This window comes from Pseudoalteromonas xiamenensis, assembly GCF_030994125.1.
Classification (GTDB): domain Bacteria; phylum Pseudomonadota; class Gammaproteobacteria; order Enterobacterales; family Alteromonadaceae; genus Pseudoalteromonas; species Pseudoalteromonas xiamenensis_B.
The window spans coordinates 288,356-519,041 of record NZ_CP099917.1 but is presented as its reverse complement, the minus strand read 5'-3'; the positions used below and the strand labels follow the sequence as shown (position 1 = coordinate 519,041).

204 protein-coding genes, 5 pseudogenes and 1 riboswitch (2 of these 210 cut by a window edge) are annotated in these 230,686 nt (G+C 42.4%); of the genes and pseudogenes, 107 read left to right on the top strand and 102 right to left on the bottom strand.

The window, feature by feature from the left end:
* The 4 genes from greA to dapB form a co-directional block, all read right to left on the bottom strand.
* Window positions 1-243, bottom strand: the 5' portion of a protein-coding gene (gene greA, locus NI389_RS02315) for a transcription elongation factor GreA (RefSeq protein WP_208843480.1). Its footprint begins 234 nt before the window's first position; the window shows 243 of its 477 coding nt (coding positions 1-243); the start codon lies at window positions 241-243; its stop codon lies beyond the left edge, outside the window.
* 43 nt (window positions 244-286) lie between these two features.
* The gene (carB, locus tag NI389_RS02310; protein WP_308361408.1) at window positions 287-3,505 is read right to left on the bottom strand and encodes a carbamoyl-phosphate synthase large subunit; all 3,219 of its coding nucleotides are present in this window, start codon (window positions 3,503-3,505) and stop codon (window positions 287-289) included.
* A gap of 17 nt (window positions 3,506-3,522) precedes the next feature.
* Complete coding sequence (carA, locus tag NI389_RS02305; RefSeq protein WP_208843478.1) at window positions 3,523-4,659, bottom strand: glutamine-hydrolyzing carbamoyl-phosphate synthase small subunit; 1,137 nt, start codon at window positions 4,657-4,659, stop codon at window positions 3,523-3,525.
* 202 nt (window positions 4,660-4,861) lie between these two features.
* Window positions 4,862-5,674, bottom strand: a complete 813-nt coding sequence (gene dapB, locus NI389_RS02300; protein WP_308361407.1) for a 4-hydroxy-tetrahydrodipicolinate reductase — start codon at window positions 5,672-5,674, stop codon at window positions 4,862-4,864.
* A 325-nt stretch (window positions 5,675-5,999) separates the two neighbouring features.
* Here dapB and NI389_RS02295 point away from each other — a divergent pair, with 325 nt between their 5' ends.
* Both NI389_RS02295 and NI389_RS02290 read left to right on the top strand, forming a co-directional pair.
* Complete coding sequence (locus tag NI389_RS02295; RefSeq protein WP_308361406.1) at window positions 6,000-7,313, top strand: Na+/H+ antiporter NhaC family protein; 1,314 nt, start codon at window positions 6,000-6,002, stop codon at window positions 7,311-7,313.
* A gap of 82 nt (window positions 7,314-7,395) precedes the next feature.
* Complete coding sequence (locus NI389_RS02290; protein ID WP_308361405.1) at window positions 7,396-8,175, top strand: nucleoside-binding protein; 780 nt, start codon at window positions 7,396-7,398, stop codon at window positions 8,173-8,175.
* 74 nt (window positions 8,176-8,249) lie between these two features.
* Here the strand turns inward: NI389_RS02290 and NI389_RS02285 are convergent, their stop codons facing one another.
* The 6 genes and pseudogenes from NI389_RS02285 to NI389_RS02260 all read right to left on the bottom strand — a co-directional run bounded on the left by NI389_RS02285 (window position 8,250) and on the right by NI389_RS02260 (window position 17,987).
* Window positions 8,250-11,408: an efflux RND transporter permease subunit gene (locus NI389_RS02285; RefSeq protein WP_308361404.1), complete on the bottom strand. Its 3,159-nt coding sequence runs from the start codon at window positions 11,406-11,408 to the stop codon at window positions 8,250-8,252.
* Between the two features lie 3 nt (window positions 11,409-11,411).
* Window positions 11,412-12,581 carry an efflux RND transporter periplasmic adaptor subunit gene (locus NI389_RS02280; RefSeq protein ID WP_308361403.1) on the bottom strand — a complete coding sequence of 390 codons (1,170 nt, stop codon included), beginning with the start codon at window positions 12,579-12,581 and terminating at the stop codon, window positions 11,412-11,414.
* Window positions 12,582-12,786: 205 nt separating this feature from the next.
* Window positions 12,787-13,335: a DUF4136 domain-containing protein gene (locus NI389_RS02275; protein ID WP_308361402.1), complete on the bottom strand. Its 549-nt coding sequence runs from the start codon at window positions 13,333-13,335 to the stop codon at window positions 12,787-12,789.
* A 68-nt stretch (window positions 13,336-13,403) separates the two neighbouring features.
* Window positions 13,404-16,183 (bottom strand): annotated as a pseudogene (locus NI389_RS02270) (ATPase).
* Complete coding sequence (locus tag NI389_RS02265) at window positions 16,180-16,737, bottom strand: condensin complex protein MksE (protein ID WP_308361401.1); 558 nt, start codon at window positions 16,735-16,737, stop codon at window positions 16,180-16,182. The pseudogene NI389_RS02270 and the gene NI389_RS02265 overlap by 4 nt, the downstream one beginning before the upstream one ends.
* Window positions 16,738-16,742: 5 nt before the next feature.
* Window positions 16,743-17,987 (bottom strand): hypothetical protein, encoded by a 1,245-nt coding sequence (locus tag NI389_RS02260; RefSeq protein WP_308361400.1) that lies wholly within the window; start codon window positions 17,985-17,987, stop codon window positions 16,743-16,745.
* A gap of 159 nt (window positions 17,988-18,146) precedes the next feature.
* Between NI389_RS02260 and nhaD the strand changes: the two are divergent.
* The 3 genes and pseudogenes from nhaD to NI389_RS02245 all read left to right on the top strand — a co-directional run bounded on the left by nhaD (window position 18,147) and on the right by NI389_RS02245 (window position 22,741).
* Window positions 18,147-19,393: pseudogene (gene nhaD, locus NI389_RS02255) on the top strand (sodium:proton antiporter NhaD).
* A gap of 81 nt (window positions 19,394-19,474) precedes the next feature.
* A riboswitch (Lysine riboswitch) is annotated at window positions 19,475-19,650 on the top strand.
* Window positions 19,651-19,749: 99 nt separating this feature from the next.
* Window positions 19,750-21,096 carry a lysine-sensitive aspartokinase 3 gene (gene lysC, locus NI389_RS02250; protein WP_308361399.1) on the top strand — a complete coding sequence of 449 codons (1,347 nt, stop codon included), beginning with the start codon at window positions 19,750-19,752 and terminating at the stop codon, window positions 21,094-21,096.
* Between the two features lie 322 nt (window positions 21,097-21,418).
* Window positions 21,419-22,741, top strand: a complete 1,323-nt coding sequence (locus NI389_RS02245; protein WP_308361398.1) for a sodium-dependent transporter — start codon at window positions 21,419-21,421, stop codon at window positions 22,739-22,741.
* Window positions 22,742-22,874: 133 nt separating this feature from the next.
* Here NI389_RS02245 and NI389_RS02240 read toward each other — a convergent pair whose 3' ends face one another.
* The gene (locus NI389_RS02240) at window positions 22,875-23,120 is read right to left on the bottom strand and encodes a hypothetical protein (protein ID WP_308361397.1); all 246 of its coding nucleotides are present in this window, start codon (window positions 23,118-23,120) and stop codon (window positions 22,875-22,877) included.
* 135 nt (window positions 23,121-23,255) lie between these two features.
* On the opposite strand from NI389_RS02240, the gene NI389_RS02235 reads away from it, so the two are divergent.
* Complete coding sequence (locus tag NI389_RS02235; RefSeq protein WP_308361396.1) at window positions 23,256-23,786, top strand: TIGR00645 family protein; 531 nt, start codon at window positions 23,256-23,258, stop codon at window positions 23,784-23,786.
* A 186-nt stretch (window positions 23,787-23,972) separates the two neighbouring features.
* On the opposite strand, the gene recN is transcribed toward NI389_RS02235, so the two are convergent.
* From recN to nadK, 3 genes are all read right to left on the bottom strand, one after another.
* Window positions 23,973-25,643: a DNA repair protein RecN gene (gene recN / locus NI389_RS02230; RefSeq protein WP_308361395.1), complete on the bottom strand. Its 1,671-nt coding sequence runs from the start codon at window positions 25,641-25,643 to the stop codon at window positions 23,973-23,975.
* Between the two features lie 115 nt (window positions 25,644-25,758).
* Entirely contained in the window at window positions 25,759-26,349 is a 591-nt protein-coding gene (locus tag NI389_RS02225; RefSeq protein ID WP_308361394.1) for a hypothetical protein, read from the bottom strand.
* A gap of 73 nt (window positions 26,350-26,422) precedes the next feature.
* Window positions 26,423-27,307 (bottom strand): NAD(+) kinase, encoded by an 885-nt coding sequence (gene nadK / locus NI389_RS02220; RefSeq protein WP_308361393.1) that lies wholly within the window; start codon window positions 27,305-27,307, stop codon window positions 26,423-26,425.
* An 88-nt stretch (window positions 27,308-27,395) separates the two neighbouring features.
* On the opposite strand from nadK, the gene NI389_RS02215 reads away from it, so the two are divergent.
* Window positions 27,396-28,403, top strand: a complete 1,008-nt coding sequence (locus tag NI389_RS02215; protein ID WP_308361392.1) for an HrcA family transcriptional regulator — start codon at window positions 27,396-27,398, stop codon at window positions 28,401-28,403.
* Entirely contained in the window at window positions 28,396-28,983 is a 588-nt protein-coding gene (grpE, locus tag NI389_RS02210; RefSeq protein ID WP_308361391.1) for a nucleotide exchange factor GrpE, read from the top strand. Before NI389_RS02215 ends, grpE begins: the two co-directional genes overlap by 8 nt.
* A 37-nt stretch (window positions 28,984-29,020) precedes the next feature.
* Here grpE and NI389_RS02205 read toward each other — a convergent pair whose 3' ends face one another.
* The gene (locus tag NI389_RS02205) at window positions 29,021-30,184 is read right to left on the bottom strand and encodes a Bcr/CflA family multidrug efflux MFS transporter (RefSeq protein ID WP_308361390.1); all 1,164 of its coding nucleotides are present in this window, start codon (window positions 30,182-30,184) and stop codon (window positions 29,021-29,023) included.
* Window positions 30,185-30,434: 250 nt separating this feature from the next.
* On the opposite strand from NI389_RS02205, the gene NI389_RS02200 reads away from it, so the two are divergent.
* Window positions 30,435-31,235, top strand: coding sequence for a M48 family metallopeptidase (locus NI389_RS02200; RefSeq protein WP_308361389.1), 801 nt, complete (start codon window positions 30,435-30,437; stop codon window positions 31,233-31,235).
* A gap of 174 nt (window positions 31,236-31,409) precedes the next feature.
* Here NI389_RS02200 and NI389_RS02195 read toward each other — a convergent pair whose 3' ends face one another.
* Both NI389_RS02195 and NI389_RS02190 read right to left on the bottom strand, forming a co-directional pair.
* Complete coding sequence (locus NI389_RS02195; protein ID WP_308361388.1) at window positions 31,410-32,411, bottom strand: hypothetical protein; 1,002 nt, start codon at window positions 32,409-32,411, stop codon at window positions 31,410-31,412.
* Window positions 32,412-32,594: 183 nt separating this feature from the next.
* Window positions 32,595-36,287: a PAS domain-containing hybrid sensor histidine kinase/response regulator gene (locus tag NI389_RS02190; protein WP_308361387.1), complete on the bottom strand. Its 3,693-nt coding sequence runs from the start codon at window positions 36,285-36,287 to the stop codon at window positions 32,595-32,597.
* Window positions 36,288-36,401: 114 nt separating this feature from the next.
* On the opposite strand from NI389_RS02190, the gene NI389_RS02185 reads away from it, so the two are divergent.
* Together NI389_RS02185 and NI389_RS02180 are read left to right on the top strand one after the other, a co-directional pair.
* On the top strand, window positions 36,402-37,523 hold the full coding sequence (locus NI389_RS02185) for a response regulator (RefSeq protein ID WP_308361386.1): 1,122 nt from the start codon (window positions 36,402-36,404) through the stop codon (window positions 37,521-37,523).
* Between the two features lie 176 nt (window positions 37,524-37,699).
* Window positions 37,700-38,542 carry an isopenicillin N synthase family dioxygenase gene (locus tag NI389_RS02180; protein WP_308361385.1) on the top strand — a complete coding sequence of 281 codons (843 nt, stop codon included), beginning with the start codon at window positions 37,700-37,702 and terminating at the stop codon, window positions 38,540-38,542.
* Between the two features lie 35 nt (window positions 38,543-38,577).
* On the opposite strand, the gene NI389_RS02175 is transcribed toward NI389_RS02180, so the two are convergent.
* The gene (locus NI389_RS02175) at window positions 38,578-39,558 is read right to left on the bottom strand and encodes a 2-hydroxyacid dehydrogenase (RefSeq protein ID WP_308361384.1); all 981 of its coding nucleotides are present in this window, start codon (window positions 39,556-39,558) and stop codon (window positions 38,578-38,580) included.
* Window positions 39,524-40,039: a glutathione peroxidase gene (locus NI389_RS02170; protein ID WP_208843455.1), complete on the bottom strand. Its 516-nt coding sequence runs from the start codon at window positions 40,037-40,039 to the stop codon at window positions 39,524-39,526. The genes NI389_RS02175 and NI389_RS02170 overlap by 35 nt, the downstream gene beginning before the upstream one ends.
* 124 nt (window positions 40,040-40,163) lie before the next feature.
* Here NI389_RS02170 and NI389_RS02165 point away from each other — a divergent pair, with 124 nt between their 5' ends.
* Window positions 40,164-41,048: an NAD(P)-dependent oxidoreductase gene (locus NI389_RS02165; protein ID WP_308361383.1), complete on the top strand. Its 885-nt coding sequence runs from the start codon at window positions 40,164-40,166 to the stop codon at window positions 41,046-41,048.
* Between the two features lie 19 nt (window positions 41,049-41,067).
* Here the strand turns inward: NI389_RS02165 and sbcB are convergent, their stop codons facing one another.
* A complete protein-coding gene (sbcB, locus tag NI389_RS02160; RefSeq protein WP_308361382.1) occupies window positions 41,068-42,507 on the bottom strand; it encodes an exodeoxyribonuclease I in 1,440 nt (479 codons plus the stop codon).
* A 136-nt stretch (window positions 42,508-42,643) separates the two neighbouring features.
* On the opposite strand from sbcB, the gene NI389_RS02155 reads away from it, so the two are divergent.
* On the top strand, window positions 42,644-43,384 hold the full coding sequence (locus NI389_RS02155; protein WP_308361381.1) for an ABC transporter substrate-binding protein: 741 nt from the start codon (window positions 42,644-42,646) through the stop codon (window positions 43,382-43,384).
* 30 nt (window positions 43,385-43,414) lie between these two features.
* Here the strand turns inward: NI389_RS02155 and gloA are convergent, their stop codons facing one another.
* Window positions 43,415-43,855 (bottom strand): lactoylglutathione lyase, encoded by a 441-nt coding sequence (gene gloA, locus NI389_RS02150; RefSeq protein ID WP_308361380.1) that lies wholly within the window; start codon window positions 43,853-43,855, stop codon window positions 43,415-43,417.
* 169 nt (window positions 43,856-44,024) lie between these two features.
* Here gloA and NI389_RS02145 point away from each other — a divergent pair, with 169 nt between their 5' ends.
* The 6 genes from NI389_RS02145 (at window position 44,025) to ihfA (ending at window position 50,899) form a co-directional block, all read left to right on the top strand.
* On the top strand, window positions 44,025-45,188 hold the full coding sequence (locus NI389_RS02145) for a sensor domain-containing diguanylate cyclase (RefSeq protein ID WP_308361379.1): 1,164 nt from the start codon (window positions 44,025-44,027) through the stop codon (window positions 45,186-45,188).
* Between the two features lie 215 nt (window positions 45,189-45,403).
* Entirely contained in the window at window positions 45,404-46,402 is a 999-nt protein-coding gene (locus NI389_RS02140) for a DUF2066 domain-containing protein (protein ID WP_308361378.1), read from the top strand.
* On the top strand, window positions 46,402-47,103 hold the full coding sequence (hda, locus tag NI389_RS02135) for a DnaA regulatory inactivator Hda (RefSeq protein WP_308361377.1): 702 nt from the start codon (window positions 46,402-46,404) through the stop codon (window positions 47,101-47,103). Before NI389_RS02140 ends, hda begins: the two co-directional genes overlap by 1 nt.
* Window positions 47,104-47,217: 114 nt before the next feature.
* Window positions 47,218-48,198, top strand: coding sequence for a phenylalanine--tRNA ligase subunit alpha (gene pheS, locus NI389_RS02130; protein ID WP_308361376.1), 981 nt, complete (start codon window positions 47,218-47,220; stop codon window positions 48,196-48,198).
* 14 nt (window positions 48,199-48,212) lie between these two features.
* Window positions 48,213-50,600: a phenylalanine--tRNA ligase subunit beta gene (gene pheT, locus NI389_RS02125; protein WP_308361375.1), complete on the top strand. Its 2,388-nt coding sequence runs from the start codon at window positions 48,213-48,215 to the stop codon at window positions 50,598-50,600.
* 2 nt (window positions 50,601-50,602) lie between these two features.
* Window positions 50,603-50,899, top strand: coding sequence for an integration host factor subunit alpha (gene ihfA, locus NI389_RS02120; protein WP_005494451.1), 297 nt, complete (start codon window positions 50,603-50,605; stop codon window positions 50,897-50,899).
* 36 nt (window positions 50,900-50,935) lie between these two features.
* Here ihfA and NI389_RS02115 read toward each other — a convergent pair whose 3' ends face one another.
* Window positions 50,936-51,736, bottom strand: coding sequence for a DUF2989 domain-containing protein (locus NI389_RS02115; protein WP_208843446.1), 801 nt, complete (start codon window positions 51,734-51,736; stop codon window positions 50,936-50,938).
* Between the two features lie 154 nt (window positions 51,737-51,890).
* Between NI389_RS02115 and NI389_RS02110 the strand changes: the two genes are divergently transcribed.
* The 6 genes from NI389_RS02110 to NI389_RS02085 all read left to right on the top strand — a co-directional run bounded on the left by NI389_RS02110 (window position 51,891) and on the right by NI389_RS02085 (window position 59,693).
* Window positions 51,891-53,336, top strand: coding sequence for a glyceraldehyde-3-phosphate dehydrogenase (locus NI389_RS02110; protein WP_308361374.1), 1,446 nt, complete (start codon window positions 51,891-51,893; stop codon window positions 53,334-53,336).
* Between the two features lie 156 nt (window positions 53,337-53,492).
* The gene (locus tag NI389_RS02105) at window positions 53,493-54,620 is read left to right on the top strand and encodes a M14 family metallopeptidase (RefSeq protein ID WP_308361373.1); all 1,128 of its coding nucleotides are present in this window, start codon (window positions 53,493-53,495) and stop codon (window positions 54,618-54,620) included.
* A gap of 64 nt (window positions 54,621-54,684) precedes the next feature.
* Complete coding sequence (locus NI389_RS02100) at window positions 54,685-56,352, top strand: alanine/glycine:cation symporter family protein (protein ID WP_208843443.1); 1,668 nt, start codon at window positions 54,685-54,687, stop codon at window positions 56,350-56,352.
* Between the two features lie 69 nt (window positions 56,353-56,421).
* Window positions 56,422-56,748, top strand: a complete 327-nt coding sequence (locus NI389_RS02095) for a hypothetical protein (RefSeq protein WP_308361372.1) — start codon at window positions 56,422-56,424, stop codon at window positions 56,746-56,748.
* 1 nt (window position 56,749) lies between these two features.
* The gene (locus tag NI389_RS02090; protein WP_308361371.1) at window positions 56,750-57,031 is read left to right on the top strand and encodes a YeaC family protein; all 282 of its coding nucleotides are present in this window, start codon (window positions 56,750-56,752) and stop codon (window positions 57,029-57,031) included.
* Entirely contained in the window at window positions 57,021-59,693 is a 2,673-nt protein-coding gene (locus tag NI389_RS02085) for a DUF349 domain-containing protein (protein WP_308361370.1), read from the top strand. Before NI389_RS02090 ends, NI389_RS02085 begins: the two co-directional genes overlap by 11 nt.
* Window positions 59,694-59,763: 70 nt before the next feature.
* Here the strand turns inward: NI389_RS02085 and NI389_RS02080 are convergent, their stop codons facing one another.
* From NI389_RS02080 to NI389_RS02035, 11 genes and pseudogenes are all read right to left on the bottom strand, one after another.
* Window positions 59,764-60,753: an NAD-dependent epimerase/dehydratase family protein gene (locus NI389_RS02080; protein ID WP_308361369.1), complete on the bottom strand. Its 990-nt coding sequence runs from the start codon at window positions 60,751-60,753 to the stop codon at window positions 59,764-59,766.
* Complete coding sequence (locus NI389_RS02075; protein WP_308361368.1) at window positions 60,753-62,459, bottom strand: ArnT family glycosyltransferase; 1,707 nt, start codon at window positions 62,457-62,459, stop codon at window positions 60,753-60,755. Before NI389_RS02075 ends, NI389_RS02080 begins: the two co-directional genes overlap by 1 nt.
* Entirely contained in the window at window positions 62,449-62,622 is a 174-nt protein-coding gene (locus NI389_RS02070) for a hypothetical protein (RefSeq protein WP_308361367.1), read from the bottom strand. The genes NI389_RS02075 and NI389_RS02070 overlap by 11 nt, the downstream gene beginning before the upstream one ends.
* Window positions 62,623-62,655: 33 nt before the next feature.
* Window positions 62,656-62,787, bottom strand: a pseudogene (locus NI389_RS21080) (hypothetical protein); the annotation flags it as partial.
* A complete protein-coding gene (locus tag NI389_RS02065; protein ID WP_308361366.1) occupies window positions 62,763-63,122 on the bottom strand; it encodes a hypothetical protein in 360 nt (119 codons plus the stop codon). The pseudogene NI389_RS21080 and the gene NI389_RS02065, both read right to left, overlap by 25 nt.
* Entirely contained in the window at window positions 63,112-63,897 is a 786-nt protein-coding gene (locus tag NI389_RS02060) for a glycosyltransferase family 2 protein (protein ID WP_308361365.1), read from the bottom strand. Before NI389_RS02060 ends, NI389_RS02065 begins: the two co-directional genes overlap by 11 nt.
* 185 nt (window positions 63,898-64,082) lie before the next feature.
* Window positions 64,083-65,021 carry a LysR family transcriptional regulator gene (locus NI389_RS02055; protein ID WP_308361364.1) on the bottom strand — a complete coding sequence of 313 codons (939 nt, stop codon included), beginning with the start codon at window positions 65,019-65,021 and terminating at the stop codon, window positions 64,083-64,085.
* 27 nt (window positions 65,022-65,048) lie between these two features.
* Entirely contained in the window at window positions 65,049-66,755 is a 1,707-nt protein-coding gene (gene aceK, locus NI389_RS02050) for a bifunctional isocitrate dehydrogenase kinase/phosphatase (protein ID WP_308361363.1), read from the bottom strand.
* 74 nt (window positions 66,756-66,829) lie between these two features.
* Window positions 66,830-67,210 (bottom strand): DUF4124 domain-containing protein, encoded by a 381-nt coding sequence (locus NI389_RS02045; RefSeq protein WP_308361362.1) that lies wholly within the window; start codon window positions 67,208-67,210, stop codon window positions 66,830-66,832.
* A 148-nt stretch (window positions 67,211-67,358) separates the two neighbouring features.
* Window positions 67,359-68,858 carry a DUF3413 domain-containing protein gene (locus tag NI389_RS02040; RefSeq protein WP_308361361.1) on the bottom strand — a complete coding sequence of 500 codons (1,500 nt, stop codon included), beginning with the start codon at window positions 68,856-68,858 and terminating at the stop codon, window positions 67,359-67,361.
* Between the two features lie 2 nt (window positions 68,859-68,860).
* Entirely contained in the window at window positions 68,861-69,073 is a 213-nt protein-coding gene (locus NI389_RS02035) for a DUF1414 domain-containing protein (protein ID WP_208843432.1), read from the bottom strand.
* Between the two features lie 64 nt (window positions 69,074-69,137).
* Here NI389_RS02035 and yejK point away from each other — a divergent pair, with 64 nt between their 5' ends.
* Entirely contained in the window at window positions 69,138-70,154 is a 1,017-nt protein-coding gene (yejK, locus tag NI389_RS02030; protein WP_308361360.1) for a nucleoid-associated protein YejK, read from the top strand.
* Window positions 70,155-70,434: 280 nt separating this feature from the next.
* On the opposite strand, the gene rne is transcribed toward yejK, so the two are convergent.
* On the bottom strand, window positions 70,435-73,677 hold the full coding sequence (gene rne, locus NI389_RS02025; protein ID WP_308361359.1) for a ribonuclease E: 3,243 nt from the start codon (window positions 73,675-73,677) through the stop codon (window positions 70,435-70,437).
* 494 nt (window positions 73,678-74,171) lie between these two features.
* Here rne and rluC point away from each other — a divergent pair, with 494 nt between their 5' ends.
* Genes rluC through NI389_RS02010 form a run of 3 tightly spaced genes read left to right on the top strand, consistent with a single transcriptional unit; the run spans window position 74,172 to window position 75,801 of the window.
* Window positions 74,172-75,134 (top strand): 23S rRNA pseudouridine(955/2504/2580) synthase RluC, encoded by a 963-nt coding sequence (gene rluC / locus NI389_RS02020; RefSeq protein ID WP_308361358.1) that lies wholly within the window; start codon window positions 74,172-74,174, stop codon window positions 75,132-75,134.
* Window positions 75,134-75,571, top strand: coding sequence for an HAD hydrolase-like protein (locus tag NI389_RS02015; RefSeq protein ID WP_308361357.1), 438 nt, complete (start codon window positions 75,134-75,136; stop codon window positions 75,569-75,571). Before rluC ends, NI389_RS02015 begins: the two co-directional genes overlap by 1 nt.
* Complete coding sequence (locus NI389_RS02010; protein WP_308361356.1) at window positions 75,565-75,801, top strand: HAD family hydrolase; 237 nt, start codon at window positions 75,565-75,567, stop codon at window positions 75,799-75,801. Before NI389_RS02015 ends, NI389_RS02010 begins: the two co-directional genes overlap by 7 nt.
* Here NI389_RS02010 and NI389_RS02005 read toward each other — a convergent pair.
* The gene (locus tag NI389_RS02005; protein ID WP_308361355.1) at window positions 75,766-76,353 is read right to left on the bottom strand and encodes a Maf family protein; all 588 of its coding nucleotides are present in this window, start codon (window positions 76,351-76,353) and stop codon (window positions 75,766-75,768) included. The genes NI389_RS02010 and NI389_RS02005 overlap by 36 nt on opposite strands.
* Window positions 76,354-76,472: 119 nt before the next feature.
* On the opposite strand from NI389_RS02005, the gene yceD reads away from it, so the two are divergent.
* From yceD to NI389_RS01925, 16 genes are all read left to right on the top strand, one after another.
* Window positions 76,473-76,997 carry a 23S rRNA accumulation protein YceD gene (gene yceD, locus NI389_RS02000; protein WP_308361354.1) on the top strand — a complete coding sequence of 175 codons (525 nt, stop codon included), beginning with the start codon at window positions 76,473-76,475 and terminating at the stop codon, window positions 76,995-76,997.
* Between the two features lie 10 nt (window positions 76,998-77,007).
* Window positions 77,008-77,178 (top strand): 50S ribosomal protein L32, encoded by a 171-nt coding sequence (rpmF, locus tag NI389_RS01995; RefSeq protein ID WP_208843426.1) that lies wholly within the window; start codon window positions 77,008-77,010, stop codon window positions 77,176-77,178.
* 11 nt (window positions 77,179-77,189) lie between these two features.
* Entirely contained in the window at window positions 77,190-78,242 is a 1,053-nt protein-coding gene (gene plsX / locus NI389_RS01990) for a phosphate acyltransferase PlsX (RefSeq protein WP_208843425.1), read from the top strand.
* Window positions 78,243-78,288: 46 nt separating this feature from the next.
* On the top strand, window positions 78,289-79,215 hold the full coding sequence (gene fabD / locus NI389_RS01985) for an ACP S-malonyltransferase (protein WP_308361353.1): 927 nt from the start codon (window positions 78,289-78,291) through the stop codon (window positions 79,213-79,215).
* Between the two features lie 13 nt (window positions 79,216-79,228).
* Window positions 79,229-79,975, top strand: coding sequence for a 3-oxoacyl-ACP reductase FabG (fabG, locus tag NI389_RS01980; RefSeq protein WP_308361352.1), 747 nt, complete (start codon window positions 79,229-79,231; stop codon window positions 79,973-79,975).
* A 219-nt stretch (window positions 79,976-80,194) separates the two neighbouring features.
* Window positions 80,195-80,431 carry an acyl carrier protein gene (gene acpP / locus NI389_RS01975; protein ID WP_208843423.1) on the top strand — a complete coding sequence of 79 codons (237 nt, stop codon included), beginning with the start codon at window positions 80,195-80,197 and terminating at the stop codon, window positions 80,429-80,431.
* 85 nt (window positions 80,432-80,516) lie between these two features.
* Entirely contained in the window at window positions 80,517-81,755 is a 1,239-nt protein-coding gene (gene fabF / locus NI389_RS01970) for a beta-ketoacyl-ACP synthase II (RefSeq protein WP_308361351.1), read from the top strand.
* 65 nt (window positions 81,756-81,820) lie between these two features.
* The gene (gene pabC / locus NI389_RS01965; protein WP_308361350.1) at window positions 81,821-82,597 is read left to right on the top strand and encodes an aminodeoxychorismate lyase; all 777 of its coding nucleotides are present in this window, start codon (window positions 81,821-81,823) and stop codon (window positions 82,595-82,597) included.
* On the top strand, window positions 82,590-83,564 hold the full coding sequence (gene mltG / locus NI389_RS01960; RefSeq protein ID WP_308361349.1) for an endolytic transglycosylase MltG: 975 nt from the start codon (window positions 82,590-82,592) through the stop codon (window positions 83,562-83,564). The genes pabC and mltG overlap by 8 nt, the downstream gene beginning before the upstream one ends.
* A complete protein-coding gene (tmk, locus tag NI389_RS01955) occupies window positions 83,554-84,180 on the top strand; it encodes a dTMP kinase (RefSeq protein WP_308361348.1) in 627 nt (208 codons plus the stop codon). Before mltG ends, tmk begins: the two co-directional genes overlap by 11 nt.
* The gene (locus NI389_RS01950; RefSeq protein WP_308361347.1) at window positions 84,174-85,064 is read left to right on the top strand and encodes a DNA polymerase III subunit; all 891 of its coding nucleotides are present in this window, start codon (window positions 84,174-84,176) and stop codon (window positions 85,062-85,064) included. The genes tmk and NI389_RS01950 overlap by 7 nt, the downstream gene beginning before the upstream one ends.
* Before the next feature lie 12 nt (window positions 85,065-85,076).
* Complete coding sequence (locus NI389_RS01945) at window positions 85,077-85,403, top strand: PilZ domain-containing protein (RefSeq protein ID WP_308361346.1); 327 nt, start codon at window positions 85,077-85,079, stop codon at window positions 85,401-85,403.
* Window positions 85,404-85,411: 8 nt separating this feature from the next.
* A complete protein-coding gene (locus NI389_RS01940) occupies window positions 85,412-86,188 on the top strand; it encodes a TatD family hydrolase (RefSeq protein WP_308361345.1) in 777 nt (258 codons plus the stop codon).
* A 49-nt stretch (window positions 86,189-86,237) separates the two neighbouring features.
* Window positions 86,238-88,043 (top strand): alkaline phosphatase D family protein, encoded by a 1,806-nt coding sequence (locus NI389_RS01935; protein WP_308361344.1) that lies wholly within the window; start codon window positions 86,238-86,240, stop codon window positions 88,041-88,043.
* 108 nt (window positions 88,044-88,151) lie between these two features.
* Window positions 88,152-88,451, top strand: a complete 300-nt coding sequence (locus tag NI389_RS01930; protein WP_308361343.1) for a two-component regulator propeller domain-containing protein — start codon at window positions 88,152-88,154, stop codon at window positions 88,449-88,451.
* Window positions 88,442-91,801, top strand: coding sequence for a sensor histidine kinase (locus NI389_RS01925; RefSeq protein ID WP_308361342.1), 3,360 nt, complete (start codon window positions 88,442-88,444; stop codon window positions 91,799-91,801). Before NI389_RS01930 ends, NI389_RS01925 begins: the two co-directional genes overlap by 10 nt.
* A 346-nt stretch (window positions 91,802-92,147) precedes the next feature.
* Here the strand turns inward: NI389_RS01925 and rsmF are convergent, their stop codons facing one another.
* Window positions 92,148-93,590: a 16S rRNA (cytosine(1407)-C(5))-methyltransferase RsmF gene (gene rsmF / locus NI389_RS01920; RefSeq protein WP_308361341.1), complete on the bottom strand. Its 1,443-nt coding sequence runs from the start codon at window positions 93,588-93,590 to the stop codon at window positions 92,148-92,150.
* Between the two features lie 71 nt (window positions 93,591-93,661).
* Entirely contained in the window at window positions 93,662-94,084 is a 423-nt protein-coding gene (locus NI389_RS21075; protein ID WP_372588610.1) for an MAPEG family protein, read from the bottom strand.
* 96 nt (window positions 94,085-94,180) lie between these two features.
* On the opposite strand from NI389_RS21075, the gene NI389_RS01915 reads away from it, so the two are divergent.
* The 4 genes from NI389_RS01915 (at window position 94,181) to ccoG (ending at window position 98,483) form a co-directional block, all read left to right on the top strand.
* Complete coding sequence (locus tag NI389_RS01915) at window positions 94,181-95,143, top strand: GlxA family transcriptional regulator (RefSeq protein ID WP_308361340.1); 963 nt, start codon at window positions 94,181-94,183, stop codon at window positions 95,141-95,143.
* Between the two features lie 102 nt (window positions 95,144-95,245).
* Complete coding sequence (locus NI389_RS01910; protein WP_308361339.1) at window positions 95,246-95,437, top strand: hypothetical protein; 192 nt, start codon at window positions 95,246-95,248, stop codon at window positions 95,435-95,437.
* Between the two features lie 98 nt (window positions 95,438-95,535).
* On the top strand, window positions 95,536-96,975 hold the full coding sequence (locus NI389_RS01905) for a sigma-54 interaction domain-containing protein (RefSeq protein ID WP_308361338.1): 1,440 nt from the start codon (window positions 95,536-95,538) through the stop codon (window positions 96,973-96,975).
* Window positions 96,976-97,100: 125 nt separating this feature from the next.
* Complete coding sequence (gene ccoG / locus NI389_RS01900; RefSeq protein ID WP_308361337.1) at window positions 97,101-98,483, top strand: cytochrome c oxidase accessory protein CcoG; 1,383 nt, start codon at window positions 97,101-97,103, stop codon at window positions 98,481-98,483.
* Between the two features lie 91 nt (window positions 98,484-98,574).
* Here ccoG and NI389_RS01895 read toward each other — a convergent pair whose 3' ends face one another.
* Window positions 98,575-99,405 carry a TIGR02285 family protein gene (locus tag NI389_RS01895; RefSeq protein ID WP_308361336.1) on the bottom strand — a complete coding sequence of 277 codons (831 nt, stop codon included), beginning with the start codon at window positions 99,403-99,405 and terminating at the stop codon, window positions 98,575-98,577.
* A gap of 54 nt (window positions 99,406-99,459) precedes the next feature.
* The gene (locus tag NI389_RS01890; RefSeq protein WP_308361335.1) at window positions 99,460-99,636 is read right to left on the bottom strand and encodes a hypothetical protein; all 177 of its coding nucleotides are present in this window, start codon (window positions 99,634-99,636) and stop codon (window positions 99,460-99,462) included.
* A gap of 200 nt (window positions 99,637-99,836) precedes the next feature.
* Here NI389_RS01890 and NI389_RS01885 point away from each other — a divergent pair, with 200 nt between their 5' ends.
* From NI389_RS01885 to NI389_RS01865, 5 genes are all read left to right on the top strand, one after another.
* Window positions 99,837-100,418: a hypothetical protein gene (locus NI389_RS01885; protein WP_308361334.1), complete on the top strand. Its 582-nt coding sequence runs from the start codon at window positions 99,837-99,839 to the stop codon at window positions 100,416-100,418.
* A gap of 26 nt (window positions 100,419-100,444) precedes the next feature.
* Window positions 100,445-101,404: an acetoacetate decarboxylase gene (locus NI389_RS01880; RefSeq protein ID WP_308361333.1), complete on the top strand. Its 960-nt coding sequence runs from the start codon at window positions 100,445-100,447 to the stop codon at window positions 101,402-101,404.
* Between the two features lie 2 nt (window positions 101,405-101,406).
* The gene (locus tag NI389_RS01875) at window positions 101,407-103,632 is read left to right on the top strand and encodes an NAD(P)-binding protein (protein WP_308361332.1); all 2,226 of its coding nucleotides are present in this window, start codon (window positions 101,407-101,409) and stop codon (window positions 103,630-103,632) included.
* Window positions 103,633-103,807: 175 nt separating this feature from the next.
* A complete protein-coding gene (locus tag NI389_RS01870) occupies window positions 103,808-106,057 on the top strand; it encodes a TonB-dependent receptor (RefSeq protein WP_308361331.1) in 2,250 nt (749 codons plus the stop codon).
* A 39-nt stretch (window positions 106,058-106,096) separates the two neighbouring features.
* Entirely contained in the window at window positions 106,097-108,778 is a 2,682-nt protein-coding gene (locus NI389_RS01865) for an ATP-binding protein (RefSeq protein WP_308361330.1), read from the top strand.
* Between the two features lie 36 nt (window positions 108,779-108,814).
* On the opposite strand, the gene NI389_RS01860 is transcribed toward NI389_RS01865, so the two are convergent.
* Window positions 108,815-109,624, bottom strand: coding sequence for a M61 family metallopeptidase (locus NI389_RS01860; RefSeq protein WP_308361329.1), 810 nt, complete (start codon window positions 109,622-109,624; stop codon window positions 108,815-108,817).
* Window positions 109,625-109,898: 274 nt separating this feature from the next.
* On the opposite strand from NI389_RS01860, the gene NI389_RS01855 reads away from it, so the two are divergent.
* Complete coding sequence (locus NI389_RS01855) at window positions 109,899-110,609, top strand: DUF4386 family protein (protein WP_308361328.1); 711 nt, start codon at window positions 109,899-109,901, stop codon at window positions 110,607-110,609.
* Between the two features lie 67 nt (window positions 110,610-110,676).
* Window positions 110,677-110,841, top strand: coding sequence for a hypothetical protein (locus tag NI389_RS01850; RefSeq protein ID WP_308361327.1), 165 nt, complete (start codon window positions 110,677-110,679; stop codon window positions 110,839-110,841).
* Between the two features lie 406 nt (window positions 110,842-111,247).
* Here NI389_RS01850 and metG read toward each other — a convergent pair whose 3' ends face one another.
* Window positions 111,248-113,269 (bottom strand): methionine--tRNA ligase, encoded by a 2,022-nt coding sequence (gene metG, locus NI389_RS01845; protein ID WP_308361326.1) that lies wholly within the window; start codon window positions 113,267-113,269, stop codon window positions 111,248-111,250.
* A 136-nt stretch (window positions 113,270-113,405) separates the two neighbouring features.
* Between metG and apbC the strand changes: the two genes are divergently transcribed.
* The 3 genes from apbC (at window position 113,406) to NI389_RS01830 (ending at window position 117,813) form a co-directional block, all read left to right on the top strand.
* Window positions 113,406-114,479 (top strand): iron-sulfur cluster carrier protein ApbC, encoded by a 1,074-nt coding sequence (apbC, locus tag NI389_RS01840; protein WP_308362604.1) that lies wholly within the window; start codon window positions 113,406-113,408, stop codon window positions 114,477-114,479.
* Between the two features lie 4 nt (window positions 114,480-114,483).
* The gene (gene dcd / locus NI389_RS01835; protein WP_208843397.1) at window positions 114,484-115,068 is read left to right on the top strand and encodes a dCTP deaminase; all 585 of its coding nucleotides are present in this window, start codon (window positions 114,484-114,486) and stop codon (window positions 115,066-115,068) included.
* Window positions 115,069-115,371: 303 nt separating this feature from the next.
* Window positions 115,372-117,813 (top strand): putative bifunctional diguanylate cyclase/phosphodiesterase, encoded by a 2,442-nt coding sequence (locus NI389_RS01830; RefSeq protein ID WP_308361325.1) that lies wholly within the window; start codon window positions 115,372-115,374, stop codon window positions 117,811-117,813.
* On the opposite strand, the gene NI389_RS01825 is transcribed toward NI389_RS01830, so the two are convergent.
* Both NI389_RS01825 and NI389_RS01820 read right to left on the bottom strand, forming a co-directional pair.
* Window positions 117,773-118,537 (bottom strand): CLCA_X family protein, encoded by a 765-nt coding sequence (locus tag NI389_RS01825; protein WP_308361324.1) that lies wholly within the window; start codon window positions 118,535-118,537, stop codon window positions 117,773-117,775. The genes NI389_RS01830 and NI389_RS01825 overlap by 41 nt on opposite strands.
* Window positions 118,538-119,137, bottom strand: a complete 600-nt coding sequence (locus NI389_RS01820; protein ID WP_308361323.1) for a tRNA-uridine aminocarboxypropyltransferase — start codon at window positions 119,135-119,137, stop codon at window positions 118,538-118,540. It lies immediately after the preceding gene.
* A 245-nt stretch (window positions 119,138-119,382) separates the two neighbouring features.
* Here NI389_RS01820 and NI389_RS01815 point away from each other — a divergent pair, with 245 nt between their 5' ends.
* Together NI389_RS01815 and NI389_RS01810 are read left to right on the top strand one after the other, a co-directional pair.
* Window positions 119,383-119,727, top strand: coding sequence for an Hpt domain-containing protein (locus tag NI389_RS01815; protein WP_208843392.1), 345 nt, complete (start codon window positions 119,383-119,385; stop codon window positions 119,725-119,727).
* Between the two features lie 94 nt (window positions 119,728-119,821).
* Window positions 119,822-121,039 carry a pyridoxal phosphate-dependent aminotransferase gene (locus NI389_RS01810; RefSeq protein WP_308361322.1) on the top strand — a complete coding sequence of 406 codons (1,218 nt, stop codon included), beginning with the start codon at window positions 119,822-119,824 and terminating at the stop codon, window positions 121,037-121,039.
* Window positions 121,040-121,081: 42 nt separating this feature from the next.
* Here NI389_RS01810 and NI389_RS01805 read toward each other — a convergent pair whose 3' ends face one another.
* The 7 genes from NI389_RS01805 to NI389_RS01775 form a co-directional block, all read right to left on the bottom strand.
* Entirely contained in the window at window positions 121,082-121,759 is a 678-nt protein-coding gene (locus tag NI389_RS01805; RefSeq protein ID WP_308361321.1) for a M15 family metallopeptidase, read from the bottom strand.
* The gene (gene dapE / locus NI389_RS01800; protein ID WP_308361320.1) at window positions 121,756-122,889 is read right to left on the bottom strand and encodes a succinyl-diaminopimelate desuccinylase; all 1,134 of its coding nucleotides are present in this window, start codon (window positions 122,887-122,889) and stop codon (window positions 121,756-121,758) included. Before dapE ends, NI389_RS01805 begins: the two co-directional genes overlap by 4 nt.
* A 1-nt stretch (window position 122,890) precedes the next feature.
* Window positions 122,891-123,235 carry an ArsC family reductase gene (locus NI389_RS01795; RefSeq protein WP_308361319.1) on the bottom strand — a complete coding sequence of 115 codons (345 nt, stop codon included), beginning with the start codon at window positions 123,233-123,235 and terminating at the stop codon, window positions 122,891-122,893.
* Window positions 123,232-123,729: a PTS glucose transporter subunit IIA gene (locus NI389_RS01790; protein ID WP_308361318.1), complete on the bottom strand. Its 498-nt coding sequence runs from the start codon at window positions 123,727-123,729 to the stop codon at window positions 123,232-123,234. Before NI389_RS01790 ends, NI389_RS01795 begins: the two co-directional genes overlap by 4 nt.
* Before the next feature lie 4 nt (window positions 123,730-123,733).
* The gene (locus NI389_RS01785) at window positions 123,734-124,117 is read right to left on the bottom strand and encodes an ACT domain-containing protein (protein ID WP_308361317.1); all 384 of its coding nucleotides are present in this window, start codon (window positions 124,115-124,117) and stop codon (window positions 123,734-123,736) included.
* 101 nt (window positions 124,118-124,218) lie between these two features.
* Window positions 124,219-126,378 (bottom strand): phosphate acetyltransferase, encoded by a 2,160-nt coding sequence (gene pta, locus NI389_RS01780; protein WP_308361316.1) that lies wholly within the window; start codon window positions 126,376-126,378, stop codon window positions 124,219-124,221.
* Complete coding sequence (locus NI389_RS01775) at window positions 126,378-127,580, bottom strand: acetate kinase (protein WP_308361315.1); 1,203 nt, start codon at window positions 127,578-127,580, stop codon at window positions 126,378-126,380. Before NI389_RS01775 ends, pta begins: the two co-directional genes overlap by 1 nt.
* 153 nt (window positions 127,581-127,733) lie before the next feature.
* Between NI389_RS01775 and yfbV the strand changes: the two genes are divergently transcribed.
* Window positions 127,734-128,180: a terminus macrodomain insulation protein YfbV gene (gene yfbV / locus NI389_RS01770; RefSeq protein WP_208844448.1), complete on the top strand. Its 447-nt coding sequence runs from the start codon at window positions 127,734-127,736 to the stop codon at window positions 128,178-128,180.
* Here yfbV and rlmA read toward each other — a convergent pair.
* Genes rlmA through xthA form a run of 3 tightly spaced genes read right to left on the bottom strand, consistent with a single transcriptional unit; the run spans window position 128,177 to window position 130,421 of the window.
* Entirely contained in the window at window positions 128,177-128,980 is an 804-nt protein-coding gene (gene rlmA / locus NI389_RS01765) for a 23S rRNA (guanine(745)-N(1))-methyltransferase (RefSeq protein WP_308361314.1), read from the bottom strand. The genes yfbV and rlmA overlap by 4 nt on opposite strands.
* Complete coding sequence (locus tag NI389_RS01760; RefSeq protein ID WP_308361313.1) at window positions 128,977-129,597, bottom strand: energy-coupling factor ABC transporter permease; 621 nt, start codon at window positions 129,595-129,597, stop codon at window positions 128,977-128,979. Before NI389_RS01760 ends, rlmA begins: the two co-directional genes overlap by 4 nt.
* Entirely contained in the window at window positions 129,597-130,421 is an 825-nt protein-coding gene (xthA, locus tag NI389_RS01755) for an exodeoxyribonuclease III (RefSeq protein WP_308361312.1), read from the bottom strand. Before xthA ends, NI389_RS01760 begins: the two co-directional genes overlap by 1 nt.
* Window positions 130,422-130,649: 228 nt before the next feature.
* Here xthA and NI389_RS01750 point away from each other — a divergent pair, with 228 nt between their 5' ends.
* Entirely contained in the window at window positions 130,650-131,072 is a 423-nt protein-coding gene (locus NI389_RS01750) for an exonuclease III (RefSeq protein WP_208843384.1), read from the top strand.
* Window positions 131,073-131,134: 62 nt separating this feature from the next.
* Here NI389_RS01750 and NI389_RS01745 read toward each other — a convergent pair whose 3' ends face one another.
* Window positions 131,135-132,424 carry an anti-phage deoxyguanosine triphosphatase gene (locus NI389_RS01745; RefSeq protein WP_308361311.1) on the bottom strand — a complete coding sequence of 430 codons (1,290 nt, stop codon included), beginning with the start codon at window positions 132,422-132,424 and terminating at the stop codon, window positions 131,135-131,137.
* Window positions 132,425-132,591: 167 nt separating this feature from the next.
* Between NI389_RS01745 and NI389_RS01740 the strand changes: the two genes are divergently transcribed.
* Window positions 132,592-133,416, top strand: a complete 825-nt coding sequence (locus NI389_RS01740; protein ID WP_308361310.1) for a glucosaminidase domain-containing protein — start codon at window positions 132,592-132,594, stop codon at window positions 133,414-133,416.
* Window positions 133,406-134,044, top strand: a complete 639-nt coding sequence (locus NI389_RS01735) for a DUF2987 domain-containing protein (protein WP_308361309.1) — start codon at window positions 133,406-133,408, stop codon at window positions 134,042-134,044. Before NI389_RS01740 ends, NI389_RS01735 begins: the two co-directional genes overlap by 11 nt.
* Window positions 134,045-134,108: 64 nt before the next feature.
* On the opposite strand, the gene ttcA is transcribed toward NI389_RS01735, so the two are convergent.
* From ttcA to ccoN, 11 genes and pseudogenes are all read right to left on the bottom strand, one after another.
* Window positions 134,109-135,023, bottom strand: coding sequence for a tRNA 2-thiocytidine(32) synthetase TtcA (gene ttcA, locus NI389_RS01730; RefSeq protein ID WP_308361308.1), 915 nt, complete (start codon window positions 135,021-135,023; stop codon window positions 134,109-134,111).
* Window positions 135,024-135,133: 110 nt separating this feature from the next.
* Complete coding sequence (gene uspE / locus NI389_RS01725; protein WP_308361307.1) at window positions 135,134-136,054, bottom strand: universal stress protein UspE; 921 nt, start codon at window positions 136,052-136,054, stop codon at window positions 135,134-135,136.
* A 90-nt stretch (window positions 136,055-136,144) separates the two neighbouring features.
* Window positions 136,145-136,879: an FNR family transcription factor gene (locus NI389_RS01720; RefSeq protein ID WP_208843378.1), complete on the bottom strand. Its 735-nt coding sequence runs from the start codon at window positions 136,877-136,879 to the stop codon at window positions 136,145-136,147.
* Window positions 136,880-136,917: 38 nt separating this feature from the next.
* A pseudogene (locus tag NI389_RS01715) lies at window positions 136,918-137,587 on the bottom strand (sulfite exporter TauE/SafE family protein).
* Window positions 137,574-137,747 (bottom strand): cbb3-type cytochrome oxidase assembly protein CcoS, encoded by a 174-nt coding sequence (gene ccoS, locus NI389_RS01710; RefSeq protein WP_308361306.1) that lies wholly within the window; start codon window positions 137,745-137,747, stop codon window positions 137,574-137,576. Before ccoS ends, NI389_RS01715 begins: the two are co-directional and overlap by 14 nt.
* Window positions 137,744-140,119, bottom strand: coding sequence for a heavy metal translocating P-type ATPase (locus tag NI389_RS01705; RefSeq protein ID WP_308361305.1), 2,376 nt, complete (start codon window positions 140,117-140,119; stop codon window positions 137,744-137,746). Before NI389_RS01705 ends, ccoS begins: the two co-directional genes overlap by 4 nt.
* Window positions 140,120-140,130: 11 nt before the next feature.
* On the bottom strand, window positions 140,131-140,622 hold the full coding sequence (locus tag NI389_RS01700) for a FixH family protein (RefSeq protein ID WP_308361304.1): 492 nt from the start codon (window positions 140,620-140,622) through the stop codon (window positions 140,131-140,133).
* A gap of 110 nt (window positions 140,623-140,732) precedes the next feature.
* Window positions 140,733-141,704, bottom strand: coding sequence for a cytochrome-c oxidase, cbb3-type subunit III (gene ccoP / locus NI389_RS01695; protein ID WP_208843374.1), 972 nt, complete (start codon window positions 141,702-141,704; stop codon window positions 140,733-140,735).
* Window positions 141,701-141,886, bottom strand: coding sequence for a cbb3-type cytochrome oxidase subunit 3 (locus tag NI389_RS01690; RefSeq protein WP_208843373.1), 186 nt, complete (start codon window positions 141,884-141,886; stop codon window positions 141,701-141,703). Before NI389_RS01690 ends, ccoP begins: the two co-directional genes overlap by 4 nt.
* A 6-nt stretch (window positions 141,887-141,892) precedes the next feature.
* Window positions 141,893-142,513, bottom strand: a complete 621-nt coding sequence (ccoO, locus tag NI389_RS01685) for a cytochrome-c oxidase, cbb3-type subunit II (RefSeq protein WP_208843372.1) — start codon at window positions 142,511-142,513, stop codon at window positions 141,893-141,895.
* A 12-nt stretch (window positions 142,514-142,525) separates the two neighbouring features.
* The gene (gene ccoN / locus NI389_RS01680; RefSeq protein WP_308361303.1) at window positions 142,526-143,959 is read right to left on the bottom strand and encodes a cytochrome-c oxidase, cbb3-type subunit I; all 1,434 of its coding nucleotides are present in this window, start codon (window positions 143,957-143,959) and stop codon (window positions 142,526-142,528) included.
* 323 nt (window positions 143,960-144,282) lie between these two features.
* On the opposite strand from ccoN, the gene NI389_RS01675 reads away from it, so the two are divergent.
* Both NI389_RS01675 and NI389_RS01670 read left to right on the top strand, forming a co-directional pair.
* Window positions 144,283-144,717 carry a hypothetical protein gene (locus tag NI389_RS01675; RefSeq protein ID WP_308361302.1) on the top strand — a complete coding sequence of 145 codons (435 nt, stop codon included), beginning with the start codon at window positions 144,283-144,285 and terminating at the stop codon, window positions 144,715-144,717.
* Window positions 144,717-145,190 (top strand): transcription elongation factor GreAB, encoded by a 474-nt coding sequence (locus NI389_RS01670; RefSeq protein WP_308361301.1) that lies wholly within the window; start codon window positions 144,717-144,719, stop codon window positions 145,188-145,190. Before NI389_RS01675 ends, NI389_RS01670 begins: the two co-directional genes overlap by 1 nt.
* 18 nt (window positions 145,191-145,208) lie before the next feature.
* Here NI389_RS01670 and NI389_RS01665 read toward each other — a convergent pair.
* Window positions 145,209-146,203 (bottom strand): annotated as a pseudogene (locus tag NI389_RS01665) (GlxA family transcriptional regulator).
* 123 nt (window positions 146,204-146,326) lie between these two features.
* On the opposite strand from NI389_RS01665, the gene NI389_RS01660 reads away from it, so the two are divergent.
* A complete protein-coding gene (locus NI389_RS01660) occupies window positions 146,327-148,228 on the top strand; it encodes a beta-ketoacyl synthase (protein ID WP_308361300.1) in 1,902 nt (633 codons plus the stop codon).
* 88 nt (window positions 148,229-148,316) lie between these two features.
* Here NI389_RS01660 and NI389_RS01655 read toward each other — a convergent pair whose 3' ends face one another.
* Window positions 148,317-150,020, bottom strand: coding sequence for an AMP-binding protein (locus NI389_RS01655; RefSeq protein WP_308361299.1), 1,704 nt, complete (start codon window positions 150,018-150,020; stop codon window positions 148,317-148,319).
* 203 nt (window positions 150,021-150,223) lie between these two features.
* On the opposite strand from NI389_RS01655, the gene NI389_RS01650 reads away from it, so the two are divergent.
* Both NI389_RS01650 and NI389_RS01645 read left to right on the top strand, forming a co-directional pair.
* Entirely contained in the window at window positions 150,224-150,712 is a 489-nt protein-coding gene (locus tag NI389_RS01650; protein ID WP_308361298.1) for a hypothetical protein, read from the top strand.
* 103 nt (window positions 150,713-150,815) lie between these two features.
* Entirely contained in the window at window positions 150,816-152,699 is a 1,884-nt protein-coding gene (locus NI389_RS01645; RefSeq protein WP_308361297.1) for an acetate--CoA ligase, read from the top strand.
* A 45-nt stretch (window positions 152,700-152,744) separates the two neighbouring features.
* Here NI389_RS01645 and NI389_RS01640 read toward each other — a convergent pair whose 3' ends face one another.
* Window positions 152,745-154,418, bottom strand: coding sequence for a SulP family inorganic anion transporter (locus tag NI389_RS01640; RefSeq protein WP_308361296.1), 1,674 nt, complete (start codon window positions 154,416-154,418; stop codon window positions 152,745-152,747).
* 156 nt (window positions 154,419-154,574) lie between these two features.
* Between NI389_RS01640 and NI389_RS01635 the strand changes: the two genes are divergently transcribed.
* From NI389_RS01635 to NI389_RS01620, 4 genes are all read left to right on the top strand, one after another.
* Window positions 154,575-155,771 (top strand): lipoprotein-releasing ABC transporter permease subunit, encoded by a 1,197-nt coding sequence (locus NI389_RS01635; protein WP_308361295.1) that lies wholly within the window; start codon window positions 154,575-154,577, stop codon window positions 155,769-155,771.
* The gene (gene lolD / locus NI389_RS01630; RefSeq protein WP_308361294.1) at window positions 155,764-156,456 is read left to right on the top strand and encodes a lipoprotein-releasing ABC transporter ATP-binding protein LolD; all 693 of its coding nucleotides are present in this window, start codon (window positions 155,764-155,766) and stop codon (window positions 156,454-156,456) included. The genes NI389_RS01635 and lolD overlap by 8 nt, the downstream gene beginning before the upstream one ends.
* A complete protein-coding gene (locus NI389_RS01625) occupies window positions 156,456-157,682 on the top strand; it encodes a lipoprotein-releasing ABC transporter permease subunit (protein WP_308361293.1) in 1,227 nt (408 codons plus the stop codon). Before lolD ends, NI389_RS01625 begins: the two co-directional genes overlap by 1 nt.
* A 132-nt stretch (window positions 157,683-157,814) precedes the next feature.
* Entirely contained in the window at window positions 157,815-158,261 is a 447-nt protein-coding gene (locus NI389_RS01620; RefSeq protein WP_308361292.1) for a DUF4826 family protein, read from the top strand.
* Here the strand turns inward: NI389_RS01620 and NI389_RS01615 are convergent.
* The 6 genes from NI389_RS01615 to NI389_RS01590 all read right to left on the bottom strand — a co-directional run bounded on the left by NI389_RS01615 (window position 158,245) and on the right by NI389_RS01590 (window position 163,879).
* Window positions 158,245-158,703 carry a GNAT family N-acetyltransferase gene (locus NI389_RS01615; RefSeq protein ID WP_308361291.1) on the bottom strand — a complete coding sequence of 153 codons (459 nt, stop codon included), beginning with the start codon at window positions 158,701-158,703 and terminating at the stop codon, window positions 158,245-158,247. The genes NI389_RS01620 and NI389_RS01615 overlap by 17 nt on opposite strands.
* Window positions 158,704-158,814: 111 nt before the next feature.
* The gene (locus tag NI389_RS01610) at window positions 158,815-159,975 is read right to left on the bottom strand and encodes a cupin domain-containing protein (RefSeq protein WP_308361290.1); all 1,161 of its coding nucleotides are present in this window, start codon (window positions 159,973-159,975) and stop codon (window positions 158,815-158,817) included.
* Between the two features lie 69 nt (window positions 159,976-160,044).
* Window positions 160,045-161,415: an adenylosuccinate lyase gene (gene purB, locus NI389_RS01605; RefSeq protein ID WP_308361289.1), complete on the bottom strand. Its 1,371-nt coding sequence runs from the start codon at window positions 161,413-161,415 to the stop codon at window positions 160,045-160,047.
* Between the two features lie 12 nt (window positions 161,416-161,427).
* Entirely contained in the window at window positions 161,428-162,051 is a 624-nt protein-coding gene (gene hflD / locus NI389_RS01600; RefSeq protein ID WP_308361288.1) for a high frequency lysogenization protein HflD, read from the bottom strand.
* Entirely contained in the window at window positions 162,051-163,151 is a 1,101-nt protein-coding gene (gene mnmA, locus NI389_RS01595) for a tRNA 2-thiouridine(34) synthase MnmA (RefSeq protein ID WP_308361287.1), read from the bottom strand. Before mnmA ends, hflD begins: the two co-directional genes overlap by 1 nt.
* 83 nt (window positions 163,152-163,234) lie before the next feature.
* Window positions 163,235-163,879 (bottom strand): pseudouridine synthase, encoded by a 645-nt coding sequence (locus tag NI389_RS01590; protein ID WP_308361286.1) that lies wholly within the window; start codon window positions 163,877-163,879, stop codon window positions 163,235-163,237.
* Between the two features lie 218 nt (window positions 163,880-164,097).
* Between NI389_RS01590 and NI389_RS01585 the strand changes: the two genes are divergently transcribed.
* Window positions 164,098-165,756: an EAL domain-containing protein gene (locus NI389_RS01585; RefSeq protein WP_308361285.1), complete on the top strand. Its 1,659-nt coding sequence runs from the start codon at window positions 164,098-164,100 to the stop codon at window positions 165,754-165,756.
* Window positions 165,701-166,126 carry a GNAT family N-acetyltransferase gene (locus tag NI389_RS01580; RefSeq protein WP_308361284.1) on the top strand — a complete coding sequence of 142 codons (426 nt, stop codon included), beginning with the start codon at window positions 165,701-165,703 and terminating at the stop codon, window positions 166,124-166,126. Before NI389_RS01585 ends, NI389_RS01580 begins: the two co-directional genes overlap by 56 nt.
* Window positions 166,127-166,141: 15 nt before the next feature.
* Here NI389_RS01580 and NI389_RS01575 read toward each other — a convergent pair whose 3' ends face one another.
* On the bottom strand, window positions 166,142-166,723 hold the full coding sequence (locus NI389_RS01575) for an FMN-dependent NADH-azoreductase (protein ID WP_308361283.1): 582 nt from the start codon (window positions 166,721-166,723) through the stop codon (window positions 166,142-166,144).
* Window positions 166,724-166,817: 94 nt separating this feature from the next.
* On the opposite strand from NI389_RS01575, the gene NI389_RS01570 reads away from it, so the two are divergent.
* The gene (locus tag NI389_RS01570) at window positions 166,818-167,714 is read left to right on the top strand and encodes a LysR family transcriptional regulator (protein WP_308361282.1); all 897 of its coding nucleotides are present in this window, start codon (window positions 166,818-166,820) and stop codon (window positions 167,712-167,714) included.
* Window positions 167,715-167,868: 154 nt separating this feature from the next.
* Here the strand turns inward: NI389_RS01570 and NI389_RS01565 are convergent, their stop codons facing one another.
* From NI389_RS01565 to NI389_RS01530, 8 genes are all read right to left on the bottom strand, one after another.
* Complete coding sequence (locus NI389_RS01565) at window positions 167,869-168,528, bottom strand: CoA transferase subunit B (RefSeq protein WP_308361281.1); 660 nt, start codon at window positions 168,526-168,528, stop codon at window positions 167,869-167,871.
* 11 nt (window positions 168,529-168,539) lie between these two features.
* Window positions 168,540-169,238, bottom strand: coding sequence for a CoA transferase subunit A (locus tag NI389_RS01560; protein ID WP_308361280.1), 699 nt, complete (start codon window positions 169,236-169,238; stop codon window positions 168,540-168,542).
* Between the two features lie 125 nt (window positions 169,239-169,363).
* Window positions 169,364-170,266, bottom strand: a complete 903-nt coding sequence (locus tag NI389_RS01555; protein ID WP_308361279.1) for a hydroxymethylglutaryl-CoA lyase — start codon at window positions 170,264-170,266, stop codon at window positions 169,364-169,366.
* Window positions 170,266-172,212 carry an acetyl/propionyl/methylcrotonyl-CoA carboxylase subunit alpha gene (locus NI389_RS01550; protein WP_308361278.1) on the bottom strand — a complete coding sequence of 649 codons (1,947 nt, stop codon included), beginning with the start codon at window positions 172,210-172,212 and terminating at the stop codon, window positions 170,266-170,268. Before NI389_RS01550 ends, NI389_RS01555 begins: the two co-directional genes overlap by 1 nt.
* Window positions 172,213-172,222: 10 nt before the next feature.
* Window positions 172,223-173,005: an enoyl-CoA hydratase-related protein gene (locus NI389_RS01545; RefSeq protein ID WP_308361277.1), complete on the bottom strand. Its 783-nt coding sequence runs from the start codon at window positions 173,003-173,005 to the stop codon at window positions 172,223-172,225.
* Between the two features lie 11 nt (window positions 173,006-173,016).
* A complete protein-coding gene (locus NI389_RS01540; RefSeq protein ID WP_308361276.1) occupies window positions 173,017-174,624 on the bottom strand; it encodes a carboxyl transferase domain-containing protein in 1,608 nt (535 codons plus the stop codon).
* Window positions 174,625-174,633: 9 nt separating this feature from the next.
* The gene (locus tag NI389_RS01535; RefSeq protein WP_308361275.1) at window positions 174,634-175,809 is read right to left on the bottom strand and encodes an isovaleryl-CoA dehydrogenase; all 1,176 of its coding nucleotides are present in this window, start codon (window positions 175,807-175,809) and stop codon (window positions 174,634-174,636) included.
* A gap of 24 nt (window positions 175,810-175,833) precedes the next feature.
* The gene (locus NI389_RS01530) at window positions 175,834-176,229 is read right to left on the bottom strand and encodes a MerR family transcriptional regulator (RefSeq protein WP_208843347.1); all 396 of its coding nucleotides are present in this window, start codon (window positions 176,227-176,229) and stop codon (window positions 175,834-175,836) included.
* A 395-nt stretch (window positions 176,230-176,624) separates the two neighbouring features.
* On the opposite strand from NI389_RS01530, the gene NI389_RS01525 reads away from it, so the two are divergent.
* The 9 genes from NI389_RS01525 to NI389_RS01485 all read left to right on the top strand — a co-directional run bounded on the left by NI389_RS01525 (window position 176,625) and on the right by NI389_RS01485 (window position 185,612).
* Window positions 176,625-177,803 carry a thiolase family protein gene (locus NI389_RS01525; protein WP_308361274.1) on the top strand — a complete coding sequence of 393 codons (1,179 nt, stop codon included), beginning with the start codon at window positions 176,625-176,627 and terminating at the stop codon, window positions 177,801-177,803.
* A gap of 78 nt (window positions 177,804-177,881) precedes the next feature.
* Entirely contained in the window at window positions 177,882-179,372 is a 1,491-nt protein-coding gene (locus NI389_RS01520) for a CoA-acylating methylmalonate-semialdehyde dehydrogenase (RefSeq protein ID WP_308361273.1), read from the top strand.
* A 105-nt stretch (window positions 179,373-179,477) separates the two neighbouring features.
* Entirely contained in the window at window positions 179,478-180,635 is a 1,158-nt protein-coding gene (locus NI389_RS01515) for an acyl-CoA dehydrogenase family protein (RefSeq protein WP_308362602.1), read from the top strand.
* Between the two features lie 12 nt (window positions 180,636-180,647).
* Window positions 180,648-181,424: an enoyl-CoA hydratase gene (locus NI389_RS01510; protein ID WP_308361272.1), complete on the top strand. Its 777-nt coding sequence runs from the start codon at window positions 180,648-180,650 to the stop codon at window positions 181,422-181,424.
* Window positions 181,424-182,563: an enoyl-CoA hydratase/isomerase family protein gene (locus NI389_RS01505; RefSeq protein WP_308361271.1), complete on the top strand. Its 1,140-nt coding sequence runs from the start codon at window positions 181,424-181,426 to the stop codon at window positions 182,561-182,563. Before NI389_RS01510 ends, NI389_RS01505 begins: the two co-directional genes overlap by 1 nt.
* A gap of 11 nt (window positions 182,564-182,574) precedes the next feature.
* A complete protein-coding gene (gene mmsB, locus NI389_RS01500) occupies window positions 182,575-183,468 on the top strand; it encodes a 3-hydroxyisobutyrate dehydrogenase (protein ID WP_308361270.1) in 894 nt (297 codons plus the stop codon).
* Between the two features lie 4 nt (window positions 183,469-183,472).
* Window positions 183,473-184,234 (top strand): SDR family oxidoreductase, encoded by a 762-nt coding sequence (locus NI389_RS01495; RefSeq protein WP_308361269.1) that lies wholly within the window; start codon window positions 183,473-183,475, stop codon window positions 184,232-184,234.
* A 212-nt stretch (window positions 184,235-184,446) separates the two neighbouring features.
* A complete protein-coding gene (locus NI389_RS01490) occupies window positions 184,447-185,346 on the top strand; it encodes a TolB family protein (RefSeq protein WP_308361268.1) in 900 nt (299 codons plus the stop codon).
* A gap of 65 nt (window positions 185,347-185,411) precedes the next feature.
* Window positions 185,412-185,612, top strand: coding sequence for a tautomerase family protein (locus NI389_RS01485; RefSeq protein ID WP_308361267.1), 201 nt, complete (start codon window positions 185,412-185,414; stop codon window positions 185,610-185,612).
* A gap of 58 nt (window positions 185,613-185,670) precedes the next feature.
* Here NI389_RS01485 and NI389_RS01480 read toward each other — a convergent pair whose 3' ends face one another.
* Complete coding sequence (locus tag NI389_RS01480; protein ID WP_308361266.1) at window positions 185,671-186,717, bottom strand: hypothetical protein; 1,047 nt, start codon at window positions 186,715-186,717, stop codon at window positions 185,671-185,673.
* A 239-nt stretch (window positions 186,718-186,956) separates the two neighbouring features.
* On the opposite strand from NI389_RS01480, the gene NI389_RS01475 reads away from it, so the two are divergent.
* Both NI389_RS01475 and NI389_RS01470 read left to right on the top strand, forming a co-directional pair.
* On the top strand, window positions 186,957-187,436 hold the full coding sequence (locus NI389_RS01475) for a GNAT family N-acetyltransferase (protein WP_308361265.1): 480 nt from the start codon (window positions 186,957-186,959) through the stop codon (window positions 187,434-187,436).
* A gap of 127 nt (window positions 187,437-187,563) precedes the next feature.
* Window positions 187,564-187,986: an SRPBCC domain-containing protein gene (locus NI389_RS01470; RefSeq protein WP_308361264.1), complete on the top strand. Its 423-nt coding sequence runs from the start codon at window positions 187,564-187,566 to the stop codon at window positions 187,984-187,986.
* Window positions 187,987-188,098: 112 nt separating this feature from the next.
* On the opposite strand, the gene NI389_RS01465 is transcribed toward NI389_RS01470, so the two are convergent.
* Window positions 188,099-188,632: a GNAT family N-acetyltransferase gene (locus NI389_RS01465; RefSeq protein WP_308361263.1), complete on the bottom strand. Its 534-nt coding sequence runs from the start codon at window positions 188,630-188,632 to the stop codon at window positions 188,099-188,101.
* Window positions 188,633-188,634: 2 nt separating this feature from the next.
* Window positions 188,635-190,023 (bottom strand): ATP-dependent RNA helicase DbpA, encoded by a 1,389-nt coding sequence (gene dbpA, locus NI389_RS01460; RefSeq protein ID WP_308361262.1) that lies wholly within the window; start codon window positions 190,021-190,023, stop codon window positions 188,635-188,637.
* Between the two features lie 160 nt (window positions 190,024-190,183).
* On the opposite strand from dbpA, the gene NI389_RS01455 reads away from it, so the two are divergent.
* From NI389_RS01455 to NI389_RS01440, 4 genes are all read left to right on the top strand, one after another.
* A complete protein-coding gene (locus NI389_RS01455) occupies window positions 190,184-190,477 on the top strand; it encodes a cupin domain-containing protein (protein WP_444850731.1) in 294 nt (97 codons plus the stop codon).
* Window positions 190,478-190,575: 98 nt separating this feature from the next.
* Window positions 190,576-191,271 (top strand): aspartate/glutamate racemase family protein, encoded by a 696-nt coding sequence (locus NI389_RS01450; RefSeq protein WP_308361261.1) that lies wholly within the window; start codon window positions 190,576-190,578, stop codon window positions 191,269-191,271.
* A 68-nt stretch (window positions 191,272-191,339) separates the two neighbouring features.
* Complete coding sequence (locus NI389_RS01445; protein ID WP_308361260.1) at window positions 191,340-191,915, top strand: nucleoside deaminase; 576 nt, start codon at window positions 191,340-191,342, stop codon at window positions 191,913-191,915.
* A gap of 355 nt (window positions 191,916-192,270) precedes the next feature.
* Window positions 192,271-193,179 carry an AEC family transporter gene (locus tag NI389_RS01440; protein WP_308361259.1) on the top strand — a complete coding sequence of 303 codons (909 nt, stop codon included), beginning with the start codon at window positions 192,271-192,273 and terminating at the stop codon, window positions 193,177-193,179.
* A 106-nt stretch (window positions 193,180-193,285) separates the two neighbouring features.
* Here the strand turns inward: NI389_RS01440 and NI389_RS01435 are convergent, their stop codons facing one another.
* The 8 genes from NI389_RS01435 to NI389_RS01400 all read right to left on the bottom strand — a co-directional run bounded on the left by NI389_RS01435 (window position 193,286) and on the right by NI389_RS01400 (window position 204,977).
* Window positions 193,286-193,537, bottom strand: a complete 252-nt coding sequence (locus tag NI389_RS01435) for a DUF3862 domain-containing protein (protein ID WP_308361258.1) — start codon at window positions 193,535-193,537, stop codon at window positions 193,286-193,288.
* Window positions 193,538-193,562: 25 nt separating this feature from the next.
* Entirely contained in the window at window positions 193,563-194,390 is an 828-nt protein-coding gene (locus tag NI389_RS01430) for a CsiV family protein (RefSeq protein WP_308361257.1), read from the bottom strand.
* Complete coding sequence (gene mfd, locus NI389_RS01425; RefSeq protein ID WP_308361256.1) at window positions 194,390-197,860, bottom strand: transcription-repair coupling factor; 3,471 nt, start codon at window positions 197,858-197,860, stop codon at window positions 194,390-194,392. Before mfd ends, NI389_RS01430 begins: the two co-directional genes overlap by 1 nt.
* Before the next feature lie 33 nt (window positions 197,861-197,893).
* Window positions 197,894-198,784: a carbon-nitrogen hydrolase gene (locus tag NI389_RS01420; protein ID WP_308361255.1), complete on the bottom strand. Its 891-nt coding sequence runs from the start codon at window positions 198,782-198,784 to the stop codon at window positions 197,894-197,896.
* Between the two features lie 8 nt (window positions 198,785-198,792).
* Window positions 198,793-199,830: an agmatine deiminase family protein gene (locus tag NI389_RS01415; RefSeq protein WP_308361254.1), complete on the bottom strand. Its 1,038-nt coding sequence runs from the start codon at window positions 199,828-199,830 to the stop codon at window positions 198,793-198,795.
* 53 nt (window positions 199,831-199,883) lie between these two features.
* Window positions 199,884-200,474 carry a PilZ domain-containing protein gene (locus NI389_RS01410; protein ID WP_308361253.1) on the bottom strand — a complete coding sequence of 197 codons (591 nt, stop codon included), beginning with the start codon at window positions 200,472-200,474 and terminating at the stop codon, window positions 199,884-199,886.
* A gap of 147 nt (window positions 200,475-200,621) precedes the next feature.
* On the bottom strand, window positions 200,622-203,795 hold the full coding sequence (locus tag NI389_RS01405) for an efflux RND transporter permease subunit (RefSeq protein ID WP_308361252.1): 3,174 nt from the start codon (window positions 203,793-203,795) through the stop codon (window positions 200,622-200,624).
* A 6-nt stretch (window positions 203,796-203,801) separates the two neighbouring features.
* The gene (locus NI389_RS01400; RefSeq protein WP_372588640.1) at window positions 203,802-204,977 is read right to left on the bottom strand and encodes an efflux RND transporter periplasmic adaptor subunit; all 1,176 of its coding nucleotides are present in this window, start codon (window positions 204,975-204,977) and stop codon (window positions 203,802-203,804) included.
* A gap of 339 nt (window positions 204,978-205,316) precedes the next feature.
* Between NI389_RS01400 and NI389_RS01395 the strand changes: the two genes are divergently transcribed.
* Complete coding sequence (locus NI389_RS01395; RefSeq protein ID WP_308361250.1) at window positions 205,317-205,916, top strand: TetR/AcrR family transcriptional regulator; 600 nt, start codon at window positions 205,317-205,319, stop codon at window positions 205,914-205,916.
* On the opposite strand, the gene NI389_RS01390 is transcribed toward NI389_RS01395, so the two are convergent.
* From NI389_RS01390 to NI389_RS01375, 4 genes are all read right to left on the bottom strand, one after another.
* A complete protein-coding gene (locus tag NI389_RS01390; RefSeq protein WP_308361249.1) occupies window positions 205,900-207,741 on the bottom strand; it encodes an ABC transporter ATP-binding protein in 1,842 nt (613 codons plus the stop codon). The genes NI389_RS01395 and NI389_RS01390 overlap by 17 nt on opposite strands.
* A 59-nt stretch (window positions 207,742-207,800) precedes the next feature.
* Window positions 207,801-208,355, bottom strand: coding sequence for a TMEM165/GDT1 family protein (locus NI389_RS01385; protein WP_308361248.1), 555 nt, complete (start codon window positions 208,353-208,355; stop codon window positions 207,801-207,803).
* A gap of 326 nt (window positions 208,356-208,681) precedes the next feature.
* The gene (locus NI389_RS01380) at window positions 208,682-209,143 is read right to left on the bottom strand and encodes a DUF3010 family protein (protein ID WP_308361247.1); all 462 of its coding nucleotides are present in this window, start codon (window positions 209,141-209,143) and stop codon (window positions 208,682-208,684) included.
* 152 nt (window positions 209,144-209,295) lie between these two features.
* On the bottom strand, window positions 209,296-210,297 hold the full coding sequence (locus NI389_RS01375) for an endonuclease/exonuclease/phosphatase family protein (protein ID WP_308361246.1): 1,002 nt from the start codon (window positions 210,295-210,297) through the stop codon (window positions 209,296-209,298).
* Between the two features lie 223 nt (window positions 210,298-210,520).
* Between NI389_RS01375 and thrS the strand changes: the two genes are divergently transcribed.
* The 4 genes from thrS to rplT all read left to right on the top strand — a co-directional run bounded on the left by thrS (window position 210,521) and on the right by rplT (window position 213,796).
* Window positions 210,521-212,431, top strand: coding sequence for a threonine--tRNA ligase (gene thrS, locus NI389_RS01370; protein WP_308361245.1), 1,911 nt, complete (start codon window positions 210,521-210,523; stop codon window positions 212,429-212,431).
* Window positions 212,432-212,487: 56 nt separating this feature from the next.
* On the top strand, window positions 212,488-213,051 hold the full coding sequence (infC, locus tag NI389_RS01365; RefSeq protein WP_308362601.1) for a translation initiation factor IF-3: 564 nt from the start codon (window positions 212,488-212,490) through the stop codon (window positions 213,049-213,051).
* 169 nt (window positions 213,052-213,220) lie between these two features.
* Window positions 213,221-213,421, top strand: a complete 201-nt coding sequence (gene rpmI, locus NI389_RS01360; protein ID WP_005494220.1) for a 50S ribosomal protein L35 — start codon at window positions 213,221-213,223, stop codon at window positions 213,419-213,421.
* A gap of 15 nt (window positions 213,422-213,436) precedes the next feature.
* The gene (gene rplT / locus NI389_RS01355) at window positions 213,437-213,796 is read left to right on the top strand and encodes a 50S ribosomal protein L20 (protein ID WP_005494218.1); all 360 of its coding nucleotides are present in this window, start codon (window positions 213,437-213,439) and stop codon (window positions 213,794-213,796) included.
* 52 nt (window positions 213,797-213,848) lie between these two features.
* On the opposite strand, the gene NI389_RS01350 is transcribed toward rplT, so the two are convergent.
* The gene (locus NI389_RS01350) at window positions 213,849-214,694 is read right to left on the bottom strand and encodes an SDR family NAD(P)-dependent oxidoreductase (protein ID WP_308361244.1); all 846 of its coding nucleotides are present in this window, start codon (window positions 214,692-214,694) and stop codon (window positions 213,849-213,851) included.
* Between the two features lie 110 nt (window positions 214,695-214,804).
* Between NI389_RS01350 and NI389_RS01345 the strand changes: the two genes are divergently transcribed.
* From NI389_RS01345 to NI389_RS01320, 6 genes are all read left to right on the top strand, one after another.
* Window positions 214,805-216,586, top strand: a complete 1,782-nt coding sequence (locus NI389_RS01345; protein WP_308361243.1) for a M14 family metallopeptidase — start codon at window positions 214,805-214,807, stop codon at window positions 216,584-216,586.
* On the top strand, window positions 216,586-217,227 hold the full coding sequence (locus NI389_RS01340) for an MBL fold metallo-hydrolase (protein ID WP_308362600.1): 642 nt from the start codon (window positions 216,586-216,588) through the stop codon (window positions 217,225-217,227). The genes NI389_RS01345 and NI389_RS01340 overlap by 1 nt, the downstream gene beginning before the upstream one ends.
* A 69-nt stretch (window positions 217,228-217,296) precedes the next feature.
* The gene (locus NI389_RS01335; protein ID WP_208843318.1) at window positions 217,297-217,755 is read left to right on the top strand and encodes an Lrp/AsnC family transcriptional regulator; all 459 of its coding nucleotides are present in this window, start codon (window positions 217,297-217,299) and stop codon (window positions 217,753-217,755) included.
* Window positions 217,756-217,842: 87 nt separating this feature from the next.
* The gene (locus tag NI389_RS01330; RefSeq protein ID WP_308361242.1) at window positions 217,843-219,399 is read left to right on the top strand and encodes a SulP family inorganic anion transporter; all 1,557 of its coding nucleotides are present in this window, start codon (window positions 217,843-217,845) and stop codon (window positions 219,397-219,399) included.
* A gap of 150 nt (window positions 219,400-219,549) precedes the next feature.
* Window positions 219,550-220,623: a sensor histidine kinase gene (locus NI389_RS01325; RefSeq protein WP_308362599.1), complete on the top strand. Its 1,074-nt coding sequence runs from the start codon at window positions 219,550-219,552 to the stop codon at window positions 220,621-220,623.
* Window positions 220,620-221,444: a LytR/AlgR family response regulator transcription factor gene (locus tag NI389_RS01320; RefSeq protein WP_208843316.1), complete on the top strand. Its 825-nt coding sequence runs from the start codon at window positions 220,620-220,622 to the stop codon at window positions 221,442-221,444. Before NI389_RS01325 ends, NI389_RS01320 begins: the two co-directional genes overlap by 4 nt.
* 34 nt (window positions 221,445-221,478) lie before the next feature.
* Here NI389_RS01320 and pyk read toward each other — a convergent pair whose 3' ends face one another.
* A complete protein-coding gene (gene pyk / locus NI389_RS01315; RefSeq protein ID WP_308361241.1) occupies window positions 221,479-222,915 on the bottom strand; it encodes a pyruvate kinase in 1,437 nt (478 codons plus the stop codon).
* Between the two features lie 327 nt (window positions 222,916-223,242).
* Between pyk and gndA the strand changes: the two genes are divergently transcribed.
* Window positions 223,243-224,616, top strand: a complete 1,374-nt coding sequence (gene gndA, locus NI389_RS01310) for an NADP-dependent phosphogluconate dehydrogenase (protein ID WP_308361240.1) — start codon at window positions 223,243-223,245, stop codon at window positions 224,614-224,616.
* Window positions 224,617-224,647: 31 nt separating this feature from the next.
* Here the strand turns inward: gndA and ansA are convergent, their stop codons facing one another.
* Entirely contained in the window at window positions 224,648-225,658 is a 1,011-nt protein-coding gene (ansA, locus tag NI389_RS01305) for an asparaginase (protein WP_308361239.1), read from the bottom strand.
* Between the two features lie 65 nt (window positions 225,659-225,723).
* Window positions 225,724-227,595: a signal peptide peptidase SppA gene (gene sppA / locus NI389_RS01300; protein WP_308361238.1), complete on the bottom strand. Its 1,872-nt coding sequence runs from the start codon at window positions 227,593-227,595 to the stop codon at window positions 225,724-225,726.
* 252 nt (window positions 227,596-227,847) lie between these two features.
* On the opposite strand from sppA, the gene NI389_RS01295 reads away from it, so the two are divergent.
* The 3 genes in view from NI389_RS01295 to NI389_RS01285 are tightly spaced (at most 60 nt apart) and all read left to right on the top strand, a layout consistent with a single transcriptional unit that may run on beyond the window.
* Complete coding sequence (locus NI389_RS01295; protein WP_308361237.1) at window positions 227,848-229,809, top strand: FAD-dependent oxidoreductase; 1,962 nt, start codon at window positions 227,848-227,850, stop codon at window positions 229,807-229,809.
* 60 nt (window positions 229,810-229,869) lie between these two features.
* On the top strand, window positions 229,870-230,583 hold the full coding sequence (locus NI389_RS01290) for an HvfX family Cu-binding RiPP maturation protein (protein WP_308361236.1): 714 nt from the start codon (window positions 229,870-229,872) through the stop codon (window positions 230,581-230,583).
* Between the two features lie 29 nt (window positions 230,584-230,612).
* Window positions 230,613-230,686, top strand: the beginning of a protein-coding gene (locus NI389_RS01285; protein ID WP_308361235.1) for a nitroreductase family protein. It continues 478 nt past the right edge of the window; the window shows 74 of its 552 coding nt (coding positions 1-74); it begins with the start codon at window positions 230,613-230,615; its stop codon lies beyond the right edge, outside the window.

Genomic DNA, 230,686 nt, shown 5'->3' with positions numbered 1-230,686 from the left:
TGTCATCTTTGTCACGTCGATAACTTGAGCTGTAGACAACTTAGCTTCAATTTCTTGAATACGTCCTTCACAAAAGCCCTGTTGCTCACGCGCAGCGTGGTATTCTGCGTTTTCTTTCAAATCACCGTGTTCACGCGCGTCGGCGATGTCTGCAATGATTTTAGGACGCACAACAGATTTTAAGTGATTCAGTTCGTCACGAAGCAGCTTCTCGCCTCGTACAGTCATCGGAATTGATTGCATAGTTATCTCGCTATAAGCTGGGGTTTTCACCCCAGCATCGTACTTAGTTTAATCGCTGGTGCAGCTCTTGAACTGAGCTTACATTTGCTCTGTCATCCGCAGAGTGTGCTTTACAGTTAGCAAATGCAGCGTTCAACGTAGTGGTGTAGTTTATTTTGTGTTGAAGTGCACCACGACGCAACACCTTAGAGTCTTCAATTGCTTGGCGACCTTCAGTCGTGTTTACGATGTAGCTGTACTCTTTATTCTTGATACGGTCAAGAATATGAGGACGTCCTTCGAACACTTTGTTCACGCGGCGAACTTCGATGCCTGCTTCTTCCAGTGCTGCTGCAGTACCAGACGTTGCATCTAATTCGAAACCTAGCGCTTTCATTGTCTTGGCAAGCTCAACTACACGTGCCTTGTCACCATTGCGCACAGATAGTAACGCGCGACCACCGCGTGGTAAAGTGTTACCCGCACCTAATTGTGCTTTTGCGAAGGCTTCGGCGAAGTTTTCACCAACACCCATAACTTCACCCGTTGAACGCATTTCTGGTCCACGCATTGGGTCAACGCCAGGGAACTTAGCAAATGGAAGTACCACTTCTTTCACGCTGTAGTACGGAGGAATTACTTCCTTCGTTACACCTTGTGATTGCAGTGATTGACCAACCATACAACGTGCAGCAACTTTCGCAAGCGCAACGCCAGTTGCTTTAGAGACGAATGGCACAGTACGCGCAGCACGCGGGTTCACTTCGATTAAGTAAACTTCGCCATCTTTCACTGCAAACTGAGTGTTCATCAGACCGACTACGCCAAGTTCAAGCGCCATTGCTTTTACTTGTTCACGCATGACGTTCTGGATTTCTTCAGACAATGAGTGGGCTGGTAGTGAACACGCAGAGTCACCAGAGTGAACACCCGCTTGTTCGATGTGTTCCATGATACCACCAATTAGTACTTCTTGACCGTCACAGATAGCGTCTACGTCAACTTCAGTCGCATCGTCAAGGAAGCGGTCAAGTAGAACCGGCGCTTCGTTAGATACTGATACGGCGTGCGTCATGTAACGACGTAGGTCATCTTCGTCATAAACGATTTCCATTGCACGACCACCTAGTACGTAGGATGGGCGAACTACGAGTGGGAAACCGATTTCTTGAGACTTCACAATCGCCTCTTCAAGAGACGTTACTGTCGCGTTTTCTGGTTGAAGTAGGTTTAAACGCTCAACTAAGTGTTGGAAACGCTCACGGTCTTCCGCACGGTCAATCGCATCTGGTGAAGTACCAATGATTGGCACGCCATTCGCTTCAAGTGCACGAGCAAGTTTAAGTGGTGTTTGACCACCGTATTGCACGATAACGCCTTTTGGCTTTTCAACACGTACGATTTCTAATACATCTTCTAATGTGATTGGTTCGAAGTATAAGCGGTCAGACGTATCGTAATCTGTTGAAACAGTCTCAGGGTTACAGTTAACCATAATCGTTTCGTAACCATCTTCACGCATTGCAAGTGCAGCGTGAACGCAGCAGTAATCGAATTCGATACCTTGACCGATACGGTTAGGACCACCGCCAATAACCATGATTTTGTCTTTGTCTGATGGCTGCGCTTCGCACTCTTCGTCGTAGGTTGAGTACATATACGCTGTGTCTGAGCTGAATTCAGCCGCACACGTGTCAACGCGCTTGTAAACCGGAACGATGTTAAGCGCATGACGCTTTTTACGGATTTCAGTTTCTGACACACCTGCGATTTCAGCGATACGCGCGTCAGCAAAGCCTTTGCGCTTGAGTTTACGTAGGAAGTCTTCAGTAAGACCTGCCATGCCCACTTCTTTGATTGTCGCTTCGTCTTTTAGGATGTCTTCGATTTGAACTAGGAACCAACGGTCAATTTTTGTAAGTTCGAATACTTCTTCGATAGACATACCGTGACGCATTGCGTCAGCCACGTACCAAATGCGCTCTGCACCTGGCTCACGAAGCTCATGGACGATTTTTTCACGTGCATTCGGGTCGTCAAGTGCAACGATAGGGTTAAAACCCGTCGCGCCAACTTCAAGACCACGAAGTGCTTTGTGTAGAGACTCTTGTTGGTTACGGCCAATTGCCATTACTTCACCAACAGACTTCATTTGCGTCGTTAGACGGTCGTTAGAACCTGCGAACTTTTCAAAGTTGAAACGTGGGATCTTAGTCACAACGTAGTCGATAGAAGGTTCGAAAGACGCGGGTGTCGCACCACCCGTGATGTCATTTTGTAGCTCGTCCAACGTGTAGCCAACAGCCAATTTTGCCGCTACTTTTGCAATAGGGAAACCAGTTGCCTTAGAGGCTAGGGCTGATGAACGCGATACACGCGGGTTCATTTCGATGATAACCATACGGCCATCGGCAGGGTTTACACCAAATTGGACGTTTGAGCCGCCTGTTTCAACACCGATTTCTCGAAGAACGGCCATCGATGCATTACGCATTAATTGGTATTCTTTGTCAGTCAGTGTTTGCGCTGGCGCTACCGTGATTGAGTCACCTGTGTGAACACCCATAGGGTCGAAGTTTTCAATAGAGCACACGATGATACAGTTGTCGTTTTTGTCACGAACCACTTCCATCTCGTACTCTTTCCAACCGATCAAGCTTTCGTCGATAAGCAGCTCTTTTGTTGGTGAAAGGTCAAGACCACGAGTACAGATCTCTTCGAATTCTTCCATGTTGTAGGCAACACCACCGCCAGTACCACCCATCGTGAATGATGGACGAATGATACATGGGAAGCCAATTCGAGTTAGGATATCGAGCGCTTCATCCATTGAGTGAGCGATTTCAGCGCGTGGACACTCTAGGCCGATTTTCTTCATCGCTTTGTCGAAGCGTTCACGGTTTTCTGCTTTATCGATGGCATCAGCAGTCGCGCCGATTAACTCAACGTCATATTTTGCAAGAACACCGTGACGGTCAAGGTCAAGCGCACAGTTAAGCGCCGTTTGACCACCCATCGTCGGTAATACCGCGCATGGGCGCTCTTTTTCGATAATTTTTTCTACTACTTCCCAGTGGATTGGCTCGATGTACGTCGCATCCGCCATTTCTGGGTCAGTCATAATTGTAGCTGGGTTCGAGTTAACAAGGATAACTCGATAGCCTTCTTCTCTTAGGGCTTTACATGCTTGCGCGCCTGAATAGTCAAACTCACACGCTTGACCGATAACGATTGGGCCTGCGCCTAAAATAAGAATGCTTTTTATGTCGGTACGTTTTGGCATTTTGACTCCGCTATTAATTAGGCTTTACGTGCTTGCATTAATTCAATGAAATGGTCGAACAACGGCGCTGCGTCGTGTGGACCTGGGCTTGCTTCTGGGTGACCTTGGAAGCTAAACGCTGGCTTGTCAGTACGGTGAATACCCTGAAGTGTGCCATCGAATAATGAAACGTGAGTTGCACGTAGATTCGCAGGTAATGTTGCTTCGTCTGCAGCAAAACCGTGGTTTTGTGCCGTGATCATAACCACGTTGCGATCTAAATCTTTAACAGGGTGGTTACCGCCATGATGGCCAAATTTCATTTTTACTGTTTTAGCACCGGAAGCGAGAGCTAGAAGCTGGTGGCCGAGGCAAATGCCGAAAATAGGAGTGTCTGTTTCTAGGAAGGATTTGATAGCATCGATTGCGTAGGTACATGGTTCAGGGTCGCCAGGGCCATTAGACAAGAAGATTCCATCAGGATTCAACGCTAAGACCTCAGAGGCGGGGGTTTCAGCGGGAACCACGGTCAATTTACACCCTCTATCGACCAACATACGCAAAATGTTGCGTTTGACACCAAAATCGTACGCAACAACGTGAAACTTTTCTTCATCAGCCTGAAGCGTTTTAAAGCCTTCACCCAATGTCCAGCTTGATTCACGCCAAGGAAAGGCTTCTTTTGCCGACACGACTTTTGCTAAATCCATACCTTTGAGGCCTGGGAAGGCCTTGGCAGCGTCCAGTGCTTTTTGTTCGCAAACTTCATCACCTGCGATGATACAGCCGTTTTGCGCACCCTTATCGCGAAGAATACGAGTTAGCTTACGTGTATCAATGTCAGCGATACCCAGTATGTTGCGTTCTTTTAAGTAGTCACTTAACGATTGCTCGTTACGGAAATTACTCGCTAGCAATGGCAAATCGCGGATCACTAGGCCTTTCGCCCAGATTTGACCTGCTTCTTCGTCTTCGCTGTTAGTACCCGTATTACCGATGTGCGGGTAAGTTAGAGTAACAATTTGTTCCGCGTAAGACGGGTCTGTCAATATCTCTTGATAACCTGTCATCGACGTATTGAATACTACCTCACCGACAGAAATACCGTCAGCACCAATGGCAGTACCGCGAAACACTGTGCCGTCTTCAAGGACTAACAGAGCGGATTTAGTCAAGTTAACCTCCTAGATGTAAAAAAACGGGAGCTGCGTATACGCATTACTTCCCGTTTATTAAGCGCTTGGTAACACGCAGTTTTATAAATTTTTGGCAAATTCCATACAGTCTACAGTAAATTGGCAGATTCGTCTAATGATCTATCAAAAAAATTCAAAAATAAGGTTCTAAACTAAAAAAGTTAACGAAACTGTTAAAAACTTAAGCTAACTCCTTTAAACCAAGGACATCTTGCATATCATAAAGTCCAGCAGGCTTGTTCCGTAACCATTGCGCAGCCCTTACAGCACCAGCTGCGAACGTTAATCTAGATGAGGCTTTATGAGTAATTTCGAGCCTTTCGCCCATAGTTGCGAAATAAGCCGTATGTTCACCAACTATATCGCCAGCTCTAAGCACGGAATAACCAATTTCTTGTTGTGATTTTGCTTCATGAATCGTGGTTCTATCAAAACGCGCAACGGCATCGTGATCCCATCCTTTTGCCTGTGCGATGGCTTCACCAATCATTAATGCGGTACCAGAAGGTGCATCAATTTTGTTGCGGTGATGTGCTTCAAAGACCTCAATGTCCATTTCTTCGGCGAGTTTCGTCGCGGCAACTTGGACTAAGTTAAGCAGCAAATTTACCCCCACGCTATAATTGCGTGAAAAAACGATAGGAATATGCTTAGCGGCTTCAGTAAGTGCTTGTTTGTCTTCGTCATCGAGACCTGTTGTGCCAATGACCATGGGCAAATTCAATTTGACTGCTTGTTGGAGATGTGTGCGCATGCCTTCAGGTAAAGTGAAGTCAATCAGGACATCGGCTGAACAGTCCTGAAGTGCAGATTCACAGGCGAAAGATAAGTCAACAGGCGCAGATTTGTTAATATGATGAATTGGCGTCGATGCGAGAGGTGATGCGATGCGCACGAAAGCAGCAGAGAGCTTACAATCTTTTGCTTGCGCACAGGCATCAATTAATGCCTGACCCATTCGGCCATTTGCGCCAAATATACCTATACGATCCATTTGATCTTCCTCGAGTTTAGCTATTTTAGGTGATAGGGTAGAGTTTATCGGATCTGTGTGTAATAGTCAGGTTGATAACTCTAATAAACTTGCTGTTCAGAATTCGCGAGTGCTTGGCGCGGCTGTCTGATTGGTTTTAATAAGAACAATAATATCAAATCACCATAGACTTTAGCCATCCATACATATAAACTTCCGCCTTCGCCGATTTTACTTTATTGCGGGCGTGAAGTTTTAGGTGTCTCTTACGTAATGTTTTTTGTCGGAGGCCAAAATGCAGCTAATAAGTTCTTGCTTGGCTGTGGTGATTTAAGTGAGGAGTGCTATGCAGCCAACCTACAATAAAAAACAGGCGATTTTATCGCTTATCCCTCTTTTAACGTTTGTGAGTCTATTTTTAGGTGTAGGTCTGTATTTACACTTACAAGGCGTTGCATACGCGTTTTACCAACTGCCTGCGCCAGTGGCGATTTTGCCTGCGATTGTATTGGCATTTTGGTTTAACAAAACCAGCATCAATGAGAGCGTAGAAACGTTTATTAAAGGCGCGGGCCATAGCAACATCATTACGATGTGCTTAATTTATTTGCTCGCTGGTGCATTCTCAGCGGTTGCAGGTGCTACAGGCGGTGTGGATGCCGTGGTTAATGCAGGCCTATCGTTAATTCCACCCTCGTTGTTGTTACCTGGTTTATTTTTAATTGCGGCTGTGGTTTCTACCGCAATGGGGACTTCTATGGGCACAATCGGTGCGATAGGCCCAATTGCGTATGCGATAACATTGAAGACAGGTATTGACCCTGCACTAATGGCAGGCACGGTGGTGTCTGGAGCGATGTTTGGCGACAATTTGTCAATTATCTCTGATACAACAATTGCAGCTACGCGTACGCAAGGTTGTGAAATGAAAGACAAATTCAGAGAAAATCTAAAAATTGCGTTACCTGCAGCTGCGTTAACGGTGTTGCTGTTGCTCTTTTTGACACCGGAACCTGAAATCGTTGAAACGAAACCGTTTGATTGGTTACTCGTTCTGCCATATGCGTTTATTTTAGTGCTTGCGGTGATGGGGTTTAACGTGTTCGTCGTACTGTTTAGTGGCATCATTTTCGCCGCCCTTGTTGGTTTTACGGGCAGTTATGAAGTCAGCGGTTTTGTGAAGGATGTTTACAAAGGCTTCAGTGACATGCAGGAGATTTTTTTACTGTCAATGTTTATTGGTGGACTGTCTGAATTCATTCGTCGTAATGGTGGACTCGATTTTTTAGCGAAGTTAGTACAAAAAATGACTGCAGTTGTAGCTAAATGGCACAGAAAGGTTGCCGATCAACTTGGCATTGCATTTTTGGTACTGACGAGCAACCTATGTATTGCAAATAACACCGTGTCTATTATTGTTGCGGGGCCTGTTGCAAAGAAATTAGCGGACGATGGTGACATCTCTGCAAAACGCTCTGCGAGTTTACTTGATATCTTCGCGTGTGTAATGCAAGGATCGTTACCGTATGGCGCACAAGCGCTGTTACTTGGTGCAACGTTTAAGATTAGCCCTTGGGAAGTCTCCGCATCCTCTTTCTACTGCTTTATCCTCGCCTTCACCGCGATAGCTGTGATTTGTTTACAGAGAAACAAAGCATAAAGAATTTAGAGCGCTGAAAAGCGCTCTAACTATTTCTATCTGTTATACTTTGCATGATTTAATCAACTAAGTATATGCGCCCATGAAAACTCATTCCGTAATCTCTTTTTCGCTTCTCGTTGCGAGCCAAGCGGGTTTTGCAGCTGATTGGAGTACCACTCAGCTCCACTTAAACCATGGTGAATTCAAAAATCCGTTTAGCCAGCAAAAAGCAAACGCAACCATTTATTCATTGCAACATGCTTCAGGCTATAAGTATGGAGATAACTTTTTCTTTATTGACTTTACTAAAGACGATAAAGACGATGGGTATCAGGATGGTGATTATTATGGCGAATGGTACAGTTCGTTTAGCTTAGGTAAAATTACAGGTCAGGATTTTAGTTTCGGTGCTATTCGCGATGTCAGTTTCGTTGCAGGTGTGAACGTTGCTGGTGACGCAAAAGTAATGAAGTACCTTCCAGGTATTAAACTCCATTGGGATGTACCAGGATTTAATTTCTTGACGACAAGTTTTACAAGCTACATCGATGATAGCTCGGGAGTAGCTAAACAAGGCGCACCGATGGAAACGGATAGTTGGATGTTTGATATGGCTTGGGGTTATCCGTTTACTATTGGGGAGCAACGTTTCCACTTTACAGGTCACATGGAGTTTATTGATGGTAGGCGCAACGAATTCGGTGGCGAAGTTAAAAGCTGGATTTTGGCACAGCCAATTTTGGTTTGGGATTTAGGCTATGCACTCGGTAATCAACCGAATAATCTAATGCTTGGTGTAGAATGGCAATATTGGCGCCATAAACTCGGCACAAACACATCGGAATCTGTTCCGCAACTTCACCTTGAATGGACGTTCTAACATTCTTGCTAAGTTTGATATTAAACTTAATCCAAAAAAAGCTCACTTAACGTGAGCTTTTTGTTGTCATCAACTTAATTGGATTGGGGGAGCGTTTCGTCTACCGGTAATGCTTCTTTATCTTTACCGCGCAGTTTTCTCATTAAGCGTTTAAAGTCTTCGAGCGCAACATATTGGCAAGGGATCAACACAAGTGTAATTACCGTCGCAAACAGCACGCCGAAGGCTAAAGACACTGCCATTGGAATAACGATTTGCGCTTGTAAGCTCGTTTCCCAAATGATTGGCATAAGGCCAATAAAGGTTGTCAGCGAGGTAAGCAGAATCGCTCTAAAGCGTTTACAACCAGCATCTACAGCAGCATCTTTGATAGCAATACCTCGCTCACGGGCTTGGTTTACAAAGTCAACCATAACGAGAGAGTCATTGACGACCACACCGGCTACGGCAATGATTCCGAAGAAAGAGAGGCTACTCATGGTCATACCCATTAGAACGTGGCCATAAACTGCACCAACAACACCAAATGGAATAACAGACATGATTAGCAGTGGTTGCGTGTATGAGCGCAGCGGAATAGCAAGTAACGCGAAAATAATAAGTAGAGACAACACTAAATCGCGAATTTGTTCTGCGACACTGTCCATTTCTTCTTGAATACGACCCGCGACAGAACTTTGTACACTTGGGTAGTTTTTAAGTAGTGAAGGAAGGTACTCGTCACGTATGTTCTTTGCAATTTCAAAAGGCTCAGCTTGGTTGGTATCCACCGAGGCCCAAACATTGATGGTACGTTTTGAGTTTTCACGACGAATACTGTTTACGCCATCGACCAAATTAACTTCCGCTACTTCAGAAAGCAGTACTTCGGCACCGGTTGGCGTAACAATACGCACATCCTTGATATCACTAATGTTGTCACGATACTCACGTGGGTAGCGGATCATTACTTTGATTTCTTCACCATCACGCAAAATGCGCTGAGCTTCGAGCCCGTAGTAACTGAAATTAACTTGAGATGCGACATCAGCCAACGTTAAGCCTAAACTGTAAGCCAAAGGTTTAAGGTTAAGCTGTACTTCGTCTGTTGAACTTTGCATTGAGTCATTTACATCGCCGACGCCTTGCACTGTGCGTAACTTGTCTTTTAATTTACCTGCCACTTCAACAAGCTCATCGCGATTTTTACCTTCTAAACGGAAGCTAATATCGCCGTCATCACGGCCACCATTCATGATGCTGTCTTGAATATTCAAGGTCTTCATGCCTGGTAGAGGTGGCATTGCTTCACGCCACATGTCGCTAAGAGCGAATGTATCTATAGGACGTTCGTCTGGTTTCACCAAAATCGCCATGAGATTTGCGCGAGTACGACCGCGTAGGCTCACAGAAATGTTTTCAACCATTTTTTTGCCGTATTGAGCTTCGATTTTCTTATCAACCTCTAGCACCATTTGCTCAATTTTTTGAATGGATTCAAGCGTGGCGTTTTCAGAAGATGATAAGTTCATCTCTAAAGTGATACGAGGAAAGTCATGGGGGATTTTCGGGTTCGCGACAAACTTAATAAAACCACCAGCAAACAAGCCTCCGCTCACAATAAGCACAGACATAAAGCCTAAGATGACGGTGTAACGATAGTGAACACATTTCACGACGAACGGACGATAAATTTCTTCAACAAAGTAACGTAGGCCGCTATCAAACTTCTCACGCATACGATGCAGTGGATTTTTCGGGTTACTTGGTTTGTTGCTCATCGCAGCTAAGTGAGCCGGTAATATGAATTTAGATTCTATCAATGAGAACAACAGACACAGAATAATGACCCCGCCAATTGCTTTTGAAAATGCAGCACCTGGGCCTGTGGCAAACGTTTGTGGTAAGAATGCAGCAACCGTCGTTAATACACCGAAGGTTGCAGGAACTGCTACGCGTTTAACTCCGCGCACTACATTGTTGAGTGAATGACCATGTTCTTCGATTTCGGAGTGCACCGATTCACCGACCACTATAGCGTCATCTACGACGATACCAAGTACTAGGATGAAAGCGAAAAGCGAAGCGAGGTTTACAGTGACATCTAGGCCATTCATGGGCATCAGTAAAAATGCGCCTAAGAATGAAACTGGCAGACCCATCATTACCCAAAACGCTAGACGAATGCGTAAAAACAACGCAAGCATCGCCATAACGAGTAGACCACCCCAAATCATGTTCTCGATCATCATATTTAATCGACCGTTTAGGTAGTAAGTAAGGTCAACGATGGGGACGAGTTTTACCGTTGCTGGCAGTTCTGATTCTTTCTTCTCAAGGTATTGTTTAAGTACCGCGGCGACCTTTGTAATATCTTGATCTTTAGATGCATTCACTTCATAAACGAGCGAATTTTTACCATTAAACTTGCTGTATTGTAGTCCTTCTTCAAAATCGTCATGAATGGTAGCGACATCGCCAAGACGAATTTGCGCACCATCAGGTAAGTTTAAAAGCGGTAAATTTCTAAATTCGTCGCCCCGATACGCCTGATTTTCAACACGCATTGAAATATAGCCATTCTCAGAACGAATTTGACCTGCAGACATGTTTGCAGAGAAACCACGTACGGCATTCGAAATATCGCGGAAGGTTAAACCATATTCGCGTAGTTTATCTGGGCTAACCTCGATACCTATTTCGTATTTAAGGCCGCTGTAAAATTGCACTAAGTTAATGTCTGGCAAGGACAGCATTTCGTCATGTAATTTGTTACCAAGGTCCTTTAGATCATGACGACTAAGGTCTCCACTTAAAGACAAAATCATGACTTCTTGTGAATATTTGTCACGACGTACAATCGGACGTTCCATGCCTGCAGGGAAGCTAGAAATTGAGTCGATTTGCATTTTTACTTCATCAAGCACTTCTTGAGGGTCGTATTTTTCCTCGACTTCAATCCAAGATTCAGAAACACCTCGATTGGAAAAGGTAATTAGTCGTTTAATCCCTTCTAACCCTTCGAGCGACTCTTCAACTTTAATCGTGATACCTTCTTCAACTTCTTGCGGAGCTGCTCCAGGGTAAACGGCTTGAATGCTGAGCCAGTTATTTTCATACTGAGGGAACATTTGCTTGCGAATGGTCATCGCGGATAACAATCCACCCACAATAATGAAGATCATCAGCAGGTTTGCGGCCACAGGATTTCTGGCAAACCACGCAATAAGGCCTTTTTCTTGAACTTCAGCCATGAATTATTCCTCTTTCAATGCTAATTGCGTGTTTGTTTCAATTAGGCTGTCGGTACGCAACTGCATACCTTCGCTTGGATACTCAAGCGCGGAAGTGATAAGCTTCGCCCCATTGTCGATTCCTGCGTCAATAATCGCCATACCGTTGTACTCTCGAATAACGTGCACGGGTTTAAAACTCAGTGTTAGGTCTTCATTTAAAATACTGACTTGACCGTTACGAACTAAGTGTTGTGGAACAGCGATGGCATTTTCTACTTCTTTGCCTTTGATTTGTGCTGTTAGATACGTTCCAAAACGAAGAGGTTGGGCGACATTCGCATAAGGTTGCTCGACCTGAGCCACGAGGTAACTCATGCGGCTACGTTCGTCAATGACACCTTCACTTCTAACAATTGTGCCAGTCCATGATTGTGTTTGATCTGCGACTTTTGCACTTAGAGTGACCTCTGCATCCACCCCTAGTTTTTCTAAATGACGGAGATCTTTATCAGCAACAGGTAAGCGGATTTCGGCAATGGACGTAGAGTTTAAGTTACCAAGAGAATTACCAATGTTGAGTACCGAACCTAAGCTGATGTCGCGTGACTCAACAATCGCATCGTATGGCGCTTTTATATACGTTCGCTCAAGGTTACGTTTCGCACGTTTAACACTCGCTTGAGAGGCTTTGTATCTAGCTAACTTTTCTGCCAACTGCGGTTTGCGTAAATATAATTCTGATGGAATTGTTTCTGTTGCATCATTCTTGATTCGAGTCCATTCCGCTTGAGCAACTTGTGCTTGTGCGCGCTCAATTTCAAGCGCCGAACTTGCTTGGGCAAGGCTTGCCTCTGCTTCAATAAGTGCCGCTTCATAATCGTTGGGATCAATACGCGCAAGGATTTGACCTTCTTTAACGAAACCACCTTTCACGAATTGGTCGGACAAATCGACAATTTGGCCAGACACTTGCGCAACTAGTTGAGTATGGTATTTCGGTTTTACAACCCCATATGAACCAACATCTAAGGTCATCGGTTCGTAGTTAAGGGTAGAGGCTTCAACAAGAGGGTGGATCACCTGTTCAACTTTTTCTGGTGGTGGAGCTTTCATTGCAGCGAAACCAGCGGCCATAGCAACACCTGCGACGGTTACTACAATGGGTAGTAGGATTTGTTTACGACTTGCCACGGTATTCTTCCTTCAAAAATTAAAATACGATTCGCAAAACGGATTTTGCAGTCTATGAATGAAGGATACGCCAAATGTTATTTCGAGGTGTTTACAGTAGCGATTAGTTTGTAACAAAGCATTGCCAGATGGGTAATTTATTTACACCATGTCTAAATATTGGGGAAAAAAGCGCGAGATAGGGCATTTACCTCGCGCGAACGAATTATAATTTCGCTTTTGGTGGGAAGTTTGCAAGAATTTCAGCTACGGTTTGATTAACCGTTTCAGTACGCGCTTCTGGAGTCTGCTTTTTCTTGAGACGACCTTCTTTTACACCTCGCCATACAAGCTGCTGCGTGCCATTGTTTACAATATCAATAACCACTGTACCGACTTCATACTCGTGAGTGGTGGTTTGTGATTGAACACCCCAACCCCAATAATTCCAATGCGCTGCGTAAGTCGTATTGATAGTGTCTTGCGTGACTTTTTTGTCTACATTGACATGATAGTTCACTAAAACATCAGCACTAGTAGGGTCGGTGAGTGAAAATCCCTGTTTCGACATTTCAATGGAAATTGCGTCACGCAAACGCTTGTCCATTAGACCGTTGACTTGATAGGCGGTGCTTGAGTCGGGCAATTTCGCCGTTGGTGCAAATGCGTAGGTTTTGAATAACGCAAATTGTGCCGTTTTATCGTAATCCCAATCTGTCGTCTGGGCACAACCCGCTAACATTGCGACTAACAAAAATGCGAAAACGTGTCTCATAGTCATACTCCTTATTTAGGGCACGTATAACCATGCCCATTTCTTATACTGGTATTACGACCCTTAATTTACAGTGAATGTTCCACTTCTATCCAGTCTTTTTCGTCAACCCAGTTTTGGCTTCCACCATTGATTGCACGAATTGGTACAATATAGTTACAGCTGATCTGAGGTTTAACTGATGCAAATATAGGTACAAAGCCAAAGCTTAGTGCCGTTTCGATGATGGCTTTTTGGTTTTGAGGATCGATATCTGCGGCTTCATCGATATAAATTGGAATACGGTATCGAGCTTGTTCTTGATCCGACAGCAAGTGTCGGATAAAGAGCATGCCACACAACAATTTAATCGTAATGCGAGTGCCGTTTGATCCCGCTGAATCGATTTTCTCAAAGAATTCAGTTTCACCCGCTCGATTTGTCACTTCAAAACGAATATCAAATAAGTCCGTCAGTGTTAAGCCTGCTTTTTCACTTGCAAACTTAATGAGAAGATCTTTTGCTTCATTAATCTCACGTTCGCTATGTGGTTGGCTTGAAAGGAGGTCAAAACTTTCACCTTGCTCATATAAATCCGAAGTACTAATAATCGTATCAATGGCATCGATTAACAATTTTCTAGGTATCACGTTAATTTTAAACGCTTTTAAGTTAGATATACGGTGTAAACTGATCCCTTTGTTGAACGCATTCATCTCGCGGCGCAGACGTTCTAGGTCGTCTCGAAGACCTTTGATGGTTGAAGCAACTTCAGTTAATGCCACGCGAGCATGTTTGCCAACGGCATCACGTTCATTGTCAATGTTGTGGTATGCTGCAATGAGTCGTTGATACTTAATTTGCGGGTCTGGCTCATTATCGAATTTTGTGATCCCTGCATTATAGATATGCAAATAGGTGTTTTTGACATTGATGTCTAAACTTCTAAATTCGTGACACCAACGATTAAATTGGTGAAGTACATCGGCTAGATTGTCGAAATCCAAATTAATTTCAATCGGGTAACTAGTAGACTTGCCACTGTATAAATCCAACGTGTGGTCTATACGTTCTGTTTTTACCTGACGTAATCGTTCTGCTTGGCGCAAAATTAAATCTATTTTGCTTTGAATTATTGCTCGTCTATCCGAAATGGAGCCTGCATTGCGTTGCACGTCTTGCAAATAGCTGTCTACTTGCTCGCGCTCAGCGTCCAGTTGCGCTTGAAGAACGCTTTGTGCTTCATGAGACTGAAGCATTGTTTCATATTGGTCGAAGCGCTTCATCGCACTTTCTAGCGCCATGAGCTCGTCGTACAGGGTGTCTCGTTCATGCTGCTTCTCGGCCACGTTAGCGGCAACTTCACGTTGTTTTTCGAGTTCAAGTAACGAATTTTGCAATGCGTCCAAACGCGCCTTAAGCTGCTCTTTGTTTTCACCACTTTGCATTTGCACTGGTGCAAGCTTTTTAATTTTAATCGTTGCGCCAGGCAGATGCAGTTCCTGTCCGATAATTGATTTGGAAAGCAATGATAGAAATTCGCCAAATGCTTCTTCGTCAAAAATCTCGACCTCACCTTGAGAGGTCGTTGCAAAGGACAACAAATCTGGGTTGAACAAGCGAGATAGTTCCTCAACTTCTTTTAGCGACAAGTCTTCACGCATGCGCGTAAATAGGTTGTACTCAAGGTTTTTCAATTGCAACTTGAGACTCTTGATCTGCTTTTGTGTTTCAGAAATTCGAAAGTCTAATGTATGAAGGCTTTGACCTTGTGCGCTGTTGATGGAAAACGATAGGCTTTCATATTCTTTTTTAGAAGAGAGAGGTTAGTTTTTAATGTTGCGTGATGCGTTAACTCGAATTCACTTTTTAATGCATTGAAGTCTAAAAACCATTGTTCAATTTGCGTTTGTTTACGAGCGATATCTCGTGACTGTTGCAAATAAAGCTGTTGTTTGGCCTCAAAATCATGACGTTCCTCTTCAATATCAGCCAACTTCGATTTTAGTTCATCACAATGTTGCTCAACATACTCATCGAATTCGACTAACGCTTTATCAAGTTTTGGTGCATATGCCGCAAGCTTGCCCTTAAGATCAGCTTCCGTGTCTATCATCGTTTCAAGCGAAGCGATGGCTTCGCTCATCGTTTCAAGCGCATTTAATTCTCGACGAGCTTGATTTACTTTATCAAATGCACGGCGCCAAACGTCATAGAAATCGACTTTAGAGTTGGACATATGACGTTCAAATACACGCAACATAAAGCGTTTAACGTCTTGAGCACCTAGTTTGTGTAGGTTTAGGATCCGTCGGAAAATCTCTTTGTAGACCCCTGCGTCTTGTACGTTATTTAGCGGGATCATCTTGAGGTTCAATTCACCATCAAATTGCGTCGCAGCGCCAGTGAGTAGAGCATTGAGCTCTTGCGCTTTTAGCTCTACTGGCTTGAATCCTTTACTTTCTAGGTGGTTAAACAGTTTAGTATATTTGACGATGGTTTTATTTTCAGTGTAGTCCGCCAAATCAAGTTTGCCGTTATAGCAGAAAAATTGGTGCGCATAGCCAGCTACTTTGCCAAGACCTGCAACACCGATAACAACATCGCCATGTGGCAATTGCGCTTCAAGAAGTATGTAGGATTGATCGGTGGAAAAATAGAACTTACGAGTTTCTTCTAAATCATGGCCATCCCATTCCGTTAATCGAAGGTCATTAATAAGCGGAAACTGCAAAGCATTAATTACCGAACTTTTTCCCGTATTATTAGGCGCGCAGATTGAGCTGCTTTTATCGAGAGGGATCACGCATTTCGCATAACCTGCAGTGTTAAGCAGAGCGAGTTTATTGAGTCCATACATCATGCTCATAATGATTCTTCGTCCTCTACGTCTTCATATTGGTTGTCATTTACTTCCATCAGCGCATCGATGTAACGATAAATCGGCGCCAAATGTTGATATCCATTTTCTACTTCGCGTGCTAAACCAAAACGCACCATTCGTCCGTAGACGTCTTTTCGCAATTCTGAGCCAGAGAATAATTCGAGCTGGTCAAACAGATGCTTATTAAGTTGCACGATGGTTTGCATCAATTCCAAATCGATGGTTTCGTCAAACAGCGCTCTGAGAGGATCTTTACCTTGGTTTGCAAAATGCTCGATTAACACAAATAAGGTGAGGGCGAAGCTGCGGGACGTTTTACCCATGTTAGGCGTGCTTTCATCCGCTGCAAAATAAAAGAAACCACGGCTATCTCGTTTAATTTCTTGGCCTAAACCAAAAAAGAGCGCTTCATAGGAATCGAATTGTTGATCCAATTGTTGCCAAAGTGTCGTGTCTTGCTCGCTAATGTGGTAGCCACCTGCCAACTTCTTGTAGATGGCTTGTAATTCAGTAAGCTCAGATAGGTTGATTGTTGTCATAACTATTAATCTTCTTTTGCGTTCGCACTGAATGGATAGAGTGCAAATTGATGTTCGCCAATCGCGATTGTCTGTTTTAGGTCCTCTTGAGATAGCGCAAACTCAGAATCACTGATAATCCTTTGATAAAGGAATAACATTTCGTCTGCTTCTAAATCAGGGTAACTGCTACTCAAAAAACCAAGAAGCTGTGTTTTCTTGCCGCTAAAACCACGTAACGCTTTTCTCACATCCAAGTAATCAGGGATATTTGGACTCACATACGCTGGTACATCCAGTTCATCCGGCAGTTGGTAAGCTTCATCTTCGAACTCGGAAAGTCCAGCCATATAAGATACAATGTGACGTTGTTGACCAAGCGAAAAACGTTGTACATCACTTACGAAATTGGGCTGTGTTGCAGTCAATACAAAGTCCACGCCGCGCTTTCGAACCAGTGAAAGCACTTTAGAAGCTTGACGAGTGATTAAGGTATTTCGGCGTAACTCTTCGCGAAGCGGAAGTAACATGTCCGCACTTTGGCGCAAACTTTCGCGTCCAATTAAATGCATGTCGAGGATACGCGTACGCAATTGCTCAAGCATTCGTTTATCTTCAGGGCCTCGACCAACGTGATCGAGCGTAATAATTTGCTCGCTGATTTGATGTTCTATAAGACTAAAACAACGTTGAAATTCACCGTGAATATCGACCATTTCGAGCATCGGTTCGATGTACTCATCAAACGCTTCAAGCACAGCTTGGTAACGCTTTTTTAAAGAGACATTGGATTGGTCAGCTTTTGCTTGTTCAACAATGTTCATGATTGCATTTTCATTGTGTTGATACAGCTTGACTATTTTCCGAACGCGTTCGTCCATAATGCGACTAAAACGACGAAGTTCGCCATGGTCGCCAACTTGACCTGCATCGGCGAGTCTGAATCCCAGACGCTCCAAATCTTTTACTAAAACGGTAATTTCTTCTGCAAGCCCTAAACTTTCTTCTTGCAACAAATAACCCATAAAATCCGCAATAGCGCGATTGAGCTCAAGTTGTGACGACTTAGCAAGGGGGATAACAATCTCTTGATTTAACAGTCGATTTGCTTCTTTAAATAATCGTTCACTTTGCCAATTTGGGTTCTTTTGTTTTAATACGTTTTGTACATCTTTTAGACTAAAGTCTGTGTACTTAAAGCGTTTAAAAAGTAGCTCTAGCGTCGACCAATGTTCGTTTATAGTATTTAATATCTTTTTAGCTGGGATCATGGTTTTCCAGTAGGCAATTTAATTCTTTTGCGAGAGTGTAAAAAAACTGACAAATAAGTCATAGGTACATGACATCGCTTGTCACTAAATGCTAGACTGCGCGGCGAATTACGTTACCCCTCAAATTTTTTACTTTATTATACAGGTTGTTTACGAACTATGGTCACGCCCATAATCTTAACCCTAGTCGCAATCGCATTTTTGCTGATCGTTATAGAGGATATCATCCACGTAAACAAGGCCAAAACAACCCTTTTTTTGGTACTTTGTGTTGGATTATCGCTTTTATTTCCCCTTTTCATGGCGAAAGCCCAGAAATTGTACAAGAACAGTTAGATCACAACATTCTAGAGATAGCCACTTTATGGTTGTTTTTAATGGCAGCGATGACTTTTGTTGCCTATCTAAACTCCAAAGGGTTTATCCAAAATATTGTTCATCGAGTGATGCCAGCACAAATTAGTGAACGTCGTTTGATGTTTGTGGTGGGAGCGGCTGCATTCTTGTTTTCATCTATTTCCGACAACATTACGGCAACGTTGATTTCGCTTGCGGTAATCATGTCACTGAAACTCGACCCGAAAAAGCTCATCAAGTATGCCACATTGATTGTATTTGCGGTGAATTCGGGGGGCGTATCGTTGATTACAGGTGACGTAACTACACTCATGATTTTCTTGGCAGATAAGGTGACGATCCCTGATCTGCTATTATTGGTACTACCGTCGTTATTTGCCGTTTTAGTCTTAGCAACCATGCTTTCTATCGGCATGAAAGAACCGGTTGTGTTTGAAAAATCAGATTTACGCCGAATTGAAAAAACGGACATTACCATCGCGGTTATTTTCTTTTCGACTATCTTGGCGACACTTGTATTGAGTGTTTTGTACCACGTACCGCCATTACTTACTTTCTTGTTTGGCTTGTCTCTTATGTTCTTAGTAGCGCAATTTTTAATGCGCAAAAAAGACGTAAACAAGAAAATCATTGATTACATTCGTGAAATTGAATACGACACGTTACTTTTTTTCGTTGGTGTATTATTACTCGTTGGAGCGCTCAAAGAAGTCGGTGTTTTACATATGTTTACGCATTTATACGAGCTTATGCCACCTGAATATGCTAATTACCTAATGGGTTTACTCTCTGCAACTATTGACAACGTTCCGTTGACTGCGGCGTTGCTTAAAGCAGACATTGCGATGACCGAGCAAAACTGGTTAGCCTTCACCTATGCAACTGGGGTGGGGGGATCAATGCTTATCATTGGTTCCGCAGCTGGTATTATAGCAATGAGTAAAGTGAAGGACTTAACCTTTATGAGCTATTTGCGTATGTCTGGTTATCTGTTGATTGCCTATACGATTGGCTATACAGGCGCGTTTTTTGCGGGTCAATTTATTTAAAAATAACTTGACACCTAGACGGCTAAACGATAATTTTCACTCGCTCCACTGCGGTGGAGCACGTTTAGCACGTAAGGTGTTAAACACAGAAGAGGTGCAATGCCTAGGTAGTTAGTGGGAGAGGACGATACTCTACGAACACTAACGAGGGAGAGCATTGCCGAGAGTAAAGGCTGATTCGTCGTGGTCTTTTCTCGGTCTTTGGGGCTGAATCCTCAGGACTGTCACCAACTCACTGGTGGAGAGCTTCTGGCAATGGTTAATTTCTTCCTTCGACGAGTCACCTTCTTGCCAAGTTCTCCTTGTATTTTATGACTAAAGCCTCAAAATATATGGCGTAGTCTAAAGGAGAGACCATGAATTCTAATATTGTAGTTGCCAAATTTGGCGGTACAAGTGTTGCCGATTTTGATGCAATGTTACGCTGCGCCCAAATTATCCAAGATGATAACAACGTACGCGTTGTTGCCGTGAGCGCAAGCGCTGGCGTTACAAATCATTTAGTGAACCTAACTCAGGCGGGTCATAGTGAATCTGATCGTCAGCAGTGGGTTGATGCGGTCATCGCAATTCAAGACAACATTCTAGCGAAACTCAGCTTAGATGCGGATTTAGCACAAGGGTTTGAGCAAACTCTCAATGAATTTAAACAACTTGCTAGTTTGCATGCGTTGAGTAAACAACAGTGCGATGAGATGCTAAGTTTTGGTGAGCGTCTATCTTCATTTTTGTTTACTCAGGTACTTCGCCAACTTGGTGTGAAAGCGGAGCGTTTTGACGTGAGAAAGGTACTTAAAACCAACTCAAGTTTCGGTAAAGCGGTACCTGACATACTAGCGACACGTGAAGCCGCAACCGAGTTGCTGTTGCCTATCTTGGAAGAGCATGTTGTTGTTACTCAGGGTTTCATCGGTTCAGATAGTTTTGGGCAAACAACCACGCTTGGACGCGGCGGTTCAGATTACAGCGCGGCGCTACTTGCTGAAGCGATTAGTGCGGTGAGCGTTCACATTTGGACTGACGTTGTGGGCATCTTCTCTACCGATCCTCGTTTGTGTGCCAAAGCAACGCCGATAGCTCGTCTAAGTTTTGACGAGGCGGCGGAAATGGCAACGTTTGGTGCGAAAGTGTTGCATCCGGCGACCATTTTGCCTGCAAGCCGAGCAGGTATTTCCGTGTTCGTTGGTTCGAGTCGTGAACCACATGCAGGTGGAACGTGGATTGAAAAAGAAAAACGAAACGAGCCAGGGATCCGTGCTGTAACACAGCGTAAAAATCAACTATTACTAACGCTCAAGAGCCCAGAAATGTTGCTAGCGAGTGGTTTTTTAGCACGCGTTTTTGGCATCTTAAGCAGTTACAACATTTCTGTTGATTTAGTTACTACATCTGAAATTAGTGTGGCGTTGACTCTCGATAATGCCCCTAATGCAAGCCGTCCGGAACTTGAGCAAGCTTGTTTAGACGAACTTTCTCAGTTTTGCCAAGTAACGGTTGAAAACAACCTAACACTTGTGGCACTGATTGGTTCTGAAATTCAACTTCGTCACGATGATAGTAACCTCATGCGTGTATTGTCTGACTTTAACATTCGTTTAATCTGCCATGGGGCGAGCAAACATAACTTATGTTTCTTAGTAGAGCAGAATCAATCTGATTCTGTAGTTCAAGCTATCCATGAACATTTGTTAGAAGTGGCTTAATAGTGCAGAGATAAGAAGCGAGTTGTGGATCAATTATTGCAGCTCGCTTCGAGTCAAATAACCTTGAACTTAAACCAGTCATCAATTAATTGATTAATTAATATATTCAACTGCTTACGGTGAGCTAAGCTATCGAGGTTTATGGGGTTCTGCGTATTCGTGTTTCAATTTCAATAAGACATCTGTTTTGTTTAACTTATCGATGCATAACTTGACCTAGTTTAGACGTCCATTTCCTTAAAATACTCGGCCTAAAAAGTCGCTTTTTAGTGCTAACTCAGTATAATCGAACGCCCAAAACAATAACAAAACTGAATGTAGTATGGCCTCTTTGCGCGATGGATTTCAAAGTCGACTCGGTTTCGTATTAGCAGCCGCTGGTGCAGCCGTAGGGCTTGGTAACATTTGGGGATTCCCCACTCAAGCTGCCAACCACGGTGGTGGTGCATTTTTACTCGTGTACTTTATCGTTGTGTTTTTGTTGGCATTGCCTGCGCTATACACCGAACTGTATATAGGACACCAAGCCCAATCTAACCCAGTTAAAGCACTAAGCCTCGCATGGAGTGAAAAACAGCCCAAAGTAGGTGCACTAGCAGGGTATATCGGCCTATTTGGCGCCATTGTCATGCTCAGCTTCTACAGTATTGTGGCAGGCTGGATGTTATCCCATGCACTTGAACCAGTTACCACGTTTCTTGGGCTGAGTGATGTAAGTCGGTTTTTAACTGAAGACAGTATGGCACGAAATTTTGTGTTTACGCCTTTGATGGTGTTGTTGACAGCAAGCATTATATTTAAAGGGGTTAAATCGGGTATTGAAAAGTGGTCACGTCGATTGATGCCGATGTTACTTATTTTACTGGTCGCGCTCATTGCATATATCGCGACATTACCTGGTGCAAAAGAAGGTTTTGAAACTTACCTTAAGCCCGATTTTAGCAAAGTAACGGACCCAGACCTTATCATCGCAGCGATGGGGCAGGCTTTCTTCTCGTTGTCGCTGGGTGTTGGGTGCATGATGATTTATGGCTCTTATTTAAAGCCAAATGAAAATTTACCTAAGCTAACGCTGAGTGTGGCTATGCTTGATACCGCGGTGGCATTTTTAGCCGGTTTGCTAATTATTCCCGCTATTTTTGTTGCTCAGCAGCACGGTGTTCAGGTATTCCAAGATGGCAAGTTAATCGGGGAAGGGCGTTTAATTTTCGCTGTGCTTCCCGAGTTGTTTAATACCATGGGAGAGATTGGTGTTTTCGTTGCACTGTGCTTCTTTGTTTTAATGTCCATTGCATCGGTTACTTCAACGATTTCCTCCACTGAAATTCCGGTTTCGTTTTTGGTTGAGAATCATGGTGTCACGCGTAGAGCCGCGACGTGGGCAGTTTCAGCAACAGTATTACTTGCTTCAATCATCATTATTTTAAATTTTGATTGGTTGTTTGGGCTTGTGATCACCGTGTTTACACAGTACCAATTACCACTTATGGGGTTATTCTACTTCATTACCGTAGGTTGGATGTGGAGACGAGGCAATCAGCTCGCGCTCGAATGCCATGGAAACATCTACTATTTTGCTTTGTATGTGAAGTACGTGTGCCCTGTGCTGATGACAGCCGTATTTGTAAACGTGGCATTGAGATAATTCGTTAGTAAATAGCTGAAGAAGTGCGTCTATTGCCGGATATGGCGGTCCACACTAAGCTCTGGTTTGAACACGTGCTTACACTTAAAACAGAAAAGGCCCATTTGGGCCTTTTAATTATTTCTGATTGTAATTACTTGATTTCTACATCTGTAACCGCTTGGTAGCCGTTACTTAGTAATTCTTCGTTTACGCAATCCAATACAAACTTTTTCAGTGCGCCAGCTTCTACGTTGTCGTCTTTCGCCCAATCTGTACACATTTGCGTAAGTTCAGCAACCATTTCAGCAGGGGCTTGCTCTTTTGCATCATCCGCTGCTAATACATTGCCTGTGAACACTAACGCGAAAACACCTGCAATGCGAAATAATTTTGTCATGTCTTTGTATCCTAGTGATTAATTAGACGCGCTATTTTTAGCTCAAAAATAATGATTAAGATAACGAATTAATTTTTTCGTCAGGAGAGAATTCTATTATCATACTCAACATAAACATTTCTGATTTGAACGGTCATGAGCTCAGAGAAAAATACAGCACAAAATCTGGAACAACTACTTGAAAGAACTTTGTTTAAGGGGCGTTGGTTACTGGCTCCATTCTTTCTAGGTTTGATGTTTGCCGTAGTCTTATTACTTATAAAATTTTTTAAACAACTGTACGTAATGACACTTTCTGCTTTCTCAGAGAGTGGTAATCATTTACTTGTAGGAATACTCACGTTAGTTGATACGGCGTTACTTGCCGGACTACTGTTAATTATCATTTTCAGTGGCTATGAGAACTTTGTTTCAAAGCTGGACATTGATGATCACGAAGATCGTCCTGCCTGGATGGGCAAAGTTGGGTTTTCTGGATTAAAAATTAAGTTAATCAGCGCGATAGTGGCTATTTCGGCCGTAGAACTACTGAAAGTATTTATTAGTTCGCAAGATTTGACTAATACTCAGTTAGGCTGGAAAGTAGGAATACATCTTACTTTCGTAATTTCCGGTGTGTTGTTTTCTATTACGGATTACATAAATAGCAAAACGAAAAGTCATTAGGTAGGTTATTCTAATTTCAAACGATTTTAAGAAATGCTTTTAACAGTAAATTTAACCTAAACAACGGCAATATATCGTGAAATAAAGAGTGGTGATTTCGACGTTGTTTCTTATTCCTACTATCGCTCGAATCGCATGCGAGGGTTTAACCTCGCACACAATTAAGCATGATTTTAGGAGCTAGAATCAGTGAAACGATAATAACTCTTTTGCACTGGCCTTGGTTGTCTCACTTATTACATCCCCACCAAGCAAGCGTGCGATTTCATTAACACGACCATGCTCATCCAAAATTTGCATCGAGGTATGCGTAGTTGCGCCATCGCTTTGTTTAGATACATAAAATTGATTGTGTCCGCAACTCGCGACTTGGGGTAGGTGGGTCACGCAGATAACTTGGGTGGACGTACCGAGCTGTCGTAGTAACTTTCCTACCGCAGCGGCAGTAGGGCCTGAAATACCAACGTCTACTTCATCAAAAATCAATGTGGGCGTGGTCACTTTCTGTGCGATAATAACCTGAATTGCTAAACTGATTCGAGAAAGTTCACCACCGGATGCGACTTTAGCTAGAGCTTGCATTGGTTGTCCCGGATTAGTACAAACCAAAAATTCGATTTCATCCATTCCATTCGCGCTAGGCTTGTTATTGACCTTTCGGCCTAGCGCAATAGCAAACTTGCCGTTGGCCATTGATAGTCCAGCCATGCTTTGGGTGATTAAGCAATTTAATGCTTCTGAGGCAGCTTTGCGGCTTGTACTTAATGCATCAGCTTCATCAAAGTAAATCTCTTTAGCTTTTTGCAATTCAATTTCGAGTAATTGAAGGCGTTCTGAGTTTGCTGTTAAACCATTTAGTTGAGTTGCTAACGCGCTATGAAGTTCATACAGCGCTTCTGGTCGAACCTGATGCTTTCGAGCTAAATCCATTGCTTTTGCTAATCGAGAGTCGAGCTCTTCTAGCCGTTCTGGGTCTTGTTCTAGGTTATTACTATAACGTCGAATTTCGCGACTCGCTTCTTCAACTTGAACGGACGCATCTTGCAACATAGAGGCGATAGCCTCTAATGAAGGATCGTAGGTTGAAAGTTCATGAAACTGACTCGTTGCATGTTGCAGAAGGCTGAGCACAGTGAGGTCGTCAGATTCATACAAGGCCTGCAATTCTCGCTGACAACTTTCTTGAATTGTTTGGCTGTGGCTTAATTTACTATGCTCATTTTCAATTTCTTCAAATTCATTTTCACCCAGTGCAAACTCATCTAGTTCCGCCACTTGGTATTCTAGCAACTGTTTTTGAGCCGAGAGTTGAGCTTGCTCCTCCTGTAAAATGGCGATTTCTTTGGTGATTGCCTGAACTTGTTGATATTGATGCTTAACCGCTTTCATCAGTTGTTCGTGACCAGCGTAGGCATCGAGCAACTCTAATTGATGATCATTCTTTAGTAATAATTGATGTGCATGTTGGCCGTGAATTGCAACCAGCAGTTGGCCAAGCTCTTTAAGTTGTGCCGCTGTAACGGATGCGCCATTGATGTAGTTTTTGCTGCGGCCATTTTTGCTTATCACGCGACGTAAAATACATTCCTCGTCGTCACTTTCCAGAAGATGTTCTTTTAAATAGTTTTGTGCACGTGGAAGTAACGACACATCAAAGCAAGCTGCTATCTCTGCTTTGTCACACCCAGGTCGTATAGAGTGGGCATCTGCTCGTTCGCCAAGACATAACGAAAGCGCATCAATGGCGATGGACTTACCTGCGCCGGTTTCCCCTGTAATTGAAGTCATGCCTTTATTCCAGTCGATCACAAGGTCACTGACGATTGCATAATTACTAATTTCAAGACTCATCAACATACTGTTTATCCATCCAGTTATATACTGATAATTTATACAGTAAAAATGAAATTAGCAAATGAATTTTGAATGAAGCTATTAAAGTCGAATAAAGAAAAAGGCCCGAATGGGCCTTTTAGTAATTTGAAAGCTCTTGTGCTTTGGTTTTTGGTGCGATGAACTCAGGTTCATCGTCTTGCTTGTCTTGTATTTGCGCTTCGTCTTCTAGGACGGATTCTTCTTCGGTAATCCCGTCTGGTTGATCTGGTGTTTGTAACAGCACAATCAGGGCGGGCAAAATTTCATGATAAAAGGCTTTGTTGTAGGCAATACCAGCACTGGGCAGCTCGGCGACAAAATATTGCATTTGTGTCTCTAACGCATCGATATTTTTGGTTACATAGCATTTTTGAAGTTCACGACCAACGGTATTAACAAAAAGGTCTGCTACGCGTTCAAGCTGATGTAAATTTTCTTCAGTGTGATGTTGAACCACGAAGAAGTTGTTGGTAATCGATTGCAACTTAGGCACATATTTAGGTCGAACGATTTTAGCTTCAACAAATTCAGCGAGCTTTAATTTAAAATGCGCGTTAATTTCTTTCACGCGTTCGTTGTATGCTCTTTTTTCGGCCTCGCGGGCTTTGCGACGATTGTTTTCTATTACAACGTAAACGGCTAATAGCACAATGAGCAAAATGAGCGTCACAAGCACAAGCATGGTCATACGGTAAAAGTACCTATAAATACTACAAAAATTACAAGCTATTTTGCGCTAAAAGCGAATGGCTCGCAACTGATTAAAAGAGTCGGCTGCCCCAATTCAACTTTTGTCGTAACACATTGTAATAAGAATATGATTTAGGGTGAATAAGTCGTAACTTTCTGTCTGCTTTTCGTACAACAACTTCGTCACCAGGAAGGAGTGCGAGGACGACATGGCTGTCGCAACTAACTTGCAAACTTGCCGAATTTTCTAAACTTAATTTCAAGCGAATGGATTTATCCGCATCAACGACCAGAGGACGACTAGATAACGTGTGTGGAAACATTGGTACCATGGCCATTGCATTCAATTCAGGGGTTAAAATTGGCCCTCCACCAGATAGCGAATAGGCGGTAGAGCCAGTAGGTGTGCATACAATGAGGCCGTCAGAGCGTTGTGAAAAGACAAAGTCATCATCAATGAATGCTTCAAATTCGATCATATGAGCGACTTTATCTGCATGCAGCACCGCTTCATTTACGGCAGCGTTTGCACTTTTAAGCTCTGCATGTCGGTAAACTTCTACTTCTAATAAAAAACGTGATTCTTCAATGAATTCGCCTCTTAATACCTGTTCGAGGCTTGCTTCAAAACCATCAGGATTCAAATCAGTTAAAAAGCCAAGGTTACCTCGGTTTACACCAATTACTGCCACATCAAAACGTGATAGCACGCGAGCCGCACCGAGCATATTACCATCGCCACCAACAACAATGGCCAGATCTGCTTGTTCACCAAGCTCAACGAGACCCCGCAGACAATTGTTGTCGATATAATCTATTTGCTGTCCGACACGTTCCTCGACTAAAACCCCAAACCCTAATGCTTGCAAAAAGGTATAAAGGCGGTGTAATGTCATCGCCGCACCATCATGGTTTGGTTTACCGATAAGTCCTATCGTTTTGAAAGGGGATGTCATGATGTTCCATTATCCTAATGTGATTGTTGTAAGCGTAACCGAAATTGGTGTCTCTTGAAAATTAAAAACGTGCCCAAATAACTAGAATATGAATATTAGTCCACGTGATCAGCTTGTCTTTTCGGCAGTCATGAGCCTCTACTGTGATGGCCATGGCATCCCCGTAGCTTCATCAAAATTGGTGAAGCAGACCGGCATGGCCGTTTGTTCAGCAACGGTTCGAAATGCAATGGCGCGTCTTGAAAAGGCGGGGCTGTTGTATTCTCCGCATACGTCCGCCGGACGAGTCCCGACAGAAGATGGTTTCAAGTTCTGGTTTGAGCAATTTTTTGAATTAGGTGAACTAGGGCAATATTGGCAACCGGAGCAGTCTCAGCTTGTCGAGTTCGCGCACACGTTGTCGCAAAAGTACAAAGTGTGCTGTTGCGTGGGATTACCCCAAGTGAGCAGTCAAACGGTTTTTCGCGTTGAGATTCTTGATTTTGATGCAGACACGTGGCTGGTCCTTCTAATAGACCGTTCGGGTCAATCAAATAATATTTGTATAAATAAACCCGATCAAAACTCCGATCTACTACGCTATCAGTTTGCAACGTGGTTAAACACCGTATTTAGCCAGCAAAGTCTCATGGAGGGGTTGCATCGAATGCGTGCTATGGCAAACACGGCACCAGCACAATGTAAGCTCTTACTGGCGCAGTGGACTCGTGTACTTGCGCAGCAATTAGGTAGCGACAACAGTATCGTAGTGGGTGAACGTCATCTCTACAATCAATTAGAGCTGACAAAGGAATTGCAAATTGGGGTGAATCTATTGCATTGGATTGAAGACAGATTAGCGTTTAAGAATGGTGTCTCTGTGCTTCTTCCGCATGATCTACCTTATAGCGAATTTAAAGATTGTATTGTACTCAGCGTGCCATATTTCGCGAATTTAGAGTATCAAAGCCGTTTTTGTATTATTGCGCCGAGAATGACGGCGATTGAATCTTTAATTACAGAATTTGGTGCAATTGGTGAAATTGGGGTTGAAACCCAAAAATCCATCCCCATAATTACGGCAATTGTTAGAATTGGAGAAGTTTCCCATGTCTGAACAGACAAATACAGAACAGCAAAAAGATGTTGTAGAAGAAGTTTTAGAATCAACTGAAGGTCAAGAGCCACAAACAGAACAGGTTGAGCTAAGCCCAGAAGAAGAAATTGCTGGTTTGTATGCTGAGTTAGAAGCAGCGAAGCAAACAATTAAAGATCAACAAGACAGCGTTCTTCGTGCTGCTGCAGACGTTGAAAATATGCGTCGTCGCGCTGCACAGGATGTTGAAAAAGCACAGAAATTTGCACTTGAGAAGTTTGCAAATGAACTGTTACCGGTGCTTGATAATCTAGAGCGCGCTATTGAATTTTCAGATAAAGAAAATGAGACATTGAAGCCTGTGCTTGAAGGTATCGAAATGACTCTGAAAAGCTTCACTGATGCGGTTGCAAAATTTGGTGTTGAGCTTGTTAACCCTCAAGGCGAAACGTTTAATCCAGAACTACATCAGGCGATGGCAATGCAGCCTAGCAACGATGTAACACCAAACACAGTCCTTGCGGTAATGCAAAAAGGTTACACACTGAACGGTCGTTTACTGCGCCCAGCAATGGTTATGGTATCGAAAGCGGCTGAGTAATTAGCGCAACGCTTGGATAAATACAGTAAAAAAGCACCTAAAGGGTGCTTTTTTGTTTCCATTGACACGCCAATGTGAGTACCAAAGCGCTCAGCATCATAAGCGAAAAAGCACGGGCATCTTGCGGTTGAATAAACGCAAGAAGTGGGCCGACAAGCGCTCCGCTACCAAATCGTAATGTGCCAATGACTGCAGTTGCAGTTCCAGATTTGTGTTCAAACGCGATTAAAATCAGTGCATCGGCGTTACTTGCAATGACACCCAATGCCATCATCACTGGTGCAATAGTAAGTGCTGTAGGATATAGACCTAAGTCAAAGAAACTGACTAAGTTCAAGCAAATGGCGCTAAACAAACCAAAAGCAAGGCTGATATAAAGCATTTTACGTGAACCAAATCTCGTCACCACGCGTGTATTGATAAAATTACCCAGTGTTAAGGCAATAACGTTAAACGCAAATAAAACACCGAACCATTTTTCAGATACCTCAAAATGTTCAAGATAAATAAATGGAACCGAGGTTAAAAAACAAAAGAAACCAAACGAAACAAGCATAGACGTAAGGATATCAAAGCGCGCATTCTTTTCACTAAGTACCTCTTTATAATTATCAATAAAGAGCGCCAAACCACGCTTAGTCGAAGGTTTTCTTGGAATATCAATCAGTTTAAATTGTACTAATACTAATGTGATGACGGCATAGAGCGATAAGCACCAAAAAATCGCGCTCCAGTGCCATTGCACCATTAATGCGGCCCCAACAGTCGGTGCTACTAATGGCGCAATCATCATAATCATTGAAACATAAGACATGCCCTTTGCCGTATGTTCTTGATACAAATGACGTACGATGCCAGGGATCACAACCGTAGCTGCAGCCCCTGTAAATGCTTGTACACCTCGCAATGCCCAAAAAACAGTAATATCATCGACAATAGCAAGGAGCGCTGAACTGATAGCAAACCCAGCCAGACCAAAACGAGCTAGTGTACGACGTGAATGTTGATCTGCGAGAGGTCCAAAGATAAGCATGCCAAGGGCGTATCCTGCCAAGTAAATACTAAGGGAAATTTGCACATTTTCCATGCTCGTATTGAGTTCGTTGGCAATCGTGAGCATGGCAGGGAGGTACATGTCGATGGCGAGTGGTGTTATTGCCACCACAGCGGCCAGCAGTGGGAGCAAACGTTTTTGAGCCATTAAAAATTCGTCTTGAAATAGGAGAGGCGACTAGTTTAACAGGAAACGATGACAAATATCGTCGATAAGCGACAACATCAGCAATAAATAGGTTGAAAGGAATTTCACGGTTTAATCACCTATTTGTAATTTGAGTCGTTCGTCATTTCAAGGCATTATAATCATAAAAGCACCCTTTCGAGGGGACAGTTGTGAAAGTTGTCTTAACTTAAGCCGACAGGTTTTTTCTTTGGAGAACAAGGGAACGTATATGAAAAATTGGGTATTGGGTTTGTGTATCGGTGTTTTGGTTTGTGGGTGTAAAACATCGCCGACAGGGCGCACACAAATTGCGTTGTATTCTTCCTCCCAAATGGCGGAACTTGGCAACGCAAGCTTTGAAGAACTGAAAAAGTCGACGCCGATAGAAAACGAACCGACGGTAAACACGTACGTCCAATGTGTAGCAAATAAAATCATAAACGAACTACCAAATGAATTGCGAAACCAGCAATGGGAAGTTGTAGTGTTTAAAGATCCAACTGCCAACGCTTTCGCACTCCCTGGTGGTAAAATTGGTGTACATACCGGTTTGCTCGAAGTCGCAAGATCACAGCACCAGCTAGCAGCTGTTATAGGTCATGAAGTAGCTCATGTTATTGCTGAACATGCAAACGAACGTATGTCTCAAGGAGCATTGGTCCAAACGGGTTTACAAATTGGTAGTGCCGCTTTGCAAATGGGGGAGGTGCAATACCGTGGTGAAATTATGCAAGCACTAGGACTTGGTGCGCAACTTGGCATTGTTTTACCGTTTAGTCGTAGCCATGAAAGTGAAGCAGATATTGTTGGTCTTGAATATATGGCAAAAGCAGGATTTGATCCCAATGGCGCTGTTTTACTTTGGGAGAACATGAATAAAAACGCGGGTGAACGCCAGCCTGAATTTTTGTCTACGCACCCGGCGCCTGAAAATCGGATGAGTAAACTCAAACAAGCTTTACCAAAGGTTTCCCCATTATTAGAGCAAGCAAAAGCGGAAGGTAAGCGCGCCAATTGCAAAGCGGTGTGATTTAGTTTGTTTGCTACCTAGTCTGCCAATTGATTTGCCTTGCTCGTCAAATTGACGGCAAGGCAAATCTCACTAACTTTCAATATTGAGATTATTTCATAAAAGCCATATGGTTAGCGCAGACACTTACAGTGGAAATCGCTACGCTCCGACCATAATCAGCTTAGCCAGTATTTACAGTCTTGAGTCATCAAGGTTGACAAATTGAATACTTGGTTGAGCTTGGCACCATTCCCACGCCATTTTGGCCACATTGTGCGTGCCTAGCGTGGTGTGTGCTTGCTGCCACTGTTTTAAACCTATTTCCATTATTTTGTTGTCAATTTGGTCTAAAAAGGTGCCATGAGATGCAGAATAAAGCGCCCGAAGCTGTTGTTGATTCTGTTCGTCGGTAACGGCAAATGCTCTAGGCTGACGTTTTACTGAACCAATAGTTTCGGCTACCAAAGTTGCATCCGTGGTCATATGTGAACAGATAACCCACTGGCTCCGCTTTGCTTCACGCACGTTTTCAGGCAAATGAGCAAACGTAGGTGGACTATCTGTCCAAGGCTGTTCCAGATCTGTTGGTAGGTTATGTACTTCGTGTTTTTCTAATGGCTCGAGTGTTTTGTTTATTTTGCGCATTTCCGCATTCATTATTTCGAGATCTCTGACGTTTTCTGATTCTTGTGCATCATAAAGAGACCCTAGTTGCCCATTTAGTTCATCTATTTGGGTTGCAATCGAATCAAGTCTTTGTTGATCTTCTTCGCTCAGCTCATCACTATTTTCAAGCTTAGCTTGTTCAAGATTAAGCTCCTCAAGCTGGCGTTCAACAAGTTCAATCTGTTCACTTGAGTCTGGCCCTAGTTCCTCTTCACAGATCTCTAGTTGCGTTTTACTTAACCCCGTAATTTTTTGTATGCCAGTGAAGTAGCACGATTGAATACTCGCAGGGTCGGCGGTAAGACATTTAGGCAGTAATGCTTTATATCCGTTCGCGATGACTTCCTCCGACTTGTTGCTGCATTTAGCAAGTTGAGCAAATGTACCATCTGCACGTAACATCGCCATTTCTGCATTTACATTGAATTCAAGTTGTTCCGGCATCATTCGCATGGGGCTTGATGCACTAGCTCCAAAGATACTAAGTAGTGTTAGGGAAAAAGTGGCGGCTTTAGAGTAGCTTTTCATGTTCATTTCATTCCTTTTGAACTTGCGCTGATATGAGTTCCTGTTCTCATTTAGTCCAATTTGACTCTCGATGTGAGACAATTGATTAAAGAACTGCCTATTTTTGCTCGAAAAAGCGATGTTGTTCAACATAAAAATAAAACCTAGCTGCATTAGCAAGATCGAATTTTCAGCCCTAAGTCCTTAATGTAAACGTTGATTTATATTTCTGACCTTCTGTAAAGCGTCGTCAAATTCGAAACGTGTAATTAAGGTCTTCACAAGTTCAATTTCATCTGGGTCAATCGTGGTGATAGTGGATAACCCTTCAGCAAGGTCAAGCGCTTCTGTATTGTAATCAGCCAATGCGGTTTCAAGGTCGTCAAGAAGGGCTTTCGTATTTAGTGTAGGTTGTATGGCAGGTTTAATAACGTCTACTCGTTTCATTTCATTAAGCACTTCAAGCTGTGAGCGCACGTATGAAATAAGTGTATCGATGTCTTCGAGGCGTATTGTTTGGTCTTTAACCTCTCTTTCGAGCTTCTTACATTGCTCTGCAAGATAATGAATCGACAGGTTTGCACTTGCCCCTTTTATTGCGTGCAGCAATTGGTTCGATAAGTCGGTATCGCCAATCGAAAGAGCCTGTTGCAAATTAATTAGTTCTTCGCTTTGCTGGCGCAGAAACTTTTCAAGGATTTGAAAATAAATGTGGGGATTGCCTGCGGCTCTGTCGATACCTTCTTTTATGTTAATTCCGACCAGTTCACCGATTTGTTTTTCTTCCTGTGCTTCTTGAGAAGGAGGAGACGTATCGGGTTTTGTTACCGTGGTTTCATTTACCGCCGATTTTCCAATGCAATTTAAAATGGATGACTCTAACTGTTGCAAGTCAATGGGCTTTGCAATATGTCCATTCATACCGGCAGCAAGGCACTTATCAACGTCCTCTTGCATGGCATTTGCGGTCATCGCTAAAATAGGTAAGCTTTCTTGTGTCCAAACTTTACGAATTTCATGGGTCGCGGTTAATCCGTCTACTTCAGGCATTTGCATGTCCATCAGAACCACATCAAACGTTTGAGTGGTTACTTTTTCAATCGCCTCGCGACCATTATTTGCTACATCAACTTTTGCACCATAGTGTTTAAGGATTTCAACAGCAATCTCTTGGTTAATAGGTTGATCTTCCGCAACGAGTATAGTTAAACCTTCAAAAAGTTTCGATTTATCAATCAAGTTTTGTGGTTCAGGTGACTTAGCAATTCCAAAACCCGTGCAGCTTACAACCGCATCATATAAATAAGATGGTGTTGCAGGCTTAAGCACTATACAGTCTATGGCCGCCTTGTCGTTATCTTCAATATTCAGATCTCTTCCATAGGCCGTAATGAGCACATATTTCGTGTCACGATTTTTTTGTCGCTGGTTTTTAATGAACTCGATACCGTCGACATCACGCATTTTCCAATCAATAAACGCGATATCGATCTTTGATTCATTAAGTATTCTAGATGCTTCTTGCACGTCTGTCGTACTCGATACATATAACCCCATGGATTCGAGTAACTCATGGGTAATAGCAAGTGCTTGCACATTATCATCAAGGACTAATGCGTTTATACGTTGCGTAAATCTTGCAGGAAGGACTGGCTCTGCCGTTTTATCCACAGCCTGAAGCTCAACGATGAAATAAAACTCAGAGCCTTTGCTAAGTTCACTTTCTACGTATATTTCGCCATTCATCAACCGCACAAGTTGTTGTGAGATAGTCAAACCAAGTCCCGTACCACCGTATTTACGAGAAATCGAGGTGTCCGCTTGAGAAAAAGATTGGAACAGCGCTTTTTGCTGATCTTGACTCATGCCTATCCCAGTGTCTTTGACACTGAAACGAACATAAGTAATTTCATTGTCTTGTTTCTCTAAATTTACGCTTAAGGTTACTGAGCCTGAGTCGGTAAACTTCACAGCATTGCCGGCTAAATTAATTAGGATCTGACCTAGTCTTAGAGGGTCTCCGATGTAATAGTCAGGTAATGCGGGATCAAGTTTTATATGGAAATCAATGTTTTTCTCATCTGCTCTAATTTCGGTAATGCTAGACACATTTTCGATCACTCTTTTGAGTTCGAACTGTGTTCGTTCTAGGGTGAGTTTACCAGCTTCAATTTTAGAGAAATCGAGAATGTCATTAATCAGCGATAACAATTGCTTTGCAGCATTATTAATTTTGCTGACATAGCCATATTGTTTATCGGACATTTGAGTTTTAAGTGCGAGGTGAGCCATTCCTAAAATAGCATTCATGGGTGTGCGGATCTCATGGCTCATATTGGCCAAAAACTCACTTTTCACTTTTGTCAGTCTGTCTGCCTCTATCTTTGCGTCGATGAGTTCTTGCTGCAGTTGATTACGTTCAGTCACATCTAAGAACATGCCGACGATGCCTTGGATATCGCCATTGCCATCAAAAAACGGACCTTCGAATACAATAATATCTCGTGCAGAACCTGAACCATCCAATAGGTTGAGTTCATAACGCATCTCACGACCGCTTTGCAAAATTTCAGTTTGTTTTTCAGCAAGCATACTGGCGACGTGTGGAGGGTAAACTTGATCGAGTGTTGATCCGACGATATCCATTTCAAATTGGTCGAAGAAGTCTAAAAACGCTTTATTTACACCAATAAATTGTCCTGATTTTTCTCGGTAAAATGTGGGATTGGGTATTGCATTAATCATCGAATGGGTTAATTCAAGTTGGTGCGCTAAGGCTTTTTCAGTGTTTTGACGAAGCGTAGAGTTTTCATCACGCTCAATGGCGACGCTTAAATCTTTCACCACTTCTTTAATCAAGTTGATTTCAGCTTGTTCAAGAATTCGCAAGCTTGGAAAATAAAGCAGACAAAGCACGTTGTCGGTGTTTTTTAACGCGAAGCCATAAAGCAGTTTAATCTTCAATGTTTCATTGCCGAATATAATGTTCAGCGATTGGTTACTTGGGCTGTACGTTTGATAGTTATCCTGCTTCACGGTTGCTTTAAATAAAGGGTTTTCAGCATCCACAAAAGGGACTTTACCTTGTCGTGCAATGACATCGAGTTGATTGTCACTGATATTCAAAATCGAAATTCCGGGCAGTCCAATATGCTTTACTAGGTAACCTAAGCACAGGTCAGTGTAAGTTTCTAAACTTTCAGTCGAACGCAGTTTTTCATTAAGTGCAGAGAGTAACTTCGAGTGCTGAATTTGTTGAGTGGAATTAAAAAACATTCGTTTGACTGCTGACGCAATGGTTTTGAGCTCTTTTGCATGAAAATCTGGAATTTCAATAAGCGTATCTTCATTAGATTGTTGACTAATATGAACGAGAAAGCGTTGCAATGGTTTTAAATAAAATAAATACAAAAGCAGCGCGAACAACGCAAATGATCCTGCAAGCGCCGTGAGCGAGTACGTTAAAGGTAGGTACTTAGATTGTTCAGCGAAGATAGCGTGTTGATTGAGCCAGGGCCAAAAAACATTGCTGAGAGAAAGATACTCTTTAACGAGCAGATCACGATTCGAACTTTGTTCTAACGCGGTTTGAGACTCGAACTTTAATACTTCGTCCAATTGAGTCTGAACTTCAGTGGGGGTCTCTAAAAAATGAAGATTGTGATTTATGTTTTGTAACGTATGAATTCGACTCATTTGCGCAGATTTCCACGCACTTTTATCTGAAAGCGGGGTGTCTATAAGTAAACCCAATTGTTTATTAAGATTTTTGAGTTCGACTTCGATATTTTGTAGTTTAAGGTCTATGCTAGGAGAGGTGTTTAAGGCAGAAAACAACCAAAGAGTAGGGATTATGATGCTGACAAGTAAGATAGCAGACAAGGATTTAAACGACATAACCACGGCTTATTGACCTGACCCTATAATAACCATAGTCGTTTGTGCCTTTTACTCAAGAATTTATCTGAGACTTCACGATAAATTAGGATTGGATAAGGAGTCGAATTCGTAATGCGAGAAATCTTAATTGTTGATGATGTGCCGGAAAATCTTCAGGTCTTGCAACTTATTTTAAAACAACCCAATCATCGAGTACGTGCTGCAACAAATGCGACATTGGCACTCAAACTCGCAAGAGAACATTCACCTCATCTTATTATTACCGATATCAATATGCCTGAAATATCAGGGATAGAGCTTTGCAAACAGCTTAAAGCAGATAAAGGTCTATGTGATATCCCCGTTATTTTTGTAAGCGCAATGACCGATACGGATAATCTGGTTGAAGCTTTCGATGTGGGTGGCGTTGACTACATAACAAAGCCATTTAAACCCGCTGAGATTATGGCCCGTGTCAAAACGCAGTTTTCACTGTTAGACATGAAAAGTTTGCAGCTTTCTCAGGCGCTGTCAGAGCGGATCCGGCAAATGGTGATGGGGATTGCGCATGAAATAAACACGCCTTTGGGGACAAGTATCACGGCAATCTCTCATTTGAATGATATGGTTGCAACAACGAAAGGGCAATATCAAGCACAGCGACTCAGTGCGAATGATATTGAAACGCTTTTTTCGGGCGCAGACGACTGTATCGAATTAACCGAAAGAAATTTAAAACGCGTTAAATATTGTGTTGAGGCGCTGAAATCAATCTCGGTGGCGGATACACAGAGTGTCAAGGAAGCAGTTAATCTTCAGGACGTCTTGGACGGAGTCCAAGTCAAAATAAAACAGAACAAAAGCAATGTACCTTATGAATTAACTATGTCGTTGCCCGATGAAATGGTTTTGATAGACAGAGAAAAATTGGAACTTGCTCTATATCATTTGTTCATCAATTCCCTCACGCACAGTGGTGTACCTGAGATTTCAATTAACATTGTTGCCTATTGTGCACAAAACCAATTACACATTGAATTTAGTGACAATGGAAAAGGCCTACAGGGATTGAGCGTCGAACAGTTACTGACGCCATTTGTTACAACAAAACGAGGTAACTCAGGTCACATGGGACTGGGTGCACCAATCACCTCCAGTATCATTACATCTGGATTAAAAGGTAGTCTTTCCGTGACTTCATCTGATCGAGGACTCCAATGGGCATTTTCAATCCCATGCTCTGCAACTTCTTGATCTAAGTCAATGAGGCATCGTCACCTTTTCGCTCATCGGACATATGTCCTTATGATTGAGGGGGCTTTTCTCTATCCTCGCCCATTATTTAAATCACTGGCGAGTTTAGCCTAACGCTTTGTCTAAGCTTTGCTAAACTAAGCTCACGCAATCATATTCATTGGGTAGATAAAGAGATGCAAGAATTACCTACAGTTGACTACCAAGCACCAAATGCTGCTGAACAGTTCGTTGAATCACTTCGTAACACAGGTTTTGGTGTTTTGAAGAACCACCCAATCCCGCAGTCACTGGTTGAATCTATCTACAAAAATTGGCAAGCCTTTTTCGATTCTGAAGAAAAGCACAATTATTTATTTAGCAAAGAAACTCAAGATGGTTACTTTCCACCCTCTGTTTCAGAGGTTGCTAAAGGTTTTACGATTAAGGATATTAAAGAATACTTCCACGTTTACCCTAAAGGTCGAGTACCTGCTCAATTAGAAGAAGAAATTCGCGAATATTATCGTTTAGCGAATGAGTTCGCATCAACATTGTTAAGTTGGGTTCAAGAAAACGCGCCGGAAGAAGTACGTGCGAAGTTCTCAATTGATCTAAAAGATATGATTGCAAACTCAGATCAAACTCTACTTCGAATTCTACATTACCCACCAATGACAGGTGATGAAGAGCCAGGCGCAATTCGTGCAGCAGCGCACGGTGATATTAACTTACTCACCGTATTACCAGCAGCGAATGAGCCGGGTTTGCAAGTACAACGTCAAGATGGTAGCTGGTTAGACGTTCCATGTGATTTTGGAAACCTGATCATCAATATCGGTGACATGCTGCAAGAAGCATCGGGTGGATACTTCCCATCAACGATTCACCGAGTGATCAACCCAACGGGTAAGGCATCTGAAAAGTCTCGTATTTCACTACCTCTTTTCTTACACCCTCGTCCGGATGTTGTGTTGTCTGAGCGTTACACTGCAGATAGCTACTTGCAGGAGCGCCTGCGTGAATTAGGCGTTAAGTAAGCAACTGAGCTGCATTACAGAATAAAAAACCAAGTCTATATGACTTGGTTTTTTATTGCCTGTTTGTTTTTCCAAGCAAGTAAGTTATCCACGGTCACTCGCGCAATTTCGCTCAGCGCTTCTTGTGTAAAGAAACCTTGGTGTCCGGTCACAAGCACATTTGGAAAACTAACAAGTCGAGAAAACACATCGTCTTGCAAAATTTCGCCAGAGTGGTTTTGGAAAAAGAGTTCCGATTCTTGTTCGTACACGTCTAATCCCAAGTAGCCGAGTTTACGGCTTTTAAGTGCTCCAATGCAGGCTTTACTGTCTACGAGAGCACCACGGCTTGTATTAATTAGCATTACGCCATCTTTCATTTTAGCAAAAGCCGCTTCGTCGATTAGATGGTGAGTTTGTTCAGTCAAAGGGCAATGTAGCGAAATAACGTCGCTTTGAGATAGCAACATATCTAGGTTGACTTGGGTGTAATTACCTTCGCCAATATTTGGGTCGCAAACTAACACATTCGCGCCAAATCCGTTTAATATATTTACTAATGATTGACCTATTTTCCCACAACCAATGACGCCAATTGTTTTTTTAAATAAGTTGAATCCCAGCAAGCCATTTAAATCAAAATTGTCTTCACGAACACGATTGTAGGCTTTATGGGTTTTCCGGCTTAATGTGAGCATTAACGCAACGCAATGTTCGGCAACGGCTTCGGGGCTGTATGCTGGAACGCGAACAACCGAAATGCCGTTTTTCTTTGCTGCGGGCAAATCTACGTTGTTGAAACCGGCACAACGCAGTGCAATGCACCGAATATTCATTTTGGCAAGCGTAGTGATAACGTCCGCGTCTAGGCAATCGTTTACGAAGGCGCAAATAGCGTCAAAACCTGACGCCATAGCTACCGTTTGGTGATTTAATTTTTCTTCAAAATAGGTGATTTCAAGCTCAGGGTATTGCAAAGCAAATTGGTTGAAAAACGGTTTTTCATAGTTTTGCGAACTGAACAGAGCGATTTTCATTTTCTAATAAACCTTCAATGGCGCAATGGAGAGATTCCGGTTTGGTCCTTGGTGCATAGCGAGAGACCAATTGACCCTCAGAGTTTACTAAAAACTTGGTAAAGTTCCACTTAATAGCACGGTTTTGTGCAATGCCACGAGTGTGAGCTTTCAAATAGTTAAAGAGCGGATGTGCATCAGGGCCATTAACCAGTACCTTTTGGCAAAGTGGAAAACTGACTTTGGCTTGAGAGCGGTAGTACTCTCTTAACATCTCACCTTCTAAAGGTTCGTTTTTTCCGAATTGATTGCATGGGAATGCAATGATCTCAAACCCTTTACTTCGATACTTTTGATAAAGTTTTTCGAGTGTGGCAAGTTGAGAAGAGAAACTACATTTACTGGCAATATTAACAAAAAGTACGGTTCTTCCGGTTAATAATTTGAGTGGAAAGGTTTCACCATCAATAAGTTGAACGCTATAGCGATAAATATTGTCCATGTTGCCTTACCTCCATGCCAATGTTAACTGACTAAATATTTTCATAATTTTCAATTGCGATACCCATAAACCTTGGGTATAAAAACTCCATCTTTCGAGTGTACCAATCAAATAGGACAGTTTTATGTCAATTAAAGTAAGTTTTATCGGTCTTGGCGTTATGGGTTTTCCGATGGCGGGGCATTTACAAAAAGCAGGCTACGAAGTGACTGTTTATAACCGCACGACACAAAAGGCTCAAGATTGGGTGACTCAATTTGGAGGACAGTTTGCAACTACCCCGAAAGCTGCGGTCACTGGCAGTGAAATGGTCTTTATGTGTGTTGGGAACGATGACGATTTACGCTCTGTAGTTTATGGCGACGACGGTGTCTTGGCGGGCATGAGTGCAGGCAGTATTTTAATCGACCATACTACAACCTCAGCTAAAGTCGCGCGCGAAGTAGGTGAACGCTGTACTGCTCTAAATATTGCGTTTTTGGACGCGCCTGTTTCAGGGGGACAAGCTGGTGCCGAGAATGGCGCACTGACGATAATGGTTGGTGGCGAGGAAAAGACATTTGCCAAAGTTCAACCAGTAATGGACGCATTCGCCCGTTTTAGCCAATTATTGGGTCCGATTGGTTCAGGCCAACTGTGTAAAATGGTCAATCAAATTTGTATCGCAGGCGTAGTACAAGGTCTTGCCGAGGGGTTGCATTTCGCGAAGAAAGCAGGGCTTGAAGGAGAGAAAGTCATTGAAACCATCTCAAAAGGAGCGGCAGGCTCTTGGCAAATGGAGAACCGTTATAAAACGATGTTAGCGGGTGAATATGAGTTTGGTTTCGCCGTAGATTGGATGCGAAAAGATCTAGGTATTGCACTTGATGAGGCGCGTTCAAATGGTGCAACGTTATCTCTCACCGCCTTGGTCGATCAATATTACTCGGATGTGCAGTCTATTGGTGGCGGACGCTTTGATACATCGAGCCTACTGGCGAGACTCGATGCAATTCATGAGAAAAAATAGGTAGTTACTTTTCCATATATTAAAGGCTTTGTGCGTAGTGATATAAAGCCTTTAAAATTTTTAAATTTCGTTCATTCCCTTCATGTTGATGCACCAAATTCTCAAGCGTGAGCATAAAATCCTCGGCGTTGATACTTGGATTGTCTGTACCGTTAAGTAGTTTGTCTTGACAATATTTTCGCCACTTTTCTAACTCGTCTGGTGAGAGTGACTCAGGCCAGTTTCTGGCTCGATAGCGGAAAAGGAGCGTTGCGTATTTAGCGTCGTCAAAATGCAATGCTAAGTTGCCTAATTGATCAGGTGCGCAGTCGCGGATCACCGCAAATTTAGATTTGTCGGCATGACTCGCAAAACCTTGATAAAGTTGGTAGTCAACATTTGACGATGCCTCAAAGCCGTCGCCATCTGCAAATACGGCTGCAACTTTTTCTCGAAGCTCCGGATGATGTTTGAGAACAGCAAGGTTTGCTAAACATTGCTCTCGATTGATATCTAGACGGGCAGCATTCTCTGGCAGCAGCGTTTTAGCTGGAGCAAGTACTGGACATTTATTCAAATGAACGAGTTTAAGACCGATAGGATGTTCGTCATCTTTAAGTTCAGAACGCTTGGTGTATAGTCGCTGCCTAATTTCATCAACACTCAACTCAATCAGTGGCGTTGGGTCAAAAGCTAGGTTAAACACAACAACTGCATTTTTATTTGCCGGGTGAAAACTCATCGGCGCAATCCAGGTTGTACACCCATGTAACGCACTTATTTTGGATGAGGTATGTACGAGAGGCGTCATGTTAAACACATCGACTAAATTCGAAAGCGCTTTTTTGTTGCGGTTCATTAAGAAAAAGTCGAACAATTTTGGTTGCTTTTGACGAAGCAGTTTTGCCAGCTCAATCGTTGCAATGACATCACTAAGCGCATCGTGAGCTTGGCCGTGCTCGATATTGTTGGCTTTGGTTAAATGTTCGAGTTTAAAACTAGCAGAGCCATCTTCTTTTTCTGGCCACTCAATGCCCTCTGGTCTTAACGCATAACATGCTCGAACCACATCGATTAAATCCCAGCGACTATTGCCGTTTTGCCACTCTCGTTCATACGGATCGTAGAAATTACGATACAGTGTATAGCGTGTTAATTCATCATCGAAACGAATGTTGTTATAGCCGACAACACAGGTGTTAGGTTTGCTAAATTCTTCATGAATACGTGCGATAAACTCAGCTTCAACAAGCCCTTTGCTATTAGCAAGTTGAGGTGTGATCCCAGTTATTAGACATGCCTCGGGGTGAGGCAGATAATCAGGTGCTTGCTTACAGTAAATAATTAATGGCTCGCCAATAATATTGAATTGGCTATCAGTGCGAACACCTGCAAACTGACTTGGTCTATCTTTTTGAGGTGTGGCGCCAAAAGACTCAAAATCATACCAATAAAAAGTAGCTTGGTTGTCGTAATTCATTCAAATAACTTAAAATTTAATAGTGCTTAACGCAGTCATGGCGAGATTATCTCACAGAGCCTACAGCAAGTAAAAAAGCGAACTTGACGAAATGATGTTGATGGCAAAAGCTTAACAGAAATGTTGAGATGATCATTTGAAAGCGATTCTAAGCGTAATATTTCTGGTGCTGTCGTTTTCGCTGTTAGCGAAACCGATAGTCACGCTCTATGTTTACCATCTAAAAGCGCCTTACATTGTTGACATTAGTGAACAAACCGGACTTTATTTTGATGTGGCAGATGTGTTTAACCGATACCAGCAACAAGTTACGTTCCAAACTCACTTTTTACCTCGTAAAAGACTTGATAAGGGCGTAGAAGATGCGTCTCTCGATGGTTTAGTCATGGGGGTAAACCCAATTTGGTTTGGTGATCTTAAGCATGAAAAATACCTTTGGACTTCCGCGGTTTTTGAGGATACCGATGACTTTGTGTCTTTCCATAAAATACCTTTCGAATACGAAGGCGAAACATCTCTTCATCAAAAAACGATAGGCGGGATACTGGGTTATAAGTATTTCGGCGTAGATGAATTGGCTGCTAAGGATTTGCTGACACGTGTCAATACGAACGAAGAAATACACCTTTTAGACATGCTGTTAAAGCAACGGCTGGATGTTGCTATCGTTAGCCGAAGTACACGGCAATATTTAGAAGCGAAGAATCATTGGCTTGGCTTGTTTCATGTTTCAGAAATACCTCATGACCGCTATACACGCCATATCATGGCGTTAAGATCTCGGAATGAAGAATTTGAAATCGTCAACAAACTTCTAGAAAATGAGCAGGTTAAGCGAGAATTAAACCTGCTGTCTTATAAATATCATTCACCGTGATAGTGACAAAGGGAAGGGCGTTGTAACAACTTACCATTCACCTGTATTTTTCATCGATACCCATGGCTCTGCAGGCTCTAATGCACCGTCTTTTTGCAGTAACTCAATCGATATATTGTCCGGCGAACGAACAAAGGCCATGTGGCCGTCGCGAGGAGGTCGATTTATGGTTACGCCATTGTCCATCAAAAATTGACAAGTTTTGTAGATGTCGTCGACTTCGAATGCGAGATGCCCAAAATTACGGCCACCAGTATAGGATTCAGTGTCCCAGTTATAAGTCAATTCAATGGTAGGCGCACCAGTTGCTTCTGCTTCGGCTTCTTGTGCAGGCGCGGCGAGATATACTAGTGTAAAACGACCTGCTTCATAATCTTTTTGTTTTACCACCTTTAAACCTAGTAAATCGCGGTAGAAGCGTAACGAAGCGTCCAAATCTTTTACCCGCACCATCGTGTGTAAATATTTCATTTGAATTTTCCTTGCACATTGATGTGTCAAAACAATGGGGGCAAAAGAAAAGAAAACAAGTTTGCTTGGGGCGAATAGAAGGGAGGTTTTACGCACAATAAGTTAAATGGTTGCGAACTTTGGATTCTGAGCTTTACTTAAGTAGACGAAAATTGGGACGTTTTTACCTATGGTCGAAAATGAGCGAGTAATTGATAGCGTTACAAATATTGTGGCTTGTTTAAACACCAGCGATTCTATTCAGCGGTTTTTGTTGGATATCCACTGTATTTTGCAAAAGATAACCTACGCTGATAATTTTTATGTCGTTTTATTTAAAGAGAATGGGCGGCTATCTTTTCCCTATTTTCATGACGTTATGGATGATATTCGAGCAGAAGAATTGGATGACGTTCCCGTTGAGGAAATCGGCAAGTCACTTACGGCCTATGCGCTAAATTGCCAGCGCGTATGTAACTACTCAGAGGACGAAATAAAATCCTTAATTGGGCGTGGCGTTCTGAAAGTACTCGGTACAATCCCCAAGCAGTGGCTTTGCTTCCCGCTCATCAATCGTCAAAGTTTTATGGGCGCATTCATCATTCAATCCTATCGTCGAGAAGACGAATACTCGGGCATGATAATCGATGTACTCTATGCAATCAGTCATGTCATCTCGTCAGCGCTCGATGCGTTTAATAATCAGCAAGCGCTTGTGCAGGCAAATGCGTCATTAAATGCCTACAAAACGGAACTTGAGTCTAGAGTTCTGGAGCGTACTCAGGAGCTTGAAAAAAGCCTAACTGAACTGCGTACTGAAATGACAAAAAGTGAATCACTCCAAGCCAAGCTTGAATTCGAAGCGCTGCACGATAGTTTAACAGGGTTAACTAATCGAAAATATCTCTTTCGTGAGCTGGAGCGATTGTCCTCCAAATCGACTCGTACTGATGTCAAAGTATTTGTTATTTATATAGATTTGGATGATTTTAAACCGATAAACGACAACTATGGGCATCATAGTGGAGATGAAGTGCTCGTCGCAGTTGCAAATCGACTCATGGCGAGTGTTCGTGAATACGATACTGTTTCTCGTCTTGGTGGTGATGAATTTGTCATATTAATTGACGATGGATTGACAGAGGTAGATCTAGAAATATTAGTGACAAGAATATTAAATGCGATAAAAAAGCCCATTCATCTCAGCAATGGCGATTCAGTCGCGTGTGGGGCCAGTATTGGCATTTCTTCTAACGCTGAAAGTGTATTCAACGCAGAAACGCTTTTGGTTAAAGCGGATGTAAATTTGTATGAGGCGAAATCAAAAGGCAAAAACCAATTTGTTATTGCCTGAATGCGCAATGCGAGGGGACAATTTATTACTTAGTTGCGGTTTTATTCGTCAAATTAACGAGATAGGTAATCCAATTTACCGTTTGTAAAATATCGACTACTTTTCATTTGCTCCGCTTTGCATTAGGATCAAGACATCAGAAGCCAATAAGTCGATTTATGTTACTAAGGCTGTTACTTACTTCAATTTGTCTACTTTGTTTTTCAGTGCAAGCTGTGGAAATTCAAAACCTTTATCAAAGTAGCGTTCAAGTCAAAGACAAATCACGCCAAGCTCGCATTGAAGCGGGGCAAGATGCATTAACACGCGTAATAAAGAAACTCACAGGGGTGGATAACACCCAAAGCCACAAGCTCGTTCGTCAAGCTCTTAGAGACTACAGTGAATATTTGACAAAGTACGAGTATGTTGAAAACAGTGAAGGCGAGTTGAAAGCCAGTTTTTTGTTCGACGAAACGAAGATGAACCAATTAGTTCGTGATGCAAATTGGCCATTTTGGGGGAATCGACGCCCTCAAATCGTGTTATGGATGGTAATTGAAGATAATCAAACGAGAGAATTTGTTACACGAGAAAGCTATCCACAATTGGAACGACTCATTTACGATAAGGCAACAGAGTGGGGTTTACCTATTTTGGTACCTTTATTAGATCTTCAAGATCGACTGCAAGTGGGTGTGCCCGAAGTCTGGGCTAATTTCTCTGAGCCAGTCGAAAATGCCTCAAAACGTTACGGTGCTGAACGCGTTATTACCGCTCGGATTTTTCAGCAACCAGCCAGCAGTAGTTGGATGCTGGAATGGCGTTACACTGATGCACTTTACTTTGAACCTCAACAGTTAGTTGGAGACAAGCAAGTAATTATCAGTCAAATGGTTGAAAATCTAGCGCACTCATTACTTGAAGAATTTTCTATTAGCAATTCCAGTATCGCAGAGCTTAAAACAGATACCATTACAATTAGAAACTTAAGAAACTTTAAGGATATCGAGCTTGCAAAACGCAGATTACAGTCAATCAGCTCTATAAAAGACGTAGACATCTTTTCTCGTTCAGAAGGGACGGTTGAATTTGTCGTTCAACATGTTAGCAATGTGATGGATCTCAAAAAAGCATTGTCACTTGAACAGGCTTTGTCAATTTACGTAGATCCTAATGCCTTTTATCATGTTGAAAATGCCAAAAATCTTACGTATGAATGGGTAGGAAAGTAATGGAACCAATGCAAATGGCACTGCCCGTTACTTTGCCTGATGATGAAACGTTTTCATCGTATTTTGGCGGTGAACAATCATTGGAAGTGACACATTTAAAATCCGCCTTTGCGAAGAGAGAAACGCAGTTTCAATTTACTTACCTTTGTGGACTCGCCGATTCAGGAAAGTCGCATCTGCTCTATGCGACGTGTGTTTATGCCCAAGAGCTTGGCTTATCTACGATGTTGCTGTCACTTCGTGAAGTACTGCATTACGGCCCTGAGATGTTGGATGGACTTGATGGGTTGGATGTCGTGTGTATTGATGATATGCAGCTGGTGGCAGGTAATGAAAGTTGGGAAAAAGCACTATTCAATTTTTATAATCGGTTCAACGAGCCAGGAAAACTCCTAGTAGTGGCCGCCGACTTGCTCCCCAATATGCTTAACTTGTTTTTACCCGATTTAGAATCACGTTTAACGTGGGGAACGACGTTCCAGATCCGCTCGATGAGTGATGACGATAAGGCAGAAGCGCTAGTCAAACGTGCAAAAATGAGAGGATTAGAACTAAGTGACGATTGCTCCCGTTTTCTGTTGACTCGTTTAAGTCGAGACATGCGCGCATTACTAGATGTTTTGGACAAACTTGACCATGCATCCATGGCAGCTCAACGAAAATTGACCATTCCTTTCATTAAATCTACTTTAGGCTTGTAATCAATTTAAATAATCTGCAAATACAAGCCTATGGCTATGGCACAACCCCTTCAAATTCAGTTATCATTAGTGTTTATTTATCGGCAAACTCTTTTTTAAAAGATCAGGTTTAGAATGAACTTAGAGAGCATTTTAGCGCAAGCTTTGGCTGCGATTGAAGCAGCGAGCGAAATTGCGCATCTAGAAGACGCTAGGGTTAAATACCTAGGTAAAAAAGGTGAAATCACAGAACAGTTAAAAACGCTTGGCAGTCTTGCGCCGGAAGAGCGCAAAGAAGCAGGTCAAGTGATTAACCAAGCGAAAGACCAAGTACAAAACGCAATCAATACAAAACGCGAAGCGTTAACCGCTGCAGCGCTTGAAGCAAAATTGGCTGCGGAAACAATCGACGTTACATTACCAGGTAGAGTAATGCCAGCGGGTGGTATTCACCCTGTTACGCGTACGATTGAGCGTATTGAATCATTTTTTACTGAGCTTGGCTTTGCCGTTAAATCTGGTCCAGAAGTAGAAGATGATTTCCATAACTTCGATGCTCTGAATATTCCTGAACATCACCCAGCTCGTGCTGATCACGATACATTCTATTTCAATCCTAAACTTGTTTTACGCACGCAAACAAGTGGCGTTCAAATTCGTACAATGGAAACGGAGCAACCACCACTGCGTATTATTTCTCCTGGTCGCGTATATCGTAACGATTACGACCAAACTCACACACCAATGTTCCACCAAGTAGAAGGCTTGATGGTAGACAAAAATGTGAGCTTCACAGAACTTAAAGGCATTCTTCACGATTTCCTGCGTAATTTCTTTGAAGAAGATATGGAAATTCGTTTCCGTCCTTCTTACTTCCCATTTACTGAGCCATCTGCCGAAGTGGACGTAATGGGCAAAAATGGTAAATGGTTAGAAGTACTGGGTTGTGGCATGGTTCATCCAAACGTACTGCGTTCAGTGGGCATCGACCCTGAAGTATACACTGGCTTTGCATTTGGTATGGGTGTAGAACGACTGACTATGCTTCGCTATGGCGTAACTGATCTTCGTGCGTTTTTCGAAAACGATTTGAAATTCCTAAACCAATTCAGATAAGAGTGACGTAAACAATGAAATTTAGTGAAAAGTGGTTACGAGAGTGGGTTAACCCAGCAATTGACACCAATGCTTTATCTGAACAACTATCAATGGCTGGTCTAGAAGTTGACGGTTTAGACCCTGTAGCAGGTGAATTCTCGGGGGTCGTGATTGGTGAAGTGGTTGAGTGTGGCCAACACCCAGACGCTGACAAGTTACGTGTAACAAAAGTAAATGTTGGTGGTGACGAACTCCTAGACATCGTATGTGGTGCTGCTAACTGTCGTCAAGGCCTTAAAGTGGTTGTAGCGACTGTTGGTGCAGTATTACCAGGTGATTTCAAAATCAAAAAAGCGAAGTTGCGCGGACAACCATCAAACGGGATGCTTTGCGCATTTGCTGAACTTGGCATGGCGGATAATTCTGACGGTATTATTGAGTTGCCTGCTGATGCGCCAATCGGTCAAGATATTCGCGAGTATTTCGGTTTAAATGACGTAACTATCGATGTAGACCTAACACCTAACCGCAGTGATTGCCTGGGTATTAAAGGTCTTGCACGCGAAGTGGGTGTATTGAACGGTATTGATGTTAAAACATTAGATATTCCAGCGGTTGCACCTACGATTGAAGATTCAATCTCAATTGAACTGGTTAATCCTGCATCTTGCCCGCGTTACTTAGGTCGTGTAATTAAAGGTATTAACCTAGACGCAGTTACCCCATTTTGGATGGTTGAAAAGCTTCGCCGTTCCGGTATTCGTAGCATCGATCCTGTCGTTGATGTGACTAATTATGTATTACTTGAACTAGGTCACCCCATGCATGCGTTTGATTTAAACGCAATTGAAGGTGGTATTAAAGTTCGAAATGCAAATGAAGGTGAAGAACTCGTTTTACTTGACGGCAATACCGCAAAACTGAAATCTTCGACACTTGTCATTGCTGATCACAATAAAGCACTTGCGATTGCCGGTATTTTTGGTGGCGAAGCGTCAGGCGTAAAAGAGGGCACAGTTGACGTGCTTCTAGAAAGCGCGTTTTTCAATCCTTTGGCGATTGCGGGTCAAGCGCGTGGTTATGGTCTTCATACTGATGCCTCGCACCGTTATGAGCGTGGTGTGGATTATCAATTACAACGTGATGCAATGGAACGTGCTACAGCACTTCTAATCGAAATTGCAGGCGGTCAACCAGGCCCTGTGGTTGAAGCTGTTTCTGAGGCAGATCTGCCAAAACCAGTCGCGGTGACATTACGTCGTGAGCGCTTAGACCGAGTGATCGGCTATCACATTGAAGATGCAAAAGTGACCGATATCCTAACTCGTTTAGGTTTAGATGTGACATTTGAACATGGCACTTGGAGCGCACTTGCTCCTAGCTACCGTTTTGATATAAGCATTGAAGAAGACTTAATCGAAGAAGTCGCCCGAGTTTTTGGATACAACAACATCCCAAATGTCGCGCCAACGGCCTCACTTAACATGACAAAACACCAAGAAGCACATTTAAGTGTGAAAACACTTCGTCATGCGCTGGTTGGTCGAGGCTATCAAGAAGCCATTACCTATAGTTTCGTTGACCCGAAAGTGCAATCATTGTTGCACCCAGAATCAGACGCTTTAGTGTTACCGCATCCAATTTCGGTAGAGATGTCTGCGATGCGCGTAAGTCTAATGCCAGGTTTAGTAAACGCTGTTGTTTACAACCAAAACCGCCAGCAAGGCCGTATCCGCCTATTCGAGCAAGGATTAAAATTCCTTAAAAACGAAAACGCGGAAAATGGTGTTGAGCAAGTTGCGGTTATCGGTGGTATTGCATTTGGTAATACACACAATGAACATTGGTCGGTTCCGTCGCGCAATGTCGACTTCTTTGATGTTAAAGGTGATGTTGAGGCGTTACTTGCGCTTACAAACAAAGCGAATCAGTTTACGTTTAAAGCAGAGGCATGTGATGGACTACACCCAGGTCAATCTGCAGCAATCTATCTAAATGACAAAAAAGTAGGCTACTTAGGTGCGGTTCATCCACAGTTGTTAAAAGGCTTGGATCTTAACCAAACAGCTTATGTTTTTGAAATTGAAGTAGATGCATTATCGCTTCGTCACATCCCAGAAGCAGAAAAACTGTCAAAATTCCCATCAAATCGTCGAGATATTGCTATTTTAGTTGCAGATGACGTAAAAATAGGCGATATTTTAAAGTGCATTGAGAAAGTTGGCGGAAATCAATTAGTTGACCTAAACTTGTTCGATGTGTACAAGGGTAAAGGTATTGAGCCTGACTTTAAGAGTTTAGCCATTGCCCTTACACTACAAGCAGTTGATAGAACACTCGAAGAGAAAGACATCAATCTGGTTGTTGACAACGTGGTGGCCGAATTGGCTAAACAATTTAACGCATCGTTGAGGGACTAGATATGGCGCTTACTAAAGCCGACATAGCTGAACACCTATTTGAAAAATTGGGGATTAATAAGAAGGATGCCAAAGACTTAGTTGAAGCGTTTTTTGAAGAAATCCGCTCAGCGCTAGAGAAGGGCGAGCAAGTCAAGCTCTCTGGCTTTGGTAATTTTGATCTCCGTGACAAAAAAGAGCGACCAGGGCGCAACCCAAAAACGGGAGAAGATATACCAATCTCTGCTCGTCGCGTAGTCACGTTCAGACCAGGACAAAAGCTGAAGACTCGAGTAGAAGTCGGTACCAGCAAACAGTAATAAAAAAGGCAGCTAAGCTGCCTTTTTTATTCGTTTTTAAATACCGCGAGGGGAGATAAATCGACCTTCGCGTACACTATCAAACGTTTTTTGAGCAAGTTCATCAAGCGGCGTTAAATCTTTGCCTTGGCTGGTCAATTCGTGTTTGATGGGTAGCATTTCGATATCTTCTACACCAGATAGCTGCGCTATTTTCGCGAAGGTATAGGCATGTTTATACTTGTGCTGTTTGAAAAACAAACTCACTAAGGTGGTGTATACTTCTGGTGAAGGAACTTCACCTGCCTTATTTAATTCAAGTACGTTGTATAGCAAATCAATGGTTTTATCTTCATCTATTTTTGCATAAAACGTTGCTAAGAAGAGCTGCATTTCCTTGTCTTTTTTAACACGCGGCGAATCTTCCATTTTGAGCAATTTAGTCAAGGCGTGTTCATCATTCTGGCGAGACCAATGGAAATACAAAATGCCAGGGTGTTCGGTCTCTTTGGTTTCTTGATATATACGGTACATTTCCTTTTGCGCGGTTAAATGCCCTTCAACTCGAGAGGTGGTTTTTTCTTTCAATTTGATGTGTTCAATTTGAGCCGCGAGTGAGACACATTTGTCGTACTTTTCTAATTTTTTAAGCAAATCGTATTTGTTGTCTTCTGTGGGGGTTTTGAACTCGTCGTATCGAGAAAAGATCAAATCTGCTCGTTCTTCCTTACAGTGACTATCAGTATTAAGATCCCGACACATTGCGGGCGTTGATTCACAAATACTGTTTAATGTAAGGGGTTCTTCACAGCCAGTTAGCAGCAAACAGCCGAAAATAGCGGCTTTTTTTATCGACATTTCAATACCTCAAGTAAAACTCACACTTTATTCTAACGTAAGCTTTTCAGATGTAACAGTGGAGAATCGTGCCAGTTTCCATTAAAATACCGCTGCCTTACCGAAAGCGAGTAAGGCTATCCGTTCAAAGTAAATTGTTTATTAGGCAAATAACATGACCTTATCTCACGAGCAACAATACCAAAATAGTTGGCAAGAACGCCAAGACTACGCTGAAAGCATGCTACCAATCATTGGTCGTCTATATCGTAACAATGGCATTGAAGTCGCCATTTATGGTCGTCCATTAGTCAGTGCAAGCGCAATTGACGTAATTAAGGCACACAAAACCGTCGCGCGTTTTGAAGAAAGCAAATTACGTTTACGTGAAAGCTTTCCGTTTTTAGAAGCAATCACCAAAATGGATCTTGCACCTGCGCGTATCGATATCGGCAAATTAGCTTATGCTTATATCTATAAAAATGCAGGCGAAGGACGTTCTGTAGAAGACTATTTGAATGCAGAACTTGCTGAGTTATTGAATAAAGACGAATCACGTAAACCACGTGATGTTGTGCTTTATGGTTTTGGTCGTATCGGTCGTCTGCTAGCGCGTTTGTTAATTGAGCGCGGCGGTGCACACGCAGATCTTCGCTTACGCGCAATCGTTGTGCGTGGTGGTCGTGATGGTGATTTAGAGAAGCGTGCTAGTCTATTACGTCGTGACTCAATCCATGGTCCATTTAATGGCTCTATTACGGTAGATAACGAACTTAATGCTATCAAAGCAAACGGTGCGTATATTCAGGTAATCTATGCAAATTCACCTGACGAAATCGACTACACACAATACGGTATTGAAAACGCTCTTATCGTAGATAACACTGGTATTTGGAAAGACGAGGCCGGTCTTGGACTTCATTTGAAATCAAAAGGCGCGTCTAAAGTACTTTTAACGGCGCCTGCCAAAGGTGACATCAAAAACATCGTATATGGCGTTAATAACGCAGCAATTTTGTCTGAAGATAAAATTGTTTCTGCGGCGAGCTGTACAACAAATGCAATTACACCAGTGTTGAAAGCGATTAACGACAAGTTTGGTATCAAAAACGGCCACGTTGAAACAGTTCACTCATACACAAATGACCAAAACTTAATTGATAACTACCACAAAGCTGACCGCCGTGGTCGTGCAGCGGCGTTAAACATGGTTATTACTGAAACCGGTGCTGCAAAAGCGGTAGCGAAAGCGCTTCCAGAGCTTGCAGGGAAATTAACGGGTAACGCAATCCGTGTTCCTACACCGAATGTTTCAATGGCAATAATCAATTTGAATTTGAATACTGCAACAACACGTGAAGAGCTAAATGAGTACCTACGTGATACAGCATTACATTCAAATCTACGAGATCAAATCGATTACACTGCATCAACAGAAATAGTGTCTAGTGACCTTGTAGGTAGCCGTTATGCGGGCGTTGTTGACTCACAAGCGACTATCGTAGATGCGGACCGTGTGGTTCTTTACGTATGGTACGATAACGAGTTTGGATACAGCTGTCAGGTTGTGCGCGTGATGCACGACATGGCTGAGGTATCATTCCCGAGCCTTCCTCGCTAAGTAATTTGTCTCAAAAAGCCAGCTACCGCTGGCTTTTTTGCTTTTAGAGGTTTTTGATTTTTACCAGCTGTGGTACGCTTTCCGCGTTTAGATACATACAGCTAACAACGTATAACAAATTACTCCAGTCGCGGAAATGGAGTGCAGGGTTTTTAAATGAAAATTACGAGTAATTTCGACAGCGGAAATATCAAAGTACTTGCTTTAAGCGAACCTAAAGATATTCAACTAGAGATTAATGCAGATAACGGCTCTGAGTTTTTTCAGTGGTTCCATTTTCGATTAGAATCGACGCCTTTTGTGGAACACAGTCTACATATCATTGGGTTAGAAAAGTCAGCTTACCCTGAAGGTTGGGACGATTATCATGCAGTAGCGTCCTATGACCGCCAAACTTGGTTCAGAGTACCAAGTACATTTAGTGAAGGGACATTGAAAATTGATGTTGAACCTGAACATAAGCAAATGTACTTCGCTTATTTTGCGCCGTATAGCTATGAAAGACATCTTGATTTATTGGCATTTGCACAAAGTCACGATGGCGTCGACATCGAAGTATTAGGTGAAACGTTAGATGGTCGCGACATGACTGTGGTGCGTGTCGGTGAACCGGATGCCGAGAAAAAGACGATTTGGATAGTTGGTCGTCAACATCCCGGTGAAACAATGGCCGAATGGTTTATCGAAGGCCTGCTACACAAGTTGTTAGATGATGAAGATCCGCACGCAGCGGCATTACTTCAAAAAGCCGTATTTTACATCGTGCCGAACATGAATCCAGATGGTAGTGTTCGTGGTCATTTACGTACAAACGCAATTGGTGTGAATTTGAACCGTGAGTGGCAAACGCCGTCGCTTGAACAAAGCCCAGAAGTTTTCCATGTATTAAACAAAATGCATGAAACGGGACTTGATATGTTCCTCGATATTCATGGCGATGAAGCGCTGCCGTACAACTTTGTTGCTGGCAGTGAAGGCATCCCAAGCTACGATGCACGTTTAGCATCTTTGGAAAATCGTTTTAAATCGGCTCTATTGACTATTACGCCTGAATTCCAGGATGAGTTCGGTTATCCAAAAGACGAACCGGGTCAAGCAAACATGACTGTCGCATCTTGTGCAGTCGGTGAGGCCTTTAATGCGCTATCCTACACGGTCGAAATGCCGTTTAAAGATAACGCAAATCTGCCAGACCAATACTATGGTTGGTCTGACCGTCGATCGTATCAATTTGGTCAGGATATGCTGGCTGCTATCGTACCGGTAGTAGACCACTTAAGATAATAATTAAAAACAATAAGCAACACGAGAGTGTTGCTTTTTTGCGTTAATAATAAGAGGAAAAATCGTGGACGCATTCGGTCGTTTTTTGGATCATTTAGATGGTCTTTTGGGGGGAGCAGCTTGGTTTCCATACGTATTATTGGGTGTAGGTTTATTTTTTACTATCTACCTTAAATTCCCACAGATCCGATACTTTAGACATGCCATCCGTGTGGTATCGGGTAAGTACGACAAAAAAGGTCACGAAGGTGACACTACGCATTTCCAAGCTCTATCAACCGCTCTATCAGGTACTGTCGGGACAGGAAACATCGGTGGTGTTGCACTCGCCATTTCAATCGGTGGTCCGGCTGCACTGTTTTGGATGTGGATGACCGCGTTTTTTGGTATGACGACGAAGTTTGTTGAGGTAACGCTTTCGCATAAATACCGTGTAAAGACAGACGATGGTTCTATGGCGGGTGGTCCTATGTATTACATGGATAGACGCTTAAACATGAAATGGTTGGCTATTTTATTTGCGATCGCGACAGTTATTTCTTCGTTTGGTACAGGCAGCTTGCCGCAAATCAATAACATTGCTCAAGGTATGGAAGCCACGTTTGGCATTGCGCCAATGGCAACCGGTGCAGTACTTTCTGTGCTTCTTGCACTTGTGATTCTCGGTGGTATTAAGCGTATAGCGGCGATTACGTCTCGTGTTGTTCCGCTGATGGCAGCAATATATATTATTGGTGCGCTTGGCGTGATTCTATATAACTTCGACAATATTGTGCCGTCATTTTTATCGGTGTTTACCGACGCGTTTACAGGCTCTGCTGCTGCTGGTGGTTTCCTGGGTGCTTCTTTCGCTTACGCATTTAACCGCGGTGTTAACCGTGGATTGTTTTCTAATGAAGCAGGCCAAGGTTCTGCACCTATTGCGCATGCGTCAGCCAAGGCCGATGAGCCAGTATCCGAAGGTATGGTGTCTATTTTAGAACCTTTCATCGATACCATTATTATCTGTACCCTAACAGGATTAGTTATTCTATCGTCTGGTGTCTGGACTGAAAAATTCGAAACGCACTTTGAGCGTTCGTCTATGGTGATCGTTAAGGGCAATTATAATGAACAAAACGAGCAAGACCGCCAGTCACTTTATAACTACCTAAATGGAAAACCGAGTGATGTTACACCTTACTCAGGTGACATCAATGTCATCCAAGGCAAAGCAGTAAATAAAGATTTTACGATCATTCATTCTCGTTCTGTGGGTGAGGACATTCGTTTCGGTATTACAGAGCGCCACGTTTATACGGGTGTGGTGTCGATTAAGGATGGTTTACCAACAGATCCGAGTATCAGCATTAAAGGGAAATCACTTGTCCATTCAGCGGAATTGACCACCAAAGCGTTTCAACGTGGTTTCTTTGGTGATAGTGGACAGTACATCGTTTCGATAGGTCTGCTTTTATTTGCATTTTCAACAGCTATCGCATGGTCGTACTATGGTGACCGCGCCATGATTTATCTTCTAGGTAGCCGTTCTGTAATGCCATACCGTGTATTTTATGTTGCAGGTTTTTTCTGGGCATCTTTTGCGGATACAACGCTAGTTTGGAAACTTGCTGCCGTTGCTATTGTGGTCATGACATTGCCTAACTTGTTCGGCATCGTACTGCTACGCAAAGAGATGAAAGAAGCCATCGATGATTACTGGGTCAAATTCAAAAAAGACAATGAGTCTTAAAACAAGTACAATGTAGGCGCCCGAGAGGCGCCTCTTCTTTTTTGGCTGCCCAATACTTTGGAGTGATGTATGGCAATAGTACAATGCCCTAGCTGTAGTAATTCAATTTCGAGCAAACACCCAGCGTGTCCACATTGTAAAACAGTGATACATAATCTAGATGAAGAACAATTACATCGTTTAGCGGTTAAGAGTCGAGTAAAAAAGCAGCAAAAGATCCTAAATCAATCGTTCATTGCGTTGATCTTATTTCTCGGTGGATTCTTATATCTGTATAATCAACACCCAGTGAAAGGCAGCATTGAATACAACACTTGCATTGGTGTTATCGCTGTAAGCTGTCTTTGGTATCTTGTTAATCGAGCGATTTTGGTTTACCTAAAAAAGAAAAATTGAAATGAATGTTGATAGTCTAGTTAAAAGTATAACCCCAGAAATATTTGAACGGTTGCAGTATGGTGCTGCGACGGGTAAGTGGCCAGATGGCACAGTTCTTTCTGAAGCGCAAAAAGAACAGACAGTCCAGTTAGTCATGCTTTATCAAGCTAAGATCGCGAAAAGTAATGAACAATTTACCATTAATGAAAATGGTGAAATGGTTCAAAAATCAAAGCGCGAATTACAAAAAGAATTCAGTCAAGACAGCGAAATCGCTAGGTTTAGTGAAAATGATCTTTAAACATTTATTTACACCAAAATGGAAACATCCGAAGCTTCAGGTACGTGTAGAAGCTTTAAGTAAGCTCAACGTTGAAAAAGACTCCGCTATTTTAACGACAATGGCAAAAGAAGATACCGCGCCTGAAATTCGTCGCCAAGCACTTGCTAAGTTAAATAGCTTAGGCCTTTGGTGGCACGCGTTCAAACAAGACCAGGCACTAAAAGACGTAGCTGAGCAACAAATTGCTACCGCGGTCATAAACGACAATTTAGATACGCTGCTTCGTGAAGAATACATCGAAAAGCACGCACCGAATAAGTTATTGGAAAAGCTCGCATTGACAGACAACGACAACACGTTACGTCTAAAGTTGCTGAAACGTCTTAGTGATAGCTCGCTTATCGAAAAAGCGTTCAAAGAAAGTGAAGAAGCGCTTCAAAATGACTTACTTCAATTAATTGAGCAACACCAACTTTTAAAAAGTGCTTTAAAGCATGCTAAAGGTACAGTTAAGACGAAAATTGAGTCACGTTTATCTGAACTCAAATTAGCAGAGGAAATGCCGGAAAGGGTTCAACAAGAGACTAAGTTGGTCTTAGCGAAACTCAACCATCTTCGTGAAAAGAACGACTGGGCGTCAGTGAATGAGGAATTCGATTCGCTTGTTGCGCAGTGGTCTGCAGTCGAGATGCAATGGTTATCGGAAGTTCAACAAGAAGAACTTGCTACAAAATATGCGTCGATTACTGAAAAAACAGTGCGTCATTTAGCGCGGCTACGCGAAGTATTTGATGTCGAACAAGCGAGAATCAAAGCTCAACAGGCTAAAGCAGAGTTTGAATTAAACGTAAATGCTCGCTTTGAAGAGTTAAAGCAACGTATGAATGCCATTTTGCAAGATCTTGATGATAACGCAGTGGATACCTTGGCTAAGGAAATGCTTTCACTTCAAGGTGATATTGATTCAAGTGATTACCGTTCAGAACCACGTATCGAAGAGAAAACGAAAGCGCTTATCGTGTTTAAAGAAAAGCTGGCTACTTTACCCACAATAGCCCAAAACGCGAAACAGGCTAAGTTGGCTTTAGACGCGTTAGCTAAAGTGGAACCTCCGCTTAACGTTGAGCAGTTAGATTCCCAACTCGCTGATTTTGATGCATTATGCCGTACGGCAAAAGACGCGATTAAAACGGTGCCAAGGGAATTTCAAACAGGCTTGCAAAAAACGTTTAAATCAATCGTGCAAGCGTTTAGTCAAGCTCATGAAGTATTATCTAATGAGCAAAGAGACAAGCAGCAAACTGCGCGTAAAAAAGCATTTGATACTAAGAGATTAATTGAAAACGGCCGCTTTAATGTTGCTTTTGGCGTATTCAAAGGTTTCCTTTCAGAGTATGAAGGTTTAACCGCTTATCACCAAACACCACTTAATACGCTAAAAGAAGAGCTCACAGAAAAATTACAAGATCTGCAAGATTGGCAAAAATATGCAACAGAGCCAAAACGTGAGTCTATCTTGAGTGAGTTAGCGCAACTAGCTGAACAAACAACGGTTGAACCGGCACAACGTGCAAAGCAAGTAAAAGCGTTACGCTTGCGATGGAATGAATGCGGTCCAATTCTAAATGACGAAACCAAGGCATTGGCAGAACGTTTTGAGCAGCAGATAGAGCGAGCATTCGAGCCATGCAGAAGTTATTTTGCAGAGCAAGAAGCACAGCGTAAGCAAAATGAAGAGAGTCGCTTAAGCATTATAAACGCACTGGAGGTTTTAGCACAAAGCGCAGCGGTTGACTCAGATTTGAAAGCATTGGAAAGTGGACTTCAGTCATTAAAACAGCAGTGGAAAGAAGCTGGTAAAGTTGACCAAGATACCTATCTCAAGCTTTCACAGCAGTTTAAGTCTGGCCAAGATGCGATTTGGTTAATGATAAAATCGCATTATGAAGCGAACACGGCGAAAAAAGAAGCGCTGTTGGCGAGTGCAAACGAAGAACTTGAAAATGAGGATGTGTCAGCGGCCTGTGAGCATTTAAAAGATCTTCAGCAACAATGGCAATTAATTGGTTTCGCAGGAGCTAAGAATGAACATCGTTTGTGGCAAGCTTTCAGAGCAGTCAATGATGCGGTTTTCGCTAAACGTCAGGAAGAAATCAAAGAAAGACGCGCAGAGCAAAGTCTATTATTGGATTCACTTCGCAGCGAATTAGAGCAATTGAATAAAGCCGCTGAAGAAGCAAAAGGCCTCAAAGAAATTAATGATATTTTGAACCAAGTAAATTCATTAAGCGTTCCTAAAGTACTTAGAAATGACCAAAATGAACTTCGTCAGGTGCTTGCTGCTAAGCTGGAGACAGTTCAAGCTGGTAAACGACAAGCCGATCTAGACGCGCTTTTTGACGGCTTAGAAAAGGGTCAATTACCAGAGCAGTGGAAGAAAAATATTGTGTCTTCACTGAGTTCAGATGAATTGCTCATTCGACTTGAAATCTTAAGTGATGTTGAATCACCTGAAATGCTGAAAGATGAGCGAGTAAAAGTACAAATCGCGATGCTTGAAGAAAAACTCTCGGGCAGTGATATCAATACCCAAGATATTTTGAAGGGCTTTATTAACAGTTGCCCGCTACCTGTTGAGCGTGAAAAGCTTACAAGGTTAAAGCGTTGTATGGGCGTGTGATTGTCAAGTCCATGTAAATAAAAGCCGAATAGTAGAGAATACTGTTCGGCTTTTTAATTAGTAAAATGGGTTATGTGGCGTAGTATGCCAAATGCCAATCAACAAACGCTTTTATACCGTCGGCAAACGGTGTGTTTGGCAATGGATGTCCATGTTTTTTAAGTTTTTGTACATCCGCCCACGTGTCGAGTACATCGCCCGCTTGCATTGGTAACAAGTTCTTGTCTGCTTTGACACCCAATGCACGTTCTATTTCCTCAATAAAATCGAGTAATTGCTTTGGATTGTTAGAGCCTATGTTGAAGATTTCATAGGGTACTTTTTGGTCCGGTACATTAGGGATCATGCTAACTATTGCATTGATAACATCATCAATGTAAGTAAAGTCACGGCGCATTTGCCCCATATTGTACACGTCTATGGACTGGTGATTACGCATCTTTTCTACGAATTTGAACAACGCCATGTCTGGGCGACCCCAAGGCCCGTATACCGTGAAAAAGCGTAGTCCGGTCATTGGTAGCCCATACAATTTTGCATAGCTGTATGCCATGGCCTCATTTGCTTTTTTTGTGGCTGCATAAAGAGATACCGGTGAATCTGTCTTTGCCGTTTCGGTTAATGGCATAGTATCCGAAAGGCCATAAACCGAGCTGGAAGAAGCAAAAAGAAGGTGCTTAATTGCATTATGGCGACAGCACTCAAGTATATGCATCATTCCAACAAGGTTACTGTCACAGTATGTCATTGGTGCATCAATAGAGTAACGTACGCCAGCTTGTGCTGCTAGATGAACGACAACGTCGAACTTATATGTGTCGAAAAGAGCTTGGAGCTCCGACAGACTATTAAGCTCTATTTTTTTGAATGTGAAGTTGGGATATTCACTTAACAGTGAGAGCCGTGCATCTTTTAACTCTGGGCTATAATAGGCGTTTAGGTTATCTAAGCCAACAACAGTGCAGCCTTTATCAAGTAATGCTTTTGCTAGATGGAAGCCGATGAATCCGGCAGCCCCAGTAACCAGTATCGGTTTATCATTTAAAATATTGGCCATCATTAAAATACCACTTCTGAATTTGGAACAAACTGATAGGTCTTCATCGTGTCCGGTGTGTCGCAAGTCGATTCAATTTGATCGTGTGATAATAAATACCATGTCCTTCGGTGTGCTTGACCCAGTTCTATCGCATTGTTTTTATTGAAACAAAACCAAGGTTCTTCATCAGATACAAGAATAAACCGATTCTGCTTTGCAAATACCCATTGCCACGCGCGTTGAAACTGTGTTTTTTCATCGGCAAGGTAACTGAAATGAGTAATCGGTTTTGTTGCGAACATTAAAAACTGTTCTTTGAATCGAACTAAACCGAGTTCGCTGTCATTTGGCATAATGGTCTGGGCTTTTTCCATAATAACGTCAGGCGTTCGGTAACTATCCGCGATAGGCCATACGACGAATCCAACCGCAAGCCAAACAACCAGTGTAATGCTGGCGAGTGCCTGAAATGCATCTGACTTTCTAAGTTTAACTAAGAGCAACACGAGAAGTGCAGCCATTATGGCGATAAAAGGAACTAAATCGTTTAATAATGGCAAGTAGTCGCCATGTTTCTTTTCAAGAAGTTGCGATTTAAAGACGATTACGAACGCGATAGCAAAGAGCAAAAAGGTAACGAGACCTGCAAAACCAAATAAAACGCGTCTAATCCAGAGACGAATATTTTCTCTTTCAATCTTGTGCCAAACAATGGCCGCGACGATAGAAAACATCGGTAGTGCAGGGAAAATATACACACCACGCTTACCAGTACTAATTGAGAAAAACATAAGTACAAGTACAACCCATGTAATAAGGACTTTGAAAATAGGTTGCGACTTGAATAAGGTAACACATTCCTTCCAAGCGAATACGATAACCGCCAGCGCGGGAAACCACATCATCGGGATGACTTTTAAGATAAAATAGTGCCAAGGCTCTTGGTGATGCCAGGCGTTCGCATAGCGTTCAGCCGTTTGTTTAAAAAGTATATTGTTTTTATACGCGATGAGTTCGGGTGTCTGTAGCACATTAACTTGGTACAACATCGGTCCCAACCAACAAGCCAATGTTACAAAAAAGAGAACAACGGCTAACCAATTCTGCCATTTCCAGCTTTTTCGAGTCGGGGTATTTTTGAACCACAACGCAAGTGGAATAAGCATCAACATTGGTAAAAATCCAACGCCTTTGGTCATGACACCAATCGCCATGGCAATAAACGCGAGATAAAGCCATTTGCTACTTGGACCTAGAATATAGTGCCTAATCAATCCATAGCAACCCATGGTTGTGAAGAAACACAAAACCATATCGATTTGAGCGGCTTTTGCTTGTAATAAGAATTGTGGGCAGATGATCAGTATCAGCAGGGCCGTGATAGCGATTTTTTTATCATAAAGACGTTTAGTAATGTCGTAAACGAGGTAGGCTACACCAAGGCCTGCAAGTGCAGACGGTAGTAAAAAAGCGATTTTGAAATGTTGTGTAATTAAGTAAGAGATTGAAATTAACCACATGAACACGGGGGGTTTATCTGGGTAAAACTCACCAGCACGCGTCGGAAATAACCATTGCCCTGACATCAGCATTTCTCTAGCAATTTGCGCAAAACGAGGCTCGTCGGCAGGCCATGGAAAACGAAGACCAAGGCCGGCAATAAGCGCAAGAACGAGTGCAGCAAAAATAAGTTTAACCCACGTGTCCTCAGATATTTTATTGAACATTTGGCATATCCTGTTGTTTTAACGCTATTATTTTGTCCTTTACACCATGTTTATAGAGGTAGCTACCCATCAGGCTAGACACGATAAACAAAACAATACTCAACCAAAGTTTGGTGGTATCTTCTTGTGCAACGCCTGCACCGATGAAACTAAACAAAAACATTTGTGGCAGATAACCGACAAAGCTGCCAATGAGAACACTCGGCAGGGGCAAAAAGCTAACAGCTGCAGCAATGTTTGTTAGTAGATTTGAACCAACAGGAAGTAGTCTAATTGCGCAAATCCACGCCCAAGTATGATTTTTTAGTAATTCAGAAAGAAACCAGATTTTTCGTTGGTATTTTTTGATAAACCATTCCCCCCGAAAAATCGGATAAACAGAATGGTCAAAAGTGCGCCAAGTGTTGTAAGTGCCGTGGAGAAGAAGGCGCCAGATACACCGCCAACCAACGCTCCACAAGCAAGCGCGACAATTTGTCTCGCTCCACCTATTGACGTAAAGACAACACAAACAACGCAAAAAATTGGCCAACCCCAAATGCCAGCTTTTGCTTGAAGGACAAGCAGTTTTTCATGCAGATCAACGTTACCAATCATACCAAGCTGAAGAAGAGCAATAATACTGATTATTGCAATTCCAAAGACAAAACTTTTAAGCAGCATTATTCTTTTGCTCTGCATTGATATGAGTATGTTGTTTTATAACGGGGTGTTTGGTTCTCGCTATGAGCCATTTAACAGCAAACATATCAACAATACCAACCCAAACGCGGTTCCAAGCAGTATATTTCGAAACACCCGCAGTGCGGTCTCGATGTGCGACAGGAACGACGCGAATATCACCGCCAATACGTTTAATTAATGCAGGCAAATAACGGTGCATGTGATTGAAGTAGGGAAGTTTCACCCATGTTGACTTAGGGATAAGTTTGAGTCCACAGCCTGTGTCTGGAACGCCGTCATTCAAAAACCAATTTCGAACTCGGTTTGCGATTCGTGATTGAAAACGTTTCCATGATGTATCTTTTCGTTTATGGCGATACCCCGCGATACAGAAATCCGTACTACCCTGAAGTGAATTTGCTTCAGACACCATATTTGGAATATCTGCGGGGTCATTTTGGCCATCACCATCGATTGTCACGAGCCATTTTGCTCTCGCATTATGGCCTGCAATATACAACGCGGTAGACTGACCTACACTATGCTCAGTTGAAATCAATTGAGCTGGTACGTTCAAAGACTCGCAAGTTTCAGTAAATACTCGTGCTGTTTCATCGGTACTACCGTCATTAACCAGAACCACTTCGAAGGTAACGTAAAGATGCAAACTTTGGTGGATTTCGGTAACGAGAGAAGGGATATTTTCGGCTTCATTCTTTGCCGGGATTAAAACAGAAACCTCAAAGTCATTAGAGGGGGTTTCTAAATTGGTCATATCTATATTTATCCTTACTGCACGCTGTAATATTGCGTATCTTGTTAGGGCATTAGTTCAGCAAACTAATGTTAAGTTTTCATGACCTTGATGGCGAAGTCAACATAAAAAACCAGACCCAAAGAGGGTACGTTGTTGAAATTGCAATGAATTTACCGATATAAGGTATTTGTGTTGCTGATGAGCTATTTTAACTCGTCAGCAACTTCCGCAATTTTTTGCCTCAACCAGATGTGGCTTGCGTCTCTATGTAATAATGGGCTCCAAATCATATCGAGCTCGAATGGAGGAATGGGAAACGGCGGTTCCACGATGGCAAGATTTGGATCATCTTTGTAAATGTTAGCGGCCTTAGACGGCAAGGTTGCAACTAAATTTTGCTCTTTTGCAAGATGAATCGCCACGTGGTAATTTCGAGTGAATGTCGCAATATTGCGATGCTTACCAAAATGCGCAAGAGCCTCATCAACCCAGCCCAATTTTTGCACATCGGCAGGGTCCATACCAACACCGACACCAAAGCCTGTTTTACTTACCCAGATGTGCCTAGCATTTAAATACGCTTCCAAACTAAATTGATGAATAATCGGGTTGTCAGCTTTTACCAGACAACAAAAGCTGTCTTTCCAAATTCGTTTGTGATGAAAAGATTGCGGCAGGTTTTCGAAGCGGTTGATGGCCATGTCCACTTTGCCATTTTCAACATCGTGAAACGTAACGTCGCTTGGCGTTAAGATATCAAGCGTTGTATCTGGAGCCTCTTCATGCAATTTAGTGAGTAATTTTGGTGCAAGTGTACTCGCCGCATAATCACTCGCCATAATCCTAAAGACACGCTTACTCTGTGATGGCGAAAACTCTCTGTTTGGCGCGAGTGTTTCTTCCAGCGTCATTAATATCCCGCGGATCACGGGCTGAAGTTCAAGCGCGCGTTCTGTCGGTACCATGCCTTCAGAAGTGCGGACTAAAATAGGGTCATTAAATAAATTACGGAGTCGTTTAAGACCATTACTCATTGCTGGTTGCGTAATACTAAGCTGATTCGCAGCTCGCGTTACGTTGCATTCTCTTAATAATGTATCTAAGTAAACAAGTAGATTGAGATCGATTTTACTGATGTTCACAACATTCCTTTTTTATGGTTATTTTGCTCATAAGCAAAAACGTTGCTCTTGAGGATAGGGATAGATGTGTTTCATCACCTTTTGGCGAATATCTGTTTGGGCTTGCTTCCAGAAAGCGACGCCAGCAAGATCTGGGTGGGCTTCTAAAAACAGCGCCCTTAGTTTAGGGTCTGGCAAAACAAAAGTACATAGCTGTTCGGGAAAGACATCTTGAGGCGCAGAAGAAACTTCGCTGTATTCTAAATAATTTTCCGCACTTTGCTTAGGCATCTCTCTAAAGTTCATTTCTGTCAAATATTGAACTTCGTCGTAGTCGTAGAAAATTACCCGCTGATGTTTGGTGACACCAAAGTTTTTAAGCAGCATATCACCTGGAAAAATATTTGCGGAAACCATTTCTTTAAGTGCTTGACCATAATCAGCCATAACGCTTTTTGCATCGTCATCGCTACAGGTTTGAAGAAACAAATTAAGCGGTGTCATGCGTCTTTCAATGTAAAGGTGTTTGATAATCAACAGGTCATTTTCTATTACCATACTCCCAGCGATACTTGATTGTAATTCGTTTAGCAATTCGTCCGAGAAACGAGTTAACGGAAAGACGACGTTCGAATACTCAATCGTATCGGCCATACGGCCAACACGGTCATGGTTTTTAACTAATTGATATCGAGCCAGCACTGTTTCTCGTCCAAATGGTTTGCTTTCAGAAAATTGGTCTCTGATGACTTTAAATACATAGGGAAACGAAGGGAGTGTAAACACCATCATTACCATACCTCTGGTTCCAGGAGCGGCAATAAACTGCTCGACGTTACTTTCGAGTTGATTTAGAAACTCGCGATAAAACTCTGTTTTGCCTTGTTTATGAAACCCGATAGCGTTGTACAATTCAGCAGCCGTTTTACTCGGCATAAGTTGATTTAAAAAGCCAACTAATGCTGACGGAGCATGTGTTTGGACAAAAAAATAAGCACGTGCAAATCCAAAAATGACGCGCATTTGACTGGATTGCGTAATCAGCGCGTCGATGTGTATACCGCGTTCTTCAGTGTTTAAAATGGCGATAATAAACGGCTGAATACCAGACAAGGAGACGACTCGACCAACAATGTAGGCTGCTTTATTGCGGTAAAAAGGGGAGTGCAAAATGTCAAAGCGCATTTGATGACGTTGATGATGGGTGTCAGGGGCTTGTTTGATAAATGCCTTGACCAATTTCCTTATATCGCCATCAAGGTCGGTGAAGGGCGCGCCAAACCCGAAATGATTGATGATGTTTCGAATTGTAGGCTTTAACCCATCTGTCACAGGAAAATAACTCCGATATTCGGCTTCAACGGGCACTGTGGAGTTTTGTTTCATGGAAGATACGACAAAAATAAATTCATTGTTGAAATAGCGGCGATGAAACAAACGACAAAAAACAGAGTTATAAAAGGTTTCGGCAAGCTCCGCTTGTGGATGAAAAACGAGGCGCTCTTGAAACGCTTCTTTAACTGTACGCCAAAGACACTCATTCAGTGGCTGGATGCGTTGTTTGGTTTTTAGGAGTTCAATCGTTTCATTTACACGTGCATCATATTGAGCGATGCGCATCGAGCTAATCGTTTGAATAGATTGCCAATCTCGGTTACCGAATGCGATTGGGGCTTTGGCTGTAATTGATTGGAAAATTCGATAATGTTTAGTAAACCCGGCTAAGATTATTTCCGCAATTTCCACTGCTCGCATAAAACAGGCCCTTTTTATGTTTGACTGTATTGCGTCAACGGCAGTTTGTCATGCGTTATCTGCATAAATATCGTTTATTTTGAGAATTTTTTTAGCTGCTTTTCGAGTTCTAATAGGCTTTTACTAACTTCCTTTAAATTTCGCATGTATTGCTTATCAATTTGTTGAAGTTCGCTTTTTACCTCCCGAGTCGTTTGGCGCTTTTCTTGGTCACTCATCATGCGTTCAAGCTTGTCGAGGGCTTTTTGCTTTGCGCGGTCCCGTTCTCGTTCAAGTATGGCAACTTTTTGCTTGTTCGCGCGGATTTTACGCTCAAGTGTATGAATGATTTGCTTACGCTCTAGGGCATTAAGTGCTTTCGTGTGTTGATCATCAGGAACTGCAACGTCAGGGTCTTGGTGTTCTAAGCGTTGAGCGATTGCATTACTACCACATGGAAACTGGCTATACATCACACCACGCTCAGTGACACATTTATAATATTCGACTTTTTTGGCAAAACAGGTTGAGGTTAACACTAAACACAGGCAGAGAAAAAAAGCTTCATTTACATTCCTTGTTTCAAGAAGGGCTAAGTTTAGTCTGCAACAAGCACTTTGGAAACTATTGTGATGCACTTGGCCCAAATTGTTTAAGTTGTTTAATGCTTTGTATTAAAAAAGGAATATCGAGTTTTTGCTCTATAACAAAGCCTTCCGCGGCAGACATTTGTTGATAGCTACCATCTGGTTTTATCAATGTAATTCTATCCTTTTTGAAAGCGATAAAAACACCTTGAGAATGATTTACACCATGTGAAGATTCAGGGGAGGTAACGGTATGTCCGAGCGTGGATTTAACTGCGCGTTCTTCACAATCAATGACCTGAGATAGCACCGTCGCTAATAGATCCATAGGCTGAATCAGACCTTCCGCTTTTTTGAATGCTTTAATATTGCTATAAAACGTAGAGGTCGCCACTACCGACTTTTCGTTATTTGCAAAACTGAGCGCGATGACTGGTGAAGTCGTCTCTATGTTTAATGTATTGCCATTTACAAATTGCATAACAATTTTTGCGTCTTGGCGCTCAGGTATGTATTTAAACTCTGGGAATTCCTTTACTGAAAGCAAGCCTCCTTTTGCCCACGCTGGCGAACGCTCTTCGTCAATCATAGAGCGTTTATATATCGCTGGGAGTCCATAGATTAAATTAAATAAGCTATCCTCAGTCGACGTTGGATGCAGCAGCGTTGAAAAGGGCTTTAACTTATCGTTGCTGCCGACATATTCAAGTAGCTGTGCGTTATTGGCGAAAACCAAAATATGGGTTGTTGGCTTATTAACGATACTACATGACTCGGTTAATTCTGGTGCTACGAATTCAATATTCTTAGAGTCGAGATCAATTTGCGTTGATTTTTTATACTGATCAATGTCAATTAAATTGTGTTTCGCCAATAGGCTCTTGGCCGTAGTAGGGTAAGACATCGGCAACACATTATCTTGCTTAGTGATGTCGAAATAAGAATTCGCATCGGCCCATATATGGATGCTGTGACTTGCAGCGAAACATGACACGATACACACAGCCGCATAACTTGGAAATTTAAGTTGCTTCAATTCAGCCAAATGTTTCCAAGCAAAATTACTAATCACCAATTCAAACGCGAAAAACGCACCTATGATTAAGGTTGCAATGGCGCTGACAAGAATGGGTCTTGCACTAAGTGTTTGTACAAAAACAGATAATATTTCACTTAATGAACTGAAATTGATGTGGTAGCCAAGTTGATAGTAAACAAACGCATCAAGACAAAGCCAGCTCAGCCCAAGAGTCGCTATAATAGCTGCCATTCCTCGAATATGGCGAGGATAAGGAAAAACCAGACTTAACGGGAAAACGGTTAACACAAAAGCGAGAAACGTAATAAAACTTGTATGGCTTAACCAAGTTACAACCATATAGAATCGGCCAAGCCACGTTGTAGGGGCACTATCTGCCCACAGATAACCAAGGCTAATTAACAACACCAATGCAATATTTGCAAAAGTGAACCAATGGCCCCAACTAAGAAGTTGGCTAGCTTTGGACGCAAAAGGACTCTGTGGGTTTAAGTTCATAATTACTTAACAGATTGAATTAGTGCTTTTGCGAAGTTTTCTGCTACCGCTTCACGTTTGTTTGCTGGTACATGTTGGTTTATGATGTGCGTAATAGAATTTCCTAAGCACATTAGGCTTAAATCAACCGTTGCCTTGTCGTCAGATAGGACCTTTAAAAGCTGGTCTGTGATTTTTTCTACTTGTTCATTACTGTATTTAGATAAAATAGGCATCGATTGTTCTGTAACTAAATGATAATAATCTCAGATTTTAACACCAGAGGCGTGAAAAACAAACATGAGCATCGAGGTTAATAAGTTAGTCGTTCATTATGTCGACAAACAAGACGAAGAAACTCAAATCCATCTTCGCAATGATGAAATGAAAGTCAATGAAAAAGTGAATGTTTTCATTGAACAATTACACCACGCGTACAATGGAAAACCAGGAAAAGGCTTTTGTGCATTTTCTTCTGAAAAAAATAGTGTCACAGCAAGCGCGTTGCAAAGCTACCGTAATAATGAATTAGGTTTTTGGCATTTTACGGAACAAGCAACTGAAGTATTGAAAGAAGAGCTTAATAAGTATGCTTTCAATGAGACGGGCTATTTAGTTTTTTGTCACTATACCTACATTGCAACTGATTATGTGCTTATCGCACTTATTAATATCAAAGAACATTACGCTATCACATCTGAATTGGATTTAGCCGCTTCTAAACATTTAGATATTACGCGTATGCAGTTGGCTGCGCGCGTTGATTTAACGGCATGGGACATCGAGCCAGAACAAAATCGCTACATTTCCTTTATCAAAGGCCGAGCAGGGCGCAAAGTGGCTGACTTCTTCCTCGATTTTCTGGGTTGTGAAGAAGGCGTTGATGCTAAGCAACAAAGTACTGTGATGTTACAGGCTGTGGAAGAGTATTTAAGTGAACAGCAGTACGATAAGCATGAAAAAGACACTTTGAGAAAAGAAGTTTTTGATTACTGTAATGATTGTATATCGACTGGCGAGGATGCACAGATCAGTTCTCTGTCAGACACGTTATCAAAGTCGGGCGAAACCGCGTTCAGTGATTTTTATAAAGACCAAGGTTATCAACTGGAAGAATCGTTTCCAATTGATAAGAAAACAGTGACGAGTATGGTGAAATTCTCTGGCGTGGGTGGTGGCGTAAGTATCAGTTTCGAGCGCAAACATTTAGGAGAGCGAGTCATATACAATAGTCATACTGACACATTAACTATTAAAGGCGTTCCGCCGAATTTAAAAGATCAGTTGATGCGTTTCTACGAAGATAATGAATCGTAGATGTAGAATTTAACTGCGTAAAAAAGCCATTTTGAGTCTTATCAAATGGCTTTTTTTGTTTTTCGGTCTATCAAAGCAACGTACTCTTTATTATTAAAATAAATATGAGTCGTTTGCGATTTGTTATCAATCTCGGTGTTAGACGTTAGACGTTAGACGTTAGACGTTAGACGTTAGACGTTAGACGTTAGACGTTAGACGTTGTCTGAAGCTCTAAGTAATGTACGGCAAGAAAAATAAAAAACCCCGCAAGAAGCGGGGTTTCAATCGTATTTACTCTTTATTGCATCGTTGATGCCATGGCTGCACTTGCGCGGCCACCTTTTGACTTAGAGCCAACGCCCATTGCGCTGTGCACTAACGGCTCTCGTTGCTCGTCAGGCATCGCTGATGGTACTGGAGAATCAAGTTCTACATCTTGACTCGCAGTTGCTTTGGTCATCGGTGCAAAGCTCGTTCTCGTAAAACGAACTCGAGTCGTTTTCGCTTTCTTGTCATTTGAATCTACTTTCGGTGCGGGCTCAATGACTGTTTCAACAGCGATTTCTGAGGTTGCCACGATTTTTTCAGCCGTAACTTGCTCTGGAGTGCTCGATGGTTCATCAGCAACATCAGCCGATTCTTTGACTGCTACCGCATCTGAAGGCGCTGCTTCTGAAGGTTCAACCTCTTGAGAAGACGAACCTTCTTCACTAGTTGGCAGCACAGCGTCCACTTCAACTTCAGGTTCAACGACCGTTACCATCACCGATTCTTCCGTTTCGGTAATCTGCGATTCTACAGTCTGCTTTGGTACTTCCTGTGTTGCTAGAGGTGCTTCAATCGATACCTCAGCAGCCGGAGCGGTGGTCGCTTCAACAGAAGATACTTGAGCAACATCTTCTTGAGATGGACTTTCAAACACATCATCATGATCAGAGGTTTGTGTACGCTTTAACTCTTCTTCGTATTCCGCAGCAGCTTGGTCGGCAACTGGAACAAAAGCCATAGGCGTGTCTTTCTTTTCACCTTCTGGACGACGACGACGTTGACCAGCTGCACGAAGATGACGAGGAGAACGACGAGAACGTGTACGAGTCTCTTTGTCCCCAGATTCATCTTCATCCGCTTGAACTACGTCATTCGACAGCACGTTCTCATCAACGGCATCTAAATTGATCGCTTCGCTTGACGAGTCAGCTGAAGCTACAAATTGTAGCTCTTCTTTTTGCTCTTCAAGTTGTTCGTCTGTTTTTTCAACGCGAGGAGTTCGAGGTTTACGAGGTCCACGGTTGTTTTCACGGCGACGAGGTTTTTCCACTGGCGCTTCGGCTTGAGCAACGTCTTTAGCTGATTCAACATCTAGAGTTTCAACGTGTTGCAACGTTTCTTCAGATTGTTGAATTGTGGCGACGGTAACAGCTGTCTCTGGTGCTACGTTTACTGACGTTGATTCACCAGCGGAAACTTCAGTATTTACTTCCACATCGTTTTCAATACGGACCTTTTTACGAAGGTTACGACGTTGACGACGCGGTTTTACTTTCACTTCAGGTGCTTCAGCCGCTTCCGTTTTAACAACTTCAGGTGCGATCGTTTCAGTCTCTTGACGCTTACGATTATTTTGACGACGACGTCTATTCGGTGCATCGCTGTTACGTTCGCTTTGCTTATCAGCAGGTTTATCTTCACGAACCGCTACATTATTTTGCTCGTCTTTTTGATCGCGCTGCTTGTTATTGCGACGTTTTTGCTGATTGCGACGACGGTTTTCGTATGGCTTACGTTGTTGCTTAGGTTTCTCTTCTTCCTTCTTTACTTCCTCAGCAGGGGCAAAGAGAGACTTTAACCAGTTACCGATGCGAGCAAATAAACTTGGCGATTCTTTCTGCGCAGTGTTTGCAACACTTGAAGGTTGCACTGCTGGTGTAGCTTGTGTTTGTGTGGGGGCCGCAGGCAGGATAACACCTTTCAATGCTGGCTCTTCACGTTGCAGGACTACAGGCTTCGCCATTTCAATAACTTCTGGCTCAGGTGTTTTAATTTGCTCGTAGCTTGCAAGTTCTGAGGTTTCATCTATACGAACACGAACTACCTCGTAGTGAGGAGTTTCTAAATGTTGGTTAGGAATGATAACAACAGAGCACTCGTGGCGTTTTTCGATACGCTGTACTGCGCGGCGTTTTTCATTTAATAGATATGAAGCAACTGCAACAGGCACTTGCGCGTTTACTTGAGCAGTGTTGTCTTTAATCGCTTCTTCTTCAATTAAACGTAAAATAGACAACGCTAACGATTCGTTCGAACGGATAGTACCTTGACCATCACAGCGAGGACATGAATGCTGACTTGCTTCACCTAACGATGGGCGTAGGCGTTGACGTGACATTTCAAGCAAACCAAAGCGTGAGATCTTGCCAATTTGTACACGTGCACGGTCAGTACGAACTGCATCTTTCAAACGATTCTCAACTTCACGCTGGTGACGTGGTGGAGTCATATCGATGAAGTCGATAACAATCAGACCACCCAAATCTCGAAGGCGTAATTGACGCGCAATTTCTTCTGCTGCTTCAAGGTTTGTGTTTAACGCGGTTTCTTCTATGTCGCCGCCTTTGGTCGCTTTAGACGAGTTAATATCGATAGACGTCAACGCTTCTGTTGGGTCGATAACAATTGAACCACCTGAAGGAAGGCGAACTTCGCGTTTAAACGCAGATTCGATCTGGCTTTCAATTTGATAATGCGTAAATAAAGGCACATCACCTTGATAAAGCTTTACACGGTTCAGGAAATCAGGGCGAAAGCGCTCAATATGTGCCTTTGCTTCTTCAAAAACTTTAGCTTTATCGATGAGGATTTCACCAATGTCACGACGTAAATAATCGCGGATCGCACGGAAAATAACGTTACTTTCTTGGTGAATTAAGAAAGGGGCTTTGCGGCTATCGGCTGCTTTTTGAATTGCATCCCAATGGATTAAAAGCGCTTTTAAATCATACTCAAGCTCTTCAAACGACTTGCCAACACCTGCAGTACGAACAATTAAGCCCATACCGCGCGGTAAATCTAGTCGGCTTAGCGTGTCTTTTAATTCAATGCGCTCATCGCCTTCGATTCGACGTGAAATACCGCCAGCACGAGGGTTGTTCGGCATGAGAACGAGATAGCTACCAGCAACGCTAATAAACGTCGTTAGCGCAGCGCCTTTTTGGCCTCGCTCTTCCTTGTCGATTTGAACAATTACTTCTTGGCCTTCTTTGATGACGTCTTTGATGTTAGGACGTCCACTAAAAGAATAACCATCAGGGAAATATTGTTTTGCGATTTCTTTAAGAGGAAGGAAGCCGTGTCGCTCAGCGCCGTAATCGACGAAAGCAGCTTCTAAAGAGGGTTCAATGCGGGTAATTTTGCCTTTATAAATATTGGCTTTCTTTTGTTCGTGACCAGGGCTCTCGATATCTAGATCGTACAGACGTTGGCCATCAACCAGTGCAACGCGCATTTCTTCTTGCTGCGTCGCATTGATTAGCATACGTTTCATATATTTACTCTACTTTTTCAATTTTTATCGCTATTTCAACAAATTAAGAGTGTTCAGAGTTCCGCTTTGTTAAATGCAGTCTCACGACTGGGGAGATGGAACGCTATTCTTTACACGATCTTCACTAAGTCCTCATACGCTCTTAAGCACGGGATGAGGCGTTACTCACGTTTGCAAAGAATAATCTATAACGAGGCTGCTTAAAATATCGAACTTCGCGTTACTGTTTTTTTGCTTTTTCTTTATATCAACCGTGTTTGACGGTGGCTGCGACATAGTACGCGCATCGCAGTTGGTCACTCGCACGTGTTAGTGTTGGATTGATGATAAAAGCTTTGGAAATCTATCCTATTGAGCTGTATGATCACCAATTCAATGTGCATCACGATTCTATCAAGGCTTAAAAGCACCTGTTGCAAAAATTTGCAGTCGGATTATCCCACTAATAGCGTCGTGTTAGCAACATAATTATTACTCAAATCAGTGATTAGGCAATGTCAGAAAACACCGGATTAAAAGTTACTTTTGTTACCATCGACGAAGACCAAGCAGGTCAACGCATTGATAACTTCTTAATCACCTTTTTAAAAGGGGTTCCGAAGAGTGCGGTATACAAGATCCTTCGTAAGGGGGAGGTTCGCGTAAATAAAAAGCGTATTAAACCGTTATATAAACTTCAACTAAACGATGAACTCCGTATTCCGCCAATTCGAGTTGCTGAGAAAGAACAACAAGTACCGGACAGTATTCATCGTTTAGACAAAGTTGTACAACTTCAGGACAACATTCTATACGAAGATAATTACTTGATGGTATTGAATAAACCTTCAGGCCTTGCGGTACACGGCGGTAGTGGACTTAGCTTTGGCTTGATTGAAGCTATTCGAGCTTTGCGACCTGAAGAGCGCAGCCTAGAACTTGTTCATCGATTAGATAGGGACACCTCCGGTTGTATCTTAATTTCTAAAAAACGTTCCATTCTAAAAGGACTTCACGAACAGCTTCGTGAGAAAACGATGGAAAAGAATTATTGGGCGTTAGTGAAAGGTGAATGGTCTGCCAAAAATAAGAATGTGACCGAGCCTTTGAAAAAAAATACGCTGCAATCGGGTGAACGTGTTGTTCGCGTTGATGCAGTAGAAGGCAAGCCTTCTCATACACGTTTCAGAGTGCTTGAACGTTTTAACGGTGCGACGCTCGTTCAGGCTTCGCCTGTTACTGGACGTACGCATCAAATTCGTGTCCACACTCAGTGTAAAGGCCATCCAATCGCCTGTGACGATAAGTATGGAGATGTTGAGTTTGACGGCAATATGAAAGCGACAGGGTTAAACCGACTGTTTTTGCACGCTAAAGAGCTTCGATTTGTCCATCCAAAGCTTGAGACAACCATTCACGTTGAAGCGCCAATCGATGCAAATTTGGAAATGTGTTTGGTTAATTTAAGGAAAGCCTGATGATTCGCAAACTGGTCATTTTTGATTGGGATGGCACTATCATGGATTCGATAGATAAAATCGTGAATAGCTTACAGTTGGCGGCAAGCTCCTGTGGTGTAGATGTACCAAGCGCTGAGCAAGCGAAAAGCATTATCGGGTTATCATTGGATATTGCAGTTCAAAGGTTGTTTCCCAATCACCAAACTAAATGGCAAACACTGAGTGACGCGTACAAATACCAATTCAAATATTTGGATTCAACCCCAACGCCACTGTTCGAAAACGTTGAGCAAGTGTTAGCTGGCCTAAAAAAGAGTGGTGTAATGTTGGCGGTTGCAACAGGGAAAAGTCGAGCTGGTCTGGATAGGATGATGGAACAAAGTGGGTTGGGCCACTTTTTTCAACATCACGTACCGCAGATGAGGCGAAGTCAAAACCTCACCCGCAAATGTTGAATGATATTCTGGCTGAATTGAACATTGAAGCTACGGATGCTGTGATGGTGGGCGATACGATTATCGATATGGAACTTGCTGCTAACGCGAATATAGCGGCAATCGGCGTTACCATGGGGGTCGATAAGCGTGAGCATCTTGCGACAAAACATCCGATAGCCGTTGTCGATAATTATTTAGAGCTTGCAGCGGTATTAGGGCTTGAGTACATCGAGACCAAACTCGCGTAATAGAGAAAATAGTCGAATTAGAGGGAGACCGACCAAAGAATTTGGGTCATCTCCTTCTAGTTTTTCGAACAAACAGATCCCCAACCCTTCACTTTTAAAACTGCCCGCACATTGATAAGGCGTTTCTTTGTCTAGATAAGCAGATATTTCCTCTAATGAAAGAGACCTAAAATGGACATGAAACGGTTCAACCAATGTTTTTGCGGTATCGGTTGAAATGTCGTAAACAGATAAACCAGTCAGAAAAGTGACTTTTTGACCACTGAAAAGCATTAGCTGCTTTACCGCGTTTTCTTTGTTATGTGGTTTGCCTAGTATTTGCCCATTAAACACAGCCACTTGATCAGACCCGATAGCTAAACCTGACTCATAGCGTTCTTTTGCTGATTTTGCTTTCAATTCACTCAATCTGAACACTAATTGTTCAGGCGTTTCATCGTTAAGTGGTGACTCGTCGATATCCGGTGAAAAAGAATGAAAATTTAATGAAAATTTTTGCAAAATAGACTGCCTAAAAGGCGAACTTGAGGCTAAAATAAGCTCGGTTTTCATACCTACAACCTAGTCGAAATGATTTTTCCGATAGGATAGAGCGGCAATCCGCTTAAAACAAAGGAAAAGTACATTTTTATTTTGACTAACATGCTAACTATCTATATGATGCAGCCCCTATGCAAAAGGTGAAAATTCCCATCACGCTTGATCCCAGCAGGGCAGCGCAGCGCCGAAGTGATTACGAAGGCGTAGTAATGCTCGAAGAACTTTCTCGTTTAGAGCAAGTTGTGTTGGATGAAGCAGGTGAAATAGCGGTAACTGTCCGTTTCGAATTTGACGAACAAGGCCTAGCGGTCATTCGCGGAAATTTTTCTGCGAAAGTCCACGTGACCTGTCAAAGATGTAATGGGGAGTTAGGGTTGGATTTGGAACAAGACTTTGCTTATACGCCAGTCGGTTTGGGTGCAGAGTCGGATGATCTTCCTGAAAGCTACGATGTTGTGGAACTGGACGAACATGGAGAAATTAATCTTCGTCAATTGATTGAAGATGAATTGATTCTCTCTATTCCAATAGTACCTATGCATGACGAAGCTTCTTGTTCGTTCTCCGATAAGCCTACGCGCTTTGGTGAAATCGACGAGGAAGATAGCAAACCAAATCCATTTGAGATATTGAAACAACTTAAGAAAGATTCTTAGGAGAAGGCTAATGGCGGTACAACAAAATAAAAAGTCTCGTGCAAGACGTGGCATGCGTCGTTCACACGATGCTCTAACTGGTCCAGCGTTAACAGTTGATCAAGTTTCTGGTGAAACGCATCGTCGTCACCACGTAACTGCTGACGGTTACTACAAAGGCGAAAAAGTAATTTCTAAATAAGAGATTATTTTATGCTTACTCATCTAACCATCGCGTTAGATATGATGGGGGGCGATTACGGCCCCCGTTCATCTATTCCTGCTGCTGTAAAAGCGGTAAATCAAAACCCACATCTCTCTTTAATTCTCTGTGGCAATCACCAAGTCATATCTGAAGGGCTCGAGAAGCTCGATTCTCTGCATCATCCCCGTTTGAAAATCAAACATTGCAATGAAGTTGTCACGAACAGCTGCGAACCTGCTCAAGCTTTACGTCGTAAAAAAGACGCGTCGATGCGGATAGCACTTGATCTTGTCAAGTCGGGAGAAGCTCAGGCGTGTGTTAGCTCCGGCAATACAGGTGCCTTGTTTCTAATTGCTACACATGTTTTGAAAGTATTACCTGGTGTAAAACGACCTGCACTTATTTCTGCTGTGCCTACGGAAACGAAAGATCCTGTTTATTTACTGGATTTAGGCGCAAACGTTTATTGCGAACCTCAGACATTGTTTCAATTTGGCGTGATGGGCTCTGTTGTAGCAAGTCAGCGCTTGGGTATAGAAAGACCGCGAGTTAGCTTGTTGAATATTGGCTCTGAAGACATAAAAGGCCATGAAGGAATTAAACAAGCGGCTGAATTAATGCGTAAGTGCAATCAACTCAATTACATTGGATACAGTGAGGGCAGTGACATCTTTACTGGCAAAGCTCATGTTATTGTGTGTGATGGCTTTGTTGGAAATGTCGCGCTCAAAACGTGCGAAGGCATTGCAAAACTTATTATGCATAAGTTCACTAAAGCGCTTAAAAAGCATGTTTTTTATAAAGCGTTGGCCTTTTTGCTCCGACCCGTTATAAAAAAGATGTATAAAAGGGTGAACCCCGACCAGTATAACGGTGCAAGTCTGGTAGGATTGCGCGGTATTGTGGTAAAAAGCCATGGAAATGCTTCGAACAAGGCGTTTTTAGCGGCGATTGAGGAAGCCGCTCGAGAAGTCGAAAGGCAAATTCCCGAAAAGATTCAAGCAGTGTTTGAACAAATTAACGCTGCTGCTGTTTTGCCGTCCAGTTCAAAAATCGAATAAGCGAAAGTGACTGGACTGCAACGAGTTAAACTAATAAGAGCAGATTATGTCACAAAAAATCGCACTCATGTTTCCAGGTCAGGGCTCACAAGCTGTGGGTATGTTAGCTGAACTTCTAGAAACGAATTCAATTGTTCAAACAACCTTTAAAGAAGCATCTGACGCGTTAGGATATGACCTAACTTCGCTAGTGCTAACAGGTCCTGAAACAGAACTTAATCAAACACATCGTACACAACCAGCACTTTTAACAGCGAGTGTTGCCATTTATCGTGCGTGGCGCGAGCACAACGCTGACGCGGATGTTGTTATGGCGGGTCATAGTTTAGGTGAATATTCGGCACTCGTGTGTGCTGGCGTGCTTTCATTGCAAGATGCTGTCCGTTTAGTTGAAAAACGTGGTGAGTTCATGCAAGAAGCGGTTCCTGCTGGTACAGGCTCGATGGCAGCAATTATCGGTCTTGAAGATGAAGCGATTGCGAAAGCATGCGCTGAGAGCGCTGCAGGTCAAGTTGTTTCACCTGTTAACTATAATTCTCCAGGCCAGGTTGTTATTGCTGGTCACAAAGATGCGGTGGAGCGTGCATCTGAAGCGTGTAAAGCAGCAGGTGCTAAGCGTGCACTCCCATTGCCAGTTAGCGTGCCCTCTCATTGTGAATTGATGAAGCCTGCAGCGGAAAAGCTCTCAGCATTATTTTCTAGTATTGAGTTCAAGACACCAGCGTTTGACGTAATTAATAACGTTGACGTTAAAGTCGAAACGGATGCTGCTGCAATAAAAGAGGCACTTATTCGTCAACTATACAGCCCAGTACGCTGGACTGAAACTGTTCAGCAAATTGCAAGTCAAGGAATCAATCAGTCATATGAATTTGGTCCGGGCAAAGTAATTTCAGGTCTTGTGAAACGCATTGATAAAGCGCTTGCGTGTGAGTCGGTGAATACCCCAGACACCATCGTAGCGGCTAAATAAATAGAGAGTGACAATGAATCAATTATTTTCTTTAGAAGGTAAAGTCGCGCTAGTAACAGGTGCGAGTCGTGGTATTGGTAAAGCAATTGCTCAAGCGTTAGTTGCGCAAGGCGCGATAGTTGCAGGCACTGCGACAAGTGAATCAGGTGCAGCGAAAATTTCTGAATATCTTGGTGATAACGGAAAAGGTTTCGTTTTAAACGTTTCTGAAGCAGCGTCTATTGAGTCATTACTTGAAGCCGTAAAAGCCGAAGTAGGCGACGTAGATATCTTGGTTAATAATGCGGGCATCACGCGCGATAATCTTTTAATGCGTATGAAAGATGAAGAATGGGATGACATTATTACTACCAATCTTTCTTCAATTTACCGTTTGTCAAAAGCTGTACTTCGCCCAATGATGAAGAAAAGAAATGGCCGTATTATTAATATCGGCTCCGTTGTTGGAACAATGGGGAATGCCGGCCAAGCAAACTACGCTGCTGCTAAAGCGGGTGTAATTGGTTTTTCTAAATCACTAGCTCGCGAAGTGGCATCACGTGGCATAACAGTTAACGTTATTGCTCCTGGTTTTATCCAAACTGACATGACAGATGAGTTAACTGAGGAACAAAAAGCGGCAACGCTCGCGAACGTGCCTGCAGGACGTTTAGGTCAGCCAAGTGAAATTGCAGCGGCAGTGGTTTACTTGGCCTCTGATGCAGCAGGCTATGTTTCAGGCGAAACTTTGCATGTAAATGGTGCGATGTACATGGTTTAAGGCCTTGTCTTCGTACAATATTTTAATTGAATTTTTTGTGATCTTGCCGTAAACATACTTGAAATCGCACCTAAAATGAGCGATAAAAGAGTGAATTTGGGCCTCAGAGGTTTGACCAGACAAAAAAGTCTGCTCAAATAGTTGAATCACAGAAATATGCGCCGTAAACTACGCCGCAATCTGAAAATAACGCATTGCGTTTAAATAAAGGAAAGAAGAATGAGCGACATCCAAGAACGCGTAAAGAAAATCATCATTGAACAACTAGGTGTTAAAGAAGAAGAAGTTAAAAACGAAGCGTCTTTCGTTGACGATTTAGGTGCAGACTCTCTTGACACAGTTGAGCTAGTAATGGCGCTAGAGGAAGAGTTTGACACTGAGATCCCTGATGAAGAAGCAGAGAAAATCACTACTGTTCAAGCAGCGATCGATTACGTAACTGCTCACGCTGAGTAAGCAACGTATCATTAAGGGCAGCGTACGCTGCCCTTAATCTATCTATTCCCCTCAAAAAATTCAGAATTCCGTTTTGGAGGATACCGTGGCTAAACGTCGAGTCGTAGTAACAGGCTTAGGTATGTTGACGCCGCTAGGTAATGATGTAGCTTCTACCTGGCAGGGTTTGTTAGAGGGCCGTAGCGGCATCTCGAATATTACACATTTCGATACTACCAATTTCAGCACTAAATTTGCGGGCTTAATCAATCACTTTGATGTAACTGATTACATTCCAGCAAAAGAAGCCAAGAAAATGGACTTGTTCATCCAGTACGGTGTTGCTGCAGGTGGTCAAGCTCTTAAAGATTCTGGACTAGAAATTAACGAATCTAACGCGCACCGTGTTGGAGTTGCGGTAGGTTCAGGCATTGGCGGTTTAACGCTTATTGAAGATAACCATGTTAAGTTACTTAACAGCGGACCTCGAAAGTTATCGCCGTTTTACGTGCCATCCACCATTATTAATATGATTTCAGGTCACCTTTCTATCATGCATGGCCTTCGTGGTCCGAATATTTCTATTGTAACGGCGTGTACAACAGGCCTGCACAATATCGGTCACGCTGCACGTATGATTGCGTACGGTGACGCAGATGCCATGCTTGCAGGTGGCGCAGAAAAAGCGTCTACACCAATCGGTATGGGTGGCTTTTGTGCGGCAAGAGCACTTTCTTCTCGCAATGATGACCCGCAAGCTGCATCTCGCCCATGGGATAAAGACCGCGATGGTTTCGTCCTTGCAGACGGCGCTGGCGTTATCATGCTTGAAGAATATGAACACGCTAGAGCGCGTGGTGCGAAGATTTACGCAGAACTGGTTGGTTTCGGTATGAGTGGGGATGCATTCCACATGACCTCTCCACCGGAAGATGGCTCGGGCGCAGCGCTTGCGATGGAAAATGCGTTAAACGATGCTCAAGTCAATGCAGAAGCAGTGGGGTATATCAATGCCCACGGTACTTCAACTCACGCGGGTGATAAAGCTGAAACACAAGCGGTGAAGTCTATTTTCAAAGACGCAGCTAAATCTGTCATGGTGAGTTCATCAAAATCAATGATGGGCCACTTACTTGGTGCAGCGGGTTCAGTTGAATCGATTATCACTATTTTGTCGTTACAAGAACAAAAAGTTACACCGACAATTAACTTGGATAATCCTGATGTGGGCTGTGACCTAGACTACGTACCACATACAGCACGTGATGCTAAACTTGAGTATGCGCTATGTAACTCGTTTGGATTTGGCGGAACAAATGGTTCGTTACTGTTTAAACGTGTATAGTTAGTCACAAGACTATGTAAATCAAAAGCCTGGCATAGCCGGGCTTTTTTATTGAGAGCGAACGAATGCAAATTGTATCGAGCGTCTCTGCGGCAGACAGAGGCCTTGCCTACGGCGATGGTTTTTTTACAACAGCAAAAATTGAATTTGACGCCGTGATTGATTGGCCTTTGCATAAAGCAAGACTCGACGAATGTGCAGCGCGCTTGTTTTTCCCTACATTAGATTTCTCGTTGATAGAACCCGAAGTTCAGAGATTAATCGCAGGTACACCGCTTGGTGTGTTGAAAATTATGGTCACACGTGGCAGTGGTGGTCGAGGCTACAGTTTGCCTGCGCATGCTAATCCTCATCTATTAATGCAGTTACTGCCTTTTCCTGAACACTATTTGTCGCTTCGTGATAGCGGTTTGAAACTTGGGATTAGTAGTGTCAAACTTGCTCCTCAACCCCTCCTTGCAGGTTTAAAAACCTTAAATCGATTAGAGCAAGTTTTTGTAAAACAGGAGCTTGATCTATTGCCTTTTGATGATGTTGTTGTCTGTGATAACAACGGTATGGTCGTTGAAACAAGCATAGGCAATTTAATTTGGATAAAGGGTAGCCGTGTCTTCACCTCCGCACTCGATTTGTGTGGTATCAAGGGCGTTTACTTGCAATCCCTAAAAAGTAAAATGGATATTTCCGAGGCTAGAATCACGCATGAGGTACTATTGAATGCGGATGCGGTATTTGTGTGCAACAGTTTAATGGGGGTTGTACCTGTGTATGTTATTCAGCACAAAGTGTGGGATAAAAACATCGTAACCCGATTTGCACTGGAACATGGGTTGTATGACTAAAAAGATTCTACTCGCTGTCGTTTGCGGTGTTGTCTCGACGGTACTCTATCTTTGCCTCATGATTAACACCGTAAAAACGGAGCAACTTAAGGTCCCTCAAGGTGCATTATTCGAAGTGCACGCAGGCCAAGGTGCATTATCAGTGTGCGAACGTTGGGAAAAGTTGGGTTGGATACAGCAATGTTGGCGATATCGTGCGTTTTTCAAGCTTTTTCCTTTGGAAGGTGGGATGCAAAAAGGCGTATACGAATTTTCATCTATGCCTGTTTTTGAGGCGTACAATCGGATTTTGAAGGGTAAGCAAAAACAATTTAGTTTCACCATCATTGAGGGAGAAACCTTTTCTCAAGTTTTACACAAGATGAAAAGTTCGCCATATTTAGAATTTGACTTTAATCCAGATGAAAGCGCATTGGAATATGAAGGGTGGTTGTTACCTGAAACTTATCACTATGTTGCTTACACTAAGGCGACTGATCTTGCTAAAAGGGCACATCAGCAGATGGATAAGTTGCTCAAAACCACTTGGGCGAATAAAATGGATGACTTGCCACTCGCAACGCCCTATGAAGCATTAATATTGGCTTCAATCATTGAGAAAGAAACAGCGGTGGCTGACGAACGAGCGACAGTGGCATCGGTTTTTGTCAATCGGCTACGTAAGGGCATGCGTTTGCAAACCGACCCAACCGTGATCTACGGATTAGGTGAGCGTTTCAACGGCGATATCACTCGTGCACATTTGAAAGAAAAGACACCCTATAACACTTATCGAATTGATGGGTTGCCACCGACACCAATCGCAATGCCATCAGCTGGGGCGGTTACTGCGGCATTAAATCCTAGGCAAACAAATTATTATTATTTTGTTGCGGATGGAGAAGGTGGACATACGTTTTCGACAACGCTTGAAGAACATAATAAAGCGGTTAAATTATTTTTAGAAAAGAGCAAACATGCAGGGTAGATTTATTGTAATAGAAGGGCTTGAAGGCGCTGGAAAGTCAACCGCTATGGGTATTTGTGAGCAAGCGCTTAATACGCGTGGTATCGACTTTGTTAAAGTTAGGGAACCTGGAGGTACACCGCTTGCGGAATCTCTTCGCAGCCTTGTTAAAAGTCATCATGAAGAAAGCGTTGCACCAGAAACAGAACTACTCATTATGTACGCTGCGCGTGCACAACTGATACACAATGTGATTAAACCCGCGCTGTCAAAAGGTCAATGGGTGCTTGCCGACAGACATGACTGGTCGTCACAAGCCTATCAAGGTGGTGGTCGTCAACTGCCGCAGGCACATTTAGACGCATTGGCAACGATTGTGCTAAATGGACTCACACCTGATTTAGTTCTTTATTTGGATATTGAGCCAAGTCTAGGGCTTTCCCGTGCAAAAGGACGAGGCGAGCTAGATAGAATTGAACAAGAGGCTATAGAGTTTTTTGAACGAACGAGAGATAAATACCTTTCATTGGTTGAAAACGCGAATTTTGCAGTCAAAATTGATGCAAGTCAGACAATGATGCAAGTGCATGACGATATCCATAACGCGCTCTCACAATTTTTGGACAAGGTATGTTAGCACCTTGGCTTGAACAACTGCAGCAGCAATTTAATCATACTTTCCAACAAGGCCGGTTACACCATGCGATAATGCTACATGGCTTAAAAGGCACTGGAAAAAGTTTACTGGCAAGTTCACTTTCAGCAGGTTTGCTTTGTGACATGCCAAGTAGCTTGGTAGCCTGTGGGACATGCAAAAGTTGTTTACTGGTAAAGGCGGGTAATCATCCAGACAGACTGGATATTGGTGAAGCAAATTCGTCTATTGGCGTTGACCAAATTCGAGAGCTAGGTGAATTTATTTATCATTCTGCGCAGCAAGGTGGTAATAAAGTTGTTGTTATCCGATTTGCAGACACAATGACGTCATCCGCTGCTAATGCGTTATTGAAAACGTTAGAAGAACCAAATGTTAATCGATATCTCATTCTATGCTGCGATGACGTATCACGTCTACCTGCAACAATAGCTAGCCGGTGCTTTAAGCAACTAGTTGTTGCAGAACAAAGTGCTAACTGGTTATGCAACCAGCTTAATACGCATGAAATTGAACCTTGGCAGGCTTTATTTTTGCAGCAACCTTTTCTTGTCCTAGATTGGCAAGAAGAGGAAATAGAATCAAATATCAAAACGTTATATGATTGTGCCAATAGTGACGTAACCGCATGGCAATTAAGTGAACTGAATTCTATGCTGGCCAAAAGAACAGAGCTTGTAGACACCTTTTGTTTGTTTTTAACTCAAAGAATCAAACAAGCAGCGTTGGCAGGCGCGCCCTATGAGCGAATTTCAGAACAACTTAATTCAGTTACCTTGTTTGTAAAAAAGACAAAAACGTTAGCTGGTACGAACATGTTGTTAAGTTTAGCCATGTTGCAACAATCACTACGCCAGTTATCGTAATAGGAGATACGAGTGCAAGAATTACTCGCGGATTTTGAAGACCTAGATGAACTTTACCGTTGTTATATGGCTTTCCTAAGAGAGGGTGGGTTATTTGTAAAAAGCAACATGCGTTTTGAATTAGGGACGACTGTTGCGCTACGCGTAACGTTGCCAGATGCGTTAGAAGAAGATGTGATTCAAGGTAAAGTCGTGTGGGTTTCGCCACAAGGCGCTCAGAATGCGAATCCGCCCGGAATTGGCGTAGCGTTTGGAGAAAACAGCCAGCCTTTTAACGACAAAATTATTAAGCTTTTAGGCACAAGCCTAAATTCTGATAAGCCAACCTACACCATGTAAGAGAAGTTATGATCGTAGATTCGCATTGCCATCTAGACCGTTTAGATTGGGAGAAACTCGGTGTTTCGCTTGATGAAGTACTGGATAATGCTCGTGCAAAACAAGTTGAACACTTTTTATGTGTAAGCGTTACACTTGATCAATTCCCAACGATGCTGGAAAGAATCCTACCGTATAAGGATGTTTCCGCTTCGTGTGGTGTTCATCCGCTAGACCAAAAATTTGAATTAGATAAAGAAAAACTAATTGCTTTGGCGTCGCATGAGAAAGTTGTTGCTATAGGTGAAACAGGACTCGATTACTATTATTCGCAAGACACGAAGCAAGTCCAACAAGACAGCTTTGTTGGTCACATTGAGGTCGCAAATCAGTTAGATAAACCACTCATAATCCATACGCGTGATGCGCGAAACGATACCATAGCATTAATGAAAGCACATAATGCGAGCCAATGTGGGGGCGTGTTACATTGCTTTACCGAAGACCTAGACATGGCAAAACGAGCGCTAGATCTGGGCTTTTATATTTCTATTTCCGGTATTGTTACGTTCAAAAACGCGAAAGAACTCCAGGAAGTTGTGAAATATCTGCCGTTAGATAGGTTATTAATTGAGACTGATTCACCGTACCTTGCACCAGTGCCACACCGAGGTAAAACCAATCAACCAGCCTATGTTCAGGATGTTGCCTATTTCATCGCAGATCTTAAAGGGTTGAGTTATCAAGCTCTCGCAGAAGCCACGACCAACAACTTTTATTCATTGTTTAAAGGCGTGATCAGGTAGAGGTCTGTATTTGCAAGGAGCTAACTTACCGAAAATCCTTTTGAAGCCAATGGTGAGGCGTATAGAAGCTCACCAATTGTGCTTCCAACTGGTGACGACAACACGTTGTAATCCAAAAATCGTCATAGCGGGATACAGCGCTCAACAGCACGACATCGAACTTCAACTCGGTGAACGTTGCGTGCTGTATATTCTGAGGCTAGTACCAACCAAACAACTATTTCCTGTTGACGTTAAATTGAGCTATGAGCTTCTAATTGACGATGAGAGAGTAGATTTAAACCTTCTCGCCTACGACAATGATAGTCCTGAACTTGTTATTCCAAATCGACTCGAAGAAGTTTTGCATGGTTCATGTCGTAACCCTCACCACGAAAGCCGTGATAGCTTAAGCACTGCAGATCAATATGTAGAAACAGCAAGACAAAGAGGAGATTTGGGGCCACAACTACTTTTGATGTCTGGAGATCAAATATACGCAGATGACGTTGCAGGTCCCATGTTACTCGCCATCACGCAATTATCGGCACTTTTAGGCCTATATCCCGACAAACATGCGATGTTAGCGCTACCAGTGTCCATTCAGGAGCAGCTTTATCATCGGCCGGACTATTTACCTAAAACGCCATGGCAAAACAGATCTAAACTATGTGTAGGGTATTGGTTTAAAAAAGATGAACCTCATTTCACAAGCATGAAAGCAGGCAATCATCTGATTTCACTTTCTGAGTTTATAGCGCTTTATTTATTAACATGGTCTTCTGAAGCGTGGCAATTGATTGATTTTTCGAAACTCAATTACATCGGCTCAAATGCAAAACATGCAATTCACTTTAACCATGAGTTAACGTGGATAAAACGGTATGTTGACGATTTACCACGTGCAGAACGAATATTTGCCAACGTATCTACATTAATGATGTTTGATGACCATGATGTAACAGACGACTGGAATCTAACCGCGAAATGGGAACAGGCTGTATATCAAACCCCGCAAAGTGCTCGGATCATCAGCAACGGCATGACTGCCTATTGGTTATTTCAGGGTTTAGGCAACGATGCCGGTGAAACAACCAACCAACTAACCTTAAATTTTGTCGAGGCATTAAAAGACCAACATTGGGATTGGAAATCTTTTTCGAAACCATTGCAACGTTTTAATAGTTGGCACTATTGTCTTAACACGACGCCTAAAGTGGTTGTACTTGATACACGCACGCATCGATGGCGCAATGATGATAATTTCAACGAACCATCTGGTCTTATGGATTGGGATCGTTTGCTCGAACTCGAACAAAATTTAGTCAGTCACGACCAAGTCATTTTAGTGTCTCCAGCCCCCGTTTTTGGTGTCAAAGCGATAGAGGCAATTCAAGCGCTATTTAATGCGTGTGGCGAGCCATTGCTCGTCGATGTTGAGAATTGGATGGCGCACGAAGGTGCGGCGAAGAAACTTCTCGATATCTTTAGGCGTCCAGATACACCAAATGAAACAATCATCTTGTCCGGAGACGTACATTACTCCTTTTGCTTTTCCGTGAAAGCGCGTTTTGGCAAGCACGATAATCGAATTTGGCAGTTAACGGCATCTGGAATTAAAAATGAATTCCCCAAAAAGCTTATTAAGGTGTTAGATAAACTAGATAGTTGGCTGTATGCCCCATATAGCCCGTTAAACTTATTTACTAAGCGATGGCAAATGAATGTTGAAAAACACCCTATAGTAGGTAGCAAAAAGACATACCTTGTCAGTGACTCTTCGATAAGTCTTGTATCTCTGCATAACGGAACACTTGAGAAATACCAACTGTTACATGGTAACGGCGGCTGGAGCCAATTCGATTTAGATGAATAAGCTAGGCTTTTAAATCTTAGGCGAAGACCTGTCATTAATGCTCATAGTTGAGCAGAATAATTTCCGTTTGCTATAGTTGTTAAAGGGTTAACTAGTCCTTTAAAACTTATGCGCCTAATCATCACCATCTTATTTACGATGCTGACGTTGCAAGCTTGGGGTACACCGAATTTTTCGGATACCTCTCAAGTGATGAAACGGTATGACTATGACTCGGGGCTTAGTCAGGTCAGCGTAACCGCACTTGCACAGGACCAGTTTGGCTACATTTGGATAGGGACGCAAGCTGGACTTAATCGCTTTGATGGACATGAATTTAAGCAGTTCGTTTCAAAACAACAAAATAAAAACAGTTTGGCGGGGGATTTATTACGTCGCTTTGCCACGAAAGTAACAAGTTGTGGATAGGAACAAGCACTGGGCTCAGCGTTTACCATACAGATTTAGGTATTTTTCAAACCTTTTTGGCGTCTGAATATGACGCTATCGCATCAGATCGCGTTGCACATATTGACTGTAAAACGAATAAAGTAATTGTCAGTACGGAAATTGGATTTCCCTATATACTCGATGTAACAACGCTTCAACCTGAAGCATTGCCATTCGAAAAATTGCAAGTCAAAAATGTCGTTCGCAAAGAATCCCAATACTTCTATTTGACAGACGATAGCTTGAGCTTTTTTGATTCTGTGTCAGACAAACATGAATTGATACTCGAGGGAAATTTTCGCCGATTTGAAATATCCGCAAGCCGAATTTATCTTTTCAATCAGCACAGTACACTTATTGTTCTTGATACAAACTCGAAGAAAGTGGTTTGGCAAAAAGAATTCGATCCAGATGAAGGTGCCGTTTTAAACGACCTAACTGTATCTGCAGATCAAATAACGCTTGCGACGGAAAATGGGGTGTACTTGCTCAATCTCAGCGGTAAAGTCATTCGCCATTGGAAGAAAACGGAACAATATCAGCAAGGGTTACAAGACAATAACATTCTATCTGTCATGCGTGACAGTGATGATGACCTTTGGATTGGAACCGAAACACGCGGATTGCAGTTTTTGTCTAAGTTAAGTGACTCCTTTGGGCATGTAGGTGAGTTTAATTACAACGAAAACCCAATAGGTTCTCCTGATGTAAGAGGATTTGCCTTAGATGGAGATGGTACGCTTTGGATAGCCACATCTGATGGACCTAAAATCTTCGATGGTTTTGGGTTTATAAAACCAGCACAAATTTATCCGCAAATGACTACATTGGAAAATGTATTTATCACGAAACTGTTCATTCACGGACAGCATTTATGGATAACGACTCGAGGTGCGGGAATATACCGTTTAGATTTAAATTCAAGTGAGTTGTCAAATTGGCGACCAGAAATTGAATCAGCAACGGAATTAAACTTCAATGATGTCAATGTGTACGATGGTGCAATCGTGACGAGTTCGCGTGGTAGTGGTTTACTCTTATTTGATGAGCGTACTCAACATTTTGAACCATTTTTTAAAAATTTATCTATCAAAGCACCAAATCACGTCACGTCTATCATGGTTCAAGGTCGTACTCTCTGGTTTGGTTCCGTTGGTGATGGCCTTTACCGTTTTCAAGATGGTCGGATTGAACACCTAACGACAGAACACGGTTTAGCGTCAGACATTGTGTTTATGATCGTCGCCGATGACAAAGGCAAAATTTGGGTTGCTAGTGAAGCAGGCCTTTCTATCGTTAGTAACAGTTTTAGCGTTGAGCGAACGTTACGCCAAACGGATGGACTTGCAAATGATGCAATTTGGTCGGTCATATTCGATGGAAAATCACATGTTTGGGTTGGAACCAGTGGAGGCTTAAGTCAAATAGACGTTAATGATTACACCATTTATAACTTTCTACCGGTTGATGGTGTCCAAGACTATGAGTTTAATTACAACGCAGCGTGGTTTTCACCGGATGGCCGTGTTTTTATGGGAGGGTCAAAAGGATTTAATCAGTTTTACCCAGAAAAAATCAACATAAAAGAATATCAAAACCCACTTATTATCAGCGAGATAGCAGTACTTGGTGAACAGCTTCAACCGAGTGAAACGGGACTAATTAGCAGAGCGCCAGAATTAACGTCCAATATTGAGTTGCAGTACGACCAAGATATTATCTCGCTCCAATTCTCAAGTTTAGAATTTACGTCAGATAGACAACTTAAATACTTCTACCGCGTTATCGGATTAAGCGACACTTGGTTGCGTTTGGCCAATGGTACACGTCAGGTGAACTTACTCAAGCTATCAGCTGGTGATTACCAAGTAGAGGTTTATACCGTTAACCGGTTTAACCAACACTCACCAATCAAACGATTTGCAATCAAAGTCTATGCGCCTATTTGGTGGAATTTTTGGTCAAAATTGATTTACTCAATCGTTTTATTAGGATTACTTGCGATATTCCTTCGGATGAGACAAAAACGCTATAAACAAGTAGTGGATGACAATAGGAAAATGACCGAGTTGCAAGAACGCTTAGAGTTGTCACTTTGGGCTTCCGGAGATGAGCTTTGGGATTGGCATTTAAAAACGAAACAGATATTTAGGCACAGGGTAACACCGCGTATTGAGTATGCGGATTCCTTCGAACGCCTAGAGGTAGAAGACATGAGTCGTTACGTGCATCCAAAAGATTGTATTTTGTTGGAAGACAAGCTCGAGTCTTGTATTAAGGGCATCGTAGATAGTTATGAAGTGCCACTAAGAGTAAAGGATATTGCGGGCAACTGGGTATGGGTGTTGGATAGAGGGAAGGTCGTTACACGAGATACAAATGGAATAGCAACGCGTATTGCAGGCGCTCTCAAAGACATTACAGAATTGAAGTCACATCAAGACGCATTGCAAAAACTCAATGAGCAATTAGAAATCAAAGTCGCAATGAGAACGGATGAATTGTATAAGAAAAACCAGAAACTTGAACAAGCTATGATGGAGTTAAAACGTACACAACAAGATCTGATTGAAAGTGAACGAATGGCTTCTTTAGGTAATCTAGTGGCGGGCGTCGCGCATGAGATAAATACGCCGCTCGGCGTGGCCATTACTGCGTTAACTTACAACATGGAATGCCTATCACAAATCGAGAAAAAGCTAGAAAATAAAACGTTAAAACAAAGTGAGTTAGAGAAGTCTATTGTAGAGCAAAACAGCGGTTACGGCCTTGTGATGCGAAACCTTGATCGTGCCCAAACACTTATTACAAACTTCAAGCAAGTGGCTGTTGACCAATCCAGTGAGACAGAGCGGGTTGTAAATATTAAGAAATACATCATGGATGTCTTTGATTCGTTGAGTCCGATGATTAAAGGTAAAGGCATCGAAGTCGAAGTGACCGGAGAAGAAGGTCAAGACCTACTTACCTATCCAGGTGCCATTTATCAAATTCTGACGAATCTGCTTAATAACTCAGTGATCCACGGTTTTGAGAAACAGGATAATGGGAAAGTAACGACCGAAATAAACCTAAACAACAAATACGTTGAAATTATCTATCGAGATAATGGTGTTGGTGTCAAACCAGAAATAATCGCCAATATTTTTGATCCTTTTGTTACCTCAAAACGCAATCAAGGTGGGTGTGGGCTGGGTATGCACATTGTGTATAACCTAGTTACGCAACTTCTAAAAGGAGATATTAAATGTCACTCAAAACAAGGGCAGGGTGTGGAGTTTGTCATTAAGCTACCGATCCAAAAAGTGGAAGGTGAAGAAGTTGCATAACCCGCTAGTGTAGACATCATGACCACGGAAGCCTGTATCTGATCTAACTCGGCTATTGCCATGTCGCAAAATGTAGGGTCACTTTTACCTTTCATTTGTACCTATCTTTATTTTTTTTCGCATAAAAAAGACCCAGAATAGAGATTCTGGGCTTAGGGGAAGGCTCAAAGAGCCATGCGCTAACTTAAACACCTTCAACTTTAAGGGAGAAGTAGAAGTTCTTTAATTGTAGTAAATAGGTCAGAAAATATACAAATAATTGAAACCTTTTAAACTTAAGTAAATTCAAGTAACTAAAATTTATTTTGAAATTTTATTCAGAATTTATCAAAAACTTGTGTCCAAGTTATCCCCAGCTTATTAAGTTCCCATTTTGTACGAGATCTCTTGGTAACGAGTTCTTAATTTTATGACCTTGCCATTTTCCTAGGCCAATTGGTGCACCACAAAGCGTTAATATCACTTCACCTTTGTTATTCGTGTTGTCTTCCAACGTCACATCTTGACCTTTAAAGTATTCGATCGCCTGCGATTGAGATAAAGCGTAGGTGTTTTTAGTGGCGAGGTGTCCGAAAGCGGTTGCTAACTCGTGTTCTAGTCGAATCCCATTTTTGTGTGTCGTACCGACGAGAATACCTATTCTTTGATATTTAATTTTTTCGAGTAATTCGGTAGCTTCATGTGGAAACAGCCACACTTCTTTATCACGCACATATAAGTTACCAGAATAGGTATTTAGACCAAATTGACTTGATATGAGGTTATCAAAAAACTGCTTTTCCTTTTTGGGCGCTGGTGAGAAGGGGAAGTTTCCCTTTTTGGTTTTTTGATTGCTATTTTCTACCCTTTCGAGTTTCTTGAACTTTGCAATAAAAAATCCTTCACTATCGAATATTTGAGGCCATACGTGCAAGTAGCCTTCGTCTGTCGTTGCTTTCCCAGCGCCTTCAAACAGTGCGTGCAACGAAACTATCTCAACGCCCTTAGGAAATGAGTCAAGAAGATGCTGGCAGACTTGCTGATTTTCTATGGGGGTAAGAGTGCAGGTTGAATAAACTAGATGCCCACCAGGTTTCAGGGCATGAAATGCACTCACAATAAGCTGCTTTTGAACTGCTGCGATGTCTATGTTGGATTCGACAGACCAATTTTTTAAAGCATGTTCGTCTTTTCGAACGGTTCCTTCACCTGAACAGGGGGCGTCTAATAATATTTCATCAAAACATTCCGACATGTAATCGCCAAATATAGCACCATCGAAATGGGATAACGCCGTATTTGCAACGCCCATTCTTTTTAAATTGGCAGCAAGTACTTTTACACGAGAAGAAGAGAACTCGTTAGCAATGAGTAAACCCTCATTGTTCATCAGTGCTGCAAGTTGCGTGGTTTTAGAACCAGGAGCTGCAGCGACATCGAGTACGACTTTTTGGCTACCTGAAAGCGCCTCTCTGAGCACCATGGGTGGGAGCATCGAGCTTGCTTCTTGAACGTAAATACAACCACTCAGGTGCAAGTCGGTATTCCCGATTGGAAGGGTTTGTTCTTCTTCCGCCGTTCTTTCAAGCCAAAACCCTTCTTCACACCAGGGGATGGCAGTTATAGACCAACCGCGTTCAGAACACGATTGTTTAAAGTCATCCACAGACATTTTTAATGTGTTAACGCGAACGGAACGCCTTAATGGGCGTTTGCAATATTCAATGAAATCATCGATAGCCAAATGAGATGGGAGATAAGATTTAACGTCTTCAATAAAATGATCGGGAATATAAAGCTTGTCGTTCACGCGTTTAGAGCTCAAAAATCGTAAAATGAAATTTTAACATCTAATGAGCTCCAAGGATAATGTTGTGAAAACTAAGACTGTGTTACCTGTACCATATAGATCATAAGCCCCATCCAGAGCGTAAAAACACTGCAAGCGTTTAGGGTAAAAGCTATGGTTCTTCTACGTAAATTCATGGCAATAACATGCTCATAGGAATGCCAAAGTCGAGTAACAACAAATATCCAAGCGGAAACTTTCCAAAATAATCCATCTAACAGCTCCAACTCTACAAAGAACAACCCGAGCAGAAAAAGAAGTGGTAATTGAAATTGGTTATCGTAGTTTTTTCCAAGCAAGATCGCTCGTTTGGACAAACTTTGCGTGTTTGCAAAGAAAAGGTCGTGCGGTGTGATCTGTCGACTTAGTACAGCCTTTAGTCGCAATTTAAATGTTGTTAACCAAAGCGTAATAGTTAAGCAGAGTAGAACGAATATTGGGTATTGAATCCACATTGTGATTCTCCTTTGTTTGATGTTGTACATAATTTACATTGCTTATTACTCGGTCTAAACTGGCGCTAATGACAATATTATGGGTAATAGTGACAAGTGAAGATCGCGCTTATCGCTTTGGATGAAGTCGTTGCGACATCAATCGCCGGAATAATTGATTACTTTAACTTCGCTAACCTCATCGCAAAGGATGAAAGTTTGGCTGTGACCGTGACGTTATACAGTCCACAAAGTTCGCGAATAAAAACGAGTATGGGTATATCAATGCCGTGCGAACCGTTAAGCAATCTTGGGATAGAGAACGATGTTATTTGGTTTTTAGGTTCTCGTTATAGAGGTTCCGAAAACTTGATATTGGAAAGTCAGTCGATAAGCCACTGTCAATCGTCGTTAAAAGACGCAATCAACAACGCTCAAATTGTGGCTGGTTCTTGTACAGGCGTCGCTTTGATGTTGGCTTGCGTTACGACGCTACCTGAAACAGTCACGACAAGTTGGTGGTTAAGACGTTTCTTTGCGCAACGCTATCCGAGTGTAGAACTGATGCTAGATAAGCCAATTGTGCGTTCGGGTAAATTTATCACTGCAGGTGCGACCCACTGTTTTCAAGCTCTCGTCTTTTTCCTCGTTGAACGCCATTTTGGCCGAGATATACTTTTACAACTTAAAAAATGGTTAGTGATACCCGACGTAATCGTGAATCAAGAACAATTCATTGATTTGAATGTTTTAGACTTACATGCTGGTAAACGTTTACATCCTGTCGTTCAGTTTATTCGCACTAATCTTGGCGGTGATTTGAGTAATGACGCTTTGGCAAAGGTTGGCTCGATGAGCGTGCGGAATTTAATACGAACATTTAAATTACTGTATGGAATGACGCCTTCTAAATATGTGTTAATCGCTCGATTAGAAGCTGCAATTCACGAAATAAAGGCATCTCCACACCGTAAACTGTACGATATCGCTTACGAAGTTGGCTACCAAGATGTCAGCGCATTTAGTCGTCAATTTCAAAAGCACTTTGGTTTTTCAGCCGCGAGTATAAAACACACGTAAAGTTTTAGTTATTGCCATCAATCGCATAATTGCCATATTCAGCCTATAATCTTGGTTACAAATGTATCCAAAATTATCGTATCGCTGGGGTGGGAGTTACTGATGATTAAGCTAAAACTCGTTATTTTAGGAACGCTACTCGTATTTATAACTGCCTGTGGTAAAGGAAAAGGTCAACCAAAACCACCAGAAGATGACGATGTCGGTGGGGCAAGTTCAAGCGTGCTCGGTGAAATGACATTGATACAGCAAGTGGGCAATGAACAAACGCAAATTTGGATTCGACAACAATAATGGGTGGGTCAACTCGCATACCTAGCATCACAACATAGTCTTTAGAACATCAGCTGTGCTATATTTTCGTGATATTTCACGAACATTACTTCGGCGCTATGAACTCACCATTAAAACAATTTTTATCCGACCCCGAAATTTTATTAAATTCTGTCGGAGAAGGCATATACGGCTTTGATTTAGAGGGCAATGCCGTATTTGTTAATCCTGCGGCGGAGAAAATGACAGGTTGGATGGCATCTGAGTTGATAGGTAAGCGAATACACGAATATCATCACCACAGTCATGCCGACGGTTCGGTATATCCGGCAGAACATTGCAAAATATATCAAACACTTAAAGATGGAAACGTCCGAAACGTTAAAAACGAAGTATTTTGGCGTAAAGATGGCTCTCGCTTCCCCGTGGAATATACAACGACCCCCATCATGAAGGACAATACGCTTATCGGAGCTGTCGCGATATTTCGCGATATTTCAATTCAAACACAAACCGAACACGCGTTACGTGATGCCTTAACAAAAGTTCAGCAGTTATCCGAGCAACTCCAAGAAGAAAACGAGTATCTGACTAACGAATTAAATGCAGACTGGCGTAGTTCCGGTATGGTTGGACAAAGTGAGCGGTTCTTAAACGTGTTACAACAGGTAGAACTCGTGAGTAAAACGGAAAGCACGGTGCTGATTCAAGGCGAAAATGGCACAGGAAAGGAACTGATTGCTAGAAGTTTACATCGTTTAGGGAATAGAAAAAACCAATCTTTCATAAAGGTGAATTGTGCAGCTTTTTCGGAGTCCTTACTGGAATCGGAATTGTTTGGCCATGAGAAAGGGGCTTTTACGGGGGCCGTGGAACGACGGAAAGGGCGCTTTGAGCTTGCCCACGGCGGCACTTTATTTCTTGATGAAATTGGCGAACTTTCTCTTGCAGCTCAAAGCAAACTTCTTCGCGTCCTTCAAGAAAGTGAATTCGAACGAGTTGGTGGGCAACAGACAATTAAAGTAGATATACGCCTAATTGCTGCAACAAACCGGGATTTACTGGATATGGTCGGTTCAGGAACGTTTCGGATGGATTTGTTCTATCGGCTTAACGTGTTTCCAATAATGTTACCGCCACTACGAGAAAGAATTGAGGACATCCCTTTACTTGCAACTGAAATTTTAGCGCTCACTAATCATAAGCTTGGTACTAAACTTCGCGGGATTTCAAAGTCTGCATTGAAGAAATTCATGCAATACAGTTGGCCAGGAAACATTCGGGAATTGCAGAATGTTATTGAGCGTGAAGCCATTTTAAATCATGGCGGCATTTTAAAACTTTCAACACCTTTGCTTGAGGAGTTTTCTCAGCATGTTGTAACCAATCAAACGCTAGACGAAGCGATTGCACAACATATTGTGAATGTTCTTAACTATTGTGATGGCAGAATCTCTGGTCCGAAGGGGGCCGCGACAATTTTAGACGTGCCAGAAAGCACACTACGTTCAAAAATGAAGAAACTAGGTGTTAATTCGCGAAATTTAGCGAAAACGTGATATTTCGCGATATTGAATTCGCTTTACAAGTTTTAACCTGTTGAAATATAACAATATAAATAACTTTTAGATTTGGCTTAAAACTTGCCATTAGAAGGTAAGTCTTTGTAGAAAAAGTAAAGCCAATGAAATTTGATATTAAAGAAGAAAACCTAATCATAAAGCCCTACAAGCAAGATTCGGCAATTTATGTACGTGAGCAAAAGGGTAAGTTCCAAAGAATACGTCGTTATTTAAGTTGGATACTTATGGCAAGTTTTATTTTAATCCCTTGGATAAACTACAATGGTAGTCAAGCATTCTTACTCGATGTGAGTTCACAACATTTCCGTGTGTTTGGCGCAACGTTTTTACCACAAGATCTGATGATACTCGCTTGGGTGTTTATGGCGTCGGCATTTGGTTTGTTTTTTATTACAAACTGGTTGGGTCGAGTTTGGTGTGGCTATGTATGCCCTCAAACTGTGTGGATGTTACTTTTTACTTGGGTCGAGCACCGAGTTGAAGGGAATCGAAATCAACGTATTAAACTCGATAAAGCGGGTTGGGATAGAAAGAAAGTAACTAGAAAAACCATAAAACACGTCGCCTGGTTGTTAATATCGTTTTTAACAGCAACCACCTTCATGTCCTATTTCATACCGGTGCGAACTTTGTATAGCGAATTGTTCCATTTTGAATGGTCAGGTATTGTCACTTTTTGGGTGGGGCTATTCATGTTTTGCACTTATGGAAATGCCGGATTTTTACGCGAAAAAATGTGCACTGTGGCATGTCCATACGCACGATTTCAGTCAGTTATGTTTGATAAAGACACGAAGCTTGTGACTTATGACGTAACGCGAGGTGAACATCGTGGCCCGCGTAAAAGAAAAGCAGATCATAAATCTCAGGGTTTGGGTGATTGTGTCGATTGTAATTTATGTGTGGAGGTTTGTCCTGCGGGAATAGACATTCGAAATGGATTGCAATATGAGTGCATTAACTGTGGCTTATGTATTGATGCGTGTAACGACACGATGGATAAATTTGGCTACGCGCGAAATCTAATTGCTTACTCAAGTGAAAACAGTGCATTAGGTATCAAGAGTCGCAGTGGTAACTTAAAACGTATCGGCTATGCCAGTCTGACGGTGCTGACTTTGGTTGTCATGTTCTTATGGTTGAGTTTACGTACGCCAATTGAAGTTTCCGTGATCCGAGATAGAAACGCACTTTATCGAATGGATTATATGGGGTATGCGGAAAATCCTTACACACTTAGCATCGTGAATAAGACACAACAACCGATGTCCTACACGGTTTCTGTACGAGGGTTGGTAGACGTTGAGGTAAGCGCGCCAAAGCAGATTAATATAGATGCAGGCGCTATGATGCTAGTACCTGTAACGTTAAAAGCAGATGCGAGTTTCCTAAAGAGTAAAGCGCACCCAATCGAATTTATCGTTGAATCTCAGCAAAATGCTGAAATACAGATGGTTAAAAAAAGCTATTTCTATTCAAAATAGAAAAGAGGAGTAAAGTGACTTGCGAAAGCCTGTTGCTTTACTCCAATCAAACCTAAAATGAATATCGGTATACGCTAAAAACGAGATTATGTTACTTTTCTAAATGGTAGTTCAGATTGGATTTCAAGCCTTCAGGAAGCCAGCGCAACATAATTTCATGAAACCGATTGTCAACGTGCAGCTTGCGCAGAACTTCATCTACTCGATTCAAATAGTCGACAGAATCTTCATGGCGCGAGCATCCAACGTAGCCGAAACTGAGTTCAGGTGTTTCTGTAAGTGAAAGTTGGGTTAGCTCATCATCAGGGTCTTGTAGCTGCTTGGCGTAAAAATGCTCACTTGCGTAACCAAGTACGAGGTCTACACGATCTTTTAACAACATCATAGTCAGACTTCTTAATGCATCACCACCAGGACGAGCTTCAAGTTGAGATTGTTCAGCGGATTTTAGTACGTTGTCGATTTCCAAGCCAAAGGCTCTGTTTTCGGTGAAGCCTAAATGTAAAGCATCATCTTTGAGGAGCATTTTTAACGAAATAGCGCTGTTTTCTTTAAGTTTTAGCTTGTTAAGTGTTGCTCGCTTAAGAGCCACTGTAATTGGTAAGCCAATCGTGCTGTACTCGGAAGAAAAGTGTAAATACTGGGCTCGGTCATTCGTTTTGTATAACGAGATTAAACAACGTAATTTATCAGTATCTCTCAACGCGTAAATGGCTCTACTTGCGGGCATCATAATAGAGCTTACGGTATATTCCTTCAGAGCTTGATTTAAAAGTTGGATCACGGCTTCATCTCGACCCAAGCCTTCACGTTTGTCATCTACGATATAGTACGGTGGAAAATCGAGCGTGATCCACTCGACACTGTGTGCAAATGAATAACGTGATAGTACTAGAAGGAAAAGTAATAAGGTTACCCGCATAATACCGAGGAGTTTGAACGCATTTCCTCAGTTTAGCAGATTTAAAACAAACGGTTAGAATTCCAACATGAGCTGTAGTGATTTGGCGTAGTTCCGAGCATCTTTTGTGCAAGAAAAGGTGATGTTTTTAATGCCGAAATGATCTCGCACAATAACTTGTGACTTGTTCACCGATATATATTGTATCGGCATGACGTAATGGTTGTGTTGTTCAACTTTTTGTAGATTCATATTTATCTCCATAATTTGAACACAGTTTTGTGTAGGAATATGATCTTTTGATGACTACAACAAGAAAGTTTTCCGAACTTAGCTTTCTCACTTCGACGTGTTTAGATTTTGATGTTTAAAAAATGTTATTAATTTGAAATAAAAACTTATTCTGCTAAGTTTTAGGTACTAATTAAAATAATAAAAAAGAGCACCCAAAGATGATGCTACTCGTTTCAGACCAATACGGTATTACACCAGCACTCAGCGCATTTTCGGCACCGTTTTTATGTAAAGTTGAAGTGTGTTCACCATTCAATGAAATTCAACATTTTAGTTCCGAGTCCGAAGCAATAGACACCTATAATCGACTCTGCGGCCACGATACCTATTGTGAAAAAGTCAAAGAAGCAATAATGCGGTTTCAACCCTCAGTCATTGTAGCGTTTGGCGCAGGTGCGCTTGCTACTTGGCGGGCGCTGTCTGAGCTCCCTCTTAAGCGAGTGCAACATTTCATGGGGTTCTATCCAAATCAAATAGAACACTTTTCGAATCTTAAACCTGCCTGTAAAACTGATTTGTATTTCGCTTATGATAAACCGGCAAATCTACAAGATATCATTTGCAAGCTTGGCAAAACGGCTGGTGTTCATTGCTATCGCACGCGTTATTCTTCAGGATTTATGAATCCGGAATCCTCTAAATTCAATGCTGCTGCATCTAAACATTTTTCCGAAATTTGCAAAAGTTCAGCAATATTGCATTGTGAATCAAAAAAACATCATCAATTTGAACTAGCTTAACCACAAAGCCATCTCAAGGAATTCAAATGAGTGAACATCCCCCATTTCAGTACCAACATTTTTTAGGTAACCCTGTAGCGAAACCACCATGTAGAATGCTTAATGCGTTGATGTACGGTTTCTTTGTGAAAGGAGACCTTAACGTGATCCAGACTTATATTGATAACACATTGAATGTTGTTCAATCGCCTGACTTCGAATTCAAAGCGATGTCTGATAATTTAATGTTGACCTTCACTGATATTGAAAACATTGCATCAAAAACACCGCCTTTTTCAAACTATGGTTGGATGCAAGAAACGGACATCATTTTCTGGCTTCCTGTTGCACAAGTTGACAAAGTTGATAACCGTATAAAGAGATTATATTGGTTCCCCGCGTTTATTACGGTTAATAACATTAATGCGCTTATTAATGGAAGAGAGACATGGGGTTACAACAAATATTTGTGCCGATATGAAATGCCAAATCTGTCACAAGTGCCAAAGCGTTTTAGCCTATCTCTGGAAACCTTTCAACCTTTCACCCCTGAAACCAAAATGGACTGGCATACATTACTGGAGATTGATCGCATCGAAGGTGACGAATCTTGGTTTTCAGAAATTGCCGATTTAGGCTCACACATTGCCGATTTTTTGCATGATGCGAACAAACAAGTCGATGTTTCTCTAGCGTTTTTGAAGCAGTTGTTGTCCGGTTTTGTTCACCCACAAATGGATCAAATTCTATTTAAACAGTTTCCAGACGGAGAGGGCACGAATGCGGTTTATCAAGCCGTTATGCATTCGCCTTCTGACGTAAAGCGAGTGCATAAGCTTGGCTTGTTAAAACATGACTTTAATCTAACTGTTAATCAAGTGGATGCTTATCCATTAAATGCTATGTTTGGTGTTCAATTGGGTACTCAGAAACTCGATTTTGGCTTTTACGTTTTAATGGACTTTGACCAACAAAGTGCAAAAGAACTCATTGAGCGAGGCATTTAGTCATGGCGAAAAAAATTGCTATTTTAGGTGGTGGTGTGTCAGCCATGACTGCCGCAGTTTATTTAACAACGAAACCCGACTGGCAAGAACACTACGAATTGACCGTTTATCAAATGGGTTGGCGATTAGGTGGGAAAGGAGCAAGTGGTAGAAACGCTCAATATGGCCAACGCATTGAAGAACACGGTCTGCACGTTTGGTTTGGTGCTTATGTTAACGCTTTTCGTACGATGGAATATGTTTATGATGAGTTGGCTCGACCTGCAACAGTGCCGCTTGCGACTTGGCAACAAGCATTTAGACCACACAGCTATGTAGTCCTAGAAGAGCCAATCAACAGTGAATGGAAAACATGGCCTATCGAATTCCCCGTAATTGATGGCAATCCTGCTGACGGCACACTGGACTTACACTTTTGGCAAATTCTTAAAATGCTTCACGCATGGCTTCACCAATTCGTCGGTGAATTGGAGTCGAAAGCCAAAACTTTGAACATGAGAACAAAAGTACAGACTAAGAAAGCACGAGATAGGTCGTTGTTGCAGCATTTAGTCACAGAGGTTAAATCAGCCTATAACCATGTTGAAGATGACGTTCATGCCTGGTTTGATGCTGTGAAAGACGAAGCTCAGGAAATTTGGAGTACCCCATCAATTTTAATGGAACAACTCAACAACGTTGTTTCATTACGTGCACAAGATAAGCAACAAAAGAAACAAGACAGTTTAAGTGTATGGTATTTGGTTAGGAAAATACGCCGCTGGTTAAAATCTGAAATCGTTGAACATCTTGATGACAATGACGACTTACGTCGACTATACATTTGCGCGGATCTAGCCATCGCCGTCACTGTGGGTTTAATCCGAGACAAGGTTTATGACCGTGGATTTGGGTATTTAAACCAGTACGATTTTAAAGAATGGCTAACGCGAAATGGTGCCGATAAACAATATGCTGTTGATTCGGCGCCAGTAAGAGGGTTTTACGACTTAGTATTCGGCTACGAAGACGGTAATTTTGATAAACCGAACGTCGAAGCGGGTGTTTCGATTCTAGCCATGTTACGTATCATGCTGTGCTATCAAGGCGGTGTGATGTGGAAAATGCAAGGTGGTATGGGCGATGTGATATTTTCCCCAATCTACGAGCTATTAGAAAAGCGTGGGGTTACATTTAAATTCTTTAACGAAGTTGAACAACTTCGTTGTGCCCAAGATGAATTTGGGCAGTGGCAAGTTAATGAAATTGAAATACTAGAACAAGCTCCATTGAAGCATGAATCCTATCGCCCACTTGTGGATGTAAAAGGCTTACCTTGCTGGCCTTCAGAGCCTGATTTCACTCAGATTAGAGAGGACGTTGCTGAGTTTTTACAAAGTGAAAATATTAATCTCGAGTCGTTTTGGTCGGGTTATCGCGAAAAGTATCAAGCTTATTTTAATAAGGAAGCTCAAAGCAAAACACTCGTTAAGGGCCTCGATTTTGATGAGGTTATCTTTGGTATTTCAGTTGCTGCTATTAAGCATTTATGCCCCACGTTATTAAAGGTTGATCCTAAGTTTGAGGCGCAGGCTACACAAGTTAAAGCTGTTGCCACACAAGCGTTCCAATTGTGGTTGAATAAAACAGACTATGAACTGGGTTTTCAGAGTTCTTCAACGGGCGAACATCCAATTCTCAGTGGATATTCTGAGCCGTTTGACACGTGGGCCGGTATGGCTAATTTGTTGGACAAAGAGCAATGGCCACAAGGAAACGAACCCAGAAACATTGCGTATTTTTGCAGCGCACTTCCTTGCAGTGAGTATCCGCCACAAAGTGACCTTAGTTTTCCGAATAAAATGAAAGAGTTAGTAAAAACAAACTGGTTAAACAAAGTACATAATGAGATGGCGCCACTGTGGCCAAACGCCTATGTTAACGGCGACTTTGATACGACCGTGTTATTTACAAACGAAAATTCAACCGCTTTGGATTCACAATATTGGCGTGCGAATGTCGACCCTACGGAACGTTACGTATTGTCTGTCAAGGGGTCTAGCCAATATCGGCTTAAAACAGATGGCACAATTTTCAATAACTTGTTTATTACTGGAGACTGGATTTCCACAGGGGTAAATGCGGGTTGTGTTGAAGCGGCTGTGATGGCGGGTATGCAAACGGCACGTTTAGTTGGCGGTTTGGAGTTAGAAATATCGGGTGAAAATGGTTTTGAACCTTTTTCGTAGCCAAGTTGTTCTAAAATGAGCCAAAAACACTTAAAAACCTAAAAAATAACGACAAAATTGCTTTCATAAAATGCAATTGGTCTATAATCGAAAGCAGACAAAGTGATTAGGATTTCCCTAATTTTAATAAAGAGGTGCATGATGCACCTCCTTTCTCGCTGCGCGAGGGGGTACAATGTTTAAACTTTCTGCAATAACACTCGGTTTACTTAGTGTTTTCGGTTCGTTTGGTGCGTCTGCAAATATGGAAGCGGACAAATCAGAAACAGCTCATGAACTTGAAGTGATTGAAGTTTATGCGCAAAAACGAAATCAACAGATTAGTGACGTGCCAGTTTCCGTAACGGTAGTTAAAGGACTAATGCTAGATGATAATGGAATAAAAGACGTTACAGAACTTGGTCGTTTTTCATCAAATCTTAAGATTAGTCAAAATGCTGCTGAGGGTACAACCCCCACAATTAATATTCGAGGTGTAGGTCTCATCGACTACAACACAGCGAATACGGCGCCGATCGGGATATATGTCGATGGTAACCCCGTAGGTTCAGGCAACAATCAATTGGTCAATTTGTTTGATGTTGAACAGATTGAAGTGTTAAAAGGCCCTCAAGGAACAATGTTCGGGCGTAATAGTACCGGTGGTGCAATTTTGGTTCGTTCAGTCAGGCCAACATTTGAAAATGAAGGGTATTTTCAAATAGGTGCTGGTACCGATGCATATAAAGAAGCAGAAGGTGCGGCAAACTACGTTTGGTCAAAAGATCTTGCCATGAGATTGTCTTTTTCTCACAAAAAGTACGAATACACGACGGATAATTTATATGTCGCTGCACCAGAAGCAGGCATGGAACAAAACAATGTTCGACTAGGTATAAAGCAAGTTTGGGACAATTCAGAGCTGTATGTGCAAGCACGTTACGGTCATTGGAATGGTATTGTTCAGCCTGTAGGAAACATAGGCGTTTATGCTGATCCGGTTAACTTAGTCTTGTGTTCACCAGAAGATGCAGGCTCTACTAAGTGTTATGATCGGTTCGGTTTCAATGATGGTAGTGATTCATTTTGGGATGTCGCGGTAAATAATCATTCTCCACACCATACTCGCTCTAAAGGTCTTAGTATTGAATATCAATGGTTTTTCAGCGATAGATCAACCGTTACGCTGCATTCGCAGATCTCAACATTAGATAGGTTACATCATTTCAATTGCGATGGCAGCCCTGCAAATCTTTGTGAAGGGTATCTTGGGCTTGATAACGATTTTTTCAGTAATGAATTACTGTTGCAGAGCCAGTTTGAATCAGGACATTTAACCGTTGGATTATTTCAGCAACACGAGGAAATTAATCAAGATAATGAAAATGACATATTAAGAGATTTACGTGGCATTGCGCCAGCGTCGCTTACCGCAACATTTAAATATGACAACGAAATTAAGAGTTCAGATTTTGGCGTTTTTACTCAGTATGATTGGTTGTTTAGTGAAAATGATGTCGTCACAATTGGCGCACGTATCAGTCATGAGACGTTAGACTATGACAGTGTCGCAGATCTCAATGTAGTGCCAGTTCCGCAGATGATAGAAGGTGTTTGGGTTCCCTTTTACCATGTAAATGGCGATGAAAGTGATACAAAATTATCGGGTAAACTTGCTTGGAATCATCATTTTAACGAATCTTTAAGTGGCTTCTATAGTTTCTCTACAGGCACAAAAAGTGGTGGGTATAATGGCGGATTTTTATCAAGTCTTGAACAAGCTGAACTTGCTTACTATGGCCCTGAGTCGTTAAACGCCCATGAACTTGGTTTTCGATTCAACAGCCAAGATAAACAGACAAGCGCGAATGGGGCTGTATTTTGGTATGACTATAAAGATCAGCAGGTCTTCATGAATCAACCATCGTCAGACCCTAATCAGTTACCACTCCAACTGCTGGAAAATGTCGGTACATCGACGATTTACGGTGCGGAGTTTGAACTTCGTAACCAGATAACACCACAACTGCAAACGGCATTAACATTTGGCTATATTCCTAAAGCCGAATTCGATGAATTTGTCGACCCAGCGGGAGTCGTACTCACAAACAATCGTCTTCCTTTTACTTCAAAGTTTAATGGTACCGCGGATTTGTACTATACATTAAGTACGTACCCAATAAAGTTTAACGTTGGTGTTGATTATCAGTCCGAGTACTTTTTTGATCAGAAAGAGAGTGACTATGCAAAACAAGACGGATTCGCACTTTGGCATGCGAATTTGTGGTACACCAAAGACAATTGGACTGTTGGTGTTTGGGGGAAAAACCTGTTAAATGAAGAATATAGTCATTTAAAGTTCGACTTGAGCAACTTTTTAGGTATGCTTGAGGACTTTAAAGGAGAAGGGCGCAGACTAGGGATCAGTGTGAAATATGCCTATTGATTATGTCATTATAATAAGAAGTTAATAACAAGGCGTCACATGCGAATTTTTTTATTGGTCTTTTGTCTCTTTTTGAGTGGAATTACATGCTTTTCAGAGGCAAAAGAGTTTGTCTACACCGAAGATAAACAAAGTGAAAACCTTCATACTGTGGCGACCCTTTATGCCTCTGCCGAACATACGCGTTTCCCAAGTCAATTTGAGGATGTTGCAACGTGGGCTTCTTCATTACCTAAACTTCAGAATACCAGTTTGTTTGGCGGCCGATATTGGTTGGTTCTAGATTTAGTCAACGCGTCACCCTACGAAGAACTGGTTTTATATCCGTACAATACCGTTGTATCAAAGATAGAAAGCCGTATTTATTCAAAGTCAGGCGTTGAGCGGTATGTGACCGGTGGAAATACACCAAATGAATTTGCATTTCACTATGGAAACACGATTCGATTAAAGCCTGGCGAACGTTATACCCTTGTCACACTTCTTGAAAGCGACTTCTTTTACACACCAACTAAGTTGGTCATTATGCCAGTGGAGCAGTTTAAACAGCAGGTCATTGTTGAAAATCTCATTATGACGCTTTGTTTTGGCGTAGGGATTGTGCTCGGACTGTATAACTTATTAATCTACCTTGGCTCAAAAGACACAACACACCTATTTTACGCGGCATTTACTGCATGTTGGGTTTTTGCGTGGAGCCACTTTTTCCATATTTCCGACCAACTCTTTAATGTTTATTCTGCCCATCTTCATTGGCTCGGTTTTGCGCTAACGCCAATCACCAATATCCTGTTTTATAATAACTTGCTTCGTTTAAAAGAATCGCATCCGAATCTAGCGCAAGCGTCAATGCTGGTGGGCATTGTCGCGACGATGGGGGTTCCTTTTTGTATCTTATTCCCTGGATTTGGCTTTTTGTGGTCAACGTTGGTCACTGGTGTTGCCCTTTGCCTAGGACTGTATATAGGCGTACGGTGTATTTTAGATGGGTTTAAGCCTGCTCGTTATTTCGTGTTGGCGTACGTGGCGATGATGATCCCAAACATGGTTGGTAATTTGACTAATTTAGGAATTTTGCCACCGCTAACTGTTAACCTGTATTTACTCGGTCTTATAGGTACCGCACTAGATGCCATGTTGCTAGCCTTTGCGGTGGCGGATAAATTCCGATTGCTACATGATGATAACTTGGAACTGAATAAAAACCTCGAAGCCAAAGTCTTAAAACGAACTTTTGAACTTGAGCAATTAGCGTCAGAGCTGCGAGATGCAAGTGAATCAAAGAGTCGCTTTTTGGCCAATATGAGCCATGAAATTCGTACCCCAATGACGTCAATTATTGGTTATGCAGATGGGATAGTACTTGGAGACATAAAACCAAATGAGCGTAACAATGCTATCGGCATCATTTTACAAAACGCTCGCCACGTACTGGGGTTAATCAATGACATTTTAGATATGTCGAAGATTGAAGCGAATAGACTGGAAGTTGAACTGATAGAGTCAAATCTTTTTGATACGATTGCTCAAGTCGAATCTTTATTGGGTAAACAGATAAGAGATAAAGGGCTTGAGTTTGAATTGAAATATCATTTTCCATTACCTGATTATATCGTGATTGATCCTACTCGTCTTCGTCAGATTCTATTGAATTTAACGTCTAACGCAATGAAGTTTACGACAGTGGGGAAAATATCCATCGAAGTGAAGCAGGCGGACAATAGATTGTTCATAAGTGTTAAAGACACTGGTATCGGCATGACCTCTCAAGAGCAGAAGCAGCTATTCACAGCCTTTTACCAAGCAGATTCTTCGACGAGCCGTAAATACGGTGGTACAGGGCTTGGGCTCAATATATCGAAGAGCTTAGCGCAGAAATTGGATGGCGATATTGAGGTTAAAAGCGAGGTGGGTTCAGGAACAGAGTTTACATTGACTTTGGGACTTTACCCAACCGATAAAACGCGTTGGATCAGCAACTTTGAAGAAATTCATCGAGATTATCAGGACCAACAATATCATCGAGCAGAAGAACAAAATACGGTTCTGGAAGGGAAAGTATTATTAGCGGAAGACCATGAAGATAATCGCAAGCTTATTTCGCGAATTTTAGAACGAATGGGGCTCGATGTAACGTGTGTTGAAAATGGTCAGTTAGCTGTTCAAGCGGTTTTAGACGATGAGTTTGACCTTATCTTGATGGATATTCAGATGCCCGTCATGGATGGAGAGCAGGCGCTAAACTTTATTCTTGCTACGGGAAGCAGCACCCCCGTAATTGCATTGACAGCAAATACGATGCGCCATGAAATTGAGCGCTATTTGAAACAGGGATTTATTGACCATCTGGCAAAACCAATCGATCGAGAGGTTTTTGCCAAGAAAGTAAGCCATTATTTGAACGCACCGACGCCAAAAGAAGTATCCTTGCCTGAAGACGAGTTTGCTCGTTTGCAAGAAAAGTACATTAGCGGATTACATGAACAAAAGGTCCAGATTCAAAATCAAGCGAAGTATCAGGATTATGAAGGTCTAGGACGTTCAATTCATGCGGTTAAAGGCACAGCAGGTATGTTTGATTGCAATACAATCCAAGAAAAAGCGACAGCATTAGATTCTGCATTAAAAGAACAAGACTTCACGCGTATCGACGAGTTGGTGTCACAATTACTCAACGCAATTGACAGCGCAATTGAACTTGGCTGTGAAAAGGCAAGCTGATCAAACTTAATTAAAAACTCGCATGATATTAAGGTCTCATTGACTCACTTGACGTATTTGCTCAGCTGACACGATAGGAAAATCTTGCCGATTTCGATATTTTGCAAAGAGTGTCGAGAAAATTGCACTTTGGCTGATTGCATCTAGTGCTTCAATGAAATGAGCCGCAGAATCAGATTTCTTTCTACAGCAATTTTGATAGTTCTGGATTACCTCAACCAAGGTTTTATTGTTTTTTTCCCTAAGTGCCAAATCAGCCTCAAGAAAGAAAGCGGCACCACTCCAGTACACGCGTTGATAGGCTTTTGTTGACCACATCTCATCTGAAATTGAACTTAACTTGCCAATATGTTTCCTTGTTGACTGTTTTCCACGTTCAAAACCCGCGGACAATCTGCTGCGAAACTCTTGTTTGGTGATGATATTAGCCTTCATCATAATGATATTTTGCAAGTAGGTAGCGAGTCCTTCACTGATCCAAAAGTGCTCAGTTGCAAAGCGAGGATGATAGAGATGAACGATTTCATGGTACAGTGTCCAATCCTTTTTTAAGCGCTCTAGCGAAGCATAACGATAGACATGAAGTTCAATAGCTTCAACATTCTCTCTTTTTACAAAGGCCCAAGGTACTGGCTCAGTGGCAAAATAAAGACCTTTAAAATCAATGTGTAAATTATGAATCTTGAGATCGCCAAGAACAGTTTGATTGGTTTTAAGTCCAAAATGCACCCAATTACGCATCGTGGATTGCTGACTTTCAGAAAAGGTGTTTAGCCCCTCCCATGTGATCTCAACAGACCAAGATGAAGCAGAAAACACAAAGAGTAAAATAAAGATAATTTTCATTTTATTTCCTTGTTTTCGTCCCAAAGGCGAGTTTCAAGAAGTTGTTCATCGTCCGTTAAAATCACGTGAAAGTCCCAATTAATTTTGAATCTTTGTATTCTAAGACCAGAGAAAACCAATTTTCATTACAAGGATAAACATCTAGATACATTTCTAAACTAGGTGCTAAATAGTGTCTATGCTAATTTTCCAAAATAGGATGGTCGTTCTCATTCTTGAATTAGGAATGGAGAATGTACATTGGTGGCACTTATCGACGTAAAAGGATAAAAAAATGCCTATAAAAAAAGGCGGTGGAGTTGCAGCCCTCATACTTGCGATGACGTATATATTTGGATTTGTTTTATTTTTTGGATTATTAGATCCGAGTTCTAATACCACACCACAAACGCGTCTCGCGTTTATCGTACAGAACAGGGACGCATTTTTTGCTGGTTACGTGGTTATCGGCGTGCTCTTCAGTTTTACGCTAATTTTGTTAGTACAATCTCTCTATACTTGGCTCAAGCCATTTTCTCCTGAATTGATGAAATATGCGGCTGTTGTTGGCATGCTTTGGTCATTTATCGTATTAGCAAGTAGTTTCGTATTTTTAACTAGTCTTGGTGTACTTGCCAAGTATGAGGTAACAGACCCGGTTCAAGCACTAACGATCAGTAATACAGTTAACATCTTCGTTGATGCTCTCGGTGGAGGGATTGAGCTTGTAGGTGCTATTTGGGTGTTGCTTATAAGTTACGTGGGTATTCGATATCGGGTTTTATATCAAGCGTTGCATTACATTGGGTTAGTGGTAGGTGTGTCAGGCGTGTTGACATTATTTTCAGGGCTTTCATTCCTTTCAACAAATTCATTTTTCGACATCACAACCGCGCTGTTTGGGTTGGGGCAAATTGTGTGGTTCTTCGTATTAGGTATATCGATGCTACGGCATGTAAACACTGAACAGAAAGCGAACTATAGTACAGTTGCATCGAATTTGTAATTGAGTCATCAATATCTAAAGAAGATTAAGGTGTTTAGCGCATAACTGTGTTATTGAGGAAATTTAAATGGCAGAAAATCTTAAAAACAACGCAAAAAACCTCGGATTAGCAATCGCCCTAGGAGCGGGAGTAGGCATTATATGTGGCCAGTTTTTCTTTGATAGTGTTGGGCTAGGAATAACGATTGGCGCAGGGCTTGGCGTCGCTTTGGGAAGCTTTAAAAAAACCTGAAATGTCTAGTGGGAGAACAGAGTGATTTTAGGGTTAAACCATATTTAGTTAACAAGTAGTGATTTTTGGCAATTTTATGATTTTTAAAGAGAATAGCTCTTTCTAAGGTAAGGCGAAGTCGCACACGTATCCGATGGCGAGCTTTGGTTTTGCCTTTCATATGATCATTAAGTGTGTCGTGCACTTAGGCGTCAAAGTTTGCAGTGAAAATAACAGTAAAGGGCTATCAAAAGAGTTTTTGGACCCGAATGCGCTTAAATAGGGAACCACTCAGGTTCAGGTGAAAGTAGACTCGAATCGCTAAAAAACGGATATATAACGGGTTTGTTTTGCTTAGCCCGTGGATAACATAGATAAGAGAAACAAAAAGGGCCAATTGGCCCTTTTTGTTTCTCTATGTCTTTACTTACATGACTCGCATGCCAGGTTGCGCACCTGAATCAGGATTAAGTAGATAAATTTCTTTATCACCTGGGCCTGCCGCAAGCACCATGCCTTCTGACATACCAAAGCGCATCTTGCGTGGCTTAAGGTTCGCCACCATAACAGTGAGCTTCCCTTCGAGTTGCTCAGGGGTATAAGCAGATTTAATCCCAGAAAATACCTGACGGGTTTCGCCACCTAAATCAAGAGTTAACTTGAGGAGTTTTTCGGCGCCTTCAACATGTTCGGCCTTTGCTATCAAAGCGACACGCAAATCAACTTTTGCAAAATCGTTAAATTCGATTTCAGCTTCAATCGGTTCTTTCGCAAGAGGGCTATTCGGGTCTATCGCAGGCGCTGAATTTAAGCTGTCTTTTGATTCTTCAAGCATCGCATTTACTTTGTCCATTTCTACTCGCTGCATTAGTGCTTTAAATGCAGAAATTGGATGAGATACCAGCGGTGTACTGACTTCGTCCCAGTTAAGCGTAGTGCCAAAGAATACTTCAACATTGTGAGCCATGTTTGGGAGTACGGGTTTCAAATAGGTCATTATCACTTTAAAGAGGTTTAAGCCCATTGAACAAACATCGTGAGCTTGTTTTTGAGTTTCGTCATTTTTTACCAAAACCCAAGGTGCAGCCGCATCGATATATTGGTTAGCTTTGTCAGCTAACGCCATGATTTCTCTAATTGCTCGGCTGTACTCTCTGTTCTCATACATATCCGCGATAGTTGATGCTGCTGCGGAGAATTCGTCAAACAACGCGGGCTCTGCAACATCAGGACTAAGTTGTCCATCAAAACGCTTGCTGATGAAACCAGCACAACGACTCGCTATGTTGACAACTTTGCCAACTAAATCGGAATTTACGCGCTGCGCAAAATCTTCGAGGTTAATATCGAGGTCGGTAATACCGCTATTTAACTTGGCTGCGTAGTAGTAACGTAAGTATTCAGGGTTTAAATGATCTAAATACGTACGTGCTTTGATAAAGGTACCTTTAGATTTTGACATTTTTGCGCCATTCACGGTAATAAATCCGTGAGCAAAAATATTCGTCGGTTTTCTAAACTCAGCACCATCTAACATGGCTGGCCAGAATAGACTGTGGAAATAAATGATGTCTTTACCGATAAAGTGATAAAGCTCAGTGTCAGAATCTTTTGCCCAAAACGCATCAAAGTCGATGCCTTTCTTATCACATAAGTTTTTGAAACTAGCCATGTAACCGATAGGTGCGTCTAGCCAAACGTAAAAATACTTACCAGGCGCATTTGGAATTTCAAAACCAAAATACGGCGCGTCACGGCTGATATCCCATTGTTGTAGACCTTCAGCAAACCATTCATCTAGCTTGTTCGCCATTTCTTGCTGAATACTGCCGCTACGTAACCAGCTTTTTAGCATGTCTTCAAATGCGGGCAGGTCAAAGAAAAAGTGTTCTGAATCTTTTAGTACAGGTTCTGCTCCCGACATAGCAGAACGTGGGTTAATAAGTTCAGTTGGTGCGTAGGTTGCGCCACAGACATCACAGCTGTCACCATTTTGATTTTCGGCTTTACAGCTTGGGCAAGTGCCTGTCACGAAACGATCTGGCAAGAAGATGCTTTTTTCTGGGTCGAAAAGTTGCGAAATTGTGCGTTTCTTAATGTAGCCCGCTGCGTTCAGGCGGTTGTAAATCAATTCTGCAAATTCGCGATTCTCGTCACTGTGCGTTGAGTGATAGTTATCGAATTCGATGTGGAAGTCAGAAAAATCACGTTGACGCTCAACACTGACTTTAGCCACCATTTCTTCTGGTGTAATGCCTTGCTTCTGCGCGTTAAGCATAATTGGCGTACCATGCGCGTCGTCCGCACAGACATAATAAGCTTCATGACCGCGCATTTTTTGGAAACGAGCCCAAATGTCAGTTTGAATATATTCTAATAGGTGACCAAGGTGCGTTGGCCCATTAGCGTAAGGTAGGGCGCTAGTAATGAGAATTTTTCTCTTTGTCATACGAATTGTCCGTCGCTCATAATTTTGTGGGTTGCGTCTAATACGTTAAGACGTACGTCACAGATGACTGGTTTTAATGTGTTGAATGTTACATAATTCCCGTGCCTTTTTCACCACGAAAACGTGTTTTATTATCATGTTCAATATTAAAAAGTGGTTTTCGAGTGATGACTCGACAACTTCCGAAATTTATGCCGCACTGAGCGAGTTTAAAAGCGCTGAATGTCCCTTAGGAATTCCAAAAGAATGGGTGACAAATGTGTCTGTCAAATCGGATAGTGTCGAGATAAAATTAACTCTGCCATTTGCCGCGCAATCGCTCTCAGAGACACTTTCTTCGTTTTTAAGTTCAACACTCGCGAAGTCCACTTCAGTAGCCACAGTGGTACATTTGCCAGATACACCCAAATTTAAACAAATTCAGCATATTGTGTTGGTTGCCTCTGGAAAAGGGGGCGTTGGAAAGTCAACAACGGCCATAAATCTAGCTTACGCGTTGAAACAGGAAGGCGCAAAAGTTGGTGTTCTTGATGGTGATATTTACGGACCGTCCATTCCCAAATTGCTGGGGTTGGAAGATGCAAAACCGTTGGCGTCAGATGACAAAACACTGCTTCCGCTTGAAAAACATGGTTTGATAGCTCAATCAATAGGGTTTCTGGTTCCTGCGAGTGAAGCAACAGTATGGCGTGGGCCTATGGCCTCACAGGCTTTAAATCAATTGCTCAATGAAACCGCGTGGGGGAAACTCGATTATCTTATCGTCGATATGCCTCCAGGGACGGGTGATATACAGCTCACCATGTCACAAAAAGTTCCCGCGAGTGGTGCTGTTATTGTAACGACCCCACAAGATTTAGCGCTCGCGGATGCACAAAAAGGCATCGCGATGTTTTCTAAAGTAAACATGCCAATACTCGGGTTAATTGAAAACATGAGTTATTTTATCTGTGGGCATTGTGGACAAGAATCAGACGTATTTGGTCGTGATGGGGGAAAACAGTTGGCTATGCGCCATGGCGTACCGTTGATTGCCGAAATTCCACTTCATACTGCAATTCGAGAGCAAGGGGAAAAAGCCCAGGAAGCGCTCGCAGAAGTACCTGAAATCGCGCTAAACTACCGGGCATGTGCGCGCATTCTGGCAAGTACACTTTATTATCAAAACTTGGCGAGTAACCAAGTAGAAATTCTTATGACGGATGATTAATTAGATGAGACTCTCAGATACTCATATCAAAGAAGCCATTGCTACAGACCGTATCATTATCACTCCAAGACCAAGTGATGATATGGTTTCGGGCATTACCGTGGATTTAAGGCTTGGTAACAAATTCAGAGTTTTCCAAGATCACGCAGCACCTTATGTTGATTTGAGTGGTAAAAAAGAAGAAATCAACGCCGCAATGGAAAACATCATGAGCGATGAAATTGAAATTGCAGAGGGACAAGCTTTTTTCCTGCATCCCGGCGAACTTGCGCTGGCAATGACGTATGAATCGGTTACGTTGCCAGATGATTTGGTGGGATGGTTAGATGGTCGCTCATCTTTAGCTCGTCTTGGGCTTATGGTACACGTGACGGCTCATCGAATTGATCCAGGCTGGTCAGGAAATATTGTTTTAGAATTCTATAATTCAGGTAAGTTACCTCTAGCGTTAAGACCCAAAATGAAGATTGGTGCCCTAAGTTTTGAAACAATGAGTAGTTCAGCTGAAAATCCATATAACAAACGTAAAGACGCAAAATATAAAGGCCAAAATAGCGCCGTAGCCAGTCGTATAAGTGATGATAACTGATACGAAAAAATGGCGGAGCAGTTGTAGTGTTTGTTTACGGGTTGTATCGCATCGGAGAAAAGTGTGACGATAGTCGCACTGTTTCCTCGGCCCAAATGAGTAATTGCTCTATATAACATCACCTTCCATGCGAATTGGGACTGCTAAAGTTAGGTTCACTTTTTGTCTTTTAACAGATAATTTTACAGCCATTTTAGATTAAACCTTTGTTTATCACGATTACCTCCTAAAATCTTTGTTGTTTTTTCCACGTAATCTCCCATACTTTTAACTGGCGGCAGTTCAATACTCAAGGAGGTGGGGATGCGATTGCGCTCAGTACTGTGTGTGCTGTTTTTCTTTGTGATTAGCCTTTCTATACTTTCTAGGGCACAGCAATCTGTTCCATACTCTGTTATGGTATGGCAAAGCGGGTTACAAGAATCTCATCTTGAAAATGCAATTGGCGCGCCGGATCTTTCTCCTTTGGATGAAGAAGCGTTTTTTATCGATTCAACATCGGTCGATTATTGGTTTATTGTGAAAACCGAAGAATCGAGTCCAGTCATCTTTACTACCTCGAAACCAATCGGTGTCTCGCTTGTTCTTTACCTGTATGAAAATGGAAAGGTGGTAGAAAGTAACGAGGTAAACGCCAGTACTAGCTCGTCTCCATTCATTGCTATTGAACGTCCCGAATCTCAGCAAGTTGCTGTGAAACTCACGAGTAGAGCAAAAACAAAAATCACGTTTTCAGTTGTACCTCAAAATGTGTTTATCGATCAAAACAACATACGAATAGCGTGGAACGGACTTCAAGCTGGTCTTGTGGCAATGATTGCGCTGATTATGGTGGGCTTCGCAACGGTCCGAAAAGGAGAACGCACTATCTATGGTGCAATATACTTTGTGGGTGTCGCCTTGCTTTCTATGTCTTTAACGGGGATTTCCGAAGTCTTAATTGGCCCGTTACCTGCGCAAGTAGTCAGTGATAACAATAGTTTTTGGCTGATCATTGCACTGTTTTCGAGTGTTTCTTATTACCGTCTGACGTACCAAGTAAGAGATTTTGAACCGACAATCGATGCCTTTATCCAAGGGCTTAGAATAGTCTTTGTTTTTCTCGCATTTTTGGAACTTTGGAAAGGTGTACCAATCACCTTGTTATTCCTTTCTTTAACCGTCACGCTCGTCTTAAACCTTGGTTTGGTTATTCGATTCAGTAAGAAAACGTCAATCAAAAAAGTAGTATTGATGGCTTGGTTAACTTTGACTGGTTTAGTCTGTTACTGGATAGCTTCACAACTGACTAATTCAATGCCTTACCGATTAGTTAACGTGACCCAAATTGCGATTACCGTTCATGTCATTTTATTGTGCGCAGCCATGCTATTACGTGAAATACAGCGTCAGAAAACGTTTGTTTACTACTCGCTCCATGATGATGAAACGGGTAGCCCAAACAAGAACTTCCTATTTCGTGTACTTAGACAAAAAATGGAAGAAAATAAAGAACACTCGTTATTGCTTTTCAAAGCTTTTGTGGTTGAGCAAACACGCATTAATTTTGGTATGGATTACGCACAGAAACATCTAAAGATACTGATTTCAAAGCTTAATGAACAATTATCGGTGTTGTCAAAATCACCCATTGAAGTAACAGACTCAGGTCCTTCCTACTTATTTCGATTGGAAGACAGTGTGTTTGCTATCCTTATTGAAGGGAAATTAGAGCTTTCAACCATTGAACAATTTGTTTGTTTACTTTCTTCAGTGTTCGAAGAGGGCGTGAAATACAAAGGAGTGCAGCTTGTTGACCAGCTTGAAGTTGGTGTGGCGAACTATCCAATGCATGCGACATCACCAGATCAACTTGTACAACGAGCTTTACAAGCGATGTCCGTTAAAACTATGAGCGCCGACAGGTGGCATATATTTGATGTTGCTAATTCGGTAATCTCAGAAAGAAAACTCAAGATTTCCGCTGCACTTCGAGACGCGGTTGAAAGCGAACAGTTTGAATTGTACTTGCAACCTCAAGTTTGTTTGAAGACAGGTCAGGTTTATGGTGCGGAAGCCTTATTGCGCTGGCATCACCCAATATTAGGGCAGATCCCACCAGACCAGTTCATTCCAATAGCAGAGTCATCCGGGATAATCCATTCGCTCACGGAGTGGGTGGTTGAGAAAGGGCTCACTTATCAAAAAGTGTTAAGTGAAGTCTATCCTGAGCATGTTTTGTCACTCAATATTTCGGGTAAAGATTTAGCTCGAAGAGAATTACCCGTCCATTTAATTACTTTATTGACTCAACTTGATTTATCGCCATCAAAAATAACCTTAGAAATTACAGAATCCGCGACGATTGGTAATATGAATACCATTCGCGGTGTTTTTGAAGATTACCGGCAAATAGGCGTAAAGATGGCAATCGATGATTTCGGTACGGGCTATTCTTCGTTAGCGTATTTGACGCAACTTGGGTTTGATGAGTTAAAAATTGATAAGCAATTCGTGATGAATATGGAAAACATACCTAGTAATCAAACGATTTGTAACGCAACGTGTGATATGTCACACAGTTTAGGTTCTTCTGTGGTCGCAGAAGGAGTTGAAAGTCAAACCGCTTATCTTTTATTGAAAAAATACGGCTGTGATTATGGACAAGGGTACTATATCGCGCGTCCTATGCCCTTCGACGAATACGTACAGTGGCTCGTTGAATCTATTGCAAGCTGCGCTGCAACAAGTAACCTAAGTGGTTAAAATATTGGGAATATAGTGCTCCTATGCTTTTTGATAGTGCGCTATCGGGAAAGCCTCCTTGTTTTTCTAGATCGCTTCCGAGCACATCATTTACTAGAAATTGATTGATAATGTCGGGGTGTGAAGCAATAAAGTGCTCAAAGGCACGAGCCGAAAGTTCTTCTGGTTTGGCGTAATAAAATTGTTTTTGTTGTCGGTCAAGTGATGTAGCTCTATTCATATATAGACTCATGTTGCGTTGATCGGATGATAGAAATAGCAGTCTAAATAAGTTGTCTAAATATTGATTTAGTGGGTGAGTGTTCGAAATAACGCTCTGTAGCCAACAGCTTGATGCAAATTGAGTTGATTTTGTGTCTTTGAAAAGAAATTTACAGATATAGTGGTCGAACGCGTGCCACCACTCATGTGCTAGTGCCCCCTTACCTGCGTTTTTTGCAAGCGCGAGCGTTCTCGTATGGGCTGCGTAATGCGCTTGAACTCCAAGCTGTCCACCGGTGCCAAACGCAAGGTTTAGGGTTTGTCGCAAGCCAAGTAATTTACTTGGTACGTTTAAAATTAGGCTCAAGTCAGCAAAAGCATCGTAAATCAAATTAGCAGCTAACAATCGTTCTTCTTTAGTTACCCACTGGCCGATTTTGATTGTATTAAAACCAAACGTGTCTTTGATATCCGAAAAATCGACTTGGTCATCGAAACGATAATCAGGCCCTGTCCTATACATTTATGGTTTACCTTGGTAGCGTTTATGTAGTGACTCAGGCATTAATTGAATTTGTTTTTTGATGAATTTTTCGAAAAAAGACACATGTTCCGCTAACTGCACTTTTTCTAAGCACTTTATAGCATATACACTTGCTTCAAATGAAGAGAGGCTATAGCTAAGATCTGTTGAACGAATACGATAACGACTTTGTGGCACGGCCTTAAAGCTAATACAAGGCAATACTCTGAGCTGCTGCAAAGACATGTAAAGTTTGAATGCCTTTTTCCAGCTACCATCAAGTATGACCAATGTTTTTACCTTTAATTCGAGTGATTGAGTTTCGTCCAATATTAATGCATTTTCAGAAGGATAGAGTATCGCAGCGTTATCTAAATCGATATTTTTTAGTTCAGCCTCGATAGTTTCCACATCGCCATCAATAATAGTGGTGTGTGAAAATACCAAAGGTAACAAACATGCTGTGTTTTTGGCATGGTTAGTTTCTGATTTGTCACGTAATATGAGTAAATGCACCGCATTTTCATATTTAGGAATTAAGTCATCGCAAATACAGCGTTTCAAGATAAATCCACAGTGTTCACATAAGGCTCTAGCCAAGTCGGTCCTCCAAATGCGTTAACCGATTAAGAATGTTTGTAGGTTGATAATAACTGTTCAGAAGCAATTCGAAAGTGAAGACAATAAAGGAAATATTACCATCGCTTGGACAAACAACGCTGAATTTATCGAAGTTTATCATAGTGACTCGTGTATAATTAAACCTTTGCTTAATTCCCAGTTTTAGCTAGCATTACAAGAGCAGTAAAAAATCACTGGAAACGGTTTGTAGATAAGGAAAAAGTATGAATGTCACCATCGACGAAAGTGCACTATTAAGCATGCAATCCCTTCTAGGAGAGCAGTTTAACGATACACTGGTTTTTTGTTGTAGTGAATTCGAGCGTCTGGAATCAGAAGTGATGTTAGCGCTGCATGGCGACATGCAAAGCGCAATTCGAAACGCGCACAGCTTAAAATCAAACGCCGCTCAATTTGGCGCGCTTAGTCTCAGCAATACTGCACGAGAGATTGAACAAGCGTTAATAAAAGATGAGCATGAACTAGCAAAAGAAATTGCTCAAGGTCTTGCTGAGCAGGTTGCAGGTTCAAAGGCAAAACTAAACGCGTGGCTTGACGCAAACGGCTAATTGAACTTGAATTAATTTCATTTTCAACGATTTCAAAAGCTACTATTTTTCCCTCTTTGTCTGAGCTATTCTAGCTCTCTACAGAGGGGGGAATATGTCTAGAATTTCAAAGAGTAACAAATTACATGGCGTTTGTTACGACATCAGGGGTCCTGTTCTTGCACAAGCAAAGAAAATGGAAGAGGAGGGCCTTAAAGTTTTAAAACTCAATATTGGTAATCCAGCCGCATTTGGGTTTGATATGCCAGAAGATATGCACCGAGATATCATCCGCAATTTATACTCAGCGCAAGGTTACTGTGATTCAAAAGGCCTATATTCAGCGCGTGTTGCCGTATACCAACATTATCAGCAGAAAAAATTACCAAACATCAGCGTCGATAACATCTACATAGGCAACGGTGTTAGCGAACTTATTCAAATGGTTACGCAAGCGTTATTGAATGATGGTGATGAAGTTTTAATTCCTGCACCAGATTATCCACTCTGGACTGCTTCTGTAAAGTTAGCCGGTGGAACGCCTGTACATTATTTGTGTGACGAGGAACAAGACTGGTTTCCTGATATCGCCGACATTCGTAAAAAGGTGACGCCTAAAACGAAAGCGTTGGTGCTGATAAACCCTAATAACCCGACAGGTGCTGTGTACAGCAAAGCGTTGCTAGAAGAACTCGTGACCGTAGCGCGAGAGAACAACTTGTTGATCCTAAGCGACGAAATCTATGAAAAAATTCTTTATGAAGGTGTCGAGCATTTTTCTATCGCGGCAATGTGCGAAGACCTACCTGTTATTACGTTCAATGGACTCGCTAAAACTTATCGTGCGGCGGGTTTACGAATGGGATGGATGGTCCTAAGTGGAAAAATCTCCAGAATGACGGACTTGATATCGGGATTAGATATGCTTGCGTCAATGCGTTTATGTGCAAACGTACCAGCACAATTTGCGATCCAGCAGGCATTGGGTGGTGTTCAATCGATAGATCAGTTAATTGAACCAGGAGGTCGTTTATATGAGCAACGGAATATCGTGTCACAATCGCTAAATAGCATCGACGGACTAAGCTGTGTGAAACCGATGGGAGCGTTGTATGCGTTTCCTAAGGTAGATATTGCGAAATTTGGCATTAAAGACGATGAGAAAATGGTGTTGGATTTACTGCGGGAAGAGAAAATTCTACTTGTGCATGGTCGAGCATTCAACTGGCCAAAGCCAGACCATTTTCGAGTAGTATTCTTGCCTCACAAAGATGAGCTAGAACCTGCAATGAAACGCGTTGAGCGGTTTTTTAGCCATTACAAACAGAGTTAAAATAGGGCGGTTAAGCCCTATTTTTTGCTGCTCACTGTGCCATTAAAGACTAAATTTGCACGTGTTGGAAATATACTTCGAATAGAGGTTAGGCAAATGGGAGATGATTTCTTCTTTTCCTCGGACATCAGAGTTAACAAGTGCTTCAATAAGATGATTAATTGTCATGGTTTGTGCGTAACGCGTGGCTACAGGATGAAAGCTAATATGCCATGGCTCTTCGGCAACTCCACCTCGAAACTCCCGATATGGAAAGTAAAAGTCTGAGCCCTTCAATTCTTCATCTAACCACATGTAGAAGGGGGCTTGGTCACCATGGAAATATTCTGCAGGTGTTAGCTGGAGCGGATACGCGTCGGAGGTGAGATTTTTTGCATATACGTCAAAATCACATCCCCAATGATGTCGGCTTGCACCGGGAAGCGCCGAAAAGAGCATAATGGCGCTTATCCGTTCAAATACGCTAAGCACGTTGACATCAAGTTCTTTGCCTTCATACGAATAAACAGATCGTAATCCATCAAACTTGTTGTTCCAAATAAGCATTTGTCGCTCAAATGACCTAAAACCCGAAGCAATACTAAGATCAAAACCTGCGCGTTGTGCTCGTTGTTTTAACGCATGTAACGAACCGATCACGAGTGGATGAACGAGTACATTTTCATACTGAACTACATGCGTTTGAGTTTTGCCAGTTAGTTCTAGTACATCGATTCTCATGCTAGTAACTCAACGAGTATTGCTTCATAGATGTCAGTGAGTTTTTCTAGAGAGTCGATAGAGACACATTCATTGACTTGGTGGATCGTTTTGTTAATTGGGCCTAATTCAATCACCTTACAGCCTGTTTGGGCAATGAATCGACCATCCGATGTGCCGCCTGACGTTTCAGGCTTCGAGTCAATACCCGTCACTGTTTTTATGGCTTTCAACGTTGCAGTAAGAAGCTCTCCCGGTTCAGTTAAAAATGGTAGGCCATTAAGAGTCCAGTCTAATCTAAATTCAATTCCCCTAGATTCTAGCACTTGAACAACTCGAGATTTGAGCTCATCCGCCGTAACTTCAGTTGAAAAGCGGAAATTGAACTGAACGTCAACCGAGCCAGGGATGACGTTACCTGCGCCCGTACCACCATGAATGTTCGAAATTTGAAAGCTCGTAGCCGGGAAGAACTCATTGCCGTTGTCCCAATTAATCGAGCTTAGCGATTGAATCACGTCACCTGCTAAATGAATAGGGTTGAGTGCGAGGTGAGGGTACGCAACATGGCCTTGCTTACCGATAATTGTTAAATGACCAGTCAGCGAGCCTCGGCGCCCGTTTTTCACGACATCACCTAGCTCAGAACGACTAGAAGGCTCTCCAACTAGGCACATGTCTATTTTTTCATTTCTCGACTCTAACAAATCGACTACTTTGGTCGTACCGTTGACAAAAGGCCCTTCTTCATCTGAGGTAATCAAAAATGATATCGAGCCTTTGTGGTTGGGGTGCTTTTTAACAAAACGCTCAGTAGCGACCACCATTGCTGCAAGCGAGCCTTTCATGTCTGCAGCGCCGCGGCCATGTAAATAGCCATCAACTACCTTACCCTCAAAAGGAGGATATAACCAATCAGACTCTTTACCCACAGGAACAACGTCAGTATGGCCCGCGAAGCAAAAATGAGGAGACGACTTGCCTTTACGCGCCCATGTGTTGAGGGTGTCTGTATAGAACAACTCTTCAACGTCAAAGCCCAAGGAAACAAGGCGTTCATTCATTAAAGATTGGCATCCCGCATCTTCAGGCGTCACCGACGGCCTTTGAATTAAAGCTTGTGCGAGTTGGAGTGTGTCGCTAAATGACATATCAGTTTAGCTCTTCATATTGTTTCTGATTGAACCCAATTAGATACTCTCCATTATGAACGAGCACTGGACGTTTTATCATTGCTGGGTATTCGACAAGTAGTTCTATTGCGGTTTGCTCGTTAAGGTTGTTTTTTTGTTCTTCACTTAACTGGCGAAAGGTCGTGCCACGTTTGTTAAGGAGTTCTTCCCATGTGAGCGAGGTCAAAAATTCTTTTATGAGAGAGTCGGACACACCATCTTTTCTATAATCGTGAAACTTAAAGTTTACGCCTTGTGCCTCAAGTTGCTTCTTTGCTTTTTTGATTGTGTCACAATTAGGAATACCATACATGATTGTGGTCATTTTTGTTCCTCTGCAATAGTGATTAATGGGTCTATACCCGCTTTTACTTGTTTAAGGGGCGTGTAATAACTTAATTTTCGATTTTCATTCAGCACCACATAGGTCGCGAGCGCCTTCGTGTCTACTGGTAGCGCCAATCTAACCAAACTGTCGCCACGGCGCATTGCTGAGCTTTGAGTATGTATAAGCTTTAAATATTCTGGCGTTTGTAGGTGCCAAGGTAAAGAGAGGTGAATAAGCACTTTGTGGCCTTCAAACGATTCCAAAATCCATTCAAGCCCGCCTTGTTTGATGGCCAGTATTGCACCATCAAATGGCGCAACGACGATTTCATTCGAAAGCTCAACGCAAATACCTTTGCCTAATATCCCAGAAGAAAAAATAGGGTCTGGATGCGTGTTTAACGAAACCACTTTACCAGAAAAAGGACTTGCTAGATTACATATTGGTTGGGTTATCTGCGTGATAGGACAATAAGAAATCGGTGATTGCATAGGGCTAATTTAAAAAATGATATCCGTCTTTTTTTAAGGCTTTAATTGCGTCATCTACTTGTAGCTGTTTGACTAATATGTAATCAGTGTCATACGTAGAAATGGCAAAAATAGATACATTTGCTTTAGCTAGCACCCCTGAGATGTTTGCCATAATACCGGTCAGGGAAAACCCAAGTGGGCCAACAACTTCCAACGCACGCCAATTGGATTCAGTGGCGAAACTGTCTATGTGGATAGTAGATGGACAGACAATAGAAAGTTCATCCGGGGTTTTGGCAATAAAGAATACGTTGGCTTTAAATACCGCGGTAGGAATGTCAGCAGTTTCATCCATACTGTGGATAGCAAAGTTTTCTGTTAGAAGCTGCAAAGTTTGTTTTGACATTCGTTACCTGCTTACTCGTGCAAAATGAATACCTATGTCTCTCTAGATAGTATAGCCAAGCCAATAAAATTAAAACCTTTTTATTGGCTTGGCAAAGTAACCTAGTTGGTTACTTTCGTTTCCAACTGTTTAGCTTGAATCGCGGTTAAAGCAATTGTGTAGACGATATCATCAACCAAAGCACCACGCGACAGGTCGTTCACCGGCTTTCGCATACCTTGTAACATCGGCCCAATACTTACTAAATCAGCACTACGTTGTACCGCTTTATATGTTGTATTCCCCGTGTTTAAATCTGGGAATACAAACACCGTGGCTTTACCCGCTACAGGGCTGTTCGGTGCCTTTTTCTTTGCAACGTTTTCCATGATAGCGGCATCATATTGCAAAGGCCCATCAATCATTAAATCAGGACGTTTTGATTTTGCAATTTCAGTCGCTTCACGTACTTTATCTACATCCGCGCCATGGCCTGAAGTGCCAGTACTATAGCTAATCATTGCAACTCGAGGTTCAATGCCGAATGCTTTAGCTGAATCGGCTGATTGAATAGCAATATCGGCAAGTTGCTGTGCAGTCGGGTCTGGGTTTATTGCGCAATCACCGTAAACTAAAACCTGATCTGGCAGAAGCATGAAGAAAACGGAGCTGACTAGCGAAGAGCCAGGAGCTGTTTTAATAAGCTGCAGTGCAGGACGAATCGTATTTGCCGTTGTATTCACAGCGCCAGAGACAAGGCCGTCGACGTCGTTTTGAGCCAACATCATGGTGCCGAGTACTACGTTATCTTGAAGTTGTTCTTCGGCTACAACTTCGGTCAACCCTTTATTTTTCCTGAGTTCAACCATTGGCCCAACGTAGTTGTTCACAATGTCTTTAGGCTCGAGAATCATCACATTTTCATTGAGTACAACACCTTGTTGCTCAGCGATACGGTAAATTTCTTCCTGCTCGCCAAGCAATATCGTTTTAGCTATACCACGTTCGCCACATATAGCCGCTGCTTTGATAGTACGAGGCTCATTACCTTCGGGTAACACAATCGTTTTTGCTGCGCGACGGGCCAAATCGGTCAATAGATAACGGAAAGCCGGAGGCGAAAGTTTGCGGGTTTTTGCAACCCCTTTCGCCAAATCATCTAGCCAATCAGAATCGATATTGGCTGCGTTGTGGAGCTTAACCTTTTCAATTCGTTGCTCGTCGTCACACGGTACTTCCATATTAAAATTATGAAGAAGCAGCGACGTTTTCCACGTGTCCGATTGTGTCGCTAAAATGGGCAGACCGGTTTGCATTGCTTGTTCACAGAGCTTCATGATCCGCTGTTCTGGTTTGAAACCACCTGTAAGCAAAATTGCACCAAGCTTGACGCCATTCATCGCGGATAAGCAGGCTGCAACTAACACGTCGGAACGGTCGCCTGGAGTGACAATGAGCGCACCCGGCGTAAAGTGATTAAGAATGTTAGACACAGTACGCGCACAGAAAGTCACGCGTCTGAGGCGTCGATGAGTCATATCACCTTCATTAATAATTTCGGCATTAAGATAAGCACTCAAATCTTTTACACGAGGGGCAACCAGGTCAAATTCCCAAGGGATCATGCCAAGGAGCATAAAAGGGTGCTTTCTAAAGATAGGCAGAGAGGCGAGGCGGTTGAGTTCATTCTCCAACATATCGGGGTTGTGTTGGTCGACTAAATCCGCTCTTGCACGGCCATCCTCATCGAGAGGCGCGTTTACTTTGTTGAAAATGCAACCAAGCACTCTAGAATGTTTTACACCACCATAGTTACCAGCCGCAATCTCTAATCGGTCTTCAAGTTCGTCGTTGCTGTCATTGCCAGGCGTCAGAACAAACACGATATCGGCACCTAAAGTTTGTGCTATCTCACGATTTACTCGGCCAGCGTACGGTTGACGACGCGTAGGCACCATACCTTCAATGATGACAACTTCGTCATTCGTTGTTCCACTTTCAAATCGTTCAACGATTTCCTCAAGCAAATCATCACCTTTACCCTCGCTTATCATATTCTCAGCATAGGTAAGTTCAAATGGCGCTGGTGGATTGATACTTGAACCTTGTTTCACTATTAACGTAGACTTCTCAGGGCCTTGCTCATCTTTACGAGGTTGAGCGATAGGTTTAAAGAAATTCACCTTAACGGCTTTTTGTTCGAGCGCGCGGACAAGACCGACTGAAACAGAGGTAAGGCCGACTCCTGTCGAAATCGGCACTAACATAATGCGTCTGCCCATTATTTTGTCTCCTTCGCAATGCGCGCCGCATCTTTTGCGATAACCCATTCTTCGTTGGTGGGAACCACAAGTGCTATAACGTTAGAGTCTTCAGTGCTGATAATACCTTGGTGACCAAAGCGAGCTGCTTGGTTTTTCTCATGATCACAAGCCATACCAAAAAAGGCTAACTGTTCGATTACTCGCTGACGGATAAGATCTGAGTTTTCACCTATTCCACCTGTAAATACAAGCGCATCTAATCCGCCAAGTGAAACGGCAAAAGACGCGATGTACTTTGCTAACCTAAAACAGAACATTTCTAGCGCAAGGTGGGCTTGCTTGTGTCCATTTGCAGCCGCTTCCTCGATAGCGCGGCAGTCATTAGACAACGCTGAGATCCCTAAAAGTCCACTGTGCTTGTTTAACAGCGTATCGATTTCTTTGCTTGAGTACCCCAGTTGGTCACTCAGGTAAGCAAACAGGCCTGGGTCAATATCGCCACTGCGTGTGCCCATCACTAAACCTTCAAGAGGCGTGAGACCCATGCTTGTATCGACTGAGCGACCATTTCTTATTGCCGTAACGGAGCAGCCATTACCTAAATGGGCGGTCACAATTTTAGAATTATTTTTATTAAGGCCTAAAATTTGGTGTGTTTGTTCCGATACATAATAATGGCTTGTACCGTGAAAACCGTAACGACGGATACCATGTTTTTGATACATTTCGTAAGGTAACGCGTATAGATAGGCGTGTTCAGGCATTGTTTGATGGAATGCAGTGTCAAAAACAGCGATTTGAGGCAAGTGCTTAAATGCGCTGGTTGCAACATCAATACCGAGCAAATTAGCTGGGTTATGAAGCGGCGCGAGAGCAGACGTTTGTTGAATTGCAGCAAGAACGTCCCCATCTACTAAGATAGATTGGGTGAAAGCCTCACCACCATGAACAACACGGTGGCCTACAGCAACGAGGTCGTCGCCAAGCTTAAGTTCTGTGATGAGGTCAACAAGTTTTAAGATAGCAGCTTTGTGCTCTGCATGTGGCGGTAGTTCAACCTCCGTTTTAGTTCCTGAAACTTTGTATTTCAGAGATGGCGCAGCGTCACCTAAGCGTTCAGCAAGGCCGCTAAAAATTTCGTGACCTGTTGATGCAGCGATAATGGCGAATTTAAAACTTGAGCTTCCGCAATTTAGAACGAGGACGTGTTGAGATGGCATAGATTGATATCCGTTTTGACAATAACCGTATACGCGTATTAAGCTCTAGGTATAGGCGCTTACAAACGCCGCACTAGACGAAGGTAGAATTGACCTTGATTTGGTTTAATTTTACCTGATTTTTGAGTAAAACGTTAGCACCAAGGGGACATGATGCAAAAAAGTATGATTTCTCAAGTTCAACTTGGACGAGACTACGCGAAAGCGTGGCCGATGCGGAAGGAATTGGCGCCGATATTTGCGGAATATCGCGTAATCAAAGCCACCGAATTAGGCATATCTATCATGCCCATTCTTGCAATCGTGACTATTTTTACCCAAACCACGGCATTGGGTATGCAGTATTTACCACAGTCCATTGCGATTGCGTTGTTTTTCTTATCGCTTCCAGTGCAAGGTCTATTGTGGCTGGGTAAACGAGCTGAAACACAATTAACGCCACAATTATCATCTTGGTATCAAGAGCTTTACCAAAAAATGGTTGCTAACGGCTACGATGCACCTTTCTCAGCTAAAAAGCCGCGCTATCAAGAGTTAGCAATGTTACTGAAAGACATGTTCGATAAAATGGACAACGCGTTCACCAAAGAGCAGTTTTAAACTGCTCTTTTACGAAGTACCGTAATACAGAATTCAAGCGTTACAGGGATGATTGCTTGATTATTAATATCGTCTAAATGTTCAGGTCTGAATTTCCAAGCAAATGGCGTCATTTGAATTAAATTTAACGCATCTTGTGCAATCAACTCAACGTCACGTCGAATAATATGTTGATCAACCAGCTCAAACTGAGATGGACATTGTGGAAGGTCGTGAAGTTTCACATCACTATATATCTTGGACTTAAGTTCATATAAATGATTAGGGCCCGGGGATACCTGAATAATCATTCCAGTATCAGATAACAGTCTGTGTGCTTCTTCAACAAACAATGGTGCAAAGACACTAATAATCCCATCAAAAAGACCATCATTAAAGGGCGTTTGCTTACAAGATGCGACCGCAAACACACAGTCTGAGTATCGTTTTGCAGCATATCTCACAGCGGCTTTAGAAATGTCGAGTCCATATACCTGAGTGCGGTCATCCACTTTGAGCGCTTGTGTATAAAACCCTTCTCCGCAGCCCATATCGAGTAGCGCCTGAGCATTGTATTGTTTTACTTTCGAAACTAATTCCGATTGCAAAAATGAGTAATGTCCAGTCGCGAGAAAAGCACGTCTAGCTTGCACCATCTCAAGATTATCGCCAGGTTCTTTAGACTTTTTAAATTGCACAGGCAGTAGGTTAAAATAACCTTCTTTTGCACGGTCAAATTGATGCCTGTTTTCACAAACCAAAGTGTGGTCTTGTGACGTAAAGTCGCTTGAACAAATAGGGCAGCGGAATAAATTACTCATTTATTCAAATATTCCTTGTCGTAAAAAGTTTTTACCCAGTGCGGGCGATAGGTAATAAGTAAAGTGATAGCCATACCATTGAGCATAGCCTCAGGGAACCACATGATAACACTAAAATAGAGATAGTTATCGCTAAGCGTTTGCCAATCGTATACGCCAGTATAGTAGAAATATAACGATGAACTGATTATTCGGAAAGCGGCGGTCATACCACCTGCGATAAAAGCGCCAACGAATATATACACGAAAAAATGGTGAAGTAAAAAACGATATATTAGTAAATACAAACCATAAGTAAAGAAAACAGGTAGAATCACAGAGAACACCCAAGCATTGACAAAACTATCTAGCGTATAGTTTTTTGTCAGCAACGTGATGAACAAAGCGATTGTCGAGGTTAGCATAGATAACCTGAATCCAAGGACTAAGGTTGCAGCCGTGATCCCCAGAATGTGAATATTTAATTCAGGTAAAATTCCGGCTTTGATTTGCCAAAGACAGGCAAGAATAACGGCTATTGCCAGAACGCCAGTTTGACGTTCTGGACGAGTTAAGAGTAACGTGTACGTCCGTTTTTCGAATGTTAGACAAAACACCAAAAACGCGGTTAAGGCCATCAAGCGTCTACTAACTCCACATCAAATTCCGCCCAGACTGGCGCATGATCTGAAGGCTTTTCTATGCCTCTAAGTTCGTAGTCTATATCACTAGTTTTACAAATAGGTACTAAAGAGGATGTAGCGAGAATTACATCAATTCGAAGACCTCGGTTGTCATCGAACCCTTTTGAACGATAGTCGAACCAAGAATACTTCTCTGTCTGATTAGGCGCTAAATGCCTAAATGTATCTGTTAAGCCCCAATTGAGTAGCGTGGCCAGCCATTCTCGTTCCTCTGGTTGGAAAGAGCATTTTCCTGTTTTTAACCAACGAACGCGGTTCGGTTCACCAATGCCGATATCTAAATCAACAGGTGAAATATTAATATCACCCATGACGATAAGATTTTGTTCCGGAGTATGTAAATTAACTAATTCATTCATTAAATCTGAATAGAACTTGCGTTTTGCGGGGTATTTAGTTTCGTGAGCTATGTTATCTCCTTGTGGGAAATAACCATTCATTACAGTAAGGGTTGAACCATCTGCTTGCTTAAATGTGCCAATAATCATTCGTCGTTGAGCGTCATCTTCATCAGTACTGAAGCCTTTCGCAACGGCAATCGGTTTTTGCTTGGATAGTAATGCGACGCCGTAATGTGCTTTTTGGCCATGAAAACTGACGTGATACCCAAGCGCTTCAACATCTGCAAGCGGAAACGCTTCGTCATGTACTTTGATTTCTTGCAATCCAATAATGTCAGGTTGGTGCTTGTCGATAAGTGCTTGCAATTGATGGATACGAGCTCGTAAGCCATTTATGTTGAAAGAAACTATCTTCATTCGAGCATCCTATTATTTTTCTCGTTTTGGTCAACCTTAATCTTATCATTTAGACCGTGGAAAAACACGGAAGAGAATGTTAACAGAAACGAATTTGTTAGTTGATAATTAGTGCGAGTTAGCGACTTTGTGAATAGATCATTAAATGTTCAAGTTGAATAATAAATACACTTTACAACAAAAAAGTTGATTATATAATGCGCGCAACTCGTTCATTGGAGGTTTATTATGTTTAAGATGCTCTCAATCGTTACAACAGTAGCTGCAGTTAGTTTTTCTGTAAATGCTCAACAATATGTTGCTGCAAACAATTCTGTTGAAACTCAAGTATGTACTGTAGCGGCAAACGAAGGATTTGAGGCAGCTAGCAAAATCGCACGTCAACACCACATTACTTTGTCAAAGTTCTCTAAGAGCTTGGTGTGTAACGGCGAAGACATTCGTAACCTTGCAAAAGTAGAATTCAACTCAGCGGCGGCTGAACAAAAAGCAGTTAAGTTGGTAGCAAAATCATCAACTCAAGATACTGCTCTTTGTTTAAAAGCGGTTGAGAAAGGCGTAAATAGCTTAGGCTTTAACTCTCGTTCATTACGTTGTAATAACATGCCAGTTAAAGAATTTGTTAAGCAATATCAGAACGCTGCAATCTAATTTAGATCTCCTGTCACATTAGTGATGCTTTTTAGACCAGCTCAATCATTGAGCTGGTTTTTTTATGCCCCATTAAATAGACGCTGGTGGGTTTTCATTGCGTATTCATCGGTCATACCAGACAAATAATCACAAAGTATTCGATATTGTTGGGATTCTTCACCTGCTTTTAACCAATCAAGTTGTGTAGACTTTGGCAATAGTCTCAGTGGGGCACTTTCAAATGCTTGAAATAAGTCGATAAGCAGGTTCTGACCACGAAATTCAATTTGCTGCATTTTGGGATCTCTGATCAGTTGTTCATAAACAAAAGTTTTGAACACTGACAGCATATTTTCATGATGTTCGTCTAATTTGGCTACGTATCTAAGCAGCTCATTCTCAAACCCTTCGTGTTGGATCTCTAAATTTGTACTAATAATAAATAAGTTAACCAGCTCACCTATTAAATCTTTTCTAATAGATTCATCTTCGCTGAAGAGTCGTTTAGATAAACTTGAAAGGTTGTTTTTAAGCCATGGATTATCTAACAGGGTGAGCTTTGGCATTGCGTGCTCTTCCCATTGAGCTTGAGTGAGCGTACCGGTAGCCACGGCATCTTCTAAGTCGTGTACGGCATAGGCGATATCATCAGCCAACTCCATAATACTACAATCCACTGATTTATAGAGCGTCTTACTTTTGTATTCGTTGTAAGGTTTATGTGACGTTAAAAGGCCTCTATCACCATTTGATAATGGCTCTAAAATCCATTCAAAAATAGTTTCATCACAGCCATAGAGTCCTTTTGCAGGCAACCAATGGTGAGCTTGGATAAAACGGTGTTCTTCATGGTGATTTGGTTTGCTGTGCCAAAGCGTATCGATTAGTTGAGGATACTTTATAAATCCGAGTAAGGTACGTCGCGTTAGATTCATTCCATAGCCACTGCTGTAGGGCTCGAGCTTTGCGACGATTCTTAATGTTTGAGCGTTACCTTCAAATCCACCATAATCAGCCATTAAGTAGTTCAGAGCGGTTTCTCCGCCATGACCGAATGGAGGATGTCCAATATCATGAGCTAAACACAATGTTTCAATCAAGCTCGTTGAAACAAGCTGGCGATACTCGGGATGCTTAATTCTTAGGTGACGTAAAATACCACTTCCAATTTGAGCTACCTCTAAAGAATGAGTAAGGCGAGTGCGATAAAAATCATTCACACCTATACTCATAATTTGTGTCTTTGATTGTAAACGTCGGAATGCAGCTGCGTGAATGATGCGTGACCGGTCAACTTGCCAAGGTGAGCGGTTGTCATTGGGTCGGTTTTTTATTTGTTGGTGACGTCTAGATTGCCAACGTTCTGTCATTATGCCATCCAAATTTTATTTATATAAATCAATGTAAACAGCGGGCGTGTTTTCTGTCAATCGATGAGTACGTAGATTCGCCTTCGTTGCTTAATTTTAGTATAATTGCGCTTCGTTTGACCTTAATCAGTACAACAAATCAGGAACTGATTTATTTTGAGAAATGAATGCGAACCGTTTTATTACGATTGGTTTTTATACTCGTTAGTGCTTGGGGACTTCTCTATCCATTCTTAACTACGCCTCCAGAGCATGAAACCGAAATCACAGAGGTTGATGAAAAACCTGTTCAGCCGCCAAAGGTTGAGGAGAAACCACTTCACAATGTGAAGCTACCTGATTTTGGTGAAATTCAGGACGTGGCACTTAAGAAAAAAGCTTTCTTTGATTTTATTAAGCCACATGTGATTGCCGAGAATAAAAAAATTTTAGAAGAACGCGCCACGCTCGAAATAGCACTAATGATGGTGCAGTTTGAAGAGCCACTCACCAAAGCGCAAAAAAAGAAAATTACCAAAATTTTCGAAAAGTACAAACTTGTAGCGGATTCAAACTTTAGCCAAGAGCGGTTAAAAGCCGCATTAAAAAGAGTAGATGTGATCCCAAGAGAGCTTGCACTCATGCAAGCCGCAAATGAAAGTGCTTGGGGGACGTCTCGTTTTGCCCGAATTGGACTGAATTTTTTCGGACAATGGTGCTATAGAAAAGGTTGTGGCATGGTGCCACAACATCGAGGTGACGAAGCTGCACATGAAGTTGCTGCCTTCAAGTCTATTCAAGAAGCGGTTGGTTCTTATTTTAGAAACATTAACACGAATCGAGCTTATCTCGAACTACGTGAACTGCGAGCTCAAATGCGAGCTGAAAAAAGACCGATAGATGCAACCGAACTGGCACGTGGGCTTCATTCCTATTCAGAACGTGGCTCGGATTATATTGACGAGCTAAGTGACATGATAAGACACAATCAGGTGTATTTTGATGAAAAGTAGTATTGTCGGGTTTTCGCTAATGGTGTTAGCACCAATAGCAAACGCTTCAGAGTTTGTTGTTTCGTATGACGGATTCTATGACCGATTGAAAGTCATGGACAAAGGGCAGTATGAATATGCGCAAATCAATTTTTATTTGGTTGATAGCGTTACGCTTGAGCCCTGTGAGATTAAAAGCGGTAAATTAATAACTGAGAACAACAGTTTACCTTTGTCGTATACCAAACATGCTCAGCTTTTGTTGCCGCTGGATAAGCAACTTGATGCTGATAAAGCTGTCATTGTAGTCGAACCGAAAAATCCTGCGCATGAATGTCAATTGAAAATGCAGATAGAGGCACCTTCGATTAAGTTGAAGCAACTAAATACTTCAGTCATAAATCAAGTGAATGATGAGTTCGACGATTTGCTAACTAATCTATCTGGCTTTTTCATTGGCAAACTGTTGTCCTTTTTATTGCCGACTCAAAAAGGAATTCAAATAGAGTTTGACGATGAGGTCGATATACCAGGTGCTTTATGCGAAGCTAAAACGTGTAAAATATCTATGGAAAATACTATTGATTCAAACGTTTTGGTCAACGCTAACGTAGAGATAAAAAATATTGTTCCATGGATTGCAAAGTAACAATAGTTTCTGCATTCGTAGCTAATAAAATGGATTAAAGAAAAAGGAGCCGAAGCTCCTTTTTTTACGCAAGTTCAATTGTTTGGATCTGAACCGCTGAATCTTCATCGTCCTCGTGAGATATCGGCAAAGATTTGAAGTCTGGTTTGTCTAAGGCGATATCACCACCATCAACAACATTCGCTTTGTCTAGTTGTTTAAAACCAAATAGTTCTGTATCGGCTAGGTGTGAAGGCACGACATTTTGCATGGCAGTAAAAATGCTTTCTACTCGACCTGGGTGTGATTTATTCCAGTCTTGAAGCATCTGCTTTACGTGTTTTCGTTGCAGGTTTTCTTGCGAGCCACATAGATTACAAGGGATAATCGGGAAACCTTGGCTAAACGCATATTTCTCTATATCTGCTTCTTTTACATAAGCGAGAGGGCGAATGACCATATGTTCGCCATCGTCACTCATTAATTTTGGTGGCATACCTTTGAGTTTGCCTCCATAAAACATATTCAAAAACATTGTTTCGATAATATCATCACGATGATGTCCAAGCGCAATCTTGGTTGCGCCCATTTCTTTCGCTGTTCGGTAAAGAATACCACGACGAAGACGTGAGCAGAGTGAACAAGTCGTTTTACCTTCTGGCACTTTTTCTTTTACGATACTGTAAGTATCTTCTTCAACGATTTTGTATTCTATTCCTAAAGTATCAAGATATTCAGGAAGAATATGCTCGGGAAATCCAGGTTGCTTTTGATCTAAGTTGACTGCAAACAATTCAAAGCGGATGGGCGCGACACGTTGCAAATGCTGGAGTGTATCAAGCAATGTATAGCTATCTTTACCGCCAGACAAACAAACCATCACGCGGTCGCCGTCTTCGATCATGTTAAAGTCGCCAACGGCAAGGCCAGCTAAACGGCGAATTCGTTTCTGTAACTTGTTTAGATTATAGGCTGCTTTAGCTTCTTTTGAGTGCGACATGCGCCCCCTTAAATCAACTGCAAAAAAGAGGGCGCAATTATACCCAAATGGGTGGGAAATGCGATAGAGAACGGGCTAGCAACGTCGAAAATATCGTTTATCGTCGCGAGTTATCCTTGTAATGGACTCTTGTAACCGTCCGGTTTTAATGCCAATACATCGCAATCTAAGTTATCGATAACATGTTCAGCCGTGTTGCCAATTAATGCCGCACTTAAACCGGTTCTGCCAACAGAGCCTATAACGACAAGCTCGGTATTATGCATTTTTGAAACTGCTGGAATAACGTCTTCAGGTAGACCTTCTTTAACAAGACAGTCTTCTTTCGATAATCCATATTTTTCAGCTAATTCATAGGTTGAATTTTCGTGATGCTTTTTGACCGCTTCAGTGTATTGAGAAGGGTTAAATTCTGGAATTTCGATAGCAATGTTCACAGGTGTTGCAGGGTATGCATTAACTAGATGAAGTTTTGCGTTTGCTAAGTTAGAGATAAATTGCGCGTCTTTGATAATGCGATCGTTTAATTCAATATGTAAATCGTCATCTGATACCGCGTTTACTGCAGCGAGAATATGACCATTCTTTGGCCATTGTTTTTCTTTAACAAGTAAAACTGGCGCAGGGCATTTTCGAATTAAATGCCAGTCGGTTGGGGTAAAAATGACAGATTTGAACGTGTCATGCTGATGCGTGCCTTTTACTACAAGGTCATAGCCTTCTTCGAGAACGGCATTAATAATTGACTCGAAAGGGCGATTATGCCATTCAACACGGCTAGAGATTGGTGCATCGTACTCAGACAGTAACTCATGAATCCAAGCATTTCTATCATTGATCACTGCATCTCTCATGGCCTCGCGTTCTTCTCGAGATAGCATTGTTGTCATCTCGTAAGAGAAATCATAAATAGACAAGAAAGCCGTGATCTCAGCCCCCGTTTTTTGAGCTAACGCGACAGCTCTATCGAGACTATGTTGGTGATCTTTTGTGGGGTCGATTACAGCGAGAATATTTTTGATGCTTTCCATTTCGATGTCCTTTAAACATTAGGCGTTTAGTATCAGTGTACATCAAATAGCCTAATGTTAAAGGAAAAGCAACCAAATGGTTGCCCTAGATCAAATTGATATTCCAGCAGTTTTTGCAAGTTCAGGAATATCAAGGATAGTAATGAATTTACCTTCCACCTTAATAAGATCTGCTTTTTGAAAACGGCTCAAGAGTCGACTGATCGTTTCAACTGTCAGGCCTAAATAATTACCGATTTCACCACGAGTCATCGTAAATCTAAATTCTTTGCGTGAGAAGCCGCGGTCGCCGAAACGGTTTGAAAGGTTATAGATGAATGTAGCGAGTCTTTCCTCTGCTGTTTTCTTGTTAAGAAGTAACAGCATTTCCTGGTCATAATTAATTTCACTGCTCATCAAACGCATGATCTGCTGACGAAGTTTAGGTAATTTACCAGCGAGTTCATCTAATGTATCGAACGGTATTTCGCAGACCATAGATGTTTCAAGTGCTTGAGCGAAACTTTGGTGCTGCATTTTGTTGATTGCGTCAAAGCCGACAAGGTCACCTGCTAAATGAAATCCTGTGATTTGTTCATCGCCTTGTTCGGAAATGGTAAAAGATTTAAAACTACCAGAGCGGACGGCATAAATTGCGTTTAGTTCGGCACCTGATTCAAACAAAAAGTCACCTTTATGAAGAGGTTTCTTTCGCTCAATGATTTCGTCTAGGCGATCCATTTCTTGGCCATTTAAACTAAATGGCAGGCATAGCTGGCTTATACTGCAGTTGTTACAACTTATGGTGCAGTTAGATCTTGCACGATTGGGGTTATTTAAATCCATAATAATTCCATTAAAACTGACGCCTTTCACCTGCTAGATTAATGTACTAACTTATTGCTTGCAATGATAAGTAGATAAATACCATACCAAATAAACAAATTTCCCAGCAAAATACGCACAATTTGATGATTAATGAAAGAACTCACTTTGGTTGAAATTTGGCTCGTCAAAAGTAGAGCCGGAAAGGTGCCCAAAGCAAACGCGAACATTATTAGCAAACCTTGCAGAGGCGATTCTGCCGAAAGAGTCCAAGTCAGCGCAGAATACACGAGCCCACATGGTAGCCATCCCCAAAGTGCACCATAGGCAAGCGCCTTTGGGTAGCTATCAATTGGTAGTAGATGTCGATTAATTTTGACAAGATGTTGCCATATTACCGTTTTACCTGCCTTTTCTATCCATTGTAGTGACGCAGCGATACGCATTATATAAAGACCTAGAAGTATCATAAACAATGCGCTGACCATTGATAGAGATAGGGCAAACATGGTGTTTTGCTTTGCAAATTGAATGCCTAGCGACGCAACCAGTAGCCCAGCTACGCCATAACTGGTCATTCTTCCTATGTTATAGCAAAGTGCAATGACAAACGGGCTTTCGTGCTTTGAAGCCAGTTGTAGGCTCGACGCCACCCCCGCACATAACAAGACAATGGCCACTACCAAACAACCCCATTAAAAAAGCTGCAAAAAGATTAATCTCGTTCATTGGCCTTTTTGTGCTGCTCTTTGTCATCGTCAAACAAGATACTGTGACCTTGTTTTTCTAAATCGGAAAACTGCTCGCTACGAACAGCCCAAAAGAATATCCCAATGGCAATCAACACAAAAAGAATTGCAATTGGTATTAAAACGTAAATTATGCTCATAGTTTAAGTAACCTTAAAGAGTTACATATAACGATAATCGAACTTGCAGACATACCGATAACGGCTTGCCATGGTTCAACCATCCCTAATGCCGCGAGAGGTAGAATGGAGCCATTATAAATCAGTGACAAAGCAAGATTTTGGCGAACAATTAGTTTCGTTTTTTTGGCAACCGTTATTAACGCAGGTATCGCGACTAAGTCACTCCGTAACAGTACTACATCGGCCGTATTTTTTGAAATATCCGCGCCTGTTTCCATTGCTATGGATAAGTGTGCTGAGTTGAAAACCGGACTGTCATTGATTCCGTCGCCGACCATTGCAACGACTTCGCCTTTGGATGCCCAATCGTCTACATAGGACTGTTTGTCTTTAGGCGTACAAGCGCTTTGGACTGAATCCATTTTAAGTTGCGTTGCAAGCAAACGACCTGAGTTGGATGAGTCACCGGTGAGCATGTGAGACGTTACACCCTGTGACTTTAATTGCGCGATGACGTTGCGTGCACTATTTCTAACTTTGTCACTTAATTTAAATTCACAGACTGGCTTAGCGTCGATAAATAAAACGGCTTGTGCGTCACTTTCATAATTATCAAACCAAGATGGTTTACCTATGGCGATATTTAGGTTTTGAATAACGCCCTGAATGCCATAACCTGAGCAAACTTCGACGTTGTCTAAAGCTCGATTGTTGGGAAAATAGTCTTCAAACGCTTTCGCGATAGGGTGCTCAGAAAAATGTTCCAATTGCCCTGCAAACTTTAAGCAAGTCTCTTTGTCGTATGAATCACTCAGTGTCACAACGTCGGTAATTGTAAATCGACCTTCCGTAAGAGTCCCTGTTTTATCAAATGCAAAACGGGTAACTTTTGGCAGCGTTTCTAACACATGTGCTTCTTTTATTAAAATGCCTTTTTTTGTCAAATTGGCGACGGCACAAGTCAAGGCTGTGGGAATTGCTAAACTCAGCGCGCAAGGACAAGTCGCAACAAGTACAGAGATAGTTATCCAAAAGGCTTTGTCTGGAGAGATAGGGTACCATCCAATCGCTGTGGCGGTTGCGAAGAGTAGCAGACAGGCAACAAACCACTGTGCAACTTTATCAGTAACTTCAACGAGTTTTGGCCTTTTGGTCAGGGCACTATGTTGCAAGCGAATGATTTGATTGATTAAAGTATTTTGACCAAGCTGATTTATCTCAATGGTAATGACACCATCATGATTATTTGTGCCGGCAAAGACTTGGTTGCCTACTATTTTAGAAACGGGGAGGTGTTCACCAGTCATCATCGACTCGTCTACGGAAGTTTTGCCTTCGATAACGAGTCCGTCAGCTGGTATTGTTTCACCTGCTTTAACAAGGATTTTGTCACCCAGTGTTAATTGCTTAGCTGCAATAATCAGCTCTTCGCCTGACTCGAGTAATTTTCTTGCCGTCAAGGGGAGTAGCTTGTGCAAATTGGCTGTGAACTCACTCGCTTTTAATCTTGCTCTAAATTCAAGATATTTACCGAGTAACAATAAGAAGGTAAACATACAGATAGATTCAAAGTAAACTTCACCCGTATGCATAATTGTCGCGTAACTGCTTGCTACATATGCACCGAAAATTGCCATTGAAACGGGCAAATCCATATTGAGCTGTTTGGCTTTGAGTCCTTTTATCGCATTAGATAAAAAAGGCAAGGCTGAATATAGGATCACAGGCGTTGCAAGGACAAAGCTAATCCAGCGGAAGTATTCTTCGAAGTTCTCATCCATACCAGAGAACATGCCAAAGTACATGGCAAAGGCAAACATCATGACTTGCATCGTCATGATGCCGGCAACGCCAAGTCGTCGGACATATGCTTTCGCTACCGCTTGTTTTTGACTTGCTTCTTCATCCGCTTGAAATGGGTAGGTTTTGTAACCAATATTATGTAGACTCGCTATCATTTCACTGAGTTTGATGAGCGAAGGGTCCCATAAGATCATCGCGCGGTGGGTCGATGTGTTAACGTCCACTCGCGCAACGCCGTTGAGTGCTAAAAGTTGTTTTTCAATGAGCCATGCACATGCGGCGCAACTAATGCCTTCTACACTCAACAATACTTCGTTTAGGCTGCCCTGATGCGAAATAAAATCTTCCTGAATAGCATCATTATCATAGCTTTCGATGATTTTAAGTTGATCAGGGACTAAGTTTTCGACTTTGCCAGCTTTGACTGTTCGAAACTTATAATAATCGCTCATTCCTTCAGCAATAATATGCTCAGCGACGGCCTGACAGCCTATACAACAGACAGGATGTTGTTCGTGTTCATAGGTAACCTGTCCATCAAATCCACTTGGTATGGGTTCCAAACAGTGGAAACAACTTTGCGACATGGCTAACCTACTTATTTATAATCAGGGCTGATAGAGACAGTTTGTTTCGTTGGTAACTCTAGATTTTCTTTTAACTTCCAGCTGCCATCCATAGGTTCAAGGAATATGGTATATGCACCAGGTTCGTAGTGTTCAACTGTCGCGGTGAAATGACCGTCAGCATTTTGCAATAAAGTGACGTTGAAGTCGTGTTTCTTAATTGTGCGATGATAAAATGAAGCTTTAAGCGCTGTAACTTGACTATGATCACCTTTTGTAAAATCGAACGCAATTCGATGTTCAGCAACGTTAAGATCCCCGTGTAGATATAACGCTTTAGCTTTGTCGAACTTAGTTAACTCTAGGTTGATCGCTTTACCTTTTTTATAGTAATCATCAACAACTAAATCTGGACCATTTCCAACGGCAACAAACACAAGCAATACACATGCGACGATGCTCACAAGTGGGAAAAACATTAAAAACCAAGGCCAGAAATTTTTATACCACGGAGTAGGGTTCATAGTGACTCAACAACTAAAAATTGGTGCAAGCATTCTATCTTAAATCCTTATAAAAACCCAAAAAAAAGCCTCCAATCGGAGGCTTTTTTGATCTTAGATAACTTACGTTATTAGTGCTTTTCGTTATGCGATAAGCTGTAAACGTATGCAGCTAATAGGTGAACTTTTTCTTCACCTAAAATGTCTTTCCATGCTGGCATCACACCTTGACGACCATGGTTAAGTGTTTCTTCAACTGCACGTTGAGAACCACCGTATAACCAAATGTTGTCTGTTAGGTTTGGTGCGCCAAATGGTAGGTTATGTGCTACAGAACCTTTACCATCCATACCGTGACACGCAGCACACATTGCAAAGCGAGCTTGACCAGCGTCAGCGTCTTTTTGGTTTACTTTACGACCAGAAAGGCTAAGAACGAAAGCGGTAACTTCTTTAACACCTTGCTCACCTAACGCGTCTTTCCAAGCTGGCATAGCTGCTTTACGGCCGTGAAGGATAGTTTCTTTTATCTTGTCAGGTGTACCACCGTATAACCAGTCGTTATCTGAAAGATTAGGGAAACCAACACCACCGCGCGCATCAGAGCCGTGACACTGGGCACAGTTTTGTGAGAACAGGCGTTGACCAATTTCGAGTGCTTTTTCATCTTTAACTAATACTTCAATATCTTGAGCAGCGTATTGTTTAAAGATTGGGCCGAAACGTTCTTCTGCCGCACGAACTTCTTGGTCAAGTTGCACACGTTCACCGTTTGCCTTTGCATCAATCACCGCTTGCTTAGATTCAGCCATTGATGTGATACCTTGGTTTGAGCTTGTCCATTTGAATAGACCTTCCCAGTTACCTAGGCCCGGGTATGCTGCAAGATAGAATACAGACCAAACAAACGTAGCGAAGAACATGATTGTCCACCACTTAGGTAGTGGGTTGTTCAGTTCTTCAATACCATCGTACTCATGTCCACAACTTGCGCCTTCTTCTACACCTGCGTAATTCTTCAGGTTCCAAATTAGCAAGCCGAAGATGATAGCAAGACACGATAAGGTCAATACGATGACCCAAATACTCCAAAAGCTAGTCATTTTTCAGACTCCTTTTCCTCTTTAGAGATCGTTTCATTGTGCGTTTTCTCGTCTTCAAATATAGCGTTTGCAGCATTATCAAAACGATTTTTAGTGCGTTTGCTATAAGCCCACACAACAATAACGATAAACAGTACCAAAATTACCAGAGTTAAAATGCCTCTGTATGTTCCGTAATCCATAATAAATTACTTCAAGTGTGTACCAAGCTGTTGCAGATACGCGATTAGAGCTTGAATTTCTGTTTTGCCCTTAACTGCCGCTTCTGCGCCTTTGATGTCTTCATCAGTGTATGGAACACCAAACCCTTTAAAGACTTCCATTTTCTTGGCGGTCAACTTGCCGTCTAGTACGTTTTTGTCTAACCAAGGATAGCCAGGCATGTTTGACTCTGGAACTACTGAACGCGGATCCATTAAGTGAGCATAATGCCAATCGTCTGAATAACGATGACCAACACGTGCCAAATCAGGACCAGTACGTTTTGAACCCCATTGGAATGGGTGATCCCATACTGATTCGCCCGCAACAGAGTAGTGGCCGTAGCGCTCAACTTCGTCACGGAAAGGACGGATCATTTGAGAGTGACAGCCGTAACAGCCTTCACGTACGAAAATGTCTCGACCTTCAAGCTCAAGCGCAGTTAACGGACGTAGTCCTTCTACTGGTTGAGTTGTGTCTTTTTGGAACATAAGTGGTGTGATTTCTACCAATGCACCGAAACTGATTGCGAACACCGTTAGGATAGCCATCAGGCCAACGTTCTTTTCTACAATTTCATGTTTATTGGTTGAGTTATTATTTGCCATGTTCTACACCTCTTAAGCCAATTGTGCTTTAGCGTCGTCAGCTAGTGAGCCGCTTTTTGCTGTAACTGTACGGAAAGTGTTGTAAGCCATTACAAGCATACCTGTAACGATGAACACACCACCAAGGAAACGCATGATGTAGAAAGGCTTAGATGCTTCAAGTGCTTGTACAAAGCTGTACATTAACGTGCCGTCAGCGTTTACTGCGCGCCACATTAGACCTTGCATAACACCAGAGATCCACATTGCAACGATGTAAAGAACTACACCAACAGTGTGTAACCAGAAGTGTGTGTTAACAAGACGCACGCTGTACATGCCTGAATGACCGAAAAGAGCAGGGATTAGGTGGTAGATAGCACCGATTGAAATCATAGCAACCCAACCTAGCGCACCTGAGTGTACGTGACCAACAGTCCAGTCTGTGTAGTGAGAAAGCGCATTTACTGACTTAATAGCCATCATTGGACCTTCAAACGTAGACATACCGTAAAATGAAAGAGAAACAACAAGGAAACGTAGTACTGGGTCAGTACGTAGTTTGTGCCATGCGCCAGAAAGCGTCATGATACCGTTGATCATACCACCCCAAGACGGAACGAATAGGATCACTGACATAACCATACCGAGTGATTGAGTCCAGTCAGGTAAAGCGGTGTAGTGAAGGTGGTGAGGACCTGCCCAGATATATAGAGAAACAAGTGCCCAGAAGTGAACAACAGATAGACGGTAAGAATAAACCGGACGGCCAGCTTGTTTCGGTACAAAGTAATACATCATACCTAAGAAACCTGCAGTTAGTAGGAAACCTACCGCGTTGTGGCCGTACCACCACTGAACCATCGCATCCACAGCACCCGCGTAGATTGAGTATGATTTAGTTAGTGAAACAGGGATTGCCATGCTGTTTACGATATGAAGAATTGCAACCGTAATGATGAAACCCGCGTAGAACCAGTTAGCAACATAGATGTGCGATACTTTACGCTTGATTAGCGTACCGAAGAACACCACTGCATAACTTACCCAAACAATCGCGATAGCGATGTCGATAGGCCACTCAAGCTCAGCGTATTCTTTTGACGACGTAATACCAAGAGGTAATGTAATTGCCGCAGATACGATAATTGCTTGCCAACCCCAAAAGGTGAATGCTGCAAGTTTGTCTGAGAAAAGACGCGTTTGACATGTACGCTGTACAACGTAGTAAGACGTTGCAAATAGTGCACTTGTACCAAATGCGAAAATAACTGCGTTCGTGTGTAACGGACGTAGTCTAGAGTAAGTTAACCATGGAGTGTCGAAGTTTAACCAAGGCCAAGCAAGCTGGGCCGCGATAAACACACCTACACCCATGCCAACGATGCCCCAAATCACTGTCATGATAGCGAATTGGCGTACAACTTTATAATTGTACTCAGTTTGTGATGCTACTGTTTGGCTCATTTTCTGGATTCCGCTGCAATTTATGCGTTTAGAAATGAATTACCTGTAAAACAGGCCCTGTTATATTTTCAACGATTCCGTTACTTGTCATTTTCAAGTACTACATTTAAGTACTTGAAAAGTACAAAAAACGAACTCGAGAAACCTTATTTTTTGCAGGGAAAATGATAATTTCTTTGCAATTAAAAAGATACCTCAATCGCATAAAATAATGACATCAATCAAATTTCGAACTGAGTTTTTGAAATTTTGGAAATGACACATTTACAAAAATATTTGTTACTATCTCGACCCAATTACTTCATTCTTAATTCGATGTAAAAATGCGCATTATTTATACGTTTTTTCCCTTTCTGATCTCGTTAGCCCTTTTTGGGTGTGGAGAGTCATCATCAAGTATACACGAAAGTTCAGAAAAAAGTGAAAGTTCAAATTCCGTTAAATTTTGCCTTTCCGATAAAGAATGTCTTGATCGTTTAAAAACTGAGCGAGTTATTTTGGGTTTCAGTACAATTAAAGGTGAAGAACCTTTTCCAATACTTGTTAGTGCAAAGGAAAATCGTAAGTTAACTGCAACTATTACTGGCGTGAATATGAACATGGGCCGTATTCCAATTACTTTTTCAGAAGTTTCAACAGGTGTTTATTTTGCACAAGGGATGGTAGGCGTGTGTTCGTCAGAGCAAATGGTATGGAAAATTGTCGTGTTCGATGGAATCCAAGAGTTGGCAATAAAAGAGTTTGAGGTAATGCGATAATGAACAAACAGGCGGTTACACACCAAATACTCTTTCTATTAGAACAGCTAATTGATGAGGCAAAAGACGCTGCGGAAAACGCAAGGGCAGGAGCTGTTCACGAGCAAAGTGTCGCTGAAACGCAATATGACTCGCTCGCGATAGAGGCGGGCTACTTAGCGCACGGACACAGTGAACGAGCGGATAGTTTAATAAAATCATATAAAGAATATGAAAGCGTACTCACACTTTCTTCGGATAAAGTACAAGTGGGTTCGCTCATAATGTTGGCGGACGATGAAGAGACCGAATATTGGTATTTCCTCGGTCCAAGCCAAGGTGGCTTAAAACTGGAATACAAAAACCGTGTAGTTTGGACAATAACGCCTGCCTCCCCAATGGGCCGTAAATTAGCGGGAATGGAAGAGGGCGACGAAGTTTTTCACACTTTTGCAAATGGTAATAAATTACTCACGATTGAAGCGGTACTCTAAGTTTTTCTGTTTTTAAGTTTACTGAGAGAAAAGTTTTTTCCTGACTACTTTTCTATATTCGCTTGGTGTTTGCCCGAGATAAGCTTTGAATAATCGAGTAAGTTGACCTTGACTCGAAAATCCCACCGCGATCGCAACTTCTTGAATTTCTAGATTCGAACCGGCCAGTAAATCAGTCGCGGCCTGAATGCGGATTTTTTGAAGATATTCCAGCGGTGATAAAGCAATCGCTTGATTAAATCGGCGTGTCATCGTGCGATAGGAAATGCCAAACTGTGCGGCAACTTCACGAAATGAGATTTCTTCATGCATATTGGATTTAAGCCAAAATTGGATATCCGCGATGAGCTCATCTGGGTGCCTATCACTACCTCCTTCAAGAAATCGCTGTTCTTCATATGGCTTTCGTACTTCATGAGAAAAATTACGTTGAACGTGTTGAGCTGCTGACGCTCCATATATTTGAGAAATCAGGTGGACGATGACATCGGCAAGCGCATTTAAACTTGCGACGGTATACATCCTTTCAGATTGAGTAATAAAGTAATCGGGCTTTAAATCAACCTTTGGGTAATCACGCTTAAACTGCGATGCATAATGCCAATGTGTTGTCGCTGGATGTGAATCGAGTAGAGTGGTTTCTGCAATAAGGCAAACCCCTGTACCAACACCGATTAACGTCGCACCACCCCCCATTGTTTGTTCAACCAATCAATTGAACCTGCAGAATTGCGAAGTACTGGACGCGGATTTCGCCAAATACTCGGGGTTATTATGAAGTCTTGCTGTTGATTTGCATTGGCAATCGGAGTGGTTGGGATTGGAGCACTGATAATACTTGGAATGGTTCGGCCCATTTCGCTTACTAATTGAATATCAAGTATACGAAAAGTTTTTCTATTACTGTGTCTCTTTGCAAACGCTTCTCCAGCCTTAAGCATTTCAATAGGCAGGGTTAAACTTGTGACCAACATTTGTTCATAGACGACGAACGCCACGTTTATTGCAGACATATCAAATCCTCTGACCAGTTAGATATGGCCTAAAATGGTTGTTGTGTGGCTGTATATGCATGATGGTGCCATCATAAAGCATTTACAATGTTAGTCATAGTAGTAATTACGTTGGGTTCAGAAATGACAGCATTACCAGTGATCGTTGGTATGGGTGGGATTAATGCGGCGGGTCGCACTTCATTCCATCAAGGATTTAGACGAATTGTATTGAATACGCTTGACGAGCAAGAGAAAAAAGAAACGTTTTTAGGTTTAGCAACATTGATGAATCTGGTGCGCATTGAAAATGGCGAATACGTACAAGCCTCAGGTGAACCAATCGGCGTTGATGAAATAGAAAAAAAACTAGGTCAACAAATCTTAGACGGTACGCTAATTCGCAAAATTGAAAAGAACCATTTTGACGTTGATGCAACTCATGGTCATCAGCGTATGACGCTTACCAGTGATGAATCTACACCTATTTGTTTTACTGTAAAACAGCGTGATCTTCCAAATCCTATTCCAAACAACTGGACAGTGGAAGAAATCGAAGGAAAAGAAGTAAAGGTGACCATTCAGGGATTGGTGGAAGTTAAACACGATACTTACCGTGACAACCCTATAAAGGCAGCAGGTCAGCTGCCTACAGGTTTTGAACCGGCAAATTTATATAACAGCCGTTATCAACCGCGAGGCTTGCAAGCGACTATTTTTGCGGCAACGGATGCAATTCGTTCTACAGGTTTAGACTGGACCACTGTGATGAATAGCGTGGAGCCAGATAAAATAGGCACGTATTCAGCGTCTGTTGCAGGTCAAGTGAATGAAGAAGGGTTTGGCGGTTTGTTAAAAAGCCGACTTCTAGGTGACCGCGTTAGCACTAAACAGCTAGCGTTGGGTTTAAACACCATGAGCACGGACTTTATTAATGCTTACGTAACAGGCAACGTTGGTACAACATTTACTACGTCAGGGGCATGCGCAACCTTTTTATATAACTTGCGCGCAGCAGTAAATGATATTCAAGCTGGTCGTACGCGAGTTGCCGTTGTTGCGAGTGTTGAATGTGCCGTTACACCAGAAATCGTGGAAGGGTTTGGCAACATGTCAGCTCTAGCGAATGAAGAAGGTTTACGCAAGCTCGACAATACAGACCAAGTTGATTATCGAAGAACGAGTCGTCCATTTGGTGAAAACTGCGGTTTCACAATAGGTGAAGGCGCGCAAGTTGCAATATTAATGGATGATGCGTTGGCGCTTGAACTCGGTGCTGATATTTTGGGTTCGGTTGCAGATGTATATGTCAATGCGGACGGAATAAAGAAGTCGATTACCGCTCCGGGGCCTGGCAACTATATCACCATGGCAAAATCGGTTGCCCTAGCGTCTCAAATTGCAGGCGTTGAACGCGTACAAAAACGCAGTTTTATTCTTGCACACGGTTCAAGTACGCCACAAAACCGTGTCACTGAATCTGCTATTTATCATAAAATTGCCGAATCATTCGCCATTGAAGGTTGGAAAGTCGCGGCACCGAAAGCGTATGTAGGACATACCATCGCACCTGCGAGCGGCGACCAATTAGCTATGGCTTTAGGCGTATTTGCGCACAACATTATGCCGGGTATTACCACCATCGATAAAGTAGCTGATGACGTCCATGCTGAGCATTTAGATATTCGTACAAACCATTATGAATGCGAACCTCAAGACATTGCTTTTATAAACTCTAAGGGCTTTGGTGGTAATAATGCGACAGCGACCGTGTTTTCGCCAGCGTTAACGAAAAACATGCTAGCAAAGCGCTACAGTGTCGAAAAGCTGCAACAATACGATGTTGCCAAAGAGCAAACATTAAAAGCACAGGAACAATATCGCGCGGATGCGAACAATGGCAAATATGAACTAATTTATCGTTTTGGCGATGGCATGATTGACGAAGCTGGACTCGTTATTACTGCAGATACGCTCACTTTACCTGGGTTTGATAAACCCGTATCGCTTCGAGTAGAAAACCCGTATTCAGATATCAGTAAGTAAAAAATTAATGTTAAGCAAAGCAAAGGCGCCGTCTTTTATGAGACTGCGCCTTTTTATTTAAGTTAATCTTCACTTAAATACAGCGTTGTTAGGTCGATTCTGAAGACAGTTCATCTTCCATTATATGGCGCATTTTAAACTTCTGGAGTTTTCCGGTGACAGTCATAGGATATTCATCAACAAAACGAATGAATTTAGGGACTTTGAAGTAGGCTAACTTGTCTTTTAAATAAGTTATTACCTCTTCTTCTGAAATGTAATGCCCAGGTTTTAGTTGCAGCCATGCACATACTGCTTCTCCATAGCGTTCATCTTTTACGGCGAACACGGCAGCATCCTGGATCTGTTCAAGGTGATAAAGTGTTTCTTCTATTTCTCGTGGGTAGATATTTTCCCCGCCACGAATGATTAAATCTTTAATACGGCCGACGATTTGAACGTATCCTTCGGTGTCCATTACAGCAAGATCACCAGAATGTAGCCAACCCTGCGCGTCAATAGTTGCAGCCGTTTTGTCAGGGTCTTCCCAATATTCAGCCATTACGCAATAACCTTTGGCGAGTAGTTCTCCAGGATTACCTCGTGATACCAAATTTCCGGATTCATCAACGATTTTTACCTGTGTGTGTGGCATCGTTTTTCCAACGGTGTTCACCCTTTTTTCAAGAGGAGAATCAATACTGGTAATATGGTTGATAGGGCTGCACTCGGTTTGCCCATAGCCAATCAGCACTTCTTTCATGTGCATTTTTTCTTGGACGAGTCGCATCACTTTTTCAGGGCATGTAGCACCGGCCATAATACCGGTCCTCAATGTGCTCAAATCAAACGAATGAAAATTTGGGAGCTCGAGTTCTGCAATGAACATAGTGGGTACGCCATGAAGTCCGGTACATTGTTCTGATTCAACGACCCGAAGTGTAATTTCTGGGTCAAATGAATCATTAGGAAAAACGGCACACGCACCAACACTCATGCAAACTAAATTTCCCAAAACCATTCCGAAGCAATGATACAGTGGAACAGGAATGCAAAGTCTATCTGACGAAGAGAGGTTCATTGCATCTGCCACTAAACGCGCATTGTTTAGAATATTGAAATGACTGAGTGTTGCTCCTTTAGGGCGTCCCGTAGTACCAGAGGTAAATTGAATATTGATGGGGTCTAAGCAGGTTAATGTGCTGGCAAATTCACGCGCCTTTAAATGGTCAAGGTCACTTGCACGCGTTAGAAACTCGTCAAAACTCATCATACAGTCCAACGGCGTCTGTTCGATGGTGATGATATGTTTAAGGGATGGAAGTTTTTCAGCGTTCAGTTGATCAATGCCAAGTTGTCGGATTTCAGGTGCCAGCGATTCTAACATTTCAACATAATTGCTGTTTTTGAATCGATTCGCCATGACTAATACGCTGCATGATACGTTGTTTATTGCAAATTCTAGTTCATCTGGGCGATAGGCGGGATTTATGCAAACCATGATTGCGCCAATTTTTGCAGTCGCGAACTGAATGAGCGACCACTCAATGTTGTTCGGTGACCAAATTCCAACACGGTCACCTGGTTTTACGCCCAATGAAACTAAACTTGCTGCCACTTGATTTATTTTCTTTAGATAGTCGCGATAGCTTAATCGGACATTTTGATGGCTTACAATAATTGCATCAGATTCAGGGGAAGTGTCGACAATAGATTCAAGGTAATCACCAATTGTTTGATAGTTAAGTGGTGTGTCTGTTCGGCCGCTACTGTAACTAAGGCTCTCACAAGGTATGTCATTTTTAACTTCCATAAATTAATCCTTTTCGAAATGTCCATTGCTAGATAATTAGAGTTACGATGTTTTTGCAAGTATTTGTCGACAAAAATAATTGAAATAAGACTAAAAGGCTAAACGATATTTGTAACAAAAATGAAATTTTAGTCTTTTTAACTTGCGTCTCCGTGCTTTTGTTCTAGTCTCTTTGGCGCATTTAACAATCAAGGAATGAAAGTATGAATGACATTGAAATTAATTTTGAAACTACCGCGACGCTTAAACGAGATGAGATTATTCTGTACGAATTTATTCGTCAGGTTTTAAGAGAGTGTAGTGGGCGGCTTGGGCAATACCGAATAAAGCGAGACCAAGTGCTTTCACAATACAGTGCTAGTTTGATGGACACCATTTTGCATAGCTCACCTCAAAAAGCGGCCAACCTTGTGAGGTTAACAAACGCAGATTTAAATGGTTTGCTTAGGGAAGTGATGACGATTAATCAAGCGTTTTATTTGATGCCAGAGCAAGTCTTAATCAATTTGACTGAACAAAGAAAGTTGGAAAAGCGTAACAAAATCTGGTTTTTACGTATGTTTTCTTCAAGTCTTGGCTGGCTGAGTCGTTCACATCTTCGGCATGCCAAACTAATTTACCCGACATTCTTCGATTGTCTTTCTAAAGTGAAAAAGCAATCCTACCAAGAAAGCGAGAGAAATTTGCGCTAAATCAACCTTAGCGGGCTCTCAGGAGCTGGTTAACCTAAAGTCTAATGGAGTGAAATCCTTTCGTTACCTAATTTGAAAGGAAATACAAATTGGAATGACGATTATGACAACACAGTATGAAGATCAATATCGAAAATCGATAGAAAAGGCGGACGCTTTTTGGCTTGAAAAAGCAGAGCGTCTTCCTTGGTTTGCAATGCCGAAAACAGGATGCACTCTAGAGAGTGATGGGTCATATCATTGGTTTAGTGATGGAGAAATGAATACGTCCTATATGGCGCTCGACCATCATATTAAATCCGGTCGAGGAGATCAGAGCGCGTTGATTTACGATTCGCCTGTGACACAAAAACAAGAATCCTACACCTATTACGAGTTAAAAATAGCCGTAGCGAAGTTTGCTTATGGTCTGCAAGCACTCGGCGTCACAAAGGGAGACCGAGTCGTAATATATATGCCGATGGTGCCAGAAGCGGTCATCGGCATGTTGGCCTGTGCACGCATTGGCGCAATACATTCAGTCGTTTTCGGTGGGTTTGCGCCTCACGAACTTAGTGTACGAATCGATGATGCCAAGCCAAAGGTCGTTCTAAGTGCCTCTTGTGGAATCGAAATTGACCGGATAATTGCTTATAAGCCTTTACTGGATGAAGCGCTTGAAAAAGCGACACATAAAGTTTCGCATTGCGTAGTATTACAGCGCTCATATTTGAAAGCGACAATGAAAACGGAACGAGATGTTGATTGGAAGCAATTAAGTGAATCTGGCATCGAAGCGGAACCAGTCAGTTTAAAAGCAAATGACCCTTTGTATGTGCTTTATACATCGGGTACGACAGGGAAACCCAAAGGTGTGTTACGTGAAAATGGCGGGCACGCAGTAGCATTGCATTACAGTATGGAAACCGTCTATGGCGTAAAGCCTGGCGATGTTTTTATGGCTGCTTCAGATATCGGTTGGGTGGTTGGGCATTCTTATATCGTTTACGGGCCACTATTGTATGGTTGTACAACTATTTTATATGAGGGGAAACCGGTTCGGACTCCAGACGCCGGTGCATTTTGGCGAGTGGTTGAAGACTATAAGGTCAACGCACTTTTTAGTGCACCGACAGCCTTTAGAGCAATTAAAAAAGAAGACCCAGAAGGGATGCTTTTTAAAAAATACGACACAAGTAGCTTAAAGCATTTGTTTTTAGCGGGCGAGCGACTTGACCCCGCGACTTATGATTGGCTGGGTGAAATATCAAAGTTGCCCATTATCGACCATTGGTGGCAAACCGAAACGGGCTGGGCTATTGCAAGTAATCCCGTTGGGCTCGATGTATTCGAAACGAAACCAGGGAGCGCCACGAAACCAACTCCGGGTTTTGACGTGCGCATTCTAGATGCCGTAGGCGACCCATGCGATGTCAATGAACAAGGTGCTGTAGTGATTAAACTACCAATGCCTCCGGGATGCCTAACGTCGCTTTGGCACGACCAGAAGCGATTCGAAAGCAGTTATCTAAGTGCCTATCCAGGTTATTATTTAACAGGCGATGGGGGATATTTCGATGAAGACGGCTATTTGTTTATCATGGGCAGAACGGATGATGTCATTAACGTAGCAGGTCATAGATTGTCCACAGGTGAAATGGAAGAAATTGTTGCTGCGCATCCGAGTGTGGCCGAGTGCGCTGTGTTTGCCTCAAAAGATGAATTAAAAGGTCAGCTTCCTGTTGCGATGGTTGTACTTAAAGACGGCACGCGCGCAGATCCATCAGAGATTGAAGCCTCCATTGTAAGTGAAATTCGATCTCGTATCGGGGCAATTGCCTGTCTTAAAACGGTCTTGACCGTGCCTCGTTTGCCAAAAACACGATCAGGAAAAATCTTACGCAAAAATTTGAGACAACTTGTGGATGGGGAACCATTACAAATACCGTCTACTATCGACGATGCAAGCGTATTTGGTGAAATTGAACAACTTTGGTTAGCTAAGTAATCACGTCCAACGTTGCAGGAGTTTGTCTCTCCTGCAATCATCAAATTAGCGCTCGTTTTTAGCTTCGTTTGGATTAGCTATCACCTCTAACGCACGCTCCATAGCGAGTTCTCGGGATGCACAGAAGGCGAGTGGCGTTAGCCTATCTCGGATATTAAACTTTTCGAGTTGCATCGTTGTATCGCGATTTGGGGAAAAAATATATACGTCCACATTTGCTTCAAGTGCATCTAAAATCGCATTTTCAATCGCTAAACTTACTGTTACGTCGAGCATCGGAACGTCTGATAAATCGATAACCATCGCTTTAAACTTTGACACATGCCGATGTTGTCGTGAAATTGCTTTAGATACGCTAAATATCATTGGTCCAGATAAGTAGAAAAACAACAATTGTCCGTTGGCGCTATCGAGTAAACGTCTTTCTTTTTTCGACAATGGAACATCGTCGTCATCGCCATCACTTATTGCTTTGACTTGCTCGCTTTGCACTCGACTGAGTTTTTCTATCACAAGAATGTTGGAGATAAACACACCGAGGCCAACTGCAACCATCAAATCCACTAAAACCGTTAACAGCATTACCCCGTACATAATCGCCATTTGGCTGGTACTTAGTTTGTGAGCGCGTTGGATGAAGCTCCAATCTAAGATATTTATACCAACATATACGGCAATCCCCGCAAGAACAGCCATAGGGATTGGTTCGGTTAATGAACCTGCGACAAATACGACAGCCATCAATATCACTGCTCTCAAAATGCCAGCAAGCGGTGAACGCGCACCGACTTGTACATTCACAACAGTGCCCATGGTCGCTCCTGCCCCTGGTAATGCGCCGAATGCACCCGCTACCATATTTGCGATACCTTGGCCTCGAAGCTCTTTATCTGAATCATGTTCAGTTCGCGTTAGACTGTCTGCAATGACAGCAGTTAAGAGCGTGTCGATACAGCCTAGTGTGCCAAGCACTAGTGCATCAATAATCATTTTTGTGAATATTTCAGGCTTGAACGTCGGCAACACGAACGTTGGCAATGCACTAGGGATCTCGCCAATTCGGCGAATACTGTCAGTATCGAATAGAATGATTGAAATTAAGGTAACAGAAACCAAGGCTACTAGCTGAGCTGGTACGTACTGGCGATATTTTTTTGGAAAGTAAAACAAAATAGCAAGTGTGATAGCGCCCAGAAACAATTCACCAAATTGGACGTTCATAATTAGCTCGGGCAATGCCGCAAGCGTGCCTGTTACTCCTCCTCCAGGGGCTTTGTGACCGAGTAGAGGTGCTAGTTGTAAAATGATAAGGATAATGCCAATACCGGACATAAATCCAGAAACCACACTATAAGGCATAAGCGTAACGTATTTGCCGAGTCGGAGCGTGCCAAGTAGGATTTGAAACGCGCCAGCCATCATGACAACAGTAAATGCGAGCGCTGGACCTTGTTCTGGATAACTTGCAACCATAGTCGTCAGAATTGCTGTCATGATCACGGTCATTGGTCCAGTTGGTTCTGAAATAAGCGAGGTGGAACCACCAAATAATGCAGCAAACAACCCAACTAAAATAGCGCCCCACATACCAGCCTCTGCGCCTGCTCCTGAGGCAACGCCGAAAGCGAGAGCAAGTGGTAATGAGATGATGGCGGTTGTGACACCCCCAAATAAATCACCCTTTACTGACAGGTGTTTATATCTATTTAACGACAACATGCTTAAGCCATTTTGAAAATTTTTTGGCATTCTAACTTAAAACAAAACGGCAAGTGGTTGGATTTTTCATGATTTTTTACATTTATATGCGTACCCAGGAGTTTATCGTCTATGTTAGACTTCGTTCACAATGATCAGAACACGACCAAATAAGCTATGATTCAGCCTGTTAGCCTTTTTGTTGGACTTAGATATTCTCGCTCTACAAAAGGTAACGCCTTTATATCCTTTATTTCATTTTTCTCTATTGCTGGAATTGCGCTCGGACTAGCAGCGCTAATAGTCGTTAATTCTGTAATGAATGGATTTGAAAAAAATCTCAAATCTTCCATGTTGGCGCTTATTCCACATGTGCAGATTTCGGGCAAACGAACTGAAATTGAAAAATTACTGCCAGAACTCAAAAAAGTCGAAAACGTAAAAGAAATTAGTGAGCATCTAGCTGTTGAAGCTGTTTTACAAACCAATAGCCAATTACAAGGGGTCCGCCTTCAAGGTGGTAGTAAAGATGACACCAGCCTCATTCCCTTTTTGAAGCAAGGAAGTTGGGAAGATCTTCAGGGTTCTCGCTACACAATCGCAGTAAGTCGTTATTTGGCCTCTGCGCTAAACGTCAATATTGGTGATGAAATACGCGTTATTATTCCAAGTGTGAGTAACTATACCCCCATGGGTCGGGTTCCCGTTCAACGCGTTTTAACCGTTTCAACGATTTTCTCAACTGAAAGTGAAGCTGACCTGCATTTAGCTTATACCAGTTTTGATACCCTTGAGCGGCTTTTAAAACGTAAGTCGGCAGATGATGCGACTTATAGTATTAAGCTCTTTGATGCGTTTGGTATCCAACCCATTCTCGAATTACTCGCGAAACATCCATCGTTGGCTGTGAGTGATTGGCGGGTAGAACAGGGGGCATTGTTCAGTGCCGTTGCGATGGAAAAACGCATTATGACGTTGTTATTGACGCTCATCGTTTTGGTCGCCGCGTTCAATATATTGTCAGCCATTTCGATGATGGTAAATGAGAAGCAGTCAGAAATCGCTATTTTGCAAACATTAGGCTTTACCCCGATGAAAATAATGCAAATTTTTATGATCCAAGGGAGTTATAACGGCGTGGTAGGCACGTTTATTGGCGGGTGTTTAGGTATCGTCCTGACATTAAACATTAACGAAGCATTGTCGTTTGTTGGTCTAAATCTACTGGGCGGGATGAAATTACCGACAGTTATTGAGCCCTTTGCTTTGACTCTTATGCTCTTGTCGAGTCTGTTACTGAGTTTTATTGCTACTGTTTTACCCGCATTTAAAGCGGCAAAAGTATTACCCGCGGAGGTCTTAAGATATGAATAATGTGGTACTTAAGTGCGAAAAAGTCTCTAAGAACTATTTGGATGCAGGAAATACTGTACAAGTATTAAATGAAATTAACTTTGAAGTGCTTGAAGGTGAGATGGTCGCAGTTCTTGGGAGTTCGGGCTCAGGTAAAAGTACTTTGTTGCATATTCTTGGGACGCTCGATACCGCTACTGCCGGACATGTTTTCATTAAGTCGCACGACGTTGGGCTACTTTCTCGTTCCAAACAGGCTGAATTTAGAAATGAAAATTTGGGATTCATTTATCAATTCCATCACTTATTAATGGAGTTTACAGCGCTTGAGAATGTGGCCATGCCACTTTTAATCAAAGGCTTAAAACCCAATGAGGCTTCAATTACCGCTAAAGCATTATTAGAGCGAGTAGGTCTCGGACATCGAGTTGATCATCGACCTTCTGCGTTATCCGGTGGTGAGCGTCAGCGCGTTGCTATTGCAAGAGCGCTCGTTGCTGAACCTGCGCTCATTTTGGCTGATGAACCGACCGGTAATTTAGACAAACAAAACGGTGAACTGATTTTCGATTTACTTCGGGAACTAAATAAAACGTTAAAGACATGCTTTGTTATTGTGACTCACGATCTCGCTTTAGCAAAAAAAATGGACCGAATTGTAAAACTAGAAGACGGAAAGCTAATTGAAGTGAAGGATTTTGGTTAATGCTAAGTTGGTTCATTTCTAAACGGTTCAGAGCAAGTAATCAACATTCTGGATTGATTGCCTTTCTTAGCAAAGCTTCCACGGTAGGTGTTCTTATTGGGGTGAGCGTATTAATTGTGTCACTATCAGTGATTAATGGCTTTGAGCAGCAACTCATCAATCGATTGCTGTCTGTCGTTGCACATGTGGAATATCACGCACCGACTAAACCAATCAATAATTGGCCAAGTAAAATAGCGTTATTAGAACAGCACCCCAATGTCGTTGGTGCTACGCCCGAAATAAAACTGAGCGCGATGATTCAGTTTCGGACTTCTCTTAAAGCGATTGAAATAGAAGCAGTTTTGCCAAGTGAATATAGCAAAGTGTCGCGACTAGGTGATTATGTTAAAGGTAAGGCTATTTCAAGTTTGTCTGATGATGAGATTGTCATTGGCAGTAAAATTGCCAAAGAGCTTGGTATTGCTGTCGGTGATAAAGTGACGTTACTCATTGCGGATCAATCAAGCTCAGCAACACTTGCACCAAGCAAACGTTTGTCACTGACTGTTTCGGGATTAGTCGAGATGGGAGGGCAAATTGATTCGATGGTTGGTGTCATTGATCTTTCTACAGCACAGCAAACGTTGGGCTTTTCACCTGACGAAGTAACCGATTTAAGATTGTCAGTCGACAACGTTTTTGCAGCGCATCAAATTGCAATGGCGGCAGGGCAGTTGTTGCCTGATCTCGTGTATGTAAATAGCTGGTACCGAAGCCAAGGAAGTCTTTATCAAGATATTCAAATGGTTCGCACCATTATTTACTTGGTTGTATTCCTTATCATTGCTGTCGCAAGTTTTAATATAGTTTCCTCCATGGTTATGGAAGTAAAAGAAAAACAGCATAACATCGCTATTTTAAAAACCATGGGTGCTAAAGACACAACAATTTTTACTACCTTTGCATTGCAGGGATTAGGCTATGCGCTTGTAGGAGCACTACTTGGTGTATTTATAGGTGTGTTATTGGCAATGAACATTTCAGATATTTTTAAAATCTGGGTTAATTTCTCAGAAGCGAATCCACTCGAAGACGTTTATTTCGTTAACTTTCTTCCGTCAGTTGTCCTGTGGCAAGATGTTGTTGTTACAGTAATCGGCACAATGCTTATTTCGACGCTTGCAACACTGTATCCGGCTTGGAAAGCAACGAAAATTGATCCTGCAGTGGTACTTGGAAACTAAACAAACCGGCGAAATGTTGAGTAATATTACAGCAAAAAGAGAAGCTGTTTGTCAAAAAGCAGTGATAGATATTTAATGAAATGCTAACCACTGCTATAGTGGATTGAAATTGTGAGATGTGAGTAGTACATAATGAATGATCAAACTAAAAAAAATGACTCTGTTCAACCTCGACAAATGACTGAACAAGAAGAGCTTCAGTGGAAGCGTGACGCATTTGAAACCGCTCAGAAGTTCTTGGTGGAAAAAGGGTTATTCCCAGAGTCTTACTCGGATGAAGAGTGCTATTTTTTGGTACCACTATTGTCTGTTTGGAAGTTCAAGTGCCAAAATGGCAAGCGCTACTGGGTCATCGCTGGTCGATTACCTACAGATGTCATTGCTACAACAACTGCACAGACACCGCGTGATGCCGTTCGTTACTTTTCTTACCAGTGGCAGTTAAAAGCGGATGAAATCATGAGTTCCGGCACACGGGATCAAACGCAGTTAAACTTTGCTAACTTACTTATAAACCGTGCACACGGACTCTATGAAATCGCTGAAAAACAAGAGCTTTGGGCTAATGTACCAGCGTAAATGGCTCCGTTGAAAATTCACTAATATGGCATTGCAAGCGCTGTCTTGGGATGCCTGCTTCCATAAATACCGAACCTTTCTTTTCAAAACCTTTTGCTGTAAATAAATCGACCTCATGGAGGATACAATTTATGCACAGATTTTTAAGTCCATTTTGTTCGGCTAGTAACACGATAAACTTGAGCAAGGCATCGTAGGTCTCGCGAGTGCGATATTGCTGAAGCACAGCAATTCGGCTTATCAAACCATCTTTGCACAATCTGCCGGTAGCAACTGGACACTCTGTCTCGTCTTTTACTAAGACGTGGTCTGCTACTAAATCAAGATCATCAAATTCAACGCTTTTTGGTATGTGGAGTTCACAAACAAATACTTTCTCTCTGATTTGCTGTAACTCATTTTTATGCGCAAGCCAACTAACCTTGTCAACACGATAGAACATAAATCCTCCATACCGAATCAAGAATTTTGGCGCTGAGATTGAGCTTTCCATACTGCAAAAGCCTAAAGATAGACGATAACTTTAGGCTTTTTTATTTGCATTTTAGAGCGATCAATCGTTCATTTCGGGGAAATAATAGATCCCTTCATTAATAAGATTAGTCAATAGCTGGATAAAATCTAGCCAATGTTGTGATTTTTCGAACTGATCGGAGTTCATTACAGTTTGGTCACAAAGTAGTTGTACATTCGCTAGATTGTCGAGTGTTAAATGATGATTTTCACCATTGATACTAAGCAATATCAGGTTATCTTCCATAATTTGATAAATTGCTCTAACTCCACCCGCACGGTAGAGCTCTGCATCGTCGTTAAGAATTTCAACGATATCTTCAACGGCATAGGGTTCTTCTAGTTCATAGAGATCCATATCATGTTTAGGCGTAGACAGGTTTTTACCCAACCAATCTTGGAATGAACCAGAATCGTTAAGTGTCGCAATAATCAAGTTTCGAATTCTTGATATTTCTGTATCGGACAATAATCCAATGGAATCACGCTCAGTGATATCAGGGTCGTTATATCGAACCTTACCCTGTTCTGTATCAATCAGATGATCTGCAAAGCTAGAAATAAGATCGCGTTGGTTCGGGGCTCTAAATCCGACGGAATAATTCAACGCATTTTCTACCGCGTATCCCTCATGAGGGTGACCAGGAGGAATGTAGAGTATATCGCCTGGCTCCAATACCGCATCGATAACCGCCTCGAATGCTTCAACTTGAAGTAGACTCTTATTTTGCGCAAATTCTTTGAGTGCAAGATTAGGTAAACCGACGCGCCAATGGCGTTTTCCAAGACCTTGGATAATGAAGACATCGTATTGGTCTAAATGCGGGCCAACGCCACCTCCAGGGGTTGAGTAACTAATCATGAGATCGTCGATTCGCCAGTTAGGAATGAATCTAAATGGTTCGATTAATTCAGCGGCGGTAGGGTGCCAATGGTCAACGGCTTGTACTAGCAATGTACTGTTTGTGTCAGAAAGTAATGAGAAATCTTCAAAAGGTCCGTGATGAGCTTCCCACGTATCGTCGTGATTTGTCACTAATCGTGATTCGATGCTTTCTTCCATTGCAAGGCCCGCCAATTCTTCTGGGTCAATCGGGTCTTCAAAGTTTGCAAAGCCATTTTTGATTAAAAGAGGCTTTTTTTGCCAATACTTGGATAAAAAGTCCGATATTGACATGCCGTTGATATTTAATTCGTACATTATTTCCATTCCATAAAAAAAGCGAAAGCACTGGGCTTTCGCTTTATTTTAACTTATTCGCAGCGAATATTATTGAAGTTCATCAATAAATGCTTCTGCACGGCCAATATAATTTGCTGGCGTCATAAGCTTCATTTCTGCTTTTACAGCATCTGGTAACGTTAGACCATCAATGAAATCAGCCATGATTTCTTGATTAACACGTTTACCTCGAGTTAATTCTTTTAACTTCTCGTATGGCTTTTCAATGCCGTATTTGCGCATAACGGTTTGAATCGGTTCTGCGAGCAATTCCCAATTCTGATCAAGTTCAGCAAGCAGGCGATCAGCGTTAACTTCTAGTTTGCTGATGCCTTTAAGGGTTGCTTGGTAAGCAATGAGTGTATAACCCATACCAACACCTAAATTACGTAATACAGTAGAGTCGGTGAGGTCACGTTGCCAGCGAGAAACGGGTAGTTTCTGAGCTAGATGAGTGAAAATGGCGTTAGCTAAACCTAAGTTGCCTTCTGAATTTTCGAAGTCAATCGGGTTTACCTTGTGTGGCATAGTTGATGAACCGATTTCACCTGCAATTGTCTTTTGTTTGAAGTGGTTTAGTGCAATATAGCCCCAAACATCACGGTCAAAATCAAGCACAATGGTGTTGAAACGAGCAACTGCGTCGAACAACTCCGCGATGTAATCGTGAGGTTCGATTTGCGTTGTAAACGCGTTCCAAGATAAACCTAAACTCGTTACAAAACTTTCTGCGTGTGAATGCCAGTCGTAGTCTGGGTAAGCACTTAAATGTGCGTTGTAGTTACCTACTGCGCCGTTAATCTTACCTAGCATTTGTACCGCAGCAATTTGGTCGCGTTGACGTTTAAGGCGAACATAAACGTTAGCAAACTCTTTACCCATCGTTGATGGGGACGCTGGTTGACCATGTGTACGAGTCATCATTGCGACTGAACGATATTCAATCGCTTTTTCTTTGATAGCGTTTAAAAGCTGGTCACAGTATGGAAGTAGCACTTTATCGCGCGCTTCAGTCAACATGAGGCCGTGCGATAGATTGTTAATATCTTCTGAAGTACAAGCGAAATGGATGAACTCGTTAACCGCATTAAGCTCTGCGTTACCTGCTACTTTTTCTTTTAGAAGGTATTCAACCGCTTTTACGTCGTGGTTAGTCGTGCGTTCAATTTCTTTCACACGCATCGCGTCTGCTTCGCTGAAGTTTTCAACTATGCTATCCAATAGAGCATTCGCTTCTTCACTGAATTCTGGAACTTCTGGGATACCAGCTGCTTTTGACAATGCTTGTAGCCAGCGTACCTCAACGATTACACGGTATTTAATCAACCCGAACTCACTGAAGATGCTTCGTAATTCAGTCGTTTTGCTACCGTAGCGACCATCGACTGGAGAGATAGCGGTTAACGCTGAAAGCTCCATATTAACTCCTAACTAATGTTGATTTTGAACGATATTCACAAATTTTTTCGCGATGGCGATGATTTTTCTTTTTGAAAAGAAAAAATGCCTGCGTTTGCCACCCATCTGACGCCAAAGTACTGCGGCACGGATACCCGCTAAGAGTAGTGCCCGTACTTTGTGTTGGATATGAGGCTGTTTTAATAACTCAGGTTGGCCAAATACTTGGATACGCTGTCCAAGGGGGCTAATTACTTGGCTATATATATCAGCTAGACTCGACAAAATTGTGTCGTCGGTAATGCTAAAATGCATTAACTGTCTATCTAATTCATTAATACGTCGGCCGAGTTCATCCAATGCGCCAGGTTTATATGCGAGAACGCGTTCTAGTTGGATGAGGCCTCCGACGTATTTTACAAGTTCAACGTCTTTCGAGCCATCAGCTGAAAGTTGGTCAACCAAGGCTTTATAGCCTTGCTTTAAACCATAATGATCTTGATAAACATCTTCAGGGCGAGCAGGGTTCGTAATGATGATACTCTGTAAAAAACTTTCAACATCATGTGCGTTAAACTGCCCATATTTCGCTACTTTTTGCACTAGTCTTGTTATTTGACAAAGCGCAGCAAGTGCCATCACTTGGTGTTGATTCATTAACGGATCACCGAATCAATAATGCCACCACCAAGACATACATCGTCAAGATAGAATACGGCAGATTGACCTGGTGTAACGGCTTTTTGAGGCGAGTCAAATAACACGCGAGCCATCCCATCGCTACCAACGAGAAGTGTACAGGGGATGTCTTCTTGACGATAACGAGTCTTTACCGCGCAACGAGTAGTGCCTTGTGGGCCTACACGGTCGACCCAATGCAACTGGTTGGCGTTCAACCCATTGCTGTAAAGGCGAGGGTGGTCTGCACCTTGGCCGACAACAAGTACGTTGCGTTCAATGTCTTTATCTACGACATACCATGGCTCACCGTTGCCTTCTTTCATACCACCAATAAGAAGGCCTTTACGTTGACCTAACGTGTGGTACATCAACCCTTCATGTTGGCCAACAATGTCACCTTCAGTGTCTTCGATGTTTCCTGGCTGAGCTGGCAAATAGCGTTGTAGGAAATCTTTAAATTTACGCTCACCAATAAAACAGATACCTGTGCTATCTTTCTTGTCGTGTGTAATTAAGCCTTGTTCTTCAGCGATACGGCGTACTTCTGGCTTTTCGATGTTGCCAACGGGAAACAGCGTTTGTGCAATATGTTCATGGCTTAATGTATACAGAAAGTAACTTTGGTCTTTGTTGGTATCAAGACCACGCTGCATCACGAATTGACCGTTACGCTCTTCGCGACGCACATAATGACCAGTCGCGATATAGTCTGCACCGAGTGCTTCTGCCGCGAACTGTAAGAAGGCTTTAAATTTAATTTCCTTGTTACACATAATGTCGGGATTCGGGGTACGACCCGCTTTGTATTCTTCAAGGAAATATTCAAACACGTTGTCCCAATATTCAGCGGCAAAGTTTACTGTGTGTAATTCAATACCCAGTTTGTCACACACTTCTTGCGCATCTTTCAGATCATCAGCAGCGGCACAGTACTCGTCATTGTCGTCTTCTTCCCAGTTTTTCATAAACAGGCCTTCAACTTGATAGCCCTGTTGCTTCAACAAATAGGCTGAAACGGAAGAATCAACACCGCCAGACATGCCGACGATGACCTTAATATGACTGTTGTCGCTCATAGTGATAGGAATCTCAATACTTTTGGGAGGGCAGCATTATAGCACGCATTCTTTCTCGAAATAAAACCAAACTGGCCTTCAATTTAGCTTAAACTTAGGATCTGATATTGACCGCTCGTCAAGTCCCCTAATTTATATTCGCCGATTTGAGCTCTAATGAGTCTAAGAGTTGGAAACCCTATGTGTGCGGTCATACGCCTTACTTGTCGATTACGCCCTTCGGTAATTTTTATTTCAAGCCATGTTGTGGGGATGTTTTTCCTTTCTCGGATGGGGGGCACTCGCGGCCATACATGCGGCTCATCCATAACCCGCACTTTTGCGGGTAGGGTTTTCCCATCATTGAGTTGAACACCCGCTCTGAGTGGGTTGATGTCTTCATCGTTAGGTACGCCTTCGACTTGAACCCAATACGTCTTTTCCGTTTTTTTCCCGGGGGCGGTTAATTTGTTTTGCAGCACGCCACAATTTGTGAGCAGCAACAGACCTTCACTGTCTCTGTCAAGTCGACCTGCAGCGTAAACCTCTTTGATGTCGATGAAATCGGCTAAGGTTTTCCGGTTTTGATCATCGGTAAACTGGCAAAGCACATCGAATGGTTTGTTAAATAGAACAATCTTTACATCCGCAGGTGCTACTCTCGGCCTATTACTCTGCACACGAGTTGAGCTTTTGTTCGTGTTTCTTTTCTTCGAACGAGGGTGATTTGGTTGTTTTTTCGGAAACATAGTTACTTGATTTAAGTTGAATGGGTAAAGTATACCAAAAATTAAATGAGAGTATAAAAAGCGAAGCGTTAAAACGAATGTCGTAACAGGGTGTAACTAAATTGCGTATAAAGCATTAATAGTTATGTGATTTACCGAATTTAGGTCACGCTGTAATATCATTGTAATATACTTTTTTTACCCTCCACGGCTAACCCAGAAATTGAAAAGGTAAGCACGTGACTAGGAAAAATGCAAATACATTTATTGCCCTAGCGATTACCTGCTTTCTGTTTCTATGCATTGGTTTGTTCAGTTTTAATCAAGTTAAGCAAAGCAACCAGCAAAATATCAAAGAGCTAAGTCTAAAAATGGTTCAGGATGTAAATCTTCAGTTGGAAGACATTCGGAACTCAATTCAACGTGACGATGTGCTTTCCCCTCAATGTGAAGAACCAACGCTCAATTTTATGCGTCGCGCGGTATTTGAACATCCAGCAATGAGTGAAATAGGGATAGTCGATGAACATGGTATGTTGATATGCAATTCATTTGGTCGTTTATCTCCGCCGGTACAAACCACAAGCCCAATCAAAGAGTATCAATTGCGTTATTATGGTCCGATAATCAGCGATTATTTGGGTGCTTCTTCTTTTGTGATTGCGAGAACACGCAAAGACCATTTTGAAGTAAACGCACTCATTCCCACGGGTTGGTTTGCAAATATGATTAAGTTGCCTGAGTCGACGCACGTAAGTTATGTTGCTATTGTCGATATGCTAACTGGCGTGCCAATCTTTAAGCATGGCACATACAGTTTGCCACTTGAACATGCGCTTTTCCCAATTGAAATTGAATCCTTGGAATACACAGGACAATTTGACGATTTACAAAGTAAGTATCTATTCATTAGTAAGTTTAGTGCGTTACCGTCACTAGGGCTGGTTATTGCTATTGATGACAAGCAACTTATTCGTTGGAACTACAATTGGTTAGTCATTGCCTTTTTACTCTTTATTGGTTTCTTTTATGCCATTGTTAAAGGTTTGAATTACTTAGACTTGCTTAATCGAAATACGAAAGCGCAAATTTTAGAAGCGCTTCAAAATGATGAGTTTTATAACGTTTATCAACCTTTTGTTGATAACAGTACCGGGAAGGTGACTGGGGCTGAAGTCCTAATGCGCTGGAAGCATCCGATTGAAGGCGAGCTCGGTCCAGCCTATTTTATTCCCGAAGCAGAACGTGATGGTTCAATTTTAGAGTTATCAATCAAACAAATTAATAACGCAATTAACGAGTTGCCGTCGAAAGAGGACTTGGGAAGTGATTTTAAACTGTCTTTGAACGCAAATGGATACTTGTTGTTTAGCCAGAAATATCGACAAGCGGTACTAAAAGCCGCCAGTCATTTCCCCAAAGTGACTTTGGAACTTACCGAGCGCGATGTATTAAACGAAGCGGAAAGTAGGCAACAGCTTTTGTTGCTGAGTGAGCAGGGGATTGAAATCGCGATTGACGACTTTGGTACGGGCTATAGTGGCTTGCAATACTTACAACAATTCCCAATCGATCTTCTAAAAATTGATCAAAGTTTTGTCGCGTCTATCGGACTTGCAAACCTGCAAGCACCAGTATTGGATGCCATTATCGATATGGCAAATAAACTGGGTAAAAAGCTCATTGCGGAGGGCGTTGAAACAACGACTCAACAACGCTATCTAACAGAAAAAGGCGTTTACATCCATCAAGGCTGGCTATATTCTAAACCGTTGAAAGGGGGCGATTTCATTCACTTTTTAAATGAAATTAATAAGCACGATTATCAGCAGGAAAACGGAATTGAACATAACAGAAAACAAAACAGTCATTCTTCAGCATCTAAGCACTATTCATAATTTCCTATCAAAAGCATACTGGTGTGAAGGCATCTCAAAAGAACTCATTCAAAAAGCCATCGAAAACAGTCTATCTTTTGCCATTATTGTGGATGAGCAACTAGTCGGATTTGCTCGCGTTATTACGGACAAAGCAACATTTGCCTATTTAGCCGATGTATTTATTGTCGACAGCCAGCGAGGGAAAGGTCTTTCAATAAAATTGATGGATTACATCCAAGCTCATCCTGACTTACAGGGGTTGAGACGTTTTATGCTGGCCACAAGAGACGCGCATGGCCTTTATGAAAAGTATGACTTTATGCCAGTTGAGGATGCCAAACCATTTATGCAAATAAATGTTCCTGGCATCTACATGAAGGCTGGTTGAAACCCAGCCTTGTGCTTAAAGTGCGTTTGATAAAGCGGATTGAGCGTTGGCAATAGCGATGTCCGCTTCGCCCATTGCGAGTCCTTCCACGTAAACAAAATTCACGTTTTTTAACCCGACAAATGCGAACACGTCTTTTATAAATTGAGTTTGAGAATCCATCGGTGTTCCATGATACTTACCTCCGCGAGTTGCAATCACATAAACAGGCTTGTCGTCCAATAAACCCACAGGACCATTTTCAGTATAGTTAAATGTAACGCCCGCTCTTGCTAAACGATCAATCCAACTTTTAAAGTTAGAAGGTACAGCGAAGTTGTACATTGGTAGACCTATCAGAATGATATCTGCTGCTTTGACTTCTTCAACAACCTCATCAGAAATTGCTTTCAATTCGCGTTGCTCAGGTGTTATTTGGTCCACAGCGGCCATCCAAGCCCCCATTTCGTGTTGAGATAGGTGAGGTAACGGCGAAGCTCCTAAATCGCGTACCGTCGTATTTGAGTTGTCATTTAATGACAATACTTCGTCGATAAGTTTGTTAGAAATACTGTTTGCGCCATTGATCGAACTTTTAATCGCTAAAATCTTTTTCATGATGAACTCCAATTAGTGTTTGAACCTATTGTATTTCGAATTTGATAGATTAATATTTGCAAAAAGCGCTAGATTTATTCGGATTTATAGAACGATGCTAAGAGTAACATTAGAACAGTGGCGTATGTTTCAAGCGGTGGTTGAATTTGGTGGCTTTAATCAAGCTGCAGCAAATGTGCATAAAAGCCAAAGCAGTATTCATACCGCAGTGCAAAAAATTGAATCAGCTTTAAATGTTAAACTTTTTAAAGTAGAAGGGCGAAAAACGTTGTTAACGGAAGCTGGAGAAATGATGCTTCGTCGTGCCAACTACTTGCTTAACGAGGCAGCCAAGGTTGAAGCTGTCGGTGAGACACTTTCAGAAGGTATTGAAACCATTCTTAGAATTGCCGTTGACGAAGTATTGCCAAACGAACTTTTGTATAAAAGCCTTGAGACAACATCTGAACAATTTCCACTGCTTCGTATCGAACTCATTGAGACTATCTTAAATGGTTCATCTGAATTATTGGAAAACGACAAAGTGGACATTGCGATTGCGGCAGAACCTTTAATGGAGGGATTCAGTGAAGAACTATGTGAGCTGGATTTTATTGCCGTTGCCAGTCCTTCACATCCTTTACATCAGTTACGCCGGGCTATTACGCTTGAAGATTTGAAACTGTTTCGTCAAATTGTGATCCGCGACTCAGCCACACAAGAAAAGCGAGATTCCGGCTGGCTTGGTGCAGAGCAACGCTGGACCGTAAGCCATCTCTCGACGTCCGTAGAAATGATTAAAAATGGATTAGGTTTTGCTTGGTTACCAAGACCTGCGATTGCAACAGCACTCTCCCAAGGCGTTTTAGTGCCGTTACCGCTAGAACACAATGGAACAAGACGAGCGCAGTTGTATTTAGTCTTTAAAGATGGCGACAGGTTAGGTCCTGCAGCACGATGTTTTATTGGTGAGTTGAGGCACCTTAGTTTGTCTTGTCCCAATGCCGGATAGGGAAAGCGTCTTTTGAGTAAGCCGCAAATTACATAGAAATAATATAAAAAAAACCCCTCTTGCGAGGGGTTTTGGGTAACTCAGCGCCTAAGGCACTGGGAATGAGGACGGTACATGGTGTTCGTGTTTTTACTACCGCACTGAAATTATCAAACTATGCGAACGTCATTTCTGGAATGTCGCCTTCAACAATTAGCTTACCCGCTGTTTTGCTGATAATTTCATCCACACTAACACCTGGTGCGCGTTCTAGCAAATAAAACGCGCCATCTTTTACTTCCAAAACCGCTAAGTCAGTCACGATTTTTTTAACGCAATTTACACCGGTTAAAGGTAACGAACATTGCTCAAGTAATTTCGACTCACCATGTTTACTTGCGTGTGTCATGGTGACGATAATATTCTGCGCGCCAGCAACTAAGTCCATCGCGCCGCCCATGCCTTTAATTAGCTTTTTGGGGATCATCCACGAGGCGATGTTACCGTGCTGGTCAACTTCAAATGCACCTAGAACCGTCAAGTCTACATGACCTCCACGGATCATTGCAAAGCTCTCAGCACTATTGAAAATAGCCGCACCTTTGACAGCTGTCACGGTTTCTTTACCCGCGTTGATCATATCAGCGTCTAATTCTGCTTCTGTCGGGTATTGACCCATACCGAGCAAGCCATTCTCAGATTGAAGCATAACTTCAATACCATCAGGCACATAGTTGGCAACTAATGTAGGAATGCCAATACCTAAATTTACGTAAAAGCCGTCTTGAAGCTCTTGAGCAACACGCATAGCTACTTGTTCACGAGATAATGCCATATTTATGCTCCTTAGCTACGAACAGTTCGACGTTCGATTCGTTTTTCAAACGTACCTTTGATAACGCGATTAACGTAAATACCTGGTGTATGAATTTGAGATGGTTCAAGTTCACCCGGCTCAACGATTTCTTCAACTTCCGCAACGGTGATTTTACCGGCGGTAGCAGCCATTGGATTAAAGTTCATAGCTGTGTGGCGAAACACGAGATTTCCATAACGGTCCGCTTTCCATGCTTTAACAATCGCAAACTCACCTGTAATTGATTCTTCTAAAATATATGGACGGCCGTTAAATTCTTTAACTTCTTTCCCTTCGGCAATCGGCGTGCCGTAACCTGTAGCTGTGTAAAACGCTGGAATTCCAGCACCGCCAGCGCGCATTTTTTCAGCAAGGGTGCCCTGAGGTGTTAATTCGACCTCTAACAAGCCATCTAACAATTGTTGTTCGAAAATGGCGTTTTCACCTACGTACGAAGCTATGATTTTCTTAATTTGACGGTCATGAAGTAATACCCCTAAACCAAAATCGTCAACACCACAGTTGTTTGACACAACGGTTAAATCTTTTGTACCAAGGCGTTTGATTTCTGCAATTAGGCCTTCTGGAATACCACACAGACCAAAACCACCAGCGATAATCGTATCGCCATCTTTCAAACCTGCCATCGCTTCTTCGTAGGTCGAAACTACTTTATCGAAACCGGCCATGAGACCACTCCTAAAACAGTTATTATTATGCACTTCCCATTGTGGGATATCGCTTTACTCTAATTACTACGGTGTTTAGTGTAATCCGAGTTGGGCTTAACGCACGGAATCTTTACCGAGCGAGACTATGCGCATTGACTTTTTAACGCTAATGAAACTTTGCTAACTGGCGCTTTATTTAATGCCTCACAAATTTGCCATCCCGCTCTGGCAAGCCTTTCTAAATCAATTCCAGTGTAAATGCCAAGTCCTTCGAGTAAGTATACAACGTCTTCTGTGGCAACATTTCCTGACGCCCCTTTTGCGTAAGGACACCCTCCGAGTCCTGCAACGGCACTGTCTACGACGCTAATACCCATTTCGAGGGCTTTGTGAATGTTGGCGAGAGCTTGTCCATAGGTGTCATGAAAATGCACAGCCAGCTTGTCACTGGGTATGTTATCGAGCAAAAGTGAAAGGAGCTTTTGTACTTTGTTTGGTGTACCTACGCCAATGGTGTCACCAAGGCTCACTTCATAACAGCCAAGTGCCAACAATTGTTTACACACATCAAGAACTTGCTCTGGTCGTACTTCGCCTTGATAAGGACAACCTACGACACAACTCACATAGCCCCGAACCCGTATATTGTTCGCTTTAGCTAATTCCATCACAGGTATAAAGCGTTCGATACTTTCGCTTATAGAGCAATTAATGTTTTTTTGCGTAAAGGCTTCACTGGCGGCAGTAAAAATAGCGAATTCTTTTACGCCAGACTGAAGAGCGAGTTCTGCACCTTTAACGTTAGGCGTTAACGCACTGAGCTCGACATCCGATGGAACAGACAGGCCGGTAATCACCTCTAAAGAATCCGCCATTTGCGGCACCCATTTAGGTGACACAAATGCGCCGGCCTCAATATTCTTGAGGCCCGCGTCGGCAAGGGCTTCAATTAGGGCCACTTTTTGGTCTGTAGATACGCTTAGTTCATTTTGCAAACCATCACGAGCTCCAACTTCAACGATTCGGACCATTTCAGGGTAAGCCATTACGCTTCCTCCGCATCGACTATTGCAAGCATCGCCCCATGGCTAACTAATTCGCCCTCTGCAAAACAATATGAAGACAAGGTGCCATCAAATGGGGCATTAAGCGTGTACTCCATTTTCATTGCTTCAATTACAACGACAGGGTCGCCTTTTTTAAGTTGAGCGCCGACAGACTGCAGATGTTTAACGACAGTACCATTAAGCGGTGCGGCAAGGGGGGCAGCTTCATGCTCATGGTCACTGACGTAGTGCTTTGAACTTAGCGCTAGAGTAAATTGATGCGGTCCAAACATTACCGTGATTGATTCTTCACTCAACACAACATGAGCCGTCATCTTTTTACCGTCAATCGACGCACTAAGTACTTGCCCTTCGAATTGCCCGTGCGCGACAACATTGTCGCCAGCAATATCTAAATGCCAAGCGTCATCTAGACGTGTTGCGAACGTATTTACATCAACAAATGGGACTTTGATCACAGCATTTTGATTAAGTCGAAATCCGATATTCTGCCAAGGTGTCTTGTTGCAGGGTTTTTGGTGTAATACATAAGCAAGTGCGGCCAATTCTGTCATCGTTCTTTCTGGCACAGCAAAATGCGTTAATACGTCGGTTTGCGTGTCGATAAAATGCGTATCTGGTGCACCCGCTTTAAACGTATCATGATTCGCCAAATGATGTAGAAAAGCGATATTGCTTTTTAAACCGCTTAAATGTACTTGTTCAAGTGCATGACTTAATTTGTTGAGTGCGACTTCACGAGTTTCACCATGAACAATCAGTTTAGCAATCATCGGATCATAAAAGGGACTTATCTCGTCGCCACTTTGCACGCCCGTATCAATGCGCACGCCATTTTCCTCTGCAGGGAAAGTCAAACAAGATAATGTGCCTGAACAAGGCATAAAGTTTTCGGTCGGATCTTCTGCATAAATACGAGCTTCAAAACTATGGCCTGATAGGGATATTTGTTCTTGTGATAAAGGCAGCTTTTCGCCATTCGCAACACGTATTTGCCATGCGACAAGGTCTTGTCCTGTTACCATTTCAGTCACAGGGTGTTCAACTTGCAGACGAGTATTCATCTCCATAAAGAAGAATTCATTTCCACACAATAGGAATTCAACCGTACCCGCACCACGGTAGTTGATTGCTTGAGCACAACGTACCGCGGCTTCGCCCATTGCTTTTCGTAACTCAGCGCTTAGTGAAGGGGCAGGTGCTTCTTCAATGACTTTCTGATGACGGCGTTGCAAAGAACAATCGCGATCTCCCAAGTACACCGCGTTTCCATGATTGTCTGCAAACACTTGGACTTCGACGTGACGTGGTTTATCGACGAAACGTTCAATGAGTACTAAGTCGTTGCCAAAACTGGCTTTTGCTTCTCGTTTAGCACCTTCCAACGCTGCGATGAAGTCAGCAGCTGCACGCACTACACGCATGCCTTTTCCGCCACCGCCAAACGCAGCTTTGATAAGAACAGGATAGCCAATTTTTTCGGCTTCATTTGCCAGGAATTGAGTATCTTGGTTTTGACCATAGTAGCCTGGAACTAACGGTACGTTAGCTTCAGCCATAATTTCTTTAGCGCGCGTTTTTGAGCCCATAGCTTCGATTGCCGAAGTAGGAGGGCCAACAAACACGATGCCCACTTCTTCACACGCATTCGCAAACGAATCGTTTTCTGATAGAAATCCATAGCCTGGATGAACACAATCAGCGCCAGCGCGTTTTGCTACTTCTAAGATTTTCGAAGCAACTAAGTAGCTATCTTTCGTCGGTGCTGGGCCGATATGGTAAGCTTCATCGGCCATTTTCACGTGTTGACTATTGGCGTCAGCATCGGAGTAAACGGCAACTGTCGTCATGCCAAGTGATTTAGCTGTTTTCATAACACGGCAGGCGATTTCACCACGGTTAGCAATTAAAATTTTCTTTAACATACCGATTTCCTTACTGCTCAGCGTCGTGTTGCCAAGTTGGTTTTCGTTTTTCAAAAAAGGCACTCAAACCTTCTTGACCTTCAGCACTGACGCGAATTTCAGCAATACGTTTTGCAGTATGACGAATTAACGAGTCATCGATAGCAATGCCAGCCACTTCGTTGATTAGCGACTTGGCGTTTTTCACCGCCATCGGTCCGTTATGCAGAATTGTGTCAATGAAGTGTGCTTGACTTAGTGACAAATCTTCGCTGATAGCGTGCAGCAATCCCATTGAAAGGGCCTGCTCCGAGTCGAAAACTTCGGCAGTTAAAAAATAGCGACGAGCCTGTCGCTCACCGATTGCGCGAATCACATAAGGGCTAATTACCGCAGGAATTAGGCCGAGCTTTACTTCGCTCAGACAGAATTTTGCATCAGGTGTCGCTACCGCAATATCACAACAGGCGATTAAACCAAGTGCGCCACCAAATGCCGCACCTTGCACTAAACACACGGTTGGATGTGGGCAGTTGGCGAGTACATTCATTAAGCGCGCGAGCTCCATAGAGTCTGCTACGTTTTCATCGTAGTTATTGTCTGCCATGGACTTCATCCAAGCGAGGTCCGCGCCTGCTGAGAAATGCTTTCCTTCGGTTTTGAAAACCAATGCGCGAACGTCTAAGGTGCTTGCGTATTCGATATTTTTAATAAGTTCGGCAATCACTTCGCTGTTAAAAGCGTTGTGTTTTTCGGGGCGACTTAGCAATAAAATCGCCACTTTGTTTTTTGTAATGGTTAATGTAACTGACATACCATGCATCCTTACATTCGGAAAACGCCAAACTTAGACTCTCGCTTAGGCGCATTCGAAGCAGCCTCAAGTGCAAGTCCAAGCACGGTACGTGTGTCTGCTGGGTCGATAATACCGTCATCCCAAAGGCGAGCGCTTGCGTAGTAAGGGTGACCTTGACGCTCATACTGTTCGATAATCGGCTTTTTAAATTCAGCGACTTCAGTTTCATTCATTGCTTGGCCCTTACGTGCCAGACCGTCCTGCCGTACTTGTGTCAAGACGCCAGCGGCTTGTTCTCCACCCATGACCGAAATACGCGCATTTGGCCACATCCACATCATGGTTGGTTCATAAGCTCGACCACACATGCCATAATTACCAGCGCCGTAAGAGCCCCCAATAAGTACAGTAAACTTAGGAACATCGGCACAAGAAACAGCAGTAACCATCTTAGCCCCGTGTTTTGCAATACCTTCAGCTTCGTACTTCTGTCCTACCATAAAGCCGGTGATGTTCTGTAAGAAAATGAGCGGAATATTACGCTGTGTACACAGTTCGATGAAATGAGCACCTTTTTGTGCAGATTCGGAGAACAGTATGCCATTGTTCGCGACAATACCGACCGGGTGTCCGTATATTTCAGCAAAACCAGTTACGAGTGTTTCTCCGAAGAAACGCTTAAATTCATCAAATTGCGAATCATCGACAATACGTGCAATGACTTCGCGTACGTCGAATGGTTTTTTAAGGTCCGTTCCAACAATGCCATAGATTTCACGAATGTCGTATCTTGGTGCTTTTACTTCTTTTAGAATTGCCGAAGTAGGGCGAACATGGTTTAACCGAGAAATACATTGACGTGCGATAGAAAGTGCATGGGCGTCATTCTCTGCGTAATGGTCAGCAACGCCAGAAACTTTGCAGTGTACGTCTGCGCCACCTAAATCCTCTGCACTCACTTCTTCACCCGTAGCGGCTTTTACAAGAGGGGGGCCTGCGAGGAAAATAGTACCTTGATTTTTTACGATAATACTTTCATCAGCCATCGCTGGTACATACGCACCACCGGCCGTACATAAACCCATAACGACCGCAATTTGTGGAATGCCTTTGGCAGACATGCGTGCTTGATTATAGAAAATACGGCCAAAATGCAGTTTGTCAGGGAAAACCTCATCTTGCTCTGGTAGGTTAGCGCCGCCTGAATCCACTAGGTAAATACAAGGTAAGTGACAGCGTTCCGCGATTTCTTGTGCTCGGAGGTGTTTTTTGACCGTGATAGGGAAATAAGTGCCGCCTTTAACCGTTGCGTCGTTGGCGACTATCATACACTCAACGCCTTTAACGCGGCCTATACCGGCAACAACTCCGGCACAAGGAATGTCTTGCTCATAAACACCAAATGCAGCGAATTGGCCAATTTCTAAAAAAGGCGAGCCTTCGTCGAGTAGTGTTTCAATTCGGTCTCGAACGAAGAGTTTTCCACGGCTTTCATGGCGAGCAATGAGTTCTTCACCACCACCTTGCGCTAACGTTGAAACCTTGTCGCGAAGGTCAGCCACAAGGGCTGCCATCGCATTTTCTTTTTCTTTAAATATCGGGTCATGAATGTTGACCGAAGAATTCAATACCGTCATGGCTAATCCTTAGCGACTTTCGTTAAATAGCTCACGACCAATTAGCATGCGGCGAATTTCTGATGTACCCGCGCCAATCTCGTAAAGTTTAGCATCACGAAGTAGGCGACCCGTGGCGTATTCGTTGATGTAGCCGTTGCCACCGAGTATTTGAATCGCATCAAGCGCCATTTTCGTTGCAAGCTCTGCGGCATAAAGGATTGCACCTGCAGCATCTTTACGCGTAGTTTCACCACGGTCGCAAGATTTCGCTACGGTATAAACGTACGAACGCGCCGCATTCATTTGGGTGTACATGTCCGCGATTTTGCCCTGAATAAGTTGGAATTCACCGATAGACTGATTGAATTGTTTACGCTCATGGATGTAAGGTACAACGACATCCATACACGCCTGCATGATCCCAAGAGGGCCACCAGCAAGTACGACTCGTTCGTAGTCAAGACCACTCATAAGCACTTTAACGCCTTCGTTTAAGTTGCCAAGAATGTTTTCTGCAGGCACCTCACAATTCTCGAAGACAAGTTCACACGTGTTTGAACCGCGCATACCGAGCTTGTCTAATTTCTGTGCTGTTGAGAAGCCAGGGAAATCTCGTTCTACGATGAAAGCGGTGATACCTTTAGGACCTGCGTTAATGTCGGTCTTTGCATAAATAACAAAAACATCGGCATCTGGACCATTAGTGATCCACATTTTATTGCCGTTAAGAATGTATTTGTCGCCTTGCTTTTCAGCTTTCAACTTCATAGAGACAACATCAGAACCTGCGTTAGGTTCACTCATTGCAAGCGCGCCAATGTGCTCGCCGCTAATCAGTTTTGGCAGGTATTTCTCTTTTTGAACTTGATTACCATTACGGTTAATTTGGTTAACACACAGGTTTGAATGCGCACCGTAACTTAAACCAATAGATGCACTCGCACGGCTTATTTCTTCCATGGCGATAACGTGTTCTAAATAGCCAAGTCCTGAACCACCGAACTCTTCAGCTACGGTGATACCAAGTAAACCCATCTCACCGAATTTTGGCCACATGTGATTTGGGAAAGCATTCTCGTGGTCGGTTTTTTCAGCAATAGGCGCAATTTCATTGCTCGCAAACTCATTTACATGGTCGCGGATCATATCTGCTGTTTCGCCTAAACCAAAATTTAACTCTTTGAATAATGATACGGTACTCATCTGTGCTCTATCCTGTGTGAGAGGTTATTTTTCTACATTCTTTAAGGTATCGCGGCAGCGGCGTTCAGCCGTCACCAATTCCATCAATACCACTTTAATATCATCCATCTGCTGTGTTAAATCGGCTTTCTTTTGCTCAATTAGGTCCAGCATCGTGCGAAGTTGTTTCGCGCTACTTTTATCTGCATCGTACAACTCAAATAAACGCCCCGTTTCGGCTAGTGAAAATCCTAAACGTTTACCACGTAAAATAAGCTTCAAACGTACTTTGTCGCGTTTTGAATAGATGCGTGTTTGTCCGTGTCTTACCGGAGACAGCAAACCTTGGTCTTCGTAAAAACGAATACTGCGGGTTGTAATGTCAAATTCTTTCGCGAGATCACTGATTGAATATGTTGGTTCGTTTAAGTCTTGCTTCATTTTCGAGTTGCACCTTTACTACTGATAGGACCAATATAAGTGAAGTTTACGTAAAGGTAAAGTAAAGGGTGTAATTAATACTTTGGTCGGCATTGAGAGAAGTTTTAAACAGCAAAGTGTGGTTCAAACCCAAGCTGTGTCTGGAAAATCTGACATAAAAGGGCAAGCAAAGTTTACACTTTAATGCACCACGATTTTGTTGATTTTAGATTTACGTTGGCGTAAACGTAAATATTAGGTATGCTCAAAATATCTAAAGCGTAAGTGATTCGCAACAATGTGTTTTTCGCCACGAACTTGCAATATCAAACTGCTAGTCTCTATTCAACTACTTAGCAGTATGTAAGTAAAGGAAAAGCGAGTGAAAAACATAAATTGTTGAACAGGAGATAACAATGAGTAACGAAACTGTAGTGATTGTAGCCGCAAAACGTACCCCTATGGGTGGTTTCATGGGGGCATTAACTGATGCGTCAGCAACTGATTTAGGTGCTACGGCGATTAAGAGTGTCCTTGCTGAAACTGGTCTTGCTAACGATGCAATCGATGAAGTCATCATGGGTTGTGTGTTGCCCGCAGGACTAGGCCAAGCGCCAGCGCGTCAAGCCATGTTGCACGCAGGTCTTGCTCGCTCAACGGGCGCAACTACTATCAATAAAGTGTGTGGTTCAGGCTTAAAAGCGGCTATGTTGGCGCATGACTTGATTAAAGCAGGTTCGATTAACAGTGCGGTAGCTGGCGGGATGGAAAGCATGTCAAATGCGCCGTACTTTCTTCCAAAGGCGCGTGGCGGTTTCCGAATGGGCCATGGTGAAATTAAAGACCATATGATGGCTGATGGTTTAGAAGACGCTTACGACAATAAAGCCATGGGTTGTTTTGCGCAAGACACTGCATTCCAATATGGTATTACTCGCGAAACTATGGACGAATTTGCGCTTAGTTCATTAACGAAAGCAAATTCAGCGATTGAAACAGGTGCATTTAAAAACGAAGTAACACCTGTTTCACTTCAGACACGCAAAGGCGAAGTGGTGGTTGATACGGACGAGCAACCTGGTAATGCGCGTCCAGACAAAATCCCTTCATTACGTCCAGCGTTCAAAAAAGACGGTACAATTACTGCGGCAAACTCTTCATCAATTTCAGACGGTGCAGCAGCACTTATCCTGATGAGCGAATCTGAAGCCAAAAAGCACGGCTTAACACCGCTTTGTAAAATCGTTTCACACGCAACGCATTCTCAAGCTCCAGCTGAGTTTACCATTGCACCGGTAGGTGCGATGGAAAAGGTACTTGAGAAAGCAGGATGGACGACAGGCGACGTCGACCTTTGGGAAATTAATGAAGCGTTTGCAATGGTGACGATGCTGGCAATTAGCGAAATGAAGCTCGATGCAAACAAAGTGAACGTTAATGGTGGAGCTTGTGCGTTGGGTCATCCAATCGGCGCAAGTGGTGCACGAATTCTTGTCACTCTCATTCACGCGCTTCGCCATCGCGGACTTTCAAAAGGCGTTGCGTCGCTTTGCATTGGCGGTGGTGAAGCCGTTGCACTGGCTGTAGAAATCTAAAAAAACCAATCTTCAAGCGCCGCACTATAACAACACTACGCGGCGCTTTGTCATCAAGTTATCCGGGGAGGAGTGCACATGCACCACGTACCATTATACATCGGCGGTGAGTTTACACAGTCACAATCTGAGCAATGGATTGATGTTGTAAACCCTGCAAATCAGGAAGTTCTTGCAAAAGTACCTTGTGCGACAGAAGCGGAAGTAAAAGCGGCAATTGATTCTGCTCAAGAGGCATTTAAAACATGGCGTCACGTTCCAGTGCCGGAGCGTGCTCGTATTATGATGAAATACGCGGCTTTGTTAAAAGAGCACCAAGAGGAAATTGCGACAATCATCTGCCACGAACTCGGCAAAACATTCGAAGACGCGAAAGGTGATGTTTGGCGTGGTATTGAAGTCGTCGAACAAGCAGCGAACGCGCCTGCGATGATGATGGGTGAAACGGTTGAGAACGTGGCGCGTAATATCGATACGTATTCGTATACTCAACCATTAGGCGTGTGCGCGGGTATAACGCCATTTAACTTCCCTGCCATGATACCGCTTTGGATGTTCCCGATGGCCATCGTGTGCGGTAACACTTTCGTACTTAAACCGTCAGAACAAGATCCGTTAACACCAATGCGTTTAGTGGAATTGTTTGAAGAAGCAGGCGCACCAAAAGGCGTGTTGCAAGTTGTTCATGGTACGAAAGCACAAGTAGACCAATTACTTGAAGCGCCAGAAATTAAAGCGGTGTCTTTCGTTGGTTCTTGTAATGTCGGTCACTATATTTACAGCAAAGGTACGCAACATAAAAAACGTGTACAAGCGTGTGTCGGCGCTAAAAACCATATGGTGATTATGCCTGATGCGTCAAAAGCTCAAACGGTCAACAACCTTGTTGGAGCTTCAGTTGGTGCCGGTGGTCAACGCTGTATGGGTATTTCAGTTGCCGTGTTCGTTGGTAGCGCTAAAGAATGGGTCGAAGACATTAAGAAAGGTTTTGAGAACGTTCGTCCAGGTATTTGGAATGATCCTGAAGCGGCTTATGGTCCACAAACTACGCCTCAAGCAAAAGCGCGCATTCTATCTTTAATTCAAAGTGGAAAAGAGGAAGGGGCTACATGCCTTGTTGATGGCTCTAACTATACCGTTGAAGGCTATGAATCTGGTAATTGGGTTGGTCCAACACTTTTCACCGATGTAACTGAAGAGATGGCAATCTATAAAGAAGAGATCTTTGGTCCAGTATTAAGCTGCGTATTTGTGGATACGTTAGATGAAGCTATTGCGCTGATAAACCGTAACCCGTACGGTAACGGTACGTCGCTATTTACTGCAAGCGGCGCAGCAGCGCGTAAATTCCAACAGCAAATCGAAGTAGGTCAAGTTGGTATCAATATCCCAATTCCAGTGCCTCTTCCCTTCTTCTCATTCACGGGTTGGAAAAACTCATTCTACGGCGACCAACATACGTATGGTAAGCAAGGTGTTCGTTTCTACACAGAAACGAAAACCATCACATCACGTTGGTTCGATGATGAAGTGGTGACAGGTCCTAACATGAGCATCAATCTACGTTAAAACGTTTAAAGGGCAACACGCGTTGCCCTTTACCTACTCAAACAAGAGAAAATAACTATTAGGCAGCGTAAACGTTGCTAAATGACAACAGAAGAAGAGGTCCGTATGAACTTTAATATGACCGAAGATCAAAAAGCATTTGCTGAAACGGCTTATCAATTTGCCATGACAGAACTGGCACCGAATGCAGCAAAATGGGATCAAGAACACATTTTTCCAAAAGACGTAATTAAAAAAGCGGGCGAACTTGGCTTTTGTGGCCTTTATACGCCAGAAGAAGCGGGTGGTCTTGGTCTATCACGTCTAGATTCAAGTATTATTTTTGAACATCTCGCCATGGGTTGCACTGCAACGACAGCAATGCTGACAATTCATAACATGGCGACGTGGATGATAGCGAGCTTCGCAACAGAAGAAACGAAAGCAGAATACATCGACCAACTCGTGATGGGTGAGCTGTTGGCGTCTTATTGTTTAACAGAACCTGGCTCTGGTTCTGACGCAGCGTCCTTGAAGACCAAAGCGGTTTTCGAAAATGGTGAGTATGTGTTGAACGGCTCGAAAATGTTTATCTCTGGCGCGGGAGAAACAGAGGTCTTAGTCGTTATGGCGCGCACAGGCGAAGAAGGTCCAAGTGGCATTTCAGCGTTTGTTGTGCCTGCCAACGCAGAAGGTGTGATATACGGCAAAGCAGAAGAAAAGATGGGCTGGAACGCGCAGCCTACACGCTTAATCACATTTGAAAACGTACGTATTCCTGCGCATAACTTGCTTGGCAAAGAAGGCGAAGGTTTTAAGTTCGCCATGATGGGCCTTGATGGTGGTCGCATCAATATCGCGACGTGCTCAATTGGCACCGCGCAACAAGCGCTCAATACCGCAATAAGTTATATGCAAGAGCGTCAGCAGTTCGGTAAGCCACTCGCGGCGTTCCAAGCGTTACAGTTTAAAGTTGCGGATATGAATACAGAACTCGTTGCTGCAAGACAAATGGTTCGACTAGCTGCGTTTAAACTTGACGAAAAAGACGCGGAAAGAACGACTTACTGTGCGATGGCAAAGCGTTTTGCTACCGACATTGGTTTTAAAGTCTGTGACGAAGCGCTGCAAATTCATGGTGGCTACGGCTATATCAAAGAATACCCGTTAGAGCGTCATTTCCGTGACGTCCGTGTGCATCAAATTCTTGAAGGCACAAATGAAATTATGCGTGTGATTATCGCCCGTCGTATTTTGGCAGAAGGCGCGCAAAGCGTTTTATAAGGAGTTTTAACGATGACAGCACAACTGAAATTAGAAAAACAAGGCCATACTGCGGTCGTAACGATGTCTAACCCGCCAGCGAATACATGGACCCGTGATACGCTCGCTGGTCTTCGCGACATGGTGCGTGAGCTTAACGCCGATAAAGAAATTTATTCACTTGTGATCACGGGTGAGGGCGAGAAATTCTTCTCTGCGGGTGCTGACCTTAATGTATTTGCAAGCGGTGACAAAGGCGTAGCTGCAGATATGTCTCGTATTTTCGGTGAAGCATTCGAAACATTAAGCCAGTTCCGTGGCGTGTCTATTGCTGCTATCAATGGCTATGCAATGGGCGGAGGTCTCGAAGTGGCGCTAGCTTGTGATATTCGTATTGCTGAAGTACAAGCGCAAATGGCGCTACCTGAAGCTAAAGTGGGTTTATTGCCATGTGCGGGTGGTACACAAAATCTATCTTGGTTAGTTGGCGAGGGCTGGGCAAAACGAATGATCCTGTGTGGTGAACGTTTAACTGCAGAGAAAGCACTTCAAATCGGTCTGGTTGAAGAAATCGTCGAAAAGGGTCAATCGCTTGAAGCGGCAATTGCACTCGCAAAAAAAGTAGAAGAGCAAAGCCCTGTTGCGGTGAGCGCGTGCAAAACGTTAATCCAAAAAGGCCGTACAGGTACAATTGACAGCGCACTGCCACTTGAGCGCGAATTATTCGTAACATTATTCGACACGCAAGATCAAAAAGAAGGCGTAAACGCCTTCCTTGAAAAGCGTAAACCAAATTGGGTGAATGGCTAATGAGTGAGTTAAACCCATTGAACGACCTAGAGGCGCCAGTGGTGTTTGAAGAGGCGGTTGCTGCTAATGGCATGAAAATCGCCTTTGCGACGCTCAACGTACCAAAAACACTCAATGCATTGAATTTGGAAATGATCCGTCTTCTTGCTCCCCAACTTAAAGCGTGGGAACAACAAGAAGATATAGCGTTAGTCGTACTTAAAGGTTCTGGCGAAAAAGCATTTTGCGCGGGTGGCGATGTTGTAAGTCTCTACAAAGCGATGGCATCAGGTGACGAGGCGGGCTACATCGAAACGTTTTTTAGCGAAGAGTATGCGCTGGATTACCACATTCATTGTTATGAAAAACCGATTTTGCTGTGGGGTAATGGCATCATTATGGGTGGTGGCCTTGGTTTGATGGCTGGCGCAAGTCACCGCGTTGTTACTGAAACGTCGCGTATTGCAATGCCAGAGATCACCATTGGTTTATACCCTGATGTAGGTGGCAGTTACTTCTTAAATAAGATGCCTGCTGGCGCGGGGTTGTTTTTAGGTCTTACGGGTGCGTCTATTAATGCCGGAGACGCGAAGTTTGTTGGTTTGGCAGATTATTTCGTTGATGCACAACGGTTTAATGAGCTTGTTTCAATCCTATTGGAAACGAACTTTGGTAAAACGGTCGCGCTGAATCATGAAAAGCTAAGTTCCGTTTTACAAAAGCTGGATAACGCCTCTGCTGCTGCACCAAAAAGTGCGGTTAAATCGCTAGCGGTTGAACTTGAAAAACTTGAATCTTTAAACACGATAGGTGCACAAGTTGAATTTATCTCGTCGCTAGACAGCACCGAGAACAAATGGTTATCAAAAGCTCAAGCTTCGTTGAAACACGGCTCACCGTTAAGCGCGGTTGTCATTTCTGAGCAAATAAAACGGACAAAAGGGTTGTCGCTTAAAGCCTGTTTCCTGCAAGAGTTATCGATATCAGTAACGTGCGGAAAATTTGGTGAATTCCAAGAAGGTGTGAGAGCGCTTTTAATTGATAAAGACAATTCACCAAACTGGCGTTTCAAAAACATCAATGATGTAGACCTAAGCGTTGTAGAACAATTTTTTCAAGACCATTGGGCTGATGGCAATCACCCACTTGCGGGTCTTTAGGAGTCATTTTTATGGCAAAAGTAGGATTTATTGGTCTAGGCAACATGGGCGGACCAATGGCTATTAATCTGGTTAAAGCCGGACATGAAGTCACTGTTTTTGATCTATCCGACACTGCAATGGCGCAGTTAAAAGACGCTGGTGCGGCACTTGCCGCAAAAATCAGTGATGTATGCGCTGACGCAGATTTTGTCGTCAGTATGTTACCTGCGGGCAAGCATGTTCGTGCTATTTTCACAGGTGAAGATGGCTTGGTCAATTACCTCGATAAAAAGACACTCGTGATCGATTCATCAACTATCGATGCAGAAAGTGCTCAATTCGTGGGAAAAGCGTTGGCTAAGGCAGGTATTTCATTCGTAGACGCACCAGTATCAGGTGGTGTTGCGGGTGCGGCTGCAGGTACGCTGACGTTTATTGTGGGCGGTTCTGAAACCAACTTCGATAAAGCTAAGACGGTTCTTACGAATATGGGTAAGAATATTTTCCATGCTGGGGAAATTGGAGCAGGGCAAGTCGCTAAGATCTGTAATAATATGCTGCTATCAATACTTATGGCAGGGACGAGTGAAGCTCTTCAGCTAGGTGTTGATCATGGCTTGGATGCTAAAGTGCTTAGTGACATTATGCTCGCAAGCTCAGGACGTAATTGGACGCTTGAATTGTATAATCCATGCCCAGACGTTTTGCCAAACGTACCATCAAGTAATGGTTACAAACCTGGTTTTATGGTTGATTTAATGGCAAAAGATTTAGGGTTAGCACAACAAGCTGCTCAACAAACTAACTCAGCAACGCCGATGGGTGCGCTGGCTAAAAATCTTTATAACCTAATGCAAAATCAAGGCAAAGGTTCTGAAGATTTCAGCGCTATTTTCAAGTTGTATTCTGAGAAAAAAGGTTAGGGTAATGGATATTCAAAATAAAACAGTCGTGATCACCGGTGGTGCACAAGGTCTGGGTTTCGCTATGGCAACAGAAATGGCGAAACTAGGTGCTAACCTTGCGTTAATCGATATGCAAGAATCCGTACTTACTGATGCCAAAGCTGCATTGTTAAACCACGGAATCAAAGTCAATACCTACGTGGCAAACGTGAGTGTTGAATCAGACGTTGAAAATGTCTTTAATCAAATTCACGATGATTTTGGCAATATCGCCGTGCTTGTAAACAATGCGGGTATATTACGTGATGGAATGTTGCTTAAATACAAAGAAGGCCAAATCATCGATAAAATGTCTCTGCAACAGTTTCAATCAGTCATTGACGTTAATCTAACCGGTGTATTCCTTTGTGGCCGCGAAGCTGCGATAAAGATGGTTGAAGGTGGTGAAGGTGGTGTCATTATCAATATGTCGAGCGTAGCTAGAGCCGGTAATATGGGTCAAACCAACTACTCAGCAGCAAAAGCTGGCGTTGTGGCAATGACCACGAGCTGGGCAAAAGAACTGGGTCGTTACGGTATTCGTGTCGGCGCGATTGCACCAGGTGTAATCCGTACATCGATGACCGATGCAATGAAACCAGAAGCTAAAGAACGTTTAGTTGCGATGAAACCCGTAGGTCGCTTAGGCGAAGCCGAGGAAATCGCACATACGGCGAAATACATTATCGAAAATGACTTTTTTACAGGTCGTGTAATCGAAATCGACGGTGGTATTCGTCTGTAAGCGTGTTTTCACAAAAAAATGCGCCTTTATGGCGCATTTTTTTTACCAATTACGCGAGTTAACGTATTAAAAAATTCAATCGTCGCTTTTACGTCAATTGATACTGGACAGGGTGTTTAATCTGAAGATAAATATTGTTAAGTCTAATCGTAAGTAGTCTTTCGACAAAGGTAGTTTGGTTCACACTTCCAAAGAAAAAATTAGGGAATAGGATGAATTACAAAAAGCAATTATGTGTGTTCGCAGTAATGGTAAGCGCAATGACGAATAGCTATGCAAACCCAAACGGGGACGTCTTCAATCAGGCTTATTTGGGTGAGCGGCCGCCTGCGCTGGTCGCAAAAGTATTTGCGCCAGATATCATTTCATTGACTGGGCGCTACGAAGGGGTAATTTCATTCACTCCGGACTTGAAAGAAATCTATTTTGGCGCGAATGACAGTGACAATAGAACGCATATCTATCATACGAAATACGAAGGCCAAACTTGGACGCCAGTTACGCGAATTGATTTTACCAAAGGAAGAAAAGAAGAAGAAATCCATCCTTTTGTAAGTCCTGATGGGCGCAAAATATACTTTACCGCGCTCAGTTCCGACCTAACCTACAATAAAATATGGTACGTAAACAAAACAAGTCGGGGTTGGAGCGAAGCACATGCATTGCCTGCCCCCGTTAATGAAGACCAAGTATTCTTTCCAATCCAAGCGCATAGTGGCGACCTCTACTACTACAATCTAACAAAAGGTCGGAATTTTAAGGCTACTGCTGACGGAGCAAATTATTCAAGTACGGAAGAGTTGAATCTTGATTTTGGCGTACATGTTTCTATTTCTCCAAATGAAGATTACCTCGTAATGAATGCGCAAAACAAAAATGAGATAGGTAGAAGAGATAATGACCTTTTCGTTTCCTTTAAAACCAAAAAAGGTACTTGGGGGACGCCTATTAATTTGGGCGCGACGGTGAATTCGATTTACAACGATAAAACGCCAACGATTTCCCCAGATGGTAAGTATTTATTTTTTGGCAGAGACGAAGCCGATGGAAAAGCCAATATCTATTGGGTAAGCACGGATGTTATCGAAAAAATGCGTCCGAATTATTTATAGCGTGATAGTTGGCCAAAGTTGGACTACTCACTGAATTTTTTATTGCATTAAATGAAGGAAATTATATGCCTTACGTCAATATACAAATAACGAAAGGGGCCACTAGAGAGCAAAAAGCAGAATTAGTGAAAGACATTACTGATTCTCTCGCGAGAGTGCTACATAAAAAACCTGAATATACACACATTGTTATTCAGGAGATTGAAGAAAGTGATTGGGGGTATGCGGGCCTGCTTACGGATGATTGGAAGAAACAACAGTCATAATACGTCGCTGTCGGCATATGAGTGTGCTCGCTCAGAGAATGAAACGAGCACTCGCATGTTACAAATCAGAAACGGGTACGCCTCCAGCGGACATCTGTGTGATTGGAGCACTGTGCCTAAGTGCTACGGTATTAGCTGGCGTGTTGGCTAGAAACACAGTTTGCGCACCTTGAGTAAAACTATCATTGTGGATACACTGAGGTCGAATTGCTAATGCACTGCCATCTAAAGGTATTTCAAACATGGTAAAATGGAATTGTTCTGTTTTTACCGTTCTGTAATACGGGTCTTCATGGTGCTTGTCCACTTTTTTGCCTAGCAGTATTCTCGACACCGTTGGAAGACCAAAAACTGGATCAATCCCTTGGGAAGGTAGCCAAATATGAGGAAAAGGATGGTGCTCAACAAAAAGCCCGCCTCCTTTCGTTGGGCTAAACTGATAGTCGAGGATATAGTTCGGTAGTTTTTGGTCGTACTGAATTCCCCATAAATCCTGACTAAAGCCTAATGCAAATTCTTCTTTTGGTGAAAGCAGTTTTCCGCCATAGTAAGCAAGTGTTTCTTTAAATTTGATGTCATCGCTTTCACTGACTCCAAACTTGAGTAGCGGAAACGTTAAATTATCCGATTCGCATATGAGTTGTCCGGTGCTTCCAAATACATTGGATGCCCCATCAAGCCCATTTATCCCTGCACCGTCAACAGCAGATACCCAGAATCCACTCACTAAAAGAGCGTGTTTCTGCGACGGTATGCTGTTCGAGTATTCATGCTGTAACGCATTGAGCTCCTCTATCAAACTCGGCTTATCATGTTCTGGTGCATAGTTGCTTTGAATAACTTGTGATTGACTAAATGCATCAAGATGAACGCGTGTCCCTGAACGGATAGGACCAAACAGGCCGGTAGTCGTAAGGAGCAATTCATTATTCGAACTGCGATTAAGCACAGCACCATTTAAGAATTCAAAGTTGTTGTTGAGATCCTCGTCCGATACACCTTGGATGACGTTTTTCCACCGAAGTTCCTGGAATTGAGAGCAGCGGTATTCTGCTAACGTTTGATGGCCTCGTGTTTGATTGAGTTTACAGGTCACGTGCGACATGGCTATTCCTTAAATGCGTTGTCATAAATAAGAAGCTAATTTTGGTAAAAAGTTAATAACAAACAAAATTAAAGTCTATTTTTAGGGAATGGCACATTACTCGTGATTACACCCGGGGTAAGTACCAAAAAAAATGCTTTGTATCCGTAAAACAAAAAGTGAAAAGCAATATGATAGAAGTTCCAATTTAGGAAATTGCTCGCTATTGTTAATTTTTAACGCCTGTAAAGAAGAGCAATATGATCCGTGATATGTCTAAAACAGATTTTGAACTGTTTTGGCCAACGTTCCAAAGCATCATCCAAGCGCAGGAAACGTATGCATTCGATCCTACTTTAAGTCGAGAAGACGCTTATGAGCTTTGGTGTGTTCAACCGCTTAAAACGTTTGTCTACATTGAAAACGAAACAGTACTTGGGTCCTACTATTTAAAAGCAAATGCGATGGGGCCAAGTAACCATGTCAGTAATTGCGGATATATGGTTTGCGAACAGGCGAGAGGAAAAGGTGTAGCCAAGAAGCTATGTATACATTCACAATTGGTTGCTAGGCAGGAAGGATTTAAGGCGATGCAGTTTAATAGTGTAGTTTCGACCAATGAAACAGCGGTGTCTTTGTGGCAAAAATTAGGGTTCGAAATTGTTGGCGTGCTACCCAAGGCCTATAACCATTTGAGATTTGGTTATGTAGACAGCTATGTTATGTACAAGTGGTTGTGACGGATTTCAACTGAGCAGTAAACGCCGCTTCTGATTTTACATTGAGCTAATACGTCTCTTTTTGCGAGATTTTCAAACTCGCCATTAAGTTGATGGTTTTTTTCAGGAATATATCAAGGTGACTGAAATGAAAATTGAAGTGCAAGTGAATGTGGATAGTTCATTAATGACGGTTTGGAATGCGTGGATAACACCAAGTTCAATTCGGGCATGGAACTTCGCGAGTGATGATTGGTGTTGCCCACACGCAGAGCTTACATTTGAAGTAGGAGGACGATTTAACTATCGAATGGAATCTAAAGACGGTCAATTTGGTTTTGATTTTGAGGGTACATTCACGAAAATCGAACCACATAAGGAAATTACCTACAAAATGGATGATGACCGACATGTAACGATTTATTTTACTCAGCAAAATGGCAAAATTATCCTAGTAGAACAATTTGAAGCTGAAAGTATTCATTCGATAGAGCAACAAAAGGAAGGGTGGCAGTGCATTTTGAATAACTTTAAGAAACATGTTGAGAATGAAGACGTTCGTACAAAATAATAAATAGGTTAAAAGCTCAAGTGACTAAGTAGCCTGAAATTGCACGGTTGTCTTACTCGTGAAGTAGGTTTAACAGCGAGACAACCGTTTATTCCTTAAATAAAAGTTTCGTTTAATTAGAGGAAGTAAGGCTCATTTTATAGATTGAGAACGCAGAGTTACCGATGTTTTCCTGATGGCTAAAAAAAGCCCCAAGCTTTTTGGCCAATGCAATGGAAGGCAAATTATCTGGATGAATAATGCTTATTAATGTGTCTAACGTCAATTGATCAAATGCCCATTGCCTGACGGCAAGCGCACCTTCGTAAGCATACCCTTTTCCCCAATGCTCTGGAACGATACCCCACCCAAGTTCAATCGCAGGCCAGCCTTCTGGTTCAAATAAACCTATGCGCCCCACAAACTGGTTTGTTATTTTATCTTCTACCGCCCATAACCCAAAACCCTTAAGGTGCCAGTGGCCAATCATCATAGCCATAGAGCGCCAACTTTCTTCTGGGGATAAAGGGACACCGTTGCCGATGAACTTCATGAAGTTTGGATCAGAATAGGCCGTTGAAAGGGGCTGGAAATCAGTTTGTCTCCATGCCCGTAATCTCAGACGCTGCGTTTCAATAACAGGTATTGAGGACAGGAACTCATTCATGGTTAATTAAGCACCTTACGAGCCCTAAAGCTTCTGCCTTTCATTTTACCATCGCCCATAATTTGAAGCGCAATGTTGGCGGATTTTCTCTCTATCGCGACGAAAGACGTCATCGCGGTTACTTTAATTTTGCCGATTTGAGTCCCTTTTAATTTTCCGTCTGCCGTTAGAGCTCCAAGAATATCACCAGGACGGAGCTTCGCTTTTTTACCGCCATCAATTTGAAGAGTGATCATAGGGGCTTTCATGACCGTGTTGCTAAATACGTCGTCTTTAGGTAGGTCTCTCGGCTCAATGGTAAGATTGAGATAGTCTTCCAACGCGTTGACTTTGTGTGATTCCTTATAACTCACGATAGAACAAGCGATACCTTTATTACCGGCTCGTCCAGTTCTGCCGATTCGGTGGACATGAACTTCAGGGTCGTGAGCGATGTGATAATTTATGACCATGTCGACGTGGTCAACATCAATACCTCGAGCGGCAACGTCAGTAGCCAATAAAATCGTAATGCTTTTATTTGCAAAGCGCACCAAAGTGCGGTCACGGTCTTTTTGTTCTAAGTCACCATGAAGCGCGGCCACGTCAAAGCCAAGCTTCATTAAATGGTCATTAACGGTCTGACATTCCGCTTTAGTGTTACAGAATACAACCGCACTACTAGGTTGGTATTGGAGAAGAAGTCGGTGAACTGCATCGATACGCTCCTCATTAGATTCAACCTCGTAGAAATACTGTTCAATTGAGTTGGCGTCATGTTTTGACTCGACAACTACTTTTTCAGGCGCTTTCATTATGTGTTGGCAAAGCGCTTCGATACCTTGTGGGTAGGTTGCGCTGAATAACAGATTTTGACGTTGTGCAGGGCAATGCTCGACAATGCATTGTATTGAGTCTTCAAAGCCCATTTCAAGCATACGATCGGCTTCGTCTAACACGAAGGTATTGACCTCATCCAGCGAAAGGCGACCCTTTACTAGATGTTCTTCAATACGACCCGGTGTACCAACAATGATATGGGCTCCGTGTTCAAGCGACCCAATTTGTGGCCCCATCGGAGCGCCACCGCATAAAGTGAGTACTTTAATATTGTGGATCGCACGCGCAAGTTTACGAATTTCAACCGCAACTTGATCGGCGAGTTCGCGAGTAGGGCAGACAACAATCGCTTGAACTCTGAAGCGGTCTACATTGAGGTTGTGTAAGATCCCTAACGAAAATGCGGCAGTTTTACCTGATCCCGTTTTACCTTGTCCGATGACATCTTTGCCTTCTAATATCAAAGGTAATGTCTGCGCTTGAATATCTGTCATGGTTTCATAACCAAGTGACGAGAGGTTTTCTAAAATAGCAGTGGATAGAGGCGTTTCTGAGAACAATGACTTAGACAAGGTAGTAATCTTCTTTAGATCGGAAAATGAAATTATAACATGCTTCTAGATACAGAAGTAAATTCGTTGCATTAGGGGATTTTCGTTTAAAATTGCGGTTTACTCAATTTGGTCGGCAACGTACAGTAGTTATTCGAGCGCTTAGTCTGGAGTAAAGAAGATGAAATTCGACGCAATCAAACTTAAAGAAAAATTTGCCCGTTTTAACGAACATTGGTCTCCTAGAGTTGTTGCTGAAATGAACGATTACCAGTTTAAATTGGCTAAAGTACAAGGTGAGTTTGTGTGGCATTCGCATGACGACACGGATGAGGTATTCTTGGTTATTGAAGGCGATATGATCATCGAGTTTCGTGACGGGAAGGTCGCTTTGCGCGCAGGGGAGATGTTTGTTGTCCCAAAGGGGTTGAACACAAGCCATTTGCCGAAAGTGAATGCCATGTCATGTTTATAGAGCCAAAAGGTGTCGTAAATACAGGGGATGCTGGTGGAAAACTAACCGCGGCCAACGACGTGTGGGTGTAAATCCAACAATTAAAAAGGATGAACAGGATGAAAACAATAGGTTTGTTGGGCGGGATGAGTTGGGAATCAACCGTCAGTTATTACCAGTCTATTAATCGACAGATTAAACAAACGCTCGGCGGGTTGCATTCGGCTAAAATCGTATTGTACAGCGTCGATTTTGCGGAGATTGAGGAACTGCAAAAGGAAGGGAATTGGGACAAAGCAGCCGAATTGTTAAGTGATGCGAGTAAATCACTGCAGGCAGCAGGTGCAGAAGGGTTATTTATTTGTACAAACACAATGCATATTGTTGCGCCTCAGATCCAATCCTCGATATCCATTCCGCTGTTTCATATTGCAGACGCCACTGCGGAAGTACTTGTCGATATGGGCGTTAAAAAAGTAGGGTTACTCGGTACGAAATTTACGATGCAGGAAGGCTTTTATAAAAACAGAATTTCTGAACATTATGGTATAGAAGTGATAGTACCTGATGAAGGAGCGCAAGAAGGTATACACACTGTTATTTATGATGAGCTGTGTTTGGGGGAAATAAACCCACACTCAAAGGATTTTTATTTAGACGTGATTGAGGATTTAAAAAACAAGGGAGTGGAGGCGATTATTTTAGGATGTACAGAAATTGCGCTGTTAGTAAATGCCCATGACACCACAATCCCATTACTTGATACGACAACGATTCACGCAAGCAAAGCGGTAACGTTCGCGCTTGAAGGTTAAATAAACCACGTCCATAAGATTTGCACAATTGGGGTAAACAATACAGGAAAACATCAACAGGAGTTTTTATGGCCTTAATATCTAAAATATCTCAACTCGAAGATGAACAATTACGTGCAATTGCTTATATGCCAACCGACTATTTATCTGTACTGGTTGCGAGCGACGCGTGGTTACAATTTACAGATTCTGATTTTATGCGTATCGCAGTATTGCTTGCGGAAAAAAGCTTTTTAGAGGGGGGATGTCCAATTGGTGCAGTGGTAATCGACAACGTAACGCGTCAAATTTTAGGTAAAGGACACAATACCTTAGTACAAGAATCACATCCTTATAACCACGGAGAGACTTCTGCAATGCGTGATGCTGGGCGTGTGGATTTTAGTCAAACCACGCTGTTTACTACGCTAAGCCCGTGTGATGTTTGTGCAAGTTTATTGTATATGCGAAGCGTGAGCCGTGTTGTTGTCGGCGATGTTACTAATGCAAGCGGAAATGAAGGCTTATTACAGGAAAAAGGTTTAACGGTCGATATATTAGAAGACGAAGTCGGCATTGCATTATACGCACGTTTTCGCAAAGAAAAGCCAGAACAAGAGTTGGAAGACTGGCGGGGTGTCAGTGCTGTAAATGCCGCTCGTTAATGTGATTAAAAAAGACCACCACCGTATACTTATAGGTACGGTGGTCTGTTGGGTTTTGGTGCAAGTACTTAGTGCCTGTTGGTTTTACTTTCTGACCTTGAATGAGGCCGAAAGTGGCTGGTTAATCTCGTCACAAATTAAAAAAATGGCCGATTTTATCATCTTTAGTATGGGAACCTTACTTCTTTGCTCGAAGCGGTATGAAACGAAATTCTCCTATTTATCTATCTTTTTATGCGCAGGACTCGGTCTTTATACGTTAGCTACGCTAATTGTCTCGTTAAGCTAAAGTGGCATGGTTTTTTTGACATAAATCTCTAAAATAGAACAACTAATTTGTTGTTAAAGAGCTTTTATGGAAAACTTTGCCGCCATTCTTGTGTATTTAGTCATTGGCGCTTGCCTAAGACGTATGCCTCAGTTTCCCAATGAAACCGGAATTGTTTTAAATCAGTATGTGCTTTTTGTCGCGTTACCTGCGGTTGTTCTTTTAAAAATCCCACAACTTGTCTTTTCAATGGATTTGCTCTTACCCGCGTTAATACCTTGGGTTCTTTTGCTCATAGTAGTTGGCTTGGTACTTTTAGCAGGCAAAGTGTTTAACTGGTCAAAAAATACCATCGCTGCGTTACTTGTCGTGTTGCCTTTAGGCAATACGTCGTTCCTAGGATTTCCAATGGTGGAGGCCTTTTTTGGTAGTCATGCTCTTCCGTTGGCTATTATCTATGACCAAGCAGGGTCGTTTGTTGCATTAGCAACGTACGCCACTATTTTAGCGGCTGTCTTTAATCCCGCAGCGACCAAACCTACCTTTAAGTCTATGGTAATAAAAGTTGTTACCTTTCCTTCTTTCATCGCACTGATAGTAGCCTTACTAGTCAAAGGCAATAGCTATCCGACAATTGCAACATCGATACTTGAGAGTTTATCTGCGACGTTAGTTCCTGTGATTATGGTTGCGGTTGGTTTTCAATTTCAATTGCGACTTGAATCACATGAAGTTAAGCCGTTGCTTTTCGCATTACCAATAAAGCTCTTGATAATGCCTTTAATTGCTTTTGGAATAGTACTTCAGTTCGATGTACCAAAAGTACTCATGCAAGTCGTGGTATTTGAGGCTGCGATGCCTGTGATGATATCGGCAGGTGCTATTGCGATAGGGGCTAATTTAGCACCTAGAATGACGTCGGCACTTGTTGCACTTGGTCTTGTGTTAAGCTTTGTTACACTACCACTGTGGTATTGGGTACTAAGTAACGTTTAACGGTGTGAGAGTCAAACACATTGCGTAAATCGTCGTGAATGTCTTCTCATCCCCATTATAATAAAAGGCGAACGTGTAGTTCGCCTTTTTAGACACAGAGTGCTGTTTACTTTTCTAAACCGGTCTTTGTGTAAATTGTGACTTTGTCTGAAACAAAGTTAATAGTGATATTTTGGCTTTCGTTACCCCAAACACAATTAGTATGGAGGGTTTTCTCTTCACATTTGTCTGCCGAGCCTAGAACTTGCTCAACTTCAGTTTTGTCCATGCCCACTTTAATTTTGTTGTAGTTTTCAAGATTAACCTTAGAGCAAGCGGCAAGGCCAAGCGCTAATGCGATCACTAAGTATTTTTTCATTTTCCCCTCCAAGCCGATGTGGCCGTTAATGTTTATACTTTCTTATTTGAATGATCATACCCATTTTAGGATGATCAAGATAATGTATGTCACCGCTGTATACGCGCGTATACTGCGAGAAACGCGCTGTTTGTAACTCAGCATCGTCGTTCATAAATCGATAGTCAAATTCAGAGGTAATAAATAAATAGTGCCTGACGTGAATTTTCATTAGTCCCTGAAGTTGCCAAAGGTCGGGATCTTTATGTGTTATTGAGTCGAATTCATGGTTTAGCAAGCCAACGTAACCTTCACTATTTATATAGTTTTTTATGGATTCTAAACTCGCGTTACCAACGAAGCGCTTACCACCATAGACAATAATATTAGGCGCACGTGTTTGACTCGATTCTGGGAATCGCCAACCAGTGTGCAAAATTGGCTTTAACCCTTTGCGTTTAAGCTTTTGCATGACTTCATCAAGTTGCAATTGAGACTCATCCAACAAATAAAGATTATCAGTGTGTTCTTGAATTTCCGCTTTTGGTGATAAAGGCATTACGTCAAAATACTGGGTGTAATCATAACTATCTGGGCATACAGGAGAAACCTGGCTTTGTGGCTCAAATACGTTTTTTTGCCTCTGAATTGAACCCTGCAAGCATTGGTCCTTACCTGCTAGGTTGAAGCCATCAGTTAATAAATCAAGCTGATTTTTTCCAGTAATTTCAGGGTATTTAATTGAGAAGTCTTCACGTAGTTCGGGATTTGCTTTTTGTTCAAACGCAATGAATTCGACCTCGAACCAACGAGTCGCATGTGCAGGTAAAGCAATCGTAGAAATAACCGCGGCTATAAACAATCGGCTTAACATTATGCGGCTGCCTTTTTAGTAAAATCATCAATCATGGCATTTATCATTTTTATTCTTTCATTGCCGTTATTTGCTTCAATGGCGAACTTCAGTTTACTGGCGCCATCCATTTTATAAATAGATGGTGCACTTTGTATCAAACCGATAATGAACATTGGGTTAACTTTTGTTTGTGACGTAAACTCGAAGTAACCGCCTTTTGGATTCGCATCGACACGACTAATGCCGATGTGTTGGGCTTTTTGTTTTATTGTTTGCACAGAGAATAAATGTTTTGCTGCATCAGGTAACAACCCAAAGCGATCGATAAGTTCCACTTGTAATTCATCAAGCTGTTCAATGTTTGACGTACTTGCGATACGTTTATAAAAGCTCAAACGCGTATTCACATCCGGAATATAGCTGTCTGGCAAAAGAGCTGGAACTTTTAAATCGACTTCGGTTTGCTGCTGAAGCAGGTTTTCTAGTGTAGGTTCTTTACCGTCTTTAAGTGCATTTACGGCTTGTTCTAGCATTTCCATATAGAGGGTAAAACCGATTGTTTGAATTTGACCACTTTGGTCATCTCCTAACAATTCACCAGCACCACGGATTTCTAAGTCGTGGGTTGCTAAGGCAAAGCCAGCGCCCAAATCTTCAAGAGACTCGATTGCTTGTAGACGCTTAACCGCATCAGGTGTGAGAGCATTCGTAGGCTTCGTGAGCAAATAGGCGTACGCTTGGTGGTGTGAACGGCCGACGCGCCCACGCAGCTGATGCATTTGAGCAAGACCAAGTTTATCCGCTCGGTCCATTATAATGGTGTTTGCTGTTGGGACATCAATCCCAGTTTCGATGATTGTCGTACATACTAAGACATTGTATTTTTGATGGTAGAAATCGCCCATTAAGGACTCGAGTTCTTTCTCACGCATTTGACCGTGGGCTATGGCGACAGTAGCCTCAGGTACAAGTTGTGTGATGTCTTCAGCGACTTTTTCAATTGTTTCAACGTTATTGTGAAGGAAATAAACCTGACCGCCACGTTTAATTTCACGCAATACCGCTTCTCGGATTAACTCGTCCTCTCGTTCACGAACGAAGGTCTTTACGGCTAAGCGTTTGGCTGGTGGCGTGGCGATAATCGACAAGTCTCGCATACCGCTCATAGCCATGTTCAACGTTCGAGGAATAGGAGTGGCGGTAAGAGTCAAGATGTCTACATCGGCACGGAGCTGCTTAATTTTTTCTTTCTGCCTTACGCCAAATCGATGTTCTTCATCAACAATAAGTAAACCAAGGTCTGCGAATTTGATGTCTTCTTGAAGGAGTTTATGTGTCCCAATGACGATATCAAGTTTGCCTTCTTCGAGTTTAGTCAGTGTTTCTTTTTGTTCTTTTGTTGAGTTAAAACGCGACAATACGCCAACTTCAACAGGAAGATCTGCAAAGCGATCTTTGAAGTTTTCATAATGTTGTTGAGCAAGTAACGTCGTGGGAACGAGCACGGCGACTTGTTTACCATCGTTCACTGAAACAAACGCCGCACGCATCGCAACTTCTGTTTTTCCAAAACCAACGTCGCCGCACACTAATCGGTCCATTGCCTGCGGGCTTTGCATATCCATCAATACCGCTTCAATCGCATTTCGTTGATCGTCGGTTTCTTCAAATGGGAAGCTATCACCAAAGTCGCGATAAGCGGATTGCTCTAACTTGAAAGCGTAACCAGGCTTGCTTTGACGTTTGGCGTAGATATCCAGAAGTTCAGCTGCAACGTCACGGACTTTTTCCGCCGCTTTTCGTTTCGCGCGCTCCCAAACATCTGAACCCAGTTTATGAAGAGGCGCATGCGCTTCTTCGCCACCTGAATAACGGCTCAGCAAGTGTAATGACCCAACAGGAACATACAATTTAGCTTCATTAGCGTACGTTATTGTTACAAACTCAGTAGCGATACCATTTGCTTCAATTGTTTGTAACCCGACATAGCGACCAACACCGTGATCAAGGTGAACGATAGGTTGACCTTCTTTAAGTTCCGCTAAGTTTCGAATAAGCGCATCTTGACCTTGATCGAACTTGTGCTTGCGACGACGACGTTGAGATATTTTAACACCGAGTAATTCTTGTTCGGTAATAACGGTCAGTGGCAACTCGCCACAGAGGAGAACACTTTGTTCAAGTGGACTTACTACGATACCAACGTCATCTTTGGCTGACACAAACTTTTGTAGGTGGGCGAACGACTTGAGCTTCAGTCCCGTTGGTTTTAACAACGTTAAAAGTGATTCTCTTCGACCGTCTGATTCTACAGAAAATAGAACACGACCGCCTTGCTTTTTCTGTAGTGTAATAAAGTTGAGTAGTGCTTTGTATGGTTCAGTTAATTTGTGATCAATTTTCAGCTCGGGAAGGAGCGCACAATCAAGATTTGTATGACCAGCACGAGTACCAACAGGCGCAAGTGACAGACGGATCCTAGGGTAGTGCCCAAATTGTTCGAACAAGCTATCTACTGGTAGATAGAGCTCATTTGGAGCGAGCAAAGGTCTGAGAGGATCTACTCTTCGATTTTCATAGCGTTTATTTACATCGGCCCAAAACGAATTTGCAGCTTGCTCAACATCTCCAAGATGCATGAATGTGGCATCATCAGGAAGGTAGTCAAAAATAGTCGCTGTTGATTCAAAGAATAATGGAAAATAGTATTCAATACCGGCGGGCAGACTCCCCTTACTGACCTGCATGTAAATTGAATCACTTTCGCTACTAGCACCGAATTTAGCACGATATTGAATGCGAAAACGCTCAATATCTTGCTGTGCGGTAGGGAATTCATGTGCCGGTAACAAATCGATGAAATCTATTTTATCAAGCGAGCGTTGTGTCTCTGGGTCGAACACTCGTATGCTATCGAGCTCGTCATCAAAAAAGTCTAGTCTGAACGGTGTTTCGCTTCCCATGGGATACAAGTCGATTATTGAACCGCGAACAGCGTATTCACCGTGCTCCATGACTTGTTGTACGTGCCTGTATCCAGATTCCGTTAGCGCTTGTCTCAATTGTTCTATGTCGACACTTTGGCCCGCTTTGAATTGCAACGCTGTGCCATGTATAAACGCTTTTGGCGCTGTACGTAACATAAGTGTGGCAGCGGGTACGATAAGTACACTGTGTTTAGTTGACTTCAACGCATTGAGTGTCGCTAAACGCTGAGAAATGATGTCTTGATGCGGCGAGAAATGGTCATAAGGTAACGTTTCCCAGTCAGGGAAAACCCTAACTGGAATTGACAGGAGGTAGTTAAGCTCAGTTTCAAGTTTTAAAGCCGAAGGCGTGTCTTGGGTGACGATAACGACGAGTTCGTCACGTTTTTCAATGGCATTGGCAAGTGTTAAACTGAGTCCACTGCCGATTAGTTGCCCCCAGTGGATTTTATCCTGCTTTGATTTTACCCAAGGTAAGGCTTGCCATTGTGCCTTTGACATCTACAACTCCTGTTTTACGTTTTTCTTTAGATATTAATCGCGATAGATTTTCAATAGATCTTGGTAGTGGTCGATTCTGCGGTCACGCAGGTAAGGCCACCAACGGCGAACAGATTCACTTCGGGTTTTATCAATCTCCACGACTAAAATTTCTTCTTCTGTTTCTGAACCATGAGCTAAAAATTCGCCTTGTGGTCCTGTTACAAATGAGTTGCCCCAGAATTGAATACCTTCGCTCGTACCACTTGGATCCGCTTCATGACCTACACGGTTTACACTGATAACAGGCACACCATTTGATACGGAGTGAGCTCGTTGCGCAATGATCCAAGCATCACGTTGACGAATTTGTTCGTCACGATCGTCAGAAGGGTTCCAGCCAATCGCAGTCGGGTAGATGAGTAGTTCAGCACCTGCCATAGCCATTAAGCGGGCACCTTCTGGGAACCATTGATCCCAACAAACTAACACACCAAGTTTACCTACTGAAGTCTGAATAGGTGTAAAGCCAAGATCTCCAGGGGTAAAATAAAATTTTTCGTAAAAGCCAGGATCATCTGGGATGTGCATTTTACGGTATTTACCTGCAATTGTGCCGTCCGTTTCAAACACGACAGCCGTGTTGTGGTAGAGTCCTGTAGCGCGTTTTTCGAAAAGCGAAGAAACGATAACGATATCAAGCTCTTTTGCGAGTGCGCCAAGAACAGTAGTACTAGGACCTGGAATTGTTTCTGCTAAATCAAATAGTTCAGTATCTTCTACTTGGCAAAAATACAAACTACGATGCAGTTCTTGAAGACAAATTAGTTTTGCTCCTTGGCTTGCAGCGTTGCGAATACCACCAATCGTCTTTTGAAAATTGGCAGCAATGTCGCCTGTGTTACTGTGCTGGACAAGGCCAACTTTTAAAATTGAGTTACTCATAGAAAGACCTACTTTAAAAAGCCTTTTGGCAACTGCATCGTAATGCAATGTAAGCTACCAAACTGATGGATAATAGGTAAACAATTGATACCAATAACGGTTCTATCTGGATACGCTTGTTGTATTTGACCTAAAGCAAAACCATCAAACTCATCGCCATACACAGGAACAAGTACAGTTTTATTGATAATTAAATAGTTAGCGTAGGTTGCAGGCAATCGGTAGCCTTCAGAGTCAAAACAAGCTTTCGGCCAAGGGAGTGGAATTAATTGATAAGGCTCACCAGATGGCGTTCTAAATGTTTCTAACTGTAACGCCATTTTTGATAGTGCGTCGTAGTGCTCATCTTCTTCGTCGTCACATTCAACGTACACTAATGTATCGTTTGGTGCGAATCGCACGAGCGTGTCAATGTGGCTATCGGTATCGTCACCAGCAAGATATCCGTGGTCAACCCACAAGAATGACGTTGCGCCAAGTTCCTCTTGTAACGTTTGCTCGATCTCGTGTTTTGACAAAGACGGGTTACGATTTGGGTTTAATAAACATTCTGACGTTGCTAAAAGCACGCCATTTTCGTTTATTTCAACTCCACCGCCTTCAAGCACAAAATTAAGAGATTTGTACTTCGCGTTTTTACTAGCTGCTTGATCAACAACATGTTTATTGATTGCGTTGTCTTGTGATGCATCGAATTTATCGCCCCAGCCATTAAAAACGAAATCTTTGATATAGACTTCACCTTGGTCATTGGCTGTAGTCAATGGGCCGTGATCTCGAGCCCAGGTGTCATCACAGGGCGCATCCACAAACACGATTTGTGTTAGGTCTACTCCATGTTCAGCGAGAAGGTGTGTAATGTGCGCTTTGAGTGATTCGTCGTGCGCGACGATAAGTACTTTTTGCACTTGGCTAATTTGCTGGCAAAGCGTGACATAAACTGGTTCAACATCATCTAGAATATGTGACCAATCTGTATCGGCGTGTGGCCATGTCAGCATGACGGCGTCTTGTTCCGCCCATTCAGGTAATAATCTAAAAGTCATGATCTTATAAAACAATCAAACAAGACCATAGTTTATCATTGTAGGACAGAGTGTCAGCTATTTTGTGTCTCATTCTTGTCAGACTGGCGTTTTTTTAACTGACGCGTTTGAGCGTGTAAACTCGCTCGGACGATGAGTTCTTGGTCAGTATCCCTTATTTTACTGAATAATAGAGTATATTGAGTGCCCTTATCTGTCTGTGCCTTGGCAATGACCTCAGTAAAACAAAATATGGCTGCGGCCTCACTATATAGAAATATTTTTGTTCTAAAATGTTGGCCAAGTTCAAAGTCTTGGTCGAGCGTTATCTTAATGCCGCCACCGCCATAACTATCACAGTTTACCGTATCGTCGTCAGATTGTTCGGTCGACAGGATATGACTCATGATGAGGTCAATTTTACGAGACTGGGCTTGTAAGTACACCGCTAACTGTTCGGCTACATCCCCTAAACTTCTTAATGGTCTAAGGACGCTAATGTTTAGTTCATTAACTTCGTTTGCTAGTCTAAATAGAGCGGGAATACTTGCCTCTAATTCATCTTGCGTTAGCGGTACTTCGTGTTTTGCAACCGGATAGAGATTAACTCGATTACTTTCTTCAATTTGGAAAAAAGATTCGAACTGCGTTTGTTTGTCACTCATTCAAAAGCTCGGTTGAAATTTTTCAATCATAGCTTAAGTTTAGCTGAAAAAAAGGGCTTTTGAAATGAAGATGTTTGGCGCTAGAAAAGCGGGTGATTTAAGACAAAAGAAAAAAGCGCGATAGCATTACTACCGCGCTTTGTTTCTTTAGACTAAGCCTTCGTCTGTATCGACATGCTCTTTCTTATGATGTTCAGCGATTTCATTAGCTAGCTCATCACGTGAACGTTTTTCAGTAACACGTCGAGTGGTTAACCAATAGAAGAAGAGGGGAACGAAGAAGACAGCAAGGAATGTAGCAGCCATCATACCGCCCATAACACCAGTACCCACTGAATGTCGAGCACCTGCACCAGCGCCAGAACTAAACACTAACGGAACTACGCCAAGTATAAAGGCTAGGGAGGTCATAATAATTGGTCTAAAACGTAAACGAGCCGCTTCAAGTGCTGCTGCACTTGCTGTCCAACCTTCTTGGTACTTCATTAGTGCGTACTCAACGATCAGAATCGCGTTTTTACTTGCAAGCCCTAACAGGGTGACCAAACCAATTTGAAAGTAAACGTCGTTTGTTAAACCTGAAACCCACACCGAGACCAGTGCACCAAACGTACCAAAAGGCAATGCAAGTAACACTGAAATTGGTAAAGACCAACGCTCATAGAGTGCTGCTAGAATTAGGAAAACCATGATAACTGCAAGACCTAACGCTAAACCAGTCGTACCAGAGCTTCGCTTTTCTTGGAATGCAGAACCAGTCCAGTCATAAGTCATATCTGGTGGCAACACCGTTTTTGCTATGCGTTCCATTTCAGCAATTGCTTGACCTGAAGAATAACCAGGTGCAGCTTCACCGATGAGTTTGACTGCTGATAAGTTATTGAAACGATTTAGACTCTCAGGTCCTCGGCTGTATTCAATTTTCGTAAACGCTGAAATCGGGACCATCTCGCCTTTGTCGCTTTTAACGTATATACGGCCGACGTCTTCTGGTTTCATACGGAATTCAGCTTCGGCAGACATGATAACCTGCCATGCGCGACCAAATTTGTTGAAATCATTGACGTAATAGTTACCTAAGTTCGCCGCTAACGCGTTGAATGCCGAATTAATATTCACACCCATTGCGTGAGCTTGTTCACGATCCATCTCAACTTTTAGCTGAGGGGCATCTGGTCTCCAAAGTGTTTGTAGGCTTGAAATGATGGGACTCTTTTGTGCTTCAGCCATCATTAAATGCATACCCATTTTAAGTTTCTCTGGGCCTCCATCGCCTTTGTTTTGCACGTATATTTCAAAACCACCCGTGTTGCCTAGTCCGAATATTGCTGGCGGGTTAAACGCTAAAACGAGCGCTTCGTTAATACCTGCGGTTTTCATATAAAGCTCACCAACGAGCGACTTCACGTCGATTTGACGATCATCCCAGTGGCTTTGTGTAACGAAAATGGTAGCCGCGCTGCTTTTGTAGCCGTTACCAATGAAATCGAAACCAGTAAATGCAACTACGTTTTCGTTTGCTGGATTTGATTGAATTGCATCGATAACCTTTGCAACCACTTCGTTTGTACGCTCGAGTGAAGAACCGTCAGGTAAAAATACCGCGCTGATGTAATAGCCTTGGTCTTCGTCAGGCACAAGAGAGTTCGGAGTATTTTTCCAAAGGAATCCCGTCGCAGCAATCATCGCTAACATTAATGTTAAACCTAAGAAACCACGACGGACCATGAAGCTTACAGAACTAACATAGCGACCAGTGATGCGCTTAAACCATTCGTTGAACCAAATGAAGAAACGTGCAGTTTGCTTATCTTCATGACGCAAAATGGCAACACATAACGCCGGTGTCATTGTCAGTGCAACGACTCCAGACAAGCTAACGGCAATTGAGATAGTGATAGCGAACTGTCTGAACAATTCACCGGTCAAGCCGCCTAAGAACGCGATAGGAACGAATACAGAACACAGTACCAATACAATGGCGACAACTGGGCCACTCACTTCTTGCATTGCTTTAATCGCGGCATCGCGCGGAGAAAGGTGTTGTTCATGCATGATACGTTCAACGTTTTCAAGTACAACAATCGCATCATCAACCACTATACCGATTGACAGTACCATACCGAATAACGTTAGCGTATTGATAGAATATCCCATCATATAGAGGCCCGCAAACGTACCAAGTAATGATACAGGAACCGCCAATGAAGGAATCAGAGTTGCACGCCAATTTTGTAAGAACAAATAAACGACTAAAAACACTAGAAGCATTGCTTCGCCGAGGGTTTTTAGTACTTCGCGAATTGATACTTCTACGAAACGCGTTGTGTCGTAAGGAATTGCGTGAGATAAACCTTCAGGGAAAGCGGTTTTAATGTCTGCAATTGTCGCTTCTACTTCATTCGCAACGTCAAGTGCGTTCGCACCAGGTTGTAGGAAGATACCCAACAGCACCGCTTCTTTGCCGTTATATGTACCGGCGAAGTTGTAGTCTTTGGAGCCTAGTTCAACACGCGCAATGTCTTTCATTCTGAGCGTTGAGCCATCTGCATTGGCGCGAATGATGATGTTAGAAAATTCTTCAGGGGTCGATAAACGACCTTTTGCAGTTACGCTGTAAACAAGTTCCTGAGGGTTATTTGATGTAGGTGTCGCACCAATAGTACCGGCAGCGTATTGTGAGTTTTGCTCACGAACAGCAGACGTTACTTCTTCGACCGTGACACCAAGTTGGCTCATTACATCCGGACGTAACCAAATACGCATTGCGTAATCTTTCGCACCAAAGATCTGCACACTCGTTGTACCCGGAATACGCTTGATTCTATCAAGAATATTCATCGTAACGTAGTTAGATGTCCAAAGGCTTGAACGAGAGCCATCTGGCGAATAAAACGCATGAACTTGTAGAAAACTTGATGAACCTTTCGCAACAACAACACCTTGGCGTCTTGTTTCTTCGGGTAGACGAGCTTCGACTTGTTTAACGCGATTGTTCACGTCAACAGCAGCCTGATCGATATCAGTACCAATCTCGAACGTTACCGCAATCGTTGTTGCGCCTGAACTCGTGCTTGTCGAGTCCATATACATCATACCTTCCACGCCTGTGATCGCGTTTTCAATAGGCGCTGCAACCGTTTGCTCCAATACATCGGCAGATGCGCCAGGGTACATTGCTGTAACCTGCACAACGGGTGGCGCGATTTCCGGATACTGCGCAATAGGAAGGCTTCGCATGGCTGCTAAACCAGCCAAGACCATCACTATCGAAATAACGAATGCGAATATCGGTCGGTCTATAAAATACCTAGAGAACATACCGTATTATGCTCCTTTATTGTTTACTTGAACTGGCATGCCAGGGAAGAAAATACGGGCCATTCCTTCGACTATTACAGGCTGACCTGGATTTAAACCTGACTTAATCACCCATGCGTTCTCACCATTAAGTTGGACCCATTCGCCCACTTCAACAGGCGCGGGTAGTGCAACTGTCATGCCTTGCTCTTTTTCTACAGCGACGTATACGAATTTACCGGTGCCATTGTCTAAAACGGCACGTTGCGGAAGCACTATCGCTTCACTACGAATGGCGCCTGTAAGTTTTACTCGAACAAATTGTCCAGGGCGAAGCTGCCCGTCAGGATTATCAACAACGGCTTGAAGTTCACTTGTTCCTGTGTTTCGATTTACGCGAACGTCGCTGAAATTAACTTTTCCCGTTTGCGCATAAAGGCTGCCATTTTGTAAAACCAATTGAACGTCGAATTGATTACCAGCGGGTAGGGTGAGATAACCGTTTTCTACTTCCTGACGCATATCAAGTTGTTCGCGTTCTGAGAAACCAAAACGCACGCGCATTTTTGTCGTTTCAGTCAGTTCTGTAAGTAAAACGCTAGGACCTTGAACATAACTACCTTCTGAAACAAACTCTCTACCTGCAATTCCAGAAACCGGCGCTTTAACTTGTGCATACTCCAGATCGAGTTGAGCGTTCTTTAAGGCAACTTTAGAGGTTTCTAGATTTGCGATGGCGATATCGTAAGCGGATACGGCGTTATCATATTCACGTTTTGAAATGGAACGTTCGTTTTTAAGCGCTTCTAACCGGTCTCTTTCTCGCTTCGCTTGTTCAACAGAGGCTTTTGCTGCTTGCAGTTGGGCTTTTGCTTTATCTACTTCTAACTTGAACGGTTCTAAATCTAAGGTAAATAATGATTGGCCTTCAGTAATAATTTGTCCTTCCTCGAAATTGCGAGATTCAATAATGCCAGAGACTCGCGCTCGAATTTCTACTTCCTTGTTTCCCGAAAGAGTTGCAGGAAGCTCAATAGTGAAAGGAACAGATGTCTTTTCTACAGCCACTGTTTGCACTTGTGCCGGAGGCATACCACCATGACCTTGCGGTGCTTCACCTTCGCCACATGCGACGAGTGTGAACACAGACGCTGCTGCCAAAGATAATGGTAATGCGCGACGCTTAAATTTTGTGAGGTACATGAGCACTCCAGTATTGATTGTATTTTGAGCTTTTATTATGTTGTGCTGCCACAGCTGGATACCTTGATTTTTCAAGGTGTGTAGCGGTAATGAGGTATCTTTGTCGCAGCACAATCTTAATAAGGATGTTCTCTGCATGCAGATTCCAACAGGTGTCGAGGTTGGTAATTATTTATTTCATACCCTAATCGACAGAAAGTAAAGGAGAATGACGCAGAAATAACCAAGTAAACGATAGTGTATACCTAGACCAATTAAAGGTAAACGGCATCGTGTACTTTTTTTCTTAATTTTTTCAATTAAAATAGTATTAACGTAAAGCTTTATAATGGGTACAAGGTGCAATTATCACCAAAGCAAAGCAGCATTCTTTTTGCTGCCATTAAGCAATTTGCGCGATTTGGCCTAACAGCGACTACTATGGAGCGAATCGCTGCTGAGGCTCAAGTATCTAAACGCACGTTATACAAACATTTTCCAACGAAAGAATCTTTGTTCGATACGGTTGTTGACCTATTGATCGAGCGGATTAATCCCTTAGTTGCAATTCAATTTATACCAAATTACGGTTTTAAAACTCAGTTAGAGCATCTTGCAAGAAGCGCAATAGAACTACTGTCTGATGAAGATTATTTAACACTTTCTCGTATCGTCATGATTGAATCAATGCGCAGTAAAGAACAAGCTGAGCGTCTTGCCATTCGATTTAACAACTGTGAATGTGCTTTGCTGCAATGGTTTAAAGACGCTTTTAATGCCGGTTGCTTGGGCGACTTCGATGCAGAACTTGCCGCAGGTTTCTTTTGGGGTGGTCTCAAAAAACTAACCTACTGGGAACAAGTATTAAAATGGCAGCCCGCGATTGATGAGAAAGCGCTAGATCAATTGCTTACACAAACAGTACGTCTTTTTTGCGATGGCGCTAATCCACGCCAATAAATCCACCCGTTTGGTGCGCCCATAGCTTTGCGTAAACCCCGCCAAGAGCAAGAAGCTCAGTGTGTGTTCCTTGCTCAACAATGTTACCTTCCTCGAGTACGATTAATCTGTCTAATTTGGCGATAGTAGAAAGACGATGGGCGATTGCAATGACGGTTTTCCCGTCCATCAACTGTTCTAAGCTGTCTTGAATCGCTGCTTCGACTTCTGAGTCGAGTGCAGATGTAGCTTCATCCAAAATTAAAATTGGAGCGTTTTTTAATAGTACGCGGGCAATAGCGATACGTTGACGCTGTCCACCAGATAGTTTTACTCCACGTTCTCCAACTTGAGCATCCAAACCGACATTTCCAGCTTTATCCTCTAACTCATTTATAAAATCCATCGCCTGTGCACTTGTTACAGCCGCTAACAACTCGGCCTCAGTAGCTGTTGGATTTCCGTACATAATGTTTTCTTTCACACTACGATGCAAAAGAGCAGTATCTTGAGTGACCATTGCGATATTTTTTCGAAGCGACTCTTGGGTAACATCCGCGATGTTTTGCCCATCAATAAGAATTTGACCGCTGTCAACATCGTAAAACCGGAGTAGCAAATTAACGAGAGTTGACTTTCCGGCACCCGAACGTCCGACAATGCCTATTTTTTCTCCAGCACGGATATCAAGATTTAAATTATCGATCACAACTTTGTGACTACTGTCCGCTTTTCGATAGGAAAAACGGAGGTCTCTAAATGAAATAGCGCCAGCTTGTAAATCAAGAGATGACGCATTTTCTTTATCCGTGATTTGTAAAGGTTGTGAAAGTGTGCGCATTCCGTCAACTACGGTGCCTATATTCTCAAATAGCCCACTTACTTCCCACATTATCCATTGGGCCATACCATTTAGTCGAAGTGCCAAACTGACTGTGATAGCGATGGCTCCAGCCGTAACTTCGTTTAACGACCATAAATATATACTCATAGCTGCAACGCTAAACACCAAAACATAATTAATCACCTGAACACTTACGTTTAAAGACGTTGCAAGGCGCATTTGCGCATAGACAGGCTTAATAAATATTTCCATGCTTTCTTTAGCGTACTGTTCTTCACGTTGTGTGTGTGAAAAAAGTTTAACGGTGGTGATGTTCGTGTAGCTATCGACAATTCGACCAGTCATGTCCGAGCGAGCATCCGCTTGTTGTGTAGATACGTTTTTAAGACGAGGGACGAAATAAAGTTGAACGCCAATGTAGGCTATCAACCAACCGATCATTGGGAGCATTAGTCTTAGATCTGCTTGGCCGACTAAAACAAGTACCGCGCCAAAATAAACCAATATGTAAACTAATACATCGAGCAGTTTCATCACTGTTTCACGCACTGCCAACGCTGTCTGCATCACTTTCGTTGCAATACGACCAGCAAATTCATCTTGGTAAAATGACATGCTTTGTTTTAAGAGATAGCGATGTGCGAGCCAACGAATTGACATTGGGTAGTTTCCAAGCAAGCTTTGGTGAAGGATGGAAGAGTGAAGGAAAACTAAAATGGGTAAAATGACCAAAGTAGTTATACCCATGGTTGTTAAGTCAGCCTTTTTTTCAGCAAAAAGTTGTTCAGGTGTATAGCTAGAAAACCAATCGACGAGTGTCCCCATAAAGCTAAAGAGTGTGACTTCCAGGATAGCGAGAATTGCTGCAGATAAAGACATCACAATAAGGGGGATTTCCATACCTTTCGTGTAATAGCGACAAAATGCGAGTAAGCCTGAAGGCGGTTGTGTTGCCTCTTGTGTTGGAAAAGGACGAGTTAAACGTTCAAACCATGAGTACATAATACCGCCTTGTTGAGATCTAGAGTTTCCTTTGCTGTACGGATATACAGTAACAGGATTTACAAAATAAAACCAGCGATTCCAACTGCAAATGCTGTAATTGCTGCCAGTGCCCTAAAAAGCTTTAAAGGAGCTTTTTTGATCAGTGCCTCACCAAAAATCAGTACAGGAATATTTGCGAGTAACATACCAAGCGTAGAGCCTAGCGTAACTAACCAAATTGACTGAAACTGAGAAGCAAGAAGCGCTGTAGCTAATTGAGTTTTATCACCTAATTCTGCTATGAAAAAAAGTACACACGTTGCTGCAAATATCCCAAATTGGTCAAAGCGGTTGTCTACATCATCTTCTTTGTCCGGAAACAATAACCAAATACCAAGCAGGATAAAACTCAAGCTTAGGAAAGATTGAAAATACGAAGAGTTAAACAAGTCAGAAATAGCTACACCTAAATACGCTGTTGCAAGATGGTTCAGAATAGTTGCTAACAGAATGCCCAATGCTATTTGGACTGGCTTCTTGTATTTTAATATGAGAAAAAGGGAAAGTAATTGGGTTTTATCGCCTATTTCGGCGAGCGTGACGGTAAGTGTAGAAATATAAAACTGTTCCATAACATTGCTACCATGGCGGGGAAAAAAACAACAAGGCAACAACTTTCCCCCCGCCAAATTAGGAAAGCCATTACCTTGAGTCTTGCCGATAAATCAAAATGATTTACGTCTATACCATGCGCAATTGAGTGCACAACTATGTTGATATAGACACAAGTTTGAATGCGTATTCGACTTCAAATAAATCAGTTTGCCCCTGAATTTGTCGATCGCGTTTCGAATAACTTGCAGGCTACTCCCCCAAAGTGGAGCGCGATATTAACCGCTGGCTGCATTTTTAGCAATAAAAAAGGAGCCTAAGCTCCTTTTTAAGGCGTATTTAATTCTTACTGTTCAGCCTGTTTTTCATCAACTTTATAAATCTTCCTGTTGATATAAACGTAAGCATATGCGAATGCATTTTCTTGGTACTTTTTAAGACCCGTTTCTTCAAAATCGATTGGAATAGGGTTCTTTTTAAGCTGTTCTTTTACTTCTGTGCTTGTCAAAATACGGACGTCAATGTCAGGGATTAACTGCAAAGCAGTCTCAAATTTAAAACCTGCCGCGCTACCTGCAAATTTACCTTTTGCGGGACGTTCTTTAAACGCGATTGAATCGATTTTGTAATCTTCAACTAATTTCTTAAAATCAAAGTAAAACTTACGCATTACTGCGGTGTCTGAACCATTTTGTGGTAATGAAAATCGTGTCTGACGAATATCTCGAATGTCGAATACATCCGCTTCTTTCGAAAGTAAACAAAGAAAAATTTCGTTGCCTGTTATTTCAACGCCGCAAGTTCTCATAAAATATCCAGTTTTTTCAAATTGCCGCAATTATAGCACGTTGTATTCGGATACCAACCTTCGTGAATCACTGTTCTAACAAATTTCATTGGTATCTATCGAACTAGACTGTGTTTTTGTTATCTCGTAAGCCTGACGCGTTGTATTTTATCTTAAACGGTGAATTCAATCGCTATCGATGCATGGTCGCTGTAGCGTATGTCTTCGTCTGAACGAGCTGGGTCTAGATGCTTATCTAAAGAAATGTACTTGAGTGACTTTACGTTGGATGTAGGCATATTTGGGTTGAACTCTTTTGAGGCAAGGATGTAATCAAGCACATTTCCCTGGCCTCGGTAAAAATGACTCGCAGGTTTGCTATCAAAACTAAGCAAGTTATCAGCAAAATAAAACGAGTCGGCGAGTCCCACGCTGTCAGGAAGATTTAAATCTGTATTCGGTGGAAAAGATTGGGTCATAAATGAGAGCGCGGGGCTTGTGATCTGGTCGTTAAAATCCCCCAAAACGATAGTGGGTATGTGTTTTTCTCTTTGAGTTTTTAGTGCGTCATAGTAAACAATAGAGGCTTCGAGAGATCGAGATATTTGTGACTGCATTTGGCCAACAGTTTGATGAAGTAAAGTTAATAAATGATCATCTTGCCCTGTGTTTTTAAGCATATGAGCCATCGAATGTACTCGTTGAGATTTGAAATGCACAGCATAGAGCGCAAGCTCACCAAACCCCTCCAATTCAAAATAGCACTTTATTGGCGTACGATTAAATTCAAAATTGAGCTGATTATTCAAATATTCGAGTAGCTCCGGGCAAGGTTCAAGAGCTTGAGCTGATTTAAACGGGATTTTCGACGCTATCGCTACAACGGGATGAAATAACACATTGGGATAGACTGGGTCGGGTCTGGGTGAAGAAACGGTCGCAAAATATGGTAGTCCAAGGTCTTCGCACAATAATTGTAATGTTTGTATGCTAAACACCTCTTGAAACGCAATGATAGTTGGATTCAAATGTTCAATGAGTCCGGTTATAAACTGAATTTTTGTTTGCCATTGCGTATCATTGTAGTTTTCATGAAGTTGGTAAAACGAAAGTGGCGGCGCCGCAAAATTAAGTAGATTGAAAGTTGCGATGGTAAATTTGGTCGTTTTTGGCATTGCATCAAAGAGTTAATACTAAATCTTATTCAATTTTAGACCGATACTTGCATTTCGCCATTAGTAACGACAAAATATCGGTTCGCTTTTGTGCTTAACGCCAAACTGGGCGCTTAACTCCCAATACTTACTCGTAAAAGTGTTGTCAGAGCGAATCTTTTTAACTTTTGATTAAATTAACACGTGATGCGGCGTAGGCATCACCACTGTAACAGGAATTATAATGCCAGTAATTACTCTCCCAGACGGCAGCCAGCGCGTCTTCGAAAATCCAGTTTCTACTATGGATGTAGCCCAGGATATCGGTCCGGGTCTTGCAAAAGCGACTATCGCAGGTCGTGTTAATGGTCAACGTGTTGATGCGTGTGACTTAATTACCGAAGATGCTAAGCTTGAAATCATCACAGCGAAAGATGAAGACGGTCTGGAAATCATTCGTCACTCATGTGCTCACTTGCTAGGTCATGCAATTAAGCAACTGTTCCCTGATGTGAAAATGGCGATTGGTCCAACAATCGACAACGGCTTTTATTATGACATCGATCTTGAACGTTCTCTCACACAAGAAGATCTTGATGCGCTTGAAAAGCGTATGCTTGAACTTGCGAAAACGAATTACGATGTTGTAAAGAAAACTGTGAGCTGGCAAGAAGCTCGCGATGCGTTTGCAGCGCGTGGCGAATCGTACAAAATTGAAATCTTGGATGAAAACATCTCGAAAGATGACCGTCCGGGACTTTATCACCACGAAGAATACATCGACATGTGTCGTGGACCGCACGTACCAAATATGCGTTTCTGCCATTTCTTCAAAATCATGAAAGTAGCCGGTGCGTATTGGCGTGGCAACTCTGACAATAAAATGTTGCAACGTGTATACGGCACTGCATGGGCTGATAAGAAACAGTTAGGCGCTTATTTAAAACGTCTTGAAGAAGCGGAAAAACGCGATCACCGTAAAATCGGTAAGACACTCGATCTATGGCACTGGCAGGAAGAAGCACCAGGCATGGTTTTCTGGCACAACGATGGTTGGAGCATTTATCGCGAACTAGAAGATTTTGTGCGTGAAAAACTGCGCGAGTACGATTACGAAGAAGTCAAGGGTCCGTTAATGATGGACCGCGTGCTTTGGGAACGTTCGGGGCACTGGGACAAGTACGCTGATGCGATGTTCACAACGGAATCAGAAAAACGTGAATATGCAATCAAACCAATGAACTGTCCAGGTCACGTACAAATTTTCAATCAAGGTTTGAAATCTTATCGCGATTTGCCACTTCGTATGGCTGAGTTTGGCTGTTGTCACCGTAACGAACCATCTGGTGCGTTACACGGCTTGATGCGTGTACGCGGCTTTACACAAGACGATGCTCACATTTTCTGTACTGAAGAACAGATCATGGATGAAGTGTCGGCGTGTATTAAAATGGTTTATGACACATACTCAACATTCGGTTTTCAGAAAATTGTAGTTAAGTTATCTACTCGTCCAGAGAAACGTATTGGTGAAGACCATATGTGGGACAAAGCAGAAGCTGCACTTGCTGAAGCGCTTAACGCAAATGAAATCGAATTTGAATATTTGCCGGGCGAAGGCGCATTCTATGGACCTAAAATTGAATTCACGCTTTATGATTGCTTAGAGCGCGCATGGCAATGTGGCACGGTTCAACTAGACTTTGCTTTACCAGGTCGTTTAGGTGCAACTTACGTTGCGGAAAACAATGAACGTAAAACACCAGTAATGATCCACCGTGCAATTCTGGGTTCTATTGAGCGTTTTATTGGTATTCTTACAGAAGAGTATGCTGGTTTGTTCCCAACTTGGCTTGCGCCAAAACAAGTGGTGATTATGAATATCACCGACAAGCAAGCTGATTTTGCACAAGAAATTGTACAAAAATTAAATAAACTAGGAATTCGCGCATTCGCTGACTTGAGAAATGAGAAGATTGGCTTTAAAATCCGCGAACATACTTTAAAACGCATTCCTTACCTACTTGTTGTTGGCGACAAAGAAGTTGAACAACGTGAAGTAGCCGTTCGTACGCGAACAGGTGAGGATCTCGGTAAATTCGCAGTTGATGATTTTATTGCTAAAATTACCGAAGAAATCAAAAACCGTGCATAAATAAAGACGGAGCGTGTGTGGTCAGGTATGCCACACGCGTTTTTATTTTCAATAACTTGGAGGAACGTACCATTAGAGGCGGCAAAAAAGGGCAAAGTTCAGCTCAAAAGAATCGTATTAACGAGGAAATTACAGTAAAAGAAGTTCGCTTAGTCGGATTAGAAGGCGAACAAATTGGCGTAGTATCAATTCGTGAAGCTCTAGAAGTAGCTGAAGAAGCTGGCGTTGATTTGGTTGAAATCAGTCCTAATGCAGAACCACCTGTATGTCGAGTGATGGATTACGGTAAGTTCATTTTTGAAAAATCAAAACAACAAAAAGAACAAAAGAAAAAGCAAAAGCAAATCCAAATCAAGGAAATTAAATTCCGTCCAGGTACTGACGAAGGCGACTACCAAGTTAAACTTCGCAGCTTAAAGAAATTCCTTGAAGCAGGTGATAAAGCTAAAATCACACTACGTTTCCGTGGTCGTGAGATGGCACACACTGATTTGGCGCTTGAATTGCTCAACCGTATCAAAGCAGACTTGCAAGATCTTTCTCAAGTAGAGTCTTTCCCGAGTCGCGTGGAAGGCCGCCAGATGGTTATGATGTTGGCACCTATTGCCAAAAAGTCATAAATACTGGATAATACGCATCCTTCAGTTCAGGTCTAAAAGTACTTCGGTCACCTGAACTGACCGGTCTAAGTGAGTTTACTCCACCGGAACTTGGCGCAAGCTAGGCCATACAAGTGACCTCGGTCCGCCTACTTGCATGTTAAACGCAATATCATTTGGAGTTATTGCAATGGCTTATAAATTAAAGTCACACAGCGGCGCGAAAAAGCGCTTCAAAAAGACTGCTTCAGGCGGTTTCAAGCGTAAGCAATCACATCTTCGTCACATCCTGACTAAGAAGTCTTCTAAGCGTAAACTTCACTTACGTGCTAAGACAATGGTTCACAAGAACGATCTAGTTCTTATCAACCGTTTGTTACCATTCGCTTAATAGAGGATATCAGTCATGGCAAGAGTTAAACGTGGTGTAATCGCGCGCGCGCGTCACAAAAAAGTATTAAAACAAGCTAAAGGTTACTACGGTGCACGTTCACGTGTTTATCGCGTAGCTTTCCAAGCAGTAACTAAAGCTGGTCAATATGCATACCGTGACCGTCGTGCTAAGAAACGTACTTTCCGTCAACTATGGATCGCACGTATCAACGCTGCTGCACGTCAAAATGGTCTTTCTTACAGCCGTTTCATCAATGGTCTTAAAAAGGCTTCGATCGAAATCGACCGTAAGATCCTTGCTGATATCGCAGTATACGATCAAGTAGCTTTCGCAGCACTAGTTGCAAAAGCAAAAGAATCTGTAGCTGCTTAATATCATTAAGCGATAAAAAAGGCGCCCTAGGCGCCTTTTTTTGATCGTACCGTCAACGATTTTTCAGAAGTACTTTGTCTAATTGAGCGCTCGTTAAGATTCGCTTTAAGAAACCCATTAAGTAAGTTGGAAACGTGACATAATATCGCGCTTTTGGTTTCTCACTTTTAATAATAGCGTCAAGGCGTTCATATACAGCCTCAGGGCCTAAAGTAAATTTTTGTGGGGCGTCACTTGCAGACAGTCGATTTATTTGGCTATCGTACTCAGTTTTATGACGACTGCTTTTCCAATCAATATTCTCTAAAAATGCTTTTTTAGCGTTTTCTCTAAATTTCGATACAATCGGGCCAGGTTCAATTAAACTGATGTGGATATTTGTTCCAGACAATTCCATTCTTAGTGTGTCAGTTAGGCCTTCTAGCGCAAATTTACTCGAATTGTATGCGCCTCGGTAGGGCAACGCAACTAGCCCCAGTACCGACGAGTTATGTACTATTTTTCCATTACCTTGCTGGTGCATTAATCTAATCGCTCGGATTGTTAAGTCATGCCAAGCAAATAAGTTTACTTCAAATTGTTGCTTAAGAACGTCGGTTGGAAGGTCTTCTACCGCGCCGGGTTGTCCATAGGCCCCGTTGTTAAACAGTATATCGAGGCGACCTTCGAGTAGTTCAATTGCAGTGTTAAATCCCGCTTCTCTACTTTTTGGAGAGGCCAAATCTAAGATAGCCACGTTCAACCCTAATGCTTCGAGGCGTGTTTTATCTTCTTGATTACGAACGGTTGCGACGACGTGATGCCCTTCATTATGTAATTGTTGTGTACAAAAAAGACCAATACCGCTTGAACAACCAGTAATAAGTACTTTTAGTGGAGTATTTATGTCTTTACGCACGCTGATCTTCCTATAATTAGCTGTATTTTTTGTAGAATCACCGCACATTCTAAGCTTGTTAAAAAAATATTGATATAATCGTCTCCATTACGCGGAAAATTTGAGTTTTTATGTTCGCAACACTTTTAATGATGACTATGGCTGCAACCGAAAGCCACTTACCTCCATTAATTGAATGGCATGGTAAGACCGAAGCGTTAATGCAACAAGAAGGTCCGTTAACGACGGCATTCGAATTAAGCGGTGGTCTTGACTCTCCAGACTACGAAAAAACGATGCTGTTCGTTGACAGATTAGTTGCGGCTAATCCAACCCAATTTAAAAAAGAAGTCATAGGGATTAGCGATGCGGGTAGGGAAATTGCGATGCTCATTGCAAGTGAGCACAGCCAATTCTCTTCAGCCATGCTTAAAAATAATAATAAACCAACTCTGTTAATTCAGGCGGGTATCCATGCAGGTGAAATCGATGGAAAAGACGCTGGTTTCATGCTCCTACGTGACATCGCAACAGGTAAGCGAAGAGATATTCTTAGCAAGGTAAACTTGCTCTTTATTCCTATTTTAAATGTAGATGGTCATGAACGTCGAAATGAGTTTAACCGTATTAATCAACGCGGTCCTCGTATCATGGGCTTTAGAACAAACGCTAAAAACCTAAACCTTAATCGTGATTACACAAAACTGGATACGCCAGAGATTCGGTCAGTGTTGAAAGTAATTAACGAATTTCAACCATCACTCTACATTGATGTTCACGTAACCGATGGAGCTGACTATCAATACGATGTGACTTATGGGTTTAATCCTGAATTCTCCAGTGAATCACCTGCGATTTCTCGAGTTCTAGATGAAAGCTTTAAGCCGATGATTGATAAAAAGCTCGAAGATGAAGGCCATATACCTGGACCGCTAATTTTTGCGATGAACAAACGAAATTTTAAAGAAGGATTGGCTGGTTGGGTTGCAACACCTCGATTTTCGAATGGATGGGGCGACTTAAGAAGCTTGCCATCAATATTAGTCGAGAATCATTCGTTGAAACCTTATAAACAACGAGTCCTAGGCACGTATGCGTTTTTTGATGGTGTTATTAGTGCGTTATCTCAACATCAAGATGAACTTGCGACAGCGGTTAAAAATGAACGAGCGTTTGTACCAGCAAAGTTAGTTGTAGAGAGAAAATATGCCAAACAGCCTGATTACATTTCATTTAAAGGCGTTGAATATACTCGATTCGATAGTGCTCTATCTGGCACGACAGAAGCAAAATACATTGGTAAGCCGCTGAATTACGAAAAGTTACCGATTTATTGGCAAAAAGAAGCGTCAAAAATTGTCGACGTGCCAAATTCATTTTTCATTCCTCCAGTTTATCGTGAGTTAGTTGAGAAGTTAAAACTACAAGGCATTGACGTTACGCCGGTTAGTGAAATGTCAAATTTGGTTGTTAAGCAAGGAATTGTCGAACAATATGAATTTGATAAGGCGCCATTCGAAGGCCGTTTTCGTGTAAGTGCAACGTTTAGCTACAAAACTGTTACTGTAAATTCACTACAAGGTTGGTTTGAAGTAAAGACTCAGCAAGGTGCAGGTGAACTTGCTGTTCACTTGCTGCATCCAGAAGCGCCAGATTCTTTTTTCCAGTGGGGTGAATTCAATACAATATTTCAACGTACAGAATACGTTGAAAATTATGCACTCGAACCTTATGCAAGAATGTTGTTAAAAGACAATCCAAATCTTGCGCTAGAGTTCGATTCTTTGGTTAGGGAAGACAAAGCATTTGCAAATGATCCTGAAAAAAGGATGGAATGGTTATATAAACACACACCATTTTATGATGATGCTTATCTCAAGTACCCGATATTAATGGGATTTAATAAAGAATGATGAAAGTACATACCATTCCCGTTACACCGTTCATGCAAAATTGCAGAGTAATTGTATGTGACGAAACGAATAAAGCAGCGTTGGTAGATCCAGGTGGAGACCCAGATAAGATAGCTGTGTATGTGGATGGCTTGGGTGTTGAAGTTGACAAAATACTTCTCACTCATGGTCACTTAGATCATGTTGGTGCAAGTGTTGTTTTAAAAAATAAGTACAATGTTGAGATTGTTGGTCCTCATAAAGATGAACAGTTTTGGTTTGATGCTTTACCGATGCAGTGCCAAATGTTTGGATTTCCTATTATGGAGCCGTTTTTACCAGATGTATGGTTGAAAGAAGGCGATAAAGTAAAGGTAGGAAAAATTGATTTATCCGTTTTTCTGTGTCCTGGGCACACACCGGGCCATGTCGTGTTCTATAATAAGCCTTCGTCAAGTGTATTTGTTGGTGATGTCCTATTTCAGGGCTCTATAGGACGCACTGATTTTCCTAAAGGGGACGGTCCAACGTTATTAAATTCAATACGTGAAAAGTTGTTTACGTTGCCAGATGAAACGGTAGTGTTATCGGGACATGGTAATGAAACGACCATAGGAATTGAAAAACGCACGAATCCATTTGTGTCAGGTCGATTTGGTTAAAAAATAGCAGACAAGCTGACCTAAAATGGGTATAGTTTAATCATAAAAACATCGTTATAAGAAAAAAGTATGTCTTTAAATCACGTAGATCGTCAGATACTCTCGCTCCTCCAACAAAATGCGAGTCTGTCCACCGCAGAGATTGCGGATAAAGTAGGATTGTCGCAATCGCCATGTTGGCGTCGAATTGCGAAATTAGAACAAGATGGTTATATCAAAGGAAAAGTTGCACTTTTAGATGAAAAGAAACTTGGTTTTGACATGCTTGTTTATGCACATGTGCGCTTATCTAATCACGGTAAAAAGAACCTAGCTGAGTTTGAAAAATTAATCCAAAGCTACGATGAAGTAACCGAGTGCTACACGATGGCAGGCACAATGGATTTTATGCTACGCATCATATCCAAAGGGATTGAAGGCTATGAACATTTTGTTCGTGATAACTTATTGAGCTTAGACTATGTTCAGGAAGTGAATTCAAACGTAACGATGACGTGTGTAAAGCGTAGTACAGCGTTGCCTATTTAACGTTAGACTCGATGTGAAATTGTTCTAAGCGCAGGATTTTGCTAAAATCCTGCGCTTTTCTATTTAAATAAATGGGTTGGGGGATAGATGTTTAACTTGCTAAGCAAGGCACCAAGTTCGGCGAAAAACGATATTTTATCGGGATTAACCGTTGCATTGGCACTCGTTCCGGAGGCTGTTGCATTTGCGTTTGTTGCTCATGTAGAGCCATTAGTTGGTCTATATGCTGCGTTTATCGTAGGTTTAATCACCGCGGTTTTTGGTGGGCGACCAGGTATGATTTCAGGCGCGACAGGAGCAATGGCTGTTGTTATGGTGAGCCTAGTCTTAGAGCACGGTGCTGAATATTTATTTGCAGCGGTATTGCTCACAGGCTTCTTACAGGTTTTGGCAGGCGTCTTTAAACTCGGTAAGTTTATACGAATGGTGCCGCATCCTGTGATGCTAGGGTTTGTAAATGGGCTTGCGATAGTTATCTTCTTAGCTCAATTAGGTCAATTTAAAGTAAGTGACGGTCAAGGCGTGATGCAATGGATGAGTGGTTCAACACTTTACATTATGCTGGGCCTGGTTGCGCTGACGATGGCCATTATCCACTTCCTTCCAAAGCTGACGACAGCCGTGCCGTCTTCACTCGCAGCAATATTGGTTATAACAGGTTTGGCGATTGGCTTTGACCTAGATGCGCGTACAGTCATCGATTACGTAAAAGACATGACAGGTAATGCAGATGCAACTATCGCAGGCGGTTTTCCAACATTCCATATTCCAGATGTACCATGGAACTTTGAAACACTAAAAATTATTTTTCCTTATGCACTTATCCTTGCTGCCATCGGTCTTATTGAATCGCTACTAACGCTCACCTTAATCGATGAAATTACACAAACTCGCGGACAAAGTAATCGTGAGTGTATCGGGCAGGGTGCTGCAAACCTAACCTGTGGCGTATTTGGTGCAATGGGTGGCTGTGCAATGATAGGCCAGTCAATGATTAATATTAATTCAGGTGGCCGAAGTCGACTATCAGGTATTACCGCTGCCGTACTGCTTCTGGTATTCATCGTGTTTGCGGCAGGACTTATTGAAATGATCCCACTCGCGGCGTTGGTTGGGGTGATGTTCATGGTTGTGCTTGGAACTTTCGAATGGAGTTCATTCCGTATAATGAAACGTGTGCCTAAATCAGATGCGTTCGTCATTGTGTTAGTTTCAGGTGTTACGGTGTTTACAGACTTAGCGATAGCAGTGTGTGTAGGCGTGATTGTATCGGCGTTAGTTTTTGCATGGGAACACGCGAAACATATCTATACAACGAATTATATCGATACAGACGGCTCAAAAGTGTATGAATTGCATGGACCATTGTTTTTTGGTTCCGTGAAAAACTTCTCTGAATTATTTGCCGTTGAACAAGACCCAGAACACGTAGTCGTGGAGTTTAAATACTCGCGTGTTGCAGACCATAGTGCGATAGAAGCGATTGATAATCTTGCAGAACGATATAGTAAAGTAGGGAAAACGCTGCATTTACGCCATTTAAGTTCAGATTGTAAAGCGCTTTTGAATAAAGCCTCAGATCTTGTGGAAGTGAATGTAATTGAAGACCCTACTTATAAAGTAGCTTCTGACAAACTCGCTTAAAAAAGTCGAGTGTTTAAAGGCATCTGAAGGTCACTTTAGGTGCCTTTTTTGTTTGCGTTAATCAGCAAAATTACAAGACAAGCAGCAGTGCGATACACACTTGTATAACGATATAATCGGGTTAAGGTAAAAATTTTGAAAACGTTTCTATTGAAGTGGCAATCATTAGTCGATAACCGGCAGCGCTTTTTCTGGGTATTGCAAATAGCTGGATGGATTGGATACGCGCTGGTTAATTACATCGGTTCGAAAGTATTCGAAATGAGGGATATTTACGTATTCGTCATTGTACTGAATGCTTATGCCGGCTGCTTGATGACAGTGCCTTTACGTTACCTTTACCGTAAGATTTGGAATGCAAAACCTTGGATACTCGTATTAGTTGTATTTAGTGCATCGTATATAACAGGCACACTTTGGTCTGTTGTTCAAAAATACAACCTTTGGGAAATCTATCGTCATGGCTATCGCCCGGATGAATGGTACTACTATTTTCAACAAGGTTTAGACGCGGTCTACATTGTATTGTGCTGGAGTGGTTTGTATTTCGGGATTAAGTATTATCAGTTGCTGCAAAGTGAAAAACAAAAAGCATTGAAGGCCAACACGATGGCTCATGAAGCGCAACTTAAAATGCTGCGTTATCAGCTTAATCCCCACTTTTTGTTTAACACGCTAAACGCAATTTCGACACTTATCCTAGTTGAAGAAAATAAAGACGCGAATTTAATGGTTTCACGCTTAAGCGACTTTCTCCGTTATACGTTAAATACTGACCCGATAAAGAAAGTACCGCTCGATCAGGAGCTACACGCGTTAATGCTATATTTAGAAATCGAGAAAGTGCGTTTCGATGAAAGGCTTTCAATTCAGATTGATGTAAGTGATGAAGCTAAAAATGCATTAGTCCCTAGCTTAATTTTACAACCAATCATCGAAAACTCGATTAAGTACGCAATAGCCAATATGACGGTAGGTGGTGTTATTGCCATCAAGGCCCAAGTGTTTGCAAACGAACTTTTGATGGAAGTGAGTGACAATGGGCCTGGAACCGAAATTTCGAACGGTCAACTTGTTAAAGCATCAGGCGTAGGTATTGCAAATACCAAAGATCGATTAAAAACACTCTACGAGCACAACTACTCGTTCGTATTGTCAGAGAATTCTCCTTCGGGGCTCAAAGTAAACATACGAGTTCCATATGAAAAGGCTAATAAACAATGAGCAAAATTAAAGCAATCATAGTTGATGATGAAGCGTTAGCTCGAAAAGGGCTCGCAGTCAGGTTGAAAGGTTTTGAAGAAATCGACGTGCTTGCGCTTTGCAGTGATGGGCAGGAAGCTATTGATTACTGTAAACAAAACGATGTTGACTTAGTCTTTTTAGATATTCAAATGCCGGGTTTAAATGGATTTGAAGTTGCCCGCTATTTAACCGAGAGTGTTAAACCGTTGCCTGCAATTGTTTTTGTAACGGCCTTTGATCAGTACGCTGTAAAAGCGTTTGAAATTCATGCATTGGACTACATTCTCAAACCCGTTGATGACAACAGACTAAAACAGGCGGTAGAAAAAGTGCAAACCTATTTGAAAACACAACAAGATAACGCCCATAAGAAAAAATTAGCGAGTTTTGTTGCTGGTATTACAGGCAATAACTGCGAAGAAATTCTTAAAAAGTTAGCAACAGGCGATAGCATTGTTGATAAGAAATTCCCAGAATCATTGGCAGTTAAAGAACATGGCGAAATTATTCGCGTGTCAGTTGCATCGATCCAATGGGTAGATGCTGCAGGTGATTACATGTGCCTACATTGTTCAGATGGTCAAACACATATTCTTCGTAAAACGATGAAGGAACTAGAGCAAGAACTTGATCCGCAACTGTTTGTTCGCGTTCACCGAAGTGCAATTGTAAATACGAAACAAATTAGTAAATTGGTTACTCAAACAAGTGGCGAATATTTGCTCGTATTGCAAAATGGACAAGAGCTTAAAGTAAGTCGAAGCTACAGAGATAAAGTGAAAGCAGCACTAGCTAGTTAACAAGGCGGCTTAAGCCGCCTGTTGTTTTAACTATTTAGGAGACAGTGACGATTTTCATCGTATTTGTTGCACCAATCGTCTCCATCATGTCACCATGGGTTAGGATCACTGTATCACCTGCTTTTAATGTACCTGAAGCCACAAGTGTATCGAGCGCCTCTTTAACGACTAATTCATCGGAACACTGAGTTGAATCAAAATAAACAGGGTAAACACCACGATAAAGAGCTGTTTGTCCTAATGTTGAATGATGACGCGATAAAGAATAGATAGGTAATCCTGAACTAATTCGAGACATCAGTTTAGAGGTGTTGCCTGATTCAGTTAGAGCGACAATCGCTTTCACAGTGCCTAGATGATTAGCCGCATACATTGCTGAAAGCGCAATCGTCTCTGCACAATCGGAAAACATACTATCTAAACGGTGCTTTGAAACGTTAATTGTGGGTTCTGATTCGGCACCAACACACACGCGAGCCATCGCTTTAACTGTTTCCTCTGGGTACTTGCCTGAAGCTGTTTCAGCAGAAAGCATTACCGCATCCGTACCATCCAATACCGCGTTCGCCACGTCCATAACTTCAGCGCGTGTAGGCATTGGGTTATCAATCATCGACTCCATCATTTGTGTCGCCGTGATTACGGTACGATTTAATGAACGAGCTCGGCTAATGATCAATTTTTGTTTACCAACCAGTGCGGCATCGCCAATCTCTACGCCTAAATCTCCGCGCGCAACCATTACCGCGTCAGATGCAAGGACAATATCGTCAATTGCTTCAACCGTCGCGACAGCTTCAGCACGTTCAATTTTTGCGAGCAATTGCGCGTTAGAACCTGCTTTTTCCGCAAGTGAGCGAACATAGCGCATGTCATCACCAGAACGAGGGAAAGATACTGCAATATAATCAACGCCAATTTCGGTTGCTGTAATTAAATCTTCTTTGTCTTTATCCGTAAACGCTGGAGCCGTTAAACCACCACCTAATCGGTTAATACCTTTATTATTCGAGAGTACACCGCCAACCGTAACCGAAGTGAAAACTTGGTGTCTTTCCACTTTGTCAACGACAAGCTGAATCAAACCGTCGTTAAGGAGTAGGGTGTCGCCTGGTTTGACGTCATTAGGCAACTCTTTGTAGTCAATACCAACGGCGTCAACATTACCTTCGCCTTTTGCCATTTTCGCGTCGAGGATGAATTGAGCACCATTTTCAAGAACGACTTTACCGTCCTTGAACGTTGAAACTCGAATTTTAGGACCTTGTAAATCGGCAAGAATCGCAATGTGTTTGTTGAGGCGTTTAGCGATTTCACGAACTGCGGCTGCTCTATCTTTGTGATCTTGAGCAACACCGTGTGAGAAGTTAAGACGAACGACGTTTGCGCCAGCTCGAATGATTTTTTCTAAGTTATTATCTCTGTCGGTGGCTGGACCAAGGGTTGCAACAATTTTGGTGCGTCTAAGCATCAGGTTCTCCTGTTGTTCGCATGCATAGCGATGTTCTACATTGCAGATTTTGTAGTCAATTACAGATAAAAAACAACGGCTTTAATTGTTTCATATCGTATTAATCTATATGATCTGTATGACGTCATTATGACACCGGTGTCAGCGCCCGTCAACGAGCAAAGACATCGATAGATAGAAGTATAAATCGTTCATGCCGCCTAACAAGTGAAATTCGGGCTACTATAATTGAGCGGGGACGTGAAACTCGCTACTTTTAGCGTGCTCGTTTATAATGCGCGGCAAAGTTAGAAATAACCAATACGTTGTTACCGAGGAGGAAACTAAATGCAAGTTGCATTAGTTGGTTTGGGTGTGATGGGGAAAAACCTAGCGCTAAATCTTATCGAAAAAGGGCTAACGTTAGTCGCATATGATACTAACCCCGATGCGGGCGCTGAACTTATCAGCCAAGCGCAGTCATTAGGCATTGCAGAGCGTTTGCATATTGTTTCAGACCTTGGTGATATGATTAAACGTCTTGAAGCACCTCGTTCTATTCTACTGTTGGTTCCGGCTGGCGAATTAGTTGACAAAGTCTGTTCAGATTTAGTTGAAGCTGGCGTTGATAAAGACGATATCATTGTTGATTGCGGGAATAGCAACTACAAAGATGGTATCGCTCGTAAACTGAAGTATCAAAATAAATTTGAATTCGCCACGATGGGCATTTCGGGCGGTGCTGAGGGAGCGCGTCATGGACCGGCTATGATGGCGAGCGGGTCTGAGGGCGGTTGGGAACGCATTGAACCATGGTTCGAGAAAGTTGCCGCAAGTTACAACGGTGAATCTTGCTTTGCGCGTGTCGGCCAATCTGCAAGTGGGCATTTTGTTAAGATGGTACACAATGGCATTGAGTATGCGCTAATGCAGCTTATAGCTGAAGTATACCAGCTATTACGTTTCGGCACGAAACGCTCACCGGAAGAAGTCGCGGCGATATTCCGTAGTTGGTCTGAAGGCCGGTTAAATAGTTACCTATTAGCCATTTCTGCACACATCCTTGAGCTTAAAACAGAACAAGATGAAGCGTTGGTCGATTTAATTGACAATAAAGTCGGTGCTAAAGGAACAGGTCTTTGGACTGCGCAAAATGCACTTGAACTCGGTATCGCTGTGCCTTCGCTTGTTGCAGCCGTACAGGCTCGTCACCTAACGAACACCATTGATACTCACGCCGCAAAAGAAATGACATATCAAACGAAAGAGACAGACGAAATTAAGGTCGATTTAGATGACCTTAAAGATGCTTTCTATCTAGCGAGTTTATTGTGTTATCGCCAAGGTTTAGCATTGATAAAAGGTGCTTCAAGAGCGCATCAATGGAAAGTAGATTTAGCAAAAACCCTACAGACTTGGCGAGCGGGTTGTATCATTCGTGCTGACTATTTAGACGATATCGCTGAGGGTGTTGAGTTCATCGATACGTTGTCGAGCGAAACGAAAGCTCTGCGTAAAGTTGCGGGTGTAGCGGTTTCTTCGGGCTTAGCGTTTCCAGTATTAAGTGCGACTCAAAATTATATTGCGACGCTAAGTACCGCGAGCAATGGTCATTTGGTACAGGCTCAACGAGACTATTTTGGTGAGCATGGGATCAAAACTCACCAAGGTGAAACCTGTCACCTTACCGATTTGGTCGACATTGACCAGAAAGTTAGATAATAAAAAAAGGCCTGAATTAACAGGCCTTTTTTTATCGCGAAAGTTCACCACGAAGGTTATCTTGCATCAGATGGCGAATTGTTTCCAATTCTAAGTTTTGGCTAAACAGATAATGCAGTTTAGTTAGACAGGCTTCCACGGTCATGTCGTATCCACTTATTACGCCGCAATTTAACAACGCGTTTCCAGTTGCATAACCGCCCATGTTTACCTGACCTTTTATACACTGTGTTAGATTAACAATCACAATTCCACGATCACAGGCATTTTTAAGTGCAGTTAAAAAGTCTGGATCTTGAGGTGCATTGCCAACGCCAAAACTCAGTAGGATCAACGCTTTTATATCGCTGTTCAACAACGTTTTTATCATTTCAACAGAAATGCCAGGGTAAAGATACAACACACCAATCGGTTGAGGAGTTATTGGGGTAACTCTCAAGGCTTGGTCGACGTAAGGACTTAAGCGACCTTCAATAAGCTGAATGTTGATACCCGACTGTGCCAAAGGAGGAAGGTTAGGGGATGCAAAAGCATCAAAACCGTCAGCATGCGCTTTGGTGGCGCGGTTACCTCTAAATAATTGATTATTGAAGAATAAACTAACTTCAGCAATTGGGTAATTTGCAGCTAAATACATGGCATTGAGCAGGTTTACCTGCCCATCGGAACGTAGCTGAGACAACGGAATTTGCGATCCAGTGACAATAACAGGCTTTGTAAGGTTCTCTAGCATAAAAGACAGTGCAGAGGCCGTGTACGCCATGGTGTCGGTGCCGTGTAAAACGACAAATCCGTCGTAATCATGGTATTTTGATTTGATGTCATCCGCAATTAATTGCCAATGTGAAGGGGACATATCGGATGAATCAATGAGCGGGCAATACTCATGAATGTCGAATAGCGGCATTTCTTCACGAGTGAACTCAGCATTCTGTTCAACGGTTTGAGTAAGGTAGCCCGCGACAGGAACGTATCCACGACTGGATTGTTTCATACCAATCGTACCGCCCGTGTAAGCAATATAGATTCTTTTACGGTTCATAAAAAAGCCCAGAATTAATTCTGGGCTAAGTATACCAACTGCAGCATCACATTGCAGTGAGTAAATTACTGAACAGATTCACAATATATACAGCGGCTGTAAACGCCATTTGGGTCGTTATACTGTTTAATCAGTTTAGTTTGTGTGTTCAGTGTATCTTGTGCCATACCTATTAGACCAGATAACGCAGTTGAATCAGCGATGGAACTGTAGACGCCGCCCACCAAGGACTTAACGGAGGCTACACCGAAAATCTTCTGGATTAGCCTTTCTTGCTCAGTCAAGTCTTGCTCAACAACTTCAACATCGTATTGATCTAAATTAGCAAGTGCGGCAGCGGCTGCAATAGCATCATCTTTTGAGCCTAGTTTATCTACTAGACCAAATTCAAGCGCTTGTGGTGCAAGCCAAACACGACCTTGCGCAATTTCATTCACTTTTTCTTTTGGAATGTTTCTTGAATTTGACACGACGGTGATAAATTTATCGTAGGCGTTTTCAACACCTTTTTGAATGACATTGGCCATCTTAGGGTCAATACCTCGAGTGAACGAACTACCTTGTAATTCGGTAGTGCCAACACCGTCTGAATAAATACCTAATTTTTTGAGACTATTTTCAATTGTCATTATCGTGCCAAATACGCCAATTGAGCCGGTGATCGTATTTTCTGAAGCCCAAATCTCATTTGCTGAAGCGGCAATCCAATAACCACCAGACGCGGCGACTGAACCCATTGACGCAACGACTGGCTTGCCTGCGGCTTTAATTGCAAGTACTTCGTTTCGGATAATCTCTGAAGCGAACATGCTGCCACCGCCTGAATCGATTCGCAGAACAACCGCTTTGACCTTATCATCCAAACGCGCCTTTTTAAGTAGTGCTGCAGTAGAGTCACCACCAATTTCACCAGCTCGTTGCTTTCCGTCCATAATTGACCCTTTAGCGACGACAACAGCTACTTTGTCACCCATTGGGATATCAAAGTGGTTAAGTCGTGTTAGATCTAGATAGTCCTGAAATGCAATCCGATTAAACGATTTTGTTTTTTCGTCTTCTCCAACCAATCCAACAAGTTCTTCGGTCAATTCTTGGCGTGTCGCCAATTTGTCTACCCATTTGTTATGCAACGCATACTGAGCGTAGTCACCTTGAGTTTGTTCTAGCTTCTCGACAAAGATATCCAACGTTTCATCAAAATTACTTTCATCAAACTTACGGTTCAACGAAACGTCATTTTTATAGTGAGACCAAAGTTCACCTAACCATAAACGATTGGCTTCTTTCGCCGCTTCTGACATGTCATTTCGGATAAACGGTTCTACAGCCGATTTGTATGTGCCAACGCGGAACACGTGCTGAGTAATAGATAGTTTGTCTAACGCGTCTTTAAAGTAGATAGGGTAAACACCAAAACCATCAATGCTCACGCCGCCGTAAGGGTGTAAAACAACTTCGTCTGCGTAACTCGCGAGATAATATTGTGCTTGAGAATAGTAGTCCCCATAGGCAATAACTTGCTTACCTTGTGCTTTGAAGTCGTTTAGGGCAACTCCAATGCGCTTGAGTTTATCCAGATGAGCGCGATGCAATGATTTAAGGTCTAATACAATGGCTTTGATTCTAGAATCATCCGCAGCATTTTTAACTGCTTCCACGACGTCATCAACCAATATTTCTGCTGGCTCTTTGTCATCGCTGAAGTCGCTAAATGCAGCTTCGATAGGATCAACATAGCGTTTTTCTTCAACCAAGATGCCACTTAGGTTTAAAACTAACGCCGATTCCTGTGCAACAATTGTGTGTGTTTGCTCGTTTTCTTCAATACTAAAAATGACGGCGAAAAGGATGCCGAAGAAAATGAGATTGAGAATCAAGTTTCTTGAAAAGTTTATCGCTTTCCACAGAAATCGAAAAACTGTTTTGACGTAATCCAAAATGATGCCTTTCCTAACTTAAGAATTTCACTCACTTTATCATATCTGATTCTGGGTTAAAGACTGAGTAAAAAAAGTAACAAGGTGTGATTTTGTCATTATGCTTTATAAACCAACCTTGGATGATAAAACCAAATTCCCGCAATTTAATATTTTTGTGTCACCAGATGGGTGACGATTTATGACATAACGCTTGCGAAAATTTATAAAAACGTTAATGTTTCACAGGTAAGACCAGTGAAGAGGCTCGAAATGTTAGAAAAAGAATTAAAATTAACGCATACCACTCTACGTAACCGTCTGGTAATGGGGTCTATGCATACCGGACTGGAAGAAGGATGGCATAACCGCAAAAAGTTAGCGGCTTTTTATGAAGAGCGCTCCAAAGGCGGCGTTGGTTTGATTATAACAGGTGGGTATAGTCCAAATATTCGCGGTAAACTAACACCGATAGCGGCTTCCTTTAATACGATATACGACGTTATCAAACATCGTCTGTATACCGATGCGGTGCATAAACATGGTGGTAAGATTTGCTTGCAATTATTGCACGCGGGTCGTTATGCATACCATCCATTCAATGTCGCGCCGAGTTCGTTAAAAGCGCCAATAAACCCATACAAACCAAAAACGATGTCGATTTCTTCAATAAAATCGACCATTAAAGATTTTGCAAAGTCAGCAAAACTTGCCGAAAAAGCGGGTTACGATGGTGTTGAAATAATGGGTTCTGAAGGTTATTTACTTAATGAATTTATCGCACCTCATACCAACAAACGTCAGGATATGTACGGTGGTACATTAGAAAATAGGATGCGATTGGCGCTTGAGATTGTTCGCGCCGTTCGCGCAAATGTTAGTCCGTCTTTCCTCATTATTTTCCGAATTTCAGTTATGGATTTGGTACCAGATGGTTCGACCAAAGAAGAAGTGGTACAACAAGCCAAATGGTTAGCGGATGAAGGCGTAGATATTTTAAATACTGGGATCGGTTGGCACGAAGCGCGTGTTCCTACTATTGCGAGTATGGTTCCTCCTGGGGCATTCCGTGAAGCATCTTTACGTCTCAAACAGGCTGTTGATATACCTGTTATCGCTGTTAACCGAATTAACACGCCAGAATTAGCGAATGAAATTTTAGAGCAAGGTCAATCTGATTTAATATCAATGGCTCGCCCTTTACTTGCTGACCCGGACTTTTTTAACAAGTATGAGCAAAATCGACGTGCTGAAATTAATATTTGTATAGGTTGTAATCAGGGATGCTTGGATCAGGTGTTTAAGGGTAAGCGTGCTACGTGTTTGGTTAATCCACAAGCTTGCTTTGAATTAGATAAACCGATTGTTACTACAATGAAGACGAAAAAGGTATTAGTCGTTGGCGCCGGACCAGCTGGTCTTTCAGCGGCTATTTATCTTGCGAAGAAAGGTCATCACGTTAAAGTCATTGAGAAAAACTCGGTCGCTGGCGGTCAATTCAACCTTGCTCGTCAAATTCCAGGTAAAGAAGATTTTCAGTTCACACTCGATTATTTCAACCATGAACTTACTCGATTGAATGTTGAACTTGAATTTAATTGTGAATACGACGAAACAATGACATCGCTTTATGATGATGTGGTCTTTGCAACGGGTGTCAGACCACGTTTAGCGCGATTCGAATGTGCTGACGATAAGCGTGTTTTAGCCTACGATGAAGTGATTCGAGGAGAGGTTGAACTTGGTAACAAAATCGCAATTCTTGGTGCGGGTGGAATTGGTTTCGATATGGTTGCATTTTTGACAGAAGAACGAAACCAAAGCATTGAGAATTTTAAATCTCAGTGGGGTATTGAATGCAAACCTATTGGATCTCAGGAGAAACGTGAAATTCACATGCTAAAACGCAGTGAAGGCAGTTTTGGTAAGGACTTAGGTAAAACGACGGGATGGATCCACCGAGCAGTTGCGAAACATCACAATGTCAAACAACATTCAAACTGTGAATACATTCGTTTTGACAAGCAAGGCCTGTTAATTAAACAAAATGGAGTCGAAACATTATTGGACGTTGATACCGTGATTGCGTGTATCGGGCAAGAGTCCAATGACCATTTGTTTAATAAAGACGCCATGCCAGCAAATCAACATGTGATAGGCGGAGCAAAATTAGCCGCTGCAATTGATGCAAAACGCGCTATTGCGGAAGCTTTAGAAGTCGCAAGAACAATTTAAGAAATATATTTCGCCCAATAGCGGTCTATACTTGAATCTAAAATAGTAAGTGTAGACCGCATGAAAAAATATTTATCCTATTTAGCCTTTCCATCAACCGCACCAAAACTTTTTGCACGAGATTTCACCTCTCTTGCCCTTCGACTAATTTTGGGCCCCGTAATGGTCGTTGCTGGCTTCAGTAAACTTAATTTATCAAATAACGATGTAACAGGCTTAGACAAACTTCTTGCTGATCCCAGTGTTACCTCATGGTTCGGTAATACAGAGTGGGGACTTGGATTACCGTTTCCCGACTTACTCGCCTTTATGGCTGGTTGGACCGAATTTTTAGGTGGTTGGCTATTAATCGTAGGACTGTTGACACGCCTTGTTAGCTTGCCTCTCATCGTCACTATGTTGATAGCCATTTTCACTGTACATTTAGAAAGTGGTTGGTTTGCCATTACACCAACAAATCCGTCGACCAGCCCAGCGCTCATTTTTTCTTGGTTGAATATTCCTGGAGCTGACATGAGTTTAGAGAATAGTCTCGCAACAAAAGAGCGACTTGATTACATAAAAGAAATTATTGCCGATACAGGTTATGAAAACTATTTAACGGAAAAAGGCTCAGTCGCTATCCTAAACAATGGAGTAGAGTTTGCGTTTACATATTTCGTGATGTTGTTGGTGCTTTTTGCAAATGGAGCAGGGCGTTTTACAAGTCTCGACTATTGGCTATTTGACCATAAAGCCAACGTTCAAAAACAAAATGTTAGTGTGATAGACTAGTCGACAAATTACACACTGAAATCTATATCATGAACGCAATCGAATTACTTTTAGAGCGTCAATCCGACGCTCGTCTCACCGATCCAGGTCCTTCTACAGAACA

Excerpts from the sequence above, each read along its gene's own strand:
- NI389_RS01750 (WP_208843384.1), top strand. The coding sequence starts at position 130,650 with ATGTTTAAGATGCTCTCAATCGTTACAACAGTAGCTGCAGTTAGTTTT.
- ihfA (WP_005494451.1), top strand. The coding sequence starts at position 50,603 with ATGGCGCTTACTAAAGCCGACATAGCTGAACACCTATTTGAAAAATTG.
- dapB (WP_308361407.1), bottom strand. The coding sequence starts at position 5,674 with ATGGATCGTATAGGTATATTTGGCGCAAATGGCCGAATGGGTCAGGCA.
- NI389_RS02075 (WP_308361368.1), bottom strand. The coding sequence starts at position 62,459 with ATGTTCAATAAAATATCTGAGGACACGTGGGTTAAACTTATTTTTGCT.
- NI389_RS01420 (WP_308361255.1), bottom strand. The coding sequence starts at position 198,784 with ATGAGTAACTCAATTTTAAAAGTTGGCCTTGTCCAGCACAGTAACACA.
- NI389_RS01830 (WP_308361325.1), top strand. The coding sequence starts at position 115,372 with ATGCGATTGCGCTCAGTACTGTGTGTGCTGTTTTTCTTTGTGATTAGC.
- metG (WP_308361326.1), bottom strand. The coding sequence starts at position 113,269 with ATGACAAAGAGAAAAATTCTCATTACTAGCGCCCTACCTTACGCTAAT.
- gndA (WP_308361240.1), top strand. The coding sequence starts at position 223,243 with ATGCAAGTTGCATTAGTTGGTTTGGGTGTGATGGGGAAAAACCTAGCG.
- ccoO (WP_208843372.1), bottom strand. The coding sequence starts at position 142,513 with ATGGCAAATAATAACTCAACCAATAAACATGAAATTGTAGAAAAGAAC.
- NI389_RS01345 (WP_308361243.1), top strand. The coding sequence starts at position 214,805 with ATGTTCGCAACACTTTTAATGATGACTATGGCTGCAACCGAAAGCCAC.
- NI389_RS02285 (WP_308361404.1), bottom strand. The coding sequence starts at position 11,408 with ATGGCTGAAGTTCAAGAAAAAGGCCTTATTGCGTGGTTTGCCAGAAAT.
- NI389_RS01455 (WP_444850731.1), top strand. The coding sequence starts at position 190,184 with ATGAAATTCGACGCAATCAAACTTAAAGAAAAATTTGCCCGTTTTAAC.
- NI389_RS01610 (WP_308361290.1), bottom strand. The coding sequence starts at position 159,975 with ATGTACGAATTAAATATCAACGGCATGTCAATATCGGACTTTTTATCC.
- NI389_RS01570 (WP_308361282.1), top strand. The coding sequence starts at position 166,818 with ATGCTAAGAGTAACATTAGAACAGTGGCGTATGTTTCAAGCGGTGGTT.
- NI389_RS01505 (WP_308361271.1), top strand. The coding sequence starts at position 181,424 with ATGAGTGAGTTAAACCCATTGAACGACCTAGAGGCGCCAGTGGTGTTT.
- NI389_RS01590 (WP_308361286.1), bottom strand. The coding sequence starts at position 163,879 with ATGTTTCCGAAAAAACAACCAAATCACCCTCGTTCGAAGAAAAGAAAC.
- NI389_RS01760 (WP_308361313.1), bottom strand. The coding sequence starts at position 129,597 with ATGGCCTTAACCGCGTTTTTGGTGTTTTGTCTAACATTCGAAAAACGG.
- NI389_RS01485 (WP_308361267.1), top strand. The coding sequence starts at position 185,412 with ATGCCTTACGTCAATATACAAATAACGAAAGGGGCCACTAGAGAGCAA.
- rpmF (WP_208843426.1), top strand. The coding sequence starts at position 77,008 with ATGGCGGTACAACAAAATAAAAAGTCTCGTGCAAGACGTGGCATGCGT.
- NI389_RS01430 (WP_308361257.1), bottom strand. The coding sequence starts at position 194,390 with ATGTTAAGCCGATTGTTTATAGCCGCGGTTATTTCTACGATTGCTTTA.
- NI389_RS02225 (WP_308361394.1), bottom strand. The coding sequence starts at position 26,349 with ATGACCATGCTTGTGCTTGTGACGCTCATTTTGCTCATTGTGCTATTA.
- NI389_RS02235 (WP_308361396.1), top strand. The coding sequence starts at position 23,256 with ATGAGCTCAGAGAAAAATACAGCACAAAATCTGGAACAACTACTTGAA.
- NI389_RS01950 (WP_308361347.1), top strand. The coding sequence starts at position 84,174 with ATGTTAGCACCTTGGCTTGAACAACTGCAGCAGCAATTTAATCATACT.
- NI389_RS01865 (WP_308361330.1), top strand. The coding sequence starts at position 106,097 with ATGCGAATTTTTTTATTGGTCTTTTGTCTCTTTTTGAGTGGAATTACA.
- NI389_RS01905 (WP_308361338.1), top strand. The coding sequence starts at position 95,536 with ATGAACTCACCATTAAAACAATTTTTATCCGACCCCGAAATTTTATTA.
- NI389_RS02070 (WP_308361367.1), bottom strand. The coding sequence starts at position 62,622 with ATGTTTTTGTTTAGTTTCATCGGTGCAGGCGTTGCACAAGAAGATACC.
- NI389_RS02180 (WP_308361385.1), top strand. The coding sequence starts at position 37,700 with ATGCAAGAATTACCTACAGTTGACTACCAAGCACCAAATGCTGCTGAA.
- NI389_RS01895 (WP_308361336.1), bottom strand. The coding sequence starts at position 99,405 with ATGCGGGTAACCTTATTACTTTTCCTTCTAGTACTATCACGTTATTCA.
- NI389_RS01525 (WP_308361274.1), top strand. The coding sequence starts at position 176,625 with ATGAGTAACGAAACTGTAGTGATTGTAGCCGCAAAACGTACCCCTATG.
- plsX (WP_208843425.1), top strand. The coding sequence starts at position 77,190 with ATGCTTACTCATCTAACCATCGCGTTAGATATGATGGGGGGCGATTAC.
- pta (WP_308361316.1), bottom strand. The coding sequence starts at position 126,378 with ATGGGCAGACGCATTATGTTAGTGCCGATTTCGACAGGAGTCGGCCTT.
- NI389_RS01795 (WP_308361319.1), bottom strand. The coding sequence starts at position 123,235 with ATGACCACAATCATGTATGGTATTCCTAATTGTGACACAATCAAAAAA.
- NI389_RS02005 (WP_308361355.1), bottom strand. The coding sequence starts at position 76,353 with ATGAAAACCGAGCTTATTTTAGCCTCAAGTTCGCCTTTTAGGCAGTCT.
- NI389_RS01615 (WP_308361291.1), bottom strand. The coding sequence starts at position 158,703 with ATGTTCTATCGTGTTGACAAGGTTAGTTGGCTTGCGCATAAAAATGAG.
- NI389_RS01700 (WP_308361304.1), bottom strand. The coding sequence starts at position 140,622 with ATGAACCCTACTCCGTGGTATAAAAATTTCTGGCCTTGGTTTTTAATG.
- NI389_RS01470 (WP_308361264.1), top strand. The coding sequence starts at position 187,564 with ATGAAAATTGAAGTGCAAGTGAATGTGGATAGTTCATTAATGACGGTT.
- NI389_RS01415 (WP_308361254.1), bottom strand. The coding sequence starts at position 199,830 with ATGACTTTTAGATTATTACCTGAATGGGCGGAACAAGACGCCGTCATG.
- NI389_RS01930 (WP_308361343.1), top strand. The coding sequence starts at position 88,152 with ATGCGCCTAATCATCACCATCTTATTTACGATGCTGACGTTGCAAGCT.
- ccoS (WP_308361306.1), bottom strand. The coding sequence starts at position 137,747 with ATGAGCATAATTTACGTTTTAATACCAATTGCAATTCTTTTTGTGTTG.
- NI389_RS01705 (WP_308361305.1), bottom strand. The coding sequence starts at position 140,119 with ATGTCGCAAAGTTGTTTCCACTGTTTGGAACCCATACCAAGTGGATTT.
- ccoN (WP_308361303.1), bottom strand. The coding sequence starts at position 143,959 with ATGAGCCAAACAGTAGCATCACAAACTGAGTACAATTATAAAGTTGTA.
- NI389_RS02165 (WP_308361383.1), top strand. The coding sequence starts at position 40,164 with ATGTCAATTAAAGTAAGTTTTATCGGTCTTGGCGTTATGGGTTTTCCG.
- NI389_RS01385 (WP_308361248.1), bottom strand. The coding sequence starts at position 208,355 with ATGGAACAGTTTTATATTTCTACACTTACCGTCACGCTCGCCGAAATA.
- tmk (WP_308361348.1), top strand. The coding sequence starts at position 83,554 with ATGCAGGGTAGATTTATTGTAATAGAAGGGCTTGAAGGCGCTGGAAAG.
- NI389_RS02290 (WP_308361405.1), top strand. The coding sequence starts at position 7,396 with ATGAAAACTCATTCCGTAATCTCTTTTTCGCTTCTCGTTGCGAGCCAA.
- NI389_RS01940 (WP_308361345.1), top strand. The coding sequence starts at position 85,412 with ATGATCGTAGATTCGCATTGCCATCTAGACCGTTTAGATTGGGAGAAA.
- NI389_RS01405 (WP_308361252.1), bottom strand. The coding sequence starts at position 203,795 with ATGTTCTCTAGGTATTTTATAGACCGACCGATATTCGCATTCGTTATT.
- NI389_RS01670 (WP_308361301.1), top strand. The coding sequence starts at position 144,717 with ATGAACAAACAGGCGGTTACACACCAAATACTCTTTCTATTAGAACAG.
- NI389_RS01785 (WP_308361317.1), bottom strand. The coding sequence starts at position 124,117 with ATGTCAAAACAAACTTTGCAGCTTCTAACAGAAAACTTTGCTATCCAC.
- NI389_RS01295 (WP_308361237.1), top strand. The coding sequence starts at position 227,848 with ATGTTAGAAAAAGAATTAAAATTAACGCATACCACTCTACGTAACCGT.
- nadK (WP_308361393.1), bottom strand. The coding sequence starts at position 27,307 with ATGACATCCCCTTTCAAAACGATAGGACTTATCGGTAAACCAAACCAT.
- NI389_RS02085 (WP_308361370.1), top strand. The coding sequence starts at position 57,021 with ATGATCTTTAAACATTTATTTACACCAAAATGGAAACATCCGAAGCTT.
- NI389_RS01675 (WP_308361302.1), top strand. The coding sequence starts at position 144,283 with ATGCGCATTATTTATACGTTTTTTCCCTTTCTGATCTCGTTAGCCCTT.
- NI389_RS01935 (WP_308361344.1), top strand. The coding sequence starts at position 86,238 with ATGGTGAGGCGTATAGAAGCTCACCAATTGTGCTTCCAACTGGTGACG.
- NI389_RS01435 (WP_308361258.1), bottom strand. The coding sequence starts at position 193,537 with ATGAAAAAATACTTAGTGATCGCATTAGCGCTTGGCCTTGCCGCTTGC.
- NI389_RS01810 (WP_308361322.1), top strand. The coding sequence starts at position 119,822 with ATGTCTAGAATTTCAAAGAGTAACAAATTACATGGCGTTTGTTACGAC.
- ansA (WP_308361239.1), bottom strand. The coding sequence starts at position 225,658 with ATGAACCGTAAAAGAATCTATATTGCTTACACGGGCGGTACGATTGGT.
- NI389_RS02200 (WP_308361389.1), top strand. The coding sequence starts at position 30,435 with ATGAAAAATTGGGTATTGGGTTTGTGTATCGGTGTTTTGGTTTGTGGG.
- NI389_RS02245 (WP_308361398.1), top strand. The coding sequence starts at position 21,419 with ATGGCCTCTTTGCGCGATGGATTTCAAAGTCGACTCGGTTTCGTATTA.
- NI389_RS01885 (WP_308361334.1), top strand. The coding sequence starts at position 99,837 with ATGATGCTACTCGTTTCAGACCAATACGGTATTACACCAGCACTCAGC.
- NI389_RS01375 (WP_308361246.1), bottom strand. The coding sequence starts at position 210,297 with ATGCCAAAAACGACCAAATTTACCATCGCAACTTTCAATCTACTTAAT.
- NI389_RS01490 (WP_308361268.1), top strand. The coding sequence starts at position 184,447 with ATGAATTACAAAAAGCAATTATGTGTGTTCGCAGTAATGGTAAGCGCA.
- lysC (WP_308361399.1), top strand. The coding sequence starts at position 19,750 with ATGAATTCTAATATTGTAGTTGCCAAATTTGGCGGTACAAGTGTTGCC.
- NI389_RS02060 (WP_308361365.1), bottom strand. The coding sequence starts at position 63,897 with ATGACCAATTTAGAAACCCCCTCTAATGACTTTGAGGTTTCTGTTTTA.
- ccoG (WP_308361337.1), top strand. The coding sequence starts at position 97,101 with ATGAAATTTGATATTAAAGAAGAAAACCTAATCATAAAGCCCTACAAG.
- NI389_RS02080 (WP_308361369.1), bottom strand. The coding sequence starts at position 60,753 with ATGATGGCCAATATTTTAAATGATAAACCGATACTGGTTACTGGGGCT.
- dapE (WP_308361320.1), bottom strand. The coding sequence starts at position 122,889 with ATGTCATTTAGCGACACACTCCAACTCGCACAAGCTTTAATTCAAAGG.
- NI389_RS01660 (WP_308361300.1), top strand. The coding sequence starts at position 146,327 with ATGACAGCATTACCAGTGATCGTTGGTATGGGTGGGATTAATGCGGCG.
- NI389_RS01625 (WP_308361293.1), top strand. The coding sequence starts at position 156,456 with ATGCTAAGTTGGTTCATTTCTAAACGGTTCAGAGCAAGTAATCAACAT.
- NI389_RS01495 (WP_308361269.1), top strand. The coding sequence starts at position 183,473 with ATGGATATTCAAAATAAAACAGTCGTGATCACCGGTGGTGCACAAGGT.
- NI389_RS01540 (WP_308361276.1), bottom strand. The coding sequence starts at position 174,624 with ATGACGGTATTGAATTCTTCGGTCAACATTCATGACCCGATATTTAAA.
- NI389_RS02195 (WP_308361388.1), bottom strand. The coding sequence starts at position 32,411 with ATGAAAAGCTACTCTAAAGCCGCCACTTTTTCCCTAACACTACTTAGT.
- NI389_RS01335 (WP_208843318.1), top strand. The coding sequence starts at position 217,297 with ATGTCTTTAAATCACGTAGATCGTCAGATACTCTCGCTCCTCCAACAA.
- NI389_RS01620 (WP_308361292.1), top strand. The coding sequence starts at position 157,815 with ATGAATGATCAAACTAAAAAAAATGACTCTGTTCAACCTCGACAAATG.
- NI389_RS02170 (WP_208843455.1), bottom strand. The coding sequence starts at position 40,039 with ATGGACAATATTTATCGCTATAGCGTTCAACTTATTGATGGTGAAACC.
- NI389_RS01410 (WP_308361253.1), bottom strand. The coding sequence starts at position 200,474 with ATGAGTGACAAACAAACGCAGTTCGAATCTTTTTTCCAAATTGAAGAA.
- NI389_RS01825 (WP_308361324.1), bottom strand. The coding sequence starts at position 118,537 with ATGTATAGGACAGGGCCTGATTATCGTTTCGATGACCAAGTCGATTTT.
- NI389_RS01545 (WP_308361277.1), bottom strand. The coding sequence starts at position 173,005 with ATGTCAGTTACATTAACCATTACAAAAAACAAAGTGGCGATTTTATTG.
- NI389_RS01320 (WP_208843316.1), top strand. The coding sequence starts at position 220,620 with ATGAGCAAAATTAAAGCAATCATAGTTGATGATGAAGCGTTAGCTCGA.
- NI389_RS02275 (WP_308361402.1), bottom strand. The coding sequence starts at position 13,335 with ATGAGACACGTTTTCGCATTTTTGTTAGTCGCAATGTTAGCGGGTTGT.
- rlmA (WP_308361314.1), bottom strand. The coding sequence starts at position 128,980 with ATGAGTAATTTATTCCGCTGCCCTATTTGTTCAAGCGACTTTACGTCA.
- NI389_RS01740 (WP_308361310.1), top strand. The coding sequence starts at position 132,592 with ATGCGAACCGTTTTATTACGATTGGTTTTTATACTCGTTAGTGCTTGG.
- mmsB (WP_308361270.1), top strand. The coding sequence starts at position 182,575 with ATGGCAAAAGTAGGATTTATTGGTCTAGGCAACATGGGCGGACCAATG.
- pheT (WP_308361375.1), top strand. The coding sequence starts at position 48,213 with ATGAAATTTAGTGAAAAGTGGTTACGAGAGTGGGTTAACCCAGCAATT.
- NI389_RS01890 (WP_308361335.1), bottom strand. The coding sequence starts at position 99,636 with ATGAATCTACAAAAAGTTGAACAACACAACCATTACGTCATGCCGATA.
- pabC (WP_308361350.1), top strand. The coding sequence starts at position 81,821 with ATGCAAATTGTATCGAGCGTCTCTGCGGCAGACAGAGGCCTTGCCTAC.
- NI389_RS01565 (WP_308361281.1), bottom strand. The coding sequence starts at position 168,528 with ATGGCATTATCTCGTGAACAAGTAGCTATGCGTGTTGCTCAAGAGCTT.
- NI389_RS02090 (WP_308361371.1), top strand. The coding sequence starts at position 56,750 with ATGAATGTTGATAGTCTAGTTAAAAGTATAACCCCAGAAATATTTGAA.
- aceK (WP_308361363.1), bottom strand. The coding sequence starts at position 66,755 with ATGCGAGCAGTGGAAATTGCGGAAATAATCTTAGCCGGGTTTACTAAA.
- NI389_RS01690 (WP_208843373.1), bottom strand. The coding sequence starts at position 141,886 with ATGGATTACGGAACATACAGAGGCATTTTAACTCTGGTAATTTTGGTA.
- NI389_RS01860 (WP_308361329.1), bottom strand. The coding sequence starts at position 109,624 with ATGAAAATTATCTTTATTTTACTCTTTGTGTTTTCTGCTTCATCTTGG.
- NI389_RS02205 (WP_308361390.1), bottom strand. The coding sequence starts at position 30,184 with ATGGCTCAAAAACGTTTGCTCCCACTGCTGGCCGCTGTGGTGGCAATA.
- NI389_RS01440 (WP_308361259.1), top strand. The coding sequence starts at position 192,271 with ATGGAAAACTTTGCCGCCATTCTTGTGTATTTAGTCATTGGCGCTTGC.
- NI389_RS01875 (WP_308361332.1), top strand. The coding sequence starts at position 101,407 with ATGGCGAAAAAAATTGCTATTTTAGGTGGTGGTGTGTCAGCCATGACT.
- NI389_RS01815 (WP_208843392.1), top strand. The coding sequence starts at position 119,383 with ATGAATGTCACCATCGACGAAAGTGCACTATTAAGCATGCAATCCCTT.
- yceD (WP_308361354.1), top strand. The coding sequence starts at position 76,473 with ATGCAAAAGGTGAAAATTCCCATCACGCTTGATCCCAGCAGGGCAGCG.
- NI389_RS01790 (WP_308361318.1), bottom strand. The coding sequence starts at position 123,729 with ATGCAATCACCGATTTCTTATTGTCCTATCACGCAGATAACCCAACCA.
- hflD (WP_308361288.1), bottom strand. The coding sequence starts at position 162,051 with ATGAATCAACACCAAGTGATGGCACTTGCTGCGCTTTGTCAAATAACA.
- hda (WP_308361377.1), top strand. The coding sequence starts at position 46,402 with ATGGAACCAATGCAAATGGCACTGCCCGTTACTTTGCCTGATGATGAA.
- NI389_RS02095 (WP_308361372.1), top strand. The coding sequence starts at position 56,422 with ATGGCAATAGTACAATGCCCTAGCTGTAGTAATTCAATTTCGAGCAAA.
- NI389_RS01510 (WP_308361272.1), top strand. The coding sequence starts at position 180,648 with ATGACAGCACAACTGAAATTAGAAAAACAAGGCCATACTGCGGTCGTA.
- NI389_RS01450 (WP_308361261.1), top strand. The coding sequence starts at position 190,576 with ATGAAAACAATAGGTTTGTTGGGCGGGATGAGTTGGGAATCAACCGTC.
- NI389_RS01735 (WP_308361309.1), top strand. The coding sequence starts at position 133,406 with ATGAAAAGTAGTATTGTCGGGTTTTCGCTAATGGTGTTAGCACCAATA.
- yfbV (WP_208844448.1), top strand. The coding sequence starts at position 127,734 with ATGCAAAAAAGTATGATTTCTCAAGTTCAACTTGGACGAGACTACGCG.
- NI389_RS01850 (WP_308361327.1), top strand. The coding sequence starts at position 110,677 with ATGGCAGAAAATCTTAAAAACAACGCAAAAAACCTCGGATTAGCAATC.
- NI389_RS01880 (WP_308361333.1), top strand. The coding sequence starts at position 100,445 with ATGAGTGAACATCCCCCATTTCAGTACCAACATTTTTTAGGTAACCCT.
- NI389_RS01775 (WP_308361315.1), bottom strand. The coding sequence starts at position 127,580 with ATGCCATCTCAACACGTCCTCGTTCTAAATTGCGGAAGCTCAAGTTTT.
- NI389_RS01575 (WP_308361283.1), bottom strand. The coding sequence starts at position 166,723 with ATGAAAAAGATTTTAGCGATTAAAAGTTCGATCAATGGCGCAAACAGT.
- NI389_RS01555 (WP_308361279.1), bottom strand. The coding sequence starts at position 170,266 with ATGGCTTACCCTGAAATGGTCCGAATCGTTGAAGTTGGAGCTCGTGAT.
- sbcB (WP_308361382.1), bottom strand. The coding sequence starts at position 42,507 with ATGAATTACGACAACCAAGCTACTTTTTATTGGTATGATTTTGAGTCT.
- NI389_RS01520 (WP_308361273.1), top strand. The coding sequence starts at position 177,882 with ATGCACCACGTACCATTATACATCGGCGGTGAGTTTACACAGTCACAA.
- NI389_RS02185 (WP_308361386.1), top strand. The coding sequence starts at position 36,402 with ATGCGAGAAATCTTAATTGTTGATGATGTGCCGGAAAATCTTCAGGTC.
- pyk (WP_308361241.1), bottom strand. The coding sequence starts at position 222,915 with ATGCTTAGACGCACCAAAATTGTTGCAACCCTTGGTCCAGCCACCGAC.
- NI389_RS02260 (WP_308361400.1), bottom strand. The coding sequence starts at position 17,987 with ATGATCCCAGCTAAAAAGATATTAAATACTATAAACGAACATTGGTCG.
- NI389_RS02035 (WP_208843432.1), bottom strand. The coding sequence starts at position 69,073 with ATGCCTATTTTATCTAAATACAGTAATGAACAAGTAGAAAAAATCACA.
- NI389_RS01515 (WP_308362602.1), top strand. The coding sequence starts at position 179,478 with ATGAACTTTAATATGACCGAAGATCAAAAAGCATTTGCTGAAACGGCT.
- dcd (WP_208843397.1), top strand. The coding sequence starts at position 114,484 with ATGAGACTCTCAGATACTCATATCAAAGAAGCCATTGCTACAGACCGT.
- NI389_RS01645 (WP_308361297.1), top strand. The coding sequence starts at position 150,816 with ATGACAACACAGTATGAAGATCAATATCGAAAATCGATAGAAAAGGCG.
- NI389_RS02115 (WP_208843446.1), bottom strand. The coding sequence starts at position 51,736 with ATGTCGATAAAAAAAGCCGCTATTTTCGGCTGTTTGCTGCTAACTGGC.
- carB (WP_308361408.1), bottom strand. The coding sequence starts at position 3,505 with ATGCCAAAACGTACCGACATAAAAAGCATTCTTATTTTAGGCGCAGGC.
- ccoP (WP_208843374.1), bottom strand. The coding sequence starts at position 141,704 with ATGACTAGCTTTTGGAGTATTTGGGTCATCGTATTGACCTTATCGTGT.
- NI389_RS01650 (WP_308361298.1), top strand. The coding sequence starts at position 150,224 with ATGAATGACATTGAAATTAATTTTGAAACTACCGCGACGCTTAAACGA.
- NI389_RS02175 (WP_308361384.1), bottom strand. The coding sequence starts at position 39,558 with ATGAAAATCGCTCTGTTCAGTTCGCAAAACTATGAAAAACCGTTTTTC.
- NI389_RS01340 (WP_308362600.1), top strand. The coding sequence starts at position 216,586 with ATGAAAGTACATACCATTCCCGTTACACCGTTCATGCAAAATTGCAGA.
- NI389_RS01870 (WP_308361331.1), top strand. The coding sequence starts at position 103,808 with ATGTTTAAACTTTCTGCAATAACACTCGGTTTACTTAGTGTTTTCGGT.
- yejK (WP_308361360.1), top strand. The coding sequence starts at position 69,138 with ATGAGCATCGAGGTTAATAAGTTAGTCGTTCATTATGTCGACAAACAA.
- NI389_RS01380 (WP_308361247.1), bottom strand. The coding sequence starts at position 209,143 with ATGAGAACTTGCGGCGTTGAAATAACAGGCAACGAAATTTTTCTTTGT.
- NI389_RS01475 (WP_308361265.1), top strand. The coding sequence starts at position 186,957 with ATGATCCGTGATATGTCTAAAACAGATTTTGAACTGTTTTGGCCAACG.
- NI389_RS21075 (WP_372588610.1), bottom strand. The coding sequence starts at position 94,084 with ATGTGGATTCAATACCCAATATTCGTTCTACTCTGCTTAACTATTACG.
- NI389_RS01805 (WP_308361321.1), bottom strand. The coding sequence starts at position 121,759 with ATGAGAATCGATGTACTAGAACTAACTGGCAAAACTCAAACGCATGTA.
- NI389_RS02145 (WP_308361379.1), top strand. The coding sequence starts at position 44,025 with ATGGTCGAAAATGAGCGAGTAATTGATAGCGTTACAAATATTGTGGCT.
- rplT (WP_005494218.1), top strand. The coding sequence starts at position 213,437 with ATGGCAAGAGTTAAACGTGGTGTAATCGCGCGCGCGCGTCACAAAAAA.
- NI389_RS01530 (WP_208843347.1), bottom strand. The coding sequence starts at position 176,229 with ATGAAGCAAGACTTAAACGAACCAACATATTCAATCAGTGATCTCGCG.
- NI389_RS02110 (WP_308361374.1), top strand. The coding sequence starts at position 51,891 with ATGACCTTATCTCACGAGCAACAATACCAAAATAGTTGGCAAGAACGC.
- purB (WP_308361289.1), bottom strand. The coding sequence starts at position 161,415 with ATGGAGCTTTCAGCGTTAACCGCTATCTCTCCAGTCGATGGTCGCTAC.
- NI389_RS02240 (WP_308361397.1), bottom strand. The coding sequence starts at position 23,120 with ATGACAAAATTATTTCGCATTGCAGGTGTTTTCGCGTTAGTGTTCACA.
- NI389_RS01535 (WP_308361275.1), bottom strand. The coding sequence starts at position 175,809 with ATGAGTACCGTATCATTATTCAAAGAGTTAAATTTTGGTTTAGGCGAA.
- pheS (WP_308361376.1), top strand. The coding sequence starts at position 47,218 with ATGAACTTAGAGAGCATTTTAGCGCAAGCTTTGGCTGCGATTGAAGCA.
- rpmI (WP_005494220.1), top strand. The coding sequence starts at position 213,221 with ATGGCTTATAAATTAAAGTCACACAGCGGCGCGAAAAAGCGCTTCAAA.
- acpP (WP_208843423.1), top strand. The coding sequence starts at position 80,195 with ATGAGCGACATCCAAGAACGCGTAAAGAAAATCATCATTGAACAACTA.
- NI389_RS02065 (WP_308361366.1), bottom strand. The coding sequence starts at position 63,122 with ATGCTGCTTAAAAGTTTTGTCTTTGGAATTGCAATAATCAGTATTATT.
- fabD (WP_308361353.1), top strand. The coding sequence starts at position 78,289 with ATGTCACAAAAAATCGCACTCATGTTTCCAGGTCAGGGCTCACAAGCT.
- NI389_RS01910 (WP_308361339.1), top strand. The coding sequence starts at position 95,246 with ATGATTAAGCTAAAACTCGTTATTTTAGGAACGCTACTCGTATTTATA.
- NI389_RS01550 (WP_308361278.1), bottom strand. The coding sequence starts at position 172,212 with ATGTTAAAGAAAATTTTAATTGCTAACCGTGGTGAAATCGCCTGCCGT.
- uspE (WP_308361307.1), bottom strand. The coding sequence starts at position 136,054 with ATGGAAAGCATCAAAAATATTCTCGCTGTAATCGACCCCACAAAAGAT.
- xthA (WP_308361312.1), bottom strand. The coding sequence starts at position 130,421 with ATGAAGATAGTTTCTTTCAACATAAATGGCTTACGAGCTCGTATCCAT.
- rne (WP_308361359.1), bottom strand. The coding sequence starts at position 73,677 with ATGAAACGTATGCTAATCAATGCGACGCAGCAAGAAGAAATGCGCGTT.
- NI389_RS01400 (WP_372588640.1), bottom strand. The coding sequence starts at position 204,977 with ATGTACCTCACAAAATTTAAGCGTCGCGCATTACCATTATCTTTGGCA.
- NI389_RS02215 (WP_308361392.1), top strand. The coding sequence starts at position 27,396 with ATGAATATTAGTCCACGTGATCAGCTTGTCTTTTCGGCAGTCATGAGC.
- ttcA (WP_308361308.1), bottom strand. The coding sequence starts at position 135,023 with ATGTCGCACTCAAAAGAAGCTAAAGCAGCCTATAATCTAAACAAGTTA.
- NI389_RS01560 (WP_308361280.1), bottom strand. The coding sequence starts at position 169,238 with ATGGCCGGTTTCGATAAAGTAGTTTCGACCTACGAAGAAGCGATGGCA.
- NI389_RS01720 (WP_208843378.1), bottom strand. The coding sequence starts at position 136,879 with ATGGATTTAAATAACCCCAATCGTGCAAGATCTAACTGCACCATAAGT.
- NI389_RS01480 (WP_308361266.1), bottom strand. The coding sequence starts at position 186,717 with ATGTCGCACGTGACCTGTAAACTCAATCAAACACGAGGCCATCAAACG.
- recN (WP_308361395.1), bottom strand. The coding sequence starts at position 25,643 with ATGTTGATGAGTCTTGAAATTAGTAATTATGCAATCGTCAGTGACCTT.
- NI389_RS02265 (WP_308361401.1), bottom strand. The coding sequence starts at position 16,737 with ATGACAACAATCAACCTATCTGAGCTTACTGAATTACAAGCCATCTAC.
- NI389_RS01855 (WP_308361328.1), top strand. The coding sequence starts at position 109,899 with ATGCCTATAAAAAAAGGCGGTGGAGTTGCAGCCCTCATACTTGCGATG.
- fabG (WP_308361352.1), top strand. The coding sequence starts at position 79,229 with ATGAATCAATTATTTTCTTTAGAAGGTAAAGTCGCGCTAGTAACAGGT.
- apbC (WP_308362604.1), top strand. The coding sequence starts at position 113,406 with ATGTTCAATATTAAAAAGTGGTTTTCGAGTGATGACTCGACAACTTCC.
- NI389_RS02040 (WP_308361361.1), bottom strand. The coding sequence starts at position 68,858 with ATGAACTTAAACCCACAGAGTCCTTTTGCGTCCAAAGCTAGCCAACTT.
- rluC (WP_308361358.1), top strand. The coding sequence starts at position 74,172 with ATGTCAGAAAACACCGGATTAAAAGTTACTTTTGTTACCATCGACGAA.
- NI389_RS01445 (WP_308361260.1), top strand. The coding sequence starts at position 191,340 with ATGGCCTTAATATCTAAAATATCTCAACTCGAAGATGAACAATTACGT.
- NI389_RS02015 (WP_308361357.1), top strand. The coding sequence starts at position 75,134 with ATGATTCGCAAACTGGTCATTTTTGATTGGGATGGCACTATCATGGAT.
- NI389_RS02295 (WP_308361406.1), top strand. The coding sequence starts at position 6,000 with ATGCAGCCAACCTACAATAAAAAACAGGCGATTTTATCGCTTATCCCT.
- NI389_RS01290 (WP_308361236.1), top strand. The coding sequence starts at position 229,870 with ATGAAAAAATATTTATCCTATTTAGCCTTTCCATCAACCGCACCAAAA.
- NI389_RS01390 (WP_308361249.1), bottom strand. The coding sequence starts at position 207,741 with ATGTACTCATGGTTTGAACGTTTAACTCGTCCTTTTCCAACACAAGAG.
- grpE (WP_308361391.1), top strand. The coding sequence starts at position 28,396 with ATGTCTGAACAGACAAATACAGAACAGCAAAAAGATGTTGTAGAAGAA.
- mnmA (WP_308361287.1), bottom strand. The coding sequence starts at position 163,151 with ATGAGCGACAACAGTCATATTAAGGTCATCGTCGGCATGTCTGGCGGT.
- NI389_RS01465 (WP_308361263.1), bottom strand. The coding sequence starts at position 188,632 with ATGAATGAGTTCCTGTCCTCAATACCTGTTATTGAAACGCAGCGTCTG.
- NI389_RS01635 (WP_308361295.1), top strand. The coding sequence starts at position 154,575 with ATGATTCAGCCTGTTAGCCTTTTTGTTGGACTTAGATATTCTCGCTCT.
- NI389_RS01640 (WP_308361296.1), bottom strand. The coding sequence starts at position 154,418 with ATGTTGTCGTTAAATAGATATAAACACCTGTCAGTAAAGGGTGATTTA.
- mltG (WP_308361349.1), top strand. The coding sequence starts at position 82,590 with ATGACTAAAAAGATTCTACTCGCTGTCGTTTGCGGTGTTGTCTCGACG.
- NI389_RS02010 (WP_308361356.1), top strand. The coding sequence starts at position 75,565 with ATGTTGAATGATATTCTGGCTGAATTGAACATTGAAGCTACGGATGCT.
- NI389_RS01655 (WP_308361299.1), bottom strand. The coding sequence starts at position 150,020 with ATGGAAGTTAAAAATGACATACCTTGTGAGAGCCTTAGTTACAGTAGC.
- thrS (WP_308361245.1), top strand. The coding sequence starts at position 210,521 with ATGCCAGTAATTACTCTCCCAGACGGCAGCCAGCGCGTCTTCGAAAAT.
- mfd (WP_308361256.1), bottom strand. The coding sequence starts at position 197,860 with ATGTCAAAGGCACAATGGCAAGCCTTACCTTGGGTAAAATCAAAGCAG.
- gloA (WP_308361380.1), bottom strand. The coding sequence starts at position 43,855 with ATGAAATATTTACACACGATGGTGCGGGTAAAAGATTTGGACGCTTCG.
- NI389_RS02190 (WP_308361387.1), bottom strand. The coding sequence starts at position 36,287 with ATGTCGTTTAAATCCTTGTCTGCTATCTTACTTGTCAGCATCATAATC.
- lolD (WP_308361294.1), top strand. The coding sequence starts at position 155,764 with ATGAATAATGTGGTACTTAAGTGCGAAAAAGTCTCTAAGAACTATTTG.
- NI389_RS01745 (WP_308361311.1), bottom strand. The coding sequence starts at position 132,424 with ATGACAGAACGTTGGCAATCTAGACGTCACCAACAAATAAAAAACCGA.
- NI389_RS01330 (WP_308361242.1), top strand. The coding sequence starts at position 217,843 with ATGTTTAACTTGCTAAGCAAGGCACCAAGTTCGGCGAAAAACGATATT.
- NI389_RS02105 (WP_308361373.1), top strand. The coding sequence starts at position 53,493 with ATGAAAATTACGAGTAATTTCGACAGCGGAAATATCAAAGTACTTGCT.